The 205,177-nt window shown below is 62.6% G+C and carries 204 protein-coding genes, 1 tRNA gene, 4 pseudogenes and 1 riboswitch (1 of these 210 only partly in view); of the genes and pseudogenes, 98 read left to right on the top strand and 111 right to left on the bottom strand.

The genetic code is table 11. The features are described 5' to 3' along the window. The first annotated feature begins 134 nt into the window (after positions 1-134). The 5 genes from def (at position 135) to truA (ending at position 3,325) form a co-directional block, all read left to right on the top strand. Complete coding sequence (def, locus tag CIT26_RS19715; protein ID WP_095494118.1) at positions 135-680, top strand: peptide deformylase; 546 nt, start codon at positions 135-137, stop codon at positions 678-680. Positions 681-773: 93 nt separating this feature from the next. Further along, entirely contained in the window at positions 774-1,079 is a 306-nt protein-coding gene (locus tag CIT26_RS19710; RefSeq protein WP_095494117.1) for a plasmid stabilization protein, read from the top strand. 31 nt (positions 1,080-1,110) lie between these two features. Then, positions 1,111-2,046 (top strand): methionyl-tRNA formyltransferase, encoded by a 936-nt coding sequence (fmt, locus tag CIT26_RS19705; RefSeq protein WP_095494116.1) that lies wholly within the window; start codon positions 1,111-1,113, stop codon positions 2,044-2,046. After that, on the top strand, positions 2,043-2,552 hold the full coding sequence (locus tag CIT26_RS19700; protein WP_095494115.1) for a GNAT family N-acetyltransferase: 510 nt from the start codon (positions 2,043-2,045) through the stop codon (positions 2,550-2,552). Before fmt ends, CIT26_RS19700 begins: the two co-directional genes overlap by 4 nt. Before the next feature lie 17 nt (positions 2,553-2,569). After that, entirely contained in the window at positions 2,570-3,325 is a 756-nt protein-coding gene (gene truA / locus CIT26_RS19695) for a tRNA pseudouridine(38-40) synthase TruA (RefSeq protein WP_095494114.1), read from the top strand. Here truA and CIT26_RS19690 read toward each other — a convergent pair. The 6 genes from CIT26_RS19690 to dapD all read right to left on the bottom strand — a co-directional run bounded on the left by CIT26_RS19690 (position 3,322) and on the right by dapD (position 8,655). Next, positions 3,322-3,915, bottom strand: a complete 594-nt coding sequence (locus CIT26_RS19690) for a transporter (RefSeq protein ID WP_095494113.1) — start codon at positions 3,913-3,915, stop codon at positions 3,322-3,324. The genes truA and CIT26_RS19690 overlap by 4 nt on opposite strands. Before the next feature lie 2 nt (positions 3,916-3,917). After that, positions 3,918-5,117 carry a succinyl-diaminopimelate desuccinylase gene (dapE, locus tag CIT26_RS19685; protein WP_095494112.1) on the bottom strand — a complete coding sequence of 400 codons (1,200 nt, stop codon included), beginning with the start codon at positions 5,115-5,117 and terminating at the stop codon, positions 3,918-3,920. Positions 5,118-5,402: 285 nt separating this feature from the next. Next, the gene (locus tag CIT26_RS19680; RefSeq protein ID WP_095494111.1) at positions 5,403-6,572 is read right to left on the bottom strand and encodes a GGDEF domain-containing protein; all 1,170 of its coding nucleotides are present in this window, start codon (positions 6,570-6,572) and stop codon (positions 5,403-5,405) included. Between the two features lie 84 nt (positions 6,573-6,656). Beyond that, entirely contained in the window at positions 6,657-7,379 is a 723-nt protein-coding gene (locus tag CIT26_RS19675; RefSeq protein ID WP_095494110.1) for a hypothetical protein, read from the bottom strand. Positions 7,380-7,400: 21 nt separating this feature from the next. Then, a complete protein-coding gene (locus CIT26_RS38310) occupies positions 7,401-7,850 on the bottom strand; it encodes a DUF805 domain-containing protein (protein WP_280178796.1) in 450 nt (149 codons plus the stop codon). Beyond that, on the bottom strand, positions 7,801-8,655 hold the full coding sequence (gene dapD / locus CIT26_RS19665; protein ID WP_095494108.1) for a 2,3,4,5-tetrahydropyridine-2,6-dicarboxylate N-succinyltransferase: 855 nt from the start codon (positions 8,653-8,655) through the stop codon (positions 7,801-7,803). The genes CIT26_RS38310 and dapD overlap by 50 nt, the downstream gene beginning before the upstream one ends. A gap of 143 nt (positions 8,656-8,798) precedes the next feature. Between dapD and CIT26_RS19660 the strand changes: the two genes are divergently transcribed. Next, the gene (locus CIT26_RS19660) at positions 8,799-9,638 is read left to right on the top strand and encodes an LOG family protein (RefSeq protein WP_095494107.1); all 840 of its coding nucleotides are present in this window, start codon (positions 8,799-8,801) and stop codon (positions 9,636-9,638) included. Between the two features lie 40 nt (positions 9,639-9,678). Here the strand turns inward: CIT26_RS19660 and CIT26_RS19655 are convergent, their stop codons facing one another. Beyond that, positions 9,679-10,386, bottom strand: a complete 708-nt coding sequence (locus CIT26_RS19655) for a pyrimidine 5'-nucleotidase (protein WP_095494106.1) — start codon at positions 10,384-10,386, stop codon at positions 9,679-9,681. 161 nt (positions 10,387-10,547) lie between these two features. On the opposite strand from CIT26_RS19655, the gene CIT26_RS19650 reads away from it, so the two are divergent. The 3 genes from CIT26_RS19650 to CIT26_RS19645 all read left to right on the top strand — a co-directional run bounded on the left by CIT26_RS19650 (position 10,548) and on the right by CIT26_RS19645 (position 13,090). Then, positions 10,548-11,309, top strand: coding sequence for a GGDEF domain-containing protein (locus tag CIT26_RS19650; RefSeq protein ID WP_095494105.1), 762 nt, complete (start codon positions 10,548-10,550; stop codon positions 11,307-11,309). A 168-nt stretch (positions 11,310-11,477) separates the two neighbouring features. Then, on the top strand, positions 11,478-11,654 hold the full coding sequence (locus tag CIT26_RS36000) for a hypothetical protein (RefSeq protein ID WP_167391440.1): 177 nt from the start codon (positions 11,478-11,480) through the stop codon (positions 11,652-11,654). Next, the gene (locus CIT26_RS19645) at positions 11,651-13,090 is read left to right on the top strand and encodes a GMC oxidoreductase (RefSeq protein ID WP_095494104.1); all 1,440 of its coding nucleotides are present in this window, start codon (positions 11,651-11,653) and stop codon (positions 13,088-13,090) included. Before CIT26_RS36000 ends, CIT26_RS19645 begins: the two co-directional genes overlap by 4 nt. Before the next feature lie 98 nt (positions 13,091-13,188). Here CIT26_RS19645 and phhA read toward each other — a convergent pair whose 3' ends face one another. Beyond that, positions 13,189-14,025, bottom strand: a complete 837-nt coding sequence (phhA, locus tag CIT26_RS19640; protein WP_095494103.1) for a phenylalanine 4-monooxygenase — start codon at positions 14,023-14,025, stop codon at positions 13,189-13,191. Between the two features lie 135 nt (positions 14,026-14,160). On the opposite strand from phhA, the gene CIT26_RS19635 reads away from it, so the two are divergent. Then, the gene (locus tag CIT26_RS19635) at positions 14,161-14,637 is read left to right on the top strand and encodes an Lrp/AsnC family transcriptional regulator (RefSeq protein WP_095494102.1); all 477 of its coding nucleotides are present in this window, start codon (positions 14,161-14,163) and stop codon (positions 14,635-14,637) included. A 119-nt stretch (positions 14,638-14,756) separates the two neighbouring features. Further along, positions 14,757-16,304: a magnesium-protoporphyrin IX monomethyl ester anaerobic oxidative cyclase gene (gene bchE / locus CIT26_RS19630; protein WP_095494101.1), complete on the top strand. Its 1,548-nt coding sequence runs from the start codon at positions 14,757-14,759 to the stop codon at positions 16,302-16,304. A gap of 49 nt (positions 16,305-16,353) precedes the next feature. On the opposite strand, the gene argB is transcribed toward bchE, so the two are convergent. Both argB and CIT26_RS19620 read right to left on the bottom strand, forming a co-directional pair. Then, positions 16,354-17,247, bottom strand: a complete 894-nt coding sequence (gene argB, locus CIT26_RS19625; protein WP_095494100.1) for an acetylglutamate kinase — start codon at positions 17,245-17,247, stop codon at positions 16,354-16,356. Between the two features lie 100 nt (positions 17,248-17,347). Beyond that, entirely contained in the window at positions 17,348-18,844 is a 1,497-nt protein-coding gene (locus CIT26_RS19620) for an amidase (protein ID WP_095494099.1), read from the bottom strand. 183 nt (positions 18,845-19,027) lie between these two features. Between CIT26_RS19620 and CIT26_RS19615 the strand changes: the two genes are divergently transcribed. The 4 genes from CIT26_RS19615 to msrB all read left to right on the top strand — a co-directional run bounded on the left by CIT26_RS19615 (position 19,028) and on the right by msrB (position 21,754). After that, a complete protein-coding gene (locus CIT26_RS19615) occupies positions 19,028-19,567 on the top strand; it encodes a sigma-70 family RNA polymerase sigma factor (RefSeq protein WP_095494150.1) in 540 nt (179 codons plus the stop codon). Next, complete coding sequence (locus CIT26_RS19610) at positions 19,564-20,262, top strand: anti-sigma factor (protein WP_095494098.1); 699 nt, start codon at positions 19,564-19,566, stop codon at positions 20,260-20,262. Before CIT26_RS19615 ends, CIT26_RS19610 begins: the two co-directional genes overlap by 4 nt. Positions 20,263-20,480: 218 nt before the next feature. After that, a complete protein-coding gene (locus tag CIT26_RS19605; protein WP_095494097.1) occupies positions 20,481-21,038 on the top strand; it encodes a fasciclin domain-containing protein in 558 nt (185 codons plus the stop codon). Between the two features lie 215 nt (positions 21,039-21,253). After that, on the top strand, positions 21,254-21,754 hold the full coding sequence (gene msrB / locus CIT26_RS19600; RefSeq protein ID WP_095494149.1) for a peptide-methionine (R)-S-oxide reductase MsrB: 501 nt from the start codon (positions 21,254-21,256) through the stop codon (positions 21,752-21,754). 144 nt (positions 21,755-21,898) lie between these two features. On the opposite strand, the gene CIT26_RS19595 is transcribed toward msrB, so the two are convergent. Further along, positions 21,899-23,485, bottom strand: coding sequence for a DHA2 family efflux MFS transporter permease subunit (locus CIT26_RS19595; RefSeq protein WP_095494096.1), 1,587 nt, complete (start codon positions 23,483-23,485; stop codon positions 21,899-21,901). Positions 23,486-23,505: 20 nt separating this feature from the next. Continuing rightward, positions 23,506-24,687, bottom strand: a complete 1,182-nt coding sequence (locus tag CIT26_RS19590; RefSeq protein WP_095494095.1) for an HlyD family secretion protein — start codon at positions 24,685-24,687, stop codon at positions 23,506-23,508. A 159-nt stretch (positions 24,688-24,846) separates the two neighbouring features. Between CIT26_RS19590 and CIT26_RS19585 the strand changes: the two genes are divergently transcribed. Beyond that, positions 24,847-25,566 carry a TetR/AcrR family transcriptional regulator gene (locus CIT26_RS19585; protein ID WP_095494094.1) on the top strand — a complete coding sequence of 240 codons (720 nt, stop codon included), beginning with the start codon at positions 24,847-24,849 and terminating at the stop codon, positions 25,564-25,566. Here CIT26_RS19585 and yihA read toward each other — a convergent pair. The 5 genes from yihA to rpmH form a co-directional block, all read right to left on the bottom strand. Beyond that, positions 25,563-26,222, bottom strand: coding sequence for a ribosome biogenesis GTP-binding protein YihA/YsxC (yihA, locus tag CIT26_RS19580; RefSeq protein WP_095494093.1), 660 nt, complete (start codon positions 26,220-26,222; stop codon positions 25,563-25,565). The genes CIT26_RS19585 and yihA overlap by 4 nt on opposite strands. Continuing rightward, positions 26,219-26,857, bottom strand: a complete 639-nt coding sequence (locus CIT26_RS19575) for a CatB-related O-acetyltransferase (RefSeq protein ID WP_095494092.1) — start codon at positions 26,855-26,857, stop codon at positions 26,219-26,221. Before CIT26_RS19575 ends, yihA begins: the two co-directional genes overlap by 4 nt. A gap of 257 nt (positions 26,858-27,114) precedes the next feature. Then, on the bottom strand, positions 27,115-28,929 hold the full coding sequence (gene yidC, locus CIT26_RS19570; RefSeq protein WP_095494091.1) for a membrane protein insertase YidC: 1,815 nt from the start codon (positions 28,927-28,929) through the stop codon (positions 27,115-27,117). 13 nt (positions 28,930-28,942) lie between these two features. After that, a complete protein-coding gene (gene rnpA, locus CIT26_RS19565; RefSeq protein WP_095494090.1) occupies positions 28,943-29,296 on the bottom strand; it encodes a ribonuclease P protein component in 354 nt (117 codons plus the stop codon). Between the two features lie 16 nt (positions 29,297-29,312). Then, entirely contained in the window at positions 29,313-29,447 is a 135-nt protein-coding gene (gene rpmH, locus CIT26_RS19560; protein WP_008833937.1) for a 50S ribosomal protein L34, read from the bottom strand. 303 nt (positions 29,448-29,750) lie between these two features. Between rpmH and CIT26_RS19550 the strand changes: the two genes are divergently transcribed. Beyond that, positions 29,751-31,238 (top strand): sensor histidine kinase, encoded by a 1,488-nt coding sequence (locus CIT26_RS19550; protein ID WP_095494089.1) that lies wholly within the window; start codon positions 29,751-29,753, stop codon positions 31,236-31,238. A gap of 150 nt (positions 31,239-31,388) precedes the next feature. Next, positions 31,389-31,465 (top strand) — tRNA-Arg (locus tag CIT26_RS19545). A 703-nt stretch (positions 31,466-32,168) separates the two neighbouring features. Here CIT26_RS19545 and CIT26_RS37705 read toward each other — a convergent pair. The 3 genes and pseudogenes from CIT26_RS37705 to CIT26_RS19530 form a co-directional block, all read right to left on the bottom strand. Further along, positions 32,169-32,268 (bottom strand): annotated as a pseudogene (locus CIT26_RS37705) (peptidoglycan-binding domain-containing protein); the annotation flags it as partial. Between the two features lie 768 nt (positions 32,269-33,036). Next, positions 33,037-33,831 (bottom strand): annotated as a pseudogene (locus CIT26_RS37700) (ankyrin repeat domain-containing protein); the annotation flags it as partial. Between the two features lie 37 nt (positions 33,832-33,868). Further along, positions 33,869-34,402 carry a hypothetical protein gene (locus tag CIT26_RS19530; protein ID WP_143747868.1) on the bottom strand — a complete coding sequence of 178 codons (534 nt, stop codon included), beginning with the start codon at positions 34,400-34,402 and terminating at the stop codon, positions 33,869-33,871. Positions 34,403-35,692: 1,290 nt separating this feature from the next. Here CIT26_RS19530 and CIT26_RS19525 point away from each other — a divergent pair. Genes CIT26_RS19525 through CIT26_RS19495 form a run of 6 tightly spaced genes read left to right on the top strand, consistent with a single transcriptional unit; the run spans position 35,693 to position 41,299 of the window. Continuing rightward, positions 35,693-36,592: a HEPN domain-containing protein gene (locus CIT26_RS19525; protein WP_095494085.1), complete on the top strand. Its 900-nt coding sequence runs from the start codon at positions 35,693-35,695 to the stop codon at positions 36,590-36,592. A gap of 18 nt (positions 36,593-36,610) precedes the next feature. Next, the gene (locus CIT26_RS19515; RefSeq protein ID WP_143747866.1) at positions 36,611-38,488 is read left to right on the top strand and encodes a competence protein CoiA family protein; all 1,878 of its coding nucleotides are present in this window, start codon (positions 36,611-36,613) and stop codon (positions 38,486-38,488) included. Between the two features lie 60 nt (positions 38,489-38,548). Then, positions 38,549-39,451 carry a hypothetical protein gene (locus CIT26_RS19510; protein WP_095494082.1) on the top strand — a complete coding sequence of 301 codons (903 nt, stop codon included), beginning with the start codon at positions 38,549-38,551 and terminating at the stop codon, positions 39,449-39,451. Between the two features lie 12 nt (positions 39,452-39,463). Next, a complete protein-coding gene (locus CIT26_RS19505) occupies positions 39,464-40,138 on the top strand; it encodes a hypothetical protein (protein ID WP_095494081.1) in 675 nt (224 codons plus the stop codon). A gap of 1 nt (position 40,139) precedes the next feature. Continuing rightward, entirely contained in the window at positions 40,140-40,628 is a 489-nt protein-coding gene (locus CIT26_RS19500; protein WP_095494080.1) for a GNAT family N-acetyltransferase, read from the top strand. Then, entirely contained in the window at positions 40,628-41,299 is a 672-nt protein-coding gene (locus CIT26_RS19495) for a hypothetical protein (protein WP_095494079.1), read from the top strand. The genes CIT26_RS19500 and CIT26_RS19495 overlap by 1 nt, the downstream gene beginning before the upstream one ends. 343 nt (positions 41,300-41,642) lie before the next feature. Here CIT26_RS19495 and CIT26_RS19490 read toward each other — a convergent pair whose 3' ends face one another. The 3 genes from CIT26_RS19490 to CIT26_RS19480 all read right to left on the bottom strand — a co-directional run bounded on the left by CIT26_RS19490 (position 41,643) and on the right by CIT26_RS19480 (position 43,602). Then, the gene (locus tag CIT26_RS19490; RefSeq protein WP_095494078.1) at positions 41,643-41,948 is read right to left on the bottom strand and encodes a DUF1330 domain-containing protein; all 306 of its coding nucleotides are present in this window, start codon (positions 41,946-41,948) and stop codon (positions 41,643-41,645) included. 95 nt (positions 41,949-42,043) lie between these two features. Further along, a complete protein-coding gene (locus tag CIT26_RS19485) occupies positions 42,044-42,907 on the bottom strand; it encodes a GNAT family N-acetyltransferase (RefSeq protein ID WP_095494077.1) in 864 nt (287 codons plus the stop codon). 44 nt (positions 42,908-42,951) lie between these two features. Further along, positions 42,952-43,602 carry a hypothetical protein gene (locus tag CIT26_RS19480; protein WP_245319476.1) on the bottom strand — a complete coding sequence of 217 codons (651 nt, stop codon included), beginning with the start codon at positions 43,600-43,602 and terminating at the stop codon, positions 42,952-42,954. A gap of 257 nt (positions 43,603-43,859) precedes the next feature. On the opposite strand from CIT26_RS19480, the gene CIT26_RS19475 reads away from it, so the two are divergent. Continuing rightward, positions 43,860-44,780: a LysR family transcriptional regulator gene (locus CIT26_RS19475; RefSeq protein ID WP_167391458.1), complete on the top strand. Its 921-nt coding sequence runs from the start codon at positions 43,860-43,862 to the stop codon at positions 44,778-44,780. Between the two features lie 133 nt (positions 44,781-44,913). Here the strand turns inward: CIT26_RS19475 and CIT26_RS19470 are convergent, their stop codons facing one another. After that, the gene (locus CIT26_RS19470) at positions 44,914-45,300 is read right to left on the bottom strand and encodes a LysR substrate-binding domain-containing protein (RefSeq protein ID WP_095494074.1); all 387 of its coding nucleotides are present in this window, start codon (positions 45,298-45,300) and stop codon (positions 44,914-44,916) included. A gap of 123 nt (positions 45,301-45,423) precedes the next feature. Here CIT26_RS19470 and CIT26_RS19465 point away from each other — a divergent pair, with 123 nt between their 5' ends. Next, positions 45,424-47,295 (top strand): adenylate/guanylate cyclase domain-containing protein, encoded by a 1,872-nt coding sequence (locus tag CIT26_RS19465; RefSeq protein ID WP_095494148.1) that lies wholly within the window; start codon positions 45,424-45,426, stop codon positions 47,293-47,295. Between the two features lie 381 nt (positions 47,296-47,676). On the opposite strand, the gene CIT26_RS19460 is transcribed toward CIT26_RS19465, so the two are convergent. Both CIT26_RS19460 and CIT26_RS19455 read right to left on the bottom strand, forming a co-directional pair. Further along, on the bottom strand, positions 47,677-48,570 hold the full coding sequence (locus CIT26_RS19460; protein ID WP_095494073.1) for an NAD(P)-dependent oxidoreductase: 894 nt from the start codon (positions 48,568-48,570) through the stop codon (positions 47,677-47,679). Between the two features lie 65 nt (positions 48,571-48,635). After that, complete coding sequence (locus tag CIT26_RS19455) at positions 48,636-49,400, bottom strand: SDR family oxidoreductase (protein ID WP_095494072.1); 765 nt, start codon at positions 49,398-49,400, stop codon at positions 48,636-48,638. Between the two features lie 224 nt (positions 49,401-49,624). Between CIT26_RS19455 and CIT26_RS19450 the strand changes: the two genes are divergently transcribed. Then, on the top strand, positions 49,625-50,020 hold the full coding sequence (locus CIT26_RS19450; protein WP_245319475.1) for a winged helix-turn-helix transcriptional regulator: 396 nt from the start codon (positions 49,625-49,627) through the stop codon (positions 50,018-50,020). 523 nt (positions 50,021-50,543) lie between these two features. Here the strand turns inward: CIT26_RS19450 and CIT26_RS19445 are convergent. Together CIT26_RS19445 and CIT26_RS19440 are read right to left on the bottom strand one after the other, a co-directional pair. Continuing rightward, positions 50,544-50,966 (bottom strand): RidA family protein, encoded by a 423-nt coding sequence (locus CIT26_RS19445; RefSeq protein ID WP_095494070.1) that lies wholly within the window; start codon positions 50,964-50,966, stop codon positions 50,544-50,546. 60 nt (positions 50,967-51,026) lie between these two features. Beyond that, entirely contained in the window at positions 51,027-51,875 is an 849-nt protein-coding gene (locus CIT26_RS19440) for an SDR family oxidoreductase (protein WP_095494069.1), read from the bottom strand. Between the two features lie 97 nt (positions 51,876-51,972). Here CIT26_RS19440 and CIT26_RS19435 point away from each other — a divergent pair, with 97 nt between their 5' ends. Together CIT26_RS19435 and CIT26_RS19430 are read left to right on the top strand one after the other, a co-directional pair. Next, a complete protein-coding gene (locus CIT26_RS19435) occupies positions 51,973-52,875 on the top strand; it encodes a LysR family transcriptional regulator (protein ID WP_095494068.1) in 903 nt (300 codons plus the stop codon). A gap of 159 nt (positions 52,876-53,034) precedes the next feature. Further along, positions 53,035-53,565: a dihydrofolate reductase family protein gene (locus CIT26_RS19430; RefSeq protein WP_095494067.1), complete on the top strand. Its 531-nt coding sequence runs from the start codon at positions 53,035-53,037 to the stop codon at positions 53,563-53,565. A gap of 53 nt (positions 53,566-53,618) precedes the next feature. Here the strand turns inward: CIT26_RS19430 and CIT26_RS19425 are convergent, their stop codons facing one another. Together CIT26_RS19425 and CIT26_RS19420 are read right to left on the bottom strand one after the other, a co-directional pair. Then, complete coding sequence (locus CIT26_RS19425) at positions 53,619-54,503, bottom strand: alpha/beta fold hydrolase (protein ID WP_095494066.1); 885 nt, start codon at positions 54,501-54,503, stop codon at positions 53,619-53,621. A 218-nt stretch (positions 54,504-54,721) separates the two neighbouring features. After that, on the bottom strand, positions 54,722-54,967 hold the full coding sequence (locus CIT26_RS19420; protein WP_095494065.1) for a DUF1127 domain-containing protein: 246 nt from the start codon (positions 54,965-54,967) through the stop codon (positions 54,722-54,724). 135 nt (positions 54,968-55,102) lie between these two features. On the opposite strand from CIT26_RS19420, the gene CIT26_RS19415 reads away from it, so the two are divergent. Further along, on the top strand, positions 55,103-56,611 hold the full coding sequence (locus tag CIT26_RS19415; RefSeq protein WP_095494064.1) for a winged helix-turn-helix domain-containing tetratricopeptide repeat protein: 1,509 nt from the start codon (positions 55,103-55,105) through the stop codon (positions 56,609-56,611). Between the two features lie 44 nt (positions 56,612-56,655). Here the strand turns inward: CIT26_RS19415 and CIT26_RS19410 are convergent, their stop codons facing one another. Next, positions 56,656-57,048, bottom strand: coding sequence for a GFA family protein (locus tag CIT26_RS19410; protein WP_095494063.1), 393 nt, complete (start codon positions 57,046-57,048; stop codon positions 56,656-56,658). A gap of 241 nt (positions 57,049-57,289) precedes the next feature. Between CIT26_RS19410 and CIT26_RS19405 the strand changes: the two genes are divergently transcribed. Both CIT26_RS19405 and CIT26_RS19400 read left to right on the top strand, forming a co-directional pair. Continuing rightward, entirely contained in the window at positions 57,290-57,898 is a 609-nt protein-coding gene (locus CIT26_RS19405) for an ArsR/SmtB family transcription factor (protein ID WP_095494062.1), read from the top strand. Beyond that, entirely contained in the window at positions 57,889-58,692 is an 804-nt protein-coding gene (locus CIT26_RS19400) for an SRPBCC family protein (protein WP_095494061.1), read from the top strand. The genes CIT26_RS19405 and CIT26_RS19400 overlap by 10 nt, the downstream gene beginning before the upstream one ends. 213 nt (positions 58,693-58,905) lie before the next feature. Here CIT26_RS19400 and CIT26_RS19395 read toward each other — a convergent pair whose 3' ends face one another. Beyond that, positions 58,906-59,367, bottom strand: coding sequence for a YbhB/YbcL family Raf kinase inhibitor-like protein (locus tag CIT26_RS19395; protein ID WP_167391457.1), 462 nt, complete (start codon positions 59,365-59,367; stop codon positions 58,906-58,908). 229 nt (positions 59,368-59,596) lie between these two features. Here CIT26_RS19395 and CIT26_RS19390 point away from each other — a divergent pair, with 229 nt between their 5' ends. Further along, positions 59,597-60,244 carry a hypothetical protein gene (locus CIT26_RS19390; RefSeq protein ID WP_167391456.1) on the top strand — a complete coding sequence of 216 codons (648 nt, stop codon included), beginning with the start codon at positions 59,597-59,599 and terminating at the stop codon, positions 60,242-60,244. Between the two features lie 76 nt (positions 60,245-60,320). On the opposite strand, the gene CIT26_RS19385 is transcribed toward CIT26_RS19390, so the two are convergent. Together CIT26_RS19385 and CIT26_RS19380 are read right to left on the bottom strand one after the other, a co-directional pair. Then, positions 60,321-61,163, bottom strand: a complete 843-nt coding sequence (locus CIT26_RS19385) for a nucleoside phosphorylase (protein ID WP_095494058.1) — start codon at positions 61,161-61,163, stop codon at positions 60,321-60,323. A gap of 24 nt (positions 61,164-61,187) precedes the next feature. Beyond that, entirely contained in the window at positions 61,188-61,856 is a 669-nt protein-coding gene (locus CIT26_RS19380) for an ArsR/SmtB family transcription factor (protein WP_095494057.1), read from the bottom strand. Between the two features lie 37 nt (positions 61,857-61,893). Here CIT26_RS19380 and CIT26_RS19375 point away from each other — a divergent pair, with 37 nt between their 5' ends. The 4 genes from CIT26_RS19375 (at position 61,894) to CIT26_RS19360 (ending at position 65,806) form a co-directional block, all read left to right on the top strand. Next, complete coding sequence (locus CIT26_RS19375; protein WP_245319474.1) at positions 61,894-62,670, top strand: MBL fold metallo-hydrolase; 777 nt, start codon at positions 61,894-61,896, stop codon at positions 62,668-62,670. A gap of 3 nt (positions 62,671-62,673) precedes the next feature. After that, complete coding sequence (locus tag CIT26_RS19370; RefSeq protein WP_095494055.1) at positions 62,674-63,951, top strand: MFS transporter; 1,278 nt, start codon at positions 62,674-62,676, stop codon at positions 63,949-63,951. 189 nt (positions 63,952-64,140) lie between these two features. Further along, complete coding sequence (locus tag CIT26_RS19365) at positions 64,141-64,638, top strand: EF-hand domain-containing protein (protein ID WP_095494054.1); 498 nt, start codon at positions 64,141-64,143, stop codon at positions 64,636-64,638. Between the two features lie 49 nt (positions 64,639-64,687). Beyond that, positions 64,688-65,806, top strand: a complete 1,119-nt coding sequence (locus tag CIT26_RS19360) for a cysteine desulfurase family protein (protein ID WP_095494053.1) — start codon at positions 64,688-64,690, stop codon at positions 65,804-65,806. Here the strand turns inward: CIT26_RS19360 and secDF are convergent. The 4 genes from secDF to CIT26_RS19340 form a co-directional block, all read right to left on the bottom strand. Further along, positions 65,801-68,356, bottom strand: a complete 2,556-nt coding sequence (gene secDF / locus CIT26_RS19355) for a protein translocase subunit SecDF (RefSeq protein ID WP_095494052.1) — start codon at positions 68,354-68,356, stop codon at positions 65,801-65,803. The genes CIT26_RS19360 and secDF overlap by 6 nt on opposite strands. 144 nt (positions 68,357-68,500) lie before the next feature. After that, the gene (locus CIT26_RS19350) at positions 68,501-68,836 is read right to left on the bottom strand and encodes a hypothetical protein (protein ID WP_143747865.1); all 336 of its coding nucleotides are present in this window, start codon (positions 68,834-68,836) and stop codon (positions 68,501-68,503) included. A 251-nt stretch (positions 68,837-69,087) separates the two neighbouring features. Then, positions 69,088-69,564, bottom strand: a complete 477-nt coding sequence (locus CIT26_RS19345; protein WP_095494050.1) for an SRPBCC family protein — start codon at positions 69,562-69,564, stop codon at positions 69,088-69,090. Beyond that, positions 69,561-69,878, bottom strand: a complete 318-nt coding sequence (locus CIT26_RS19340; protein WP_095494049.1) for an ArsR/SmtB family transcription factor — start codon at positions 69,876-69,878, stop codon at positions 69,561-69,563. The genes CIT26_RS19345 and CIT26_RS19340 overlap by 4 nt, the downstream gene beginning before the upstream one ends. 320 nt (positions 69,879-70,198) lie before the next feature. Here CIT26_RS19340 and CIT26_RS19335 point away from each other — a divergent pair, with 320 nt between their 5' ends. Next, complete coding sequence (locus CIT26_RS19335) at positions 70,199-71,275, top strand: D-alanine--D-alanine ligase family protein (RefSeq protein WP_095494048.1); 1,077 nt, start codon at positions 70,199-70,201, stop codon at positions 71,273-71,275. Between the two features lie 10 nt (positions 71,276-71,285). Here the strand turns inward: CIT26_RS19335 and CIT26_RS19330 are convergent, their stop codons facing one another. Next, the gene (locus CIT26_RS19330) at positions 71,286-71,660 is read right to left on the bottom strand and encodes a hypothetical protein (RefSeq protein WP_095494047.1); all 375 of its coding nucleotides are present in this window, start codon (positions 71,658-71,660) and stop codon (positions 71,286-71,288) included. A gap of 119 nt (positions 71,661-71,779) precedes the next feature. Beyond that, positions 71,780-72,709, bottom strand: a complete 930-nt coding sequence (locus tag CIT26_RS19325; RefSeq protein WP_095494046.1) for an NAD(P)-dependent oxidoreductase — start codon at positions 72,707-72,709, stop codon at positions 71,780-71,782. Positions 72,710-72,828: 119 nt separating this feature from the next. On the opposite strand from CIT26_RS19325, the gene CIT26_RS19320 reads away from it, so the two are divergent. Further along, on the top strand, positions 72,829-73,152 hold the full coding sequence (locus CIT26_RS19320; protein ID WP_095494045.1) for a winged helix-turn-helix transcriptional regulator: 324 nt from the start codon (positions 72,829-72,831) through the stop codon (positions 73,150-73,152). Positions 73,153-73,185: 33 nt separating this feature from the next. Here the strand turns inward: CIT26_RS19320 and CIT26_RS19315 are convergent, their stop codons facing one another. Next, positions 73,186-74,118, bottom strand: a complete 933-nt coding sequence (locus CIT26_RS19315; RefSeq protein ID WP_095494044.1) for a polysaccharide deacetylase family protein — start codon at positions 74,116-74,118, stop codon at positions 73,186-73,188. A gap of 288 nt (positions 74,119-74,406) precedes the next feature. Continuing rightward, positions 74,407-75,546 (bottom strand): LacI family DNA-binding transcriptional regulator, encoded by a 1,140-nt coding sequence (locus CIT26_RS19310; RefSeq protein WP_167391455.1) that lies wholly within the window; start codon positions 75,544-75,546, stop codon positions 74,407-74,409. 611 nt (positions 75,547-76,157) lie between these two features. Here CIT26_RS19310 and CIT26_RS19305 point away from each other — a divergent pair. The 3 genes from CIT26_RS19305 to CIT26_RS19295 all read left to right on the top strand — a co-directional run bounded on the left by CIT26_RS19305 (position 76,158) and on the right by CIT26_RS19295 (position 79,803). Continuing rightward, positions 76,158-77,120: a sugar-binding protein gene (locus tag CIT26_RS19305; RefSeq protein ID WP_095494043.1), complete on the top strand. Its 963-nt coding sequence runs from the start codon at positions 76,158-76,160 to the stop codon at positions 77,118-77,120. Positions 77,121-77,242: 122 nt separating this feature from the next. After that, positions 77,243-78,787 (top strand): sugar ABC transporter ATP-binding protein, encoded by a 1,545-nt coding sequence (locus CIT26_RS19300; protein ID WP_095494042.1) that lies wholly within the window; start codon positions 77,243-77,245, stop codon positions 78,785-78,787. Between the two features lie 20 nt (positions 78,788-78,807). Beyond that, the gene (locus CIT26_RS19295) at positions 78,808-79,803 is read left to right on the top strand and encodes an ABC transporter permease (protein ID WP_095494041.1); all 996 of its coding nucleotides are present in this window, start codon (positions 78,808-78,810) and stop codon (positions 79,801-79,803) included. Positions 79,804-80,013: 210 nt separating this feature from the next. Here the strand turns inward: CIT26_RS19295 and phnN are convergent, their stop codons facing one another. The 9 genes from phnN to CIT26_RS19250 all read right to left on the bottom strand — a co-directional run bounded on the left by phnN (position 80,014) and on the right by CIT26_RS19250 (position 89,788). Beyond that, positions 80,014-80,643: a phosphonate metabolism protein/1,5-bisphosphokinase (PRPP-forming) PhnN gene (gene phnN, locus CIT26_RS19290; protein ID WP_167391454.1), complete on the bottom strand. Its 630-nt coding sequence runs from the start codon at positions 80,641-80,643 to the stop codon at positions 80,014-80,016. Further along, complete coding sequence (locus tag CIT26_RS19285; protein ID WP_095494040.1) at positions 80,640-81,779, bottom strand: alpha-D-ribose 1-methylphosphonate 5-triphosphate diphosphatase; 1,140 nt, start codon at positions 81,777-81,779, stop codon at positions 80,640-80,642. The genes phnN and CIT26_RS19285 overlap by 4 nt, the downstream gene beginning before the upstream one ends. Before the next feature lie 92 nt (positions 81,780-81,871). Next, positions 81,872-82,579, bottom strand: a complete 708-nt coding sequence (locus CIT26_RS19280; protein WP_095494039.1) for a DUF1045 domain-containing protein — start codon at positions 82,577-82,579, stop codon at positions 81,872-81,874. Positions 82,580-82,732: 153 nt separating this feature from the next. Next, entirely contained in the window at positions 82,733-83,545 is an 813-nt protein-coding gene (gene iolB / locus CIT26_RS19275; protein ID WP_095494038.1) for a 5-deoxy-glucuronate isomerase, read from the bottom strand. Between the two features lie 6 nt (positions 83,546-83,551). Continuing rightward, positions 83,552-83,770, bottom strand: coding sequence for a DUF3329 domain-containing protein (locus CIT26_RS19270; RefSeq protein WP_095494037.1), 219 nt, complete (start codon positions 83,768-83,770; stop codon positions 83,552-83,554). A gap of 47 nt (positions 83,771-83,817) precedes the next feature. Beyond that, positions 83,818-84,735 (bottom strand): myo-inosose-2 dehydratase, encoded by a 918-nt coding sequence (iolE, locus tag CIT26_RS19265; protein WP_095494036.1) that lies wholly within the window; start codon positions 84,733-84,735, stop codon positions 83,818-83,820. Between the two features lie 171 nt (positions 84,736-84,906). Beyond that, on the bottom strand, positions 84,907-86,757 hold the full coding sequence (gene iolD / locus CIT26_RS19260; protein ID WP_095494035.1) for a 3D-(3,5/4)-trihydroxycyclohexane-1,2-dione acylhydrolase (decyclizing): 1,851 nt from the start codon (positions 86,755-86,757) through the stop codon (positions 84,907-84,909). A 35-nt stretch (positions 86,758-86,792) separates the two neighbouring features. Further along, positions 86,793-88,727 carry a bifunctional 5-dehydro-2-deoxygluconokinase/5-dehydro-2-deoxyphosphogluconate aldolase gene (locus CIT26_RS19255; protein ID WP_095494034.1) on the bottom strand — a complete coding sequence of 645 codons (1,935 nt, stop codon included), beginning with the start codon at positions 88,725-88,727 and terminating at the stop codon, positions 86,793-86,795. Between the two features lie 215 nt (positions 88,728-88,942). Then, entirely contained in the window at positions 88,943-89,788 is an 846-nt protein-coding gene (locus CIT26_RS19250) for a MurR/RpiR family transcriptional regulator (protein ID WP_167391453.1), read from the bottom strand. Between the two features lie 154 nt (positions 89,789-89,942). Between CIT26_RS19250 and CIT26_RS19245 the strand changes: the two genes are divergently transcribed. Continuing rightward, on the top strand, positions 89,943-91,052 hold the full coding sequence (locus tag CIT26_RS19245; RefSeq protein ID WP_095494032.1) for a Gfo/Idh/MocA family protein: 1,110 nt from the start codon (positions 89,943-89,945) through the stop codon (positions 91,050-91,052). 56 nt (positions 91,053-91,108) lie between these two features. On the opposite strand, the gene CIT26_RS19240 is transcribed toward CIT26_RS19245, so the two are convergent. From CIT26_RS19240 to CIT26_RS19210, 7 genes are all read right to left on the bottom strand, one after another. Beyond that, entirely contained in the window at positions 91,109-92,200 is a 1,092-nt protein-coding gene (locus tag CIT26_RS19240; protein ID WP_095494031.1) for a 3-deoxy-7-phosphoheptulonate synthase, read from the bottom strand. Between the two features lie 202 nt (positions 92,201-92,402). Continuing rightward, positions 92,403-93,197, bottom strand: a complete 795-nt coding sequence (locus CIT26_RS19235; protein ID WP_095494030.1) for an SDR family oxidoreductase — start codon at positions 93,195-93,197, stop codon at positions 92,403-92,405. 26 nt (positions 93,198-93,223) lie between these two features. Further along, positions 93,224-94,219, bottom strand: a complete 996-nt coding sequence (gene iolG, locus CIT26_RS19230; RefSeq protein ID WP_095494029.1) for an inositol 2-dehydrogenase — start codon at positions 94,217-94,219, stop codon at positions 93,224-93,226. A 129-nt stretch (positions 94,220-94,348) separates the two neighbouring features. Beyond that, positions 94,349-95,116, bottom strand: a complete 768-nt coding sequence (locus CIT26_RS19225) for an ATP-binding cassette domain-containing protein (RefSeq protein ID WP_095494028.1) — start codon at positions 95,114-95,116, stop codon at positions 94,349-94,351. Between the two features lie 2 nt (positions 95,117-95,118). After that, positions 95,119-96,195, bottom strand: a complete 1,077-nt coding sequence (locus tag CIT26_RS19220; RefSeq protein ID WP_095494027.1) for an ABC transporter permease — start codon at positions 96,193-96,195, stop codon at positions 95,119-95,121. Between the two features lie 160 nt (positions 96,196-96,355). Continuing rightward, on the bottom strand, positions 96,356-97,297 hold the full coding sequence (locus CIT26_RS19215; RefSeq protein ID WP_095494026.1) for a sugar ABC transporter substrate-binding protein: 942 nt from the start codon (positions 97,295-97,297) through the stop codon (positions 96,356-96,358). Between the two features lie 380 nt (positions 97,298-97,677). Continuing rightward, positions 97,678-98,709 carry a LacI family DNA-binding transcriptional regulator gene (locus CIT26_RS19210; protein WP_095494025.1) on the bottom strand — a complete coding sequence of 344 codons (1,032 nt, stop codon included), beginning with the start codon at positions 98,707-98,709 and terminating at the stop codon, positions 97,678-97,680. Positions 98,710-98,867: 158 nt separating this feature from the next. On the opposite strand from CIT26_RS19210, the gene CIT26_RS19205 reads away from it, so the two are divergent. From CIT26_RS19205 to CIT26_RS19195, 3 genes are read left to right on the top strand one after another with little or no spacing between them, the layout of a single operon-like run. Further along, on the top strand, positions 98,868-99,977 hold the full coding sequence (locus CIT26_RS19205; RefSeq protein WP_095494024.1) for a fatty acid desaturase family protein: 1,110 nt from the start codon (positions 98,868-98,870) through the stop codon (positions 99,975-99,977). A 51-nt stretch (positions 99,978-100,028) separates the two neighbouring features. Next, positions 100,029-100,343: a Rieske (2Fe-2S) protein gene (locus CIT26_RS19200; RefSeq protein WP_095494023.1), complete on the top strand. Its 315-nt coding sequence runs from the start codon at positions 100,029-100,031 to the stop codon at positions 100,341-100,343. Positions 100,344-100,348: 5 nt separating this feature from the next. Further along, positions 100,349-101,578, top strand: a complete 1,230-nt coding sequence (locus CIT26_RS19195) for an NAD(P)/FAD-dependent oxidoreductase (RefSeq protein WP_095494022.1) — start codon at positions 100,349-100,351, stop codon at positions 101,576-101,578. Between the two features lie 115 nt (positions 101,579-101,693). Here CIT26_RS19195 and CIT26_RS19190 read toward each other — a convergent pair whose 3' ends face one another. Further along, positions 101,694-102,128 (bottom strand): DUF4437 domain-containing protein, encoded by a 435-nt coding sequence (locus CIT26_RS19190; protein ID WP_425350358.1) that lies wholly within the window; start codon positions 102,126-102,128, stop codon positions 101,694-101,696. 99 nt (positions 102,129-102,227) lie between these two features. On the opposite strand from CIT26_RS19190, the pseudogene CIT26_RS38820 reads away from it, so the two are divergent. Further along, a pseudogene (locus tag CIT26_RS38820) lies at positions 102,228-102,751 on the top strand (cupin domain-containing protein); the annotation flags it as partial. After that, positions 102,728-103,216: a helix-turn-helix domain-containing protein gene (locus tag CIT26_RS38525; RefSeq protein ID WP_425350359.1), complete on the top strand. Its 489-nt coding sequence runs from the start codon at positions 102,728-102,730 to the stop codon at positions 103,214-103,216. The pseudogene CIT26_RS38820 and the gene CIT26_RS38525, both read left to right, overlap by 24 nt. A gap of 103 nt (positions 103,217-103,319) precedes the next feature. Here CIT26_RS38525 and CIT26_RS19175 read toward each other — a convergent pair whose 3' ends face one another. From CIT26_RS19175 to hslV, 5 genes are all read right to left on the bottom strand, one after another. Beyond that, entirely contained in the window at positions 103,320-104,279 is a 960-nt protein-coding gene (locus tag CIT26_RS19175) for a DUF1402 family protein (RefSeq protein WP_095494018.1), read from the bottom strand. 255 nt (positions 104,280-104,534) lie between these two features. Continuing rightward, a complete protein-coding gene (gene hslU, locus CIT26_RS19170) occupies positions 104,535-105,848 on the bottom strand; it encodes an ATP-dependent protease ATPase subunit HslU (RefSeq protein ID WP_095494017.1) in 1,314 nt (437 codons plus the stop codon). Between the two features lies 1 nt (position 105,849). Beyond that, a complete protein-coding gene (locus CIT26_RS19165) occupies positions 105,850-106,452 on the bottom strand; it encodes a DUF2585 domain-containing protein (RefSeq protein WP_095494016.1) in 603 nt (200 codons plus the stop codon). A gap of 4 nt (positions 106,453-106,456) precedes the next feature. Beyond that, the gene (locus CIT26_RS19160; RefSeq protein ID WP_095494015.1) at positions 106,457-106,996 is read right to left on the bottom strand and encodes a GNAT family N-acetyltransferase; all 540 of its coding nucleotides are present in this window, start codon (positions 106,994-106,996) and stop codon (positions 106,457-106,459) included. Positions 106,997-107,049: 53 nt separating this feature from the next. Then, positions 107,050-107,601: an ATP-dependent protease subunit HslV gene (hslV, locus tag CIT26_RS19155; RefSeq protein WP_095494014.1), complete on the bottom strand. Its 552-nt coding sequence runs from the start codon at positions 107,599-107,601 to the stop codon at positions 107,050-107,052. A gap of 223 nt (positions 107,602-107,824) precedes the next feature. On the opposite strand from hslV, the gene hisB reads away from it, so the two are divergent. The 10 genes from hisB to CIT26_RS19105 all read left to right on the top strand — a co-directional run bounded on the left by hisB (position 107,825) and on the right by CIT26_RS19105 (position 114,172). After that, entirely contained in the window at positions 107,825-108,424 is a 600-nt protein-coding gene (gene hisB, locus CIT26_RS19150; protein WP_095494013.1) for an imidazoleglycerol-phosphate dehydratase HisB, read from the top strand. Between the two features lie 3 nt (positions 108,425-108,427). After that, positions 108,428-108,904 (top strand): DUF2628 domain-containing protein, encoded by a 477-nt coding sequence (locus CIT26_RS19145; protein ID WP_095494012.1) that lies wholly within the window; start codon positions 108,428-108,430, stop codon positions 108,902-108,904. A 1-nt stretch (position 108,905) separates the two neighbouring features. Continuing rightward, positions 108,906-109,556 carry an imidazole glycerol phosphate synthase subunit HisH gene (gene hisH / locus CIT26_RS19140; RefSeq protein WP_095494011.1) on the top strand — a complete coding sequence of 217 codons (651 nt, stop codon included), beginning with the start codon at positions 108,906-108,908 and terminating at the stop codon, positions 109,554-109,556. A gap of 4 nt (positions 109,557-109,560) precedes the next feature. After that, a complete protein-coding gene (locus CIT26_RS19135; RefSeq protein ID WP_095494010.1) occupies positions 109,561-109,851 on the top strand; it encodes a DUF1330 domain-containing protein in 291 nt (96 codons plus the stop codon). Between the two features lie 3 nt (positions 109,852-109,854). Continuing rightward, on the top strand, positions 109,855-110,604 hold the full coding sequence (hisA, locus tag CIT26_RS19130; protein ID WP_095494009.1) for a 1-(5-phosphoribosyl)-5-[(5-phosphoribosylamino)methylideneamino]imidazole-4-carboxamide isomerase: 750 nt from the start codon (positions 109,855-109,857) through the stop codon (positions 110,602-110,604). Next, positions 110,601-111,437, top strand: a complete 837-nt coding sequence (locus CIT26_RS19125) for an arginase family protein (RefSeq protein WP_095494008.1) — start codon at positions 110,601-110,603, stop codon at positions 111,435-111,437. Before hisA ends, CIT26_RS19125 begins: the two co-directional genes overlap by 4 nt. Next, positions 111,434-112,228 carry an imidazole glycerol phosphate synthase subunit HisF gene (gene hisF / locus CIT26_RS19120; protein WP_167391463.1) on the top strand — a complete coding sequence of 265 codons (795 nt, stop codon included), beginning with the start codon at positions 111,434-111,436 and terminating at the stop codon, positions 112,226-112,228. The genes CIT26_RS19125 and hisF overlap by 4 nt, the downstream gene beginning before the upstream one ends. Positions 112,229-112,288: 60 nt before the next feature. After that, the gene (locus CIT26_RS19115; RefSeq protein WP_095494006.1) at positions 112,289-112,615 is read left to right on the top strand and encodes a phosphoribosyl-ATP diphosphatase; all 327 of its coding nucleotides are present in this window, start codon (positions 112,289-112,291) and stop codon (positions 112,613-112,615) included. A 24-nt stretch (positions 112,616-112,639) separates the two neighbouring features. After that, a complete protein-coding gene (coaA, locus tag CIT26_RS19110) occupies positions 112,640-113,599 on the top strand; it encodes a type I pantothenate kinase (protein WP_095494005.1) in 960 nt (319 codons plus the stop codon). A gap of 84 nt (positions 113,600-113,683) precedes the next feature. After that, complete coding sequence (locus CIT26_RS19105; RefSeq protein ID WP_167391451.1) at positions 113,684-114,172, top strand: GtrA family protein; 489 nt, start codon at positions 113,684-113,686, stop codon at positions 114,170-114,172. Positions 114,173-114,199: 27 nt separating this feature from the next. On the opposite strand, the gene CIT26_RS19100 is transcribed toward CIT26_RS19105, so the two are convergent. The 4 genes from CIT26_RS19100 to CIT26_RS19085 all read right to left on the bottom strand — a co-directional run bounded on the left by CIT26_RS19100 (position 114,200) and on the right by CIT26_RS19085 (position 117,722). After that, entirely contained in the window at positions 114,200-114,817 is a 618-nt protein-coding gene (locus CIT26_RS19100) for an alpha-ketoglutarate-dependent dioxygenase AlkB family protein (RefSeq protein ID WP_095494003.1), read from the bottom strand. A 100-nt stretch (positions 114,818-114,917) separates the two neighbouring features. Next, positions 114,918-115,397 carry a peptidoglycan-binding protein LysM gene (gene lysM, locus CIT26_RS19095; protein WP_095494002.1) on the bottom strand — a complete coding sequence of 160 codons (480 nt, stop codon included), beginning with the start codon at positions 115,395-115,397 and terminating at the stop codon, positions 114,918-114,920. Positions 115,398-115,569: 172 nt separating this feature from the next. Continuing rightward, complete coding sequence (gene arfB / locus CIT26_RS19090; protein WP_095494001.1) at positions 115,570-116,007, bottom strand: alternative ribosome rescue aminoacyl-tRNA hydrolase ArfB; 438 nt, start codon at positions 116,005-116,007, stop codon at positions 115,570-115,572. A gap of 104 nt (positions 116,008-116,111) precedes the next feature. Beyond that, positions 116,112-117,722 (bottom strand): phosphoenolpyruvate carboxykinase, encoded by a 1,611-nt coding sequence (locus tag CIT26_RS19085; RefSeq protein WP_095494000.1) that lies wholly within the window; start codon positions 117,720-117,722, stop codon positions 116,112-116,114. 343 nt (positions 117,723-118,065) lie between these two features. On the opposite strand from CIT26_RS19085, the gene CIT26_RS19080 reads away from it, so the two are divergent. The 13 genes from CIT26_RS19080 to CIT26_RS19020 all read left to right on the top strand — a co-directional run bounded on the left by CIT26_RS19080 (position 118,066) and on the right by CIT26_RS19020 (position 136,258). Then, entirely contained in the window at positions 118,066-118,767 is a 702-nt protein-coding gene (locus CIT26_RS19080; RefSeq protein WP_023796909.1) for a response regulator transcription factor, read from the top strand. Between the two features lie 84 nt (positions 118,768-118,851). After that, positions 118,852-120,633, top strand: a complete 1,782-nt coding sequence (locus CIT26_RS19075) for a sensor histidine kinase (RefSeq protein WP_095493999.1) — start codon at positions 118,852-118,854, stop codon at positions 120,631-120,633. A gap of 115 nt (positions 120,634-120,748) precedes the next feature. Continuing rightward, a complete protein-coding gene (locus CIT26_RS19070) occupies positions 120,749-121,210 on the top strand; it encodes an HPr kinase/phosphorylase (protein WP_095494145.1) in 462 nt (153 codons plus the stop codon). A 165-nt stretch (positions 121,211-121,375) separates the two neighbouring features. Beyond that, entirely contained in the window at positions 121,376-121,777 is a 402-nt protein-coding gene (locus tag CIT26_RS19065) for a PTS sugar transporter subunit IIA (protein ID WP_023796905.1), read from the top strand. After that, positions 121,774-122,070, top strand: coding sequence for an HPr family phosphocarrier protein (locus CIT26_RS19060; protein WP_095493998.1), 297 nt, complete (start codon positions 121,774-121,776; stop codon positions 122,068-122,070). Before CIT26_RS19065 ends, CIT26_RS19060 begins: the two co-directional genes overlap by 4 nt. Positions 122,071-122,284: 214 nt before the next feature. Further along, positions 122,285-123,685, top strand: a complete 1,401-nt coding sequence (ahcY, locus tag CIT26_RS19055) for an adenosylhomocysteinase (protein WP_095493997.1) — start codon at positions 122,285-122,287, stop codon at positions 123,683-123,685. Between the two features lie 188 nt (positions 123,686-123,873). Beyond that, positions 123,874-126,438, top strand: a complete 2,565-nt coding sequence (locus CIT26_RS19050; protein ID WP_095494144.1) for a sensor histidine kinase — start codon at positions 123,874-123,876, stop codon at positions 126,436-126,438. A gap of 8 nt (positions 126,439-126,446) precedes the next feature. After that, complete coding sequence (gene tsaE / locus CIT26_RS19045) at positions 126,447-127,958, top strand: tRNA (adenosine(37)-N6)-threonylcarbamoyltransferase complex ATPase subunit type 1 TsaE (RefSeq protein ID WP_095493996.1); 1,512 nt, start codon at positions 126,447-126,449, stop codon at positions 127,956-127,958. After that, positions 127,955-128,725: a nucleotidyltransferase family protein gene (locus CIT26_RS19040; RefSeq protein ID WP_095493995.1), complete on the top strand. Its 771-nt coding sequence runs from the start codon at positions 127,955-127,957 to the stop codon at positions 128,723-128,725. Before tsaE ends, CIT26_RS19040 begins: the two co-directional genes overlap by 4 nt. Further along, positions 128,722-131,844 carry a double-strand break repair protein AddB gene (gene addB / locus CIT26_RS19035; RefSeq protein WP_095493994.1) on the top strand — a complete coding sequence of 1,041 codons (3,123 nt, stop codon included), beginning with the start codon at positions 128,722-128,724 and terminating at the stop codon, positions 131,842-131,844. The genes CIT26_RS19040 and addB overlap by 4 nt, the downstream gene beginning before the upstream one ends. After that, a complete protein-coding gene (gene addA, locus CIT26_RS19030) occupies positions 131,841-135,353 on the top strand; it encodes a double-strand break repair helicase AddA (RefSeq protein WP_095493993.1) in 3,513 nt (1,170 codons plus the stop codon). The genes addB and addA overlap by 4 nt, the downstream gene beginning before the upstream one ends. A 75-nt stretch (positions 135,354-135,428) precedes the next feature. Beyond that, a complete protein-coding gene (gene trxA / locus CIT26_RS19025) occupies positions 135,429-135,752 on the top strand; it encodes a thioredoxin (protein WP_027152031.1) in 324 nt (107 codons plus the stop codon). A gap of 224 nt (positions 135,753-135,976) precedes the next feature. Beyond that, complete coding sequence (locus CIT26_RS19020; RefSeq protein WP_095493992.1) at positions 135,977-136,258, top strand: cupin domain-containing protein; 282 nt, start codon at positions 135,977-135,979, stop codon at positions 136,256-136,258. Between the two features lie 188 nt (positions 136,259-136,446). Here CIT26_RS19020 and CIT26_RS19015 read toward each other — a convergent pair whose 3' ends face one another. The 6 genes from CIT26_RS19015 to CIT26_RS18990 form a co-directional block, all read right to left on the bottom strand. After that, a complete protein-coding gene (locus tag CIT26_RS19015; RefSeq protein WP_095493991.1) occupies positions 136,447-136,866 on the bottom strand; it encodes a VOC family protein in 420 nt (139 codons plus the stop codon). 62 nt (positions 136,867-136,928) lie between these two features. Then, positions 136,929-138,254, bottom strand: coding sequence for a bifunctional folylpolyglutamate synthase/dihydrofolate synthase (locus tag CIT26_RS19010; protein ID WP_095493990.1), 1,326 nt, complete (start codon positions 138,252-138,254; stop codon positions 136,929-136,931). A gap of 62 nt (positions 138,255-138,316) precedes the next feature. Then, positions 138,317-139,243: an acetyl-CoA carboxylase, carboxyltransferase subunit beta gene (gene accD / locus CIT26_RS19005; RefSeq protein ID WP_095493989.1), complete on the bottom strand. Its 927-nt coding sequence runs from the start codon at positions 139,241-139,243 to the stop codon at positions 138,317-138,319. Between the two features lie 36 nt (positions 139,244-139,279). Next, on the bottom strand, positions 139,280-140,119 hold the full coding sequence (gene trpA / locus CIT26_RS19000; protein ID WP_095493988.1) for a tryptophan synthase subunit alpha: 840 nt from the start codon (positions 140,117-140,119) through the stop codon (positions 139,280-139,282). Between the two features lie 2 nt (positions 140,120-140,121). Then, the gene (gene trpB / locus CIT26_RS18995) at positions 140,122-141,372 is read right to left on the bottom strand and encodes a tryptophan synthase subunit beta (protein WP_095493987.1); all 1,251 of its coding nucleotides are present in this window, start codon (positions 141,370-141,372) and stop codon (positions 140,122-140,124) included. Positions 141,373-141,405: 33 nt separating this feature from the next. Beyond that, a complete protein-coding gene (locus CIT26_RS18990; RefSeq protein ID WP_095493986.1) occupies positions 141,406-142,065 on the bottom strand; it encodes a phosphoribosylanthranilate isomerase in 660 nt (219 codons plus the stop codon). 109 nt (positions 142,066-142,174) lie between these two features. Here CIT26_RS18990 and CIT26_RS18985 point away from each other — a divergent pair, with 109 nt between their 5' ends. Then, positions 142,175-142,393: a hypothetical protein gene (locus tag CIT26_RS18985; protein ID WP_095493985.1), complete on the top strand. Its 219-nt coding sequence runs from the start codon at positions 142,175-142,177 to the stop codon at positions 142,391-142,393. Between the two features lie 235 nt (positions 142,394-142,628). Here the strand turns inward: CIT26_RS18985 and CIT26_RS18980 are convergent, their stop codons facing one another. The 3 genes from CIT26_RS18980 to CIT26_RS18970 all read right to left on the bottom strand — a co-directional run bounded on the left by CIT26_RS18980 (position 142,629) and on the right by CIT26_RS18970 (position 144,689). Further along, entirely contained in the window at positions 142,629-143,387 is a 759-nt protein-coding gene (locus tag CIT26_RS18980; protein WP_095493984.1) for a M48 family metallopeptidase, read from the bottom strand. A 98-nt stretch (positions 143,388-143,485) separates the two neighbouring features. Next, positions 143,486-143,989: a DUF2852 domain-containing protein gene (locus CIT26_RS18975; RefSeq protein ID WP_095493983.1), complete on the bottom strand. Its 504-nt coding sequence runs from the start codon at positions 143,987-143,989 to the stop codon at positions 143,486-143,488. A gap of 235 nt (positions 143,990-144,224) precedes the next feature. After that, positions 144,225-144,689, bottom strand: coding sequence for an Lrp/AsnC family transcriptional regulator (locus tag CIT26_RS18970; RefSeq protein ID WP_077374802.1), 465 nt, complete (start codon positions 144,687-144,689; stop codon positions 144,225-144,227). Between the two features lie 171 nt (positions 144,690-144,860). Between CIT26_RS18970 and CIT26_RS18965 the strand changes: the two genes are divergently transcribed. Further along, positions 144,861-145,874, top strand: a complete 1,014-nt coding sequence (locus CIT26_RS18965; protein ID WP_095493982.1) for a 1-aminocyclopropane-1-carboxylate deaminase — start codon at positions 144,861-144,863, stop codon at positions 145,872-145,874. Positions 145,875-145,980: 106 nt separating this feature from the next. On the opposite strand, the gene CIT26_RS18960 is transcribed toward CIT26_RS18965, so the two are convergent. Further along, entirely contained in the window at positions 145,981-146,757 is a 777-nt protein-coding gene (locus CIT26_RS18960) for an alpha/beta hydrolase (protein ID WP_095493981.1), read from the bottom strand. 211 nt (positions 146,758-146,968) lie between these two features. On the opposite strand from CIT26_RS18960, the gene infC reads away from it, so the two are divergent. From infC to pheT, 8 genes are all read left to right on the top strand, one after another. After that, positions 146,969-147,505: a translation initiation factor IF-3 gene (gene infC, locus CIT26_RS18955; protein WP_077374810.1), complete on the top strand. Its 537-nt coding sequence runs from the start codon at positions 146,969-146,971 to the stop codon at positions 147,503-147,505. 127 nt (positions 147,506-147,632) lie between these two features. Then, the gene (locus tag CIT26_RS18950; RefSeq protein WP_095493980.1) at positions 147,633-148,277 is read left to right on the top strand and encodes a methyltransferase family protein; all 645 of its coding nucleotides are present in this window, start codon (positions 147,633-147,635) and stop codon (positions 148,275-148,277) included. Positions 148,278-148,519: 242 nt separating this feature from the next. After that, positions 148,520-149,176, top strand: a complete 657-nt coding sequence (locus CIT26_RS18945; RefSeq protein ID WP_095493979.1) for a methyltransferase family protein — start codon at positions 148,520-148,522, stop codon at positions 149,174-149,176. 274 nt (positions 149,177-149,450) lie between these two features. Continuing rightward, entirely contained in the window at positions 149,451-149,654 is a 204-nt protein-coding gene (gene rpmI / locus CIT26_RS18940; RefSeq protein ID WP_006201248.1) for a 50S ribosomal protein L35, read from the top strand. 38 nt (positions 149,655-149,692) lie between these two features. Beyond that, positions 149,693-150,094, top strand: coding sequence for a 50S ribosomal protein L20 (gene rplT / locus CIT26_RS18935; protein ID WP_023796882.1), 402 nt, complete (start codon positions 149,693-149,695; stop codon positions 150,092-150,094). A 124-nt stretch (positions 150,095-150,218) separates the two neighbouring features. Next, on the top strand, positions 150,219-151,322 hold the full coding sequence (gene pheS, locus CIT26_RS18930; protein ID WP_095493978.1) for a phenylalanine--tRNA ligase subunit alpha: 1,104 nt from the start codon (positions 150,219-150,221) through the stop codon (positions 151,320-151,322). Beyond that, on the top strand, positions 151,319-151,741 hold the full coding sequence (locus CIT26_RS18925) for a GFA family protein (RefSeq protein WP_095493977.1): 423 nt from the start codon (positions 151,319-151,321) through the stop codon (positions 151,739-151,741). Before pheS ends, CIT26_RS18925 begins: the two co-directional genes overlap by 4 nt. After that, positions 151,738-154,146, top strand: coding sequence for a phenylalanine--tRNA ligase subunit beta (pheT, locus tag CIT26_RS18920; RefSeq protein ID WP_095493976.1), 2,409 nt, complete (start codon positions 151,738-151,740; stop codon positions 154,144-154,146). The genes CIT26_RS18925 and pheT overlap by 4 nt, the downstream gene beginning before the upstream one ends. A gap of 263 nt (positions 154,147-154,409) precedes the next feature. On the opposite strand, the gene CIT26_RS18915 is transcribed toward pheT, so the two are convergent. Further along, complete coding sequence (locus tag CIT26_RS18915) at positions 154,410-155,405, bottom strand: aldo/keto reductase (protein ID WP_095493975.1); 996 nt, start codon at positions 155,403-155,405, stop codon at positions 154,410-154,412. 96 nt (positions 155,406-155,501) lie between these two features. Between CIT26_RS18915 and CIT26_RS18910 the strand changes: the two genes are divergently transcribed. The 4 genes from CIT26_RS18910 (at position 155,502) to CIT26_RS18895 (ending at position 158,880) form a co-directional block, all read left to right on the top strand. Next, the gene (locus CIT26_RS18910; RefSeq protein WP_095493974.1) at positions 155,502-156,392 is read left to right on the top strand and encodes a LysR family transcriptional regulator; all 891 of its coding nucleotides are present in this window, start codon (positions 155,502-155,504) and stop codon (positions 156,390-156,392) included. A 46-nt stretch (positions 156,393-156,438) separates the two neighbouring features. After that, positions 156,439-157,017, top strand: coding sequence for a cytochrome b (locus CIT26_RS18905; protein WP_095493973.1), 579 nt, complete (start codon positions 156,439-156,441; stop codon positions 157,015-157,017). Between the two features lie 70 nt (positions 157,018-157,087). Beyond that, entirely contained in the window at positions 157,088-157,663 is a 576-nt protein-coding gene (locus CIT26_RS18900) for a YceI family protein (RefSeq protein WP_095493972.1), read from the top strand. Positions 157,664-157,893: 230 nt separating this feature from the next. Next, positions 157,894-158,880, top strand: coding sequence for a Gfo/Idh/MocA family protein (locus CIT26_RS18895; protein ID WP_095493971.1), 987 nt, complete (start codon positions 157,894-157,896; stop codon positions 158,878-158,880). Positions 158,881-159,168: 288 nt separating this feature from the next. Here the strand turns inward: CIT26_RS18895 and CIT26_RS18890 are convergent, their stop codons facing one another. The 7 genes from CIT26_RS18890 to bcoG all read right to left on the bottom strand — a co-directional run bounded on the left by CIT26_RS18890 (position 159,169) and on the right by bcoG (position 166,997). Then, positions 159,169-160,110, bottom strand: coding sequence for an alpha/beta hydrolase (locus CIT26_RS18890; RefSeq protein ID WP_095493970.1), 942 nt, complete (start codon positions 160,108-160,110; stop codon positions 159,169-159,171). Between the two features lie 222 nt (positions 160,111-160,332). Then, positions 160,333-161,115: a carnitinyl-CoA dehydratase gene (locus CIT26_RS18885; protein ID WP_095493969.1), complete on the bottom strand. Its 783-nt coding sequence runs from the start codon at positions 161,113-161,115 to the stop codon at positions 160,333-160,335. Then, a complete protein-coding gene (locus tag CIT26_RS18880) occupies positions 161,108-163,186 on the bottom strand; it encodes an acetate--CoA ligase family protein (RefSeq protein ID WP_095493968.1) in 2,079 nt (692 codons plus the stop codon). The genes CIT26_RS18885 and CIT26_RS18880 overlap by 8 nt, the downstream gene beginning before the upstream one ends. Positions 163,187-163,189: 3 nt before the next feature. Beyond that, positions 163,190-164,353 (bottom strand): acyl-CoA dehydrogenase family protein, encoded by a 1,164-nt coding sequence (locus tag CIT26_RS18875; RefSeq protein WP_095493967.1) that lies wholly within the window; start codon positions 164,351-164,353, stop codon positions 163,190-163,192. A gap of 4 nt (positions 164,354-164,357) precedes the next feature. Next, positions 164,358-165,431 (bottom strand): 3-hydroxyacyl-CoA dehydrogenase NAD-binding domain-containing protein, encoded by a 1,074-nt coding sequence (locus CIT26_RS18870; RefSeq protein ID WP_095493966.1) that lies wholly within the window; start codon positions 165,429-165,431, stop codon positions 164,358-164,360. Beyond that, the gene (locus CIT26_RS18865; RefSeq protein WP_095493965.1) at positions 165,428-166,057 is read right to left on the bottom strand and encodes an HD domain-containing protein; all 630 of its coding nucleotides are present in this window, start codon (positions 166,055-166,057) and stop codon (positions 165,428-165,430) included. The genes CIT26_RS18870 and CIT26_RS18865 overlap by 4 nt, the downstream gene beginning before the upstream one ends. Before the next feature lie 28 nt (positions 166,058-166,085). Continuing rightward, on the bottom strand, positions 166,086-166,997 hold the full coding sequence (bcoG, locus tag CIT26_RS18860; RefSeq protein ID WP_095493964.1) for a 3-dehydrocarnitine:acetyl-CoA trimethylamine transferase BcoG: 912 nt from the start codon (positions 166,995-166,997) through the stop codon (positions 166,086-166,088). A gap of 126 nt (positions 166,998-167,123) precedes the next feature. Here bcoG and CIT26_RS18855 point away from each other — a divergent pair, with 126 nt between their 5' ends. Further along, positions 167,124-168,104 (top strand): GlxA family transcriptional regulator, encoded by a 981-nt coding sequence (locus tag CIT26_RS18855; protein WP_095493963.1) that lies wholly within the window; start codon positions 167,124-167,126, stop codon positions 168,102-168,104. Between the two features lie 6 nt (positions 168,105-168,110). On the opposite strand, the gene CIT26_RS18850 is transcribed toward CIT26_RS18855, so the two are convergent. Together CIT26_RS18850 and xylA are read right to left on the bottom strand one after the other, a co-directional pair. Continuing rightward, entirely contained in the window at positions 168,111-168,320 is a 210-nt protein-coding gene (locus CIT26_RS18850) for a hypothetical protein (protein WP_095493962.1), read from the bottom strand. 184 nt (positions 168,321-168,504) lie between these two features. Continuing rightward, complete coding sequence (xylA, locus tag CIT26_RS18845; protein ID WP_095493961.1) at positions 168,505-169,830, bottom strand: xylose isomerase; 1,326 nt, start codon at positions 169,828-169,830, stop codon at positions 168,505-168,507. Positions 169,831-169,943: 113 nt separating this feature from the next. On the opposite strand from xylA, the gene CIT26_RS18840 reads away from it, so the two are divergent. After that, a complete protein-coding gene (locus tag CIT26_RS18840; protein ID WP_095493960.1) occupies positions 169,944-170,306 on the top strand; it encodes a nuclear transport factor 2 family protein in 363 nt (120 codons plus the stop codon). A 35-nt stretch (positions 170,307-170,341) separates the two neighbouring features. Here CIT26_RS18840 and xylB read toward each other — a convergent pair whose 3' ends face one another. The 3 genes from xylB to CIT26_RS18825 form a co-directional block, all read right to left on the bottom strand. Continuing rightward, complete coding sequence (gene xylB / locus CIT26_RS18835) at positions 170,342-171,796, bottom strand: xylulokinase (RefSeq protein ID WP_095493959.1); 1,455 nt, start codon at positions 171,794-171,796, stop codon at positions 170,342-170,344. Positions 171,797-171,877: 81 nt separating this feature from the next. Then, positions 171,878-173,200, bottom strand: coding sequence for a tetratricopeptide repeat protein (locus tag CIT26_RS18830; RefSeq protein ID WP_095493958.1), 1,323 nt, complete (start codon positions 173,198-173,200; stop codon positions 171,878-171,880). Between the two features lie 9 nt (positions 173,201-173,209). Beyond that, positions 173,210-173,833 (bottom strand): LysE family translocator, encoded by a 624-nt coding sequence (locus tag CIT26_RS18825; protein WP_095493957.1) that lies wholly within the window; start codon positions 173,831-173,833, stop codon positions 173,210-173,212. Between the two features lie 206 nt (positions 173,834-174,039). Here CIT26_RS18825 and CIT26_RS18820 point away from each other — a divergent pair, with 206 nt between their 5' ends. The 6 genes from CIT26_RS18820 to CIT26_RS18795 all read left to right on the top strand — a co-directional run bounded on the left by CIT26_RS18820 (position 174,040) and on the right by CIT26_RS18795 (position 178,998). Further along, on the top strand, positions 174,040-174,813 hold the full coding sequence (locus CIT26_RS18820; RefSeq protein WP_095493956.1) for a L,D-transpeptidase: 774 nt from the start codon (positions 174,040-174,042) through the stop codon (positions 174,811-174,813). A gap of 120 nt (positions 174,814-174,933) precedes the next feature. After that, a complete protein-coding gene (locus CIT26_RS18815) occupies positions 174,934-176,100 on the top strand; it encodes a diphosphate--fructose-6-phosphate 1-phosphotransferase (RefSeq protein ID WP_095493955.1) in 1,167 nt (388 codons plus the stop codon). A gap of 16 nt (positions 176,101-176,116) precedes the next feature. Then, the gene (locus CIT26_RS18810) at positions 176,117-176,842 is read left to right on the top strand and encodes an MBL fold metallo-hydrolase (RefSeq protein WP_095493954.1); all 726 of its coding nucleotides are present in this window, start codon (positions 176,117-176,119) and stop codon (positions 176,840-176,842) included. A gap of 350 nt (positions 176,843-177,192) precedes the next feature. Continuing rightward, a complete protein-coding gene (locus tag CIT26_RS18805; RefSeq protein ID WP_342587021.1) occupies positions 177,193-177,534 on the top strand; it encodes a PDZ domain-containing protein in 342 nt (113 codons plus the stop codon). A gap of 109 nt (positions 177,535-177,643) precedes the next feature. Beyond that, positions 177,644-178,255 carry a molybdopterin-dependent oxidoreductase gene (locus CIT26_RS18800; protein WP_095493952.1) on the top strand — a complete coding sequence of 204 codons (612 nt, stop codon included), beginning with the start codon at positions 177,644-177,646 and terminating at the stop codon, positions 178,253-178,255. Continuing rightward, the gene (locus CIT26_RS18795; RefSeq protein ID WP_095493951.1) at positions 178,252-178,998 is read left to right on the top strand and encodes an FAD-binding oxidoreductase; all 747 of its coding nucleotides are present in this window, start codon (positions 178,252-178,254) and stop codon (positions 178,996-178,998) included. Before CIT26_RS18800 ends, CIT26_RS18795 begins: the two co-directional genes overlap by 4 nt. A gap of 12 nt (positions 178,999-179,010) precedes the next feature. Here CIT26_RS18795 and CIT26_RS18790 read toward each other — a convergent pair whose 3' ends face one another. Then, positions 179,011-180,126, bottom strand: a complete 1,116-nt coding sequence (locus tag CIT26_RS18790) for an FAD-binding oxidoreductase (protein WP_095494143.1) — start codon at positions 180,124-180,126, stop codon at positions 179,011-179,013. Positions 180,127-180,149: 23 nt separating this feature from the next. After that, complete coding sequence (locus CIT26_RS18785) at positions 180,150-181,397, bottom strand: aromatic ring-hydroxylating oxygenase subunit alpha (protein ID WP_095493950.1); 1,248 nt, start codon at positions 181,395-181,397, stop codon at positions 180,150-180,152. Positions 181,398-181,512: 115 nt separating this feature from the next. Next, a riboswitch (cobalamin riboswitch) is annotated at positions 181,513-181,715 on the bottom strand. A gap of 522 nt (positions 181,716-182,237) precedes the next feature. Here CIT26_RS18785 and CIT26_RS18780 point away from each other — a divergent pair. The 3 genes from CIT26_RS18780 (at position 182,238) to CIT26_RS18770 (ending at position 183,121) form a co-directional block, all read left to right on the top strand. Next, a complete protein-coding gene (locus tag CIT26_RS18780; RefSeq protein ID WP_095493949.1) occupies positions 182,238-182,444 on the top strand; it encodes a DUF680 domain-containing protein in 207 nt (68 codons plus the stop codon). 127 nt (positions 182,445-182,571) lie between these two features. Further along, positions 182,572-182,796 carry a DUF680 domain-containing protein gene (locus CIT26_RS18775; RefSeq protein ID WP_095493948.1) on the top strand — a complete coding sequence of 75 codons (225 nt, stop codon included), beginning with the start codon at positions 182,572-182,574 and terminating at the stop codon, positions 182,794-182,796. 88 nt (positions 182,797-182,884) lie between these two features. Next, the gene (locus tag CIT26_RS18770; protein ID WP_095493947.1) at positions 182,885-183,121 is read left to right on the top strand and encodes a DUF680 domain-containing protein; all 237 of its coding nucleotides are present in this window, start codon (positions 182,885-182,887) and stop codon (positions 183,119-183,121) included. A 94-nt stretch (positions 183,122-183,215) separates the two neighbouring features. Here the strand turns inward: CIT26_RS18770 and CIT26_RS18765 are convergent, their stop codons facing one another. From CIT26_RS18765 to CIT26_RS18745, 5 genes are all read right to left on the bottom strand, one after another. Further along, positions 183,216-184,328, bottom strand: coding sequence for an ABC transporter ATP-binding protein (locus CIT26_RS18765; RefSeq protein ID WP_095493946.1), 1,113 nt, complete (start codon positions 184,326-184,328; stop codon positions 183,216-183,218). Between the two features lie 24 nt (positions 184,329-184,352). After that, positions 184,353-186,017: a beta-galactosidase BglA gene (gene bglA, locus CIT26_RS18760; protein WP_095493945.1), complete on the bottom strand. Its 1,665-nt coding sequence runs from the start codon at positions 186,015-186,017 to the stop codon at positions 184,353-184,355. A gap of 4 nt (positions 186,018-186,021) precedes the next feature. Beyond that, complete coding sequence (locus tag CIT26_RS18755; RefSeq protein ID WP_095493944.1) at positions 186,022-187,176, bottom strand: carbohydrate ABC transporter permease; 1,155 nt, start codon at positions 187,174-187,176, stop codon at positions 186,022-186,024. Position 187,177: 1 nt separating this feature from the next. Continuing rightward, positions 187,178-188,191 carry a carbohydrate ABC transporter permease gene (locus CIT26_RS18750; protein ID WP_095493943.1) on the bottom strand — a complete coding sequence of 338 codons (1,014 nt, stop codon included), beginning with the start codon at positions 188,189-188,191 and terminating at the stop codon, positions 187,178-187,180. Positions 188,192-188,427: 236 nt separating this feature from the next. Next, on the bottom strand, positions 188,428-189,783 hold the full coding sequence (locus CIT26_RS18745; protein ID WP_095493942.1) for an ABC transporter substrate-binding protein: 1,356 nt from the start codon (positions 189,781-189,783) through the stop codon (positions 188,428-188,430). A 363-nt stretch (positions 189,784-190,146) separates the two neighbouring features. Here CIT26_RS18745 and CIT26_RS18740 point away from each other — a divergent pair, with 363 nt between their 5' ends. Beyond that, entirely contained in the window at positions 190,147-191,169 is a 1,023-nt protein-coding gene (locus CIT26_RS18740; protein WP_095493941.1) for a substrate-binding domain-containing protein, read from the top strand. A 338-nt stretch (positions 191,170-191,507) separates the two neighbouring features. Beyond that, a complete protein-coding gene (locus CIT26_RS18735; protein WP_095493940.1) occupies positions 191,508-192,152 on the top strand; it encodes a peroxiredoxin-like family protein in 645 nt (214 codons plus the stop codon). Positions 192,153-192,514: 362 nt separating this feature from the next. Here CIT26_RS18735 and CIT26_RS18730 read toward each other — a convergent pair whose 3' ends face one another. The 13 genes and pseudogenes from CIT26_RS18730 to CIT26_RS18670 all read right to left on the bottom strand — a co-directional run. Next, positions 192,515-193,987, bottom strand: a complete 1,473-nt coding sequence (locus CIT26_RS18730; protein ID WP_095493939.1) for a S8 family serine peptidase — start codon at positions 193,985-193,987, stop codon at positions 192,515-192,517. Then, a complete protein-coding gene (locus tag CIT26_RS18725) occupies positions 193,977-194,645 on the bottom strand; it encodes an anti-sigma factor (protein WP_095494142.1) in 669 nt (222 codons plus the stop codon). The genes CIT26_RS18730 and CIT26_RS18725 overlap by 11 nt, the downstream gene beginning before the upstream one ends. Next, a complete protein-coding gene (locus tag CIT26_RS18720) occupies positions 194,642-195,208 on the bottom strand; it encodes a sigma-70 family RNA polymerase sigma factor (RefSeq protein WP_095493938.1) in 567 nt (188 codons plus the stop codon). The genes CIT26_RS18725 and CIT26_RS18720 overlap by 4 nt, the downstream gene beginning before the upstream one ends. 321 nt (positions 195,209-195,529) lie before the next feature. Next, positions 195,530-196,369: pseudogene (locus tag CIT26_RS18715) on the bottom strand (alkaline phosphatase family protein). Positions 196,370-196,377: 8 nt separating this feature from the next. Continuing rightward, on the bottom strand, positions 196,378-198,030 hold the full coding sequence (locus tag CIT26_RS18710; RefSeq protein WP_095493937.1) for an ABC transporter ATP-binding protein: 1,653 nt from the start codon (positions 198,028-198,030) through the stop codon (positions 196,378-196,380). Further along, the gene (locus CIT26_RS18705; protein WP_095493936.1) at positions 198,030-198,854 is read right to left on the bottom strand and encodes an ABC transporter permease; all 825 of its coding nucleotides are present in this window, start codon (positions 198,852-198,854) and stop codon (positions 198,030-198,032) included. The genes CIT26_RS18710 and CIT26_RS18705 overlap by 1 nt, the downstream gene beginning before the upstream one ends. Positions 198,855-198,865: 11 nt before the next feature. Next, positions 198,866-199,825, bottom strand: a complete 960-nt coding sequence (locus tag CIT26_RS18700) for an ABC transporter permease (protein ID WP_095493935.1) — start codon at positions 199,823-199,825, stop codon at positions 198,866-198,868. Between the two features lie 17 nt (positions 199,826-199,842). Beyond that, a complete protein-coding gene (locus CIT26_RS18695; protein WP_095493934.1) occupies positions 199,843-201,432 on the bottom strand; it encodes an ABC transporter substrate-binding protein in 1,590 nt (529 codons plus the stop codon). A gap of 156 nt (positions 201,433-201,588) precedes the next feature. Then, positions 201,589-203,574, bottom strand: a complete 1,986-nt coding sequence (locus CIT26_RS18690; protein ID WP_095493933.1) for a CocE/NonD family hydrolase — start codon at positions 203,572-203,574, stop codon at positions 201,589-201,591. 86 nt (positions 203,575-203,660) lie between these two features. After that, a complete protein-coding gene (locus tag CIT26_RS18685) occupies positions 203,661-204,080 on the bottom strand; it encodes a type II toxin-antitoxin system MqsA family antitoxin (protein ID WP_095493932.1) in 420 nt (139 codons plus the stop codon). Between the two features lie 2 nt (positions 204,081-204,082). Further along, the gene (locus CIT26_RS18680) at positions 204,083-204,385 is read right to left on the bottom strand and encodes a type II toxin-antitoxin system MqsR family toxin (RefSeq protein ID WP_095493931.1); all 303 of its coding nucleotides are present in this window, start codon (positions 204,383-204,385) and stop codon (positions 204,083-204,085) included. A gap of 53 nt (positions 204,386-204,438) precedes the next feature. Continuing rightward, positions 204,439-205,032 (bottom strand): nucleoside deaminase, encoded by a 594-nt coding sequence (locus tag CIT26_RS18675; RefSeq protein WP_095493930.1) that lies wholly within the window; start codon positions 205,030-205,032, stop codon positions 204,439-204,441. Beyond that, a protein-coding gene (locus tag CIT26_RS18670; protein ID WP_095493929.1) for an ureidoglycolate lyase crosses the window boundary here: on the bottom strand, positions 205,032-205,177 show its 3' portion. It continues 358 nt past the right edge of the window; the window shows 146 of its 504 coding nt (coding positions 359-504); its start codon lies beyond the right edge, outside the window; it ends in the stop codon at positions 205,032-205,034. The genes CIT26_RS18675 and CIT26_RS18670 overlap by 1 nt, the downstream gene beginning before the upstream one ends.

Below are 205,177 nucleotides of genomic sequence, written 5' to 3'. Positions count from 1 at the left end.
CATCCCCAGCCTCGATGCGCTGGCGATAAAACCGGACAACTCACGTGCTACCTAATCCGGACAACTCATCTGCTTACGACACGCTGCAAATGCCCCGGTTGACGCTTTTCGTGCGAGGTCTTAGGTGAGACGCCATGTCGATCAAGCCGCTCATCATCCTTCCCGATCCCGTCCTGCGCCAGGTTTCGAAACCGGTCGAGCGCGTCGACGCCGCATTGCGCAAACTGGCCGACGATATGCTGGACACCATGTATGATGCGCCGGGCATCGGTCTGGCGGCGATCCAGGTCGGCGAGCCGCTGCGCATGCTGGTGATCGATCTCGCCAAGGAAGACGAGACGCCGGCGCCGCATGTCTTCATCAATCCCGAGATTCTTGAGAGCGCCGATCAGCGCTCTGTCTACGAGGAAGGTTGCCTGTCGATCCCGGATTACTATGCCGAGGTCGAGCGACCCGCCGCTGTGCGGGTGAAATATCTCGATCGCGACGGCAAGCTGCAGGAGATCGAGGCCGAAGGGTTGATGGCGACTTGCCTGCAGCACGAAATCGACCATCTCAACGGCGTTCTGTTCATCGACCACATCTCGAAGCTGAAGCGCGACATGGTGGTGAAGAAGTTCAAGAAGCTCGCCAGGGACAAACCATCAGGCAGCAAGGCGCCGGGCAAGTTGGTGGGATAGGGCGATACTCGCGCAGTTTGATGCTGAACCTTTCGAAGATGTTGGCGGGACAGCGCCCCTCTGCCCTGTTCCAGATCAGGAAATGGAGACGCGATGAGCGACATGCTGATCAGAAATATTCCCGAATCCTTGAAGCGGGAAATCGAGCAGGCGGCGCGTAAGAGCGGCCAGAGCCTGTCGGGCAAGGCGATCGCTCTTCTGCGCGAAGGCATGGTCGCCGAAAGGCAAGCCAGGCTGGAGCCGGGTCTTTCGGCATGGGACGCTATTCGCGCGACTTTCGCTGCTGAAAACGCAATTGGCGATGAATTCGCCAAGGTCATGAACGAAATCGAAGCAGAAAGGAAACGCGACTTCGGTCGCCGACCCGCAAAGTTCGCGACTTCGACTGAGCCGACTTAGCGGCCAGACCTAGACCGGACCCGGAACAAAAATGCCCCTGCGCGTCATCTTCATGGGTACGCCCGAATTCTCGGTGCCGACGCTGCTGGCGATCGCAGATGCCGGGCATGAGATAGAAGCCGTCTACACCCAGCCGCCGCGCGCCGCCGGTCGCCGCGGGCTGGAACTGACGCGGTCGCCGGTGGAGCGCGAGGCGGAGCGGCTGGGCATCGAGGTGCGGACGCCGGTGTCGCTGAAAAGCGAAGCCGAGCAGCAGGCGTTCCGCGCCTTGCGGGCCGACGTCGCCGTGGTCGTCGCCTATGGATTGCTGTTGCCTAAACCAATTCTCGAGGCGCCGCGGCTCGGCTGCCTCAATGGTCACGCGTCGCTCTTGCCACGCTGGCGCGGCGCCGCCCCTATCCAGCGCGCCATCATGGCCGGCGATACCGAGACAGGCATGATGGTGATGCGGATGGAAGAGGGCTTGGACACCGGCCCGGTGGCGATGGTCGAAAAATGCGCCATCGGCCCCGATATGACGGCCGGCGAACTGCACGATCGGTTGATGCACATTAGTGCCGCGCTGATGGCGGAAGCGCTGGCACGAATGGAACGGGATGCCCTGACATTTACCGCACAGGCGACGGAGGGGGTGACCTACGCCAAAAAGATCGATAAAGCGGAGACGCGCGTGGACTGGACGCGGCCTGCTGGCGAAGTCCACGATCATATTCGCGGCCTGTCGCCCTTTCCCGGCGCATGGTGCGAGACCGAAATTGGCGGCCGCTTGGAGCGGCTGAAACTGCTTCGCTCGACGCTTTCGCAAGGCGCCGGCGAGCCGGGAGGAATTCTCGACGACCGGCTGACGGTCGCCTGCGGGTCAGGCGCGATCAGGCTGGTCGAAGTTCAACGTGCGGGCGGAAGGCCCATTGCCGCGCAGGAATTTCTGCGCGGGGCCAAGCTCGAAGAAGGAATGAAATTCTCATGAGCATGATGTCGATACGCGCGGCAACGCCGCGGGACCGCGAGGCGATCCGCCTCGTCGAGGAACACGCATTCGGCCAGCAGGCGGAGGCCGGACTGGTCGACGCGCTGGTCAGCGGCGGCGATGCCGTCGTCGAACTGGTGGCGGAAGAAGATGGACAGGTGGTCGGCCATATCCTGTTTTCGCGGCTTTTCGTGCAGAGCGGCGGCAGGAGCTTTCCGGCGGTGGCGCTGGCGCCTCTGGCGGTCGAGCCGTCATTCCATGGCACCGGCATCGGCGGTGCGCTGGTCCGCGAGGCGCATATCCGCCTGAAGGACGCCGGCGAGGTGCTGGCGGTTGTGCTTGGCGATCCCGCTTATTATGGCCGCTTCGGCTACAGTCATGCGCGCGCCGAAAGGTTCGAAAGCGAGTACCAGGGCGAAGCCCTGCAGGCGCTGGCCTGGGGCGAGGCGCCTGAGACCGGCAAGCTGGTCTACGCCTCGGCCTTTAGCTCCGCGCTCGCCGCCTAACCTCATCCTGCTTAGGAATGCCGCGTTTTCGCCTCGACATCGAATATGACGGCAGCCTCTATGCCGGCTGGCAGCGCCAGGCAGACCAGCCTTCGGTGCAGCAGGCGATCGAACAGGCGATCGAGAAATTCTGCGGCGAACGGGTCTCGCTGCGCGGCGCCGGCCGCACCGATGCCGGCGTCCATGCGACCGGTCAAGTGGCGCATGTCGATCTCGTCAAGGCATGGCCTGATGACAAGGTGCGCGATGCCGTCAATGCCCACCTGCAAACGGCCAAGGCGCGCATCGCCATCCTCAAGGCGGCCGTCGTGCCTGATAGCTTCGATGCGCGTTTCTCGGCGATCGGCCGCCACTATCTCTACCGCATCGTCAACCGGCGCGCGCCGGCGGCACTCGACAAGGGCAAGATCTGGTGGGTGCCGAAGCGGCTCGACGCCGAGGCCATGCACGAGGCGGCGAAGGTGCTGCTGGGGCGGCATGATTTCACCACGTTCCGCTCGACCCAGTGCCAGGCCGACAGCCCGGTCCGAACGCTCGATCGGCTGGACGTCAGTCGGCTGGGTGACGTGATCGAAGTGCGAGCCTCGGCGCGGTCGTTCCTGCACAATCAGGTGCGCTCGATGGTCGGTTCGCTGAAGCGCGTCGGCGAACGCGGCTGGACAATTGCCGACCTGAAGGCGGCGCTCGCTGCGCGCGACCGTGCAGCCTGTGGCCAGGTGGCGCCGCCCGATGGGCTTTTTCTCGTTGGCGTAGATTATCCGGAAGTCGACTAATTCGGCGCACCGATGCCGAGCAGCGCCTGCAGGCCGAACAGAACGACCAGCGACGCCACGAACATGCCGGCGAAGACGGCGGTGCCGACAGCCGCGCCCCTGCCGATGGCGACGTTTGTCATCCGCCAGGTCAGGATCATCGACAGCGCGAACAAAAGCAGCGACGCCAGTACGGCGAACTCGTTGGTGGACGGCAGGAAAAGCCTGATCAACGCCGCTGGCAACATCATCCAGGCAATGATCGCCGACGCCCAGTTGCTGGCGACGACATAGTGGACGAAGCGTCCGCCAATGCCGGCGCGCGGTGCGACCAGGGCAAGACCGACGAGCGGCAACACCCAGGCGCCTATGTCGACCGTCGCCAGACGGATGAGCATGCTGAAGCGCCCCGCGAATGCATTCGGATCGCCGATCTCGTTGGCAAGGCCGACCCAACCGACGATCAGCGCCGGCGCCGCGACGACGATGGCGAAGAAGGAATTCCAGAAACCGTCGGCCGAAAGGTCAAGCTGGCGCAGCCCGTCGGCCTTGCCGAGCATCAGTCGCCAGGCGCCGGTCAGCGAAGCATAGGTTTCCTCCGACGAAAGCATGATTACGATGCGCCTTGCTCGAACCAGTCTTCGATGAAGCGCTGATAGATCTGCGTCAGCGTCTCGAGGTCGGCAAGCGCGACGCGTTCATCGACCATGTGCATGGTCTTGCCGACCAGCCCGAACTCGACCACCGGACAATAGTCCTTGATGAAGCGCGCGTCGGAGGTACCACCGGAGGTGGAAAGCGCTGGCTTCCTGCCGATCACCGCCTTGACCGAACCGCTGAGCGCTTCGATCAGCCGGTCGTCGCGGGTGAGGAAGACGTGGCTCGGCCGGTCGCGCCAGACGAGGTCGTAGTCGACTGCGGTCGTCTTGCCGGCCCGGTATTTCTTGCGCTTCGCCGCCTTGTCGAGACGGTTGTGGATTTCCGCCTGGATGGTGTCGGCGGTCCATGTGTCGTTGAAGCGGATGTTGAAGGTGGCGGTCGCCTTTGCCGGAATGACATTGGTGGCTGGATTGCCGACATCGATCGAGGTCACCTCCAGATTGGTCGGCTGGAAGTCCTTGGTGCCTTTGTCGAAGACCGGGTGCAGCAAGGCGTCGACCAGCGTCATCAGCCCGCGCACCGGGTTGTCGGCAAGCTGCGGATAGGCCGCGTGGCCCTGGCGGCCGCTGACGATGATGCTGCCGGACAAAGAGCCGCGCCGGCCGATCTTGATCATGTCGCCCAGCGCCTCGGGATTGGTCGGCTCGCCGACGATCGACGCATCCCATTTCTCGCCCTTGGCGGCCGCCCATTCGAGCAGCTTTGTCGTGCCGTTGATGGCCGGCCCTTCTTCGTCGCCGGTGATCAGCAGCGAGACCGAGCCTTTCAGACCGCCTTTCGAACCGAGATGGCGCGCCACCGCGGCGATAAAGCAGGCGATGCCGCCCTTCATGTCGACGGCACCGCGGCCGAACAGCTCGCCCTTGGCGATCTCGGCGGCGAAAGGCGGATGCGTCCATGAGGCCTCGTCGCCGACCGGCACCACGTCGGTATGCCCGGCGAACATCAGGTGCGGACCGTTGCCGGAGCGCCGCGCATAGAGATTTTCGATATCGGGTGTGCCGTTCTCGGAAAATACCGGCCGCTCGACGGAAAAGCCGAGTGGGTTCAGCATTTTTTCCAGTGTGCTCAGTGCCCCGCCCTCAATGGGCGTCACCGAGGGGCAGCGGATGAGGGCGGCGAGATTTGCAGCAGGATCGGTCGGCAACGTCATGGGCAAAAGCGATAGTCGAAAGCGCAAGGCCTGTCACGGCCAGACATAAGGGCCAGCCATCCCGCCGACATTATGGTTTTCATGGCGTATAGTCGAAGGCCTAACGCATGTCGCCCAAAAGCATGCGCTCGGGCTTGATCCGTGGGTGCGCAGCGGTTCTGGGACAACAACATGCATAAGAACAAAGACTTAAAGCGCGTCGCACGAATCGCTTCTGACGCAACGCGCTTTTAGCTGGATATTGGATGGACGGAGGCTACAAAGGCCCGATGATCGCTGGGATCGTCAGTTCGCGGCCCGCACATGCGCCCAGTAACGGCCCTTGCCGGTGCGCTTGGCTTCGTAGAGCGCGTGATCGGAACAGGTGAGGAGGAGTTCCGGCTCGCCGCCGTCGGCAGGCGCAAAGGCGCTTCCAATGCTCAACCCGATGGGTATTGCGGTGCCCACGCCAAGGTCGAAAGGCACCGAAATCTTCTCAATGGCCCGCTTTGCCAGGTAGGTGGCTTCAATCTCGGATGTGTCGGGCAGCAGGATGACGAATTCGTCACCGCCGATGCGAAAGACCACATCCCCCGCTCGGAAAGCGCGTTTCAATCGTTCGGCCACCTTGCGCAGCAGCATGTCGCCGACCGCGTGGCCGAAGCGGTCATTGACGTGTTTGAAGCCGTCGAGATCCATGCTGAGCACGGCAAACGGCCTGCCGCCGTTTGCGGCCGGCGCCGCAAGCTCGCTGCACATGCCGCGCAGTTTCTCCTGGAGGAAGATGCGGTTCGGCAGGCCGGTCAGGGCGTCCTTGATCGCCAGATCGCGATTGTCCAGTTCGGCGCGGATCATGCGGGCGTTGATCGCATGATTTTGAAGCAACACGATGATGACGCCGGCCACATAGAACGGCACTTGAAATCCGACGATAGACATTCCGGGCGCTGGAGAAAACAGCGCGCCAACCAGGAAAGGCAGGCTTACGGCCAGCATGACGAATATGGCGTAGCGCGGAGTCGCTGCGTTGCGCGACGACACCACGCCGACGACGCCTGCGACATTCAGGGCAGCCAAAACGGCGAGCGCCATATGCCCGCTGACGACGCAGCCATAGCAGCCGAGGCCGAAAATCACCGACCACGGGCCCCCGGCGGCCATGAGGCCTGCCAGCGGCCCCGTTCCCCCACGCTTGCGGGCCCGCTCACATTCCCGCATCAGCAGGAAGCGGACGGCAAACAGGATGAGGTCGGCCGCGATCCAGGCGTAAGGCCACCGGTCGCCGGTGACGACCGCGGCGCTGACTGCCAGCACCAGGACGCTGATGGTGCCGAACAGGACAGCGAATTTGCGGTCGAAGGTGGTATCGAGAAGCCGCGCACGGACAGCTTCCGGTTCCGCTCTCATCGGCGAGGAAAACCAGGCGAACAGCCGCGCGCCGGCACTTCGCTTTCCGCGCGTTTTCGGGTTGGCCAAGGGTTCGTCGCGTGCCAGTCGAGCGCTCCGTGCCGGGCGACACAGTCTCCACGGGCATGCTGGACCAAGGTGATTAAGATTAGCTTAGGTACCTGGACGAGCCGACCGCAACGAACCGTCGATCAGGGTGATCTTTTGCCAGATCTTCCGCGACAGGTTGGAGCTCAGGGTTTCGATGTCGTTGACACCATCGACGACCACATTGTCGTTGACCGACTGGGCGAACAGCGCGGCGATCTTGCCGGTGATCGACAGCATTTCGGAGCAATAGTCGAGGTAGCGGGCGAGATCGGCACGGTCGGTTATGCGTGCCGGTGAATGCGATGTCGGCTTGAAATCGGTTGAAAGCGCTGCCGGATCTTTGGTCAGCTGATGCATGTCGATGACATGGATCAGCGATCGCAAGCCGTGAAGCTTGCGAAACACCTGCTTGCGCTTGATGCGCTCCTCGGTTCGGATCAGGGCCAGGAAGCCGAGCATCGCGAGGATGATCATGTTGATCAGGGATTCGATGCCTTGCACCGACTGGATGGCATCGTGGGTGCCCGAGATACGGCCGAGCGGCAGGATGGTGCCGACGAACAGGAACGTCAGCGCGCCGGCGGCAATGGCGGCGATGACGATGCCGCGCAGCCACCAGATCGGCGCTTCCAGCGCCTTCGCCGCCTTGGCCAGATCACGCGACAGCGACACGAGTTCGATGGCGACGCCACGCAAGCCTGCATCGGGAAAACGCTCGGAGACGCGTTTTTCCAGTCGCTCGGCAGTTTCGATGATCAGTTTCGAATCAAGCGTGCGGTAGCGCATGGCTAGATACCCGACCGGCGCTCAGGATTCGGCCGGCGCATTGGTGCGTTTGCCGTAGCGATTGGGTCCGGGATCGCTTTTGAAGAAGGCCAAAATAATAAGGAGAATGGCGCCGACGATGAGAGAGATCAATGCGTAGTAGGTAGGCTTGCCGAAATCATGGAACCGCTTCGCCGTTAGCGCAAAGGTCGACCATGTCGAGACAACCACGGCGATCCACCAGGCGAGCGCCCAGTACTGACTTGCGGCAGTGCCTAGCGGCGTTCGCGAGAACTGGTAGAGCAGGAAAAGCTGAACCAGGAGCGGCAAAAGACCGGCCAAAACGTAGGCACTTGGGTTCACTCGCCCGGAAAGGCTGAAGAAAAGCCATAGAAATCGAGGTCTGTCGAGCAAGCGGGTGCGTCCGTTTTTTTGCGAAGGATCAATCGCGAAGCAGTTCGTTGATCGAGGTTTTGGAGCGGGTCCTGGCATCGACGCGCTTGACGATGACGGCGCAGTAGAGGCTCGGACCGGGCTCGCCATTGGGCAACGGCTTGCCGGGCATCGAGCCGGCGACGACGACGGAATTGGCCGGCACTTCGCCGTAGAAGACCTCACCGGTGGCGCGGTCGACGATCTTGGTCGACTGACCGATGAAGACGCCCATGCCGAGCACCGAGCCCTCGCGCACGATGCAGCCTTCGACCACCTCGGAGCGTGCGCCGATGAAGCAATTATCCTCGATGATGGTGGGGCCGGCCTGCATCGGCTCCAGCACGCCGCCGATGCCGACGCCGCCCGACAGATGCACATTCTTGCCGATCTGGGCGCAGGAGCCGACCGAGGCCCATGTGTCGACCATGGTGCCGCTGTCGACATAGGCGCCGACATTGACGAAGGACGGCATCAGCACGGCACCTGGCGCGACATAGGCGGAGCGCCGCACGATCGACGACGGCACGGCGCGGAAACCTGCCTTCTCGAAATCGATGGCGCTCCAGCCGTCGAATTTCGACGGCACCTTGTCCCACCACACGGCCTGGCCGGGACCACCCTTGATGATCTCCATCGGGTTGAGCCGGAACGACAGCAGCACCGCTTTCTTCAGCCACTGGTTGACATGCCATTTGCCGTCGGCCTGCCGCTCGGCAACGCGGGCGATACCCCGATCGAGCAGGTCGAGCGCCGACTGGATGGCGTCGCGCGTCGCGCCGCGGGTTGCCGTCGAAATCGTCTCGCGTTCCTCGAAGGCGGTTTCGATGGTGTTTTCGAGGCTCGTCAGATCGGGTTTCGACATGAATTCGCTCCATTACCAAGCTGTTAAGGGGCCGCACCTTAACCTGTTTTGAAAGTCGCCGGACCCTATGTGAAGGCTTGGTGAGGGTCAATCGCGGCTGCGTCACGGGACGGCGCAAGTGAATAATTGGACGGGTAGGTAGTATGACTCCTATGGAAAAGGCGGGGTGGACGCCGCTGCCGCATTCGGACGAGGATCTGGAGCGGTCGAAAAGCGTGCCGGACACGCCGCAGACGCGTGCCGAGACCTACCGGCTGGCCTGGAACGATCCCGACTTCATGACGCGGCGCGAATTGCGCGCGGTCAGACTGCAACTCGAACTGTTGAAGCCGGAGATGATCCTGGCCGAGCGCGGCATCCGCTCGACCGTCATCCTGTTCGGCGGGGCGCGCATCCCCGAGCCGGACGGTGAAGCCTGGGCAGCCAAAAACGAGACGCAGAAGAAGAACCTCGAGAAAAACAGTAAATATTACGAGGAAGCGCGAAAATTCGCCCGCCTCTGCTCGCAGCAGTCGGCCACCTCTTATTATCGCGAATTCGTCGTGGTGACAGGCGGCGGACCCGGCGTCATGGAAGCCGGCAATCGCGGCGCCGACGATGTCGGCGCACCGTCGATCGGCCTCAACATCGTGTTGCCGCACGAGCAGGCGCCGAATGCCTATGTGACGCCGGAGCTCTGTTTCAACTTCCACTATTTCGCTGTCCGCAAGATGCACTTTGTCATGCGCGCCAAGGCTGTCGCGGTGTTTCCGGGCGGCTTCGGCACGATGGACGAATTCTTCGAGACGCTGACCCTGATCCAGACCGGCCGCATGGAGCGCGTGCCGGTGATCCTGTTCGGCAAGGCGTTCTGGAAAAGGGCGATCGACCTCGATTTCCTCGCCGAGCAAGGCACGATCACCCCCGGCGACCAGGACATCATCGATTTCGTCGACACCGCCGACGAGGCCTGGGGGATCATCAGCCGCTTCTACCAGCTTTAGGCCGCGGGCTGTATCGATCCGGCTGCACGAAGCAACCGCCTCAAGCGGTGACGTCGACGATCGCGGTGAGGAATTCGGCAAGGTCGTCGGTGACGAAATCCACATCGTCCTCGTTGGCCGGATCACGTTCCCAGATCTCCGAGAAGGTCGGCTCGAAGTTGCGCGGCACGACCAGCACCGTGGTCATGCCCAGCGATTTCGGCACGGACAGGTTGCGGGCCAGATCCTCGAACATCACCGCATTGTGGCCGGTGACGGCGTGGAGTTCCGCAAACTTCTCGTAGGTGCGGCGCGCCGGCTTGGGGTTCAGCCCGGCAGCGACGATATCGAAGATGTCGTCGAAATGATCAAGGATGCCGAGCTGGCGCGCGGTGCGTTCGGCATGCCTGCGGTCGCCATTGGTGAAGATGAACTTGCGGCCGGGAAGCTGGCGGATGGCGGTGCCGAGAACGGGATCGGGAACCAGCCAGGAATAGTCGATATCATGGACCTTTTCGAGAAAATCGTCGGGATCGATGCCGTGGCGCGCCATCAGACCGTTCAGCGTCGTGCCGTATTCCCGGTAGAGTTCCTTCTGCAGCTTGCGGGCATCGTCGCGTGGCAGCGTCAGCAGTTCTCCGACATAGGCGGTCATCTTCACGTCGATCTGCGAGAACAGGTTCGAATGGTGCGGATAGAGCGTGTTGTCGAGGTCGAACACCCAGTCGGTGACATGGGCAAAACGGGCGGGATCCGGGAGCGTGGTCATGCAATCCTTATGGCACGAAACAGTGCTTTTGGCAGAGGCTTTATCCACAACTTATGCGCGTTGCGAGTGGCGAAAATGGCGCCATGATTCAAACTTTAAGCATCGCCGAAAGGTGGCATTCAGGGCTTGCTGGCACAGAGTCGGTTCAGGGGGAACCAGCGATGAGCCGCATATTTCTGAAGTCTGCCGCCGTCGCTTTCGCCTCTGTCGCGGTCTCGCTTTTGTTGACGCTGATCATCGTCCCGGCAATCGGCTTCCCGTTCAACCGCACGATCTGGCTAACATCCACGGTCTGCCCGCTCGCGCTTGCCTGGATCGCTAGCGCCTACACCTTCTGGCAGAGCGAGAGGTTGAAAAGCGCCCATCGCGACCTCGCCCGCGCTCATGCACAGCTCGCCGCAGCGCATCGGCGCCTGTCGGAAAAGGTGAGCCGCGACGACATGACCGGCATGCTCAACCGCGAGAGCTTCTTTGCGGCGCTCGAGGCCTCCCGGCGTAAATCCGATCGCGGTGCGTTGCTGATCATCGATGCCGACCACTTCAAGATCATCAACGACAGCTACGGCCATCTGACCGGCGACGAGGCGTTGCTCCTCATTGCAAGCGCGATCGAGCGCGGCGTGCGCAGCGGCGACGTGATCGGCCGCATCGGCGGCGAGGAATTCGGTGCGTTTCTGGTCGGCGCCACCGAACAGGAAGCCAAACGCGTCGCCGAACGCATTCGCGGTGAAGTCGAGCTGATCCGCTTCCGTCCCGTCGATGAGCGGGTCATACCCCTCACCGTCAGCATCGTTGGTGTTACCTGCGGCGAGGATGCCGGCGTATCGGATCTGATGCGTGCCGCCGACCGCTGCCTTTACCAGGCCAAGCATCGCGGCCGCAATCTGACCATCCTGGACAGGGACATTTCCGAAGCGGCCTGAGCGGTCTCGCGCATTAAGGAAATCCTAACGCTGTTTGGACTCAGCCGGGCCGCTTACACGGCTTAAGCAAAGTGTGCCGCTAGTTTGGCACGGAATTGGCTTCTCCTGGCGAGCATGTGCCGTTCAGGGAACGCCATGCGTGGATCGAAGCCCATCGAGAGACGTGCCATGAGTTCCTTAACCAAGAACATGAGTTTCTTCACCAAGAAAATATCGCGCCGCACGATCATGCAGGTGCTGATCGCATTGCCGGCCCTGTCGCTGTTCCGCAAGCTGCCCGATACCGATCCGGACGCGATCATCGAGGTCAATGGTTGGATCCTCAAAAGGAGCGACCTCACTTGATCTTCGACAGCTATGAGGCATTTCGCGCTGCGAATTTCACCGCCAAGGTCTGCATTCTCGGCTCCGGGCCAGCCGGCACCACGATCGCCAGGAAACTCGGCGCGGCCGGCATTCCTGTTGTGGTGCTGGAGGCCGGCTCTCGCGAGTTCGGCGACGATTCGCAGGATTTCTACCGCGGCGTCACGGTCGGCGACCCCTATTTCGATCTCGACGTCACCCGGTTGCGCTTCATGGGCGGCAGCTCCAATCACTGGGCCGGCTGGTGCCGGGTGCTCGACGGCCAAGATTTCGAGCCCAAGGCCTGGGCGCCGGATACCGGCTGGCCCATCAGCCGTGCCGACATCGAGCCTTATCTGCCCGAAGTCCAGGACATCCTGGAACTTCCCGACTTCCGGCCGGATGTGCCGATCTCGGACGATATTCGCTGGGTGCAGCTGATCAAGAGCCCGGCCGTACGCTTCGGCGAAAAATTCGCCGACGAACTCGACAGGAGCAGGAACGTGGCCGTGGTGCTCAGCACCTATGCCACCGAGCTTACCGGCGACGGCAAGAGGGTAACCGGCGCCAAACTGTGGTCGAACGGCCAGGATGCCGGCTCTTTCACCGCCGACTATTTTGTCGTCTGCACCGGCGGCTTGGAAAACTCGCGGCTGCTTCTGTGGTCGAACCAGCGCTCGAACGGCGGCGTGGTGCCGAAGGCGACAGCGCTCGGCCGCTATTGGATGGAGCATCCGACCTTCGAGGGCGGCAATGCCATCCTCGCCGACTATAGCGAGTTCGAGGTCGACGCCACCAACGAGGCTTTCTTCTCGCCGACGCTGGCGGCCATGGAGCGCCTCGGAATCATGAATTTCGGCATCAGGCTGATCGAGACACCGTACCCCGGCATCAAAAGCGTCATCGCCGACCTCGCCTGCACGGCGCCCGAGATGGCCGAATGGGTGTCTTATCAGCTCAGCCAGAACCTGCGCTGCGCCGCCCAGCTCTATGTCGCCTGGGAACAGGCGCCGCTGGCCTCGAACCAGATCCGGTTGTCGAAGACCGATGTCGATCCTGCCGGCGTGCCGCGCATCGAGCTGCACTGGAAAAAGTCGGAGCTGGAGCGCCGTACGCTCCTCGAGGGCTTGAGGCTGTTCGGCAAGACGCTCGTCCGGGAGGATCTCGGCCGGGTGCGCATCGCCGACTGGCTCGCCAGTGGCGGGGACTATCCGACGAATGAGGAACTGGCCGGTCACCACCATATGGGCGGCACGCGTATGGGCACGAATGTGACCAAGAGCGTGGTGGACGCCAACTCGAAGGTGCACGGCATGGACAATCTCTATGTCGGCGGTTCCTCCGTGTTCTGCACGTCCGGCGAATGCAACCCGACGACGACAATCATCGCATTGGCCTGCCGGCTGGGCGATCACCTCGGCAAACTCATTGGCGTGTAGATGGCCGGCCCAGCCGGGCCGGCCGAGGGGTCGTCATCACAGTGCGCCACCAATGACGCCCGCGCCGATCGGCTGCGAGCGTCCGAGCCTGCCAGTGTCTAAAGTTTCGCCGGGTCGAGCGCCGGCTTGCCCTTGTGGCGTCCGATGATCGCTGCCATTTCGGCGACGTTCTGGAAGGCATCGCGCAAAACGTCGAAGGACGGCAGCACGAAATAGGCGCGCTGGAACTTGTCGATCTCGTAGCTGGTGCGCATCACCGTTTCCAGTTCGAAGGGGACATGGTGCGCGTCCTTGCTTTCAATCGCGAATTGAAGTTCCGCAAAGGACGACATCAGCCCGGCGCCGAAAGCCTTCAGCGGTTGGCCTGGTTCCTGGATCAGCCCGTATTCGACAGTGTACCAGTAGAGGCGGCTGATCATCTCGTCACCACCGAGCGCGATCAGATGCTCGGCCTTCTCGCCATACATCTGCATGAAATCGGCAAAGACCGGCTGCGTCAGCGCCGGCACATGGCCGAAGAAGTCGTGGAACATATCCGGCTCGACGATGTAGTCGAGCTCTTGTTTCGTCCGCAGCCAGTTGGTGACCGGAAAGCGGCGGTTGGCGAGGTGGACGAAGAAGGCTGGTGCGGGAATGAGGCCCGGCACGGCGACGATTTCCCAACCGGTAAGCTTGCGCAGCTTTTCGCTGACGACACCGAAATCCGGAATCTTGTCGAGCAGGCCCAGCGTGGCGACGCCGTCGAGATAGGAACGGTGTGCCAACTTTTTAGTCAGCTTCGTCTGGCGGTCGCACAGCGTACGCCACACCGCCTGCTCGTCGGCGGTGTAGTTGTAGCTCTGCTCCACCGTGAAATCGGCACGGCAGACCGAATAGTCGCCGCGAAGGCCTTGGGCCGCGCATTCGCGGGCGTAATCGGCAACGCTCATCGTCATGGCTGTTCTCCCTGGAAATCACGACTAACATTATAAAAGTTTAGCCGGGTCCGGTGAGGCAAATCCGCTTTGATGATGGCCCGAACAGGCGATTTGAGGTAAAAGCCACCACAGCAAAGCTGCAGGAGAGTGAAAGTGCCTCAGTTTGACGATTTTGAGATCAAGATGCTCGATATCTTGCAGCGCGATGGGCGCAAGCCTGTGTCCGAACTGGCCCAGGAGATCGGCCTGTCGACGACGCCATGCGCGCGCCGCTTCGAGGCTCTTCAGAGCGCCGGCATCATCAAGGGCTTTGCCGCTGTGCTCAGCCGCCGCGCCATCGGCCTGATGGTCGAAGTGTTCATTCAGGTGCGCCTGGTAACCCACAGCGACGGTTCGCCCGAAACCTTCATCGCCGCCGTGCAGCGCATGGACGAGGTGTCGTCGTGCTGGACGCTGACCGGCGACTACGATTTCCTGCTGCATGTGATGGTGCCGTCGGTCGACGAGCTCAACGCCTTTGTCATGCACCGGCTGATGCGGCTCGACGGCGTGCGCGATGTCCACACGCAGCTCGTGCTGCAGAACATCAAGGGGCCGGGCCACGTGCCGCTTGGGCACCTCAGGCGATGAAATTGTATCTCGCCGTCTGCATTTCTGCGGAAAAGCTGCACGGAAACTGCTGAACCGGGCCAGCTGCAGGCCCAGATCGCCGACCAGGATGATCGGACCGCCATCGCAAAAGGTCCTTCATGAAAATCGTCCTGATCAATCCGCCGCATACCGCAATCGGCAGCCGCGTGCCCGACGACCATTTGCCGCCGCTCGGCCTGCTGGCACTGGGCGGCCCGCTGATCGACGCCGGCCATGACGTGCGGCTCGTCGATGCCGAGTTCGGACCGATGCCGCTTGCCGCGGCCGTGCAAGATGCGTTGAGCGATCATCCCGATTGCATTCTGATCGGCCATTCCGGTTCGACCTCGGCGCACCCGACAGCCCTGGAGATTGCACGAATTGTCAAGCACCGCGGCCCGGCGACGATGGTGATCTATGGCGGTGTGTTCCCGACCTATCACTGGCGCGACATCCTTGCCGAAACGGATGTCTTCGACTTCATCGTGCGCGGCGAAGGCGAGGCGACCATCGTCGCCCTGGTCGAGGCGCTGCAAAGGCGCCGGCCGCTGTCTGACGTGGCGGGCATCGCCTTTCGCGACGATTTGCGCCGTCCCTTTGCCACCAAGGCGGCAGGCACCATCGCCGACCTTGATGAATACCGCGTCGGCTGGGACCTGATCGATGTCAGTCGTTACAGTTATTGGGGCGGCAAGCGCGCGGTGGTCATGCAGTTTTCCCGAGGCTGCCCGCATCTGTGCAACTATTGCGGCCAGCGCGGCTTCTGGACGCGATGGCGGCATCGCGACCCCGTGAAATTCGCGCAGGAGATCGCCTGGCTGCACCGCGAGCACGGCGTCGAGCTGATCAACCTTGCCGACGAGAACCCGACCTCGTCCAAAAAAGCATGGCGCGCCTTTCTCGATGCGATGATCGCCGAGAACGTGCCGGTCCTGATCGTCGGCTCAACCCGCGCCGACGACATCGTTCGCGATGCCGACAGCCTGCATCTCTACCGCAAGGCAGGCGTCATCCGTTGGCTGCTGGGCATGGAAAACACCGACGAGCAGACGCTTGCATTGATCCGCAAGGGCGGCAGCACTTCATCTGACCGCGAGGCGATCCGGCTGCTGCGCCTCAATGGCATCCTGTCGATGGCGACCTGGGTGGTCGGTTTCGAGGACGAGCGTTTTCGCGATCTCTGGCGCGGCTTCCGGCAGCTCATCGCCTACGACCCGGACCAGATCCAGGCGCTGTATGTCACGCCGCACCGCTGGACGCCGTTCTTCAGGATCGCCAGGGACCGCAAGGTGATCCAGCTGGACGCCCGCCTGTGGGACTACAAGCATCAGGTGCTGCGGATGACCCGGCTCAAGCCGTGGATGCTGTTCTTCAGCGTCAAGCTGATCGAACTGGCGGTGCAGTCCCGACCCAAGGCCCTGACGCGTGTCCTGTTCCACAAGGATCCAGAGCAACGGCATTCGATGCGCTGGTATACAAAAATGGGCCGCCGCGTCTGGTTCCGCGAAGTCTGGGGCTTTCTCGCGCGGGATCGCCGTCTTGACGACGGTCCGACGCTGGCCGCGTTCTGGGGTGCACCGCAGGACGAGGAAGAGCAATCGATGACGTTCTTACATCAGGTCCGCAAGCCTGCCGAACCCGCCATCGGGATTTCGCCGAGCGCCTGAGTCCAACAATGGCCGACCCAACAAAGCCCGACAAGCTGTCAGCCTGCGCTCAAGGCACGATCAGCGTGCCGGCGCCGTGTTCGGTAAACAGTTCGAGCAGCACGGAATGCGGCGTCTTGCCGTTGAGGATGACGACGCCCTCGACGCCGCGCTCGATCGCCTCGATGCAGGTCTCGACCTTGGGGATCATGCCGCCCGACACCGTGCCGTCCTTGATCAAGGCCTTGGCCTCGGCCACGGTCAGCTCATCGATGAGCTTCTTGTTCTTGTCGAGCACGCCGGGCACGTCGGTGAGGAACAAAAGGCGTGTCGCCTGGCAGGCACCGGCAATCGCGCCGGCGAAGGTGTCGGCATTGATGTTGTAGGTGTGGCCGTCGCGGCCCGGCGCCACCGGCGCCAGCACCGGGATCATTTCGGACCGCGCCAGAAGGTCGAGCAGCGTGCGGTCGACCTCGATCGGCTCGCCGACGAAGCCGAGATCGAGCACGCGCTCGATATTGGAGTCCGGGTCGATCATCGTCTTGCGCGCCTTTTCGGCGAAAACCATATTGCCGTCCTTGCCGCACAAGCCGATCGCCCATTCGCCCTCGGCATTGATCAGCGCGACGATCTCCTTGTTGATCGAGCCGGCCAGCACCATCTCGACGATCTCGACCGTCTTCTGGTCGGTGACGCGCAGGCCGCCCTCGAACTTCGATTCGATGCCCATCTTGCTCAGCATGGCGCCGATCTGCGGCCCGCCGCCATGGACGACGATCGGGTTGACGCCGGATTGTTTCAGCAGCGCGATGTCGCGGGCGAAGGCCTTGCCGAGTGCAATGTCGCCCATGGCATGGCCGCCATATTTCACCACGACCGTCTTGTTTTCGTAGCGCTGCATATAGGGCAGCGCCCTCGAAAGCAGCGCGGCCTGCATTTCGGCGGTGGCGGCGAGGTCCGTCATCGGCATGGTTCCCAGCTTGGCATGAACGGCGGCGTCTTAGCGGGAATTGGAGCAGGGGGCAAACGGCTTTGCTGTCACATCAGGTTAAATCGGCCCGCTTTTATGCCGGCATCTGCAGCGGCGCCCGCCGCGCCTGCCATCCCGAAATCTTTTCCATTTGCGCGGCGAACGACAACAAGGTCTCCTCGTCGCCGGGGCGGCCGGCGGCCTGGATGCCGAGCGGCAGGCCGGCATCGGTGACATGGACAGGCAGCGCGATCGACGGTTGGCCGCTGACGTTCTGGATCGCCGGCCAGTGGGTGAACCACAGGCTCTTGTCCATCAACTCGCCGAACAGCGGCTTGAATTTCAGCAGACGGGCAAGCCGCAGCCTGTCGAGCACGTCCTCTATGAACGCATCGGCGCCCTTCGGGTCCATGGCGCCGCAGGCGAGCGGCGGATGGGCGATAACAGGCATCAGCACGGCATCGTACGGCGCGGTCTCGGTGATCAGGCGGCGCGACGTGGCGTGCAGCCGCTGCAGGCCGGCGTAGATCTCGCCGGCCGAGACGATCTCGCCGAAGCGGCTCATCAGACGCGTGGAGCGCTCGACGTCGCCCGAAACGGAGCGGCCGACGCGCAAGACTTCAATGCGCATCGCGCCGGCGACTGCCGCAGCCACCGTCCTGGCGAAATCGGCGATGAAGTCGCGACCGATATAGGGCAGGTCGATCTCCTCGATCGTATGGCCGCCTTCGCGCGCCAATGCTATAGCCATGTCCAGTGCCGTCAGCGTCTCGGCCGATATCGGCAGGCCGAGCGGCGATTTCCGATAGACGGCCAGTTTCAGCTTGCCGGGGTCGCGCGCCGCCGCGGCGGCAAAAGTTCCCCTCGGCGGCGGCGCCGCATACGGTGACAGCGGATCGGGTCCATGCGTCAGGTCGAGCAGCAAGGCCGAATCCCGGACCGAGCGGGCAACCGCGTGGTCGACGACCAGACCGTACCAGCTTTCGGTGACGAGCGGCGACAGCGGCACACGGCCGCGCGAGGTTTTCAGCCCGACCAGCCCGGTGCAGGCGGCGGGAACGCGGATCGAGCCACCGCCATCCGAAGCATGTGCCACCGGCACGACGCCGGCCGCGACCAGCGCCGCCGCACCCCCGGACGAGCCGCCGCTGGTATGGGCCGTATTCCACGGATTGCGGGTGATGCCGAAAGCGGTGGATTCGGTCATCAGCCTCAGCCCATGTTCGGGCGAGGTGCTGGTGGCGATCGGGACAAGGCCGGCGGCCAGATGGCGTTCGGTCATCACCGAGTCGAAATCGGCAACGAAAGCCGGAATGCGGCTGCCGCCGTGCGTCGGCACGCCTTTCATAGCGATGCCGAGATCCTTCAGGGCAAAGGGCACACCGGCCAGCGGCAGCTTGCGGTCGATGGTTTTCGCCCGCGTCCGCGCCGCCTCGTAAAGCGGCTCGGCGATGGCATTGATGTCCGGGCGAGTGGCCTCGGCCCGCGCGATCGCCGCATCGACGAGTTCCTGCGGCGAGATTTCTCCCTTGCGCACCATGCCGGCCAGGCCGATTGCGTCATGTTCCCACAAGGCCCGTTCGACGGACATTCTTGCTTCCCCCAAATATTGGCAAGCTAGAGCATCGGACCCAAAAGTGGAAACCGGTTTTGAGAAAATCCGATGCTCAAACAAAATCGGCTCTTTTCTTGGCAATCGAAGTTCACGACGCTCTCGCTGCCCAGAACGCTTCCGCCGTTGCAAATAGATTGCAATCGCCTAATTTGGCAGCCGATGACGCCGCAGGATATCAGCAATCTGATTATCCGGACTTCGATGAAGGACCGGGCTGCGTTCGATCTGCTCTACCGGCAGACCAGCGCGAAACTTTTTGGCGTCTGCCTTCGTGTATTGAAGGACCGGGGAGAGGCAGAAGAGGCGCTGCAAGAGGTCTTCGTCAAGATATGGACGAAGGCGGATCGTTTCGCCGTCTCGGATCTAAGCCCGATTTCCTGGCTGGTGGCCATTGCGCGCAATCATGCGATCGACCGGATAAGGGCGCGGCGAGAGCCTGCCGCCTACATCGATGCCGCGCTGGACGTGGCCGATCCGGCGCCGGGACCAGAGGCTGCGGCTGTTGCGGGCGGTGAATCCGAGCGCATCTATCGTTGTCTCGATGAATTGGAAAAGGACCGGGCGGCGGCCGTCCGGAGCGCCTATCTGGATGGCGAAAGCTATGCCGAATTGGCCGCACGCCATGGCGTGCCGCTGAACACGATGCGGACCTGGCTGCGGCGCAGCCTGTTGAAGCTCAGAGAGTGTCTGGAAAGATGACGCCGGCAGAGGATAACGGACCGGAACCTGGGGGCGACGACCTGTTCGCCGCCGAATACGCTCTTGGCGTGCTTGACGCGGACGAACGCGAGATCGCGTCACGCCGCATCGACGCGGACGCCGCTTTCGCGCGCCTTGTCGATGCCTGGGAGGCGCATCTTTCGCCGATGGCCGCCGCCTATCCGGAGACAGAGCCGCCGATCAGGGTCAAGGAGGCATTGGATCGCCGGCTGTTCGTTGCAGGGCCTCGCGCCGGTCTGTGGTCGAGCCTTGCCTTCTGGCGCGGCCTTGCCGCCGCCGCTGTCGCGGCGCTGGCGATCTATGTCGCCGTGCCGTACTTCAACCCGCCGGTCGAGCAGCCGCGGCTCATCGCCTCGCTGGCTGCCGACGGCAGCGACGTCAGATATCTTGCCGTCTATGACGCTGCCCATCGCGAGGTCGGCTTGTCGCATGTCTCCGGCGAGCGCGCCGCCGGCAAGGATTTCGAGCTGTGGATGATCGAAGGCAAGAACGCGCCGGTCTCGATGGGCGTCATCCCGGCCGGTCAGACCGCGCGTATGACCATATCCCGGGCCGTGCAGGAAAAACTTGCGCAGGGCGCCGTTCTTGCGGTCAGCCTCGAGCCGGCCGGCGGTTCGCCGACCGGCCAGCCGACCGGCCCTGTGGTCGCTGCGGGCGATCTGAAGAGCATCTGATCGCCTCTGTCTGCCGACTTTTCGAGAAGATTTTAAATCTATCGCCTGTGGTGACGTTAGCTTGGAAGCATGTAGGCTGTAAGGTTCCTGCCCTGAAAATCATGCTCGCCGTTACAAAAAATAAAATTTTCTCCTGAACGGCGAAACTCGGGCATTTATCCCCCGTATCTCCTTGCGCCCCAAAGAGGGGAAGAAAATAAACTGAGGAGATAGAAATAATGCGTAAGTTCGCCACCCTTTTGTTTGCCGGAACGGTCGCCGTCTCCGCGCTCGCCACCGCCGCCTATGCCCAGAATCCGATGGTCGGCGGCGCCGCCATGTATGCCACCAGGAACATCGTCGAGAACGCCGTCAATTCGAAGGATCACACGACGCTGGTCGCGGCCGTCAAGGCCGGTGGTCTCGTCGACACGCTCCAGAGTGCCGGTCCCTTCACCGTGTTCGCGCCGACCAACGAGGCCTTTGCAGCACTTCCGGCCGGCACCGTCAACACGCTGCTCAAGCCCGAAAACAAGGACAAGCTGGTCAATATCCTGACCTGCCACGTCATCGGTGCCAAGGCGATGGCCGCCGACGTCGCCAAGATGGCCATGGACGATGGTGGCGCGCACAAGGTCAAGACGGCTGGCGGCTGCGAGCTGACGCTCAAGGCCGACGGCGGCAAGGTCACCGTGACCGACGAGAACGGCAATGTCGCCAATGTGACGGTCGCCGATGTCGAGCAGTCGAACGGCGTTATCCACGTCATCGACAAGGTTCTCCTGCCGAAGATGTAACGAAGGGGTCGTCGCCAGCGAAGATATGGCTGAGGCACGATGCCGAGTGCGCGGGTTCCGCTTGCGTGACCCGCGCAATCGGCAAGCGTACACTCCGCGCCGCCGCTGTTGGCGTGGGGCAGGTGCGGAGTGCCCGTTGTCGGGAACTGGCCGTCACCAGCTTTTGATTTCCATGTGACGGTCGAATTTGGCAAAGGGACATAGGAGGAATGGTGATGATCCGGCGCGATTTTCTTTGGAGCGGTGCCGCTGTGGCATTGTTGGCAGGCACGGCAGCAGCGCTGCGCATGGGCCGGCCGCAGGACGCACACGCGACCGAAACCTTCGAGGTCACCAAGACCGAGGCCGAGTGGCGCGCCATCCTGTCCGATGCGGCTTTCAATGTGCTGCGCAAGGAAGGCACCGAATATCCCGGCACCAGCCCGCTGCTCAACGAACACCGCAAGGGCATTTTCGCCTGCGCCGGCTGCGACCTGCCGCTCTATTCCTCCGAGACGAAGTTCGATTCCGGCACCGGCTGGCCGAGCTTCTGGCAGGAGATTCCCAACGCCGTCGGCATGACCGTGGACAGGTCCCTCGGCATGACCCGAACCGAAGTCCACTGCCGCCGCTGCGGCGGTCATCTCGGGCATGTCTTCGACGACGGCCCGCCGCCGACCGGCTTGCGTCATTGCATCAACGGCGTCGCCTTGACCTTCAAGCCGGCCACCGCCTGACCTAAAGCGCTCGCGTTTGACCGGCCTCACGCGACGCGCTTTAGGTTGTTGTCTTATGCATGTCGTTATCGCAAAACCGCTGCGCACTTTTGCGCGACATGCATTAGAGCGCCGCGCGTCCTTTGGACGCGCCAAGTTGCGCTATCAGTGTCCGCCACCTCCGCCCGCCTGCTCGGCCGGCTTGCGGATGACCATGGTGAAGATCGCCAGCGTGGCGAACAGCGCCGTCAAGAGATAGAACACGTCCATGAAGGACAGCAGCGAGGCCTGCTGCTGGACCATAGCAGACAGTTTGGAGATCGCCGCCTTGGACGCGTCCAGGCCGGCATTCTGCTGGAGGTCGAGCGTCATGTTCTGCAGCTTGGTCTGCGCCTCGGCACTGCCCCATTGCACATGCTCAGCCATCCTTGCGTAGTGGAAGGCGTTGCGATCGATCAGCACGGTGTTGATGACGGCAAGGCCGACAGCGCCGCCGAGATTGCGGGTGAGGTTGAACAGGCCGGATGCATTCTTCAGCCGGTCAGGCGGCAGCGTTCCCAGCGCAATGTTGTTGATCGGCACCATGCACAGCATCATCGAGGCGCCGCGCAGGATCTGCGGCACCAAAAGCTCCCAGAAATCCCAGTCGGCGGTCAGATAGGTCATGCGCCAGGTGCCGGCTGCGAAGCCGAAGAAGCCGATCATCATCATCAGCCGCGGATCCATCTTGCGCGACAGGATGCCGGAAATCGGCGCGGTGGCGAACATCGCCAGCCCGCTGACGAACAGCGCCTCGCCGATCATCAGGGAATCGTAGCCGCGGATACGCCCGAGGTACACCGGATAGAGATAGGTCAGGCCGTAGAGGCCGATGCCGATGACGAAGGAGAACAGCGAGCCGAAAGCGAAGTTGACATTGGTGAAGGCTTTCAGGTCGACGATCGGCTCCTCTGCGGTGAAGGCGCGCCAAAAGAACAGCACCGCGCCGGCCGTCATCAGGATGGCGCAGACGAACACGGCCTGGTCTTGGAGCCAGTCGTTGTTTGGACCTTCCTCGAGCACATATTCCAGCGAGCCGAGGAAGGCCGCCATGCCGGCAAGGCCCCACCAGTCGAACTTGCGGAACAGGCTGAGATTGGGCTTGTCGAAGTCGATCAGCGACCACGCCGCGGCGGTCACCAGGATGCCGGGCACCACATTGATCAGAAACAGCCAGTGCCATGACGTGGCATGGCTGATGTAGCCGCCGACGGTCGGGCCGATGGTCGGCGCCAGCGTCGCCACCAGGCCGATCATCGGCGACACCATGGCGCGGCGCGACGGCGGGAAGATGGTGAAGGCGGCAGCGAAGACGCTTGGAATCATGCCGCCGCCGATGAAGCCCTGGATGGCGCGGTAGACGATCATCTGGTCGATGTTGGTGGCGGTCGCCGCCAGCGCGCTGGCCGCGGTGAAGCCAGCCGCGGAGACGGTGAACAGCACGCGCGTCGACAGCATCCGGCTGAGAAAACCGGACAGCGGGATCATGATGACTTCGGCGATCAGATAGGCAGTCTGCACCCACGGAATTTCGTCGGAGCTTGCGCTCAAGCCCGCCTGGATTTCGGCCAGCGAGGCCGAGACGATCTGGATATCGAGGATCGCCATGAACATGCCGAACACCATCGCCAGGAAGGCGATGATGCGGCGCGGCTCGATGTGATCGACCGACTTGGCCGGCGCCGATCCCGCGGTCAGGGTTGCGGTCGCCATGGCGTTGCTCCGGGGCCTGCTTACTTCGACGCAGAAGGTGCGGTGCGGCTGTCGACTGCGACGACGACGCTGAGGCCAGCGCGCAGCTTGCCTGTCTTCAGCACATCCGCCGGCACGTCGATGCGAACCGGGACGCGCTGCACGACCTTGGTGAAATTGCCGGTGGCATTTTCCGGCGGCAACAGCGAGAACACCGCGCCGGATGCCGGCGCCAGCGACGACACCGTGCCTTCGAAATCCTGGCCGTCGATCGCGTCGACCGAAATCCTGACCTTTTCGCCAGGCACCAGCCGGGCAAGCTGGGTCTCCTTGAAATTGGCGACGATGTAGAGCTTATCCATCGGCACGATGACGGCGAGCTTCTGTCCGGGGCTGATCAGGTCGCCTTGCTCGACCGAGCGGTTGCCGACGACACCGTCATAGGGCGCGCGCAGCACGGTGAAGGACAGGTCCCGCGCGGCCTTGTCCCGGGCAAGCTGCAGCGACGCCAGCGTGCTTGCCGTCTCCGCGCGCTGCGCCTGGAGCACACCGATATTGGCCTCAGCCGCCGCGATCTGGGCGTCGGCGCCTACAAGGGCGGCATTGGCCTGCTCGACCGCGGTCTGGGCATCATCCAGTTGAGCCTGGGTGCCGACATGCGTCTTGAGCAATTGGGCAGCGCGCGCTTGAACACGCGCCGCATTGGCGGCGGCGGCCTGGTCGGCCGTCTTCTGCGCCTGCGCCTGCTCGAGCGATGCGCGCGCCGCCTCGGTCTGGGCGTCGATCCGGTGGAGCGTCTTGCTCAAGGTGGCGATCTGCGCCTCGGCCTGGGCGACCGCTATTTTGTAGTCGCCATTGTCGACGACCAGCAACGGGTCGCCGGCCTTGACCTGCTGGTTCTCGGTCACCTTGACCTGATCGACATAGCCGGAGATTTTCGGCGATATGAATGCCATGTCGGCCTGGACATAGGCATCGTCGGTTGAGATCATGAAGCGCCCGTCGGTCCAGTAATCGTAGCCATACCAGGCCCCTGCGCCCAGCAAGCCAAGCGCGATGATCGGCAACAGAAAGGAGCGTGCCGAACGTTTCTTTTTCGCCGGCGCCTCGGCCGGAGGACTTATTGCGGGCTCGGTCGGTGCGTTCGGCGCTTCGGTTGCTGGCGCGACCTTGGCGTTGGGGAATGGACGGACTTCGGCGGTGGGGGTCGCGTTCGAGGACATGGGAATCTCTCTTGGCATCTCTCTGGAAACTGGCATCTCTCTGGAAATCAGTTAGACTGAACCGTTCGGTTCGATGCGAACATTGACTTAGCGCGGAGAGAGGCCCATATCAAGAGCGATCGAACCGATCGGTTCGAATATTTTTCGAGGTGTGACGTTATGACCGAGCCCGACAAGGACCAGTGCGATCTGCTGGATGGCCTGCGTCGCGGCCGCCCGGCGGCGGGACAGGACCCGGTCAAGCGCAGCCAGATCATCGAAGGCGCGCGGCGTGTCTTCATCGACAAAGGCTTCGAAGCGGCGTCGATGAACGACATCACGCGCGAGGCCGGCGTTTCCAAGGGCACGATCTATGTCTATTTCGCCAACAAGGAAGAGCTGTTCGAAGCGCTGATCGAGGAAGAACGCGGCACGATCTTCAAGAACATGTACGATTTGCTCGACCGCGCCGACGACCTTCGCGAGACGCTGGTGAAGTTCGGCAAGGTGCTGTCCCTCAAGATCACCTCGGCCAAGGTCATCCAGGCTCAGCGCACGGTAATCGGCGCGTCCGACAGGATGCCCGAAATTGGCGCGCGTTTTTACGAACGCGGCCCGAAACGCGGCCACGACAAGGTCGTTGCTTTTCTCAATGCCGCCATCGATCGCGGCCTGCTCAAGATCGACGATGTCGATCTTGCCGCCTATCAGTTCACCGAACTGTGCCTGGCTGGCCTTTTCCGCCAGTGCATATTCGCCTACCGCACCAAAGCCCCGAGCCAGGATGAAATCGACCACATCGTCAGGTCGGGCGTCGGCATGTTCCTGAAGGCTTACGGCACCGAAAGGCTTGCCACGGAAGAAAGCACCCAGACGATTGCACTGGAGGCAAAGTCCTAGCCGCCATTGGCCGCGAGCACGATCGCCGCGCGCAATTCCTCGAGGCCCTCGTTCCTTTCCGACGACGTCGCGAGAACGAACGGAAACGCGGCCGGCCGCTTCTTGATCTTCTGCAGTGTCTCTTCGATCAATCGCGGCACGCCGGCCGCCTTGATCTTGTCGGTCTTGGTCAGCACGATCTGGTAGGACACCGCCGCCTTGTCGAGCAGCGACAGCACTTCGTCATCCTTCGCCTTGATGCCATGGCGGGCGTCGATCAGCACGTAGACGCGCTTCAGCGTGACGCGGCCCTTGAGATAGTCGAAGACGAGTTTCGTCCAGTCGTCGACCTTCTCTTTGGGCGCGGTGGCGTAGCCGTAGCCCGGCATGTCGACCAGCGCCATCGGCGGCAGATCGGCGCCTTCGCCGGAAAATCCGCCCGGAACGAAATAGTTGAGTTCCTGCGTCCGCCCCGGCGTGTTGGACGTGCGCGCCAGTCCCTTCTGATTGACCAGCGCGTTGATCAGCGACGATTTTCCGACATTCGAGCGGCCGGCGAAGGCGATCTCCGGCGGCCCTTCCGGTGGCAGGAATTTCATTGCCGGCACGCCGCGGATGAAGATCCACGGCCGCGTGAACAGCTCGATGCCGATCACGGTCTTGTTCAACGCGTTCAAACCGCTGCCTCCAGAAGAGAAATATCGGCGCCACGAATGGCATTGAGATTGCGGCTGATCTTTTCCACCGGCCAATCCCACCACGCCGCCGCCAAAAGCCGCCGGATGGTCCTGTCGTCGAAGCGCATCTTCACCACCTTGGCCGCATTGCCGGCGACGATCGCATAGGGCGGCACGTCATGCGTCACCACCGACTTTGCCGCAACGATGGCGCCATGGCCGATCGTCACGCCGGGCAGGATCGCCGCTTCCATGCCGATCCATACATCATTGCCGACCACTGTGTCGCCACGCAATTCCCTCGACCAGGTCGCCGGGTCGAAACCCTCTTCCCAGCCATGACCGAAGATGTTGAACGGATAGGTCGAAAAGCCGGACATGGCATGGTTGGCGCCGTTCATGATGAAGCGCGCGCCCTCGGCGATGGCGCAGAACTTGCCGATGATCAGCCGGTCGCGGATCAATGGATAATGATGCAGCACGCATCGCTCGGCGAATTTGTCCGGCCAGTCCGGATCGTCATAATAGGTGAAGTCGCCGATCTCGATGTTCGGCGCCGTGACCAGTCCCTTCAGGAAGCCGACGCGGGTATGCATCGGGATCGGGTGCTTGATGTTGGGGTTGGGTCCGATCATAGATGGCTCCATCGACGAAAAACAGGCAGGTCAAAATAGCGCGATCCGCCCGGCAGCACCAACCGCGTGCGCAGCGGATCATCCTTACCTGTTCATCGAAGGAGCGCTCCTGAAACGACAGCGAGCTTATAGGGATGTGTCGCGGCGGCGTCTACCGGCGGGCCGACTGGTTTCGCCGTTCGCCGGCGGCTCGGCTTGTGCGAAAAAAGCCCCGGTCGGACCGGGGCTTTCCTGGATTCGCAAAAGGGGAGCGCCGGCTATTCCGCCGGTGACGGTTTCTTCCGGAACAGCGCGACCAGATTGTCCCACAACTCGATCTTGGCGCCCTGTCGCTTCATGATCACGCCTTGCTGAATGATCGAAAGCAGATTGTTCCAGGCCCAGTAGATGACGAGGCCGGCCGGAAAACCCGCCATCATGAAAGTGAAGACCACCGGCATCCAGGTGAAGATCATGGCCTGCGTCGGGTCGGGAGGCGTCGGGTTCATGCGCATCTGCAGGAACATGGTCAGGCCCATGATCAGTGGCCAGACGCCGATCATCAACATATCCGGTAGCGCGATCGGAATGAGGCCGAACAGGTTGAAGATCGAGGTCGGGTCGGGCGCCGCCAGATCCTGAATCCAGCCGAAGAACGGTGCGTGCCGCATCTCGATGGTGATGTAGAGCACCTTGTAGAGCGCAAAGAAGACCGGGATCTGCAGCGCCACCGGCCAGCAGCCGGCGAGCGGATTGATCTTCTCGGTCTTGTAGAGCTCCATCATCGCCTGTTGCTGCTTCATCTTGTCGTCCGCGTATTTCTCGCGGATCTCGAGCATCTTGGGCTGCACCTTCTTCATGTTCGCCATCGACGCGTAGGACTTGTTGGCGAGCGGATAGAAGGCGGCCTTGACGACGACGGTGGTGGCCAGGATGGCCAGGCCGAAATTGCCGAAGAATTTGTACATCGTGTCGATCAGATAGAACATCGGCTTGGTGATCCAGATGAACCATCCCCAGTCGATCAAACGGTCGAACAGCCTGATGTTGCGGTCTTCTGCATAGGCGTTGACCTTGGCGACTTCCTTGGCGCCGGCGAAGATTTCGGTCTCGACCGTCGCCGACTGGCCGGCATCAACGGTGATCGGGTCGGTGAGGAAGTCGGCCTGGTAGCGCGGGCGGCCGTCCTCGAAATAGGCGTAACGCGGCTGGAACGGCTGCTTCTCGGCCGGTACCAGCGTCACCGCCCAGTATTTGTCGGTGATGCCCAGCCAGCCATCGGTCGACTTGCTCGGCGTAAACTGCTTGTCCTCCTCGACCGACGAATATGTGTGTTCCTGCAGGCCTTCCGTGCCGGTGACGCCGATCAGCCCCTCATGCAGCACATAGATGCTGGCAACGGCAGGTTTGTCGAAGCGGGTGACACGGCCGTAGTTCGACAGGGTGACTGGGGCTGAACCTGAATTCTGCACAGCGTCCGACACCGTGAACATGTAGTCGCTGTCAACGGAGAAGGTGCGCTTGAAGGTCAGGCCCTTGTCGTTGGTGAAAGTCAGCGTGACGGGGGTCGCCGGGGTCAGCGTCGCATTGCCGTCGACGGTCCACACGGTTTCCGGGCCCGGCACCGTGCCGGTCTTGTCGCTGCCGATAAAGCCGATCTCGGCATAGTAGCCCGTAGGTAGCGCTGCCGGGTTGAGCAGTTCGATCTCGGGCGAGTTCTTGTCGACCGTCAGCGTGTAGTGTTTGAGCTTGAGGTCGTCGAGACGGGCGCCGGTGAGGTTGATCGAGCCCTCCAGGCTCGGCGTGTCGATCCTGACGCGCTTCGTCGACGCCAGCGCCTGCTCGCGGCCGGCCGGCGTCGTGCCGTCGGTTCCCGGTGCATTGGGAATGGCGCCTTGCTGCGGCACCGGCGTTCCGCTGCTGCCCGGACTGGTGCCTTCGGCCGCCTTCTTCTGCTCCGCTAGCCGCTGTTCTTCGATACGGGCCGCCTCGCGTTGCGCCTCGCTGTGCGGCAGCACGTAAAAATACTGCCAAAGCGACAGGATCAGCACCGACAGCGCGATGGTGATGAAGAAGTTCCGGTTGTTTTCCATCGAAAGCCTTGGCCTATCGTGTTCCGCGCAGTCGGCGGGAGAGTTCGGCCTTCAACTGGCCGAACGGAATGGTAAGCACATCTTCGCGCCCGACGATGACATAGTCATTGCCAGGCTCCATGTCACCCGCGGCATGCGTGCGCACGGCTTCTCTCAGCCGCCGCCGGATGCGGTTGCGGACGACTGCGTTGCCGACCTTCTTGGTGACCGTGTAGCCGACGCGAGGCGCCTCTGCGTCGCTGCGGTCCAGAACCTCGACGAGAAAAAGCCGCCCGCGGCGCTTTTCGCCACGCCGGACGGCCAGGAATTCCGCGCGCTTCAGAAGCCGCTTGGGATGTGCTCCCACTGGCTTGCCGGTTGCGGGCAACGATCTCGTCTTCCGTTCAGGCGCTGAGCCGCTTGCGACCGCGGTTGCGGCGGGCTGCGACGACGCCACGACCACCCTTGGTGGCCATGCGGGCACGGAAACCGTGCCGGCGTTTGCGGACGAGTTTGGACGGTTGGTAGGTACGCTTCATTTGTTTTAATACCGCGGGGTGCGGCCCTTCTTGATTCTGTCACTCTGTAACAGGAGCTTTGCCGGGCCGGCTTGGCGCGATCGAAACCGCGCCGGGACGAATGGCCCGAGCGTGAGCGGGCTTATAGAAAGAAGGGTTTTGGAAGTCAATCCGGCGCCGACATCCGGCGCCGTCAGGCCGGTGGCTGAAGTGATGGCCGAAGTCTGGGCGGTCTTATCCCGTATTGGGACGAAGGATGAAATTGGCAAAAAAGCCGCAATGGCCTAATCTTGGCTGATCAAGTGATCGTGAAGAAAAAGCAGCATGAGTGAAATCCCATCCGTGGAGGAAAGGACCGATCGGGCGACCGCGGCCGCCCGGAGGGTGCCGTTGTCGCGTGGATTGTCGACAAAGCTCCTGCTGCTCACCATCGTCTTCGTGCTCATGGCCGAGGTCCTTATCTTTCTGCCCTGGATCGCCAGCTATCGGCTGAGTTGGCTGAAGGAGAGGCTGAGCACCGCCGCGGCCGTCTCGATCGTGCTGGTGCAGGGAGAGCCCGCCTCGCTGTCCCGCGCCGCCCAGAACGATGTGCTGATGGCGATCGGCGCCAAGGCGATCGCCGTGCGCGACGGCGGTGTCTCGCGGCTTCTGGTCGTGGCTGAGATGCCGCCGCAGGTCGACGAGCATATCGACATCGCCAATGTCGGCCTGTTCGAGGGCATGACCGGCGCTTTGGACACGCTGTTTTTCGGCGGCGAGCGGATGCTGCGCGTTTTCGGCCCGGTCGGCGACAGCGACAAGGAATTCGAGCTGATCATGCCCGACTACAGCCTGCGCAATGCCATGCTCATCTATTCGCGCAACGTCGCCTTCGTCTCGCTGCTGATCTCGCTGTTCACCGCCATGCTGGTCTATGCCGCCATAGACCTGATCATGATCGGCCCGATCCGGACGATGACGCGCTCGATGCTGGCCTTTTCCGAGGCGCCGGACGACCCCGGGCGGATCATCCACCCTGCCGCCCGCGCCGACGAGATCGGGGTTGCTGAGCGTGAGCTCTCGCAGATGCAGGAGCGGCTGCAAAAGATGCTCTCCGAGCAGAAGCATCTCGCCGACCTTGGCCTCGCCGTGTCGAAGATCAACCACGACATGCGCAATATCCTGGCGTCGGCGCAGCTGATGTCGGACCGCTTGCGCCAGGTCAAGGACCCGACCGTGCAGGCCTTCGCGCCGAAGTTGCTGCGGGCGCTCGATCGCGCCGTATCCTATTCGGAAGGTGTGCTCGCCTATGGCCGTACCCAGGAGCCGCCGCCCTCGCGCCGCAGGCTCAGGCTGCGCCAGCTGGTCGACGACGTCCACGGCCTGCTCGACACCGAAGGCGGCATCGAATTCGTCAACGCCGTCGATCTGGCTTTCGAGGTGGATGCCGATTCCGATCAGCTTTTTCGCGTGCTCACCAATCTTTGCCGCAACGCCGTGCAGGCGATGGCGGCGGACGCGGAAAGTGCGGTGGTACGCCGGCTGGAGGTGTCGGCCGAGCGCGTCGGCAGCGTCAGCCGCATCACGGTCACCGACACCGGCCCCGGCCTGCCGCCGAAGGCGCGCGAGAACCTGTTCGCGGCGTTCCGCGGCTCGGCCCGCAGCGGCGGCACCGGTCTTGGCCTGGCGATCGCCTATGAACTGATCCGCGCCCATGGCGGCACGGTGGAGCTCGTCGAAAGCAGAGGCGGCCGCACCACTTTCGCGGTTACCATTCCCGACCAGCCAGTCCGGCTCGACCAGGCCCGCAACGGCCTGCGCCGCCCGGCCTGATCCTGCCCCGCCCGATCCTCGTCAAGGCACAACAGCAAAACTTTTGCCGGATCGGCTTGCTTTTCGGAAATTCAGTCGCTAGGGAACACGTCACATCGCGGCCGGTCGTTAAGGATCGGATCGCGGGCCCTGCAAAGCATGGCCTGTTGCGCGCCCGTAGCTCAGCTGGATAGAGCACCAGACTACGAATCTGGGGGTCAGGAGTTCGAATCTCTTCGGGCGCGCCATTTCACCGGAAGAGATTCGAACACTGTCAGGTTTCAAGATAGGGGTCGAAATCGTTCGCGCTGCCCAGGTTGACCGTCAAACGCATCCCGACAATCACCAAGGGCTTAGGTCCGGCCACGGTGCTGCGGGGATCGCAGCGGTCCTGGCTTGGGCCCGGCGGGAACTCGCAAGCTTGAAGGAAGCACCGACAGCGAACGATGTACTTACTAGTCTTGCGAACCATACAGCTAGAGGCTCTATAGCGTTCTTCCCACGACCAAGCTGACGCAGCCGGGACGGGCTGCGGCTCAAAACGTACAGTTATTCGACTGCGACCAGCGTCCTAACTACCCCGGTACCATGGCTAAAAAGGTTTGCAGACGAGAGTGGTATTCCTTCAGAGATCAGATCTATTGTCCCATCCACGAGGTCCAAACAATTCAATGACCCACTTGGCACCGTTGTCGTATTCAACCAGGGCTATTCCATTTCCATTCCAGTCGTCAGCTTTTTCGTCAACGCACCCTACAAAGCGTGAAGACGCTCCCGTATTTGACTTAGACCATTCTCTTATACGCCAGATACAAGCATCATCGTCATGTTTGAAGTCGAGCGTGAAGGACATGTCTCCGTCCTTGGCGTCGTCAAATGTGTAGCTGCTCCCTGAACGGGATGAAGCCATACCTTTGAGTTCAATGGCTCTATCTTCAAAAAATGACTTTAGAGCCGCACGAGAACCAGCACCAAAAACTCCATCTATCTCGCCGTCGTAATAGCCCCATTGTTTCAGCCGAGTTTGAAGCTCCTTCTTCGTTTCGATGTCCGCGCCCATTGAAAGGCCGGCTGGCAACGATCTGTCGCTGGGGAGCGCGGCAAGCATTGCCCAATCTTTCCTCGCCCTCGCTATCTCCTGAAAACCACCGCTTTGGTCACCCGACCTGGTCCAGATTTTAAAGAGACGGGCGAGGAACACATTACCGCCTATGACGGCAGCCTCAAATGGCGCGGTGCCATCATCGTCAGGCTTATTGATCAGCCTCCGCACCTCATTTGATTCGAAAGCCGAGAAGAAAAACTTCCGATACGATATGTCGTCTTTCCACAAATCCCCGCCGGTGTTGGCGCATAGCAAGACAAGCGCTGACCGACCCTTTCTGTTACGCGCGCTTAGAAAGCGCAGTGTGGAGTTCTCATTATTTCTAAGTAAGGCCGCTTTGAGTAACGCGATAACGATGTTGAACTGCTCTGACTTGCTTTCGTTCATGAACGCCGCATGCAGAGCTGTTGAACCTTCGGGGCCGATCGCCGCCAGGTCAGCGCCCGCTTTGAGAAGCTCTTCCACAACTCCTGAGGTGCTGTATGCTGCCGCGAACACTAGGGCGGGCACATCACCTATTTTCAGGTCAGGGTTTTCGCCGCTGCTGAGTGCCAAGTATACGAGAGCGGCCTCATTTTTGTGGATCGCTGAGGCCAGACTGTATTCTTGCTTGGGTGCGGAAACGCCGCCCAGCTTTTCCGCGAGAGAGTCGAAGCCTAGGGAGTTCGCAATATCTGCAGGTCGCAATCCGTTGGGATCACCAATTTTAGGATCTGCGCCCGCCGACAGCAGGAGATCCACGGCCTTTTCTTGCCCCGTTGCAGCGGCAACTGACAACAAGGGCATGCCTCGGCTGGTTCCATTGGCATTCGCCCCACCCTTGAGTAAGAGGGCGACAAGCTCCATGTTGCCGGAAACTATTGCAATTGACGCTGGAGTAAGTCCATCCGCCGTTGAGCTATCCAAATCTGCACCCGAAGCTATGAGCACCCGCGCAACTTCGGTGTTGCCTGCCACCGCAGCTTCGATGAGCGCGTTGATCCCCTGTTCTGAGGGCTCGTCAATCTTGGTGCCCGACTTCAGAAGCCTTTCCACGGTGCCTATGTCGCCCTGCCGCGCGGCAAATCGCAGTTGCTCCTCCGGGTTCGGCTTTCGATTATTGAGGGTAGCCACGACAAGTGGGTTGCCCGAGCGCTCGGCCAATTGCTTCGCCGTACCGCGTTGGGTTTCAAGATTCGCATCTGCTCCCGCACGGACGAGTAAAGAGATGGTAGCAGTCGCTTCGGACCCAACGGCCACAAACAGGGCGGTCGTTCGGTCACTGTTCAACAAATCAGACTTAATGCCCTTGGCGAGCAACTTAGCGACGGTTTCTGCGTCATCTCGATTGGCGTAATACGAAAGCAAATCAGCCTTCGTTTTCTCAGAAAGGCCATCGATCTCGAGCTTTTCAAGCCGATGAGCGTTAGTAACTAGTTGCTCGAATGTTTTGCTGGTCTCATCGCCGTAAGTAGGTGCGACACTCGTCAGACAAACAACGGCGGTAGTTATGAGCGATCTAAATCTCATAGGAAGACTCCTTGATGAGGGGAACAAGAATCACTTCCTAATATCTATGATCTTCTCTCTCCCACACGCAGTTTGTGGGACGGAAGAAGGCTCTGTCCACTTTGTTCTGAATTTGCTCACATGTTAGAGCCGAAGGGTTCGCATCGTTGCGACGATTATTCTTTCTAGCTGCTACCTGTGCTTTAGCACGTGCCTGGCGCGCTTCTTTGGCTTGACGTACAGCGTTGTCAAACTCTTCACGCCGTGCTTCGTACATAGCGTCAACAGCAGCTTGTGCCTGTTGAAAGATCTGACCGAGGTCATCGCTTTGAAGGAAGTCTGTCGAGACGTTACCTTTGAAGAACTGGACCTGTCGACTTGCAGCCAAATCGACATCCCGGCTGAAGCCTGCGGCTTGTCTTAACGCCTCCGCTTCATTGAATTTGTCCATCGCTGCTTGAAAGTCCGCAGTCGCCGCTTTGTTAATTTCGATCACAGAGCCTAGGGCGCTCTTGACCATAAGCGTCTGAAAATCATTCCATCCGCCAAATTTTGCTCCGTTGGGCAGAACTATGCCAACGACGCCTGACAAACGATCATGTCTCGGAGTGGACGCCTGGAGCGCGCCATACGCACTTCCCAAAGACGACAGTCTTTCGAAACTCGAGCCCCCTGGTATCCGAAGAGCGTCTGGGGCACGTAAGGCAAGGTTTGATGCATAAGTACCAGGAGTGCTGCGAAGCGCCTGCCGTGTAGACTGGAACTCTTCTCTGGACTGCCGATCCCTAGCGGCTACATTGGATAAGCAGCGGTTTCGAGCGTTGCCGGCCTCTGAAAGGACCCGTGAGTGCTCGGAGTGTAGCGCGTTTGCCCTTTCGTACAGCGGTCGCGCCTTGTCGCTGCCGCTTTGGACAGCAACGTCCCACGCCTCATCTCCCGCTTGTCTGGCTTCATCCCTCAACGACTGAAGGATTGGCTGATACTGATCGTAGAACCGGTAGCACTCTTCGCGACTTGTAGGCGCGAAGGGTTCTACGGGCAGTGTATAGGCCGATGCGAGTGTTGGCGAGCCACACGCGATCGCAAGCACGAGAACTCTATAGGTGTGACGGACCGAGTGCATGACTAACTAGCCAGCGGAAAAACTGCCGTACGGTATGAAAGCACAAAAAGCAGGTACAGGAAATGCCTCTCATGCACACCGGCTGATCGTGTCACTGTGTGTCTATGGACTGCTTTCGCGCATGGCGCCCTTACCGCGAACACTTTCCGAGCTTTGGCACGGGTTTGTCCTAAATCTTTGCATACCCTAGGAGCGGATGGACGAAAACCATGGTCGCGCGGAGGATTATATAGTACATACAATAACATAGCGGTGCCCAGTTTCATCCTCTCCGGCGCGCCAGCCAGCCCGAAGGCTGACAGCACCGATCTAGGAACCAGCAGCGTCGCCCATTAACCATAGGCTGGCGGGTTTGTCAAGGTTTCGTTGAGTCACGGCTCAAGGTTAACGGCGATAGCCGGAGTCTTCACGGGATTGTAACCAGTACATCTCACAGAATGCGAGGATGCATATATCAATAAAAAATAGTTTCTTATTTAGCGCGTCATATATAGTTACTGACCGTGATTTTTCCAAGGACGAGTTGCAAGCACCAAGGCCGTTGGCGGAGTCACTCCGCTATCAGTTCCGGATTCGGAAAAAGATATGTCGATCTCGGCACAACTCTTGTCGAATCTGACACATCTTTTGCCGGACTCAGCATCGCTTGTTGGGATACATGGGAGGTCATCTGACGTTCAAAGGATGACGCCGTGACCCTCCTTCAAATCGCTTACGCAATGATCGCCGTCTCGTATATTGTCGCTGCTGTAGCGCTGTATGTGGGGCATTGATCTTGTGACAGACCTTTTTAGCGAAGGTTCGTATTTCGGCTTGAGCGGTCTCACATTGAGTGAGAACGTGATCCACTTTCCGCGCGGAATAAAGCTTGAACGGACGTACGCCTATGTGATGGCTCCAGTTATCTTGGCGTTCGCGCCTGCTGAGAAAGGCAAGCCTCATCCCGCTCCGTGGCGCTACAGCCGTAGCAGCGACGGAGATGAGATAACCGCCCAACTATATATTCCGGCGTCGGCCGCGAGTTCGCATCCCGCGCGGCTTCGGATGGCATGGACTGCTCTGTTCCTGCTAAGGCTCTGGGTCAGCCCAACAGTGCGCATGCTTGTCTCTGCCAATTTGCCGTTTCCCGCGATAGCTCACGCGCCAGATGAGGTCGCGAACATTATCCAACTAGATAAGCGGCCTTGGACGTTCCCGCTCCAGCTTGTCGATGAGAGCAAGGTCCTCGAAAGTATCAACTGGGCGGTTGAGAACTTCGATACGGCACTGCGACTGACGAGCGAGAGCGAAGAGTTTCGCCTTGCCGTCTATGCGCTCGACTCCGGACAGTTTTCGGAAAGCTCGACGCTTGCTCTCGTGTCGATCTGGGGCGCGTTGGAAGCAATCTTTTCCCCGTCTACGTCCGAGTTGCGCTTTCGGGTATCGGCTCTAATAGCCGCGTACTTATACCCACCCGGCGTTGAACGCATGGAACAGCAAAAACGGATCGCATCCCTGTACGACAAGAGATCGGCTGCGGTGCACGGAAAGCCTAAACACGAAAGCGATGACTTACTGATCACCTTTGAGCTAGTGCGAAAGGTGCTGATCAAGTTTATCAGGGACGGGAAGGTCCCGACGAAGGCCGATCTCGAAGCCCGCCTATTTGGCATCTCATGATTCGATAGCGGGGCGCACGTGAACGACCACGACGAAGCGCGAAAATCCTTTGGCTCAGACAGCGCGCAGCTTGTCTATGGAAAGCGCGCCGATGGCACGTTGGCGCATATCAGCGAAGTGGTGCGAGGGCTTGCTTGCCTGTGCATCTGCCCCGCCTGCGATGGACAATTGGTCGCCCGGACCAAGGCAGATTTCCGAGTCCCGCACTTCGCTCACAACGGCGGAGAGGCGTGCGGCGGTGGACCAGAAACGGCCCTGCATTTGCTCGCCAAGGAAGTCTTCCGTTCCAATCCGATGTTGTTCCTTCCGGAGCGCTTCGCGCTGGACAAACAGCAGCGCGTCTTCACGCTGCCAGCGCAGGAAGTCGCGACCGAATTCCTGCGGATGGAATACACAGATCGCGAGAGGATCATTCCTGACCTGTACGTTCGCGCACTAGGTCACGAATTTTTCGTTGAAGTCGCGGTGACGCATTTCAGCGATGCCGAGAAAGTCGAGCGGCTTCGCAAGCATGGCGTCCCATCGATTGAAATCGACTTGTCGAAACTGCCGCGTGACTCGACACCTGAAGCCATTGCCGAAGCCGTGTTGCGATCGGCAAAACGCCAATGGCTGTTTCATCCGAACATCGACAAGGCTGAGGCCAAGCGGGAGGAAATCGAACGGCAGCGTCAGGCCGAACTCGCCGAGTCGCTTGCTAAGCCTATCGCGCAAGGGAAGTCGCTCACCTTAACCTATAAGGATGCCGTCGAAACCTTCAAATCGTTCAGTGCGGAATATCCTCGCAAAGCCGATCTTGAAGCAGTCGGCATTGCCGAACATGTCGGCATCAAGGTTCCCGGCTTCGCCTGTTTCACGGTGACACCTGCCGTCTGGCAGTCGATGATTTTAATCGATGTCTTCCATGAAAGCGCACTCGGCAATCAAGCGCCCGCAGCGATCCCGATCGCAAATTATCTGGAGAAGCGAGGGCTGATACGGCCGCAGTTCAAGCGCATCCCTCGCGACGTTGCGGACTATGCTAACTCATTCGACTGGAACTTTGCTCCGCCTTGGAAGGCTGTCGACTCGTACCTAAAGCATCTCGCGAAAGCTGGCGTCCTTTTCCCGCAGCGTTCCGGCATGGCTCTGTCGGGACTCTACAAAAGCCGTCTCACTGTCGTGGAGTCGGCGACTCAGGCCGTCAAATGGATATTGGCTCAGCTTCCTGCTGCCGAGCGTGGAAACATGACTGCCGAATCTTGGCTGGACTCCGTTCATGCCGACTCCGGCCTGACGTTCAGGGCGGCACTCCAGCCCGGTCTTGAATTTGCATTCGAGATTGGGAGCGGCATCAACGCTATCGCGCACATGCTTGCCAAGAGCGGACCAGTTCCACGAAGGACATTCGGGCTACCGATCGAAGCCGCATTGGAGCGTCACAGTGCTGAGGGAGCACTGCGCGCCGCAGAGCAGCGTAAGGAACGGCTGGAGGAGGTAGCTCGATATCGCCAGTCGCGCCGTGACCGGCTTTGCGTGGATGTCGAGCAGGCTCTAACTGGTCCAGCGATTGGCGAGTTCCTGAATACGAAGCGCGCCGATCTAGGTGGCATGACGCCAGTTGAATCGGCAGAAGATAGCGAGGTCGGATTGAGCCGGGCGCGCGAGCTTCTTTCGAATTTGGTGAGGCAGCGGGAAGACGAAGCGGAAGATGCAGCCGAGCGGCAGCTATACCGGGAGAAGATCACGGCCGATGCAAAGCGCACTCTGTCTGCCGGGAACGTCGAAAGCTTCTTGAACGCCCGCGATGACGATCTAGGACGTATGACGCCGCTCCTTTACGTGAGAGATGAGGACACCTATCGCAAGGCGCTTGTGAAGCTCTCCCAATGGGAGCGGGAGTTCGGCTGGCCGTAGTGGTGCACTCCAAAACGCCCGCATGTGCTAAACTGAAGTTAGTGTGCTGGGGAGGGGCCGATGAGCGCGCGACAAATCTTTGCCAACGGGGAGAGATGGGGAGACGTTACAGCGAGGGCAGCGTTCCCCGTTCTCCTCCGCCGCGCCATGGACGGCGAACCAATTACTTATGGTGGTCTCGACGATATTCTGGTGGCTAGAGGCCAACCGGGCGCAATCGCGATCGCCTATCGCTACGCAGCGGGAAAGGTTGGCGATATTTGTGAAGCATTGAGCGACGATCTGGGGGAACGTATCCCTCTGCTAAATGCGATCATTGTCAACCAAGGAACCAACTTACCCAGCGACGGTGTCGATGAATATCTGGCCCGGTCTCTTGGAAAAACTCCACGCGCCATAAAGAGGCTAAGTAGCGAACACAGAGACGCCTATGCGCAACAGGCGATTGAGGCGGTTTTTGCCTTCGACGGTTGGGACCGTGTTCGCAGGCACCTTCGAATTCCATTTAGTGATCTCGAAAAAGGAAACCCGCATCGCGGTAAGCCAATTCCTCCGCCCGATCCCAAGCGATTCGCCACGGGTCCAGAGTCGGCGGCGCACAAGGCGCTAAAGGCTTGGGCGGCGGAGCACCCCACCTTCTTTTGGAGTTTCGGTAAATTCAACAAAGCCAAGACTGAGAAAATTCTGTCGTCGGGCGATCGACTTGATGTCCTGTTCGACAATGGAATGAACATGCTGGCGGTTGAGGTAAAAGCGCGGAGTGCACCGGCCGAAGAAATCCAGCGTGGCGTGTATCAGTGCATCAAATACAGGGCGATTCTCCGAGCAATGCAGCTTGCCGCCGCAAAGGCTCCAAACGGTAATGCAGTCCTCTTGCTGGAGCGGAAGCCTCTCCAGAGCGTAATCGCTCTCGCGGAGCGCCTTGCGGTTAGTATCGTGACCGCTCCTGCCGATCTGCGTTGAAGGGAGGACAGCATGGATGTCCTTTGGTTCCTGACACAGCGGACGAAATTCATCCGCCGCTATTACGAGACAGCAAGCGCGCCGTTTCGTGAAATCATCCGCAAGATTGAAGCAGAGGAAGCGCCTTATGAACCGCCCTATAGCGAGGACCCGGAGCCGCCGTTTCTGACCGAATGGGGCGATGCAAATACCTCACTGGATGTTCTGGGAGCTACGTGCGTTTCGATGCTGTCGGAGTCTCTCAAGCTCTACTTTTCGACATGGGAGGGGCTGCTACACGTCGATTGTGGAAAACATTCCCGGTCGTCGTTCAAGAAGGGTTTTGTGAGTGGCTACAGGGATTGCTTCGGCACCGTCCTCAAGGCTGACTGGAGCGACTGTCCGGCAGACTTCGATGTCCTTGAACAAATCGTGCTGGCGCGCAACGCCGCAGGCCATCCCGTCCAAATCGCATTTCTGCACCTGAGTCATAGTGAGGGACTTGAGAAGAAATTCCCCGCGCCCGTCTTCGTTAGCGACTATGAGAGACGACTTATTGAAACCAACCAGCACGTATGGCGGAACTTGAAACTTGTCGTGACCGAGGAAGCCTTATCCGAGGCCATCCGACAGGTCGAAATATTGGCTGAGTGGATGGAGGCGCGGCTGTTCAAGGTGCTTTACCCGCGCAGCGGATCGGAGGGCTGAGATGACTGTGCAGCTAGTGGTAAAACCAGCAAATACTTTCAAGCCCGAAGAGCGGAGTGCATTTGTGGAATTGGTCAAGCAAGACCCCCAAGTCAACGAAGCGACTCTACCGGGACTCGTTGATGACGCTCACTTCCTCGCCTTCTTGCATCTCGACGGCGTATTAGTCGGAACCAATGCCATCAAAAACAATCCCGGCTATTGGGGAGGCATTGAAGAGAAGGCCGGGGTTGATCTTCCCCCTGCGGATTACTTTGCCGAAGTCGGCTATCTCCACGTTGCCGAGGGGAACAGGGGAAAGAAACTTGGCGATCTCCTCATCCTTGGCACCTTCGCGGCCGTCAAAGGGCAAGGGCTGTTTGCGACGATCCAATCGACGAACATCGGATCACGCCGCATATTCGAACGACATGGCTTCACACAGGTCGGGAAGTCGTGGCCTTCCACCAAGGTGAAGGATCAATTGAATCTCTATATCCGACCTAAGTGATGGCACTCCCGGTCGTACTGGATACATGCGGACTGTGCGGCACTATCGGCCACACTACCCGTGAGCATGTGGTCCCGAAATGCCTCTATCCAGCATCGAAGTCAAAGAGCAGATTTCAGCGGATCACGATTGCCGCGTGTGAAGCCTGCAACAATGGAACGGCCGACGAAGATACCCACCTCCGCAACGTCCTCTTGGTCGCGGGTGACGCGAACGACGCCGTTCGCGAGATATGGGAGAGCAGCTTTCAGCCACGCATGTCAGGTGGTGACGGCCGTCGTCGGGCGAAGCAGCTTTTTGACATTATGCGACCCGCTCCAGACGCAGGGGCCAATCGTCATCGAATATACCCAGCCGAGGACCCTCGCATCGTCAAGAGCATCCGTAAGGTCATTCGCGGATTGTCTCGGCATTATGGGCTTCACTACCCTGTGAGCGATGGACGGGTGTTCGCCGACGTTTTGAGACAACCGGTCCCGCTATATCTCCTCGACGACATGCAGCAAGCTTCTGCCGAGCCCGACATTTTGACATACCGCTATCAGATCGTCACCGACACGCCGGGGCTTCTGTCAGCGTGGCTGCTTACGTTCTACGAGCGCACGACGTTTGTTGGACTGGTTTACGCTGACGAAGAAAGCAACCCGACCACCACGGGGCCGAGCCTCTAGGGTAGCCTTCGGCGCACGGAATCCAGTTTGCAGCCCGTCCCTAAACCTTTGATCTCTTTCGTTCGGGTCTACGGTCGGTTTGCAAAAAGATGCAAGGGAATCAACGAACCGTTGCAGCCTACGAATCTGGGGTCAGGAGTTCGAATCTCTTCGGGCGCGCCATTTTTCCACCGAGCAGGAAGAAACTGGACACCGCTTCATGCATTGGGGCGGGGGACACCCTGTCTTCACCGAAGGAGACGTAAGGCGCCGCGCCGACTGCAGGCTCCACCGACACTGCATGAGCCTGGAGAGCTATATTCGTCGCCGGAGAAGAGTACGGTTTCGACAATAGTCCCGCCGATCATGCTGATGTCTCCTCAATTCCGGTCATCAGGACCCCGTCGGAATCGACGGCGGATAAGCGCATCGCCTTGAGATCCTTATAATCGTCTGAGCCATACCAGGCGGTCGCCCGCTCCAGGCTGGGAAACTCGATCATCACGAGGAAGCTCGGGCGCCAGTCGCCTTCAACGACCGTCGGTTCACCGCCGAGGACGCGATACCTGCCCCCGTAGGCGGCCACGACGGGCGCTACAGCCGTCTTGTATTGGGCCAACTCGGCCGGATTTCTCACTTGCTTGTTGTGGAAGAGAAAGAAAGCGCTCATCGCTACCTCCAGGTTCGTCTGCTGCCGCCCTTCACCTATGCTCGTCTAACTTACGCTTCCGCCCGATGAGACGAGCTGTATAGGTTACGTTGATCTCAGTAGAAGACAGAAGGGATGTAGCTCCCTTCCGGTGTCCGGTATTCGCCGATAGTCATGAGCGTCATGGGCTTTGCCGCCTTTAGGCCCTCGCTCAGGCACCAGCGGAACAGCCTCGCCTGCCGAACTGGCAGCAGAAATGACAAGGGTTCCGCATTGGCTGCGCCTGTACCCAGGATCAAGGCCCTCATGTCGGCCTCGGTCTCGGCGAGGCCATGATTCGCGATCCAGAACGTGGGGGCCGTAAGATACCCCGTCACGATACCGTCACGCTCGCTCACCATGGGCGCGAGAAGCCGCATTGCATCCGCCAGTTCGCTCGCGCGAGAGAAGCCGTGAATCCGGGCGCAGAGCGCGTTGCAGGCGTCCAGGTCCCGCTCGGTCATGCGGCGAACCGTTATGCCTGATCCGGGCTCGCTCGACGGCCGACCGGTCATCACCAGCACCGGCTCCCGCACGTCGAACCCGAGCGAGGCATAGAGCGACACGGAGCGCATGTTGAAGGCGTCCTGAAGCAGGCGGATGCCGGCCGCACCGCTCCCACGCTCGAGCACGGCTGCCATCAGGCAGCGCCCGATACCACCGCCCTGCCGGCGCGGGTCAACGGTGATCGGACCGACGCCCCGGATCGCATCTCCCTCCGCGAGAAAGTTCGAGCCGACCACGCTCCCATCCTCTTCGGCGACGACGCCGAAGATCGAGGGATGGGCAATGAACGACTGGGCCAATTGAGTCGCGGTCTCGACAGCTTGAAAGTCCGGCGAGAACCCGTGGCGCTCGGCGATACCCTGAAAGGCTTCGTAGATGATGCGTCCGCACGCCTCGGAATCGGCGGGCCTTGCGACGCGAATGTGAATGGCCATGACTCCTCTCCTTCACTCTCGAACGGCTATTTCTGTCTGGCAGCTTACCGAGAGAGCGGCGCGTGATGTGCATGCACGCTGCCATTCCGGTGGTGTTCGCAGGTGACGGCAGGATTGAACGGAGCGAACACACCGTTCGGATTTTCCCGATAGATCCAGACATGCCGATCATGATGCGGCTCGAACAGGTGGGCCTCGTCGGCCGGTGTGGAGGGATCGTCGATCATGGTGTCGTAGGTCACCCCATGGAACGAGGGAGGCGCGTCATGTCCCGCAGCCTTCCAAGCCTTGGCAAAAACAAGATTCTCGACCGCAATGAGTTCAAGGGAGCCATCTGGCTGCGGCTCGTAGATGAGGATCGACGGCCGCAGAAAGTCGGTATGGATCCCCGTGCCCTCCACGCGCGGGTTCGGTGGGCCGGCTATGCCGAGCAAGTCAGGGCGGAAGAAATGAATGCCCATGGCGCCGAGTTCTGCAGGCCGGCCCATCATCTCGGCGGTGTCGCACAAGTTCAGCGGATCCCGAACGTAGCCTTCAGCGAGCGCCACATTGACATCGCGGAATCGATCCGTCGCCGCACGAACTTGGGCGAGGCTCGGATCGCCGGGCGCGCTCGACAGGATCTCGCCGGTTGACGGTGAGGGTGTCTTGGCGACTGCACGGTTCGCGGCTTCGACCGCGGTCAGCACGGCCATCGTGGCAATGAGCGAAAGTTTGATAGACATGTCGTACTCCTTCCGTGCTTGGCGCGCAGACGAGTCCAAGGGCGCTCACGCGCGCCTGCCGTGAGCGGGACGGGTCGTCAGGAGGTGGATCACGCTGGTCAGCCAGCCCGGTCATGATCAGGAGGGTGGCGGGCTGTCTCAGCGGCGCCATCGAAAGTACGCCGCTCGGCCACTGTCACCAATCAGCATTGTTGCGCAATGGGTCGGCTCAATTGCAGAATGTTCGCGTGTACGACTGGAACGACCTTCGATATTTCCTAGCCGTTGCCCGCACCGGCAGCACCCTCGCGGCCTCGCGCGCGTCGAAAGTCAACCAGACCACGATCGCCCGGCGGATTGGCGTGCTGGAGCGGGCGATCGGGATGAAGCTCTTTCACAAGAAGCAGACAGGCTACGTTCTCACCGAGGCGGGAGCGGAGCTCCGCGCGACCGCCGAGCGCGTCGAGGTCGAAGCGAATGCTTTCGCCGAGCAGGCCGGAGCGATGGGGCGGCGCATCTCCGGCGTCATCCGCGTGACCACGAACGAGGGGCTCGCCAACACCGTCATGGCCCCGGCGCTCAGTGCCTTCCGCAAGTTGCATCCCGAGGTGAGGGTGGATCTGGTGGTCGACGAGAGACGGCTGGACCTGACGCGAGGGGCAGCGGACGTGGCATTGCGGACCGGGGCGCGCCCGACGGAGAGTGGACTCGTCGCCCGGCGGCTCACGCCAATGGCTTGGGCGGCCTATTGCAGCCGCAACTATGCCGAAGAGCGAGGTTGCCCAAGCTCGGTCGACACGCTGTGCCGACACGTCCTGATCGGCGCTGAAGGGCCGATTGCAGCTCTGCCAGGCTGGACCTGGCTACGACAGGCGGCGCCCGGCGCCGAGGTGGTGGCGACGTCGAGCTCGCTCACTAATCTGATTTCGGCCGTGAAGTCCGGGCTCGGAGTCACCATCCTGCCCTGTTTTCTGGCCGACTCCGACCCCGACCTGGTGCGCTGCATCGGCCCGATCCCCGGCGTGCAATCGGATGTCTGGCTGGTGACGCGCGAGGACGCGCGGGACGTCCGCCGAGTTCGCGCCTTCATAGATTTCCTGGCAGCGCATGTGGCCGGCATGCGACCCCTTCTGGCGGGGGAAGCAGGACCCGGGCGGGCGAGGATTTGACCGTCGCCCGCCGAAGCCACTAAGCGGTTTTCACCCCCCTCGCTCCCCTGGGGCGGTGGGTTTTCGGCTGCGGCTGTGCGCTCCCTGCCTCTCGAATTTCCTAGCAGCAACAATGACATAGGAGTTCTCAGTTTCATTCTGTCCGGCGCGCCAATTGGAATGTACATCCCAACCTACTTAATGGCACAGACCAAATTGCGATGAAGGGCGAAGCAGCGCTGAACTTGTTTGTTGGCCCTGCCGGGCTATCCTCGCCAGCGGAGCGCTTCGATCGGGAGAGCGAACGCGGCTGGCGGCGGCTTGGATAATAGAGATGTAGCCTGGAAAGGGCGGGCACCAAGTCCTCCAGCACCTGCGGAAGCCGTCCTTCAGCAAGGAAGGGGCGCAGCGCGTGGTCGGGCAGGCAGGCAAGACCCAGGCCGTTCAATGCGGCGTCGCCCTCCGCCAGTGCGGCGACGGACGGCTCCGGACGAACCAGATGATGGCAGACGAAGGTCAGAACAGTATAGGCCACAATCATCACGCAATTATGAACTGTGTTGATAAGCCTATCCGGGATTATAGGTCTAATCTTGGGCTGTGCGTCGCCTTAAGTGTCAGTAGTAATAGTCCGTGCATCGCCCGCCGCTCAGGAATAATGCTGATGGAACGCAAGCTCGCGGCAATCATGGCCGCCGATATCGTCGGCTACAGCCTGCTGATGGCTGAAAACGAGGCTTCCACCTACGCGAAGCTGCGCGCTGTTTTTGATGAGCTCATTGACCCGACCATTGCCCGCCATGGCGGGCGCATCGTCAAGACGACGGGAGACGGCTTTCTCGCCATGTTTCCTAGCGTCAACGAAGCGGTTGATGCGGCGCTGGCCATACAGGAAGGCTTCGACAAGGGCCCGTTCGAGCTGCGCATCGGCATCAATCTTGGCGATGTCATCGAAGATGACGGCGATGTATACGGCGACGGCGTCAATGTGGCCGCCCGTCTTGAGGCCATGTGCGATCCGGGGCAGATATTCGTCAGCGGCGCCGTGGTGATGGCGGCCGACCGCAACAGCGCGGACAGGTTCGTCCGCATCGGCCGCAGGCGGGCCAAGAACATTCCCGAACTTCTCAATGTCTACCGCGTAAGGCGCGCGGGGTTGTCATGGTCCGCGTGGCGGCAGGTGCCGCAGGTGCTTCGCAGCACCGCCGCCCGCTGGTCATATGGTGCGGCCGCCATCGTCCTCATTCTCATCGGTACACAGATTGCGCCTCTTCCGCTGGCAGCGATGGTCAGCCGTATCCCGGCTGCGCTATCTCTCGACCAAACCCGCGAGGACCCGAGACCGTCTGTGGCGGTCATGCCTTTTGCCGCGATGAGCGGCAGCGGGGAGCAGTCGTATTTCGCTGACGGACTGACCGAGGATGTGACTACGGCGCTCGCCCGGAACCCCGAGCTGCAGGTCATCGCGCGTGACTCCACATACGCCGTTCGCGGTCAGGATGCGGATGTGCGCAAGCTCGGGGCGAAGCTTGGCGTTGATTACGTGGTTGAAGGCAGCGCCCGCCGTGAAGGCGACCAGCTGCGCGTCTCGGCGCAGCTGATTGATGTCGAAACCGGAGCGCATTTATGGTCGCGCAGTTTTGACCGGCGAGTTGCAGACGTGTTCACCGTCCAAAGCGAGCTGACAACGGAAATCGTTGCCCAGATCGCGCCCTATATCGGCAGGAGCGAGGCGGCGGCGGCAGCGGAGCGCCCGACTGACAACCTGCAGGCCTATGACCTCGTGCTGCAGGCCCGCAACCGCTACCGGCACGGCGCCAATGACCCGAAGGACATTCTTGAGGCACGCGGCCTTTATCAGCGGGCCGTGGAAATGGACCCGTCCTACGCCGCCGCCCGCGCGGGTCTCGCGCTGACCTATATCGCCAGTGTGGCGCAGAGGGCTGACGGCCGGGCGGCCGCGCCCGAGCTGGACCTTGGTCTCAGCGAAGCGCGGCAGGCCGTGCGCCTCGATCCCAATCTTGGCTTTGGCTATCAGGTGATCAGTTTCGGGCTTGCAGTACAGGGTGATTACTCAGGCGGATTGCAGGCGGCCAGGCGCGCTGTCGAGCTCAATCCGAACGATCCCGACAGCATGATGGCTCTGGCGAAGGCGCAGGTCCGGTTCGGTGAATACGATGAAGCCGTTGAGAATGCGGAGCGGGCGCGCCGCCTGCATCCCATGGCGCCTGAATATTATGCCTACGTCCATGGGCAGGCACTCTACGCCGCTGACCGCCGCGACGAGGCCTCAGCCGTCATCGAAGAATGTCTTGTCAGGGCGCCGCGCGATGCGAACTGTCTTCTGATTCAGGCGGCCTTGCAGGGTGGAGGCGGAGAGATTGAGGCGGCGCAGCAGACCATGGCGAAGCTGGTTGAAGCGCACCCGACATTCTCGCTGGAGGCAGAGCGCGCCTACCGCCGGTTCGGGGACAGACCATTGATGGATGAGTTCCTGCAGGACTTGGCGCAGGCAAAGGCCCCGGAAACGACCTGATATCATCGCTAGAATTACATAGCCACTTCAATAACATAGCGGTGCCCAGTTTCATCTCGTCTGGCGCGCCAATCCCACCGAATCCACGATTTCCTTCGATGCGCTTCGCCAGACTACACTGACGGAATTCGTTGTCGTAGCGTTGGCAGTGTTCGGTGGGATTCGGCGTTTACAGCAGTACATTGCCCCCTTCGGTGGGCATCCGATGCATTTGTGGCAGCCGCTCAATCTTCGGCTTTCGCCCGCCTGCGTTTCCTGAGCGCACTCCTGGGTACGCTCGTCGATCTCTATCTCGCGACCGCCGACGCGGGAGAACGCGCCAGGTGCGGCAGGAAATAATGGGCCACATGATGCTGGTGATGCTGGCGCTGGATCGCGCCCTCAGCCCGCTACCCGCTGCCTCTCGGCCTGCGGCCTAGTCCTGATCATCTCGACCAGGCTCGCCTGGTCGGCATCGCCATAGCCCGATGCGACGGCTTTTTTTATGAGCTGAAACATCGGCGCGATCAGTTCGGAGCTGACACCCTGGCCCTCGCTGGCCGCGATAAAGTTGTCGAAGGCCGCCGCCTGCATCTCGAGGTTCGAGACGACATCGCTGCGGTAGTCGCCGCTGTCGATGCGCCGTGCCATGTCGGGCAGCCACGTCATGACCGCCCCGAGCCAGTTGGTCAGCATCGGCAGGAATTTTTCTGCCGGCACCTTTTCCGATCCGGTCAGCGCGAAGGCATTCGTGACGCCCGAGAACAGGCCGTACATGGCGGTGAGCAGAGCAATGTCGTGCAACGGTGCCAGCCCGGCGTCGTCGCCGAGATATCTGGCCGCCCCCAGCGCGCCGAGCGTTTTCCCGTGCGCCTCGAACGCCGCGTGCGCACCGCTGTAGAGGATCAGCGCCTCGGCTTGACCGATCATCGGCGGAACCGCCATGATGCCGCCGTCGAGGTAGTCGGCGCCCCGGGTGGCTGCCCATTGTGCCATCTCGCGCGCCTGCGCCGGCGTGCCGTTGGTGAGGTTAACCAGTGTGCGGCCGGCAAGCGCATCCTTTGCCGGCTCGAACGCCTCGTACACGGTATCGTAGACCAGCAGGCAGGCGACCACCAGTTTGCTCGCCTCGATGGCATCCTTGACGCTCGCGGCGGCGACAGCGCCTTTGGCCACGAGCGCCTCAGCCTTGGCCGGCGAACGGTTCCACAGTGTGACGCTGAGGCCGCTTTTCAGGAGCGCCGCGGCCAACGCCGAGCCCATGGCGCCAAGGCCGATGACGGATACGTCGGACATTTGTTTCCTTTCTTTTTCGGTTCGATCGTGAAGTTACGCGGCGAGCTATGCGTGCGGCGTTCCTATTACCCCATGGCCGGCGACAGGTCCTGGCCGAGGCCGCCGTCGACCTTGATCCGCTCGCCGGTGGTGAAGGTGGCGTCGAAGGCGAGGAACAAAACGGCGCGCGCCACCTCCTCCGGCGTGCCGTGGCGCTTCATCGGCGTCACCTCGTCGCCGACCTTCATGAAGGCGGCGCGCTCTTCCGCCGAGGCGCCGGCCACGCCCATGGTCGGCGTGTCGATGAAGCCGGGGCTCACGACGTTGACGCGGATTTTTCGCGGCAGGAGTTCCGATGCCAGCACCTTGCCGAAGGCGCGCAGCGCCGCCTTGCTGGCGGAATACACCGCCATGCCGGCGGTGCCGGAATCCTCGGCGATCGACGAGGTGAAGACGATCGCACCGCCCTCCTTGATCAGCGGTATGAGGCGCTGGGTGGTGAAAAAGGCGCCCCTGGTGTTGATGTTGAACTGGCGATCGTAGGACGCTTCGGTGACCTGGTCGAACGGTTCCAGCTCCGACACGCCGGCGTTCACGTGCAGGAAATCGATCTCGCCGAGTTTCTGCCCCACTTCCGCGCTGAGCACGGCGATGTCGCCCATGCTGGCGATATCGGACCGGACCGCATGGACGCTGCCGCCAAGCGCCTGACTGGCGTCCGCGAGGTTCTTTTCGTTGCGCCCCGTGATCAGGACGTCGGCGTCGCCGTCGATCAACGCACGCGCCACCGCCAGTCCCATTCCATGTGTGCCGCCGATGACAACGGCCTTCTTGCCCTGAAATCTGCTCATGATTCTTCCTTATCCCGGCGCGAAGGGCGCCGCGGTGTGTCGGTTTGAGACTGTCGGGAGCGGCCGCTTTTTGCGAGCGAAAACTGTCCCAGGGGAAGCCTTGCCGCTGGCCTTCTGCCTGCATGCTCCGGCGTCCTTGCTCGAAGCTAGGCAGGTACTTTCGATTGCGCAAGTACAGACAAAAAAGTAAGGTACCTACCAGAACCTCAGAATTGGAGAGTTCCTTGGAAAAAAAACAAAGACAACTGCCGGACAGTTGCGGATTGGGTCCCGCGCTCGCGGTGATCGGCGGTAAGTGGAAGGCACTTTTGCTCTGGCAGATCCACCAGGCGCAACCCTGCCGCTTCGGCGAACTGAAGAGGCTGCAGCCGGAGATCAGCGAGAAGATGCTGATCCAGCACCTGCGCGAGATGGAGGCGGACGGCATCATCCACCGCGAGGTGTTTCACCAAGTGCCGCCGCGCGTCGAATATTCGGTCACGCCGGAAGGCGCCGAGCTCGACCTGGCGCTCGCCCCGCTGGCGGAATGGGGCAAAAAGCACCAGGAGCGGACAGAAAAGGCGAAAGCCGGAGCGGCGCGGGCTGCCCGAACCGCGGCGGAAGGAGCCGCGCGAGGGTAGCGCCGGATGTGGATAAATTTCCGCTCCGCGGATGAAGCGAAGCGGATTTATGTCGCCGTTTGAACGGGTTGAGGCTAGATCGGCAAATTCAGAGGCGCGGTATTTTGCAGGACCGCCGCGGTGTAATCGAGTGAACGATCGTAGTGGTTTGGCAGGCTCCGGATACTCTCGGAAGCTGATGCGAAACGACGGCTGAATATCAGAGTGCCCCAGCGGAAATGTAGTTATCGGTTTCATCCACGCTGGCGCCAATTTTGCCATTTCCACCACGCCAACACCGAAAATTGCCGCTGGAACTACGTCCGCGCGAGGCGCGCGAAATAGCCAAGAGGCGAGAAAGCCCAGTAAGGGCGGTGATCGGCGGTGAAAAAGCTCGATCGTTTGCGGCGGAATGACGTATTTTGGCCCAGGGCAAAGGTCGCATATTCATCGTTGGACGGACATCGCGCGAGCCCGTGCTGGGGCGCTCCGCGCTGCCGTCGTCGGGGTACAATCGCCAATACAGAAACTGCAGGGCGAGCGATCAGCGCTTGTCCGCCGGATGACTGCTCGTCGTCGAAGGGATGCGAGCGATGACCTTGATCTCGAAATCGAAGCCCGCAAGCCAATTGACGCCCACTGCCGTCCAGTTCGGGTAGGGAGGTGCACCGATCTCTTCCGCCCGGACGGCCAGAACTGTCTCGATCTGTTCGTCCGGGTCGGTGTGGAACGTGGTGACGTCGACGACGTCGTCGAAGCTGCACCCGGCGGCGGCCAAGACAGCGCGCAGATTGGCGAAGGCCCGTCGAACCTGATCCTCGAATACGGGCTCGGGTGAGCCGTCCTCACGGCTCCCGACCTGACCCGACACGAAGAGAAGATCGCCGGACCGAATGGCTGCGGAATAGCGGTGGATATCGTACAATGCGTGCCGGTTGGCCGGGTAGATGGCGTCACGTGTAGGCATCTGATGTTCCTTTCTGTCTTGACAAGAGGTGGGCACGAGCAGCGGGCCGGAGCCGGTGGGTCACAGCCACACCAACTCCTCGTCCGTGAAATCCGCCGCGACGGCGATGTCCTTCTGCCGATCGAGCTCCTCGATGCGCCCGCCGAGTGCCTTGCGGATGCCGGCATAGGCCTCGGCACCGAGCACCAGCCGCTTCGGAAGCGGACCATCCTGATCGGCAAGCCTGATCATTGCGTCCGTCATGCGGTCGGGGTCGCCCTTGATCACCCATGAGACACGGAGCGCCTCGCGGATCTGACCGGCGGGTGTTCCCTCATAGGCCGCGAGCGGCTTGGTCCGCGCGAGATTGCCGCCAAACCCGGTCCGCGCTGGCCCAGGTTCCACAAGGGTGAACTCGATGCCGAAGGGAGCAGCCTCCTGTGCCACGGACTCGACGAACCCCTCGATACCCCACTTGGTCGCGTGATAGAGGCTGAAAGCCGGATAGGCGATCTGGCCTCCCTCGCTCGATACCTGTAGAATCCGGCCGCCACCCTGGCTGCGCAGATGCGGCAACGCCGCCCGGATGAGTGCGATCGAGCCGATGAGATTGGTGTCGATGATGTCCCGAACCTGCACATCGCCAGCCTCTTCCGCCGCGCCGAGCAGGCCATAGCCAGCATTGCTGACGACGATGTCGATCCGAGCGGATGCGGCGAAGGCGCGGTCGACCGCGGCGTGGACCGAGCTCTGGTCCTTGAGGTCCATTGCGACGATGCGGAGCCGTTCGGGGTAGCGTGCACGCAGGTCGGGAAGTGCGTCCTCGCTGCGGCTGGCACCGACGACGCGGTCTCCCCTGATCAGGGCTTTCTCCGCCAGCAGCCGGCCTAGACCGGACGACACACCCGTTATGAGCCAGGTCTTTTCCATTTCTCATATCTCCAATTGATCCAGGCAGGAGATAGGGCAATCGCATTGCGCGCATTAGCCGTTGAAATCGGCATAAGATGATGCAAAATCCCCATCAATGCCCCGCCCGTCGCTCAACGATCTCACCGCCTTCGTGGCCGTTGCCACACACCGCAGCTTCCGCCGCGCAGCGGACGAGATCGGCACGGCACCTTCCACATTGAGCCATGCGATGCGTGCGCTCGAGGAACGCATGGGCGTGCGCCTTCTGAACCGCACCACACGCAGCGTCTCGCCGACAGAAGCCGGGTTCCGGTTGCTCGATCGCCTTCGGCCGGCGCTCGCCTCGCTGGACGAGGCGCTTGACAGCGTCGCGGGGTTCCGGGGCAATGTCGCGGGCACGGTCCGCATCAACGCACCGCGATTGGTAGCCGGGCTTCTCGTTCGCTGGGTTCTTCCGCAGATGGCGGAGCGCCATCCGGACGTGACCGTGGACATCGTCGTCGAGGGGCGGCTCATCGATATCGTGTCCAGCGGGTTCGATGCCGGCGTGCGCCTCCTCGGATCGGTCCCCAAGGACATGATCGCCGTGCCGTTTGCACGCTCGTTGACGTTCATCTGTGTCGCCTCGCCCGCCTATCTCGATCGCTTCGGCGACCCGGGAACGCCCGAGGAATTGCAACGCCACCATTGCATCGGCCATCGTATGCCCAGCGGCAAATTCTATCGATGGGAGTTCGAACGCGCCGGCCAGGAACTCGTGATCGACGCAAACGGCTCCATCGTCCTCGATGACGAGGAACTGATGGTCGAAGCCGCAATAGAGGGTCTGGGCATCGCCTATGTGGCGGATTGGGCCGCCGAAGCGGCCATGTCCGATGGCCGGCTGCGTAAGGTCCTGACCGCATGGATGCCCGCTCCGGATGGGGTCGCGGTCTACTATCCCGGACATCGAGCGGTGCCGCCGGCACTGCGAGCTTTTCTCGATGTCGTGAAGGACTTGCGTAAGAAAGAACCTTAACTGGTTCAAAGAGGCAGCAATCCGGGCAATCGTAGTGCAGAAGGAGGTCCGGCATGATTTCTCGCTTCTGTCGATCGCCATCAGTCGATCTAGCTTACAACCGATTGCATAACGCAGTCAGAACCGCGCGGATGTGCCGCGTAAGGAAAGGAGGCGGGTATGGCTAAGCTCGTGTTCGGAATGAACCAATCCCTGGACGGTTACGTCGATCATATGGCGTTTGCGCCAAGCGCCACGCTCTTCCGCCACTTCATCGAGGAGGCTCAGGGGCAGGCGGGCAGTGTGTACGGTCGCAAAATGTATGAGGTCATGCGTTACTGGGACGACGATCATCCTGAATGGGATGCAGAGCAATACGCCTTTGCGGCGGCGTGGCGGAACCAGCCGAAATGGGTCGTCTCGCGCTCGTTGAAGTCGGTTGGCCCGAACGCCAGGCTTGTTGGGGATGATCTTGAAGGCGCGATCCGAGAGCTGAAGGTCGAGCGCGACGGGGAGATCGAAGTTGCTGGCCCGGACTTGGCGCGAAGCCTCACCGAACTTGGCCTGATCGATGAGTATCGAATCTACCTGCACCCCGTCGTGCTTGGTCACGGCAAGCCATATTTCGCCGGACCCCGGCCGCCGCTCCGCCTTATGACCAATGATCGGATTGGCGAGGACGTGATCAGGTTGACCTACGTCCCTGCTTGATCTCGCGACTCGCCGGATGGAAATCGCCGCTGAAGTCTGGTTTTGGGTTGGGCCTAAAGCGACGGGAACTGCGTGAGTCTCTTCTGTGTTCGCTTGATGAACTCCATCATGAAGAAGAGTGCTGGTTCGGCATGCGTCTCAAGCAGGAAATGCCCGCCGTCGAAAATATGAACCTCCATACGTGGCAGATCTTGCATCCAGGACAGCGTTTCGGCGATGTCGAACCACGGGTCGTGGCGACCCCACAGCATGAGCGCCGGCGGTTGCCATTTTTCTAGATAGCCGGCGATCGCATCGAAACGCGCGGCGTGGTTCTTATAATCGGCGATGAGCGCGCGGTGGGTCTCCATGCGGCCGGGAAGATTCATCACCCTCCAGTCCTCGACCCAGGGCTCGCCTTTGATCGTGGCGGCGACCTCCTCCGGCAGACCGCCGGTATATTGCTCGCGCGTGAATTCAAAGGTCAGGTCGGGGGTCGCGGCCGCTTCGTTCTCTTTTGTCGGTTCTGACCAGAACTTCAATGCGGCGTCCCACAGGGGGCCGAAGCCGGTACGATGCGCGTTTGCGTTCTGGATGATGAGGCCCGAAACCAGCTCGGGCGCTTGCATGGCGATCTGCAGGCCCACGGCGGCGCCCCAGTCATGAATGTAGATGAAGCGGCGCCCGATCACGAGGTGGGCCAGCAATTCGGAAATTGCCTCGCTGATCGCGGCGAAGGAGGGTGTCGGTGGAACGTCGGACTGGCCATGGCCCGGGAGGTCGGGCGCGATCACATAGGTTGCGCCCGCCAGTCCGGGAATCACGTCACGGAATGAACGTGCCGAGCTGGGAAACCCATGCAGGAGGAGCAAAGCGGGGTTGGATGGATCGCCCGCAGTGACGTAGGCGAGCTCGGTTCCACCGGAGAGACGCATTCGGCGTTGCGCGGGCAGGCTCATGGCAAGATTCCGTTTTGCTGTCTGGAATGGAGCTCAACTCAAACGAGCGGCGAGAGTTCCGGATGTTGCCGAAGAGCGTGTGGCCGGTGTTCCTTATGGTCGGCTATTTGTCAGTGTCCGCGCGGCGACCGGCGCGAGCGAGTACCGTTCCGAGGTGCTTTTGGCGTACCAAGAACGAGGATGACGGTATGGGCTTCGCGACCTTGCGGCGACGAGGATTATCGCCGCCAGAAGGGCTTGGCGATCTCTGCCTCGACCTGCCGTCTCGTCAGACCGATATCGTCGATCAAATGAGGATTGTCCTTCGACATTTGCTCAAGTTCCCAGCGAAAGCGTTTCCGCTCGCCCCAGGCCGCGACAATGCTTCGCAGGGTCGTCAGGTGCCGACGCGACATTTCCGCCGGCCGCACGGGCATTCCCCGCCGCGCTGCCTGATGCGGGGCTGATGCAAGGATATCGTTCATAGCAACCTCCATAGGTTTGAAGGTCCGGGGACCCTCGACCTGAAAGAGGTTGAATTCTGCAGGATACGAACAGCGTCGTAATTAAGCCCTCCCAAATAGTTCTAAAAACTTCCAAACGGACTATAGATAGGTCGCATGCAGGGATCGCGCTTTGCCTTTGGTCCGTTCGTGCTTGATTCCGGTGCGGGAACGCTGCTTCGCAACGATGTCCCGGTTGCCGTTGGCTACCGCGGGATAAAGCTGCTTGGCGCGCTCGTTGGACGGCCCGGCGAAATCCTTGAGAAGGCCGAGTTGATGGACGCGGCGTGGCCGGGCACGGCCGTCGAGGAAGGCAACCTCACGGTCCAGATCGCGTTGCTGCGGAAGCTGCTTGGTCCGGCCGCCGACGGCGGTGAATGGATCGCTACGGTTCCGCGCGTCGGCTACCGCTTCACGGGGGCCGTCGAACAGCTCGGTGGCGCGAAGCGAAAATCTTTGCCGCTGCCCGGCAAACCATCGATAGCCGTGCTGCCCTTCGTTAATGTCAGCACCGATCCCGAGCAGGAATCCTTCGCGGATGGGTTGACCGAAGACCTGATCACCGACCTGTCCAGGATCTCCGGCCTGTTCGTCATCGCACGCAACTCGGCCTTTGCCTATAAAGGAAAGGCGATGGACGTGCGCGATATCGCACAGGACCTCGGCGTGCACTACCTGCTGGAGGGGAGCGCGCGACGTGCTGCAGGGCGCGTGCGCATCAACGCCCAGCTGGTCGACGCGGTGAGTGGCGATCATCTGTGGGCGGAACGCTTCGATCGCAGCCTGGAAGATATTTTTGCCGTTCAGGACGAGGTCACCGGCAAGATCGTCGAGGCGTTGCTCGGCAGGCTGCGCGCACCGCCGCCACGCAATCGGCCCAAAAATCTCGAGGCTTACGATCTCTGCGTGCGGGCGCGCAAGCTGATGGATGATTCGCCGCAGACGGCGCGCGAAGCGCATCTGATGCTCACCCGCGCGGTTTCGCTCGATCCGGAATATGCCGAGGCATATCGCTGGCTTGCCATGAACCACTGGATGGGATGGGTGCATTCCGGCGGACCAACCGAAACGTCCCGTAGCGTTGCTTTGGAACTGGCGCGCAAAGCCGTGGCGATCGACCCCAACGATGCCGGCTGCCGCTGGGTTTTGGCTTACCTGCTTGCCTATGAGCGCAGCTTCGCCGAGGCGGATGCGGAATTCGCCAAGGCGATCGAGCTCGACCCGAACGAGGCCGATGCCTGGGCGGCATTATCCGACATCGCGGTCCTGGCCGGACGGGTCGAGGAGGGCCTTGAGCACATTCGCAAGGCGTTCCGGCTGAACCCGTTTCCGGCAAGTTGGTACTATCTGGCGCTCGGCCAGGCGCAATATGCGGCCGGCGAATACGAAGCCGCTGTCGAGACACTGCGCAGGGACGAGACTTATCGTACGAGCTCACGCCGTTTCCTGGCGGCAAGCCTTGCCCAACTGGGCCGGCTCGACGAGGCGCGCGCAGAGGCCGAACTGTTCCTCGTCGGCAACCCGCATTTCACCACGCGCCACTGGGCCGCGACGGAGCCATTCCGCGACGCCGCGACGCTCGAGCATTTCGTTGATGGCTTCCGCAAGGCCGGTCTTCCGGAGTGACGTTGCCGGCGTGACATCCCAACGCTTTCGCACCGTTCGTGCGACTATTCCTCAAAGCGACTCGTGGCGTCACGGTCACGCTCGTATCGTCTCGTGAGCGGAAACGGCGGCAACCAGGACTCGCGACGGATGATCCAGCTTTCGTAGGTTGGCATCAGTTGGTCAGGGGCGTCCAGGGATCCCAGGTTCACTTCGATTTCGTCTGCGGTGCGTCCGAAAACGGTCGAGCCGCAGCGGGGACAGAAAAACCGCCCGGCGTAGTCGCGCGTCTCGCCTTCGATCGTCACCGCATCTTGGGGGAACACCGCGGAAGCGTGAAAAAGGGCGCCATGATGCTTGCGGCAGTCGAGACAATGACAAATGCCGACCCGGTATGGGAGTCCCGACGCCACAATTCGGACGTCGCCGCACAGGCAACCGCCAGTGAATCGGTCCATGCTGCATCTCCTCCAAAATCAAGCGGTCGCAATGGCTACAACGAACGGCACTGTCATTGCAATTGCCCCGCTGCGGGCGGGGGGATGCGTCGTCTTCTCGTTGTTGGCGACAGATAGGTCGCTCGCTGCAGTCGCATGCCGTTTGGGAGCGTCGGCTTATTGGGACGAAGCGATCCTTTCGCTCTTGACAAATATACTCGTCAACCGCATTGACAGGAAAGCTTGTCAATGTGAGGGCTGTATGCTCGATATCGAAGTCATAGATCGGCCGAGCGCGGCCGCCGCCGCGTTGGAGCCCGTTCGGAGTCAGCTCCTCTCGGAACTGCGGGAGCCCGCCTCGGCCGCTACCCTCGCCACACGGCTCGGTCTCAAGCGGCAGAAGATCAATTACCACCTGCATGCTCTGGAGGAGCACGGGCTTGTCCAAGTTGCAGACACGCGGAAGTGGGGTGGCCTGACGGAGCGGCTCATGGTGGCGAGCGCCACAAGCTATGTCGTCTCGACGAGCGCACTGGGTCCGGTCGGCGCCGATCCGGACCGCACCCCGGACCGCCTGTCGGCGAGCTACCTCATCGCGCTCGGCGCTCGGCTGGTGCGGGAGATCGGGGCCCTCCAGCGCGCCGCCACGGATGCCGGCAAGCGCCTGGCGACCTTGGCGATCGACACCGAAATCCGCTTCCGCTCCGCCGCCGACCGCGCCTCGTTCACGCGTGAATTGACCGAGGCCATCACCACGCTGGCGGCACGCTATCACGACGAAACCGCGCCGCAGGGACGGTCCCATCGCCTTGTCGTGACGGCGCATCCTTCACCAGCCAATCCGCAAGGAAAGGACGTTCAATGCCAGTGAAAAAAGATGCGGCCGGCAATCGCTCGGTCGAGGCGCAAGTGGATGTCCCCGGTACACCGGAGGACGTCTGGAACGCGATCGCAACGGGACCTGGAATATCTCAATGGTTCGTGCCGAGCGAACTCGAAGGCCGCATCGGAGGAACCACCGTTTCGCATTTCGCTGCCGATGGAAGCATGGATGCAGTCGCCACCATCACAGCTTGGGAGCCGCCCAAGCGGTTTGTCGCAGAAGCACCGGGTGAGCCGGGAACGGTAGCGACGGAATGGATTGTCGAGGCAAAGTCCGGCGGGGTTTGCACCGTTCGCGTGGTCCATCGCTGGTTCGCGACTTCCGATGATTGGGATGATCAGTTCGAGGCCCACAGCTACGGATGGATCTCCTTCTTCCGCCTGCTCCGCCTCTACCTCACGCATTTTCCCGGGCAGCACGGCTCGGCTTTTCAGGTCTTGGTCCCGTCCTCTGAACCTTTAGCTGATGCATGGCGAAAGCTGGTTGAACCCTTGGGCCTGGCGAATGCGACTGAACAACGGCGCGTGGCTTCGGGCACGCAGGCATTCGAGGGCGTCGTCGAACGAACAGGGCCGCAAGACCATCCCGAGCTGGTGGTCCGGCTGGACCAGCCCGCGCCGGGCTTCGCGCACCTCTTCGCCTTGCCGATGGGCGGGATGACATACCTGTCCGTGCGGTTTTTCCTCTTTGGCGACGATGCAGCGAGCATTGCAAAACGGGAGGAGCCAAGGTGGCGAACCTGGCTTGAAAAGCATTTCCCAACTCCGCGAAGTAGGAACTGACCCGTCACGCTTCGGTCTGGTTTGGGCGCGAGGGGCTTCGGATGTTTCCGGCCGCGCCGGTGAAGGAAGTCATAGGGAAAACAGCGCCTTGGATAGAGTGGAGCGCTACAGGGCCGGCGAACTAGCGCCATTCCCCTGCCCGTTGGAGTTCCGCGATGACGGGTTCAGCGGTTTGTACAGCCGCGACGCCGGCAACTGACGCCGCCGCCAGCATCATCCCGGTCGCTCGTAGCGGGCGTGGAGCTCCGCCTGGTCCAGCACATGCCCTTTGATCGCGCGCTCGAACGTCTTCCAGTCGAGTCCAGGCTCCAGATCCATGGCGCGGTCAAGCGCGAAAAGCCGAATGCGGTAGCGATAGGTGCGGCCGACGGTGCCCGATGGCCCGTCATAGCCGACATTGCCTAGCCCGTTGCTGCCTTGCAGTACGTGCATCGGCTCCTCCGGCTCGCGTGCATGCTTGAAGCCGCTGGGCAGATCTTCGGCGTCCGCCGGAATCTTATAGACGAGCCAATGGACCCACGGCTCGTGCGTGGCTGGCGTCACCCCCTCAAAAACGAGCGCGAGCTCGCGCGTACCGTCCGGGAGACCACCCCAGCTGAAGGGTGGCGAGGTGTTGTAGCCGTCCTTGGTGAATTTCACCGGAACGGCCTCGTTATCACCGAAGGCATCGCTCATAGCCGCATGGTGACAGCCTCCACTGTCTCTGGGTTTTCCGGTCCAACGCATTCTCAGCCAGGCAAGTTCCGGTCGTCACCTAGCGCTGGCTTGTGTGTGGCGGGTGCTGCAGGTTTCCTGTCCCGAGCCGGGAGCTCGGAACCGCCAGCGGCGACAGGCGTTTCGCCTGGAACAAGCGGAGCTGTGCGGAACCTCGAACGTGGCGCGAAAACCAGCAAGAGAGCAGATCGTGGTAGCGTTGCTCGACCGCTCGGGCTGCACTTACTGCTCGGAACTGGGGATCGATATCCAGAAAAACACGCCTTCACCGCTCTTCCGCTGGCTCTGCGCATCGATTCTCTTCAGCGCCCGCATCAGCGTGAACCTTGCACTCAAGGCGGCGAAAGCTCTGTCCGATCAGGGCTGGACCACCCCGCGCAAAATGGCGGAGGCGACCTGGGCCGATCGGACGCGCGTGCTGAACCATGCAGGATACGCCCGCTACGACGAGAGCACGTCGCGGATGCTGGGCGACACCGCGCACCTGCTTCTGAGCAAATACGGCGGCGACCTTCGCGCGTTGCGCGGGCTCGCGCGAAACGATCCGGCGACGGAGCGGCAACTGCTGAAGGACTTCAAAGGGATCGGCGATGTGGGGGCTGACATCTTCTGCCGCGAGGTGCAGGTCGCGTGGCCCGAGCTTTATCCTTTTGCCGACACGAAGGCGCTTGCTGCAGCGGTGCAACTGGGGTTGGGAAACGATGCTCGCGCTCTGGCAGGGCTGGTCGATCGGCGTGACTTCCCGCGTCTCTTGGCGGCACTGATCAGGACAAGCCTCGGTAAGGATTACGAGGGAGTGATCGAGGCCGCCTTGGCACGGCCGCCGGCAGCGGCATGATCATGCAGACCGGGACCTGAGGATAGATGTTTTGGTCAGGGCGTATACGCCTCAGAAGGGTGGTAGCTAGGGCTCGCTATATCCCGCTTGCTTCTGCGTGCTGTTCGGCTTCGATGGAGGACAGCCAAACCCGTGCAACTGTGGCGATGACCGTGAGCGTTGCTTTTGTTCCGTTCGCCTCGCCCTTCTCAAAATCTCCCTCGGTTTGCGCCATGGCATTCGTCACATGCGCAAAGCACACGACGGGGTGGTGTGTTGCAGCGGCAAACGCGTACAAAGCCGCGGCTTCCATCTCGACGGCGAGGGCGCCCAGATCCCGCGCAGATGCGATCGCTGTCTCGGTTTCGCGATAAGGAGCATCGGTCGTCCAGGTTGAGCCCCGGCGGGCGACAATGCCGGAAAGCCCCGACAAGGCGTCTTCAATGCGAGCGATAAGCCTCGCGTCTGGTGCCTCCGCGAAGATTGCCGGCGGCAGATAATGATAACTCGTCCCCTCGTCCCGGAGAGCGCGGTCGATCAGGACAAAGTATGGCGTGGGTCCGTTGTCGGTGATCAGGCCTGCGGATGTGATGCTGACGAGCAGCCGGCAGCCGGCCGCAAAGAGCTGCTCGGCAACGAGCACCGCAAAGGAGGCGCCCACCGCGCAGCCGATGATGCCGACGTCTCCGACGCCGTCGAGATCGAAGGCAAGAAGTTCGGTGTGGTAACACGCCCACCCCTCGTGTGCGCGGCTCTGTCCTGCAAGTTTGAGGTGCCGCACCACGTCGCCGTCGGGATCGAGGACACACACCGGAGGGACGGCGGCGAGCGGCAGTCGCTTCTGCCGGCGCGCCTCGCGCAACAGCGCCTCCGGCCGGAACACGGAAGGAGAAGCATGATCCTTGTGGTTCACGATCGGCCATACGGGCTTCTGATGCATGGGACTCGCCTCGCGTGTCCTGTTTCAGGCGGCCGTTTCGACAGGCAGGCCGGCGGCCTTCCATTCGGGATAGCCGTCCTCGAGCCGACGGACGAGATAGCCCCGCTCCCGCAAGGCGGCGACCGCTTCGAACGACAGGACGCAATAGGGGCCGCGGCAATAGGCGATCACTTCCCGATCCGCCGGTAGTTCGCCCAAACGACGCTCCAGCTCGGCCAGCGGGATGTTGAGGGCGCCTGGAAGATGTCCGACCACAAACTCGTCCTCTGGCCGCACGTCGAGGACCGTGATCATGCCGTCATGCAGCCTCGAGACGAGGTCGTCTCGCGACACCGGCTCCATCGCATCGCGAGCCAGGAAGTAGTCGGCCATGACGCGGCCGATTTCGGCCACGTTTCGCTCGCCGACCCGACCGAGCGCCTTGATCAGCGCCACCACCTCGGCGTCGCCGGCAAGGCTATAGAGCACGTGCTTGCCGCGGCGCTCCGTCTCGACGAGGCGCGCCCGCCGCAGGATCTGCAGGTGGCGCGACGTGTTGGCGAAACTCAGATGGGCTCGCGCGGAGAGGTCCTCGACACTGCGCACCCCTTGCGCCAGGTGCTCCAGAAGCTCCAGCCGATGCGGATGGCCGAGTGCCAGAGCCACTTCGGCAAGGCTCGCGTAGATCGCCTGTTTCGGTCCGGTGCTTGACACGACTTCTCCTCAGTGAAACATTCAGCGGAATGATTGAATGTTTCTAGCCCCTTGCAACGAGGAGCGCAAGACCATGATCCTTCGCCAGTTCCTTCACACCGATCCGGTCGGCGTCTCCTACCTGTTCGGTTGCGGCGGCAAAGCAGCTGCGGCCGTCGTCGATCCGGCCGGCGACATCGAGTTCTACCTGCGTGCCGCCGAAGACGCCGGCATGCGCATCCACTTCGTCGTCGACACGCATGTTCATGCCGACCATCTCTCTGCCGGCCGCGCGCTCGCCGAAGCGGCGGGCGCCGCCTACGTGCTCTCGGCGGAGGCGGATGTTGCGTTCCCGTTCAAAGGCGTGCGCGACGGAGAGGTCCTCTCGCTCGGCAACGTCACCGCAACCGTCCTGCACACGCCGGGTCACACCCCGGAGCACATCTGCCTTCTCGTCAGCGACCGCACGCGTGCCGACGAGCCGTGGTTCGTGCTGACCGGCCACACGCTGATGGCCGGCGATCTCGGTCGCACCGAACTCGCCGTCAGCGCCGAGCAAGGCGCAAAGGATCTCTTTCGCAGCGCCGGCCGGCTCAAGGCTCTTCCCGATCATGTCGAGGTGCTCCCCGGCGCCTATGCTGGCTCGGTCTGCGGCCGACGCCTGAGCGGCAAGCCGTGGTCGACCATCGGTTTCGAGAAACGCCACAACGAGGCCCTCCGGATCGAGGACGAAGCCGCGTTCATTCGCTTCATGCTCGCCGAGATTCCGCCGGCTCCGCCGGAGGCCGCGGCGCTCCGGGCCGCCAATTCCGCCCTTGCTGCGGCGGCGGCCTGAGCCATGGACGAAGCGGCATCGGTTCCAGGCAAGGCGGGTTCACCCGTCAGGCTCGGCCTTAGGGAGAACTGGCCGCAATTCGCGCTGCTCGTCGTGATCAACGCCTTTGTCGGCGGCATGGTCGGAATAGAACGAACGGTGGTGCCGCTGATCGGATCGGAGGAGTTCCACGTCACGTCGACGACGCTCATCGTCTCCTTCATCGTCAGCTTCGGCGTCGTCAAGGCGCTGGCCAATCTGGTCTCGGGCCAGCTTGCCGACGCGTGGGGCCGCAAGCGCGTGCTCGTTTGGGGATGGCTGTTCGGCCTGCCGGTGCCGTTCATGATCATCTGGGCGCCGACCTGGGAATGGGTGATTGCGGCCAATGCATTGCTCGGCGTCAACCAGGGGCTCGCCTGGTCGATGACGGTGATCATGAAAGTCGATCTCGTCGGACCGAAGTCGCGCGGCCTTGCCGTCGGTCTCAACGAGTTCGCCGGCTATCTCGCCGTCGGGGTGACGGCATTCCTGACCGGCTATCTCGCCTCGCAATACGGGCTTCGGCCAGTGCCGATCTATCTCGGCATCGGCTATGCCGTCGTAGGTGCCGCACTGTCGATCCTGCTCGTGCGCGACACACGGGACCACGTTCGGCTGGAGGCTTCATCCCACGCGCAGCAGGCCGCGCCGATCAGCTTTCGTGAGGTCTTCGCGCTCACCTCGTTCGGGGATCGCAACCTGTTCGCCGCCTCGCAGGCCGGTCTCGTCAACAATCTCAACGACGGCATGAGCTGGGGCATTTTCCCATTGTTCTTCGCTTCCTTCGGCCTCGGCGTCGAGCGCATCGGCATCCTCAAGGCGATCTATCCCGCAACATGGGGTATCTTGCAGATCGCCACGGGTTCCTTGAGCGATCGCTGGGGGCGCAAAGGCCTGATCGTCGCCGGCATGTGGGTTCAGGCCGCCGGTCTGTTTCTCACCGCGGCGACGCGCCGGTTCGAGTGGTGGATCGTCGGCAGCCTTCTGCTCGGCCTCGGCACGGCAATGGTCTACCCGAGCTTGATCGCAGCCGTCTCCGATGCCTCGCATCCGACCTGGCGCGCCCGCTCACTCAGCGTTTACCGGTTCTGGCGGGATCTCGGCTACGCGATCGGAGCGCTCTCCGCCGGCCTCATCGCCGACAGCTTCGGGCTGTCATGGGCAATCGCATCGATTGCCGCGCTGACGTTTCTCTCAGGCGTAGTCGTGGCTGTTGTGATGAGCGAGACCGAGCCCCATCCGTCCTCGAGGAGGGCAACATGACAGCGGCGGCAGATCGCTGCCCGAGCAATTGATCCGGCGCAAATTCGCCACGCCTTTGGCTTACATTGAAATTTGACCGCGACCGGCGGTTTGCCGGCAGTAGGGAAAGAGCTGAAAGCATCTCCGGCCGCAGAGCCGCCAGCGAGTTGGAACGAGCTCTGCCGAGCCCATGAGAGGAAGGAGCATATTATGACGTTGATTGCACTGATGCGCGCGGCCACTGTCGCCGCCACTGTCGCCGCCGGCGCGGCGGCTACAGCCGCCGCGCAAACAACCGCAGCCGATCCCCACGATACGACTGTCGCGCAGGCGGCGCCGTCTCCCGAGCCTGGAGGTATGGCGGGACAAGACCAAGGTGCACAGCCCGCTCAACCCGGCATGATGCCTCCCGGCATGATGGGCCAGGGCATGATGGGCCAAGGCATGGGCCGGGGCATGATGTGCCAAGGCATGGGTCAGGGCATGATGGGCGAGATGATGCAGCCCGGCATGATGGGCGCAATGCCGACGATGCGCATGCGCGGGCACATGATGAAGATCATGTTCGCCATTGCCGACACGGACGGTGACAGCGCACTTTCCTTCGAAGAGATCACCGCCATCCATAAGCGAATCTTCGACAAGGTGGACGCAAACAAGGACGGCAAAGTGACATCCGAAGAGGTTCAGGCATTCATGCGGGAATAGCCGCGCAAGCTGATCGCCGGGCGACTAACCGCGAAGGAGGCTCCCGGGCATGACATCGATCTATCTCGACTACAACGCCAGCACGCCGATCGATCCTTCGGTTACGGCTGCCATGCGGCCATATCTGGATGAGGCTTTCGGCAATCCATCGAGCGGGCATTGGGCGAGCATGCCGGCGAAGGCTGCGCTGGAGAAGGCCCGCAGCCAGGTTGCGGCGCTGCTCGACTGCGCACCCGACGAGATCGTGTTCACAAGCGGCGGCAGCGAGGCCAACAACCTGGCGATCAAGGGCACGTTCTTCGCGCTGAGGCACAAGGGCGAGCACATCGTTACCACCACGGTCGAGCATCCAGCCATTCTCGCCCCTTGCCGGTTTCTCGAGCAGCTCGGCGCGGCAGTGACCTATGTGCCGGTCGACAGCACGGGCCGGGTCGATCCCGAGGATGTGCGTCGTGCCATCACGCCGCGCACCATCCTGATCAGTGTCATGCACGCCAACAATGAGGTTGGCACGATCCAGCCGATCGAGGAGATCGGTGCTATTGCGCGAGAGCATGGCGTCCGATTTCACACCGACGCTGCGCAGTCGGTCGGCAAGATTTCAACCAAGGTCGACACGCTTGGCGTCGATTTGCTGACCATCGCCGGCCACAAGCTTTACGCGCCGAAAGGTGTCGGTGCGCTCTATGTCCGGAGCGGGCTCAGGCTCGAGCCGCTGATCCACGGCGCCGGGCACGAACATGGCCGGCGCGCTGGCACCGAGAGCGCCTTGCTCGCGGTCGGCCTCGGCGCCGCCTGTGCGCTCGCCGGCGACCTGGAGCCGATGGCGCGCGTCCGCGTGCTGCGCGATCGCTTTTGGGACGCACTGCAGGAGAGTTTCGGCGACCGTGTCGCACTCAACGGGCACCCTCAGCACCGCCTTCCCAACACGCTCAGCGTTTCGTTCGTCGGCATGATCGGTGCCGAGGTGCTTTCGCGTCTCGGCGGCGTCGCGGCGTCGACCGGTTCGGCCTGTCACGCCGGCCGGGTCGAGCTCTCCCCGGTGCTCACGGCCATGGGCGTGCCCGAAAAGATCGGCATGGGCGCCGTTCGCTTCAGTCTTGGTCGAGCCACGACCAGCGCCGAAACCGACGCTGTCGTGGATCAGCTTCGAGCCGTCACATCATAAGGCCTGTCGCGCCGGCGGCTCTTTCACCGCTGCGGCTTCCTCTGGACTGAGGGCGCCCGGCCGAAGCTTGAACAGGATCAGCAGCGGCCCGGCGACGAAGATGGAGGAATAGGTCCCGGCGAGGATGCCGAAGATCATCGCGACCGTGAAGGACTGGATGACCTCGCCGCCCCAGATCGAAAGCGCCGCCAGAGCAAACAACGTGGTCACGCCGGTCAGGACCGTTCGCGCCAGTGTCTGGTTCATCGACAGATCGAGCAGTTCGGCAATCGGCATCCTTTTATAGCGGCGCAGATTCTCGCGGACCCGATCATAGACAACAACTGTATCGTTGATGGAATAGCCGACGATGGTCAGGATCGCGGCTATCGAGGTCAAATTGAACTCTATGCCGGCGACGACGTAGAAGCCGATCATCAGAATCACGTCGTGGAACGTCGAAATGATGGCGCCGAGCCCGAACTGCCACTCGAATCTGATCCAGATATAGACGAGCATCGCCAGCAGCGAGGCGAGCACGCCCATTGTGCCGTTGAACGCGAGTTCGGAGGACACTGTCGGACCGACAACCTCGATGCGGCGGAACTCGTAGTCGGTTTCGAGCGCGCTCCTCACTTTCTCAACGGCGGACTGTTCGGCAATGTCGCCGCCCCCCTGGGTGCCGATGCGGATCAGCACGTCCCGGGTCGACCCGAACTCCTGCACCTGCACTTCACCCAGTTCGAGGCCCGTCAGCCGCTCACGGATGTCGCCGATGTCGGCCTGCGGGCCCTTCGCCTGCACCTCGATGCTCGAACCGCCGCGGAAGTCGATGCCGTAGTTCATGCCGACAGTGAAGAACAGCACAGCCGAAGCGATCGACAATAGCAGGGACAGCGTGAAGGCGTATTTTCGGAATGCCATGAACGGCACCCGCGTGTCGTCGGGTACCAGGCGCATGACACCGCTGGGCATCGTTTTCGGGCGCTGCCGGCGAAGCCAGAATGCGACCAGCCAGCGCGTCAGCGTGAAGGCCGTGAACACGGTGGTGACGATGCCGATGGCGAGGGTGACGGCAAACCCCTTGATCGGTCCTGAGCCGAGGAAGAACAGGATGACGGCGGCAATCAGCGTCGTCACATTGGCATCGACAACTGTCGCCAGCGCCTGTTTGAACCCGGAATCCATCGACTGCACGATCGAGCGCCCTTGGCGGTTCTCTTCGCGGACGCGCTCGAAGATGATGACGTTGGAATCGACCGCCATGCCCATCGTCAGCACGATGCCGGCGATGCCAGGCAACGTCAGCGTTGCCCCAAGCACCGACAGGACGGCGATGATCAGTGCGACGTTGGCCAGGAGCGCGATGTTCGCGATCAGTCCCAGTCGCCCATAGGCGAACAGCATGAAGCCGACGACGAGGACCCCGGCGATGATCGACGCGAACTGGCCCGCCTCGATCGAATCGCTGCCGAGGCTCGGACCGACGGTGCGTTCCTCGACTATGGTTAGGTCGGCAGGCAGTGCGCCGGCGCGCAGCAGGACCGCAAGGTCGTTCGCGCTCTCCACCGTGAAACTGCCGGATATCTGCCCGGTGCCGCCCAGGATTGGTTCGCGGATCTGCGGCGCGGAGATCACCTCGTTGTCGAGGATGATCGCGAACAGGCGCCCGACATTGGCCTGCGTAGCCTGACCAAAGCGGGTGGCGCCGCGGCTGTCGAAGCGAAACGAGACCACCGGCTCGTTGGTGCGCTGGTCGAAGGTTGCCTGTGCATCGACGAGGTTTTCGCCGGAGACGATGATCCGGTTCTCGATCAGATGGGGAACCCGCGGCTCGTCCGTCGAATACAACACCGTCGAGCCTGCCGGCGGACGGCCGGAGATCGCCTCCTCGACCGGAATCGACTGGTCGACCATCTGAAAGGTCAGCTTCGCCGTCTGTCCGAGAATATCCTTCAGCCGCTGCGGATCCTGCAGGCCCGGCACCTGGACCATAATGCGCTCCGTTCCCTGGCGCTGGATGATCGGCTCGGTCGTGCCGAGTTCGTTGACGCGCCGGCCCACCACCTCGATCGATTGAGTCAGCGCCGCGGCGATCCGGTAGTCGACCCCGGCTTCGGTCAGCGTAAAACGCAGCAGGCCCGGTTCCGGCTCGGCCATCTCCATCTCGGTCACCGAGCCGCTCATGAAAAGGCCGGTCGAGATCGGCTGCGTCAATCTTTCGAGTGCGGTCTTCGCAGCTTCGATCTGGCCTTGGTCGCGAATGCGGACCTGGATGGAATTGGCGGTGCCGGCAAGCCCGGTATAGCCGATCTGGGCATCGCGCAGCGATGTGCGGACCTCGTCGCGTGCCGATTCGAGGCGTTCGTTGGCGAGGTCCTGCCGATCGATCTGGAGCAGGATGTGCGAGCCGCCCTGCAGGTCTAGGCCCAGCGTCAGTTGCTGCTTTGGCAGCCAATTCGGCAGCGATGCCAAAGTGGAGGCGGGAATCAAGTTGGGAGCTGCGTACAGGATACCGGCTAGGACCGTCAGCCAGATGAGAATGGTCTTCCAGCGCGAAAAATGCAGCATGTTCTTGTCCGTTCAGCCCATATCGGGCGGAAACCGCCTCCGACAAGAGCTTTGGCGTTCCGATCGGCGAGCAACTCGACGAGAGCCCGAACGGAACGCGATGTGAAAGTTTTGGGAGTCGGGGGCAGCGGTCCTCGGCCAGGATCATGCCGGGAGAAGCGGAGGCGCGCGCGCATCGAAGGCGCGGATCGGCGAAAGTTTCGGCCGGTCTTCAGACCCTATACCAAACGATGCGGCTGACGCGGTTTCGAGCGGCAGGCGCAAATCCGGGATTATGCAAAAGGGCTTGCCGTTTCCCGCAATGGCAGGCGTTCCCGTTTTGAAACGGGAAGTCTCAGCACCAAGGTGGCGCGCAATGCCGCGGGCAATGATGATAGTCGGGTGTGTGACTGGTTTGGACGCAGTGAGCCTCATTTGCCCCTTGGCAAGATCGACGTGATCGGCTGTTGCCGCAGGAATGGTCCAGATCAAAAAGAGCAACGAAGCGAGCAGCCGCAGGCCAGCACTCACGCTGAGCAGAACGCCGGGCCTTGTGCTAGCCTGTCTTCGACCGCTTCGTTTCATCTCACCGGTACGGCTCTCATACACTGCGACTAATACGCTTTCGCCTTCGTTGCCTCAGTAAGCGGCAGACCGCACTCCTGATCTTCAGCTATAGCATATGCATTGCATATTGAAGCGCACCTTTCACGTACTCAAAGGGTAAGTGCGTTGGCCGATCGATTGGCAGCCTACCGCTTCTCGATCAGCTGGACATAACCTTGCAGGATGCCGCTCCAGCCACGATCGGATTCGAAAATCTCACGCGCCGCTTCGCCGGCCGCGCCCATGTTCTCAAGCTGACGATGCTCGAGGTCGACGCGAGTCGCGTTCTCGCCGGCCTCGGAGAACTTGACCTCGACTTCGGTCAGCAGCGACGGATCATATTGCCAGTCGGCGCGAATCCGCCAAGCCAGGACGATGCGTTTTGGCGGTTCCCACGCCAGCACTTCGCCCCAGTCGCATTCCGTCCCATCCTCGCCGGTCTCAAACCAGCGGCCGCCTGCCTTTGGCTCGATAGTCGCGCTCCTGAGCGCGGACTTGCCTATCGAGTGGGACGCCGGCCACCAACGTCCAAACCCGCTCGTGAACACTTCAAACGCCGTGGCAACCGGCACGTCCACAGTGACCGACTTGCGCACAGGCGCTGGTTTAATGATCGCCGTCATTCTTTTCGCTCCTTGGCTTTGTTGATCTCGTTTCGGAAGGCGTCGAGCGCGTTCCCCCACATCTGGTCGAGCCAGGCACGCATCTCGCCGAGACCGTGAGGGTCGACATGGTATATGTTGCTGGCGCCGCGAGGCTCGGCGCGGACCAGCCGCGCCTCCCTCAGCACCTTCAGGTGATGAGAGATCGCGGGCTGAGACACCGGCAGGATTCGAGCGAGGTTCGCCACCGAACGCGGCCCTTCGGCCACAAGCTCGAATACCTTTCTGCGCGTGGGGTCGGCCAGCGCGACCATACCTGCATAATCATAAACCATGGCTTATGATAAACACAGATTTATGATTAAGGCAACCTCAGCTATTTGCGAAGCAGAGCAGAGGGCAGCGTATTCTCTCCCTATTCAGGTCTCATGCTGCGCTCGCTTCAATAAGAGGAGCACTGGGGAGGAGACCGAACCAAAGCACCCCTTCTCAGACAGGGCTTGAAGGCACACCTCTGAACTCGTATACGAGTATACGAGTATACGAATCGACCATCTACATAGCTTTTTGTGCTTTCGTCGGCAAACGATCGGGCTGCGCACCGAGATTCGGACCCTGCCGCCGGCATTTCTGCCAGACCATTTTGGAGACGCTCATGGCCGACACCTCGAAAAGACTGCGTATTGCCGTGCTCTTTGGCGGACGCTCCGCCGAGCACGACGTTTCGGTGCTGTCGGCAACCAATATCCTGCGTGCGCTGGAACCCGCGAAATACGATGCCGTTCCCATCTTCGTCACCCGCGAAGGACAATGGCTGCTGAGCAGCTTCGAGGGCGGCACGCTGGCGAAACCGTCGAGCGGTACCGGAGTCTGCCTCGTGCCTGGCGGACAGGGACGGATGATGGCGATCCCGACCCATGGCGCGGCCCACGAACTGCCTGACATCGACATCCTGTTTCCCGCCTTGCACGGCCTCCACGGCGAGGACGGCTCCGTGCAGGGGCTGGCGGAAGTGGCGCGCGTGCCGCTCGCCGGCTGCGGCATTCTTGGTTCGGCCGCAGCCCTCGACAAGGACATTGCCAAGCGGCTGCTGTACGAGGCGGGCTTGCCCGCCGCGCGGTCCGTCACAATCCACCACGGCGGCGCGCCGGCCTTTGCGGAACTGCAGAGCGCACTTGGGCTCCCGCTCTTTATCAAACCGGCCCGGCAGGGTTCCTCTGTCGGCGTCAGCAAGATTTCGGCTGAAAAAGACTATAAGGCAGCGCTGACAGAAGGCTTTAGGCACGACCGCAAGTTGCTGGCCGAAGAATTCATTCGAGGCCGCGAGATCGAGTGCAGCGTGCTGGAGGATACGGAGGGCGGCCTCTTCGTTTCCCGTCCCGGCGAGATCGTGCCGGCACAGAGCCACGGTTTCTACAGCTACGACGCCAAATATATCGACGAGCACGGCGCAGCGCTGAAAGTCCCGGCCGAACTGCCGCAGGAGATCGAAGGCAGTATCCGCGCGATGGCAGCAAAGGCCTTCAGGGCGGTCGGCTGCGACGGCATGGCCCGCGTTGATTTCTTCGTGACGCCGGACATGCGCGTCCTCATCAACGAGCTCAACACCATTCCCGGTTTCACCGATATCAGCATGTATTCCAAGGCGATGGCGGCAAGCGGCGTCAGCTATCCCGAGATCATCGATCGGCTGGTGGCGCACGGGCTGGCACGCGCTGGTCGATTAGCTTGATGGCGAAGGCTTATGACACCGGGGATCTTACCAACGGCCCAAAAAAGCCGATGATACGTGTTATTCGCTTCTGGCCAGGGTCGAGGAAGGCTATGTCCAAACCCTCAGGGAAGGACGATCCATCAGGCATCACAAACTTCCACGCAAAGCGTGCGATCCCATGATGAACATCCACGTCACTTGTCCGTAGGATGCGGGCACCGGGATGCTTGGCCAGAACTCTTGCGATGTGCGCGAGCAGTTCTTCCGCGCCAGTCGCATGGACTGTAGGATCCGTGTATGTCGCGCCATCGCTCCAGATCGGTAACAGCAACGCCCGCCGCTGCTCGGCGTTCTCATCGGACCAAGCAGCACAATACGAATCGATGAGAAGCGTCAAAGGCATTCTATTCCCCTAATGTAGATCACTGGTCTGACCCGGCCGACGCTCGGACAACAAAGCCCGAACCCGTCGGCCGACGGCAAAGCGTGGTCCGCCTCAATAAGGCCGGAGACCAAATCCGCTCAGCCAGCCAGAAGGGATCCTCCGCGCGGTCCGGATCGGAGAGATCTCTTATCCGGACTTTCCAGAAATTGCGATAACGCCGCGAAATCATCATGTAGGTGGCCTGCTGCAATCGCCCGTTGGAAGATTGCGTCGTAACTGTCGACCACGGAGCGGTCGATCTTGCGCGCCTCCATCAGCTCCAGGAGATGCTGGAATGCGCCGTAATGCGGGGAGATCGACGAGAGCGTCTCGTCGTCGCTGGCAAACCGCCCAGCATCCGTTCGCTTGATCAGGTCGGCGACAAGCCCGTCAATAACAGGCGCTATTGCGGTCCACTGCCGTCCCAACTCGCCGAGGTCGATCTCTTCGGCCTGACACACGGCGATCGCATGCAGCGTTCCGAACAGCGCGCCCCACATGAGAGCAAGCAGCGCGCTATCAAGTGCGTTCGCACGTCCCGGTTCTTCCCCGACATGCTGGACATTGCCGCCCAACGCACGAAACATCTCCTCGTTCGCGTCGAAAGCCTGCCTTGGCCCCGAGATCAGTATCGTCCCGGCATCTGTGCCAATGAAATCCGGCGTGGCCATGATCGCGCCATCGAGATAGCTGGCTCCGTGCGCAGCAAACCATTCAGCGGCTTCGCGTGCGCCATGCGGCGTTCCCGAAGTGAGTTCCACGATCAACTTGCCGCGAATAGCTGAAGCAACAGCATCGTCGCGCAGAACTGCGCTTGCCTGGTAGTCGCTTACGTTCACGATGATAATCTCAGCCGCATTGACGGCTTCCAGGACGGACCCCGCGACAGTGGCGCCGAGCGCGGCCAGCGGTTCGGCCTTTTGTTTTGTCCTGTTCCAGACCGTCGTCCGATATCCCGACTGAAGCAGGGCGCGGGCGAGCGCTGATCCCATACGACCCGTCCCCACAACGCTGATTGAAAGCTTCATTGCAACACTCCATACCAATAGGCGCCAATTTGTCGTCACGGGCAGAGGTATGTTGGAGTGAGTGGCGCGCACAATACGCACCTGGAGGTAAGTGGTTACCCAACGGTAAGGAGAGCATCATGAATAAGCCGACGGGCAATTGCGGCTTCGCAACCGCGATCAAGGCGATCGAAGGGAAGTGGAAAGTGGATATTCTTTGTGAGCTTGGAACGGCGTCTCGCAGGTTCGGCCGGTTGAGGCAGTCGATTCCGGCGATCAGTGAAAAGATGCTGACGCAGCAATTACGCGAACTGGAGGCTGACGGGCTTGTGAACCGAGAAGTCTATCCGGGATCGCCGACCAAGGTCGTCTATTCGCTGACAGAAAGCGGAGCGGCGCTCAATGCTGGAGCAGAGGCGTTATGCCGTTGGGGTGAGCAATTCCCTTCCCGTATCGATGCTTAAGGATGCCGTTCGCCATGCGAGTTGGACGTTGGCTCATGGCGCTTCGCCCTCGGCCGGAAACAGCGACAGCCAATACCGGGCGATATCGTTGCGGCGCATGAAGACGGCCTCCGGCCTGGACAGAACCGTCTCGATTATGCCTTCCAATGCCGCGGCCCGGTTGGGCTGGCCGGTCCATCGCGCATGGACGCCTATCGTCATCATGCGCCCACCTTCTTCCCTGGCTTCCCTGATCAGGAAGTCCAGATAGGCTTCGACGTTGTCGACGAAGTCCTTGGGCGTCACATAGCCGGGGCTTACCAGATAGCGGCTGTCGTTCAAGGTCTTGGAATAGGGAATGATCAGAAGGCGCCCGTTCTGTGCGGGCACGAAATAGGGCAAGTCGTCGTTGCACGGATCTGAATCATACAGGAAGCCGCCTTCCTCGATCAGGAGGTCGCGCGTGTTGACGCTGGGAAAGGAACGGCTGTTCCAGCCGATCGGGCGCTCGCCGAGCAGCTCGATGAACAGCGCGACGGCGCGCTGCAGATGATCGCGCTCCTCGTCACGGCTCTGGGTCCATTGTTCGGTCCAGCGCAAGCCATGGCCGAGCAGATCGTGACCCGATTGGCGCAGCCATGCCGTCACCTCCGGGTTGCGCCGCAGCGCCTCGGCACAGCTCGAGATCGTGGCGTGGACGCCGTGTCGCTCGAGCAGCCTGGCGATGCGCCAGATGCCGACGCGGCTGCCATACTCGAAATGCGTTTCGGTGCCGAGGTCGCGGATGCCGGCCGGCGCCGACAATGGATATTCGCCCCAGCCATCGCTATGGCTGTCGCCCTCGAACAGCGAATATTCCGACCCTTCCTCGTAGCAGACCACGAGATTGACTGCGACCAGACGTCCGTCCGGCCAGATGATCTGCGGCGGCCGCCGGCCGTAACCGACGAAATCGCGCGGCGGGCCGTGGCGATGCTGGAGCTTCATGGCAGTACAACTCCTGGCGGGTTGCTGATCCGCATGTACGGGTCAGCGAGGAGATCGGGCTCGAAGCCGGTGCGAAACGGCGAGCCCGATCAGATTTACCCTTGGATCCAGGATTTCGCCACAACCAGACTGCAGCGAACCGTACGTCAATCCGCAGAAATCTGGATACAAGAATCCCGATCCACCACGCCAGGCGACAATTTCGGGGCCAACCGCCCTTTGCGGGGCGCTTGTCTGGCCTGGAGCGGCATCAGTACGGCGTATGCATTGATGGAAGTCTGGAGGTGCTCAGCCGGCTGTCAGTCCGTGTGTGCGCCCAGGCGCCACAGCACTGACCGATTCCCGCTCGACCAGCGGGCATTCAAGCTTGGTGATGGGGTAGCGTCCGCGGCCGGGAGGGGCGGACAATTCGAGCTGCTCGATCGCCCACTGCCCCATCGCCATATGCGGCAGGATCGACGTCGTCAAAGGCGGGAACAGATGCCGGGCGATTTCCTCGTCGTCATAGCCGATTACCGAAATATCCCCAGGGATGTGCAGGCCGGCTTCCTTCAGCGCTTCGTAGCAGCCGATCGCGGTGCGGTCGTTCTGGCAGAAGATGGCGGTTGGGCGGTCCTTGAGCGCCAGAAGCTTGACGGTCGCGGCGTAGCCGGCGCTCGCCGACCAGTCGCCCTCGACCACCAGCTCCGCATCGAACGGGATGTCGGCCGTCGCCAGCGCCCGGCGGTAGCCCTTCAGCCGATCCTGCGCCGCCTGCATCCACGGCTCGCCGGTGATGGTGGCGATGCGGCGGTGGCCATGGCTGATCAGGTGACGGGTGGAGCTCTGCCCGCCGGCGATTTCGCTCGGCACCACGGCGGGGAAGGCGTAGTCGACGGTGTAGCAGTTGAGCAGGATGACCGGGATATCGAGGCCGTAGAGATAGTCGGGCGCGACGATCTCACGCGTGAAGATGGTCATGTAGATCAGCGCCGAAATACCCCGCTTGGTCAGTGCCGCAATCGCGCGCGGCTCCATGACGGAATCACCCAAAGTCTGGGCGACCAGCACGACATTGCCGGCATTCCACGAGGCCTGGCGCGCCCCTTCGATGGCGACGACCGCTTCGGGACTGGTCGCCAGTTGATCGACCGCGAAGCCGATCACCCCGTCCAGCCCCTCGAACGAGGCGATAGGGCTGCGAAGAGCAGAGAAGGCTGGTGGCGCATAGCCGAGACCCCGCGCGGCCTCGATCACCCGTTTGCGGGTCTGCTGCGAGAGCCTTATGCCCGGCGTATTGTTGAGGACGAACGAAACCGTTGCCTGCGAGCAGCCGGCGGCCCTGGCGATATCGGTCATGGTGACGCGACTCTTGGGGTTCTTAGCCGATGGCTTTCGGCGCCGGGAGGCTTCAAGGGCAGGATCGCGCAGATCCGTCGGTTCGCTCATGGCATTGTGTTCCAAATTCCCGGCTTGGCTAACCAGAGGTCGTCCTGGACGTCATTACAGACGGTAGGGCGCCCGACGACGCTTCGCGTTTATAAAACAGGCACTCGATTAATCATTATTATCATCCTGGCAGCCGAATGGCTAGCAACGCGGAGAGAGCGATACGCGGTTTCTGGAAGATCGATTTCTGGGAATGTGACCCAATTTCAAGGCCGTTAAACGGCCTCGGAAGCCTCCCTTTCTCACCACACGGCAGGCAGCCATTCGCCAGCGGCACCAGGTTTCCAACCAGAGACTAATACTATTTACTAATAGTCGTAAGCGTTCTATTGTCAATTCGTCATGCCCGGCTCGGGACCGAACGGGCCATGACGGGAAGCAGGCGCGTGGCGCGGCATCCGCGGCTCTTGGGCCGGCAAAGCAACGCCACGCAATTACGGAAATGTCAGACAAATCCGACTATACGAACAGCCAATGAGTCTCTAAAGTCCAAAATCGCGGCTGGAATGGCGCCGTTCTTTCGCTGCCAGAACCCCTTGAGGAGGAGGCGTCCAGCCGCATTCGACAAGTTCAGATCAGCGAAAATGACTGAATCAAATGGGAGGTTGAACATGAAATCTGCGATACGAAATGCGTCCGTCGCTGCCGCGGCCTTGGCTCTCGGCCTGTCCATCACGGCGATTGCCCGTGCCCAGGATAAACCGACGCTGGCCTTCGTCGTCAACGGCGCTTCCGACTTCTGGAAGGCGGCCGAAGCCGGCGTCAAGAAGGCCCAGGCCGAACTGCCCGACTACAATCTGGAGCTCAAATATCCGGAGCAGTCGTCGGTCGCCATCCAGCAGCGGCTGATGGATGATCTGGTGACGGCCGGCGTCAAGGCGATCATGGTTTCGGCAGTCGACCCCAAGACTTCGACCGACGGGCTCAACAAGATTGCTTCGGAGACGGCGCTGTTCACGACCGACAGCGACGCGCCACAGACCAAGCGTATCGCTTATATCGGCTCGTCCAACATCGACGCCGGCAAGCAGGCGGCCGAGATCGCCAAGAAGGCGATGCCTGACGGCGGCAAATGCCTAGGCTTCGTCGGCCTGCTCGGCGCCGACAATGCCAAAGAGCGCATCGAAGGCATGAAGGAAGGGCTCGCCGGCACCAAGATCGAGCTGATCGACGTGCGTGGCGACGACATCGACCAGGCCCGCGCCAAGAAGAACGTCGAGGACGCGCTGGTCGCCAGCCCCGACGTCACCTGCATGGTCGGCTTCTATTCCTACAATACGCCGCGCATCTATGAAGCGCTGCGCGACGCCGGCAAGCTCGGCCAGATCACGGTCGTCGGCTTCGACGACGATCCGATCACCCTGGGCGGCGTCAAGGAAGGCACCGTTGCCGCCACCGTCGTGCAGCAGCCCTTCGAATGGGCCTACCAGGGCATGAAGCTGATGGCCGCCTATCTCGAGGGCGACAAATCGGGCATTCCGGAGAACGGCCTGATCATCATCCCGACCAAGATCATCGGCAAGGACGATGTCGACGCCTATGCCGCCAATCTGAAGGCGATGTCCGGCAATTAAGGCGAAGGCAGTTGCGCCGGCTTGGGGTTCGCCTCGGGCCGGCCGTTCGCATTGACGAACCCTGCGAGGGTCGTCAGTCTGCAGATGTGGCTAAAACGGCCCACCGGCTGCTGTCAGGTGTGATGAATTATTCCGACGCATCCATCGGCGTATCCACGACTGCCCCGTTCCTCAGTCTCGAGGGCGTGCGCAAGACCTATCCCGGCGTGGTCGCGCTGGATGGATTTTCAATGGAGGTCAGGCCTGGCGAGGTCATCGGCCTCGTCGGCGAGAACGGCGCCGGCAAGTCGACGCTGATGAAGATCCTCGGCGGCGTGACCACCCCCGACACCGGCACGATCACCGTCGACGGCGTCGCCCATGACCGGCTGACCGTCGAGGCCAGCATCGGTTCCGGCATCGCCTTCGTCCACCAGGAACTCAACCTGTTCGAAAACCTCGACGTTGCTGCCAACATCTTTTTCGGCCGTGAACCTTTGCGCGCCGGTCCGTTCAGGCTTGTCGACCGCGCCAGGCTGCGCGCGCTGTCGGCGCCGCTGCTCAAACGCGTGGGCGCCAACTTTTCGGCCGACACGCCGGTATCGACGCTGTCGCTCGCCCAGCAGCAGATGGTCGAAATCGCCAAGGCGCTGTCGATCGAGGCAAGGCTGGTCATCCTCGACGAGCCGACATCGAGCCTGCCACTTGCCGAGACCGACAAGCTGCTCGATGTCATCAAGGCTCTGAAGGCGGAGGGCATCAGCGTCATCTTCATCTCGCACCGTCTTCACGAGGTCGAGCGGGTCGCCGATCGCGTCGTCGTGCTGAGGGACGGTATGCTTGCCGGCACGCTGCCGAAGAACGCCATCAATCACGACCAGATGGTCAAACTGATGATCGGCCGCATGCTGAAGGAGAGGGAGAAGGCGGCAGAATCGGCGCGCCCGCCCGGCACCGTCGCTCTGTCGGCCAAGGCCGTTCGCACCACTGCCTATCCCGATCGGCCAGTCGATCTCGGCGTCAGGCATGGCGAAATTCTTGGCCTGGCGGGTCTTGTCGGCTCCGGCCGCACCGAACTGGCGCGTGTGCTTTTCGGCATCGACAAGAGCCTTGGCGGTGCGCTCCAGCTTGATGGAAAAGATCTGGTTCTTGGTTCGGCCGCCGACGCTGTGGCCAACGGGATTTTCCTCGTCCCCGAGGATCGCAAGCTGACCGGAATCCTGCTCGATCTGTCGATTGCCCAGAATATTTCGCTCCCCAATCTTCCGGCGCATGCCCGACGGTCCCTGGTTTCTGCCAGCGCTGAAGCCGTCACCGCCGAGAAGCAGAAACGCAATCTCGGCATCAAGGCGCCCTCGGTGGCGACGCGCACCGGCACGCTGTCCGGCGGCAACCAGCAAAAAGTCGTGCTGGCCAAATGGCTGGCCATGAACCCCAGGGTGATGATCCTCGACGAGCCGACACGCGGCATCGACATCGGCGCCAAGGCCGAGATCTACGGGCTGATGCGGGCGCTGGCCGATGCCGGCGTCGCCGTGCTGATGATCTCCAGCGACATGGAGGAGGTGATCGGCGTCTCCGACCGCATCGCCGTCATGCATGAGGGCCAGATCTCAGGCATTCTCGACAAGGAACAGTTCAGCCAGGAAAACGTATTGCTGCTGGCCGTCGGCAAGCAACCGAAATAGCAGGCATTGGGGAGAAGACGATGAGCAAGAAAGATCTCGGCCTGCTGATCCTAATCCTCGTGGTGGGAGCGGTGGTGGCGATCATCAATCCGCGCTTCCTGCTGCCGATCAACCTCGCCAACACCTCGAACCTGATTGGGCTGTTCGGCATACTGGCGATCGGCCAGGCTTTCGTCATCATCACCGGCGGCATCGAATTGTCGGTCGGCTCGGTGGTCGCGCTGCTCGGCGTCCTCTTCGTCGATTTCATCGCCACGCGAGGCATGGCATGGCCGGTGGCGCTGCCGCTAATCCTCGTGCTCGGCGGCATCATCGGGCTGGCACATGGCTGGCTGATCACGCGGCTCAAATTGCAGCCTTTCGTGGTGACGCTGTGCGGCCTCTTGATCTATCGCGGCGTCGCGCGGTTCTACACTGCCGACGGCACGGCGGGCTTTGCCTTCGGACAGAACTTTCCGGAACTCGAGTTCCTGACCGCCGGGCGATCCTATGGCGTGCCAAACAGCTTCATCGCGCTGATCGTCATCGCCATCGTGATGTGGGTGGTGCTGCACCGTTCGGTGTTCGGCCGCTACCTCTACGCCATCGGCAAGAACGAGGAGGCGGCGAAATATTCCGGCATCCGCACCGGCCGCGTCGTCATGGCGGCCTATGTCATCTGCGGCGTGCTGACGGCGCTGTCGGCGATCTATTTCGCGATGTACACGCGCTCGATCTCGCCGGCCAGCCACGGCCAGTTCTACGAACTCTACGCCATTGCCGCGGCAGTGCTCGGCGGCTTCTCGCTGCGCGGCGGCGAGGGCTCGCTGATCGGCGTCATCCTCGGAACGGTCCTGCTGCAGGAACTGCAGAACCTCGTCAACCTGCTCGGCATCCCGTCCTCGCTCAATTTCGCGGTGATGGGCGGGGTAATCCTCATCGGCGTATTGGTCGACCAGCAATGGGGCGTGTACCGGGAGCGGCGGCTGATGCTGGAGGCAACCCGCAAGGGCACGGCTGGTGCGGCAGCGGAATAACCGCACCGCCTTTTCCTTCTCCCCTTGTTGTGGGAGAAGGTGGCCGAGCCCACGGGTCTTGCCTCCGGCAAGCCCGAGGACAGGCTCAGCTCGGCCGGATGAGGGTGTTCCAGCTTGACGCCGACCGAGCTCCGGCCAGCACCCCTCAACCGTCTTGGCGCTGCGCGCCGATCCACCTTCTCCCACAAGGGGAGAAGGGAAGACGCAGCCCTAAATTAAGCCCGACATGTCGGAGAAGGCCATCGCCTTGCGCAGCACGTCGGCAAAGCGCTCGCCGGCCGCTTCGCGCGGGCCGCTGTTGTCGATCGAGGTGACGCCTGGTCCGGACAACGCCACATTGGCGCTACGCGCCAGCCGCGCCAGCACTTCGCCGCGCGACTCGCGGCCGCGCATCGCCAGCCGCTCCGCCAGGATTTCCGGCGATGCGGTGATCTCGACGATCGCCAGATTGGCATAACGATCACGCAGCCCCGGGATGATGGCGCGGGAGACATTGGCGATGGCGACGCGGCCGTTGGCGACCGACCGGTCGACTTCAGCCGGGATGCCGTAGCGCAAGCCATGCGCCTCCCAGGAGATGGCGAAGGCGCCATCCGCTTCCGCCTCGACAAAGGCCGCATCGGCAAGCGAGTCGTGATCCTCGCTTGCCGTGTCGCTCGGCCGGGTGATGACCCGGCGGACGAACTCCAGCCGGGTCTCGTCGGCAAATAGCGACCGGGCATAGCCGATCACCGTGTCCTTGCCGGCGCCGCTCGGGCCGACGACGGCGACGAAGACCCCGTCGCGGATCGGAAACGCCGCGGGCGACAATTCACGCTCGATCAACGCCGACGCCATCATGCGACCCGGCGTCCCTGCCGCCAGACGGTGCGGACAACCGGGACATGGTCGTCGAGACGTACACGAACCAGATCGGCGCGCCGGCCCTGTTCGATGACGCCGCGGTCGGAGAGGCCGACTGCCTCGGCCGGGTTCTTCGAGACCATGGCGACCGCCTGAGGCAAGGAAATGCCGTCGACCACGTCGCCGAGGAAAAACGCCGACTGGATCAGGCTAAAGGGAATGTAATCGGACGACAATATGTCGAGCAGGCCCTCGCCGGCGAGCGTGCGGGCCGAAACATTGCCCGAATGCGAGGCGCCGCGCATGACGTTCGGGGCGCCCATCAGCACCCCGAGCCCTGCCGCCTTCGAAGCTTTTGCGGCCTCTTTGGTGGTCGGGAATTCGGCGACGCGGACGCCTTGTTCGATCGCCTCGTCGACATGGCCGGTCGTGGCGTCGTCATGGCTGGCCAGCACGATGCCGCGCTGATGGCAGGCAGCAGCGATGAAGGCGCGGTTCGGCCCAGAATTCGTCGCCGACTCCGCCATCCGCTTCTCACAGAATTGCTGGAATTCGCGGTCCGTCAGCTTCAGCTTGCGCTGATAGTAATAGGCATAGGTTTCCAAATCGACGAACTGGCGCTGTCCCGGCGCATGGTCCATCAGCGACGCCAGCTTGATCCTGTCATCGCCGTCGAAATGGGCGAAGGCTGCGAGGCAATCCGGCGCCGAAACCTCGCAGCGCAGATGGATGAAATGGTCGGCCCGCAGCCGGTCCTGCTGGACGCTGTCCTCGATCGCATCGGCCAGCTTGCGCATGTCGGCCGAATTCATGTCGGCGTCGTCATCCATGCCGACACGCAAGGCATCGAGCACGGTGGTGATGCCGGCGGTCGCCACTTGCGCGTCGTGAGCGAGCACCGCGGCGATCGGGTTCCAGCGCACTTTCGGCCGCGGCGCGTAATGGCCTTCGAGATGGTCGGTGTGAAGCTCCACCAGCCCGGGAATGATGAAATCGCCGCCCATGTCCTCGCCGCTCCGGCCGGCACCGGCATCGATCCCGGCGATCAAGCCGTCGCGCAGCACGATCGACCCTTCGACGATCTCGTCGGCAAGCACGATGCGGGCATTGTTGAGAACGGTCTCGGCGGTCATTTCAGGCAGTCCTTGGAGCATTTTGCAGCCAATTGGAATCACCGATTGGGTGAATTGGCGTCGCACAAATGCGGTTAAAACAAATAGCCATTTCAGGCAGTTTTTCTGGCCGGGCGGCGCCCGAGCGCGTGATGGGAAAGCACCATGAACGGGGCGCCAGGTTCGGTTTCGACAAACAGGGTCAGTGCGTCCACCGGCACCGGCCGTTGCAGGACCTGCGCAAACAGGCTGTCGATTGCTGCGCGAAGGCGAGGGCTTTCCTGTGACGAGACACGGCCGGACAGCGTCATATGGAACCGGAAGGTCCCGAAGACATAGGGGTAACCCCACTGGCAGAGATTGCGGAATTCAGCCGGCTTCAGCGAATCGGGGCTGCGCCGTTTGATCTCAGCCTCGCTCAGCGGTGCGCGAAAACGGTCGAAGTCGCGCACCACGTCGTCGGCGAAGCGGTTGAGCGCCGGCAGCGGTCCTTCCGGCACCAGCGCGAAGAAGCCGTCGATCTGGCTGACGACCAGCCGCGGGATGGTCACCACCGGCGTCGTCTCGGCGAAATCGTCCAGTGCCGCGCGAAGCGCGCCTTCCGTTTCGTTCGAAGCCAGCCGGAAAGGCGCCTTAAGCGTCGCATGAAAGCCGTAGCGGCGCGCCGAAGCGGTGTGGAAGGCGACTTCCGCCGCCGATAGTTCGCCCACGGCCTCGACCGGCCTCGTGGCAGCGCCGAACGGGTCGCGGCCGAGCCAATTGGCGGCGATCCGCGCCAGCGGTTCGTCCTGCCGGGGTGTGAAATAGATAGCGTAGCGCATCGAAAGTCCTCGTCAACTCCCGCTGCCATAGGCGATTTGCATGACGAAATGACGAAGCTGATGATCGCTCCTGATAACAAAGTTGTTCAGGCGGGTCATTAGCCGACGATTTTTTCGCCTTGGGCCAGTTTGCCGACCCGGACGGGCAGCGCCTCAGGCCTTCATCAGCCATTCGTGCTCGGGCGCGTTGTGGAATTTCCACGTCCGCTTCGGCCCGGCCATGACGTTGAGGTAGTAGAGGTCGTAGCCATGGCAGGCGGCACAAGGGTGATAGCCCTTTGGCACCAGCACGACGTCGCCGTCCTCGATTGCCATCGCCTCGTCGAGCGAACGAGCACCATTCCGATCGGCATCGGTGTAGACGCGCTGAAAGGCAAAGCCCTGCGGCGGATTGAGGCGGTGGTAATAGGTCTCCTCAAGATAGGATTCGGCCGGCAGATTGTCCTGGTCATGCTTGTGCGGCGGATAGCTCGATGTATGGCCGCCCGGCGTGATGACCTCGACCACCAGCAATGAATCGGCCGGCTTGCCTTCCGGCAGGATGTTGGTGACATAGCGCGTGTTGGTGCCCTTGCCGCGAACCTCCTGGCCGAGATCCTTCGGCGCAATGACGCGGACCGGCAGGCCGCCGCCAAGCCCCGGCGCCGAGCAGACCGCGACTTCGAGGTCGGTGTCGGCGGTCACCGACCAGTCAGAGCCCTGCGGTACGTAGACCGACCACGGCTTGCCTTCGAAGGGCGACATGCGTTCGCCGAGCAGGCCGAGATCCTTGCCGCCGGCCTTGGCCTTGCCCTTGCCGGTGACGAACACCAGGCAGACTTCACGGTTCGCGGTTTGTCCGGAGGCTGTTTCGCCTGGCCGCAGCCGATGCAGATCGAAACCGACATAGGTCCAGCCGGCGTTTTGCGGCGTCACATGGGCGACGCGGCCATGCCCCTTATCGGCTTTGACCAGCAGTTTCGACATCGCGCTTCATTCCTTTGGTTCGGTATCGGCCGGATCCTTGCCGCCGTCGGCCGGCTTGTAGAGATAGAAGAACTGCCAGACGGCATAGCCGGCGAAGCCGAGCGCGATCGTGCCCCAGAACGGCGCGCCGGTGGCAAATTCGACCACGGCCCAGCCCAGGCAGACCGCGACGATGGCAACGCGCCGCCACAAAGGCCGGAAGAACGGATGCTCAGAGTCCTTCATCGGATCAACCCCCGCATCGGATCAGCCCTTCGCCGGGAATACTGCATTCAAGCATGGGGGAAGCCCTGTGTTGCAACCGTGTAGCCGGCGGCCGTCATCACCCGCATCAACTCCTTGTAGCCGACTTGCGCCATCTTGAGCGGCGGATTCTTCTTCGGGTCCTGCTCGGCTTCGACCACGAACCAGCCTTCATAGCCGTACTTCGCCAGCCTTTCCACAATGGCGCCGAAATCCAGCGAACCATCTCCCGGCACCGTGAAGGCGCCAAGCGCCACGGCATCGAGAAAGGATTGCTTCTGGCGATCCAGTTTTTCAATCACCCCCATGCGCACATCCTTCACATGCACGTGGTTGATGCGCCGGTGATGGTTGTCGATGGCGCGCAGAACGTCACCGCCGGCAAAGGCCAGGTGACCGGCATCGAGCAGCAAGGGAATGCCTTCACCCGAATAGCGCATGAAGGTATCGAGCTCCGGCTCGGTCTCGACCACCGCCGCCATATGATGGTGATACGAGAGCGGCATGCCCTGCTCGGCGCACCATTCGCCGAACTGGGTGAGGCGCCTCGCATAGGCTTTCATCTCGTCATCCGAAAGCCTTGGCTTGGTGGCGAGCGGCTTCGAGCGGTCACCCTGGATGGAGCGGCCGACCTCGCCGTAAACGATGCAAGGCGCGTTCACCGCCTTGAACAGATCGATCATCGGCTGGATGCGATCCTTGTTCCTGGCCATGTCTTCGTCGACCAGCGTACCGGAGAACCAGCCGCCGCAGAGCGTCACGTCGGCCTCCTTCAGGATCGGCAGCATGATTTTCGGATCGCTGGGGAAACGGCGGCCCATTTCCATGCCGGTGAAGCCCGCCGAACGCGACTGCGCCAAGCATTCCTCCAGCGACACGTCATCGCTGAGTTCCGCAAGGTCGTCGTTCCACCATGCAATTGGGGACATGCCCAGTTTGGCTTTCAAGTCGTTGCTCCAATGTCAGATCTTTCAATTTTCATTCGTCGGCGCTGCCCCTCATCCGCCTGCCGGCACCTTCTCCCCGTAAGGACGGGGAGAAGGGACAAACGTCAACGTTCGCGACCCCCTCTCCCCGTCCTCACGGGGAGAGGGTAAGGGTGAGGGGCAGCGCCGACATCAATCACCAACACTCTGCATCCGCCGCTTTTCTTCATAGGCTTTGCGTGCGGCGTTGACCTGCGGCCGCGAAGAAACTTCCGGCACGGCGACATCCCACCAATGGCCGCCGACATCGGTCGACACCAGAGGATCGGTGTCGATGACCAGCGCTGTGGTCCTTGCATTCTTCTTCGCCTTTGCCAGCGCCGTTTCCAGCCCGGCGATCGACGAAACCTTCTCGGCGATGGCACCAAGGCTTGCCGCATGCGCGGCGAAGTCGATATCGGGCATAACTTCGTGGCGTGCGTCCTTCAGCAGATTGTTGAAGTTGGCGCCGCCGGTCGCCATCTGCAGCCGGTTGATGCAGCCATAGCCTCTGTTATCGAGCAGCACGATGGTCAGCTTGAGGCCGAGCATGACCGAGGTCGCGATCTCGGAATTGAGCATCAGATAGGAGCCGTCGCCGATCATCACGACGACCTCCTCGTCGGGCTTGGCCATCTTCACGCCGAGCCCGCCTGCGATCTCGTAGCCCATGGTCGAGAAGCCGTATTCGGCGTGGTAGGAGCCGGGCGCGCCGGCTTGCCAAAGCTTGTGCAATTCGCCGGGCAGGCCGCCGGCGGCATGAAGCAGTATCACGCCGGAGCCCATGGCGCGCTGCACGGCACCGATCACCTGCGCGTCGGACGGGTAGGCGGCATTGGTCGAGGCGGTCACCTTGCCGGCTTCGGCCTGCCAGTCCTTCTTGCCCTTGGCCGCATTGTCGGTCCAGGCAGCCGGCGCTTTCCAGCCGTTCAGCGCCGCGCCAAGCTCGGCGAGCCCTTCCGCCGCATCAGTGACCAGCGGCAGCGCCTGGTGTTTTCCCGCATCGAAAGGCTGGACGTTCAGCCCGATAATGGTCTTGCCGGAATTCTTGAACAGCGCCCACGAGCCGGTCGTGAAATCCTGCAGCCTGGTGCCGATGGCAAGCACGACATCGGCTTCTTCAGCCAGCCGGTTGGCAGCCGAAGTGCCGGTGACGCCGACCGCCGCCATGTTGAGCGGATGATCGTCCGGCAGCGAGGATTTGCCGCCCTGTGTCTCGCAGACCGGTATGCCGGCGCCCTGCACCAGCTTTGCCAGTTCGCCGGAAGCCTGCGAATAAAGCACGCCGCCGCCGGCAATCACCAATGGCTTCTGCGCGCCCTTCAGCGCCGCCACCGCGGCCGCCAGCTCCTGGCGGTCCGGACGCGGTCGGCGCTGGGTCCAGACCCGTTCGGCAAAGAAGCTCTCGGGGTAATCATAGGCCTCGGCCTGCACGTCCTGGCAGAGCGCCAGCGTCACCGGTCCGCAATCGGCCGGATCGGTCAGCACCTGCATCGCACGGTTCAGCGCCGGGATGATCTGCTCGGGCCGGGTGATGCGGTCGAAATAGCGCGACACCGGGCGGAAGCAGTCATTGACCGTCGCCGTGCCGTCGGAGAAATCCTCGGCCTGCTGCAGGACAGGGTCGGGGATGCGATTGGCGAAGACGTCGCCGGGCAGAAACAGGACAGGCAACCTGTTTACATGCGCAAGTGCTGCCGCCGTCACCATGTTGAGCGCGCCGGGGCCGATCGAACTGGTAGCCGCCATGAACCGGCGACGGAAATTGGCCTTGGCGTAGGCGATCGCCGCATGCGCCATCGCCTGTTCGTTATGGGCGCGAAAGGTCGGCAATTCGTCGCGGACCTGATAGAGCGCCTCGCCGACGCCGGCGACATTGCCATGGCCGAAGATCGCCCAGACGCCGCCGAAGATCGGCATTTTCCTGCCGTCGATCTCGGTCATCTGGCAGGCAAGAAAGCGGGTCAGCGCCTGCGCCATCGTCAGGCGGAATGTCTTGGTCATGTTGTTTTCCTCCGCAGTCCTTATGCCGCGCCTTCTTATGCTGCTTTGCGGCCGCACGCGGCAAGCCATGCCTCGGTCAGCCTCTCGAAGCGCGACGCCATGTCGGCAACTGCCTCGTCGTCCGACATCTTGCCGGCAAGCCATTGTTCGGCCGCGTTGATGAAGATGGTGCGTCCGACGGCGAAGCCCTTGACGATGGGCGCCTTGGCGGTGGCGGCAAAGGCCGCTTCCAGCTCGTCCTGTGGCGCTTCCAGGCCGAGCAGCACAATCCCGCGGCACCACGGATCGTTCTTCAGGATCACCGCTTCGATCTTCGCCCAAGCCCCGGCTGAGGCCTGCGGTTCAAGCTTCCACCAGTCGGGCTTGATATCAAGCGCATAGAGTTCCTCCAGCGCGCGCGGGATCGTCGTGTCGTCGAGCTTGCCGTGTTTGCCGGCGATGATTTCGATCAGAAGTTCTCTCCCCACTTTCCGCGCGGCCTCGAACAGGCTTTTGAGCTTCTGCTGCTGCTCGGTCTTCAGCGCCTCCGGGTCGTCGGGGTGGTAGAAGCACAGGCACTTGATGCAATGGTCGACCGGCCACTCGATCAATTGCGAGCCGATATCCTGCGAGAATTCGAAGCGAAGCGGCCGAGATCCGGGCAATTCGACTGGCCGGCCAAGCCAGGCGAAGGAATGGCGGGCGAATTCGAACATCGCCTCGCGACCGTATTTTTCGTCGAGCAGCATGCCGTAACCGGCGCGACCAGCGGCAACCTTTGCCGCCGCCTTGACCGTCAGCACCTTGAAATCATGGATGCGCGACGGATCGGCGCCGGCTTTCGCGGCGACATCGTCGAGCTGGATACGGTGGTCGCAGGCCAGCGCCATCAGCGAGGGAATATCGCGCCGGCGCGTCGTCGCCCAATGGATATGGTTGATCGCCTCGTCCTTGCGCAAGGCCAGATGCTTGCTGCCGTTCTTCAGGAAGAACTGCAGTTCCTCGAAGGTCGGGTATTCCGGCGCGCAGAGCAGCCGCGACACGGCGAAGGCGCCGCAGGCATTGGCCCAGGTCGCCGCCGTCTCCAGGCTTTCCTCGCCGAGCCAGCCGCGCAGGAAGCCCGACATGAAGGCATCGCCGGCACCGAGCACATTGTAGACCTCGATCGGAAAGCCCTTGCCGACGATGCCGTCTTCGAGATCATCGCTGATCGGCCCGTCATAGACGATGCAGCCCATGGCGCCGCGCTTCAAGACGATCGTGGCCTTGGACAGCGAGCGGATGGTCTTCAACGCGCTCAGGCAATCATCCGCACCGGAGGCGATCATGATCTCTTCTTCGGTGCCGACGATCAGGTCGCAGTCGGGCAGCACTGTCTTCAGCTGGGCGGAGACCCGGTCGGATTTCACGTAGCGCTCGAAGCCTTCGGCATGGCCGGCGAGTCCCCAGAGATTAGGGCGGTAGTCGATGTCGAACACCACCTTGCCGCCTTTGGCCTTAATAGTGCGGATCGCCTTGCGCTGCGCGGCGTCGCTGTTGGGCCGCGAAAAATGCGTACCGGTGACGACGATCGCACGTGCCGAAGCGATGAACGTCTCATCTATGTCCTCCTCCGCCAGCGCCATGTCGGCGCAGTCGGAGCGGTAGAAGATCATCGGCGAGACGCCTTCGTCCTCGACCGACAGCAGCACCAGCGCGGTCAGCCGGTCCGGGTCGGTCCTGAGGCCGGCCACGGAAACGCCCTCGCGGGTCAGCTGCTCGCGGATGAAGCGGCCCATCTGCTCGTCGCCGACGCGGGTGAGCAGCGCCGAGCGCAGGCCGAGCCTGGCCGTGCCGACCGAAATGTTGGCCGGACAGCCGCCAACCGACTTGGCAAAGGAGGTGATGTCCTCCAGGCGCGAGCCGATCTGCTGGCCGTAGAGGTCGACGGAGGCGCGGCCAATGGTGATGACGTCGAGCGGCGCATGTTTCGCGTCCACGGCTTCGCCCATTCGAACCTCCCATCAGCCTTGTTGTCTTGGGTAACACGCGCGAGCGGCAGCGTGGCGCCGGCAATATGAAATAATAATTCCAATCCATAGTCAATATGGAACGCGCATTCCTTTGCTGAAAAGTGCTAGACCATGATCCCGAACCGAAGGTCAGCGAAGCAAAAAGTGGCGCCCGGTTTTCGGAAAAGATCATGGTCAAACAAGAGAAAAGCTGTCTAGGTCTTGCGCTTCCTGCCCGCATCGCGCCGCTTTTCGCCAACCGCAACGGTCAGCGCCATGGCCAGCGCCATCGTTGCCGACAGCGAGCGGAAGCCGGCGAAATCGGCCTCGGCGACCTCGAACCAGACTTTGGCGAACTGGGCGAGCGGCGAAAAGGAACTGTCGGTGATCGCCACGATCGGCACGCCTTGCTCGGAAATGACGCGCGCCTCCTCGATGGCCGCCGGGGCATAGGGTGAGAAACTGATGGCGATGACGGCATCCCTGGGCGAGGCAAAGCTGATCATTTCGGCGTTGAGGCCGGCGGCCGATTCGATCAGCTGGTTGCGGATCTTGAGCTTGCCCAGCGCATAGGCGATGTAGGAGGCGACCGGATACGAGCGGCGCTTGGCCAGCACATAGATCGTCTCCGCCTTCGCCAGCAGGGCGATCGCATCTTCGAAATGGTCTTCGTTCAGCCTGCCTGAAATATCGTTGAGCGAGGTGCTCGCCGCGGCGACGAAGCCGTCGAAAATCGCCCGGTGACCGGCGCCTTCCTCGGCCTTGGCGCGCAATGCCGCCAGCCTTTCGTCATAGGACGAATTGCGCTCACGCAGCCGCTCGCGGAACACCAGCTGCAGGCTGGTGAAGCCGTCGAAGCCGAGCTGCTGGGCGAAGCGGATCAAGGTCGAAGGCTGAACGCCGGCGGAGGCGGCAATGCTGGCGGCGGTGCCAAAGGCAATGTCGTCGGGATTGTCGAGCGCATAGGCAGCGATCTGCGCGATGCGCTTGGGCAGGCTATGGCGCCGTTCCAGGATCGTCGTACGCAGCGTCTCGAAATCGCGGGGCACCCGTTCGTCCATCGTCGCTCCGCCCAGGCCCATCAGTCGATGCCGTGTGTGCCCCATCATAGCGAGCCTGTGCAAGAAGGCCATAAAAAATGAGGCATGCGTTCCATTTCTGGATAAAATGGACTAATTCATCCACACAAATCTTTCTGGCGACGGAGGCAAGGAAATGGTCGGAGTCGGTCTTATCGGCACAGGCTTCATGGGCAAGTGTCACGCCATCGCCTGGAACGCGGTCGGCACCGTCTTTCCCGACGTAGCCAAGCCAAGACTGGTCCATCTCGGCGAGGTCAATGAAGACCTTGCCAAACGCCGGGCTACCGAATTCGGTTTCGCCAAGGCCTCCGGCGATTGGCGCGCCGTCGTCGACGATCCGGATGTTGATATCGTCTCGCTGACCACGCCGAACCAGTTCCATCCGGAAATGGCTATCGCCATCCTCGAAGCCGGCAAGCATCTGTGGTGCGAAAAGCCGATGGCGCCGAGTTTTGCCGACGCGCAAGCCATGGCGGCGGCGGCCAAAAAGTCCGGCAAGGTGGCGGCGCTCGGCTACAACTACATCCAGAACCCGGCCATCCGCCATATCGGTGCGCTGCTCGACGAGAAGATCATCGGCGAGGTCAACCATCTGCGCATCGAGATGGACGAGGATTTCATGGCCGACCCGGAGGCGCTATTCTTCTGGAAGCACGAGGCGGCGTCCGGTTACGGTGCGCTCGACGATTTCGCCGTGCATCCGCTGTCGCTGGTCGCCGTGCTGTTCGGACGCGTCGCCCGCGTCATGTGCGATATGGCAAAACCCTATGCCGATCGCCGCGTCGCGTCCGGCGAGCGCCGCGCGGTCGAGACCTACGACATCGCCAGCGTGCTGATGCATCTCGAAAACGGCATTGCCGGCACGCTGCTGGTCAACCGTTCGGCCTGGGGCCGCAAGGGCCGGATCGCCATCCAGATCTTCGGCTCGAAGGGCTCGATCCTGTACGACCAGGAGCGGATGAACGAGTTTCAGCTCTATCTCACCGCCGACCGCCCAACCGAGCAAGGCTACCGAACCATCCTGGTGGCGCCGCACCACAAGCCTTACGACGCCTTCCTGCCGGCACCCGGCCACGGCCTCGGCTTCAACGATCTCAAGATCATCGAATGCCGGGAACTTTTGACACGGCTTGCCGGCCAGCCGGCGCGCATCATCGATTTCGACGAAGGACTCGAAATCGAGCGCACCGTGCATGCCATGGCGCGTTCGTTCGAGGAGCAGCGCTGGATCGCGGTGCGGTAACGGCTGCTTCCAGCCGGCCGCAGGCCGCGCTTCCGCGGCCAACGGGGTCAGCTGTCTCAGGCGGCTCCTGGACGGCTGGCGATCAGGGCGCGTCGCGCTGACCGGCGTCGCTCGACGGCGTCGGCAAGGCCGTGCAGCACCGACTCGGTGGTTGCCCAGTCGATGCAGCCATCGGTGATGCTCTGGCCGTAGACCAGCGGCTTGCCGGGCATGACGTCCTGCCGGCCGGCGACGAGGTTGCTCTCGATCATGACGCCGATGATGCGCTCGTCGCCTGCCGCGACCTGGCCCGACACGTCAGCCGCCACTATCGGCTGGTTCTCCGGCTTCTTGTTGCTGTTGGCGTGGCTGACATCGATCATCAGCCGAGGGGCTACGCCGACCCGGCCGAGTGCCGCGCAGGCGGCAGCTATGCTCGTTGCGTCGTAGTTCGGCACAATGCCGCCGCGCAGGATGACGTGGCAGTCCTCGTTGCCGGTGGTCGTCGCGATGGCGCTGCGCCCGCCCTTCGTCACCGCCATGAAATGATGCGGCTGGGCGGCGGATTTCACGGCCTCGACGGCGATCCGCAAATTGCCGTCGGTGCCATTCTTGAAGCCGACCGGGCAGGACAGGCCGGATGCGAGTTCGCGATGGATCTGGCTCTCGGTCGTGCGCGCGCCGATCGCCCCCCAGGCGACGAGGTCGGCAATGTATTGCGGGGTGGCCATGTCGAGGAATTCGGTCGCCGCCGGAAGGCCGAGATTGTTGACGGCCGAGAGCACGCTGCGGGCCAGCCTCAGTCCCTTGTCGATATTGAAGCTGCCGTCCAGGTCGGGATCGTTGATCAGGCCCTTCCAGCCGACCGTCGTGCGCGGCTTCTCGAAATACACGCGCATCACGATCTCCAGCCGGTCCGACAGGCTCTCGCGCAGCGTCGCCAGACGGCTAGCATAGTCGACGGCAGCGGCCGGGTCGTGGATCGAACATGGGCCGACGACGACGATCAGCCGGTCATCGGCGCCGGTCAGCACGGCGTGGATGGCGTTGCGTGACGCGGCAACGGTGCGCGTCGCCGTCAGCGTGCGCGGTATCTCCCGCATCACCTGGTCCGGCGTACTCAATTCCCTTATTTCCTTGACCCGAAGATCGTCTGTGGTGGTCAACACGGCTTTCTGCTCCTGGTTGGGAGACCTGCCGGCTGAAACAAAAAAGCCGCCAGGTCTGGCGGCTGTTCGGATGTTGATGCTGCAATCTTCAGATCGAGCGCAATCCTCCCGCCGCCAGCGAGCTGCAGTAGCTAAAGTACCAAAACGAGGCGGTCAGGTGGATCATGTCAGCCCTATAGCCGAAGCCGGGGCGCTTGTCACGCTACTCTGCGCCCGCTCCGGCGACGTTCTGATCGTAGTCGACCAGCGACCCGGTCATGACGCCGGACTGCGGGCTGATCATATAGGTGATCAGCCGGGCAAGCTGCGCCGGCTTCACCAACTGGCCCATCGGCTGCGCGGCTTCGGCCTTTTCCAGCCAGTCCGGTCCGGCGCCGTGGAATTTCGCCTGCACGATCGCCTCGCCCTCGGTATCCATCCAGCCGGGCAGCACCGCGTTGCAGCGGATGCGGTTGCTGCGGTACGCATTAGCGACATTCTTGGTCAGCGTTGCCAGTGCGCCCTTGCTTGACGAATAGGGTGCCAGGAACGACTGACCGCAATGCGCCGACATCGACAGCACATTGACGATCGAGCCGGGCGCCTTGCGGTCGAGCAGGTGCGCCACCACGCCTTGCATCAGGAAGAAGGGGCCGCGCACATTGGTCTGGAAAATCTGGTCGAACGTTTCCGCGGAGGTCTCGACCAGTGAACCGCGGGCCGAGGTGGCGGCGGCGTTGACCAGCGCGTTGACGGTTCCGAAATGAGCGATCGCAGTTTCGACGGCCCGCTTGCAGTCGGCCACCTCTGACACATCGGCGCTGATGAAGATGGCGTCGACGCCGCTTTTCCCAAGCGCAGCGACCGCCTTGTCGCCTTTCTCCTTGGAACGGCCAACCAGCGCCAGCGCCCGGCAGCCCTCGTCGGCCAGCGCCTCGGCGACGGCGAAGCCGATGCCTTGCGCGCCGCCGGTGACGATGGCGCGTGTTTCGGAATTGCGACCGGCTGAACCGTTCATCTTTCTGCTCCTGTGATTGGTGTTGCTCAGCTGTCGAGGCGGACGGTCTTGCCTTCCCTAGCCGATTTCAGCGCTGCGTCGGCCAGCCTCAGCGCGACGAGCCCGTCCTTGCCGCTCGGCGCCGCCTTCTTGCCTGACGTCGCCGCCGCGATGAAGGCGGCGATCTCGTTGGCATAGGCGTCGAGATAGCGGGTCATGAAGAAGTCGTGCAGCGGCGGACGCGTATAGCCTTTCTCATTGGCCAGTTCGATCGACACCGGCCGCTGGTTCTCGGCCGCAACCATGCCTTTCGAGCCATGCACCTCGATGCGCTGGTCATAGCCATAAGTGGCTCGCCGCGAATTCGAGATGATGCACTGCTTGCCGGAGGCGGTTTCGAGAACGACGCTGACGCTGTCGAAATCGCCGGCCTCGCCGATCTTCTTGTCGACCAGCACCGAGGCATGGGCGCTGACCGCCACCGGCTCCTCGCCGAGCAGGAAGCGCGCCATGTCGAAATCATGGATGGTCATGTCGCGGAAGATGCCGCCCGAGCGGCCGATATAGTCGAGCGGCGGCGGGCCGGGATCGCGCGACGTGATGGTCACCATCTCGACCGTGCCGATGGCGCCGTCGTCGATCGCTTTGCGCACGGCGGCGAAATGCGGATCGAAACGGCGGTTGAAGCCGACCATCAATGTGGCGCCGGCCTTCTCGACCACGGCCAGGCATTCTTCCACTCTGCCGGCGTCGAGGTCGATAGGCTTCTCGCAGAAGATCGCCTTGCCGGCCTTGGCGAACCGCTCGATCAGATCGGCATGGGTGTCGGTCGGCGTGCAGATGATGACCGCATCGATATCCCCGGCTTTTTCGATGGCCTCGATGGTGCGCACTTCCGCGCCATAGGCAGACGCCAGATCCGTCGCCGCCTTCTCGAATGCATCGGCAACTGCGACCAGCCTGGCCTGCGGATTGGAGCCGACGGCACGGGCGTGGACCTTGCCGATGCGGCCGGCACCGAGAAGAGCGAAGCGGAGAGGCATGGGAATTTCCTTTGAGGATTGTTCGAAATGGAAGTGCGTCTTTACCGTACCGTTCAGGGCGAGGCGCAGTAGATTTTCTTGTCGCGGCTGATCGGCGACGGGCCGATGACCCGCCGGCCGGCATCCGTCCTAGGCGGCAAGTTCGGCCTCCCCGGTCTTGGCGCCGGTGATGTATGAAACGATATCGTTGCCGTCGGTGTCCTGCTTGCGCAGATTGGCGACGATGCGGCCGCGCCGGAAGACGACGATGCGGTCGACCAGGTCGAACACCTGGCGCATGTTGTGACTGATCAGGATCAGCGGCTCGCCATTGGCCTTCAGCGTGCGGATGATGTTTTCAACCTGCATCGTCTCCTGCACGCCAAGTGCTGCCGTCGGCTCGTCCATGATGATGAGCTTGGAAGCGAAAGTCGCGGTTCTGGCGATCGCCACGCACTGGCGCTGGCCGCCCGACATGTGGCGGATGGTGTTGGAAAGGTTGGGAATCTTGACCGCCGTGCGGACCAACGCTGCCTCGGTCGCCTTGCGCATGAACTTGCGATCGAGGATCGAGAAAGGCCCGAGATTGAAGAGCACCTTTTCGCGGCCGAGAAACAGGTTCGATGGCACGTCGAGATCGTCGGCAAGCGCCAGGTTCTGGAACACCGTTTCGATGCCCGCCTCGCGCGCCGCGATCGGGCCGGCGAAGTTCACTTCCTTGCCGTCGAACCAGACCTTGCCGCTGGTGCGCTGCTCGACGGCCGTGATCTGGCGCACGAAGGTCGATTTGCCCGCGCCGTTGTCACCCATGATGGCGACATGCTCGCCCTTCCGCAGTTCGAAGTTCGCGCTTTCGAGCGCATGCACGCCGCCATAATATTTGGTCAGGTTTTCGGTCTTCAGGACGATGTCTGACATGATCAAGCCCTCATTGCCCGCAGGCGCTGGCGCCACTGGTCGAGAACGACTGCGCCGATGATGATCACGCCCTTGACCATTTCCTGGTAATAGGCGTCGAGGCGCAGGAAGGTGAAGCCGGAGATGATGACGCCGAAGATCAGCGCACCGATCACCGTTCCGATGATCGAGCCGCGGCCGCCCGACAGCGAAACGCCGCCGATGACCGCCATGGCGATCGCGTCCAGTTCGTACATCACGCCCATGCCGGCCTGAGCGGTGAGGTTTTTGGAGCTCAGCACCACGGCGGCGAGCGAGGCGAGGATGCCGGCAATGACGAAGACAAGGATCTTGTGGTTCTGGACATTTATGCCGGACATGCGGGCGGCGTCCTCGTTGGAGCCGATGGCATAACAGTGCTTCCCGTACCTGGTGTATGACAGGATCAGCTGGAACAGAATCGCCAGCGATATGAAGATGATGACCGGCATCAGCCCCTTGCCGATGGCGGCGAAACTTTCGGTGGGAAACGAGATCGGCTGCCCCTTGGACCACCATTTGGCGATGCCGCGCGCGGTGACCATCATGCCGAGCGTGGCGATGAACGGCGGAATGCGCGTGTAGGCGATCAACGAGCCGTTGACCAAGCCCGCCAGCAGGCCGCAGCCGATCGCGACCAGCACCGGCACGATCACCGGCAGGTCGGTCCAGCCTTGCGCGAGGAACATCGCCTTGGGATTCGGGTTGCCGTTGACCGTCGCCACCTGGGCGAAACTCATGGCGATCATCGCCGTGGCGCCGACGATCGAACCAGAGGAAAGGTCGATGCCGCCGGAAATGATCACCTGCGTCACGCCGATGGCGATGATGCCGACGATCGACACCTGCAGGATGATGATCTGCAGGCGCGCTTCGTTGAAGATCGTATCGACATTGGCGCGTGTGTTGAACAGGAAGCTGTCGCCAAGAAAGACCCGGCCTATCAGCTCGAAGGCGCCGACGAGGATGATGAGCGCCAGGAAAACGTTGAATTCGGCAGGCCATGTGCGCTTCTTCGCATCATAGCTGAGTCCGCCGACGCCATGGGTTGTCTGTGCCAAATCTTGCTTCCTCCGTTAGCCGCAGTCGCCCTCCCGCCGCTTGTTTTCGGCGATGAGGGAAGGAGGAGCGGCGCTGTCCCTTTGTTTGAGCATCGGATCTCCCCAAAACCGGTCCGATGCTCCGACGCGCCGCTCCCTATCGAAAAACGGTCTCGCAGCCTCAGTTCTTCTTCAGGAACTTGTCGATGTTTGCCGGCGTGACCAGCTGGAAGGGGATGTAGACCTTCTGTTCGACCGCCTCGCCCTTGGAAAGCTTGAGCGCGGCGTCCAGCGCCCCGGCGCCCTGGCCGGCCGCATCCTGAAACACGGTCGCGTCAAGGTCGCCCGCCTGCATCGCGGCAAGCGCGTCCTGGGTGGCGTCAACGCCGCCGACGACAACCGACTTCATGTCGATGTTGGCAGCCTTCATGGCCTGGATGGCACCGATGGCGCTTTCGTCATTGTTGGCGATCACGCCATCGAACGGCGTGCCGGTCGACAGCCAGTTGGTCATCAGATTCTGCGCTTCCTCGCGTTTCCAGTTCGACGTCTGCTTGTCGATGATCTTGATGAAGCTGCATTCCGGAGTGGCGATTACATCGTCAATGTCCTTGGTGCGCTGCACCGCGGCCTGGTTCGACAGCTCGCCCATGATCACGTAGACATTGGCCTCGGTCTTGCCGGCCTCCTTGAACAGGCGGCAGACTTCCTGAGTTTCGAGAGTGCCGGACTCTACCTCGTTCGAGGCGACGAAGGCCTGGTTGTCCGGCAGCGTGTCGACATTGACCGGCTCGCGGTTGACATAGACCAGCGGAACCTTGGCCGCAGCCGCGGCGTCCGACATTGCCTGGGTGGCCGAGGTGTCGACCGGATTGACGATGATCGCGTCGACTCCCGAGGCGACAAAGTTCTTGATCTGGTCGAGCTGCTTGGCGACGTCGTTCTGCGCGTCCTCGACCTGCAGCTGCACGCCGTCCATGCCCTTGGCCTGCTCGATCATGCCGTTGCGCAGCACGGTGAGAAAATTGTCATCGAACAGCGCCATCGACACGCCGATCTTGGCAGCGAGGGCTGACGAACTCATCAGCGCCGAAAACACGACGCCCAAAAGCAGTTTCTTCATTTTATTTCTCCTCCACAGAATTGGTGTCCGGCTGCACCGATCTACCCGGAATCCCCGATCTCCCAGGGAATCTCTCCCGATTGCCATCTCCGTTCCTGATGGCGATTTCCGCGTTGACTGGAACGCCAAGTCCTCTGCTTGAAACAGATGTTCCGGAACGAAAGAACCAAAATACCTAGTTGGTGAAATATTTATTCCATTCTGCGTGCGGGCGTCAAGGAGATTCCGAAAGCGGATGCCGGATTTTCGGATAACGCGGCTGAGGGTCGGCTAATATTCTGCAAGAATCCATCAGGCTGATGGTTCACATCATTGCGACGCATCGTGGTGCCCGATCTGAACCTGGATGAATTGTCTGAGCCCAGACGTTTTGCCCGAAGCTAGATGTTTTCCGGTAGATAGATATCGAAGGGCAGGAAGGTCTGGCCCGGCGCATTGGCAGCGCCTGCCTCGATGGCATGCGCCATCAGCCCGACAAGCTCGCGGCATAGTGCTGCCAGCGGCGTCGAAATCACCATGGTCAGGATGTTGTCGGCGAGCGCCGCGCGCGATTCGGCGTTGATCTCGTTGCAGACGACCACCGGCATGTTTGCCGGCCTGGCCGCCCGTAGCGCGGAAACCGCGCCTTCCATGCCACCGCCGGCGACATAGCAGCCGGCAAGATCCGGGTACCGCGCCAGAAGATCGATCATCGCATCATGGGTCACCTGGTTGGCCTCCAGATTGACCAGCGTCTCCAGCACCGTGAATTCCGGCGCATGCTCGCGGAAGAATGATCTGAAGCCGATCTCGCGTAGCTCATGGCCATGGAAGCGATGGCTGCCGACAAAAAGGGCGACCTTGCCGGGTTTCCTCGCCGCCTTGGCGATCATCCAAGCCGCGGTGCGGCCGACCTTGCGGTTGTCGAGGCCGACATAGCCTTCGCGGATGCCGGCGGCAAAGTCGGACAGCAGGGAGAAGACGGGTTGCCCCCTTGCCTTCAGGGTCTCGACGGCTGCCGTCAGCGTCGGATGGTCCGGACCGACAAGGGCGACGGCCCTGGATTTCGCCGCCAGCTTGCGCATCTGGGCAGCGATCTCGTCGGGCGCCAGCGAACTGGCGAAGTCGATGGTTGCGACGCCGCGGAAGCGCTGCGATTGCGACACCGCCAGTTCGAGCTCCCGCGCGAAATCGCTGTAGAAGACATCATTGCCCCTCAGCAGCAGGAAGCCGAGCCGATATTCCGGCAGTTCCTGGCGCATCCGCTGCTTGATCAGTCCGGCGGCGTGATAGCCGATATCGGTTGCAGCCTCATAGACACGGCGTGCGGTTTCCTCGCGCACCGGCAGGCGATTGTTTAGCACCCGGTCGACGGTGGCGACGCTGACGCCGGAGGCGCGCGCCAGATCGGTGATGGTCGGCCGTTTTGCCATGGCTGTCTCTCCGCTTGCCAAAGTTTACATCATTCTGATGGGAAATGATAGAAACTATCTTTGTGACATTGAGCCTATCATGGCATGGCGTTATCTTACGACATAAGCACCTGTGGCAGAGGCACCCGTTCTGACGGATGCCGACGGAGGCAGCCTCAATGGAAGCGACACTATCCGCAATGCCGTCCCGGCGAGACTACAGCCTGCTCGGCCGCGACGCGAAGCTTGCCGTCGAGACCGGGCTGGCCGCGGCCGAGTGGTATCACACCGACGTGCCCCGAAAGCAGATGAAGGAGCTGATGCAGCGCTCCGACGGGCCGGCGATCCGCGACACCACCATCTGGCTCGGCGCCCTGATCCTGAGCGGAGCGGGCGGTGCCTGGTTCTGGGGCACGTGGTGGTGCGTGCCGTTCTTCTTCGTCTATGGGGTCCTCTACGGCTCTTCCACCGATTCACGCTGGCACGAATGCGGTCACGGCACCGCGTTCAGGACGCAGTGGATGAATGATGCGATCTATCAGTTCGCCTGCTTCATGATCATGCGCAATCCGGTGACCTGGCGCTGGAGCCATACGCGGCATCACACCGATACGATCATTGTCGGCCGCGATCCGGAGATCGCGGTGATGCGCCCACCGGACCTGTTGCGCGTCGTGCTCAATTTCTTCGGCATTGTCGATGCCTGGCATGCCATGAGCGACATGCTGCGCAATGCGGCCGGTATCATCAGCCCGGCGGAAAAGACCTTCATTCCCGAGCAGGAGCAGCCGAAGGCGATCCGCATTGCCCGCATCTGGACCACGATCTATGCCGCGACGATCGCGCTGGCACTTTATAGCGGCTCGTTCCTGCCCCTGATGCTGGTCGGTCTGCCCAGGCTTTACGGCGCCTGGCATCACGTCATGACCGGCCTGCTGCAGCATGGCGGCCTGGCCGAAAATGTCATCGACCATCGCCTCAACAGCCGCACGGTCTACATGAACCCGATCAGCCGCTTCATCTACTGGAACATGAACTACCATGTCGAGCACCACATGTTCCCGATGGTGCCTTATCACGCGCTGCCGAGGCTGCATGAGCTGATCAAGCACGATCTGCCGGCGCCGACGCCGTCGATCCTGGCCGGCTATCGCGAGATGGTGCCTGCCTTCCTGCGCCAGCTGCGCAATGAGGACTATTTCCTCAAGCGCGCGCTGCCGCCGACCGCGAAGCCCTATCGCGAGGAATTCCACAACGACAACGATGCTGTCGCGGCAGCAGCGGAATGACATGCGCCCGTGCCGGGCAAGTTGGCCAGCAAAAAACTGCCGGGAGGACTGATGAGCGACTGGGTCGAGGCCTGTGACGCCGAAGACATCGACGAAGAGGACGTGATGCGGTTCGACCATGGCGGCCGCACCTTCGCCATCTATCGCAGCCCCGACGACGAATATTTCGCGACGGACGGTCTTTGCACGCATGAGAAGGTGCATCTGGCCGACGGGCTGGTGATGGACGACATCATCGAATGCCCGAAGCACAATGGCCGCTTCAACTACAAGACCGGTGCTGCAAGGGGCGCGCCGGTCTGCGTCAATCTCAGGACATATCCGGTCAAGCTCGACGCCGGCAAAATCCTCATTCAGATCGGGTGACGGTGATGACGAAGGGGATGGTGATCATCGGTGCCGGCGAATGCGGCGGGCGGGCTGCCTTGGCGCTGCGCGATCTCTTCTATGACGGGCCGGTGACGCTGGTCGGCGACGAGCCGCATCTGCCCTATGAGCGGCCGCCGCTGTCGAAAGACGCGATGGCCAGCGATGCGCCCGTAATCAAAGCGATCGCCAGCGACGAGGTCCTGGCCGGGAGATCGATCCGGCATATCCATTCGGTTCAGGCGGTGGCGATCGACCGCGCGGCGCATCTCGTGCACCTGTCGGACGGTTCGGTCCTGCCTTACGACAAGCTCTTGCTGGCGACTGGTTCGACACCGCGCAGGCTGCCATTGCCCGGCCTCGGCGCGCGCTGTGTCTATCTCCGGACCTTCAACGACGCGTTGGCCATTCGCGCCCATCTCAGCGCCGGAAACCGCATTGCCATCGTTGGCGGTGGCTTCATCGGCCTCGAGCTTGCCGCCGCGGCGCGCAGGCTGGGGGTCACGGTCACTGTCATTGAGGCGCAGCCACGCATCCTGATGCGCGGCGTGCCGGCCGAGATCGCCAAGATCATACACGAGGCGCATGAAGCTGAAAGCGTGAAAATCCTGTGCGGCGACGGCATCGCCGCGATCGCCGACGACGGCACCGAGGTGCGCATCGCGCTTGCCGGCGGACAGGAAATCGTCGCCGATCTGGCGGTGATCGGCATCGGCGCCGTGCCGGTGACCGGACTTGCCGCGGAAGCGGGGCTGACGATCGATAACGGCATAGCTGTCGATGCCGCGCTTCGCACCAGCGATCCGGACATCTTCGCCGCTGGCGATTGCTGCTCGTTTCCGCTTGCCGTCTATGGCGGCCGGCGCGTGCGGCTGGAAGCCTGGCGCAACGCGCAGGAGCAGGGCGCACTTGCGGCCAGGAACATGCTTGGCGCCGGTGAGGCCCACGCGGCGGTGCCATGGTTCTGGTCGGATCAGTACGGCCTGACCTTGCAGATATCAGGCCTGTCGGACGAGGGCAGCAAGGTCGTGCGCCGCGACCTCGACGACGGCGCCTTCATCCTGTTCCATTTGGCGCAGGACGGCACGCTGGTCGCAGCGAGCGGGATTGGTCCAGGCAACGCGGTCGCCCGCGACATAAGGCTGGCCGAGATGCTGATCGCCAGGCGGGCAAAACCGGCGCCTGAGGCCCTTGGTTCGCAAACGATCAAGCTGAAGTCGCTGCTGGCGGCGTAAGCCGCTGCCGGTTCCAGAACTGGCGGAACGCTTGTCGTTCTAGTGGTGACAACCCGACGCTTGGTAGCCATTAGGCCTCTGTCCGTCCAGGTCCCACTGCATTGTTGATGTCCAGCTACCGGCTCTTGAAAAGAGTGGAATAAGGCTCGGTGTTGATAAGAAGGATCACGCACTGCTTTTCGGACATGCAGGCATCGGCATGCATCTGGTCTGCCTTCTGGGTCCAATATGATCCGGGCCGCAGTTCGATGCCTTTGCCCTCGCCCGTTTCGGGCACCCAGTGGCTCCAGGTGCCCTCGATGACAACGCCCTGATAGTCTGCCGTATGTGCATGTATGGGTGCTTGCCATCCCCCGGGGACTTTCAGCAGCGTTCCGGCCGGACCCACATCGCGCTTGCCCCATAAGGGGCCCAGTCGGTGGGGCTGGTCAGGCATTTCCTCATAATACGGCACCTTCTCAACGGGCAGGTATGTATTCTCCAGGGCGTAAGTCTGAGACGGCAGGATAACAACTGCGGCTATCGCCACCACGAGCTTTGGAAAAAGCACCGACATCTCCCTCAATGTTGCCACGTTGCCACGAATCTATTGGTAGCAGGGAAGAAGCCTATTGTGGAATGCCGGACGAACAATGATATTGCGTCCGAGATGCATGCTCGATCATCCAATTCTGCCGATCCTGTCGTCTATCTTCTCGGACAATTCCTGCGTGACCTCAGGCCAGCGGAGGCGAGTTACTGCCGGGCCGAGGTAACGCGGCCTTGGGGCATCGGCCTGCAATTCCAAAAAGGAATTCGCTTCCATTTCGTGGCCGAAGGCACCTGTTGGGTGCTTGTCGAGGGGTCTGAACCGGAGCGGCTGGACAAGGGCGACGTCGTGCTCCTGCCGCATGGCATGTCATCGCCGACGACCCTAATAGCGCGGTGACCGATCTCGCGCTCCTGGGCCCGAGACAGATATCCGACACAAGCTATTCCCTGAACACCGGCGGCGGGGGTGCCCGATCCCTCATTTTCTGCTGCACCGTGGATTTCGAGGAACCGCTGGCCGATCGACTGATCGGGTCCATGCCCGCAAAACTTGTGCGTCGCGCAGGACCGAACCGTACCCGGTCACTCGGCATGCTGCTGGAGGTAATGGCGGCGGAGATGGCGGAAGAAAGCGTAGGCTCGGCCACGATAATGGCCCGTGTGGCCGATGCAGCCATCAGCATCATTGTTCGCGATTGGGCTAGGGATAGCGATGACCATCGCCGAGGCTGGCTCGCTGCGCTGCGCGATCGAGGACTTGGCCCCGCCCTGTTCGGAATCCATACGAGGCCGGGGGAAAGCTGGTCTCTGGCCCGATTGGCGAGAACCGCGGCCATGTCGCGATCCACCTTTGCCGAACGTTTTTCACTTGTCCTCGGGATATCGCCGGCTCGCTATGTGCTCGAATTCCGAATGCGCGAAGCAAAACGCCTGCTCCTTGACCCGAGCCTGACGATCCCAGCCATCGCCACGCGCCTGGGGTATGCTTCCGAAGCCGCTTTCAGCCGTGCCTTCAAGCGGACCACAGGAAACCCTCCTGGACAAATTAGGCGCTTACGAACCGCTTCCGAAGCGGGGCGCGAAACTTACGCCTCAGTGCGTGGATGAAGGCGTTTGTAGGCGCGTCTACGCGCTCGTAGCGGCTTTCACCAACAGCAGCTCAACCCCAGGGCGGCTGTGGTCGTCAGGCACCAAGAGTCGGATTTCACCACTAAAACAGCGCCTTCAGCTCCGGCAATTTGTCGTTGACCAGCCAGCCGTAGTAATTTTCCTCGGGCAGCTTCTCCGGTTCGCCCGCGGCGCGGCGCCGGTCGTTCTCGGCCTTCAGCGCATGGGCGCGCTGTTCCGGATTGCCGACATTGTAGAGCGTCGATGTGATGCCGGGATTGCCCGATATGTCGAAGCCGGCAATGCTCTGGTAGGCATCGATCGATTTCCGGATCGTCGCCGCGACATAATCCAATGTCAGGTCCGGATCCATGATGGTCTTGTAGACCGCGTTCGGATCGCCGACGTCGAGCTTCGGCAGGCCGGAAACCTGGTGCACGAGATCGCTCATCTGCAACGCCGTCAGCGGGTTGAGCTGACCGAGGCCGAAAGTCTGGCCGGCATAATAGGGCTGGAAGAAGGTGGCGCCGAAGCGGTCGTCGGGGAAGCTCTCACCGCCGACAGTCTTGCCGCGAAAGGACTGGTTCCACACCTGCTCGCGGCATTCCCAGAGCGCGTAACTGTCCGATTTGCCGGCGCATTCCTGGAATTGCGGCCGCTGCACGAAATCGGTGATGTCCTCGCCTTCATAGGCGAAGGCCAGCTTGCTCGACAGATAGGAGATCGCCTTGACGTAGTAGGTCTGCAGCCGGTCGTAGGCGTCGACATTGTAGGTGTGCTCGCCGACGATGGCGCCGACGATATGCATCGGGTCTATGCCATAGGTCCCCGCCGCTTGGCTGATCTTGCCGCGCAGACCGGCGTCGTGCTGCAGCAGCGCATAGACCTTGCTGTATTTTGCCTGGAAGGTGGTGTTGGTGGCCTGGGTGCGCCGGCTTGAGGCGCCCGGTATGTTGGGCTGCTCGGCATGACTGTTGCCCGGCGGAACCATCGTCGCCGCTTCGGCGGCGAACATGGCTGTCGTCAGCGTCAGCCCGAGAAGGACGAGGATCAGTTTTTTCATGCGCCGCCGCCTGTAACAGCGCATGACCCCCGGATTCGATTTTCGGGGGTCATGCGCCAAATCAAGTGCTACAGCGTCCCTTGCGCGTCCAAGGACGCGCGCGCTGTAGTTGCCGGGCAAACTAGGTAAAGCTGGAAGGGGAGTCGAGAGCCCCTTCGCCCGGCAAGACAAAAGCTGGCCAGATGCTTCCATTTGGCCACACGTTTCAGAACTTGCCGGCTCGCCCGGCCCATCTCTTGTAGGATGGATCGCCTGCTACAGGATGAAACGCGACAAATCCGTGTTTCTGGACAGGTCGCCGACATGCTTTTGCACATAGGCGGCGTCGATGGTCACCGACGTGCCGTGGCGGTCCGGCGCGTCATAGGAGATCTCGTCCAGCACACGCTCCATCACCGTCTGCAGCCGCCTGGCGCCGATGTTCTCGACGCTGGCGTTGAGATCGACGGCGATGCCGGCCAGCGAATCGATGGCGTCGTCCGTGAAGACGAGATCGACGCCCTCGGTCTTCATCAGCGCGATGTACTGCTTGATCAGGCTGGCCTCGGTCTCGGTCAGGATGCGGACGAAATCGTCCTTCTCCAGCGCACGCAGCTCGACGCGGATCGGCAGACGGCCCTGCAGTTCTGGCAGCAGGTCCGACGGCTTAGCAACGTGAAACGCGCCCGATGCGATGAACAGGATGTGGTCCGTCTTCACCGGTCCGTATTTGGTCGCGACCGTGGTGCCTTCGACAAGCGGCAGCAGGTCGCGCTGCACACCTTCGCGGGAAACACCGGCGCCCATGCCGCCCTCGCGCGAGGCGATCTTGTCGATCTCATCAAGGAAGACGATGCCGTCGTTTTCGGTCGATTCGAGCGCCCTGCGCACCACCTCATCCTGGTCGAGCAGCTTGTCGGACTCGTCGCCGACCAGCAGCGTGTAGGATTCCTTCACCGTCGTCTTGCGCGTCTTGGTCTTCTGACCGCCCATCGCTTTCGACAGCATGTCGTTGATGTTCAACACGCCGATATTGGCGCCCGGCATGCCGGGGATCTCGAAGCCGGGCATGCCGCCGGTGCCGGTGTCGTTCACTTCGATCTCGATCTCCTTGTGGTCAAGCTCGCCGTCGCGCAGCTTCTTGCGGAAACTGTCGCGCGTGGCCGGGCTCGCCGTCTTACCGACGAGCGCTTCCAGCACACGTTCCTCGGCATTGATATGGGCGCGCGCCTTGACATCCTCGCGCATCTTCTCGCGCACCAGCCCGATGGCGATCTCGACCAGATCGCGGATGATCTGCTCGACGTCGCGGCCGACATAGCCGACCTCGGTGAACTTGGTCGCCTCGACCTTGACGAACGGCGCACCCGCAAGGCGTGCCAGGCGGCGCGAGATCTCGGTCTTGCCGACGCCGGTCGGGCCGATCATCAGGATATTCTTCGGCATCACCTCTTCACGCATCTGGCCTTCGAGCTGCTGGCGGCGCCAGCGGTTGCGCAAGGCGATGGCCACGGCGCGCTTGGCGTCCTTCTGGCCGATGATGAAGCGATCGAGTTCCGAAACGATTTCGCGGGGCGAGAATGTGCTCATATCACCAAATTCCACTTTGCCACTGCCGGATGGACTCGAACGGATGCAGCAGCATGATCACGTTGAGTGTCAGATTGTCCCTGATGATGTAGCCGACACCGAATTCGAAGATGAGGGCGAGGGTCACGATCACCCATATAGGAAGCCTCCGCGCCATCACAAATCCCAGCACCATCGCCAGCGTATCCGCCACCGAATTGATGATGCTGTCGCCGTAGTAATCCAGGGAAATTGTGCCGGCGCGATAGCGCTCGATGATCAAAGGGCTGTTCTCGAGAAGTTCCCAGCCACCCTCTATGACGACCGCAAATGCCAGCCTGAGCCCGATCGGGGAGCGCGGGAACAGAAACCACGCCAGCGCATAGAACAGGAAGCCGTGGATGAGGTGCGAGAATGCGTACCAGTCGGAAATATGCTGGGAATTCTCCGAGCTTTGCACGATGCCGTGCCACAGCTTGACATAGCCGCATGTACAGATCGGCGTTCGGCCCATGCCGTAAAGGGCTCCGGCCTGGAATATAATCAGGCCGAGGACGAGCAGAAGCCCCATCCGCCAGCTGTCTTCGTAGGCCGAGACGGTTTTGTCGGCGCCGGTTGTGCTCATGCTGTTACTGCCCCCCTTTGGCATCGCCCTCTTCGACATCGCCCTCTTCGGCATCGATCGCCATCAGCACGGCGTCGCCATATTCCGATTGCCTTCGATCGATAGCCCTGAAACCGGCCTTTTCATAGGCGCGGATCGCTCGTCCGTTGGCCGGGTCCGGGTCGATAATGACACGCGGCGCCCCTTCCTCGAACAGTTGTTCCACGAACTGCCGGACAATTGCCGAGCCGTGGCCGCGTCCGACAAGCTCAGGCCTGCCGATCGACAGATCGATGCCGAGCGTGCCGAACGGCTGGTCGCTATAGGGATGGCCGTCCTCCAGATGCGGGTCGTAGCTCTGCATGTAGCCGATCGGCTCGCCGTCGAGTTCGATGATCAGCGGTTCGACGGAAATGCTATCGATGTGCTCGCGGATCTGGGCGATCTCCGTCTCGGGATCATCCCACCACTCCGCGACATGCGGCTCGGCGAGCCATGCCGCGATCATCGGCAGGTCCGCCTCCGTCACCGGCCGAAAATCATATCTATTTTCTTGTTTGGCCATGATCTCCTCCGAAAACCGGTTTCCACTTTTCGGGATCATGGCCAGCGACCGGCTCAGCCGGCATCGAGGGTTTCGATAACGAAGTTGTTGTTGGTGTAGACGCAAATTTCGGATGCGATCTGCATCGCCTTGCGGGCGATCTCCTCGGCATCCTTGTCGGAATCCATCAGCGCGCGCGCCGCGGCCAGCGCGTAGTTGCCGCCCGAACCGATCGCCATGACACCGTGTTCGGGTTCGAGCACGTCGCCGGTGCCGGTCAGCGCCAGCGAAACCGACTTGTCGGCGACCAGCATCATCGCTTCCAGCCGGCGCAGATAGCGGTCGGTGCGCCAGTCCTTGGCGAGCTCGACGCAGGCCCGCGTCAGTTGATCCGGATATTGTTCGAGTTTGGCTTCCAGCCGCTCCAGAAGGGTGAAGGCATCGGCGGTGGCACCGGCGAACCCGGCGATGACGTTGCCGCCCTTGCCGATGCGGCGCACCTTCTTGGCGTTGCCCTTCATGATGGTCTGGCCGAGACTGACCTGGCCGTCGCCGGCGATCACCACCTTGCTGCCCTTGCGCACCGTCACGATGGTCGTGGCGTGCATGGTCAGTTCATTCGACATTTTCTGCTCCGATCAGCACCGATCCCGAAAGGCGATTGGCGCGTTACGAGTGACTTGATCGGCCATATGTATGCATAGGTCCGATGATTGCAAACCGGCCATCCGCCAGGCTCGATATCCCCTGGGATGGCAACTGGCAATCGCCGGATCATGCTGCTAGAAGGCTCTCGTTTTCAAGCATGTGGACGCTTGGAACGCCTGAACTCTGGACAAGGATGAGGTCATGCTGCCCCGTTCCGCCACCGCCAGCCGCAAGACTGGGGAAACCGACATCTCCGTATCGGTCCAGGTCGACGGCTCGGGAAAATCCGATATTTCGACGGGCGTCGGCTTCTTCGACCACATGCTGGACCAGTTGTCGCGCCATTCGCTGATCGACATGACGCTCAAGGCCAAGGGCGATCTGCACATAGACGACCACCACACGGTCGAGGACACCGGCATCGCGCTCGGCCAGGCGCTTGCCAAGGCGTTGGGCGAGCGGCGCGGCATCATGCGCTATGCCTCGGTCGATCTCGCCATGGACGAGACGCTGACGCGCGCGGCGATCGACGTCTCCGGCCGTCCTTTCCTTGTCTGGAACGTTGCGTTCTCGTCGCCGAAGATCGGCACGTTCGACACCGAACTGGTGCGCGAATTCTTCCAGGCCCTGGCGCAGAATGCCGGCATCACGCTGCATGTCACCAACCACTACGGCGCCAACAATCACCACATCGCCGAGACCTGCTTCAAGGCGGTGGCGCGTGCGCTGCGCATCGCGCTTGAAAGCGACCCGCGCCAGCCGGACGCGGTTCCTTCCACCAAGGGATCTCTGAAGGGATAGGCGATGGCGATCTATGTCGTGATGGAACCGCCGGGCCGCGGCGAAAAGCCTGACACAACGGCCTTTGTCCGTGATGGGTTTTCCTGGCTCGGCTTCCTCGTGCCGCCGCTGTGGCTGCTCTTGCACCGGTTGTGGATCGAGGCAGCACTGGCGTTTGTCGCCATGGCTCTCCTTTCGATGCTTGCCGAAGGATTGAACTTTGGGCTCGCCGGCCCGCTGCTGTCGCTGCTTGTATCGCTCTACGTCGGTCTGGAAGGTCAGGCCTTGCGGATTGCCGCGTTGCGCCGTCGTGGCTGGCATGAATGGGGCGTCGTCGCGGCCGGCAGGATCGACGATGCCGATACGCGCTATGTGCTGGAAGCCGAAGCGCATTCGGATGAGCAAGCGCCCGCGCAACGCATCGTCCCGGATGCTGCCCATGCCCGGCCAGCGCATATGGGCATCGCGCTAGGGTTGAACCACACTCCTGGAAGACCCTGACATGCGGGTCGCGATCATCGACTACGGCTCGGGCAACCTGCGCTCGGCCACCAAGGCCTTCGAGCGCGCCGCGCATGAAGCCGGTATAGCCGCCGCCATCGACCTGACCGCCGATGCCGAGCGTGTCAGAACCGCCGACCGCGTCGTCCTGCCCGGCGTCGGCGCCTACGCCGATTGCGCGGCCGGGCTGCGCGCTGTGGCCGGCATGTGGGAGGCGGTCGAGGAGGTGGCGACCGTCAAGGGGCGGCCGTTCCTCGGCATCTGCGTCGGCATGCAGCTGATGTCGGAGCGGGGCCTGGAAAAGACCGTTACAAAAGGTTTTGGCTGGATCGCCGGCGACGTCAAGGAGATCACCCCGGCCGATCCGGCGCTGAAGATCCCGCAGATCGGCTGGAACACGATCGAGCTCACGCGCAAGCATCCGCTGTTTTCCGGCATTCCAACCGGCGCCAAGGGGCTGCACGCCTATTTCGTCCATTCCTATCATCTCGACGCGCAGAAGCCGGAGGACGTGCTGGCGATTGCCGATTACGGTGGTCCGGTGACGGCCGCTGTTGTCAGCGACAATCTCGCCGGCACGCAGTTCCATCCCGAAAAGAGCCAGGCGCTTGGCCTGGCGCTGATCACCAATTTCCTGCGCTGGAGGCCCTAGGATAATGAGCAAGAAAGGCTACTGGATGGCGATGATCGATGTCCGCGATCCCGAGGGCTACAAGCAATATATCGAGGCGAACGCGGCGGCGTTTGCGAAATATGGTGCGAAGTTTCCCGTGCGTGCGGGGCGTTACGCGAACCCGGAAGGGCCGACAGGCAACCGCCACGTCCTGGTGGAGTTCGAGTCCTACGACAGGGCGATAGAATGCTACGAGTCGCCTGAATACCGGGAGGCATTGAAGTACAGGCTTGCCGCCTCGACCGGTCACTTCGTCATTGTTGAAGGCGCCTGAACGGTGATCCTGTTCCCGGCCATCGACCTCAAGGACGGCAAGTGCGTGCGCCTGAAGCACGGCGATATGGCGACCGCGACGATCTACAATGACGACCCGGCCGCGCAGGCCAGGGCTTTCGAGCAACAAGGCTTTGAGTGGCTGCATGTCGTCGACCTTAACGGCGCCTTCAAGGGCCAGAGTGTCAACAGCGCCGCGGTGGGCGCCATCCTCAAGGCGACGAAAAACCCGGTGCAACTCGGCGGCGGCATCCGCACCCTGGCGCAGGTCGAGGACTGGCTCGATCGCGGGCTGGCCCGGATCATTCTCGGCACGGTGGCGGTGCGCGATCCCGATCTGGTCAGGCAGGCCTGCAAGGCGTTCCCGGGCAGGATCGCCGTCGGCATCGACGCCAAGGGCGGCAAGGTGGCGGTCGAGGGCTGGGCAGAGGCCTCGAGTCTCGGCGTTATCGAACTGGCGAAGAAGTTCGAGGGCGCCGGCGTGGCCGCCATCATCTACACCGACATCGATCGCGACGGCGTGCTGACCGGCATCAACTGGGACGCCACCATCGATCTCGCCGACGCCGTGTCTATCCCGGTCATCGCCTCCGGTGGGCTTGCCTCGATCGCCGACATCGTGCGCATGACCATGCCCGATGCGCAAAAACTCGAAGGCGCCATCTCCGGCCGCGCGCTTTATGACGGGCGTATCGATCCGGCCGAGGCACTGGCGATCCTGGCGGCAGGACCGGAGAAGGCGAGGGAGCGATGAAACTCTCGATCATCCTCGCACCCTATGACAGCGGCCTTTACCACGCCGGCTTTGGCCAGGGCCCCGACGCCATCATTGCCGGCGGCCTTGTCGATGAACTTGCCCTGCGCGGCCATGATGTCATCGTCGAGGACATCGGCGAAGTCGGCGATGCCCAGAAACGCGAGATCGCGACAGGCTTCGCCGTTTGCAAAGCGGTCGCCACCAAGGTCGACATGGCACGCGACGATGAGCGTTTTCCCATCGTGCTCACCGGAAATTGCCTGACCGCCGCCGGCGCGGTGGCTGGCGACGCCGCGGATTCGATCATCTGGATCGATCAGCATGGCGATCTCAATACGCCCGAGACGTCCGCCTACGGCTTTCTCGACGGCATGGCGCTGGCGACGACGCTGGGGCTCTGCTGGCGCCCGATGACGTCAGCGATTCCCGGCTTCCAGGCGATCGACCCGTCGCGATGCATGCTGGTCGATGCACGCGACCTCGATCCCGATGAAAGCCGGCTTCTAGAGACGTTGCCGATCATTCGCGCCCAATGGGCCGATGCACTCGACAATGTCGGAAAGCTCAAGGCGGCCGGCGCCGCCCAAGTCCATTTGCATCTGGATCTGGACGTTCACGATCCGGATGTGCTGCAGGTGAACCGCTATGCAAGGCCGGGAGGTCCAAATCCGGAGCAACTGCGGCACCTGGTTTGCGGGCTGGCCAAGTCGATCCCGATCGTCGGCGTCACCCTGTCTGCCTACGATCCTGCCTTTGACGCCAAGGGCGAGGTTCCGCCTGTCGTCGGGCAATTGCTTGGCGATTTTCTTGCCGCGCTTGCGAGGATCTGATGCTGAAAGCCCGTGTCATCCCCTGTCTCGACGTCAAGAACGGCCGCGTCGTCAAGGGCGTCAATTTCGTCGACCTGGTCGATGCCGGTGATCCGGTCGAGGCGGCCAAGGCCTATGACGCCGCCGGCGCCGACGAACTCTGTTTCCTCGACATCACCGCTTCGTCCGAAAATCGCGAGACCATCTTCGACATCGTCGCCCGCACGGCCGAACAATGTTTTATGCCGCTGACCGTCGGCGGCGGCGTGCGCCAGGTCGCCGACATAAGAAAGCTGCTTTTGGCCGGCGCCGACAAGGTATCGATCAATACGGCGGCGGTGAAGAATCCCGATTTCGTCGCCGAGGCGGCCGATAAGTTCGGCAACCAGTGCATCGTCGTCGCCATCGACGCCAAGAAAGTATCGGCCGAAGGCGAGGCCGACCGCTGGGAGATTTTCACCCATGGCGGACGCGAAAAGACCGGCATCGACGCGGTCGAATTCGCTCAGCAGATGGTCGATCGCGGCGCCGGCGAGATCCTGCTGACGTCGATGGATCGCGATGGCACCAAGGCCGGCTACGACATCGCGCTCACCCGCGCGGTCGCCGACGCCGTGCGTGCGCCGGTCATCGCCTCCGGCGGCGTCGGCACGCTCGATCACATGGTCGAGGGCATTCGCGACGGCCATGCCGGCGCGGTGCTGGCGGCATCGATCTTCCATTTCGGCACCTACAGCATTGCCGAAGCCAAGGCGCATATGGCCCGCGCCGGGCTGCCGATGCGACTGGACACCCCAGGTGATCGGCTCTAAAGCAAAGTGGCAACCGGTTTTCGGAAAAGATCATGCTTAAACAAGCAGATAGATGGCGCCATGGCTGAGTTTTCGCTCTCCGAGCTGGAGACAATCATCAGGGAACGCGCGCATTCCGGCGATCCGGATTCGTGGACGGCAAAGCTGTTCGCACGCGGCATCGACAAGGCGGCGCAGAAGCTCGGCGAAGAGGCGGTCGAAACTGTGATCGCGGCCGTTGGCGGTGACAGACAAGCCCTCGTTTCGGAAAGCGCCGATCTCATCTATCATTGGCTTGTCGTTCTGGGCGTCGCCGGCATTCCGCTTGCCGATGTCCTGACCGAACTCGAACGCCGCACCGGTCGTTCGGGCATCGCCGAAAAGGCGTCTCGGCAGGACCGGGGCTGATCGCTGCGGAGGGTAGGAAACTCGATGGACCAGCTCGCCCCCACCGAGAAATATTCGCCCTTTCGTTTTTTCTCGGCGGAGCAATGGTCGCAGTTCCGCGCCGACACGCCGATGACGCTCGGCGAGGACGAGGTCCGTCGCCTGCGTTCGCTCAACGACCCGGTCGACCTCGAAGAGGTCAAGCGCATCTATCTTTCGCTGTCGCGGCTTTTGTCGGCCCATGTCGAGGCGAGCCAGCTTCTGTTCAGGCAGCGCCAGGCCTTCTTCAACGCGATGGATGTCGTCAAAACGCCCTTCATCATCGGCATTGCCGGCTCTGTCGCGGTCGGCAAATCGACCACGGCTCGCGTGCTCAAGGAATTGCTGGCGCGCTGGCCGTCGAGCCCCAAGGTCGATCTGATCACCACCGACGGCTTCCTGCTTCCCAACGAAATCCTGCGCCGCAACAATCTGATGGAGCGCAAGGGCTTTCCCGACAGCTATGATGTCGGCGCATTGCTGCGTTTCCTGTCGGGCATCAAATCGGCGCAGCGCAATGTCCGCGCGCCTGTTTATTCGCACCTGACCTACGACGTCGTTCCCGGCGAGTTCCAGACTATCGACCGGCCGGATATATTGATCTTCGAAGGCATCAACGTGCTGCAGCCGGGCAAGCTGCCGAAGGACGGCAAGATCGTGCCTTTCCTGTCGGATTTCTTCGACTTCGCCATCTATATCGATGCCGAAGAGGAGCTGATCCATCAATGGTACATCGCCCGCTTCATGCGGCTGCGCGAGACCGCCTTCCGCGATCCGGACTCCTTCTTCCACCGCTATTCGCAACTTTCGCAAGCAGCGGCCCGCGCCATCGCCGAAGGCCTGTGGACCAACATCAATCTGAAGAATTTGCGCGAGAACATCCTGCCGACGCGAGCCCGCGCCGATCTCATCCTGCGCAAGGGCGCCAATCATCTGGTCGAGGAAGTGGCGCTCAGGAAGCTGTAACGAAGCGGTTAACGGCGCTTTAGGCAGTGCCCGCTATCGTTCGATTGCCAATTCCAGAGCATTTGTCGGGAGCCGGTGATCAATATGCCTGCATTGCGCCGGCCTGACATTTCCGTCTGGCGCGGAACACTTGCTCCGCGTCGGCTTCTCAAATTCGCCTCGGTGGGGCTTGCGGCCACAGTGCTCTACGCGCTTTGTGCCAGCCTCTTCGCCAGTGCCGGGTCAACATACCTGCCGCCGGCCACAGCCTCCGTCGCCGCCTATGCGGTCGCGGCAATATTCTCCTATCTCGGCCACAAGTTCTTCACGTTCATGTCGGCCGGCTCGCATCAATTCGAAGCGCCGCGTTTCGCCGTGCTGACCGGATTCGGCCTTGCCATCGCCTATATCCTTCCGCTGCTCCTCGTCGGGCAGTTCGGCCTGCCCGTCGCGATTCCGATACTGCTCACTTGTATTCTCATTCCCGTGGTCAACTTTGTCGTTCTCGAACGCTGGATCTTTTCCGGCGGTTCAGCGGCGGGCCTGGACCATGACCCAAAGCGGGTTCCGGTTTTACGAAAATCCGATGCTTAATACGGCGCGACTTGAAGGTCCGCCGTCCTAACCAGGATAGGTCACCCGCCTCAGCGTAAGATTGATCCGTCCGCCATTCTTCAGCAGTGCCGAGGTCGACGGATAAATACGGTCGACGCCGTGGAAACAGAGGCGGCCTTCGTCGCCAAGCACGACCACGTCGCCGCTTTTCAGCCTTAACGATTTGGTGCCGCCCTCGCGCGTGCTCTGGCCGACCCTGAACAGGCAATCGTCGCCCAGGGAAACGGAAACGACCGGCGCGGAGAAATCGATCTCGTCGCGGTCTTGATGAAGGCCCATCTTCGCGTCCGGCGAATAGAAATTGACCAGGCAAGCCTCCGGCGGATGCGGATAGGCAGATACATCCCGCCACAGCTGCAGCAGCACGTCGGGGATCGGCGGCCAGGGCGTTCCGGTCACCGGGTGCATCGGCTGGTAGCGATATCCGTGCTCCTTGTCGGTTACCCAGCCGAGCGAACCGCAATTGGTCATGCGCACGGTCATCTCCTTGCCGGTGCGCGGCATCGTCGGCACGAACAGGGGAGCCTCCTGCACGACCTGTCTCACATCCTCGACCAGCGCTTCCTGCACCGCGCGGGACAGATAGCCGGGCATGTGGCGGACGCCTTTGGGCAGAACGAGCATGGTCGCTTGATCCGTTGGTCTGCAAACTACCAGAATGCCACCATCAAATGAAAACGGCGACCCGAAAGCCGCCGTTGTCGATTGGCCGTCGCCGATCTGGTCAGGCCTGATCGAGGTCCGGTATCCGCAGAACCTGCCCCGGATAGATCTTGTCCGGGTGGGTCAGCATCGGCTTGTTGGCCTCGAAAATGATCGTGTTCTTCGCACCCTTGCCCTTGCCGTAGCTCTTTTCGGCGATCTTCCAGAGATTGTCGCCCTTCTTGACGGTGTAGAAGGTCGGTTCCTTGGCCGGGGCAGCGGGTGTGCCGGATTCGGGTGCGGCGACCTGCAACTCATCCGCCTGCACCTTGGACACGCCGAGCGTGTTGCCGACGGCGATAACCGCCTTTTCGAAGATCGACTGATCCTTGACCACGCCTTTCAGGACAGCCGTATCGCCTTTGACGTCGACTTCCACATTGTCGGTGCCGAGCGCGTGCGAATCGAGTTCTTTCTTCAGCGTATCGGCGGTCGGCTCCGGCTCATCGTCGCCGAAGCCGAGCTTCTTGCCGACACCCTTGACGAAATCAAACATGCCCATCTGCGGTCTCCTTGCTGTGGCGATACCGAACTTGCCACCTACAACCTTGAATTGGAAGCCGCGCAATTGATGTCGCGCCTACCGATCGGTTCGAAAACCGGAATCGCTCGCACGATGGGTAGTTACAAAAATGTCAGAGCGCACTTGTGCGTCCAGGTGGACGCGCGTCGCTCTAATCGTCGTCCACCCGACCGCGCAGTTTCTTGATAGTGCCGCGCCCAGCCTTGGTCTTCAGCCGCCTTTCGACCGCGCCTTTCGACGGCCTCGTCTTTTTGCGCGGCGGTGGCGGCGGTTCGGCGGCCTTGGCAACCAGTTCCGCAAGCCGCGCCCGGGCGTCCGCCCGGTTCTGCTCTTGCGTGCGGAAGCGCCCGGCCTCGATGACGATGACGCCGTCCTTGGTGGCGCGCTGGCCGGCCAGCTTTATGGTTCGCGCGCGGACGCGCTCCGACAGGCCCGGCGCATTCGCCGCATCAAAGCGCAATTGCACCGCCGTCGCGACCTTGTTGACGTTCTGGCCGCCAGGGCCGGACGAGCGGATGAAGTCCTCGTGCAGGTCATCCGGATGGATCACCGCATCTTCGGCGATCATGATCTTGTCGTCGGCGTTCATGCTGCAGTCATGGCGCGGCGGACGAAAAAAGAAAAGGCCGTTCCCCGGGGGTCGGCCTTCCCGATCCCCGTCCGGGCCTTGAGGTGCAGATATCCAGCCGGCGATTATTCCGCGGCTTCGCGCATGCGCGGCGCGGCGCCGAGCACAATGGCGTCGACATGAGCTTCGAATTTTTCGAAATTGATGGCAAACATGCCGACCAGCCTCGCCGCCTGCAGGTCATATGCTGAGGTATCGGCCCATGTCGATCTCGGATCGAGAATGGCGCGGTCGACGCCCGCAACCGCCACCGGCACATCGAAACCAAAATTGGCGTCGGTGCGGAAATCGGCCCCTTTCAGCGAGCCGTCGAGCGCCGCGGCAAGCAGCGCCCGCGTCGCCTTGATCGGCATCCGCTTGCCGGTGCCATAGGCGCCGCCGGTCCAGCCGGTGTTGACCAGCCAGCAATCGACACCGTGATGAGCGATCAGTTCGCGCAGCAGATTGCCGTATTCCGACGGATGGCGCGGCATGAACGGTGCGCCGAAACAGGTCGAAAACGTCGCTTCAGGTTCGGTGACGCCCTTTTCGGTCCCAGCCACCTTGGCGGTGTAGCCGGAGAGGAAATGGTACATCGCCTGCGCCGGGGTCAGCCGTGCGATCGGCGGCATCACGCCGAATGCGTCGGCGGTCAGCATGATGATGTTTTTCGGGTGACCGGCGCGGCCCGTCTTGCTGGCGTTGGGGATGAAGTGGAGCGGATAGGCGCAGCGCGTGTTTTCTGTGAGACTGCCGTCGTCGAAATCCGGCACGCGGCCCGCATCGAGCACCACATTCTCCAGCACGGTGCCGAAGCGTTGGGTGGTGGCGAAGATCTCCGGCTCGGCGTCGGCCGAAAGCTTTATCGTCTTGGCATAGCAGCCGCCTTCGAAATTGAAGATGCCATGCGGACCCCAGCCGTGCTCGTCGTCGCCGACCAGCGTGCGCGATGGATCGGCCGACAGCGTCGTCTTGCCGGTTCCCGAGAGGCCGAAGAAGATCGCCGCATCTCCGCCGGTGCCTTCATTGGCCGAGCAATGCATCGGCATCACGCCCTTCGCCGGCAACAGATAGTTGAGCACGGTGAACACCGACTTCTTCATTTCGCCGGCATAGGAGGTGCCGCCGATCAGCACGATCATGCGCGAGAGATCGACGGCGATCACCGTTTCGGTGCGGGTGCCGTGGCGAACCGGATCGGCACGGAACGACGGCAGGTCGATGATCGTCATGTCAGGCACGAAATGCTCGAGCTCGGCGGCTTCCGGGCGAATGAGCAGATTGCGGATGAACAAGGAGTGCCAGGCAAGCTCCGTGACGACCCTGGTCGTCAGCTTCAAGTCCTCGTCGGCGCCGCCGACCAGGTCCTGCACATAAAGGTCCTTGTCCGCCGCATGGGTGCGAAAATCGGCGAGCAGCGTGTCGAACTGGGTGGGCGAAATCGCCTTGTTGTTGTCCCACCATACATGCGGCCCGGTTGTCTCGTCGCGCACGACGAATTTGTCCTTGGGCGAGCGGCCGGTGTGCTGCCCGGTCTCGGCGACCAGCGCGCCATGCGCGGTGAGCCGAGCCTCGCCGCGGCGGATCGCTTCTTCGTAAAGGACGGCCTCCCCGAAATTATAGCGCACCGCGCCCGTGGTCTTTAGGCCGATCCGATCGATCGCCCATGCGGGATTGCGTTTGCCGGCTTCCGACATGAGGGGTTCCTTCTTCGATTTGCAGCATCCTGGCCGGCGAATTTCCGGAGCCCCCACCAAGGAGACTGTAACGGTGAGAACCAGAAAAGCCAAATGATATCAAATAATTAATCGATTTAAATATTTTGAAAGTTGTTTAAATCGTTTATATGTGCAAAAAATCAGGCGGTTGCCCAAAGGATTGGCGCTCTTTAACAGTCAATCCATGTTGAGGTGAAATCGTGGCCGCCGGCATGCCGCTCGTGACAGCGGACGAAGCCTGTGCCACATTTTGTACCTAATTTGTCCTGCAAAAGCCCCTTCTCGACCAAAGAAGGGACAGCTCATGAGGGAGCCACTTGAAATGGCAACAATCGCGCTTGTCGACGACGACCGCAACATTCTGACTTCGGTGTCGATCGCCCTCGAATCGGAGGGGTATCGCGTCGAAACCTACACGGATGGGGCGTCGGCGCTGGAAGGCCTGGCGGCGCGCCCGCCGAATCTTGCCATCCTCGACATCAAGATGCCGCGCATGGACGGCATGGAGCTTCTGCGCCGGATGCGCCAGAAATCCGACCTGCCGGTGATCTTCCTGACGTCCAAGGATGACGAGATCGATGAGCTTTTCGGCCTCAAGATGGGCGCCGACGACTTCATCCGTAAACCCTTCTCGCAGCGTCTTCTGGTCGAGCGGGTTCGCGCCGTGCTGCGCCGTGCCAGCGCCCGCGAGGCATCGGCCAAGACCCCCAACCAGCAGGCCCGTTCGCTCGAGCGCGGCCAGCTTGTCATGGATCAGGAGCGTCACACCTGTACCTGGAAAGGCGAGCCGGTGACGCTTACCGTCACCGAATTCCTGATCCTGCATTCTCTGGCCCAACGTCCCGGTGTGGTAAAAAGCCGTGATGCGCTGATGGATTCGGCCTATGATGAGCAGGTCTATGTCGATGACCGCACCATCGACAGTCACATCAAGCGGCTGCGCAAGAAGTTCAAGGCCGTCGATGATGACTTTGAGATGATCGAAACCCTTTACGGAGTCGGATATCGGTTCCGCGAAGCATGAATTGATGCATGTCGCCCAAAAGTGGTCCCGGTTTTGGGACAACGACATGCTCAAAACTAAAGACTGAGCGGGGGCTGCTATTCGATGGCAGTGGACGTAGAGCGAGTGAGACGGACGGGCGCCCGGCGCCCGTCGCGGATTCTGCCGGCATTCCTGTCGAGAATCACGGTGCCGATGCGCCGCTTCCTCGGCCACCACATCTTTTCCAGCCTGACGCGACGCATTCTCTTCCTCAACCTCGCCGGCCTGGCCGTCCTGGTCACCGGCATTCTCTACCTCAACACGTTTCGCGACGGGCTGATCGATGCCCGCGTCGAAAGCCTGATGACCCAGGGCGAGATCATCGCCGGCGCGATCGCGGCATCGGCGACGGTCGAGACCGATTCGATCAGCATCGATCCGGAAAAGCTGCTGGAACTGCAGGCCGGCGAAAGCCTGGGCCCCGGCTCCGATCAGCTCGACAATCTCGATTTTCCGATCAATCCGGAGCGCGTCGCGCCGGTGCTCAGGCGGTTGATTTCGCCGACACGGACGCGCGCCCGCATCTATGACCGCGACGCCAATCTGCTGCTCGATTCCCGCCATCTCTATTCGCGCGGCCAGATCCTTCGCTACGACCTGCCGCCGACCGACAAGGAAGAGCCCGATCTTCTGGAGCGTATCCAGAAATTCGTCTTCGACTTCTTCCGCAACACCGCGCTGCCGGTCTACCATGAACAGCCGGGCGGCAATGGCGCTGCATTTCCGGAGGTGGTCAAGGCGCTTACCGGCAGCCCGTCGACCATCGTGCGGATCTCCGAACAGGGCGAGCAGATTGTTTCGGTCGCCGTGCCGATCCAGCGCTTCCGCGCCGTCCTCGGCGTGCTGATGCTGTCGACGGAAGGCGGCGACATCGACAAGATCGTCGCGGCCGAGCGCAAGGCGATCCTGCGCGTCTTCGGCATCGCCGCCCTTGTCACCGCCATCTTGTCGATGCTGCTCGCTTCGACCATCGCCAACCCGCTGCGCCGGCTGTCGGCGGCGGCGGTCAGGGTGCGGCGCGGCGTCAAGAATCGCGAGGAAATCCCGGACTTCTCCGACCGGCAGGACGAGATCGGCAATCTGTCGATCGCCGTGCGCGACATGACCAATGCGCTCTACGCCCGCATCGAGGCGATCGAAAGTTTCGCGGCTGACGTCTCGCACGAATTGAAGAACCCGCTGACCTCGCTGCGCAGCGCGGTGGAGACACTACCGCTTGCCAAGAACGACACGTCGCGCGGCCGGCTGATGGAGATCATCCAGCACGACGTCAGGCGGCTGGACCGTCTCATCACCGACATTTCCGACGCCTCCCGTCTTGACGCCGAGCTCGCGCGGGAAGACGCAGGAACCGTGGATCTCAAGAAATTCATCACGGATCTGGTCGACGTTTCGCGCACGGCGACGCGCAACAAGAAGACGGTCGAGATCGAGTTCAAGGTCGCCAAACTGCCGCAGGGCGTCAAAGGCTACTTCGTCGCCGGTCATGATCTGAGGATCGGCCAGGTCATCACCAATCTGATCGAGAATGCCCGCTCCTTCGTTCCTGAAGAGCGCGGCCACATTGCCATATCTCTGGCGCGCGCCGGCAAGGTCAACATCATCACCGTCGACGACAATGGTCCCGGTATAAGGGCCGACAACATCGACCGCATCTTCGAACGGTTCTACACCGACCGGCCGGCCGGCGAGGCGTTCGGCCAGAATTCAGGCCTCGGCCTGTCGATCAGCAGGCAGATCGTCGAAGCCCATGGCGGCACGCTGACCGCCGAGAACATCCCGGGCACCAAACCCGGCGAGATCAAGGGCGCCCGCTTCGTCGTGACACTGCCGGCCGAAGGCTGACGCATGATCCCAAAAAGTGGGCACCGGTTTTCGGAACAAGATCATGCGTAAAAGCATGATCCCGAAAAATGGGTCCGCGGCAGCGAAAAGTGGGAACCGAGTTTCGGACAAGATCATGCCTGATCCGACTGTGCAGGGCGAGAACATTCACGGCACGGCGATCCTGATCGGCGAGCGTGGTGTCCTTATCACGGGACCGTCCGGCTCGGGCAAGACGACGCTGGCGCTCGCCCTCATCGATCATTGTCGCCAGCATGGATTGTTTTCACGGCTGATCGGCGACGACAGGCTCCTCGCTGCCGATCACGCGGGGCGGCTGGTCTGCCGGGTGCCCACCCCCATCGCCGGCCTCGCCGAGGTGCCCGGTTTCGTTCCGCGGCCACTATCGTTCGAGCCCAGCGGCGTGATCGACCTTCATGTCCGGCTGGTGCCGGCAAGCGAGATGGCACGCTTCCAGGAAGGTGTCAGCGAGCCGATCGCGGGCGTTCTGGTGCCACGATTCGATTTTGCCGAACGCAATGTCTCCACCGCCTTGCTGGCCATGATGGCGCGGCTGCTAATTGCGCCTTTCGTATGATCCGGTTCCTGGTTTTTTGCTGCAATGCGTCAAAATGGCCTGGGCCCGTGCAATTTTGGGCTTGTCAACGCGTCCCGCGTCGACAAGATAGCGCTCCCGCCGCCTGGAATGGCCGGCGAGCATAAAATGCGGCTGTGAAGCGGCGATGACGGGAGCCACCAAAGAATGATCGGACTCGTGCTTGTAACGCACGGTCAACTGGCCGCTGAGTTTCGCCATGCCGTGGAACATGTCGTCGGGCCACAAGACAATTTCGAGACCGTGGCGATCGGCGCCGACGACGATATGGAGCAGCGCCGCAGCGACATCGTCGATGCCGTTGCCCGTGTCGACACCGGGGCGGGCGTCATCGTTTTGACCGATATGTTCGGCGGCACGCCTTCCAACCTCGCCATTTCGGTGATGGAATCCGGTCGTACCGAAGTTATTGCCGGCATGAACCTGCCGATGCTGATCAAGCTGTCCAGCATTCGCAAGGGCGACAATATGAGCGCAGCGCTGGACGAGGCGCAGGCGGCCGGCCGCAAATACATCAATGTCGCCAGTCAGCTGCTGAGCAGCAAATGAACGCGCTGTCGGCCAAGAAGGGTGACATCGTCCGGGAATTTCCAATCGTCAACCAGCGTGGCCTGCATGCCCGCGCCTCGGCGAAGTTCGTTCAGGTCGCCAGCGGCTTCGACGCCTCCGTCCAGGTCGAGAAGGACGGCGTCACGGTTGGCGGCACCTCGATCATGGGCCTCATGATGCTGGCGGCGAGCCCCGGCTATTCGATCCGCGTCACCGCCAGCGGCCCGGAGGCCGAGCAGGTGATCGACGCCCTGGAGCAACTGGTCGCCTCCCGCTTCGGCGAGGAGTCCTGACGCCCAGAGCACCGCGCGTCTTTTGGGCATCGTGCTTCCGAAAATCGATTCCGGTTTCGCGCGGAGGCGCCTCCGAACACATGCACGGATAAAGATTTCTTTATATCCCATTGTCGTCCGACCGACGATCTGCTAGTCAGGCCGGCAACTCGCGCCCTTCGACACGCCTTCCGGCGCGGGCGCATCCCGAAGACATTCACATCGGAGCACTGCCATGACGGGTAGCAATGACTATGTGGTCGCCGACATCTCGCTTGCCGGCTGGGGCCGCAAGGAGATCGAGATCGCTGAGACCGAAATGCCGGGCCTGATGGCCTGCCGCGAAGAATTCGGCAAGGCGCAGCCGCTCAAGGGCGCGCGCATCACCGGTTCGCTGCACATGACCATCCAGACGGCGGTGCTGATCGAAACGCTGAAGGCGCTCGGCGCCGATATCCGCTGGGCCTCCTGCAACATCTTCTCGACCCAGGACCATGCGGCCGCGGCCATCGCCGAGGCCGGCATTCCGGTCTTCGCCGTCAAGGGCGAGACGCTCAAGGACTACTGGGTCTACACCGACAAGATCTTCCAGTGGGCCGATGGCGGCACCTCCAACATGATCCTCGACGATGGCGGCGATGCCACCATGTACATCCTGATCGGCGCGCGTGCCGAAGCCGGCGAGGATGTGCTCTCCAATCCGGGCAGCGAGGAGGAAGAAATCCTGTTTGCCCAGATCAAGAAGCGTATGGCGGCATCGCCCGGTTTCTTCACCAAGCAGAAGGAAGCGATCCGCGGCGTCACCGAAGAGACCACCACCGGCGTCAACCGGCTCTATCAGTTGCAGAAGAAGGGCCTGCTGCCGTTCCCGGCGATCAACGTCAACGATAGCGTGACCAAGTCGAAATTCGACAACAAATATGGCTGCAAGGAATCGCTGGTCGACGGCATTCGCCGCGGCACCGACACGATGATGGCCGGCAAGGTTGCGGTCGTCTGTGGCTATGGCGACGTCGGCAAAGGCTCTTCGGCATCGCTCAAGGGCGCGGGCGCCCGCGTCAAGGTCACCGAGGTCGATCCGATCTGCGCATTGCAGGCGGCGATGGACGGCTTCGAAGTCGTCACGCTCGAAGATGCCGCCCCGACCGCCGACATCATCATCACCACCACCGGCAACAAGGATGTCGTCACCATCGACCACATGCGGGCGATGAAGGACATGGTGATCGTCGGCAATATCGGCCACTTCGATAACGAGATCCAGGTGGCGTCGCTGCGCAACCTGAAGTGGACCAACATCAAGCCGCAGGTCGACATGATCACCTTCCCGGACGGCAAGCGGATGATCCTTTTGTCCGAAGGTCGCCTGCTCAATCTCGGCAACGCCACCGGCCACCCGAGCTTCGTCATGTCGGCGTCCTTCACCAACCAGGTGCTGGCCCAGATAGAGCTGTACACCAAGCCCGGCCAGTATCAGAACCAGGTCTATGTCCTGCCGAAGCATCTCGATGAAAAGGTCGCACGCCTGCATCTCGACAAGCTCGGCGCCCGGCTTACCGAACTGTCCGGCGAACAGGCCGCCTATATCGGCGTGACCCCGCAGGGACCGTTCAAGCCGGAACACTACCGCTATTAACCACAGCGGAAATTACCACTAGATATTGATGCCGGGCGATTGACTTTTCGCCCGGCTTTATTTTTGCGCTGATTGATTCTTCACGCCGATTCGCGCAAGCGCTATGGTGCTGATTCGCGGGTCCGGGGACGAGGGCCGACACCCGCATCAGGGCGGTCTTGCATTCAGGCGGCGAAGAGGACCAGGACATGCCGGGGGATTACCCGCCTTGCGCGGGACAGGCCGTTTCCGGCGGCCACAACGATTCGGTGACCATGGGTTCCGCTGCCAGAGGCGGAAGCCTCTTATGGCGCGCTGGCAGCCGCGTCGGAAAATTGCTTGCTTCTTCCGCGCTCGTCGGTCCGCTGCTTGGCCTTTCGGCACATGCTGGACCCGCTGCTGCGTCTAAAGCCGGGCTGTCGGTCAGCACCGTCGAGGTCATGCAACTCGCGATGTTTGTCGGCGTCATGGGCGCCGCACTTGTCTCGGCCATTTTCCTGATCCGCGAACGGGCGCGCACCTCGGCGCAGAATGTCGAACTCAGAGCCCGCCTGGCCGACGTCAACGCTGCGCTGCAGCGCTCCGAGGCGCTGCTCAACCTGCGCGGCCAGCGTGTCGTCGTATGGACCTCGGAAAACAAAAAGCCCGAGCTCGTCGGGACATTGCCGGTTGAAAGCGGCGCTCCGGAAGACCGTGCCGCCTTCCTGGCCTTCGGCCGTTGGCTGATGCCGCGCTCGGCGGCGGCGCTCGAAAATGCCGTGGCGGGACTGCGGGAAAAGGCGAAGCCGTTCGATCTCGTCATCGAATCGCAGGCCGGTGCGCCGCTCGAAGTGCACGGCCGCAAGAGCGCAGCACACGTGGTCGTCCGCTTCGTCTCGCTTTCAGAAACGCAGCGAAGCGAGGCCAGGCTGAAAATCGAGAACCAGCGTCTCGCCGCCGACTATGACACCATGCTCGGCCTTCTCAACGCACTCAGCATGCCAGCATGGCTGCGCACGGCGAACGGGCGGCTGAAATGGGTCAACCGCGCCTATGCCAAGGCGGTCGAGGCGGAAAACGCCGAAGCAGCGGTTCGCGATGCGAAGGAATTCCTGGGTGGCCAGGCGCGCGAAGCAATCGCTGCACAGCACAAGTCGCATCCCGTCTTCGAGCAGGCGCTTTCCACCGTGATCGAAGGCGACCGCCGCATGTTCGCCGTGACCGACTTCGCTGGCGCCGACGGCTCGGCGGGTCTTGCCTGCGACACCAGCGCCATCGAAACCATCCGTAACGAATATGAGCGGACCGTGCGGAGCCACGCCGACACGCTCGATCAGCTCAACACCGCCGTGGCGATTTTCGATACCGACGAAAAGCTGCGGTTTTTCAACCAGGCGTTTCAGAAACTATGGGGTCTCGACAGCGGCTTCCTGCACAGCGCTCCCGATAACGCCTTGTTGCTCGACCGGCTGCGCAGCGAAGGCAAGATCGCCGAGCAGCCCGAATGGCGGCGCTGGAAGGAAAGCCTGCTTGGCGCCTATCGCGCGGTCGAGTCGCAGGAACACTGGTGGCATCTGCCGGACGGCAAGACCATCCGCGTCGTCGCCAATCCGCAGCCCAAGGGCGGCGTGACCTGGGTATTCGAGAACCTGACCGAGAAGATGGACCTTGAAAGCCGCTATCAGACCGCGGTGCGGGTCCAGGGCGAGACGCTCGACAATCTTGCCGAAGGCGTGGCCGTGTTCGGCCCGGACGGCAGGCTCAGATTGTCGAACCCGGCATTCGCAGCACTTTGGGGGCTGGACGCTGACGCCGCCAGGCCCAACGTCCACGTCTCCACGATCCGCGATTTGTGCGACCGGCGCGCCACCGACAGCCCCTGGCGCGGGTTCGTTGCCGCCATCACCGGTTTCGACGACGAGCGCCGCGACCGCCACGGCCAGACCGAGCTGAACAACGGCACCGTGCTGCGCTACGCGATGATCCCGCTGCCAAACGGGCAGGTGATGATGACCTTCGTCGACGTCACCGACAGCGTCAATGTCGAGCGTGCGCTGAAGGACAAGAACGAGGCGCTGGAAAAATCCGACCAGCTCAAGAACGAGTTCGTGCAGCACGTTTCCTACGAATTACGCTCGCCGCTGACCAATATCATCGGCTTCACCGAGCTTCTTTCGCTGCCGTCGACCGGGCCATTGAGCCAGAAGCAGCGCGAATATGTCGAGCATGTCGGCTCGTCTTCCGCGGTCCTGCTCACCATCGTCAACGACATCCTCGACCTGGCAACCGTGGATGCCGGCATCATGGAGCTCGACATCTCCGAAGTTCACGTCGACCGGACCATCGCCGCCGCCGCCGAGCTTGTTGCCGACCGGCTGGAGGAGCATGCGATCAGGCTCAAGATCGACGCGGCCACCGCGCCAAAGACGTTCCACGGCGATGAAATCCGCATCCGCCAGATCCTCTACAATCTGCTGAGCAATGCCGCGAACTACGCTCCGGAGGCGAGCACCATCACGCTCGCCTGTCGTTCGCTTGCCGAAGGCGTGGAATTCTCCGTTCACGACGATGGTCCCGGTATGCCGCCCGACCTGCTCGATTCGGTGTTCCGGCGTTTCGAACCGCGCACCAATGGCGGCCGCCGGCGCGGCGCCGGCCTCGGTCTGTCGATCGTCAAGAGCTTTGTCGAGCTGCATGGCGGCAGCGTCCGCATTGAGACCGGCAAGGACAAGGGCACCACCGTCATTTGTGCCTTTCCGGATACGCCGTCCGGCATCCGCGCGGCGGCCGAGTAGCGCGCTCGATGACAGGCGTGGTGCTGGAGCGTTTTCTCGCCGACGAGGCTGCGACCGCAAGGCTGGGCGAGGATCTGGCCATGTCGCTGCGCCCCGGCGACGTGTTGGCGCTCAAAGGCGATCTCGGCGCCGGCAAGTCGAGTTTGGCGCGGGCGCTGATCCGGGCAATGACCGACGATGCCGGTCTCGACGTGCCGAGCCCGACCTTCACGCTCGTCCAGAGCTATGAGGCGCGTGTTCCCGTCCATCATTTCGACCTCTATCGCCTGTCCTCGGCGTCCGAACTGGACGAACTGGGTTTCGACGAGGCGCTGGCGCAAGGCGCTGCCATGGTCGAATGGCCGGAACGGGCAGAGGCCTATTTGCCAAAGACTTCGGTTCTGATCGAACTGGTCCATCAGGACGACGGACGCCTGGCGAGATTGTCGGGACAAGGCGCCGCCGTCGAGCGAGCGGCGCGATCGCTGGCCATGCGCGAGTTTCTCGAAAGAGCTGGCTGGGGTGAAGCGCGAAGACGCTATTTTATCGGCGACGCCTCGGCCCGCTCCTATGAGATCGTCTCGCTGGCCGGCCTGCCGCCGCGCGTGCTGATGAATTCGCCGCGGCTGGTGCTCGGGCCGCCGATCCGCGACGGCAAGCCCTATGCGGTGATCGCCCACACTGCGCAATCGGTCTCGGCCTTCGTTGCCATCGACCGGGCGTTGCGGGCCGGTGGCGTCAGCGCCCCGGAGGTCCACGCTCAGGATCTGGACCAAGGCTTTCTGCTGCTCGAGCATCTCGGCTCGGAGGGATTTCTCGGCAAACGCGGCGAGCCGGTGGCGGAGCGCTACGCGGCGGCGGCCGAACTGCTTGCCATGATGCACGGCAAGGCGTGGCCCGATCGCATCGAGGCCGCGCCCGGTGTGTTTCACGACGTGCCGCCTTTCGACCGCGACGCCATGATCATCGAAGCCGAATTGCTGCTCGACTGGTATGTGCCGGCGATGTCAGGCGGCCCGGCAAGCGATGCCTTGCGCGCCGGCTATACAAAAGAATGGAATGCGGTTCTCGACCGGTTGGAGGGGCGCGAATACACGCTCATGCTGCGCGACTTTCATTCGCCCAACATCATCTGGCGCGGCGAGCGTACCGGTCACGATCGCCTCGGCATCGTCGATGTCCAGGACGCGCTGATCGGCCCTTCGGCCTACGATCTCGCCTCGCTGGCCATGGATGCCCGCGTTACGATTTCGCCTGAGATCGAGCGGCGGACGCTCGGTGCCTATATCGCCGCGCGCCATAAGGCTGGCGTTTTTAACGAAGACGAATTCGTCGAGACCTATGCGATGATGGCGGCGCAGCGCAATTCGAAGATTCTCGGCATTTTCGTCCGGCTCGAAAAGCGCGACGGCAAGCCCTATTATCTGAAGCACCTGCCGCGCATTCGCGATTATCTTCGGCGGGCGCTGGCGCATCCAGCACTGGCTGGCCTGCGGGATTTCTATACAGCCCATGGCTTGCTGGAGGAACGGCCGCTGTGACGACACGCCCCAAAACCGCAATGGTGCTTGCCGCCGGGCTCGGAAAGCGCATGCGGCCAATCACCGACACAATGCCGAAACCGCTGGTCAAGATATCAGGCAAGACGTTGCTCGACTGGAGTCTGGACAGCCTGGCTCGTGCCGGCGTCGACAAGGCCATGGTCAACGTCCATTATTTTCCCGAGCAGATCGTCGCCCACGTCGCCGAGCGCCGCGCGCCGCGCGTCGTCATTTCCGACGAAAGCGAAAGACTGCTCGATTCCGCCGGCGGTATCGTCCATGCTTTGCCGGAACTGGGAGGGGCTCCCTTTTACATCGTCAACGCCGACACCTTCTGGATCGACAGCGGCGTGCCCAACCTTGCCAGCCTCGCCCTTGCATGGGACGCGGCGAAAATGGATATTCTGCTGATGCTCGCGGATCCCCAGTCAGCAACCGGACACAGCGGCGGCACGGATTTCCTGATGTCGCCGGACGGCGCCTTGCGGCGTTCGAAAGGTGACCCGGCAGGCCTGATCTATGCCGGCGCAGCGATCGTCCATCCCAGGCTTTTCAAGGATGCGCCGGCCGGCCCACACTCGCTCAACGCCTATTTCGATGCGGCCATCGCAGCCGGCCGCCTGTACGGCATGGTGATGCACGGCCATTGGATCACCGTCGGCACGCCCGACGCCATTTCGCTTGCAGAAGCGGCCGTTGCCACCGCTCTTGCTGTGTCGCCCGGCACTCTTACCGAGTTGACCAGCGCTCTCACCGAGTTGAAATGAGCGGCTCCCGCCGCGTTTTCTCGATCCCGCCCGGAGCGCCGTTTCTGCCGACGCTGGCCGAGGCCTTGCTGTCAGGGCGCCTCGTTTCCAGTTTCCGCTTCGACGGCGACCCGCTGGCGCTGGCCGACGCCACCATCTACGTGCCGACGCGCCGCGCCGCGCGGGCGCTGCGCGGCGTCTTCGTCGACCGTCTGGGTGGTCGCTCGGCGATACTGCCAGTCATCCGTCCGCTCGGCGAGTTCGACGAGGACGAAGCTGCATTCGAGGCCGACGCATCGGCCGCCATCGACCTCGCACCGCCGATCGCCGCGATCGAGCGGCTGCTGCTGCTGGCGCCACTGGTGCGCGCCTGGAAACGCCGCCTGCCGGCGCATGTCGCGGCACTTTTCGACGAGGAGATCGTCGTGCCGGCCTCCGCCGCCGACGCCATCTGGCTGGCGCGCGACCTGGCCCGGCTGATGGACGAGATCGAGACGGAAGGTACGGACTGGACCAAGCTCGCCGATCTGGTGACCGGCAACCTCGCCGGCTGGTGGCAAGTGACGCTCGACTTCCTGAGCATCGTCACCGAAAACTGGCCGAATCTCCTCGAAGAACGCTACCGCTCCAACCCTGCCGCGCATCGCAATGCGCTGATAAGGCTGGAGGCGGCGCGGTTGAAACGCAATCCGCCAGTCGGACCTGTGATCGCCGCCGGCTCCACCGGATCTATTCCCGCCACCGCCGAACTGCTTGCGGTGATCGCCGGCCTGCCCAGCGGCGCGGTCGTGCTGCCCGGCCTCGACCTGATGCTGGATGAGCCGTCATTCCAGGCAATTGCGGCGCCCGGCGCGCGGCCGGCCTTGCTCGGCCATCCGCAATACGGCCTGGCAAAACTGATCGGCAAGATCGGCGTGCTGCGCGGCGATGTCGAGGAGATCGCCATTGCCGAAAGGCCGCTCGCGCTGCGCGCCGCCCTTGTCGGCGAGGCGCTGCGGCCTGCCGAAACCACTGAGCTGTGGGCCGAGACGCGCGCCGGTTTCGCCGCCGGTGACATCATTGACGCCTTCGCCGACGTGACGCTTCTCGAAGCCGCCGGCGAACGCGACGAAGCGGTGGCGATCGCCGTCGCGCTCAAACGTGCCGTCGAACAGCCCGGCCAGCGCGCCGCACTCGTCACCGGCGACCGCGCCCTGGCGCGGCGCGTCTCAGTCGAGCTCTTGCGGTTTGGTGTCGTCGCCGACGATTCGGGCGGCACGCCGCTCATCAACACGCCAGCCGCCAGCCTGCTCAGGCTGGCGCTTCAGGCTGCGTTCCGCCCTGGCGACCCGGTCGCCCTGCTGTCGCTGCTCAAGCACCCGCTGCTTGGCCTGGGCCTGGAACGCACAAGCGTCCGCCATGCGGTGGAGATCGTCGAGCTGGTGGCGCTGCGCGGCGGCACCGGCCGCCCCGACATCGCATCACTGCCGGAGCTCTTCGAGGCCCGTCTCACCGGCCTGGGCAACGGCACCCGCCCGCCTTTCTGGTTCTCCCGCCTGACTGTGCGAAACATCGAGGCCGCCCGCGAATTGCTCATCCGCCTTGCCGCCGCGCTGGCGCCACTGATCGCCTTTCGCAGTCAAGCCGAGGCCGATCTTGCCGAATTGACCCGGGCCAGCGTCGTCGCGCTCGAAAGTCTGGGCCGCACCGCGGATGGCAGCCTGAGCGAACTCTATGCCGGCGATGCCGGCGAAAAGCTCGCCGAGCTCTTGCGCGGGCTGGTCGCTGCCTCGGCGTCGTTCTCCTTCGCGGCGGACGAATGGCCCGATGTGATGGAGGCGCTGATCGCGCCCGAGACAGTCAAGCCGGCACGAGGGACCGACAGGAACATCGCCATCTGGGGTGCGCTGGAAGCCCGGTTGCAGAACGTCGACACGCTGGTCGTCGGCGGGCTCAATGAAGGCGTGTGGCCGCGCAAGCCGGAAAGCGACCGCTTCATGTCGCGGCTGATGAAGACCGGCATCGATCTCGAGCCGCCCGAGCGGCGCATCGGCCTGGCCGCCCATGATTTCCAGACGGCGATGGGGGCCAAGAAAGTGGTGCTTGCGCGCTCCGCCCGCTCGGGCGACGCGCCGGCGGTGCCGTCGCGCTGGCTGCAACGCCTCCTGACCTTCATCGGCAAGGACCATGCGGCGGTGCTTCGCCGGCGTGGTGATGAATTCCTGTCCTGGGCCCGTGCGCTCGATGCCGGCGAAAGGAAAGACTTCGCGCCGCGACCGCAGCCGAAGCCGCCACTGGCTGTGCGGCCGCAGCATTTCTCCGTCACCGAAATCGAGACGCTGCGCCGCGACCCTTACGCGGTCTATGCCAGGAGGATCCTCGGTCTGATGCCGCTCGATCCCGTCATCCGCGACCCGGGCGCTGCCGAGCGCGGCACGCTGTTCCACGCCATCCTGCATCTCTTTTCGCGCACCGTCACCGATCCGCTTGTGCCGGAGGCGCTGGACGCTCTCATCGCCGCCGGCCGCGCATGCTTTGCCGAGGCGGCCCTTCCTCCCGATGTCGAGGCGGTGTGGTGGCCGCGCTTCGAAAAGCTCGCCGCCGGCATCATCGAATGGGAGCGCGGCCGCGCCTTCGCCGTGACACGGCGCCACGCGGAGGAGCGCGCCGAAAAAACCGGCGTCGGCCAGTCCGGCGTGACGCTGTCCGGCTATGCCGATCGCGTCGATCTCCTGGCCGGCGGCATGGCCGACATTCTGGATTATAAGACCGGCTCCTCGCCGTCGAAGGCGCAGGCCCATACGCTGCTTTCGCCGCAACTGGCGCTCGAGGGCGCGCTGCTCAGGCGCGGCGCCTTCAAGGGGCTTGGCGCGCGCGAGCCGTCGCAGTTGGCCTTCATCAGGCTGAAGCCGAATGGCGAGGTGTTCGAGGAATCCATCCTTGAATACAACCGCAAGCCGCGAACCGCCGCTGATCTCGCCGAGGAGGCCTGGGCGCGGCTCGAAAAACTGCTGATCCACTATGCCGACCCGGCGACCGGCTATTTGTCGCGCGCGTTGCCGTTCCGCGAGGGCGAGACCGACGGCGACTACGACCACCTCGCCCGCGTGCTCGAATGGTCTGCTGGCGGCGACGCCGACGACGAGGGAGGGGAGGCATGAAGAAGGCCTATCCCATCCCGACCGACACCGCCGCCAGCCAGGCAAGTGCTTCCGATCCACGAAATTCCGCCTGGGTGTCGGCCAATGCCGGGTCGGGCAAGACCCATGTGCTGGCCCAACGCGTCATCAGGCTCTTGCTGCGCGGTACCGATCCGTCGAAGATACTGTGCCTGACCTACACCCGCGCCGCCGCCGCCAACATGTCGAACCGGGTGTTTTCGACGCTGTCGGAATGGACGGCGCTTGGCGACGTCGAATTGGCGGCAAGCATAGAGGCGCTGGACGGTCGCCAACCCGATCGCGAAACCATGCGCCGCGCCCGCCGGCTGTTTGCCGAGGCGCTGGAGACGCCGGGCGGGCTGAAGATCCAGACCATTCACGCCTTCTGCGAATCGGTGCTGCACCAGTTTCCGCTGGAAGCCAACATACCGGCTCATTTCGAAATGCTCGATCCGCAGATGGAGGCGTCGCTCTTCGCCGCCGCCCGCCGCGACATGATCTCGGGCACGGCAGCCGGCGATGCGGGACTGGCCGAGGCTTTCGCCACCATTCTGGAACGCGGCGGCGAACATGGGCTCGACGCCTTGCTGGCCGAGATCGTGCGCAAGCGCGACGGTTTGCGCGCCTTCATCAGCGCGGCCGGCGGCGATGGCTTCCGGGCGCTGTTCGACGAATTCAAGTTTCGCGCCGGCCAGACCGCCGAAGGCCTGGCGGCGTCCGTCTGGCCGCTGCCGGGCTTCCTGCCGGACTATTTCATCACCTTTGCCCGCGCTGCCGAAGCCGCCGATGCCCGCATCGTGCTGAACAATTTGCTGCCCTACGCCCATCTTGCCTTCGCCGAGAATGATCCGGTTCGGCGGCTGCAATTGCTGGCAAAAGCCTTCCTGCGGGCAGATGGCGAGCCTTATGAGCCAGCAAAGACGTTCAAGAAGGCGTTGCTCGACCGGCTGCCGGATCTTGCCGAGCGCTATCTCTCAGCGGCCGATGCCATCCTCGAAATCTCCGACCGATTGGCCTTGTTCAGGATGCTGGAGGGCACACGTGCCGCGCTGACCATCGCCGACTGGCTGATCGCCCGCTACGAGCACTTGAAGCGCGCCCGCGGCTTTCTCGACTTCAACGATCTCATCACCCGAACGGTCAATCTCCTGGCGCGGCCCGACGCCGGCCTTTGGGTGCAATACAAGCTCGACCAAGGCATCGACCATATCCTGCTCGACGAGGCGCAGGACACCAGTCCCGACCAGTGGGAGGTGGTGAAGCGGCTGGCCGAGGAATTCTTTGCCGGGCTCGGCGCGCGCGACACGGTCCACCGCACGGTGTTTGCCGTCGGCGACGAAAAACAGTCGATCTATTCCTTTCAAGGAGCGGCGCCCGACTCCTTCGCCGACTCAAGGCTGCTGTTTGCCGGAAGGGTGCGCGACGCCAACGCCGCCTTCGCCGATCTCAAGCTGACCTGGTCCTTCCGCTCGACCGACGACGTGCTTGCGGCGGTGGACCGTGTCTTTGCCGACCCGGCCGTGCGGCGCGGCATCAGCCACGATCCCGACCCGCTGACCCACAAGGCGATCCGCACGGATGCGCCGGGCTATGTCGAGGTCTGGCCGTCAATCGGCGCCGACGTCGTCGACGAACCCGACGACTGGATGCAAGCCGTCGACCACGCCCACGCGCCGGCAGTGCGCGTTGCCGAAAACGTGGCGGCGACCATTGCCGGCTGGATCGGCGCCGGCGAGATCATCGAAGGCCGCGGCAAGAAGCTTCGGCCCGGCGACGTGCTGGTGCTGGTGCGCAAGCGCGATCGTTTCGTCCATGCGCTGACGCGCGCACTGAAGCGCCGCGACATCCCGGTCGCCGGCGCCGACCGGCTCAGCCTGCCCGGCCATATCGCGGTAAAGGACCTGATCGCGCTCGGCCACTTTCTTGTCCAGCCTGAGGACGATCTGTCGCTTGCCGCCGTGCTGCGCAGCCCGATTTTCGATGTTTCCGAAGAAACGCTTTACGGGCTTGCCGGCGAGCGGCCGTCCGGCCTCTCGTTGATCGCTTCGCTCAGGCAGCAAGCCGGCGAAAGCGCTGCCTTGGCCGCAATCGTTGCCCAACTCGACACATGGTCTGATGAAGCCGCATTCAAGCCGGTGTTCGAATTCTATGCCGGGGCTCTCGCCCGCGACGGCTTGCGCCAGAAGATGATCGCGCGGCTCGGGCCGGAAGCCGGCGACATTCTCGACGAGTTCCTGAGCTTCTGCCTGGCCGAGGAGCGGACCGGCCTGCCGGGGCTGGAATCCTTCCTGTCGACGCTGGAAAATGCCGGCCCCGAGATCAAGCGCGAAATGGACCAGACCCGCGACGAGGTTCGCGTCATGACCGTGCATGCCGCCAAGGGCCTGGAGGCGCCTGTCGTGTTCCTGGTCGATGGCGGTTCCGCCCCGTTCAGCGACCAGCATCTGCCGAGACTGATGCCGTTCGAAGGCTCGGGCGAGCACTGGGACGGCAAGGGCTATCTCTGGCGCTCGGCCAACGATGTCGCCAATGGATTTTCACGGACCGCTTCGGTCCGCGCACGCGAATTGGCCGACGACGAATACCGCCGGCTGCTCTATGTCGGCATGACCCGCGCCGAGGACCGGCTAGTTGTCTGCGGCTATCACGGCAAGCGGGCGCCGAACGCCGGCACCTGGCATTCGATCGTCAGTCGCGCCCTGGTCGGCGCCCCCGAAAGCACGGAGCGGCAGCACCCGGCCACCGGCGAGACCGTGCATCGCTTTCACGCGACAAAACTGCCGCCGGTCGCACAGGCGGCCACCGAAGAGGCGCGGCAGGCGCAACAGTTCGAGCCGTTGCCGAACACCCTGTTCCAGCCCTTGCCGCCCTTCGAGGACCTGCCGCGGCCGCTGTCGCCGTCCGGCGCCTCAGCGCTGATCGACGAGGCCAAGCAAGCGGTGATCGACACCGGCTCGCCGGTGCTGGACACCGAGGCGGAGCCTGGCTTTGCCGTAATGCGAGGGCTGGCGCTGCACAAATTGCTGCAGATGCTGCCCGGCATTGCGGAGGCCGAACGCCGCGATGCCGCGGAACGCTATCTCAGGCGCGCCGGGGCGCTGTGGCCAGAAACCGAGCGCGACAAGGCCTTGGCATCGGTGACGGCGATCCTTGCCGACAGCCGTTTCGATCAGCTGTTTGCGTCGAATTCACGCGCCGAAGTCGCGATCATGGGCAGCCTGGAGGTCAAGGGCAAATTGCGCTCGATCTCCGGCAAGATCGACCGGCTGGCGGTCACATCAGGCAAGGTGTCGATCGTCGACTACAAGACCAACCGGCCGGCGCCTGCAACCCTGTCGGACGTTCCACCGGCCTATGTCTTGCAGCTCGCGCTCTATCGCGCTCTGCTCCAGCCGCTTTATCCCGAGCATGAGGTCTCGGCGGCGCTGCTGTTCACTGAAGCGCCGCGCTTGATCGAGCTGCCGCTAGCGGTCATGGACGACGCCCTTGCCCGACTCACGGGAGCGTGACACAACAGCTGCTTGAAGAAGGGCACGACCACCACCACATTTGGTGCGACAATAACTCTCGAAAGGATCTCCCGCATGGCCACCGTCAAGGTCGACAAGAGCAACTTCCAGACCGATGTGCTTGATGCCAAGGAGCCGGTCGTGGTCGACTTCTGGGCGGAATGGTGCGGCCCCTGCAAGATGATTGCGCCGGCGCTGGAAGACATCGCTATCGAACTCGGCAGCAAGGTCAAGATCGCCAAGCTCAACATCGACGAGAATCCCGAGCTGGCCGCGCAGTTCGGCGTGCGCTCGATCCCGACGCTGATGATCTTCAAGGGCGGCGAAATGGCCGACATGAAGGTCGGCGCCGCGCCGAAGACGGCGCTGTCGCACTGGATCAACGGCAATCTCGCCTGATCCGACCCTGAATCTCTGCAATCAAGCCCGGCCTCGCGCCGGGCTTTTCGTGGCGTCATCTACAGCGCCGCGCGTCCTCTTGGACGCACAAAGGACGCTGTAGGACTTGATCTTGCGCATGACCCAGAAATTCGAATCCGATTTTCTGGGTCATGCGCTGGTCCGCCCTGGCACTCGCCACTTGCCGCCTCATGTTCTTGTCTGGCTTAAAGCAGGAGAACGACATGACCGGATCCGCCAAGGCCACCGTCTTCATCGACAATGAGCGCGTCATTGTCACCGAATACCGCTTCGCCCAAGGCGACAACACCGGCTGGCACCGTCATGGCCACGATTATGTCATCGTGCCGCTGATGGACGGCAAGCTCAAGCTCCTGACCAAGGACGGCGAATCCTTCGCCGAAATGAAGAAGGGGGCGCCCTATTTCCGCAAAGAGGGCGTGGAGCATGACGTCATCAATGCTAATGAAGGCGAGTACGCCTTTATTGAGATCGAGCTGAAGTAATTCACCTAGGGTGTGTTGAGATTCAGCTCAGGCCGAGTCGAAAATGGCGGGTTCTGAGAACCGGAGCGGAGCGTACTTTTGGGTACGTGAGCACCGGAAGCGCAGGAAGCCGCCATTTGCAGGCCGGCCTCACCTGAATATCAACACACCCTAAAGCGGCTCAGGCCCGCCGTAGGCTGGAGGCGCGGTCACCAATCCGCGATACGATCGCCTCCGACGAACTGTGCACTTTTCTCGGTATATTCAAACAGTTCTATCTTCACGTCGTTAGGATCGCGAACCCATGCCTGGTAGGTATCATCGCACGCGTGTTTCTTTGAAGTGATATCAACGCCTTTCGACCTTACGTGGGCGATCGCGGCGTCAATGTTTTCCACTTCGAGGCAGAAGTGGTTGATCTGGTTCAAGCCGCTATAGCTGGCCCCGTCTTTCTGGAACACCTCGATGTGGCTGCGGCTGCCGCAATTGAGGTAGAAACCCAAAATCTTGCCGTCGCGCAGGAAGTTGAACTGGGTGTCCATGCCGAGGACGTCCCGATAGAAGCTTCGCGTCGCTTCGAGGTCATCCGCGAAGATGCAAACGTGAGCGAGTTGCTTTACCTTGATCATGACTGGCTCCTCGCGGTGATCTGACGAAGTCCGGCGTAATCGTGCCCTGGTGAACACGCGCCTCAAACCGGCGGCGTGCCGTTTTCGGCCAGCACCGCGCCGGCCAGATAGAGCGAGCCGCTGATCAGGATGCGCGGCGGCGGTCCGTCCCACGTGTCGCGCAGCAGCATCAGCGCATTGGCGACGGAGCTCACCGGTTCGGCCGACAGGCCGGCCTCGACGGCGCGGATCGCCAGTTCGTCATTCGGCACGCTGGCCTCGCTGAGGCTCACTGGCACCGTGTAGACATGCCGCACCAGGCCCTTGAAGGCGCGGAAATAGCCGCTCTGGTCCTTGGTGTTGATCATGCCGGAAATCAGGAACAGCGGCCGCGGGCTTTTTTCCTCCTGCTCGGCCAATGCCTCGGCGACGACCACGCCGGCGCCTGGATTGTGGCCGCCGTCGAGCCAGATGTCGGCGCCCTTTGGCGCCAGTTCCGTCAGCCTGCCTTGCGGCAATTTTTGCATCCGCCCCGGCCAGGTGACATTGGCCATCGCCTTGTCGGCGACGCGATGGCTGATCTCGAAGCCCGCCGCCTTGACTGCCGCAATAGCCGCCGCCGCATTGGCGAACTGATGGCGCCCCGGCAGGCGCGGTGGCGACAGGTCCATCAGCCCGTCTTCGTCCTGATAGACCATCCGGCCGTTTTCCTCGAAGGCGAGGAAATCCTGGCCATAGACGAAGGCGGGACACTCGAGCCGCTCGGCGGTTTCGATAAGCACCTGCAGCGCCGTCTCGCTTTCCTGGGCGCCGATGACCACCGGGCAACCGGCTTTGATGATGCCGGCCTTTTCGACGGCGATCAGTTCGACACGGTCGCCGAGATAGGATTCGTGGTCGAGCGAGACCGGCATGATCACCGACACCGCCGGCTCGCTGATGACATTGGTGGCGTCGAAGCGGCCGCCGAGACCGACCTCGATGATGACGGCATCTGCCGGATGTTCGGAAAACAGCAGGAAGGTGACGGCGGTGAGGATTTCGAAGACGGTGATCTTCTGGCCTTCATTGGCTTTGGCGACGCGGGCGATGGCGTCGGCGAAGACCTTGTCCTCGACCAGCCTGCCGCCGCCATCGGCGGCCAGCCGGTAGCGCTCATGCCAGTTCACCAGATGTGGCGATGTGTGGACATGGACGCGGTGGCCGGATGCTTCCAGCAGCGCCCGCGAAAACGCGGCGCAGGAGCCCTTGCCGTTGGTGCCGGCGATGTGGATGACCGGCGGCAAATGGTCCTGCGGATTGCCAAGCCGCTCCAGCAGCCGCGAAATGCGGTCGAGCGAAAGATCGAAGCCCTTCGGATGAAGCGACATCAGGCTTTCGATTTCGCGGTCGGCGGCAAGCGTGGTCATGGGAGAATCCTAGGCGCGCCACAGATGGCGCGCAATCGCGGTTCGCGACGACGGATGTCGCGTCAGGCTTGCGGGCGTGCTTCCGCCGGGAGCGCCATCGGCGGCAGGATTTCCGGCTCCAGCGGCTTTTCTTCTTCCGGCAGCTTGAGCAGCATTTTCAGGAGCCGAGCGATCGTCTGCCGCATCTCCAGCCGCGACACCACCATATCGACCATGCCGTGCTCCATCAGATACTCGGAGCGCTGGAAGCCGTCGGGCAGCTTTTCCCTGATGGTCTGCTCGATGACGCGCGGCCCGGCAAAGCCGATCAGCGCGCCGGGCTCGGCGATGTGCACGTCGCCCAGCATGGCGTAAGAGGCGGTGACGCCGCCGGTGGTCGGGTTGGTCAGGACGACAATATAGGGAAGACCGGCTTCCTTCAGTCGATCGACGCCGATCGTGGTTCTCGGCAATTGCATGAGCGACAGGATGCCTTCCTGCATGCGGGCGCCACCGGAGGCCGCGAACAGGATCAGCGGCCGCTTGCGTTGCACTGCGACCTCGAAGCCACGAACGATGGCGTCGCCGGCGGCCATGCCGAGCGAGCCACCCATGAAGGCGAAGTCCTGCACGGTCACCACCACCGGCAGGCCCTCGACGGTGCCCAGCGCATTGATGATCGCGTCCTCCAGCCCGGTCTTGGCCTTGGCGTCCTTCAGCCGGTCGGTGTAGCGCTTCTCGTCGCGGAATTTCAGCGGATCCTGCACCACCTTGGGGTTTTCGAGCATCTCGTACTTGCCGTCGTCGAAGAAGAATCTCAGCCGCTCCTTGGCCGAGATCTTCATGTGGTGGCCGGAGGACGGGATGACGAACTGGTTCTGCTCCAGATCCTTGTGGAAGACCATCTCGCCGGTCTCGGGATCCTTGATCCAGAGGTTCTCAGGCATGTCGGTGCGCCGGCCGAGCATCGAATTGATCTTCGGGCGAACGTAGTTGGTGATCCAGTTCATCGCTTCGGCTCCTGTCCTGACGAAGAGGTAGGACTGCTATTCGGCGGCAGCAAGGCGGGCCGCGCGCACGCCTTGCGAAAGCCCACTGACCAGCGTGGCGACCGCCTCGGCCGGGTCGGCGGTCTTTTCGCCCTTCGGCCCCAGAACATTGGCGACGGCATTGACGATCGCGGTGCCGACGACGACGCCGTCGGCCGACGCGCCGATGATGCGCGCCTGCTCGGCGGTCTTGACACCGAAGCCGACGCAGACCGGCAGGTCGGTATGGCCCTTGATGCGCCTGACCGCCGCCGCCACCTTGCCGGTGTCGGCAAGCGCCGAGCCGGTGATGCCGGTCATCGACACGTAGTAGACGAAGCCGGAGGTGTTCTGCAGCACCTTGGGCAGGCGCTTGTCGTCGGTGGTCGGCGTCGCCAGCCGGATAAAATTGATGCCGGCCTTCAGCGCCGGAATGCACAATTCCTCATCCATCTCCGGCGGCAGATCGACGACGATCAGCCCGTCTATGCCGCTGGCCAGCGCATCCGTGAGGAAGCGATCGACGCCGTGGATGTAGATCGGATTGTAGTAGCCCATCAAAACGATCGGGGTTTCATCGTCGGCGGCGCGGAATTCCGAAGCCATCTTCAGCGTCTTGACCAGCGTCTGGCCGCCTTTCAGCGCACGCAGGCCGGCCGCCTGGATCGCCGGGCCGTCCGCCATCGGATCAGAAAACGGCATGCCCATTTCGATGATGTCGGCGCCCGCCTTGGGCAGCGCCTTCATGATCGACAAAGCGATGTCGTAGTCCGGGTCGCCGCTCATGAAATAGGTGACAAGCGCCGGGCGGCCTTCGGCCTTCAGCTTGGCCATGCGTCGGTCGATACGGGTGGTCATGATCAGATCTCCATGCCCAGCATATTGGCCACCGTATGCACATCCTTGTCGCCGCGGCCGGACAGGTTGACGATGACGATCTGGTCCTTGTCCATGGCGGGCACGATCTTCACCGCATGCGCAATGGCATGGGCGGATTCGAGCGCCGGAATGATGCCTTCGACGCGCGTCGTCAGCTGGAACGCCTCGAGCGCCTCGTCATCGAGGATTGGCACGTAGTCGACGCGGCCACTGTCGCGCAGCCAGGAATGCTCCGGCCCGACGCCCGGATAGTCGAGGCCGGCCGAGATCGAATGCCCGTCCATGATCTGCCCGTCGGCGTTCTGCAGAAGATAGGTGCGGTTGCCATGCAGCACGCCGGGCGCGCCGGCGTTCATCGAGGCGCAATGCTCGATGCCATCGAGGCCGCGGCCGCCGGCCTCGATGCCGATGATCTTTACGCTGCGGTCGTCGAGGAACGGGTGAAAAAGGCCGATGGCGTTCGAGCCGCCGCCGACGGCGGCGATGATGGTGTCCGGCAGCCGGCCTTCCTGTTCGAGGATCTGGGCGCGCGCCTCAATGCCGATCACCGACTGGAAGTCGCGCACCAGCTCCGGATAGGGGTGCGGGCCGGCGGCGGTGCCGATCAGGTAATAGGTGTCCTCGACATTGGTCACCCAATCCCGGAGGGCTTCGTTCATGGCGTCCTTGAGCGTGCCGTGACCAGCGGTCACCGGCCGCACCTCGGCGCCGAGCAGTTTCATCCGGAAGACGTTGGGGCTTTGCCGGGCGACGTCGGTGGCGCCCATATAGACGACGCACGGAAAGCCGAAACGCGCCGCCACCGTGGCCGACGCCACGCCATGCTGGCCGGCGCCGGTCTCGGCGATAATGCGCTTCTTGCCCATGCGCTTGGCCAGCAGGATCTGGCCGAGGCAGTTGTTGATCTTGTGCGAGCCGGTGTGGTTCAAATCCTCGCGCTTGAAATAGACTTTTGCGCCGCCCCCGAGGCCCTTAGCCGAGGAAACCTCGCGAAGATGCCTGGTCAGACCTTCGGCGAAATAAAGCTTCGACGGCCGCCCGGCATAGTGGGTCGAAAGGTCAGTCAGTTCGGCCTTGAAATCCGGATCGTCCTTGACCTCGTTCCAGTGCCGCTCCAGGTCGAGGATCAGCGGCATCAACGTTTCGGCAACGAAACGACCGCCGAAGATGCCGAACATGCCCTGCTCGTCGGGTCCGGTGCGGAAGGAATTGGGTATCGCCGGCTTGTTCATCGCCGATCTCCTAGCTTGTGGTTTGAAGCACGGTCAGGCGGCGCGGTTGTCGCGTGCTGCCCTGACGGCCCGGAAAAACTGTTCGATCAGCGCCGGATCCTTGACGCCTGGCGCGCTTTCCACGCCCGAGGAAATGTCTAGTCCGGGCGGGTTGGCAAGCCGAAAGGCATCGCCGATATTGGCGGCGTTGAGCCCACCGGAAAGCATGTAATCGACGCCTGCGTCAAGGCCGGCCAGAACGCGCCAGTCGAACGCAATGCCGTTGCCGCCCGGCAGTTCCGAACCCTTCGGCGGCTTGGCGTCGAACAGGAAACGGTCGGCAATGCCGACGAAGGGTCTTATCCGCTCCAGGTCGGCAGCCTCGCTGACCGGCAGCGCCTTCATCACCGGCAGGCCATAGCGGCCCTTGATCTCGGCCACCCGCTCCGGCGTTTCCGAGCCATGCAGCTGCAGCATGTCGGGCTGCATTTTTTCGACGATTTCATCCAGAAACGCATCGCCAGCGTCGACCGTCACGGCAACCGCCTTGGCCTTGCCGATTGCCGCTTCGCGCAAGCGGCCGGCTTCCGCCGGCTCGATATAGCGCGGGCTTTTGGCAAAGAAAATAAAGCCGACATGGCTGGCGCCGCCGGCCAATGCCGCGGCCAATGCCTTGTCAGTCTTCAGTCCGCATATCTTGATGTCGAGCGCCATGGCGCGGGATTGGCACGAAACGGCAAAAGAGTCGAGAAAAAGCGCAAGTTTGCCACCAGCGCGGAACGCGCTACCTTACTTCAGATAGTACAGGCGGGAGCAAACAAGCATGGCAGACGAAACCGTCGCCCAACTCAGGCAAAAGATCGCGCAGGCCCGCGAGGTCATCGCTCATCTGATGGACAAGGCCGCCTTCAACGGCGCCGAGGCGCACCGCGCGCTCGACTATTTCGGCAGCAACGCCTTCAAGAAGGACTTCTTGCCATGGCCGCGCCATACCGACGAAGGGCTGCGTCCTGAGGAGTTGAACGCGGCGAATGATGACTGACCGGCCAATGCCGTGACATCCTAGCGGGAGCGTGGAATCTTGACGCTGGAGGGACAGCACCCCCTCTGGCAGGGAGATTACGCGCACAGCCGCTTGCGCAAATCTCCACCGTCGCAGAAATGCGCGAAGCATTGAAGCTACCGATCTCCCCCCTTGCGGGGGAGATGTCCGGCAGGACAGAGGGGGGTGGGAAGGATCACTACAGAACGGATTTCTTTCTCTGCCGCCGAGCATTCTACTCGAACATGATCGCTTGCAGCGCGCCGCCATTGCGCTTGAGCCAGTCCTTGCAGCGCTCGGTCTCCGGGCAAAGCTGCTCGCACAGTTTCCAGAATTTCGGGCCGTGGTTCATCTCCTTGAGATGCGCCACCTCATGCGCGACGAGGTAGTTTATGACCGGTCGCGGCGCCATCATGATGCGCCAGGAGAAGGACAGATTGCCGTCGGAGGTGCACGATCCCCAGCGGCTCGACGTGTCCTTGAAGCGGATTGCCTTGGCGCGCTTGCCGACCGCCCCGGTGTGCTTGACCACCAGCGCCTCGATCTCGCGCTTGGCTTCGCGCTTGAGGAAATCGGCGATGCGGCGCGGCAGGTGCACGCGATCGCCATGGACGATCATCAGCGGACCGCGTTCGTCACGCGACAGCATGACGGTACCGCGTTTCGAAGGCTCATGAACGATGCGATGCGGCACGCCGCGCACCGGTATCTTGATGCCGGGCCGCACCTGCGGCCGGTTGGGCACCTTGGCCAGCCGCTGCTCCAGCCAGTCCTGATGGCGTTCGAGGAATTTTTCCACCTCGCCCCGCCGCAGGCCCGGCGGCACGGTGATGCGCAGGCCACGGCCGCCGGAATCGATGCGCAGCGTCAGCCGCCGCGCGCGGTCGCTCTCGACGATCTTGAGCGGCAGCGTGCGGCCGGCAACACAATGCTCCCGCTCCACGACGGGGGCGGGCCTGGCTTTGGTCAGGTTGCGGAAGAAGCCGAATGACATGGCGGGACGATACGTGATTCGAGGAAAACGAATAGAACATAAAAGAAACGGCGCCGCTGACGCGACGCCGTTTTTGATTATTTATCGGGGCAAGGCTCTTACTCGTCCAATAAGCCTGGCGTGGATTTGCCACCCCGTTTGCCGGTCCCCGTCGAGCCGGTCGATCCGCCGGTTGTGGGGCCACCGGTTGTGGGCGATGTCGACTTGTTGCGGTTCGCCATGAAGCGGTCGAACTCTTCCTGGTCCTTGGCGCGACGCAATTCCCTGGCATATTCGTCGAACTCGCTCAGCATCTCGTCGAGCTTGCGGCGCTCTTCATTGAGCCGCTCGAGTTCCTTTTCGCGCCAGTCGTCGAAAGCGACGTTGCCGGTGCGGGCGGAGCCGTGGCCCCAGCGCGCCGCTCTGTCAGAACCGCGGCGGCAGCCGGCGAAGATGCCGTCGGTCGCGCGGTTGACGTCGCGCTTGAAGCCTTCAAGCCGGTCGCCCCAGATGATGTAGGCGAGCATGGCGAGGCCGAGCGGCCAGAACACCATAAAGCCGATCACCATCAGTGCGATGGTCGCCGGCGTCCAAGCCGGACGGATCAATGCAGATGTGTTCATTTTCTCCCAATCCTTCAGTTGGAGACAGCCAATCCCGGCTGCGTGGAATCGAAATGGGAAGGGAAAAACGGCGATTCAAGACAATGTCGGCCAAAACCGGACAAGCATCTGAAATGATTATCGCTTTTTGAGCGTTTCAAGGAAAAGCACGACCAGGCCCGCAAGCAAGGTGGCCGACGGTTCTGCAGCGAAAGTCCGGCGCCGGTGCATTGACTTGATGCTTCGGATGTCCGTTTCAAAAATCCAGGGGTGCGTTATCGACGACCTCTTTCATCACGAAGAAGGTTCTCGTCTGGCGAACGCCGGGCAATGCGATCAACTGGTCTCCGTGAATTCGGTTGAAATCCGCCATGTCGCCGACCCTGATCTTCAGAAAATAGTCGAAGTCGCCCGCCACCAGATGGCAGTCGAGGATGAATTTCAGTTTCGCGACGGCCTTCTCGAAATCCGCGAAACTCTCCGGGGTCGAGCGGTCGAGGACGACGCCAACCATCACCAGCGCGCCTCTGTCGACCTTCTGCGGTGTCACCACCGCCCTGACATGGCTGATGTAGCCTTCATCGAACAAGCGCTGCGTGCGGCGGTGGCACGTCGCCGGGCTGACAGCGACCGACTGCGCCAGCTCTGCATTTGTCAGTCGTCCGTTGTCCTGGAGCAGGCGCAACATTTTCAGGTCGATCCGGTCAAGCGGTGCTCGCATGGAAGATTCTTCCGATATTGGAGTTGAAAATTGAAGCTATATGACAATTCCGCGCTGTTAGGCGATGCCTTGGACATTTTAGGTCCGATCTTTGAGAGCACTTTTCAAGGCAAAGATGATAGTGTTCACCGCATCACATCGCAATGAACAGGAACAAGAGAGGGCACTCTCATGCTCGAGAAATTCGAACGCTATCCGCTCACCTTCGGGCCGACCCATATCGAGAAACTGGAGCGGCTCGGCGCTCACCTCGGAGGGAAGGTCGATCTCTACGCCAAGCGAGAGGATTGTAATTCCGGCCTCGCCTTCGGCGGCAACAAATTGCGCAAGCTCGAATACATCATCCCGGACGCGATCGCCTCAAACGCCGACACGCTGGTCTCGATCGGCGGCGTTCAATCCAACCATACGCGCATGGTGGCGGCCGTCGCGGCGAAGATCGGCATGAAATGCCGCCTCGTGCAGGAAAGCTGGGTACCCCATGAAGATGCCATCTACGATCGCGTCGGCAACATCCTTTTGAGCCGGATTATGGGCGCTGATGTCCAGATGGTCGATGAGGGCTTCGATATCGGAATTAGGGAAAGCTGGGAGCAGGCGATCGCGGATGTGAAGGCCAAGGGTGGCAAGCCTTATCCGATTCCGGCCGGGGCTTCGGTGCATAAATATGGCGGCTTGGGTTATGTCGGATTCGCCGAGGAGGTCCGCGCGCAGGAGAAGGAACTCGGCTTTGCCTTCGACTACATCGTCGTTTGTACCGTCACCGGTTCAACTCATGCTGGCATGATGGTCGGCTTCGCCAAGGACGGCCGCGAACGCAACGTGATCGGCATCGACGCATCCTGCACCCCGGCGCAGACCAAGGCGCAGGTACTCAACATTGCGCAGAACACCGCGACGCTGGTCGAACTCGGCAAGGAACTCAATGAGGATGATGTCGTCCTGATCGAGGATTATGCCTACCCGGTCTACGGCGTCCCCTCTCAGGAGACGAAGGAAGCAATCCGTCTCTGCGCGCGCCTCGAAGGCATGATCACGGATCCGGTTTACGAGGGAAAATCCATGCAGGGCACGATCGATCTCGTGAAGAAGGGTTATTTTCCCAAGGGATCCAAGGTGCTCTACGCCCACCTCGGCGGTGCTCCAGCCATCAACGGATATGCTTACACATTCCGCAACGGCTGAATGCTTTTTAGTTGCAGCACGTATCCCTCTGACGACATCCGCGTCCGCCGGCAGACAGGGCAGGATTCCAGTAGGGCTGCAGCCGGCCGCGACGAATGCGCATGTCCTAGCCTGCCTGCCGCACCATGGCGTCGACCGCCCGCACCAGCATGTCGAGATCCTGGGGCCGCGACAGGCGGTGGTCGCCCTCGGGGATAAGCGACAGCGTGACGTCGTCGGCCGGCAGCAGGCCGACCAGTTTCAGCGCATGGCTCGGCGGCACGTCGGCATCGGCCAGCCCTTGCAAAATGTGAACAGGGCAATGGGTGTCGATCGGCCCGGTCATTGTTAGGTTGTTGCGGCCGTCCTCGATCAGCGCACGCGTGTAGATGTAAGGCTCGGCCGAATAGTCCGACGGTTCTTCGAAAAAACCCTTTTTGGCAAGATCGCGCTTCTGCGCTTTGGTCAGCGCCGGCTCGACCAGCTCTGCGGTGAAATCCGGCGCCGGCGCCAGAAGCACCAGGCCGGCGATGCGGTTCTGGCCTTCCTTGTGCAATTCTTGGCGCAATTCCTGGACCATGCGCAGCGCTATCCATGCGCCCATCGACGAGCCGACCAGGATTTGCCTGCCTTGCGTGAAATGGTGGAAGACGGCGAGGCTTTGCGAAAGCCAGTTCGATACGGTGCCGTCGGCAAAGGCGCCGCCCGATTCGCCATGACCGGAATAGTCGTGGCGCAAGAATGCCCGGCCTTGCCCGCTCGCCCATTCCGCCAGCTTCTCGGCCTTGGTGCCCAGCATGTCCGACTTGTAGCCGCCGAGCCAGACGATGCCTGGCGCGGCACCCGCAGCGCGCCTGACAGCAATGCTGGTTCCGTCGACATCGAGAAAAACCGGTGCGGTCATGGCTCACTCCTCACGCAGGTCTTTTGACACAGCTGGCGGTTCAACGAAAAGTGCTCGGCAACTTTCTTCGTTTGGTACAGGCTGAAGTCAGGGAACAGGGTGATTTCCTGTGAACGCTGTGCTATTGACTCCGGCCGCGCGCTCACCACATTGGCGCGTTCGCAATCTGAATTGAAAACCCTGAACGAAACGGCTCAAGGAGACCACGACCATTCGCAGACCTTTCAAAGCAACGGCGCCCACCAAGGAGGGCCCGCGCTCCAACCGTGACATCCGGGTTCCCCGGGTCCAACTTATCGACGCCGAAGGTCACAACCATGGCGATGTCTCCATCAACGACGCATTGCTGCTCGCCGAAGAGGCTGGGCTCGATCTGGTCGAGATATCGCCCAACGCAGTGCCGCCCGTCGTAAAAATTCTCGATCTCGGCAAGCTGAAATACGCCAACCAGAAGAAGGCGGCTGAGGCGCGCAAGAACCAGAAGGTCATCGAGATCAAGGAGATCAAGATGCGCCCGAACATCGACAGCCATGATTACGAGACCAAGATGAAAGCGGTCCGGCGGTTTTTCGAGGAAGGTGACAAGGTCAAGCTGACATTGCGCTTTCGCGGCCGCGAAATGGCGCATATGGAACTCGGCATGCAGCTTCTGAACAAGGTTCGCGAGGAAGTGGCGCCGATCGCCAAGGTCGAAGCTGAACCAAAGCTCGAAGGCCGCCAGATGATGATGGTGCTGGCGCCCCGCTAAAGCGATCCCGTCAAAAGCAAAGGCCGCTTCGGCGGCCTTTTGTTGTTTTTGTCTTCGCCATGATTTCTCCGCAAGGTGCAGCGACAAGGATTCTGGTTGCCGGTCCTCGCGGCGAAAGGATTGTCCCATGGCCGCTGCGGCACGTTCTCCGATTGAAAAGTCGTTCGACGAAATGGGCCGCTATCAGCGGCGCCGGCGCGTCCTGCTGGCGCTGCTGATCGGAGCTTTTTGCGCTTTGCTGATCTTCGGCGGCTCCACGCACGATGAACTAGGCCACGAACGCATAGAGGGGCAGTACGGGATCGCCCTGATACTGATCGGGATCGGCGGGCGGCTCTGGTCGATCCTCTATATCGGCGGCCGCAAGTCGGCCGAAGTGGTTGCTACCGGCCCATATTCGGTGATGCGCAACCCGCTGTATTTTTTCTCCACCGTAGCGGCCGCCGGCATCGGCGCCCAGACCGGCAGCGTGATCGTCTCGGTGGCGTCGGCGGTTTTGTGCGCGGCCGCGTTCTACATCGTCACGCTGCGCGAGGAACGGCATTTGACGACCGTGCTCGGGGAGCCGTACAAGGACTACATCGCACGCGTGCCGCGGTTTTTTCCCAATCCCCGGCTTTATCGCGATCAGGCCGAAGTCACCTTCACACCGCGCATCTTCAATCATACGCTGCGCGACGGCTTGATGTTCGTGGCTTCCATACCGTTTTTCGAACTCATCGAGTCCGGACAGGAAAGCGGGGTAATTCCCGTCCTCTTCTGGCTGTATTGAGCGGGATGGGCAGGCAAAGGAGGTGACATGCTACCCGCTTTCTTGCCTCTTTTCCTCGCACGCGTCGTTGTCCCAAAACCGCTGCGCACCCTCGGGTCAAGCCCGTGGGCGGGCTTTTGGGCGACATGCATTAAATTCGCCTGAATCATCTTGCAAGGCGTCCCGGCGATCGGCGGGACGCCTGTTTTCTTGGCCAGAAGCTGCGATCGCCGGCGAAGTTTCTCGACGATCGGATTCCCGACATGCTTAATGAAGTTAAATCGGCGCGGGCCGAACAAGCGCAGGCCAGGCGTGCGCTGGGCAGATATCAGCACGCGCGCAGGATGGTGCTTGCCGCCCTCGTCGTCGTCATGTTCGCAGCGCTGCTGTTTGGCCAGTCTGCTTTTCCTCCCGAAAGCGTGCCGCACGAAACGATCGAAATGGTCGGCGTCCTGCTGATCTTTCTCGGCATTGTCGGGCGCTTGTGGTCGACGCTCTATATCGGCGGACGCAAATCCTCCGAGGTGGTTACCGGCGGACCCTATTCGATCACCCGCAATCCGCTCTATGTCTTCTCCTCGATAGCTGCCGCCGGCGTCGGCGCGCAGATGGGCTCGATCACTGCGGCGATCGGCTTCGCGGTGATTTGCGCCGCCGCCTTTCATGTCGTCATCCTGCGCGAAGAGAAGTTCCTGAAGGAGGCCTTAGGAACTCCATTCCAGGCCTATATGGCGCGGGTGCCGCGCTTCTTCCCGAAGCTTTCGCTGTATCAGGAAGGCGATACCGGCAGCTTCAAGCCGCGCCTGCTGCGGACGACGCTGCTGGACGGACTGGTATTCCTCGTTGCCCTGCCGTTTTTCGAATCGATCGACGGCGCCCAACTATCGGGCATACTGCCGGTGCTTTTCCGTCTCCCATAGGCAAGATCCCGAACCGAAGGTCTGCGACGGCCAAAGTGGGAACCGGTTTTGCTGCGCTGACCGCCAGTTCGGATAAGGTCATGGGAATACCTGACACTGGACAGAGCGTCGCATCCTTGCAGGTGTTGCGCGCCGGCCCGCTTTGACGTATAGCACCGCCGTTCCCAAAAACCGCCCGGCAGGGCATGCCGTGGCGGTTTCATTTGCTTTTCGGGCTTTGGTCGGCCTGAAGCGAACAAAAAGCGCGATGATGCGCACATAACGGAGTAGCAAAATGCCCAAGATGAAGACCAAGTCAGCCGCCAAGAAGCGGTTCAAGATCACAGGTACGGGTAAAGTCCTGTCGGCTGCGGCCGGCAAGCGTCACGGCATGATCAAGCGTTCCAACAAGTTCATTCGAAATGCCCGCGGCACGATGGTTCTGGCTGAACCGGATGGCAAGAAGGTCATCAAGAATTTTCTGCCGAACGGCCTCTAAGGCATTCGGTCTGGACAACGTTTTAAGGAGATCATGACATGGCACGCGTAAAAAGAGGCGTCACCTCGCACGCCAAGCACAAGAAGGTCCTGAAAGCCGCCAAGGGTTTTTATGGCCGCCGCAAGAACACCATTCGCATCGCCAAGCAGGCGGTGGAAAAGTCGCTGCAGTATGCCTACCGCGACCGCAAGAACCGCAAGCGTTCGTTCCGCGCTCTGTGGATCCAGCGCATCAATGCCGCGACCCACGAGCATGGCCTGACCTATGGCCGCTTCATCGACGGTCTCAACAAGGCCGGCATCGAGATCGATCGCAAGGTCCTGTCGGACATGGCCATCCACGAGCCGCAGGCATTTGCCGCCCTTGTGGCCAAGGCCAAGGTCGCGCTCGAATACCTCAAGAACACCACGCCGAACGCTTTTGAAAGCGCTGTAGCCTAACCAGCGCCTTCCCAAGCACTTCGACACTTGATTTGGGAAACCCGCGCTGGCAGGGCTGGCGCGGGTTTTTCTATGTGATCCGATGTAAGTCATCGATGACTTAATCTTTGAACTGGTAGCTGCGATGAACATCACCTTAAACGACCGGAATATTGACGCCCTCGAATCTGCGTTGATGGCGGAGATTGCCGGTGCGGCGGATGAGCACGAGATCGAAGCCGTTCGCATCTCGGCGCTGGGCAAGAAGGGCTCTGTCTCGGAGTTGTTGAAGTCGCTGGGAGGGATGTCGCAGGAACAGCGTCAAATTTTTGGCCCCGAGGTCAATGGCCTCAAGAACCGCATCACCGAGGCGCTTACTGCGCGGCGCGCCGAGTTGAAGGACGTGGCGATCGCGGCACGGCTCGCGGCGGAAAAGGTCGACGTCACATTGCCGGCGCGGCAATCGCCGGCCGAGCGCGGCCGCATCCATCCGATCAGCCAGGTCAGCGACGAGATCGCCGCGATCTTCGGCGATCTCGGCTTTGCCATCGCCGAAGGCCCCGATATCGAGACCGATTATTACAATTTCACCGCGCTGAATTTCCCGGAAGGCCATCCGGCGCGCGAGATGCACGACACCTTCTTCTTCCAGCCGGACGAGAAGGGCGAGCGCAAACTTTTGCGCACCCACACGTCGCCGGTGCAGATCCGCACCATGGAGGTGCAGAAGCCGCCGATCCGCATCGTCATTCCCGGAAAAACCTACCGGCAGGATTCCGATGCCACGCACTCGCCGATGTTTCATCAGGTCGAAGGGCTGGTGATCGACAGATCAGCCAACGTCGCCAACATGAAATGGGTGCTGGAGGAGTTCTGCAAGGCCTTCTTCGAGGTGCCGCAGGTCAAGATGCGCTTCCGGCCGAGCTTCTTCCCGTTCACCGAACCCAGCATGGAGGTCGACATCCAGTGCGACCGTTCGCGGCCGGGCGAGGTGCGCTTCGGCGAAGGCTCCGACTGGATGGAGATCCTCGGCTGCGGCATGGTCCACCCCAATGTGCTTAGATATGGCGGGCTCGATCCCGACGAATATCAGGGCTTTGCCTGGGGCATGGGCATCGATCGCATCGCCATGCTGAAATACGGCATGCCGGACCTGCGCGCCTTCTTCGACGCCGATGTGCGCTGGCTGTCGCATTACGGATTCCGGCCGCTCGACATGCCGACGCTATTCGGGGGCTTGAGCGCATGACAGCGGCCCACGCCGGCGGCTGCCGCTGCGGCACCGTGCGGTTCGAGGCTTCGGCCGAACCGCACCATGTCAGCTATTGTCATTGCGGCGATTGCCGGCGGGCCAGCGGCGCGCCGGTGTCGGCCTTTGTCGGCTTCCTGACTGAGCAGGTCACCTTCACGGGAAAGGCGCTGAAGATGTTCGAGAACGGCCCGGTGACGCGCTCCTTTTGCGGCGTCTGCGGCTCGCCGATCGCCTATGTCGACGAGCGGCTGGCCGACCACATCTATTTCATGCTCGGCGCCATGGACATGCCGGCCTATTTCAAGCCGACGCACCACGCCCATGTGCGCGAGCAGCTTCCCTTCGTGCACATGCCGGATGACTTGCCGAGACATCTGAAGACCAGCGTGCCCAGACCAGACGGAACACAGTCATGAAATTCACCCTCTCCTGGCTCAAGGATCATCTCGAGACCGACGCCTCGCTGGCCGAGATCGTCGAGCGGCTGACCTCGATCGGCCTCGAAGTCGAGCATGTCGACGACAGATCGAGCCTGAAGCCCTTCGTCATCGCCAGGGTGCTGACGGCGGAGCAGCATCCCGATGCCGACCGGCTGCGCGTGCTGACGGTCGATACCGGCGACGGCAAGGCCCCTGTGCAAGTCGTGTGTGGAGCGCCGAACGCCCGCGCGGGCCTGATCGGCGCCTTTGCAGCACCCGGCGTCTATATTCCCGGCATCGACGTGACGCTGACGGTCGGCAAGATCAGGGGCGTCGAAAGCCATGGCATGATGTGCTCCGAGCGTGAGCTGGAACTTTCGGAAGAGCATGACGGCATCATCGACCTGCCGGAGGATGCGCCGGTCGGCAGCAGCTTCGCCGCCTATGCGCATCTCGACGATCCGCTGATCGAGATCAATTTGACGCCGAACCGGCCGGATGCGACCAGCGTGTACGGCATTGCCAGAGATCTCGCGGCAAGCGGGCTTGGCCGCCTCGTCGGCGGGGCCATCATGCCGCATGCCGGCAGCGGCATGTGCCCGGTGAAGGTGACGATCGAGGCGCCGGAGCTCTGCCCCGGTTTTGCGCTGCGCCTGGTGCGCGGCGTGAAAAACCGCCCGTCGCCGAAATGGCTGCAGCAAAGGCTGATCGCCATTGGTCTTCGGCCGATCAGCACGCTGGTCGACATCACCAATTACGTCACCTTCGACCGTGGCCGGCCCTTGCATGTGTTCGACGCCAGCAAGGTCGCCGGCAACCTCGTCGTGCGCCGGGCGCGCGATGGCGAAAAGGTGCTGGCGCTCGACGGCCGCGAATACACGCTGTCGCCTGACATGTGCGTGATCGCAGACCAGGACAGCGTCGAATCGATCGCCGGCATCATGGGCGGCGAGCATTCGGGCTGCGACGAGAACACCACCGACGTGCTGATCGAATCGGCCCTTTGGGATCCGATCACCACCGCGCGCACCGGCCGCACGCTCGGCATCATCAGCGATGCGCGCTACCGCTTCGAGCGCGGCGTCGACCCTGAATTCATGGTGCCAGGCGTGGAGCTGGCGACAAAGCTGGTGCTGGATTTGTGCGGTGGGACGCCGACCGAAACCGAAGTCGTCGGCTATGCCGGTCACACGCCGAAGATCGTTTCCTTCCCGCTGTCGGAAGTGAAGCGGCTGACTGGCATCGAGGTGCCGCGCTCGACAAGCCTCGACATTCTTGCCCGGCTCGGCTTCAAGCCGGAAGGCGCGGGCGATGTCGTCAATGTGGCGGTTCCGTCCTGGCGGCCGGATGTCGACGGCAAGGCCGATCTGGTCGAGGAAGTCATGCGCATCCATGGCGTCGACAATATCGCACCGCAGCCGCTCGGCGCGCATGATGCCGTCAACGCCAAGATCCTGACTGTCTTGCAGGTCCGCACCCGCGCCGCCAAGCGGGCGCTGGCGGTGCGCGGCATGATGGAGGCGGTCACCTGGTCGTTCATTCCGGCAAAACATGCCGAACTGTTCGGCGGCGGCCAGACAGCACTCAAGCTCGCCAACCCGATCGCTGCCGACATGTCCGACATGCGGCCGTCGCTGCTGCCGGGCCTGATCGCCGCCGCGCAGCGCAATGCCGACAAGGGCATCGGCGATGTCGCGCTGTTCGAAGTGTCCGGCACCTATGAGGGCGATGCGGCCGACCAGCAGCGGCGCGTCGCCGCCGGCGTGCGGCGGGGCACGGCCAAGCTCGACGGTTCCGGCCGTCATTGGGCCGGCAATGCCGGTTCGGTCGGCGTGTTCGACGCCAAAGCCGACGCGATCGCAGCACTTGAAGCCTGCGGCGCGCCGGTCGACCGGCTGCAGATCGAGGCTGGCGGCCCGGCCTGGTATCATCCCGGCCGTTCCGGCACGATCAAGCTCGGGCCGAAGGTCGTTCTCGGCACGTTCGGCGAATTCCATCCGAAGACGCTGGAGGAACTGGACGTCTCCGGGCCGCTCTGCGGCTTCGAGGTTTTCGTCGATGCCGTGCCCGAGCCGAAGGCCAAGCCGACGCGGACAAAACCGAGACTGGAACTGTCCGCGTTCCAGGCGGTCAAGCGCGATTTCGCCTTCGTCGTCGACAAGGCGGTCGAAGCCGGCACGCTGACCCGCGCAGCCCTTGCCGCCGACAGGAAGCTGATCACCAACGTCTCGGTCTTCGACGTGTTCGAAGGTGCGTCACTCGGCGCGGCCAAGAAATCGATCGCCATCGAAGTGTCGATCCAGCCGGTCGAAAAAACGCTGACCGACGAGGATTTCGAGGCGCTGGCAAAGCGCATCGTCGAGAATGTGCATAAGCAGACCGGCGGCGTGCTGCGGGCGTGAGTTGCAAACCAAGAAGGGGCACCGCGCCGTCTTGCCTTCTCCCGTTGTGGGAGAAGGTGGATTGGCGCGTAGCGCCAAGACGGAAGAGGGGTGTTGGACGGAGCGCGGCTTTTGCCAAGCTGGAACACCCCTCATCCGTCGCCTACGGCGACACCTTCTCCCACAAGGGGAGAAGGCAGAGCCGCGCGAGACCTAACGCTGGCGAGAGAAACGGCTCGCCCCCAGAATGGACAACTCAAGCTGAAGCGATTTCATAGCCGCTGTTATCCGTTGACCAGCGCCAGCAGCTCTTCGGTGTAGCGCTTGCCGACGACCTTCTCCGGCGACAGCGCGTCGCCGATCGCCGCCACTTCCGCCTGGCTCAGCGCAATCTGTGCCGCTGCCGCATTCTGCTCGAGATGGCGGATTTTTCGCGCGCCGGGGATCGGCACGATGAAATCGCCCTGGTGCAGCACCCAGGCCAGCGCCAGTTGCGCCGACGTCACGCCCTTCTCCGCCGCCATTGTCTCCAGCGTGGCGATAACAGCCGCATTGGCGGCCATGGCATCGGCCTGGAAGCGCGGCAATCCACGGCGCCAGTCGCCGGCGCCGAGAACCTCGGGCTTGCCTATCGTGCCGGTCAGCAGACCGCGGCCGAGCGGGCTGTAGGGGACAAAGCCGATGCCGAGCTCGCGGCAGACGGCAAACACCTCTTCTTCCGGATCGCGGCTCCACAGCGAATACTCGCTCTGCACGGCTGATATCGGATGCACGGCATGCGCCCGGCGGATGGTCGCGGCACTCGCCTCCGAAAGGCCGAGCGCGCGCACCTTGCCCTCGCGCACCAGCTCGGCCATGGCGCCGACCGTGTCCTCGATCGGCACGTTCGGATCGACGCGATGCTGGTAGTAGAGGTCGATCACCTCGGTGTCCAATCGCTTCAACGATGCCTCGGCGACCGCCCTGACGTGTTCGGGGCGGCTGTCGACACCGGCCATGCGCTCGGTGCCGTTTCCTTCTTCCAGAATCTTGAAGCCGAATTTCGTTGCGATCGTCACATGATCGCGCACCGGCTTCAGCGCCTTGCCGAGCAGGATCTCATTCTCGTAGGGGCCATAGACCTCGGCCGTGTCGAAGAAATTGACGCCGATCTCGACGGCGCGTTGCAGCGTGGCAATCGCGTCCGCCTCCGGCTGGCCGCCATAGCCGAAGCTCATCCCCATGCAGCCGAGGCCGATCGGATAGACGTCAAGTTCATTTCCAAGCTTGCGAGTTTGCATCACGCGTCTCCTTGTTGTGATGCGGTAGAGATAGCGCCTTGCACCGCGTTCGATAATCGGCTCTTACTCGCACGGGCTGTTCTAAAAGATAGATCAATGAAGCGAACGCATCTCTCCCAACTTGCGGTGCTGGCAACCGTCGCCCAGTGCGGCAGCTTTCGCGGTGCGGCCAAGGAGCTTGGCATTGCGCCCTCCGCAGTCAGCCACGCGGTTTCAAGCTTGGAAGCGCGTCTTGGCGTGCGTCTGCTGGCGCGCAGCACGCGCAGCGTCGCCCCGACCGAGGCAGGCGCGCAGCTGCTCGAGCGGTTGAGGCCGGCGCTGTCGGAAATCGATCTGGCGCTGGAATCGGCGGTCGAGGCGCGCGACCGGCCGGCCGGCATCCTCAGGCTGACCGTGCCGCGCACCGCAGCCCATCTGGCGCTGACGCCGCGGCTCGGCGCCTTTGCATCGGCCTATCCGGACATCGTGCTGGAGATCGTCATCGAAGACCGCTTCACCGACGTAGTCGAAGGCGGCTTCGACGCCGGCGTGCGGCTGGGCGAGAGCCTGCAGCGCGACATGATCGCGGTGCGCATCGGGCCAAACCTTCGCGGCGCCGTCGTCGGCGCGCCATCCTATTTCGCGACCATGCCCAGACCAAGCCATCCGCACGATCTCGTCGGTCACCGTTGCCTCCGCTTCCGCTTCTCCAGCGGCATTCTCTACCGCTGGGAATTCGAGAAGGACGGCGAGGAGATCGAGCTGGCGGTGCAAGGGCCACTGATCCTCGACGAGGACCACCTGATCGCCAACGCTGCGGTCGACGGCGCCGGGCTCGCCTTCCTGTTCGAGGATTATGTTCGCGAGGCGCTGGCCGCCGGCAAACTCATTCGCGTGCTGGAGGACTGGTGCCCGCCGTTCGACGGTTTCTTCATCTACTATCCAAGCCGCCGCCAGATGCGGCCGGCGCTGCGGGCCTTCGTCGATTTCTTCAAGACGACGGGATAGACTGTCGGCAGCGGAAGAAAGCCAGGGCCGCCATCGTTTGCTGACGATGCCCGCATTGATCACAAACAGCACGACCCGCTACGGCTGGGCGGCGATCGTCCTTCACTGGCTGATCGCGGCGATCTTCATCGGCCAGTTCGCGCTCGGCTTCGTCATGATGCGGGTGTCCAGCCAGCGCACCGCCTTCGAGCTGATCCAGCTGCACAAATCGTTCGGCTTTCTGCTGCTCGGCCTGGTCATCCTGCGCATTGCCTGGCGGCTCGGCAATACGGTGCCGGCGCTGCCACGCTCGGTCGGACGCTTCGAGCGCCGCGTGGCGCCGCTCGTCCATTTCGCGCTCTACGCGTTTCAGCTCGCGCTGCCTCTGTCCGGCTGGGCGCTGGTGTCGGTATCGATGCTGGAGATCCCGAGCGTGCCCTTCAACCTGTTCGTCATGCCGGACCTGCCACTCGCGGAATCGGACTCGGCGGAAAGCTTCTGGACCTCGGCGCACTGGTATCTCGCCTATGCCGGTATCGGGCTTGTCGCCTTGCATTTCGCTGCGGCGCTGCGCCATCATTTCTGGCTGAAGGACGCGGTGCTGACGCGCATGATCACGCCTTCGTCGGACCACAACGCGGAATAGGGTGGGCGGCTCATTCGTTGATGGGGCGAGGGCGCTAAAAAAGCGTTGCCTCCAAAAAAGGATCACGCCCATGGTTGCGCGCATCTTCGGATTTGCGGCGGTAGCCGCTTGCCTTGCCATGCCTGTTTTCGCTGCGGTCGCGCTCAGCGACGCTGCCGGCAGCTACACGATCAGCCCGGCCGGTTCCAGCATCCGTTTCTCCGTCGGCAAGGCCGGCGGCGGTGGGCTCGCCGGTGCCTTCGCTCGCTTCAAGGGCAGCATCCGCATCGACAGCAGCAATGTCGGGCGCTCCCAGGTCAATATTACCATCTTTCCCGAAAGCGTCGGTACCGGTCAGCGCCGCGTCGACGCCTTCCTTCGCTCCGACGCGGTGTTCGACGCCGCCAACAGCCCGGAAATCCAGTTCCGCTCGACCAGCGTGAAACGCACTGGCGACACGTCAGCCCTCGTCACCGGCCGGCTGACGGCGCGCGGCAAGACTTTTCCGGAAAAGTTCACAGCCGAGCTCGCCGGCCTCAAGGCCGGCACAATAAGATTCCATGTCACCGGCAAGGTGCTGCGGTCGCGCTACGGCATGGATGTCGGCACGCCGATCTATTCGAACGTCGTCGACTTCGACATGACGCTGACCGGCAGGCGCCGCTGAGCGGTTCTTCCGCGATTCTGCTGTTCGCCAGTGTTGGTGCCGTCGAATTGTCGATGTCGGCGCCACTTGCTTCCTGTGCGCTGGCTCGCAGGGCTTGGGTTCCTCGCCTCCGCAAAGCGGGGGAGAGGAACCCAAGCTGCGGGTACTTGTTCACCGCCATGCTCCGCATTGGCTTTTCTCTTGATTTCGGGCAAACCTCGACGGCTGCAATTCAAAGAGGGAGAAGCCTGATGTTCCGATGGGGTGTTTTGTCGACGGCCAAGATCGGCCGCGAGCATCTTTTGCCTGCAATGGTCGAGGCGGAGAACGGCGTGCTGTCGGCGATCGCCAGCCGCGACAAGTCGAAAGCCCGTGCCCTGGCCGATCGTTTCGGCGCGCCCCATGCCTTCGGTTCCTATAGTGAGCTGCTCGCATCCGGGGACGTCGACGGCGTCTACATCCCGCTGCCGACCGCGCAGCATGTCGAATGGACTGCCAAGGCGATCGAGGCCGGCAAGCATGTTCTGGTCGAAAAGCCGCTGGCGCTCGATGCCAAGGACATTCCGCCGCTGATCAAGCTGCGCGACGCCAAAAACGTGCTGGTCTGCGAAGCCTTCATGGTCGTCTACCACCCGCAATGGATCAAGGTGCGCGAGCTGATCGCCAACGGCGCCATCGGCCGGCTGCGCCATGTCCAGGGCGCGTTTTCCTACTACAATGTCGATCCCAAGAACATGCGCAACCAGCTCGACCTCGGCGGCGGCGCGCTGCCCGACATCGGCGTCTACCCGACGGTGTCGACGCGCTTTTCGACGGGCAAGGAGCCGCTGCGCGTCCAGGCGACGATCGAACGCGACAAGACATTCGGCACCGATATCTACTCCTCGATCCGCGCCGATTTCGGCGACTTCGAACTGTCGTTCTATTTGTCGACGCAGATGGCGGCGCGGCAGGTGATGGTGTTCCATGGCGAGAAGGGCTTCATCGAGGTGCTTTCGCCGTTCAACGCCGGGATCTATGACCATCATCGCATCGAGCTGCACAACCAGAACCACAGCGAGGCGCAAGTGTTCCGCTTCCCCGGCATGCAGCAATACCGGCTGGAGGTCGAGGCCTTCGCGCGGGCGGCACAGGGCGGCACCGACCGCGTCTTCACGCTGGAAGAGTCCGTGCTCAACCAGAAGGTCATCGACGCCATCTTCCGCGCCGGCGAGAAGGAAGGCTGGGAGACGGTCTGAACAAAATCGCCAAAGCCGGGGAGGAGCGCCCGGGGAGGAGAGAATGGCTGACGTTGCGAATGCGATCATTGTCGGCGCCGGCCTGCCGGCCTCGTCGCCGCGGCGGAACTGCCGAGGCCGCCTAGAAGGTCGTCGTCGTCGACCAGGAGCCGGGCCAGTCGCTCGGCGGCACCTTCCTCGTCGATTCGCTCATGGTACGCGGCGCTGGAAGGCACGTTTCTCGGCGGCTGCATCCTTTCCGGGCCGCAGCGCCGGCCGCGCGGCGTCACGCGGGGTGGGGTAGACCCCTCACCAGATCCACTCGCGCCTTCCCAAAACCGCCACCGCGTCGACGATGCGGGTAAAGCTTGACCGCGCACGGCCGACCGTATGCCGGGCTCTGAGATAACCATGCACCAGCCCCGGCTCCTCGAGCCAGAAGGCGTGGCCGTCTGCCGCAACGACGCGGTCGCGATAGGCCTCGCCATCTGACGACAGCGGGTCGCATTGCGCGGTGATCAGCACGGTCGGCGGTAAATTGGCGAAATCGGCGTCGGCCAGCGGCGACAGCGTGAGATCGCCGGTGCGATCCTCGCCGCCGGTCCTGATATTCGTGTAGAAATCGAGGTCGCGCACGGTCAGCATCGGCGCCTCGGCATGAGTCACATAAGACCCTTGCGAGCGGTCGCCGCCAAGGCCGGGATAGATCAGCACCTGGCCGATCGGCCTTCGTGCATGGCCGCGCGTCGCATGGCTGACCGCGGCGGCGAGGTTGCCGCCGGCGCTGTCGCCGCAAAGTAGGATCGGGCGCTTATAGGTCGTCGCCGCCCATTCGAAGGCGCTGATGGCATCGTCGAAGGCGGCCGGATGAAGATGTTCCGGCGCCAGCCGGTAATCGACCGAAACCACCTCATAGCCGGTGCGGCTGCAAAGCTCGGCACAGAGGTCGTCATGGCTGTCGAGCCCGCCAAGAATAAAACCGCCGCCGTGGAAATAAAGCACCATCGCCGCCGCTTCCGGCGCCGGTGTGCGGTAGACGCGGATCGGGATGGGATGCGAGGGCGTGGCAATGGCGGTGGTCTCCGCCGTAACGCCCTGGGGATAGCCGGCAGAGAACTCCCGGCACATGCGGTCGTAGATGTCGCGCTGCTGATCGATCGTGAAGTCGATCGTATCAGGCGGATAGTAGGAATTGGTCCGCTCGATGAAGGCCCATGTCTCGGCGTCGATGAGCTTTTTGTAGTCGGTCATGGGCGCTGACCGGATCGCAACGAATTCGCCTGGACACCCCCCTGTGTCCTGCCGGACATCTCCCCCTCAAGGGGGGAGATTGGCAGCTTCGGCCTTGCAGCCCATCGTGCAACGTTGGAGATTGGCGAAAACCGAAGCGACATCCGATCTCTCCCCTTGAGGGGGAGATGCCCGGCAGGGCAGAGGGGGGTGTGACGGAGTGCCGTCATTTCAACAATACCTTCATTTCCCCTTCCACACCGGGTCGCGCTTTTCGGCAAAGGCGCGAAACCCCTCGAGATTGTCCTCCGAGCCGTACAGTGCGTCAACCGTCGGCAATTGGCGGCGCGTCACCCGGTTCATAGCGTCCTGGAAGGTCAGCGATTCGGCGACCCGCGCCGTCTCCTTGATCGCGGCAAAGACCAGCGGCGGCCCGCCGGCCAGCAGCCGTGCGATCTCCCAGACGCGGTCCTCGAGCCTGTCCTTGGACAGCACCTCATTGACCAGTCCCCAGCGATGCGCCTCCGCGACATCCATCCAGCGGCCGGTGAGCAGAAGGTCCATGGCGACGTGATAGGGAATGCGTTTCGGCAGCTTGATCGTTGCCGCGTCGGCCAGCGTACCGGCGCGGATTTCCGGCAGCGCGAAGGAGGAATGATCCGACGCGTAGATAAGGTCGCAGGACAGCGCCAGCTCGAAGCCGCCGCCGACCGCCATGCCGCTGACGCAGGCGATCACCGGCTTGTTGAGGTCGCGCAATTCCTGCAGTCCGCCGAACCCGCCGACGCCATAGTCGCCGTCGACCGCATCGCCACCGGCCGCGGCCTTGAGGTCCCAGCCGGCGCAGAAAAACTTGTCGCCGGCGGTCTTGACGATGGCGACTCGCAGATCCGGATCGTCGCGGAACGCCTTGAACGTCTCGCCCATCAGCCGCGACGTTTTCAGGTCGATGGCATTGGCCTTGGGCCGGTCAAGCATGACTTCGAGGATGGTGCCCTCGCGGCGGGTGGTGATGACGTCAGACATTCTTGTTCTCTCCCAGCACCAGCAGCGCGTCGGCGATCCAGGCGCCATTGCCCTCGGTGCAGACGATCAGCGGGTTGATGTCGAGCTCCTCGATCTCGCCGGCATTTTGCTGCACGAAGGCGGCAATGCCTGATATCGCCTCGATGGCCGCCGCGACATCGGCCTTGGGCCGGCCGCGATAGCCTTCGAGCAGCGGGAACAATTTGAGCCCGCGCAGCGCCGCCTCGATGTCGTCGCGTGTCGCCGGCAGCATCAGCGTGACGCTGTCGCGCAGCAGCTCGACCAGCACGCCGCCGGTGCCCAGCGTCATCACCGCGCCGAACATCGGGTCGCGGGTGAAGCCGACGAGCAGTTCGGCGACGCCGTCGCGCACCATGCGCTCGACATAGAGGCCGGTGCCGAGTGGGGCGAGATCATGAGCGGCGGTGCTGACGGATTCGGCATCCCTGAGGTTGAGCCGCACCGCGCCGAGCTCGGATTTGTGAGTGACGCCCAAAGCCTTCAGCGCCACCGGAAAGCCAAGCGCCATTGAGGAGATCACCGCCTCGACCGCATTGCCAGCGCGTTCGCCCCTGGGCACGGGAAGCCCGGCGTCGATCAACTGCGCTTTCGCCTTGGCCTCATCAGGTGTGACATGGTCGCCGGCCGGTGCCCCGGACGCGGAGGTGTCGATCGGCTGCGCTTGCGGTTCGCGCCAGGCCCAGCCGATGAAGGCTGCCGCCTGGGCGGCGTCCATGGCCTCGGAAATGCCGAACAACGGCACCATGCCGCGCGCCATCAGCCCGGCGGTGTATTCCTCGGGCAGGTTCTCCGGCAGCGACGAGACGATCGCGCCCTGCGCGTTGTTGGTCTTCAGCGCCGACTCGAAGGCACGCAGAGTTGTCCACCAGTCGGTATCCGAGCAGCGGTCGGGGCGCGGAAAATCGAGCACCAGCATGTTGAGGTCGAAGCCGCCCGAGACCATAGCGGTGAAGGTGGCGGTCATCGCCGGCTCGTTGTTCCAGATGAAGGTGTGGTAGTCGAGCGGGTTGGCCACCGCAACCAGCGGCCCGAGCGTCGATTTGACGTGCGTGCGGTGCGTGTCGGTCAGCGCTGGGAAGTTCACCCAGCGGCCTTCGGCGCTGTCGGCCATGACAGACGCTTCGCCGCCCGAACAGCTCATCGACGACAGCCGGTAGCCGGGCAGGGGTCCGGTGACATGCAGGAGCTTGAGTGCCTCGATGAAGGCCGGAATCGAATCGACGCGGGCGATGCCGAGCCGCTTCAGGAACGCCCCCGAGGCGGCATCCGACCCGGCCAGCGATGCCGTATGCGAGACGGTCGCTTGCCGCGCCTGCTCGGAGCGGCCGACCTTCATGGCGATAACAGGCTTCTTCAGTTGCCGTGCCCGCGCGGCCAGCCTTTCGAAGCCGGCTACCGAATCGAAGGCCTCGATGTGCAGGCCAAGCGCGGTGACGCGGTCGTCCTCGATCAGGCCGAGCGCCATTTCGGAAAGGCCGGTCTGCGCCTGGTTGCCGGCGGTCATCAGAAAGGCGATCGGCAGGCCGCGCTTCTGCATCGTCATGTTGATGGCGATGTTCGACGACTGGGTGATGATGGCGACGCCACGGCCGCCCTCGGCCAGCCTGATGCCGCCATGCTGGTCGGGCCATAAAAGCGCGCCGTCGGCATAATTGATCAGGCCGTAACAGTTCGGCCCGATGATCGGCATCTGGCCCGCCGCAGCGACCAGCTCGGCCTGCAGCCGCTCGCCGTCCTCGTCATAGGCCTCGGTCTCGAGGAAGCCGGCGGCAAAGCAGACGGCGCCGCCGGCGCCGCGTTCAGCCAGCGCCTTGACCACCTCGATGGTCAAATGCCGGTTGACGCCGACAAAGGCGGCGTCGGGGGCGCCTGGTAGATCGGCTACCGAACGGTAGGCCTTGCGGCCGGCGACTTCGTCTTTGCTCGGGTGCACCGGCCAGATCTCGCCGGCAAAGCCCATCTTGATCGACTGCGCGACGACGGCAGCCGCCTGCGCGCCGCCGAAAACGGCGATCGTTCGCGGATGCAGAAGGCGTTCAAGTCTGTGCATCGATCAGCCCCCGAACGGGCGCAGCAGCGCCCGCGAGATGATGTGGCGCTGGATTTCCGAAGTACCTTCCCAGATGCGCTCGACGCGGGCGTCGCGCCAGATGCGCTCCAGCGGCAGATCGTCCATCAGCCCCATGCCGCCATGGATCTGGATTGCTTCATCGGCGACGAAGGCGAGCATTTCGGTGGCCTTCAGCTTGGCCATGGCCATGTCCTGATCGGTGACGGTGCCTTGATCGTACTTCCAGCCGGCTTCGAACACCATCAGGTCGGCGGCCTTCAGTTCGGTCGCCATGTCGGCGAGCTTGAACGACACGCCCTGGAATTTGCCGATCTGCTGGCCGAACTGCTGGCGCTGCGCGGCGTATTCGATGGCATGGCCAAGCGCCCGCTCGGCCCGGCCGAGACAGGTCGCGCCGACCTGCAGCCGGGTTGCGCCAAGCCATGAATTGGCGACGTCGAAGCCCTTGTGAACCTCGCCGAGCACTTGGGCTCCGGGCAGCCGGCAATCGTCGAACTCAAGGATTGCGTTGGTGTAGCCGCGGTGCGAGACGTTGCGGTAGCCGTCACGCACCGTAAAACCCTTGGTGCCCTTATCGACGAAGAAGGCGGTGATCTTCTTGCGCTTGCCGCGCGGCGTCTCCTCTTCACCCGAGGCCATGAAACAAATAGCGAAATCGGCAAGGTCGGCATGGCTGATGAAATGCTTGGTGCCGTTCAGCACCCAGTCGTCGCCGTCCTGCACGGCGGTCGCCTTCATGCCGCGCAGATCGGAGCCGGCGCCCGGCTCGGTCATCGCCAGGCAGTCCCATTTCTCGCCGCGAATGCAGGGATAGAGATACTTTTCGCGCTGCTCTGGCGTGCCGGCCAAGAGGATGTTGGAGGGCCGCGCCACGCAAGTCCAATGCAGCGCGTAATTGGCGCGGCCGAGCTCCTTTTCGTAAAGCAGCCAGGTCACCGTATCGAGCCCGGCGCCGCCGACTTCCGTAGGCATGTTGGCGGCGTAGAGCCCGGCTTCGATCGCCTTGGCCTTGATCTCCTCGATCAGCTCGCGGCGCAGCACGCCGGTCCGCTCGACCTCGCGCTCATGCGGGTAGAGCTCGTTCTCGACGAAGGCGCGCGTGGTCTCGACGATGAGTTTCTGTTCCTCGGAGAGGCCAAAATCCATAGTATTAGCCTTTCTTCTTTTTCTTCGGCTTTTCAGCCTTGGCCTTTTCGGCCGCCTTGGAGGCGGCGGGCTTCTTCGCCGCAAGCTTGGCGAGCTGCTTGGTATAGTCCTTGTGCAAGGCGCCGGCGCCCCAGCCCTTGCCTTTGTTCTGCTTCGACAACGCATCCATGATGGCGACCAGATTGTCGTCGCGGATCTTTTCGAGCTCGCGGATCGACAGCCCATGCGCCTGGTCGTCCGACTGGGTGGCGATCAGGTCGACCAGTTCGTCGTTGAACTCCGGCACATCCATCAGCTTGGTCCACGGCCATTTCAGGCACGGCCCGAACTGCGCCATAAAATGGCGCATGCCGGCCTCGCCGCCGGCGACGCGGTAGACCTGGAACATGCCCATCTGCGCCCAGCGCAGGCCGAAGCCGTAGCGCATGATGTCGTCGAGTTCCTCGACCGTGCAGATGCCGTCCTTGATCAGCCACAGCGCCTCGCGCCACGCCGCCTCCAGCAGGCGGTCGCCGACAAACGCCTCGATCTCCTTGCGGATCACCACCGGCTTCATGCCGATCGAGGCGTACATCTCCTTGGCGACTTCGATCGCCTCGGGAAAGGTCTGTTCGCCGCCGACGATCTCGACCAGCGGCAAGAGGTAGACCGGGTTGAACGGATGGCCGACGACCAGCCGCTCCGGATGCTTCTTCATCGCCACCTGCATGTCGGTCGGCTTGATGCCGGAGGTCGAGGAGCCGACAATGGCGTTGGCCGGCGCATACAGGTCGATCTCAGCCAGCACGCGATGTTTCAGGTCGAGCCGCTCCGGCACGCTTTCCTGGATGAAATCGGCATCGGCGACAGCATCGGCGATGGTCTTGGCAAGGGTCAGTTTGCCTTCCTTGGGCAGCCCGTCGGGCAGCATCTGCTTGTACGCGCGGCGCGCGCCTTTCATCACTTCGCCGACCTTGCGCGCGGCTTCGGGGTCGGGATCGAAAATCGACACGTCGATGCCGTTCAAGAGCAGCCGCGCCACCCAACCGGCGCCGATGACGCCGCCGCCGATGGCAGCCGCCTTGGTGATGATGCTCATGCGGAGGCTCCGGTTCTTGTCCTGGCTACTCTGGAATCGATGAGGGGCACGCGTTCGCCGGCGCGGATCACGGTGGGGTCATAGGCCCTGCGCGCGAACACTTCGAGCACGAAGGGCCGGAAGAAGTCGATCGGCAACGTCTCGTAATCCGGATCGAAGCTCGACTGGTCCCAGCGCTCGCAGAACTGGTCGCAATCGTCGAAATAAAGATCGCCGGCGAAACGGTCGCGCGCATGGGGATTGCCGCCGAGATGGTGGGCGTAATAGAGACGCTGGAAGTCGCCGTGCTTTTCCACCACCCAGGTGCATTGCTCGCGCACGAAAGGTTTTAAGATCGAAGCTGCATATTCATCGTGATTGTACGGCGCGTAGATGTCGCCGATGTCGTGCAGCAGCGCGCAGGCAATCCAGTCCGTGTCGGCGCCATCGCGCCAGGCGCGCGTCGCCGCCTGCAGCGAATGGCCGAGCCGGGTGATCTTGTAGCCGGACAGCCCTTCGTCGAGCTGGACAAGCGCGTCAAGCAGCCGTTCGCCGGTCTTCGCCGCATAGTCGATCTCGTGCTCGGTGAGGAAGGCGTAATCGTCGCGGTCGCCGTCCTTCATAGCGATGAATTTCACGGTCTTCATCGGCGGCTCCTCCCTGCCGATCCCTTGTTCAAAGCGGCGCGCGCTTCGTCAGGTTGAGCTTCTTGCGCACCTCATCCGGGCCGATCACCCTTGCGCCCATATTCGACACGATGCTGACCGCCCGCTCGACCAGCTGCGCATTGGTCGCCAGCACGCCCTTGTCGAGCCAGAGATTGTCCTCGAGGCCGACGCGGACATTGCCGCCGGCCAGCACCGCGGCGGCGGCATAGGCCATCTGGTTGCGGCCGATGGAAAACGCCGACCAGTTCCAGCTCGACGGCACATTGTTGACCATCGCCATGAAGGTGTTGAGATCATCCGGCGCCCCCCATGGCACGCCCATGCACAATTGCACGAGAGCATCCGCATCCAGCACCTTTTCCTCGACCAATTGCTTGGCAAACCACAGATGGCCGGTGTCGAAGGCCTCGATCTCCGGCTTGATGCCGAGCGCCGTCATCATGCCGCCCATGGCGCGCAGCATGCCGGGCGTGTTGGTCATGACATAGTCGGCTTCGGCGAAATTCATCGTGCCGCAGTCGAGCGTGCAGATTTCCGGCAGGCACTGGCGCACATGTTCCACGCGGTTGCTCGCGCCACCCATGTCGGTGCTTTTTTCGTTCAGCGGCAGCGGGTTTTCCGGCGAACCGAACACCATGTCGCCGCCCATGCCGGCAGTCAGGTTCAGCACCACGTCGACGTCTGCCGCACGGATGCGCTCGGTTACTTCGCGATAAAGGTGCACGTCGCGGCGCGGCTTGCCGGTCTCGGGGTCGCGCACATGGCAGTGGACGATCGCCGCACCTGCCTTTGCCGCATCGATGGCCGAATCGGCGATCTGCTTGGGCGAACGCGGCACATGCGGACTGCGATCTTGCGAGCTGCCGGACCCGGTCACGGCACAGGTAATGAAAACCTCACGGTTCATTGCAAGCGGCATGGATTTTCCTCCCAATCGGCACAGACGGTCCCGACCAACACGGCCTCAATCAAACATGGGCCCGATCGACCAGACGGCAACAATGCCTGACTTGCCGGAAACTGTTTTGCGTTTTACGAAGGCCGTATGATGAAAAGCGAAAAGCCGTCGATCTTTCGCGCCGAGCGCTCGCCGCTCAAGGTGACGCTGCTGGTGTTTTCCGGGTCGTCGATCATGTGCGTGGCATCGGCCGTCGATCCGCTGCGCGCCGCCAACCGTATTGCCGGCGAGACGCTGTTCGATTTCAGGCTGGTTTCGGTGACCGGCGAAGCGCCGGTCACCACATGCGACCTGCCAGTTGCGGTCAGCGGCCGCTTCGACGCGGCGGATACGACCGACATGCTTGTCGTGGTCGCCGGCTTCGGCACGCAGAACTATGCCACGTCGGCACTGCTTTCCGGCCTGCGCCGTGCGGCACGCGCCGCACGCGCCTGCGGCGGCGTCGAGGCCGGCACTTGGCTGGTGGCCCGTGCCGGCCTGCTGGAAGGGCGCAGCGCCACCACCCATTGGGAGGACATGGAGGATTTTTCCTCGGCCTTTCCAGGCGTCGATGTGCGCCCCGACCGCTACGTCATCGACGGGCCGGTCTTCACCTCCGGCGGCGCTTCGCCGACCTTCGACCTGATGCTGCATCTGATCCGTACGCGGCTCGGCATGGCCGTCGCGCTCGATGTGGCAAGCGTCTTCATCTACGATCAGGCGCGGGCGGCGACCGACGCGCAGCCGCTGGTCTCGCTCGGCCGCCTCGACGGCTACGATCCGCGGCTGGCGCAAGCCATCCGGCTGATGGAAACCCATATCGACCAGCCCTTGACCATCGCCGCGGTGGCGAGGCGTGCCGGGGTGACCGCAAGAACGCTGGAAAGCATCTTTCGCAAGTCGATCGGCGAGACGCCGGGCGCCTATTATCTCAGGCTGCGGCTGGGTGCCGCGCGCCGGCTGGTGGTCGACACGCGCGTGGCCATGGCCGATATTGCCGGGCGAACGGGGTTCTCGTCCGCCGCGGCATTTTCCAGGGCGTTTTCAAGAGCTTTCGGCGAAGCGCCGGTCAGGCTGCGTAGGGGATAGTCGGGATTAGGCAGCGTCCTGGCGGCCGCTTTTGCCGTCGATCTGCGAGCGCATCTGTCTCGCAAGATGGGTCTCAAAGCGGCTGGCGACCGCGCGATCCCATTCGTTTGCACTCCGCGCACCATGTTTTGGATGCGGCAGCGCCATTAGCCGGTCGATGATCGATCCAGCCTCGCCAGATGAGAGCAGGGCGTCGATTTCGCGTTCGTGCTGCATATCGTTTCGCCTCCTTCTTTCTGTTCCCGCCACGAACCACACTATACGGGATTCGTGACGGCTGTTTGAAGGCAAGAGCGAGGCGATTGAGGGGCGGCGCGAGGCAAAACCTTGTCGTCGGTTCCGCCCTCGCGCAAAGCTGTTCCGGGCCGGCGGGTCGTTCAAGAGCCGCCGACGCGACACCTCAGACGTACCGGTTGACGATATTCTCGAGCAGTTCCTGGCGGCCGGATCTCGGCTGCGGCTCGATCGTCTTCTTAACGACGCGCTCGGTGATCTCCTCCAGCGTCCGCTTGCCGGCAAGCATCGCCTTGGCCTCGGCAGAGTTCCATCCGGCATAGCGCTCGGCGAGTGGGGCGGACAGCGCCTTGTCCTCGACCATGCGCGCGGCGGCCTTGAGGCCGCGTGCACAGCAATCCATGCCGCCGATATGGCCAATCAGCAGATCCTGCGGATCGAGCGATTGTCGGCGGAGCTTGGCATCGAAATTGGTGCCGCCGCTTCTGAAGCCGCCGGCCTGCAGGACCTGGTAGTAGGCCAGCGCCATCTCCGGCACATTGTTGGGGAACTGGTCGGTGTCCCAGCCCGACTGGTAGTCGTTGCGGTTCATGTCGATCGAGCCGAAAATGCCGAGCGCATTGGCCAGCGCCAATTCATGCTCGAAGGAATGGCCGGCCAGGATCGCATGGCCCTGCTCGATATTGAGCTTGACCTCCTTCTCCAGCCCGAAGCGCTTCAGGAAGCCGTAGACCGTGGCGACATCATAGTCATACTGGTGTTTTGTCGGCTCCTGCGGCTTCGGCTCGATCAGGATGGTGCCCTTGAAGCCGATGCGGTGCTTGTAGTCGACGACCAGGTTGAGGAAGCGGCCGGCCTGCTCCTGCTCGCGGGCAAGGTCGGTGTTGAGCAGGGTCTCATAGCCCTCGCGGCCGCCCCACAGCACATAGTTCTCGCCCTTCAGCCGTTTGGTGACGTCGATGCAGTGTTTTACCGTTGCTGCCGCATAGGCAAAGACGTCCGGGTCGGGATTGGTGGCGGCGCCCGACATGAAGCGGCGGTTGGAGAACAGGTTGGCCGTGCCCCAAAGCAGCTTGACCCCGGTCTGCTTCATCTTCGCCGCAAAGTAATCGGCGATCTCGTCGAGGCGCGCGGCACTTTCGGAAAAATCTTTTCCTTCCGGCCGCACATCGGCATCGTGGAAGCAGAAGTAGGGGGCGCCAAGCAGCGCAAACATCTCGAAGGCGACATCGGCCTTGAGCTTGGCCAGTTCCATCGTGTCGACCCCGCCGGCCTTGGCAAACCACGGCCGATCGAACGTCTGGCCGCCGAACGGATCGCCGCCCGGCCAGGCGAACGAATGCCAATAGGCGACAGCAAAGCGCAGATGGTCTTCCAGCCGCTTGCCGGCGACAATTTCATCGGGATTGTAGAAGCGGTAGGCCAGTGGATTGGTCGAATCCGGCCCCTTATATTTGATCTTTTGGATGTCGCCGAAAAAGCCGCTGGTCATGATTGTCTGTCCTCTCGCATGGTTCTGTCCTGATTACCTCAGACGTAATTGGTTTCGCGCCGGCGCTGGATGAAAACGGTCATGTCAAAGCCACTCAACAACGGAGACAGACCATGACCGACCTCAACACGATCGCCGAAAACTACATCGCCGCCTGGAACGAGGGCGACGCCGCGCGCCGGACTGCCTTGCTCAAGGCGGCGTTCACCGAAGACGTCAGCTATCGCGACCCGATCATGCAGGGCGACGGCCATGATGGCGTCGCCGCACTGATCGATGGCGTCCAGCAGCGTTTTGCCGGCTTCCGGTTTTCGCTGAAGGGCAAGCCGGACGGGTTTGGCGACACGATCCGCTTCTCGTGGAATCTCGGACCGGAAGGCAGGGATTCCGTCATCGAAGGCACCGACGTCGGTGTCATCGAGAATGGCCGCCTGAAAAGCGTCACCGGCTTTCTCGACAAGGTTCCGGCACAGTGAGATCATCTCAGGCCTCGGCGGGGGTGGGAAACCACTCACGCGGTGGCGGCCTTGATGGCTGGGTAAAGCAAGCGATAGCGCTGATAAGCATCCGCATAGGCGTTGCTTAGCGCGGCGACCGGTTCGATGGTGGCATCGGTGGCCGGCGTCGTGCACACTCTGAGCGGATCGGCGCCCGTCGCCGCGATCATGCCGAGCCGGGCCGCACCGAAGGCAGCGCCGAAATCGCCGTCGGCCGGGATGTCGACGGGCAGGCCGAGCGCGGTGGCGATTGCCTTCAGCCAGTAGCGCGAGCGCGAGCCGCCGCCGATCGCCGTCACCCGCGTCAGCGTCGTGCCGGCCTTGGCCAGGGCTTCGAGACTGTCGCGGAAGGAGAAAGCCACGCCCTCCAGCACGGCCTGGGTCAACACGGCGCGGCTCGATTCATGCGCAAGCCCGGTAAACGAGCCGCGAATGGCCGAATCATTGTGGGGCGTGCGCTCGCCGGAGAGATAAGGCAGGAAGGACACGCCGGTCGGCGCCTTCAGCGTATCGCCGAGCTCGGCGGTCAGCTCGCCGGCGCCTTTCCCTGATATCTCCGACAGCCAGTTGAGCGAATCGGTTGCCGACAGGATGACGCCCATCTGGTGCCAGGTGTCGGGCAGCGCGTGGCAGAACGTGTGCACCGCGCTTTCCGGGTTTGGCAGATAAGACGCATTGGCGGCAAACAGCACGCCTGACGTGCCAAGCGAGACGAAGGCCTGGCCGGCGGCGACCGTGCCCATGCCGCAGGCCGACGCCGCATTGTCGCCCGCGCCGCCGGCGATCGGGATGCCCGCCTGCATGCCCCATTTCGAGGCCAATTCGCTGCGCAAGGCGCCGGCCTTCTCAGTGCCTTCGACCAGCGACGGCATCTGCCCTTCATCGAGCGACGTGGCGGAAAGCAGGTCGGTTGACCAGTCTCGCTTGCCGACATCGAGCCAGGACGTGCCTGCCGAGTCCGACATCTCAGAAATATGCTCGCCGGAAAGCCAGAGCCGCAGGAAATCCTTCGGCAGCAATACCTTTGCCACTCTGCCGAAAATATCAGGCTCGTTGTTTTTCACCCAGACCAGTTTTGGCGCGGTGAAACCGGGGAAGACGATGTTGCCGGTCAGCTTGCGAAAGCGCGGATCGGCGTCGAGCTTGGCCGCCTCGGCATGGCTGCGCGTGTCGTTCCACAGGATGCAGGGGCGCAGCACCTGGTCGCCGGCATCGAGCAAGGTGGCGCCATGCATCTGGCCGGACAGGCCTATGCCTTTGACGGCGGCGAGCTGTCCTGGATGGGAAGCCTTGAGTTCCGCGATCGCTTCCTCGCAAGCGCGGATCCACTCGGCGGGGTTCTGCTCGGACCAGCCGGGATGCGGCCGCGACACGTCGAGCGACGCGTGGCCGGAGCCGATGATCGTCTGCCCGGCATCGATCAAAAGCGCCTTGACGCCCGACGTGCCGAGATCGAGGCCGAGATACATGATGTCCTCCCAATGCCATTAATTTTTTCGGATCTCGAAAAAATCTGACTTGGCAGTTTTTAAGACAAGATACGCCTCTGGTCAATTCTCCGACAAATCGGTCGCGCGCCGCGAGAACAGCGCCGACAGCGGGCTGTCTGGCCGCGCCAGCGCGCGTTCCGCGGCTAGCGCCCTCGCCAGCGCATGATCGCCGGAACGCAACGCCGCTTCGATCAGCGTCAGGTCGATGACGTCGCGTTGCGCGTGACTGCCACCGAAGCGGTGGGCGATCGCCCGGATGGGGCGTATCAGACGCACCGTCTCGGCATAATTGCCGTCGCCGAATGCCTTGATGGCGAGCGTCAGCGGATGGCCGACGTCTCGCGTGAAGGCGGCGTTGTCGTCGCTGCCGCGCATGGCCTCGCGCTGCGCTTCGAGCAAGGTGCGAGCCGGCGCTTCGAGGCCGGCGCCGACGAAGGCCATCATCGCGTGGGCATCGTTGAAGGCATAGTTGCCGGGGCTGGCCTTGGCCCAATTGGCGGCAAGTGCCGTCCAGCGGGCGCCGACATTGACGCCGCCGAGATGCAGCCGCCACAGGATCGCCGACGCGTCGACCATGTTGAGCACCAGCATCGAACGTTCGCCATAGATCGGCCCGTCATAGAGCGCCAGCACCTCGTCGCTCTCGCCGAGATCATAGTGGAACAGCGCCAGATGCCACCAATTGTGCACCTGCAGAAAACTTTCGTTCGTCCACGCTTCGGGGTTGGCGCGCATCCAAGCGATGCCGTCCCTTTGCCGGCTCTGCATTTCCATGACATGGGCGACGGCGTGCTGCGCCCAGCCGTCGCGCGGCTCGATGTCGACTGCCATCCGGCCAAGCTTTTCGGCGCGCGCATAGTCGCCCATTTCCTCCAGCCCGAACGCCTGCATGCCGAGTATGGCGTGGTAGCCCGGCATGCCGCTCTGCCAGGACGGCAGCGCGCGGCCGATGCGGTCGCGCAGCATGCGGGCATTGCCGGTGAAGAAATCGATCTGGTGCCCGGTCTGCAGCGCCAGCGCATCGAGCGGAAACTCGATGGCGATATCCTCGAGCAGACGGGCGGCTTCATGCCAGCGTCCTGCGGCAAGATGACCGAGCGCTGCGACATGCGCCTGTTCGCGCGTCGTCGCCGCAAGCGGCAGCGCCGCCTCGTGGCATGTCCTGGCCACGGCTGTCGCCTCGCGCTCGGTGGCGAGGCCGAAGAGATAGCCCTTGAACACATGCGCCATGACGAAGCCGGGGTCGTCGGCGATGGCGCGGTCGACCGAGCCGGCCGGATCGCCGATGAAGCATTGCAGCTCGCGCACAGCCTGGCTGTAGGACGAGAACGCGGCCTCGGTCGCACCCGAAAATGTCAGGCCGAATGCATCCCTGACTGCCATGTCATGTCCTCAATTGCCCGAGCGCATCGCTACCGTGGCGATGCCGGCGCCGACCAGCAGCGCGCCGCCGGTGCGGTTGAAGATGCGGATCGCCCGGGGATTCCGCACGACGTTGCGCGCCCTTGCCGCGATCAGCGCGTAGCCGAAGGCATTGGCGAAGGCGAGCGCCAGGAAGGTCGTTTCGAAGATCAGCATCTGCGTCCAGAAATCGGCGTGCCGGTCGAGGAACTGCGGCAGGAAGGCGACGAAGAAGGTGATGCTTTTCGGGTTGAGCGCGGTGACCAGCCAGGCATGCGCCATCATCTTGGCCGAGGACACCGCGTCCAGGCGCGGCTCGGCCTTGAGCGTGCCACCGGCGCGAAACAGCATTATGCCGAGATAGATCAGATAGCCGGCGCCGATCACCTTCAGCACGGTGAACACGGTGGCCGACGCCGCCAGCAGTGCGCCGATGCCCAGCATCGACAGCGTCATCGCCGTAAAATCGCCAAACGCCACGCCGACCGCCATCGGCAGCGCGGTGCGCCAGCCCTGGCCGAGCGCATAGGACACGACCAGAAGGATGGTCGGACCGGGAATGACAAGAAGGATCGTCGAGGCGGCGGCAAAGGCGGCCCAGTTTTCGAAGGACATGTTCGTCTCCTTGAGCTCAAAGAAGAGGATAAATCCTTGGGCTCGCAAAGATGTAAAGGGGCTGCATCGAAAATGTGCGGCGCGACGGCTCGGCCAGGAAGTTAAGGTAGGGCAAGATGTCTTCACGCTTTTTCAACCATGATTGGTGAAAATGCATCCTATCCGGCCGGACCGTGTTTCCCGCCGACAGCGTAGGGTTTGGGTAGATGCGTGAGTTGCCGCAAGGTCTGACGCCGCCGTACGACGGCGACGCCATCGACATCGAAATTTCCGAAAACCAGCTTTCCCGCCGCACGGTGTTGTCCGGCGCCGGTGCGCTGGCGCTACTCGGCGTCGCAGGCTGCAGCCAGACGCTCGACCTGTCGGCGCTGCAACTCGACGGCGTCACAACCGGCGCGATCACCCCCATCCGCCCGAGCATCAGCGTCGACAAGAACATCACCAGCCCTGGTGTGATGTATGCCTCCGTCACCGACGGCGGCTTCACGCTGCCGGAAGTGCCCTACCTCAAGGTCAAGCCGGAGTTCCGCCGCCAGATCGTCGTCGACCCGACCGGCGAGCAGCCCGGCACCATCGTCGTCCATTCGCAGGAGCGGCTGCTCTATCTGGTGCAGCCCGGCGGTGACGCGATCCGTTACGGCGTCGGCATCGGCAAGGAAGGCTTCCGCTGGTCCGGCCGCGCCAACATCCAGTACGGCAAGGAATGGCCGACCTGGAGGCCGCCGGCCGAGATGATCGCCCGCAAGCCGGAACTGGTGAAATGGCAGGCCGGGCAGCCCGGCGGCCTCGACAACCCGCTCGGCGCGCGCGCGCTGTACATCTACCAGAACGGCCAGGACACCGGCTACCGCATCCACGGCTCGCCCGAATGGTGGAGCATCGGCCAGGCGATGTCGTCGGGCTGCGTTCGCCTGATCAACCAGGACATCATAGACCTCTACAGCCGCGTCTCGAGGAAGAACCCGGTCGTCGTCGTCTGACTCTCCCGGTTGTCGTCTGACCTGATAGCGTGGCCGGCGCGGCCGCTCGACTCTCCCGTTGCGTGATCTCGCAAGACAGGCGAATGTGCCTGCAAAGCCACTGCTCGGGAGACGTGAAGCATGTCCGGAACTTTTGTGATCGCGCAAGGCGGCGGTCCGACCGCCGTCATCAACCAAACGATGGTGGGTGCCGCGCTCGAAATCCGCAAGCGGCATCCCGGCGCCAAGGTCCTGGGCTCGATCCATGGTGTGCGCGGCATTCGTGACGGCAACTATGTCGATCTCTCAGCCATTCCGGAGGATCGGCTGCGGCTGATTGCGGCAACGCCGAGCGCCGCGCTTGGCTCGACCCGCGACAAGCCGGATGACGCCTATTGCGAGATCATCCTCAACGGCCTGAAGAAGGCCGGCGCCGACGCCTTCATCTATATCGGCGGCAACGACACGTCGGGCACGCAGCAGATCCTGACCGACGCCGCTGGCGGCAAGATGGCTTTCGTCCATGCGCCGAAAACCATCGACAACGATCTCGAGGAGAACGACCACACGCCCGGCTTCATTTCGGCAGCCGAGTTCGTCGCCGGCGCCTTTCTCTCGGTCGACCTCGACTTCCGTGCTCTGCCCGGCATCTATGTCGGCATCGTCATGGGGCGGCATGCCGGTTTCCTCACCGCCGCCGCCGCCGCATGGCAGCTTGATCCCGACAGCGGCCCGCATCTCGTCTATGTGCCGGAGCGTCCTTTCTCGGCCGCGGCCTTCATCGACGATGTTCGCGCCACGCTCGACCGCCACAAGCGCTGCATCGTCGCCGTGTCCGAAGGCGTCAGCACCGCCGACGGCAAGGCGCTGGTCGAAAGCCTTGTGCCGCCGGAGAAACTGGAGCGCGATGCGCATGGCAACGTCAAGCTGTCAGGCAGCGACCTGCCGGCCGCCCTCGAGCGCGCGCTGGCCGAAGGATTGCCGGGCAAGCGGGCGCGGGTCGATGCGCTCGGCTACATGCCGCGCGGCTATGTCGGCGCCATCAACGCCGTGGATGCACAGGAAGCCTTTGATGCCGGCGTCTTTGCGGTCGCTGTCGCCGAGCAGGGCGGCGGCTCGGTGGCGCTGCAATTTGACGGCAAGAAAACCGTGCTGAACAAGGTGCCGCTGAAAAACGTCGCCGGCAAGACGCGCCACATGCCAGACGATTTCATGCTGCCTGATATCAACCAGCTCTCCGATGCGGGAATGGCCTATCTGAAGCGGCTGGTCCCCGAAAAATATAAGGTTGGAAAACCGTTCGTCTGATGCCGGCCTTTGCCTGATGGATGACTGGTTCAGCAAGACCATCATCGACGCCCAGACAACGGTACTGACCGAGCCGTTCGTGCATGATTTCGTACGCGCCAACATCTGGCATCTGCGCGGCCGCGACGTCGACCTGCTTGTCGACACCGGCATGGGCATCCGCCCGCTGGCGCCGGAGATCGACACGCCTGATGGCAAGCAGCTGCTCGTCGTCGCCACCCACATCCATCTCGACCATGTCGGCTCACTGCACGAATTCCCGTTGCGGGCAGGGCCGAGCTACAGCACCGCGTATTTCGACAGCATGGATGAGGCGGTCACCTACGCCCACATGTTCCACGATCTCGACGGCGCCGTCTCGAAGCTGCCGGCGCCGGGCTGGAAAGCAGCCGACTACAAGATTCCGCCGGCGCCGCTGACGCGGACGCTTGACGAGGGCGATCTGATCGATCTCGGCGACCGGCAATTCCGCGTGCTGCATCTGCCCGGCCATTCGCCCGATTCGATCGCGCTGTTCGATGAGACCGACGGCCTGTTCTTCGCCGGCGACGCCATCTATGACGCGATGCTGATCGACGACCTGCCGGACTCCGACCGATCAGCCTATCGCCGCACCATGCAGCGGCTGCTCGATCTGCCGATCCGCATCGGCCATGGCGGCCATGGCCCAAGCTTCGACGCCAAACGGATGCGCGAAATCGCCAGCGGCTATCTCAGGCGGACAGACGGGATCGGCGCATAAGAGGCTTCGATGGCCGGCAGGACAGAGGCGGGAAGAAATGCGAGCTCGTGATCCCTGTCAGCAATTTTGTTCTTGCTTTGTGCCGGCAACTATGGTATAGATTTTCACATGGTGCAGATCGCGCCAACAACCCGCCGCAAGGCGGGTTTTTTGTTTCAGGGTCGGCGCTATTCCCTTCATCAAGGGCTCGGATCCAGCCATGCATCTGGCGAGCGGGCGACACCCACCCGTTAAATTAAATCTTCGTAATATCATCTGGAAACCTCGATCGCCGCCCTAGATGCGGGGGCTGTCGATCCGGTCGGCTGCCTGCCAGGCGAGGCAATGGAGACGATGTGCAGACGGCATCGGTGGGCGACTCAGACACACCATCCGCACAGCAGGGCCTTCGTGCTCCTGCGATCGGCCTCGGCCTGATGGACGTCACTCCTGATGTCCGACAAGCGATGAATCTGACGCCCGACCAGCGCGGCGCGCTGGTCGAGAGCGTCAATCCTGACAGGACGGCCTCGGCTTCCGGTATCCAGCCCGGCGACATCATCGTCGCCGTCAATCAGGCGCCGGTGCGCAACGCCAGGCAGGCGGACCAGGCGATTGCGCAGGCCGGGAAATCCGGCAAGAAGTCCGTGCTCCTGCTTGTCGAACGCGGCGACGCGCAGATGTTCGTCGCCGTGCCCTTCGCCAATGGCTGAAGCGGGCGCATTGCCGCGAGGTTGCAGCCAAAATTCTGGTTGCCCGCCAGAGCATCTTCGAGAAGACTGGTGAAGGCTGACAGACGGCCTGATATAAACGGATTTCCCGATGGTCACCCGCGGCTTCTCTTCAGGACGAAAGCCCCCGACGGATACGGATGCGCGTATCCCGCCGGGGCAGTATCTCGAGCAAGGGTTCCCGGTGCTGTCGGCCGGGCCGACGCCGCGCGTGCGCACCGAGGACTGGTCTTTCACGCTCAAGCACGGACCGCGGCCGATCAAGAAATGGAGCTGGACAGAGTTCAACGCGCTGCCTTTGACCAAGATGACCCGCGACATCCATTGCGTCACCGCATGGACCAAGTTCGACACGGCGTGGCAGGGCGTGCTGGTCGACGATTTTCTGGCGGATGCCGGCATCGAGCCACCGAGCCCCTTCACGCTGGCGCTGTCCTTCGACGGCTACGCCACCAACGTGCCGACAAAGGATCTCACCGCCGGCAAGGCGATGGTGGCACTGCTTTACGAAGGCAAGCCGATCACGCCGGACCATGGCGGCCCGGCGCGGCTGCTGGTTCCGCATCTCTATTTCTGGAAGTCGGCCAAATGGCTGAACGGGCTGCAGTTCACCGAGCGCGACGAGCCGGGCTTCTGGGAACTGCGCGGCTATCACATCTATGGCGACCCGTGGCGTGAGCAGCGCTATACGGGCGATCCATGAGCGACGGGCCGGCGGCGCAGTCGCCCTGGCAGACGGTCACCATCAGCCGCATCGAAAAGCGCACGCCGCGCGTCACCAGTTTTTTCCTCCAGCCGTCGCGGCCGTTCGCCTATCGTGCCGGGCAGCATGTCGATGTCAGGCTGACGGCGCCGGACGGCTATCAGGCGCGCCGCTCCTACTCCATCGCCTCGGCGCCGGAAGCCGGCGAGACGATCGAACTGGCGATCGAAAGGCTCGATGACGGCGAGGTCTCACCCTTCTTCCACGATATCGCCGCGGTCGGCGACGAGTTCGAGTTGCGCGGACCGCTCGGCGGCCACTTCGTCTGGTCCGACAGCGACGGCGGCCCGCTTCTGCTGGTCGGCGGTGGGTCGGGCGTGGTTCCGCTGATGGCGATGATCCGCCATCGCGCCGCGCGCAGATCGGCGGTGCCCGTGGCACTGGTATTTTCCGCACGGGTCTGGGACGAGGTGATCTTTCGCGACGAGCTGATCGACTTCCACGATCGCCGGGACGGCTTCGATCTGGTGTTGGCGCTGACTCGCGAGCCGGCCCGGCGCCCGGCGGACTATTCGCGGCGGGTCGATGCCGCGATGATGGAGCAATCGATGGTGCGGCTGCCCGCGCCGCCAAGGTTCGCCTTTGTCTGCGGCTCGAATGCCTTCGTGTCGGCCGCCGCTCAGGCGCTGATCGATGCCGGCGTTCCGGGAAGCCTCATCCGCACCGAGCGCTACGGGGTTTAAGCCCCCCGCCGGTTAGGCGTCGATCTCGATCGCCGTCAGCGGCTTCGAACAGCAAGCAAGGATGAAGCCGTCGTCGATCTCGTGATCGAGGATGCCGCCATTGTGGCTCATCTCGACTGTGCCCGAGACCTTTTTCACCTTGCAGGTTCCGCACAGGCCGAACTCGCAGGCTGCGGGAATTCGTACGCCTGAAGCGCGCGCCGTCTGCAGCACGGTCTGGCCGGCAACGCAGTCGGCATCGACATCCGAAAGCGAAAAGCGGATCGGCGTTGCGGCCTCAGTAGGTATCTCGACCCCGCCCTCTGCCGGCCCACCCTCTGCCGGCGAACCGAACGGGGCCGGTGTTTCCTCCACCCCTGGGGCCGCAAAGCTTTCCTGATGATAGTTGGCCATGTCGAAGCCGGCGGCTTCCAGCATCTGCCGCACGGCGCGCATGAACGGGTCGGGGCCGCAGCAGAAAATTTCGCGCTCGCGAAAATCGGGCGCCAGCAGTGGCAGCCGTATCGCGTCGATCCGGCCCATATGGCCGAACCAGCCCTCGCGGCTGGACCGCTCCTCGATCATGAAGCCGAGCGTCAGGCCCGGCATGCGGCTGCCGAGCAGCTCGAGCTCCTTGCGGAAGATGATCTCCTCGGGCTTTCGCGCGCAGTTGACGAAGCCGACATCGGTCCATGGCGCGCAGTCATTCAGCCAGCGCAGCATCGACATCATCGGCGTCACGCCGGAGCCGGCCGAAATGAACAGATACTTGGCCGCGGGATGGCTGTGCAGCGAAAAGTCGCCCGTCGGCCCATAGGCCTTCACGTGAACACCGGGCTTCAGAGTGTCGAACATCCAGCGCGTGCCGAGGCTGCCGGCCTGCGCTTTCACCGTCACCGCGATCGAGAACGGCCGCGATGGCGAGGACGACAGCGTATAGGTCCGCATGAGCGGGCCGTCGGTCGTCGGCAGTTCCAGCGTCACGAACTGCCCCGGTCTGTAGCGGAACCAGGTCTGGTTGTCAGAGCGGAAGGTGAAGGTCTTCACGTCAGGCGCCTCGTCGCTGACGCCGATCACTTCCAGCACCTGAAGCCTGTCGTTCCAGGGCGCCATCTCGTCGAGATGGCGGTAGAGGCCGAGGTCCGTCATCGCATTCATCCCCTTGACCTCGCTCAGGCGACGCTGCGCAATGCCGGCCGGCCGTCCTCGGCAAGGCGCGGCCCGATGAAGGAGGCGTACCATTCGACGAACTGAATGACGCCGCCCTCATGCAATTCCGAATAAGGGCCGGGCTCATAGGCCGGCGACAGGATGCCGAAGGCGTTTTCCTCGACGATGCGGCGGTCCTGGTCGTTGGTCTCGGTCCAGACATGGGTGAGTTCGGCGAGATCGTAATCGACGCCTTCGACCGCGTCCTTGTGGACAAGCCATTTGGTGGTGACGGCCGTTTCCGTGGCGCTGATCGGCAGCACGCGGAAGGTGACGGCATGATCGCCGAGGATGTGGTTCCAGGTCGTCGGATAGTGGTAGAGCAGCAGCGACCCGATACGGTCGGTCGAAACGCTGTCGGAAAGGTTCTTCTTCAGCGCGCGTCTTCCCGTCATCGTATAGCTGACGGCGTCGCGCAGCAGCGGCGCGCGGGTGGCGCGATACTGCCCGGCCGGATCGATGCGGAACTTGCTCGGCAGGCCCGCCGCCTCGCATTTCGCCCAGTGCGCGAGCATCTCCGGATCGCTGTCGGCGCCCTGCACGCCGGTCACGGTCGGCGCTTCAGGGAATGTCTTGCACAGCTCGGGATGGTTGCCGGCGCAATGGTAGCACTCGCGGTTGTTTTCCCAGACGAGCTTCCAGTTGCCCTTCTCGACGATGGTCGATTCGAAGGCGACCTTTGCCTCGCGCAGCCGGTGCGGCAGGAGGTAAGGCTCGATCATGGCGCGCATCGGCGCGAAATCCGCCGGCTCCTTGGCCAGGCAGATGAAGATGTAGCCACTGAGGCTTTCGCAAGCCACCGGCTTCAGACCGAACTGGCTTTTGTCGAAGCCATCCGCCATTTGCCTTGCGAACAAAAGCCGGCCGTCCAGCTCATAGGTCCACTGGTGGTAGGGGCAGACGAGCTTCGCCGCCGTGCCTTTGTCGGCGTTGCAGACGCGGCTGCCGCGATGCCGGCAGGAATTGTGGAACGCATTGATCTTGCCTTGCTGGTCGCGAACCAGCACGACCGGATAGTCGCCGATCTGGGCGGTGATGTAGCTGCCCGGCTTCGGCAACTCGCAATCGTGGCCGATGAACAGCCAGTCGCGATACCAGATCAGCTCCATGTCGAGCTTGAAGAAATCGGGATCGGTATAGAAGGGCTGCTCCAGCGAGTAGCCTTCCCTGCGGCGGTGCAAGAGCCTCAGCATGTCGTTGCGCGCATCCATGTCCTGTCCCCATAGCTAAGGACTGACCTGGTGGTGATGGAGGAAGGATCGCTTGCAGGCCGGCGACAGGGCCGGGCATGCACTATCCACCTCTTGACCGCCCACCGCGATCAGTCGAGTCTAGAAATCTCGGGCTGGTTTCCGGGCTCTGGAGTGTCCTTGCGGACTCATCGCGACACCTTCCCAGGCTTGTGGCCCAGTGGTCTCCCGTTGCGACTTGAACTCCACCACCGTTGCGGGGGCAGCGCCGGGTTCTGACCGGCTTCCCAATTCTCCGCTTCGTCGTCACCAAGCGGCACCTGAGATGGCGTGATCTAATCATGACGGCCGGCTGACTGTCGGCATGAAAGCGACATCGTATCCATGCGGCGCGACACGGCCAGCGAAACCTGTGGGCCGGGATTTGAAGGGGGATGAAATTGCACCCGGCTGCGAGCGCTGCCGGTTCTGAAAGCATGCCGGATTTGACCATTGCAGGGCGCCGAAATGGTTAACGATTCGACAACAACTCAGCACCGGCTTTTTAAGCCGCTTCTAAAATCGAACCGAACGGTTCGTTTCTGTTGACAATGCGTGCATGACGCTGTGAACGCAGGTCCGGCAATCCGTCAAATAGTCGAATGGCGCCTTTGGCATAAGCATCTGAAAACAAAACGTAAAACGATGCCGGTAGAAGCCTCTGGTACAATTTCAAGATGTAGATTCTTGGTCCACACGGAACAACTTCGTGATTGGAATCTGCCGGATGGCCTTCCCACATCGGGGCTGTCCGAACGACGCGAATTCCTCCCAAGACACGCCGCTAGACGGACGGAAAACTAAGATACTGGAGTACTAAAAATGAAAAAGATTGCTCTTACTGCCGTCGCCGTTCTGACCATCACCGGCAGCGCCTTTGCCGCTGGCAGCGACCATTATGGGTCCAACGGCGCCAACCAGCCGGCCGCAGCGGTCGACAGCTCGTACACGGCTTCCATTCAGAAGCCGGCTCACGCTGAAAAGCCCGTCGACCAGGGCGCCGACCGCAATCTTTTCGGCAACAATTAACAGCTGATCCCAGACCATGATCCCGAAAAGTGGAAACCGGTTTTCGGGAAAGATCATGGTCAAACGAGAAGACAGAGCGGCGGCCAGGTCCGCCGCTCGGGATCTGAAAAATTCAGGAGTACTAGAAATGAAGAAGATCATTCTTGCCACCGCCGCCATTCTGGCCATCTCCGGCAGCGCTTTTGCCGGCAGCGACAATTTTGGATCGAACGGCGCCAACCAGCCGGCCGCTGCGGTCGACAACAGCTCGTACACGGCTTCGATTCAGAATTCGGCTTCGGCGCAGAATCCGGTTCCGGCTGACGAGAAGCCCGTCAACGGCAGCGACCGTAATCTTTTCGGCAACAACTAATGTCGATCCCAGCAGCGGCCGCGGCATTGTCTTTTATCAAGACCAGGCCGGCCGCGCTGGTGGAATGCGAAAATCCAGGAGTACTGAAATGAAGAAGATCGTTCTTACCGCTGCCGCACTTTTGATTGCTGCCGGCAGCGCCTATGCCGGCAACGACACCGTTGGCGGAACCGACATCAACAAGCAGGCGACCGTCAACGTCGACAACACGCAGACGTCTTCGGTACGCAATACCGGCTCGCCGGTCTACAAGCTGCTCAATTCCTCGGGCGACGTACAGAAGTCCGCCCCGCAGGGCAGCGACCGGAACTTGTTCGGCCGCTAACAGCGACGAATGCACAAGAGCGGCGGGCTTTGCCCGCCGCTCTTGTTTTTTGCCTTCGCCAAACTGCCTGTCTCCAGCAATCAGGCTGCCGCCCTCAGGCTGCCTTTGCTTCAACCTTGTGGAGTGTGAAGGAATGTCCGTCGGCATCGAAAATATGCAGGTCGCCGGCATCGGCATTCAACCGCAGCGCAGCACCCCGCTTGACCTCGACATTGCCGGGCAGCTTGGTCACCAGCGGCAGGTCGGCGCGGCCGATGTCGACATAGACGAGCTGGACCTCGCCGAGCTGCTCGACATAGTCCACTGTCCCCTCGAAAAGATAATCCGCGCCGGTGGCGATCATCAGATCCTCCGGCCGCACGCCGAAGCTCACCGAAGCGCCCTTCACTGACGCTGGCGTGGCGATCGGCACCGTCGCCTTGCGCCCGCCGACATGACTGACGATGGTCGGGTCGCCTGATTTGTCGATCGTCGCCGGCAGGATGTTCATGGCCGGCGAGCCGATGAACTGGGCGACGAACAGATTGCCGGGTCTCTTGTAGAGCTCCATCGGCGTGCCGACCTGTTCGATATGGCCCTCCTTGAGCACGACGATGCGGTCGGCCAGCGTCATCGCCTCGACCTGGTCGTGGGTGACGTAGATCATCGTTGTAGCGGGCATCGACTCCTTGAGCTTGGCGATCTCGATGCGGGTGGCGACGCGCAGTGCCGCGTCGAGGTTCGACAGCGGCTCGTCGAACAGGAAGACCTTAGGGTTGCGCACGATGGCGCGGCCGATGGCGACGCGCTGACGCTGGCCGCCCGACATCGCCTTCGGCAGGCGGTCGAGATATTTGGTCAGCTGCAGGATTTCCGCCGCTTGGCGCACCCGCTTGTCGATCTCGGCCTTGCTCTCCTTGCCGATCTTCATCGAGAACGCCATGTTGTCGTAGACGGTCATGTGCGGATAGAGCGCATAGGACTGGAACACCATGGCGATGCCGCGCTTCGACGGTGGCACGTCGTTGACCACCTCGCCGTCGATCTTAAGCTCGCCGGAGGTGATTTCCTCCAGCCCGGCGATGGACCGCAGCAAGGTCGACTTGCCACAGCCGGAAGGGCCGACGAAGACGATGAACTCGCCCGATTTTATGTCGAGGTCGATTCCGTGGAGAATGTTGAGATTGCCGTATGATTTCTTCACTTGCCTTAGCGTGACATCGGCCATGATACCCTCCAGTGAATTGCAAATTTAGCTGATACGCCCGAACCAGGCGCCGTAGCCGCCGAGGCGGATAGAGCCGACGCCAGTCTGTCCCGAAAACCCGTGCCCCGGCAAGGGTTGCAGCGAGCGTCCGCCGAGATCGATTTCGGCCGGTCGGCTGCCGAGATTGAAGACGCAGACGATCTGCTCATTGCCCTCGCGACGCGTGAAGGCGACCGTATCGCCCTGGCTTTCGATGAAGTCGATATCGCCCTTGGCCAGCGCCGGATGCAGACGGCGGAAGGCAAGAAAGCGCCGGTAATGTTCGAGCAGCGAGCTGTTGTCGCCCTGCTGCACATCGACCGCTTGCGAAAGGTGCTTGGCGGGCACGGGCAGCCATGGCTTTGCCTTGGAGAAGCCGCCATTGCTGTCGGCGCCATTCCAGACCATCGGCGTGCGGCAGCCGTCGCGACCCTTGAATTCCGGCCAGAAGCGGATGCCGTAGGGGTCCCGCAGATCCTCGAATTGTAATTCCGCTTCGCCAAGACCAAGTTCCTCGCCCTGATAGATGCAGACCGAGCCGCGCAGCGACATCAGCAGCGCCGAGATCACCTTGAGATAAGCGGTCCGGTCAGCCTCGCCCGCCGCCCAGCGCGAGGCAGTGCGCATCACGTCATGGTTGGAGAAGGCCCAGCACGACCAGCCGTCGCTGGCGACCTTGCCGAAGGCTTCCAGCACCGAACGCACCTTTGCCGCGCTGATCTTTTCGGGCGCCAGGAAGTCGAACGAATAGCACATGTGCACGCGCTTGCTGCCGGCAGTATACGCCGCCACCACCTCCAGCCCGCGCTGCGAATCGCCGACTTCGCCGACCGCGGCCGTCGCCGGATATTCGTCGAGCAGGGCACGGAAGCGTTCGAGGAAGCCGAGGTTTTCGGGGCGGCTCTTGTCGTAGAGGTGGTCCTGGTAGTTGTAAGGGTTGACGGAAGGAGCAGTCTGGTCGTTGCGCTGTTCGGGCGGCAGCGGCGGATTGTCCTCCAGCCCCTGGCTGTGGAAGTAGAAGTTGATGGTGTCGAGGCGGAAGCCGTCGACGCCGCGCTCCAGCCAGAAGCGGGTGACATCGAGCAGCGCATCCTGGACCGCGCGGCTGTGGAAGTTGAGATCGGGCTGCTCGGCCAGGAAATTATGCAGGTAATATTGCTGGCGGCTGGTGTCCCACTGCCAGGCCGAGCCGCCGAAGATCGACAGCCAGTTGTTGGGTGGCGTGCCGTCGGGCTTGGCGTCGGCCCAGACATACCAGTCCGCCTTAGGGTTGGTGCGGCTCGAGCGGCTTTCCCTAAACCACGGATGGATGTCGGCGGTATGCGACAGCACCTCGTCGATCATTACCTTGAGTCCGAGCCTGTGCGCCTCGGCGGTCAAGGCATCGAAATCGGCCAGCGTGCCGAACATCGGATCGACGTCGCAATAGTCTGATACGTCGTAGCCGAAATCCTTCATCGGTGACTTGAAGAACGGCGAGATCCAGATGGCATCGACGCCGAGCGCCGCGATATAGGGGAGCCTGCGGATGATGCCCCTGAGGTCGCCGATGCCGTCGCCGTTGGAGTCCTGATAGCTGCGCGGATAGATCTGGTAGATCACGGCACCTCGCCACCAGTCGCGGTCGACGGCGACGTCGGGGCTCAAGGTTGCTTTCACAGCGGATTGCATGATCTCAACCTCCCTTCACCGAGCCGGCGAGCAGCCCGCGGACGAAATAGCGCTGCAGCGAGAAGAACACGATCAGCGGCACGACAATGGTGATGAAAGCCGATGTCGTCAGGATCTCCCAGTCGCCGCCGCGCGAGCCGAGCAACGCGTTGAGCTTGGCCGTCAGCACGATCTGGTCGCCCTCGGTGCCGAGGAAAACCATCGCGACCAGCAGATCGTTCCACACCCACAGAAACTGGAAGATGGCGAAGGAGGCCAGCACCGGGAACGACAGCGGCAGCACGATCTTGACGAAGATCTCGAAATCACTGGCGCCGTCGATGCGCGCCGATTCCATGATTTCGCGCGGCAGGCCGGCAATGTAGCTTCTCAGGAGATAGATGGCGAAGGGCAGGCCGAAGCCGGTATGCGCCAGCCAGATGCCGAGATAGGTTTTCGAGGGCACGCCGAAGAAGCTGCCGACGCCGTTGTAGAGCTTCAGCAGCGGGATCAGCGACATCTGCAGCGGCACGACCAAGAGGCCGATGATGACCGCGATGAGCAACGCCCGGCCGGGAAAGCGCATCCAGGCCAGCGCATAGGCCGCGAATGCCGCGATCAGGATCGGGATGACCGTCGCCGGAATGGTGACGGTCAGCGAATTCATGAAGGAGCGGCCGATGCCTTCCGAAAACAGCACCGTATTGTAATTGTCGGTGGTGAATTTCGGCGGCGCCGACGAGGCGTAGTAGACGCGCTGGCCGCGCTCGCCCTCGAAGGGCTTGGTTGAGGTCATGACGAAACTGCCGTCGGCGTTGAGCTGCAAGGTCTCGCCGTCGCCGAGATCGGCTGTCGTGCCGGCGGGATACTGCGTCGGCGCCGACGACTTGACGCCGAAGGCGCTGATGTCGCGGGCCGGATCGTCGCCGAAGATGTTGCCCTCGAGGACGAACTTGCCGTCCTTCTCGACTTGCGCCGAGGCGGGTGGCAGCCGGCCCGCTTCCGTCTGGGTGGAACTGGCGAACGAGTTCCACCAGCCCGAGGCGATGATCTGATCCTTGTCGCGCAGCGATGAGACGAGAATGCCGAGCGTCGGCACGGTCCAGATCGCGACGAAGATGAAGACAGCGATATGGACGCCGAAACGGCTGGCAAAGGACTTTCCGGTCGCCACGGCCATATCAATGTCCTCCCGTCTCTTTGTTGGCCTGGCGGATGTTCCAGACCATGATCGGAATGACCGCGATCATGATGATGATGGCGATGGTGGCACCGCGGCCGAAATCGCCGCCGCCGCGGAACATCCAGTCGAACATCAGGTTGGCCAGCACCTGGCTGTTCCATTGGCCGTTGGTCATGGTCAGCACGATGTCGAAAACCTTCAGCACCAGGATGGTGATGGTGGTCCAGACGACGGCGATCGTGCCCCAGATCTGCGGCACCATGATCTTCCAGAAGATCTGGAACGGATTGGCGCCGTCGATCACGGCCGCTTCCAGCGTCTCTTCGGGGATACCCCGCAAGGCAGAGGACAGGATGACCATGGCAAAGCCGGTCTGGATCCAGATCAGGATGATCATCAGGAAGAAATTGTTCCAGAACGGCAGCGATATCCAGACCTGCGGGTGGCCGCCGAAATACTGGATGATGGCGTTGAGCAGGCCGATCTGCGTCTGGCCCGCGCCGCGATACTCGTAGATGAATTTCCAGATGACGCTGGCGCCGACAAACGAGATGGCCAGCGGCAGGAAGATGAGGCTCTTGGCGATGGTGCCCCACCAGATCTTGTCGGTGAGGACGGCGATGATCAGCCCGAGGAAGGTGCAGGCGGCAGGCACGACCGCCAACCAGATGATGTTGTTGAGGATGGAGTTGCGGAACTCGCGGTCGCCGAACGCCCATTCATAGTTGGCGAAGCCGACGAAATTGGCGCCACCGCGATCGAGGAATGACAGCCTCAGCGTCTCCACGACCGGGTAGATCAGGTAGATGGTGAGGATGATCATGGCCGGGCCGACGAACAGCCACGGCCGGATCATCCCCTGCCGGCGCAGATTGTCGATGGCCGCAGCACCTGCAACGCCGCGCGACGGGAACATGATGTCCACCAGCTTGTTGGCGCCCCAGAAATAGGCGACGCAGCCGCCGACGCCGACGATGATGACTGTTATGGCCGAGAAAATCTGAGCCGCCACGGGTCCCTCCCTCTGCGCATGATCCGCCAGTCGAGAATGGCTTTGGCTACGGGAATCATGGGCCGATTCAGTTGTTTGGAACGCGACCGGATGCAAGGCAGGGTTCTACTCTTGCTGGTCGCGCGTCATGCCGGAATGTGCTCGTAAAAATTGCGCAACGCGGGCCGCCGGTCGGATCCGGCCTTGAGGCCCGGATCCATTCAGGATCGGTAGTCCGCACGTTCAGCCGGGGCCGCCTACTTGATCGCGTCCCAGCTCTTCTGGATGTCGGTGGCGACATCCTGGGCGGACTTGCCGCCGACGAGATCGATCATGCCGGTCCAGAAGGCGCCGGCGCCGATCTTGCCCGGCATCAGGTCGGAGCCGTCGAAGCGGAAGGTCGAGGCTTCGGCAAGGATCTCGCCCTGCTTCTTCAGCGCGTCGCTGGCATAGGCGTCCTTGTTGACCGATTTGAGCGGCGTCACGAAACCGCCCTGGGCCATCCAGATCTCATGGGCGAGCGGCATCTTCAGGAATTCGATGAAGGCGCGCGCGGCCTTGGAGTCCTTGGTGATCATGGCCAGCGTGCCGGCGCCGAGCACCGGGGTGCCGAGGTCGGGCTTGGAAGCGTAAGGTGGGAAGTAGAAGAAGTCGGCGTCCTGGCCGATCTCGGTGCCTTCGGGGAAGAAGGTCGGGATGAACGACGCCTGATGGTGCAAATAGCATTTCGGCGGCACCGAGAAGAGGCCCTTCGGGCTGTCGCGGAAATCGGTCGCCGCCACAGCCTTGGCGCCGCCGTCGACCATCTTGTCGTCGGTCGCGATCTTGCCGAAAATGTCGATGGCGTTGACCACCGCCGGATCGCTGAACGGTATCTCGTTCTTCACCCACTTGTCGTAGGTCTCGGGCGTCTGGGTGCGCAGCATGATGTCCTCGACCCAGTCGGTCGCCGGCCAGCCGGTGGCGCCGCCCGAACCGAGCCCGATGCACCATGGCGTGCCGCCGTCGGCGATGATCTTCTTTTCGAGCTCGGCGAGCTCTTCCTGCGTCTTCGGTACCTCGTAATCGGCTTCCTCGAAATTGTCCGGCGAGTACCAGACCAGCGATTTCACGTCGGCCTTGTAGGGGAAGGCGAAGAAGCCCGGCTTGCCGTCCTTGTCCTTGAAGGTGCCGAGATCGACCCATGACTGGCCGGCGCCGTAATTGTCCTTGATCCAGTTGGCGGTGTCGTCGCCGAGCGGCGTCAGCAGGCCCTTGGACGCCAGGTCCTGGATCAGGCCCGGCTGCGGCAGCACGGCGATGTTGGGCGGGCTGCCGGCCTGCGTGTCGATGACGATCTGCTGTTCGTAATTTTCCGACGAGGAGTATTTGATCTGGGCGCCGGTGGCCTCCGAGAAATAGTCGAGAACGGTGCGGATGAGGGCTTCGTCCTCGCCGCGCCATGGTCCGAAGATCGACAGCGTCTCGCCCTTGAGGTCGACCTTATTGAGTTCTTCGTAGTTCGCCCAGTTGAAGCGGGGGTCCTCGCCCGGCTTGAACTTCAGTTCGGCTTGCGCCGGCGCGCCCAGGACGAGCGTGACAAACGCGGCGCCCAGCAGAAGCATTTTCTTCATCGGTATTCCTCCCAGTGGTCACGAACACTCGAACGAAACCTCCATTCCGTCCGCCGACGCTGCAGGACTGTGACTCAGTCGGAAAGGAACCGCAACCTTTCGAAGAGCCTTCCAAAGCGCTTTGGTTTTTTCGATCACGCCATGAAATTGATCAGGAGTCAAGAGGGCGAGGAGGCTAATCGATTTAGTTCCCGCGATTTTTGAGCATATAAAGTGCGCTGCAGCATGCTTTTTGAGCGATGCAGCAGTAAATTTTGCTTTAAACTGGTCAGAAACGGTGCTTATGGTCTTTACATGCAGCAGCGCTGCCAGTGGCGGCCGGCAATCCATGGTTAAAAGCGCTTTGAGGCTTGGAGGCCTCCAGTGAACCTCAAACAGCTCTCCCACATGCTGGCACTTTCGCAGACAACGGTAAGCCGCGCGCTGAACGGCTACCCGGAAGTCAACGAGGAAACGCGCCGGCGGGTGATCGACGCCGCCAAGCGCCACGGCTACCGTCCCAACCCGAGCGCGCGCCGGCTGGCCACCGGCAAGACCGGGATGATCGGCTATGTCTTGCCGACCGGGGCGGCCGTCGACATCGACCCGCATTTCGTCGAATTCCTTTCCGGTCTCGGCGACTACGCCCGTTCGCACGAACTCGACCTGGTGCTGTCCCCGGCCGATGCCGACGACCAGGAGACCACCTATCGGCGCATCGTCGCCAACCGGCAGGTCGACGCCGTCTATATCTCGTCGCCGAGGCCGGCCGATCGGCGGGTGGCGCTGGTCAGCACGCTCGGCATCCCCTTCATCGTCCATGGCCGCAGCGAAGGCCTGGATTTCGACTACCCCTTCACAGACATCGACAATGAGGGCGCCTTCCACGAAGCGGCACGGCTGCTCGTCCAGCTCGGTCACCGGCGGCTGGCGCTGATCAACGGCGACGACCGCGAGACCTTCGCCATTCACCGCGAGCGTGGCGTGCGCCGGGCGCTGGCGGCGAGCGGCTTGGTGCTTGGCGAAGGCCATGTCTGTTCCCTCGCCATGACCGAGGAGAACGGCTACCGCGCCGCCAGGCGCTTGCTTGAGCAAAGCGATGCGCCGACGGCGATCGCCTGCTCCAGCCTGATCATGGCGCTCGGCGTCGTGCGCGCGGTGCGCGATCTCGGCCTGACCATTCCGGGCGACCTGTCGCTGATCGCCCATGACGACGTCTTCCCCTGGCTGAAGCCGGAGAATTTTTCGGTGCCGTTGTCGACGACGCGTTCGTCGATCCGTTTGGCCGGCGCGCGCATCGCCGAGCGGCTGGCTGCACGGATTTCCGGATTGGAGGAGGGCGCCCGCGGTGAAGTCTGGCCGGTCGATCTGGTGATCAGGGGATCGGTCACCGGAGCCCCAGCATAAGGGTCAAAACCCAATCATTCTGAGTGACCGAGTTCGACCCGTTGACGACCTTGGGCGTTGCAGACTTGAACCTCCAAATCGAGGTCGGGAACTTGACCTTCAGCGCAAGAGCATTCGGGAGTGCGCTCGCGTGAGGTCATTCACCACATTTGGCGGCGACCCGCAGATGCTTTTCGTGTTATGATGGGCTTGCAACGCGCGCAATCTCGACCTCGGCAATATGGCAGAGGTCGAAAACTATTGCCTTGGCACAGGAAGCTTTCGCCCCAGCACTTGATCGCCTCCGAAACGCTGGGTGTGCTGCTTTCCCTGACTGATGCGGGGCGAGGAGGTTGTCTATGTCCACGAGTAGTGTTGACCGCCCGCTGCAGCCGGGCGACCGGGCACCGAATGTTGTGCTCAATGCGATCTCACGCGAAGGCAAGATCGCGCTCGATGATTTTCGAGGCCGTAGCCCGTTGTTGATCGGTTTGTTCCGAGGCCTGCACTGTCCGTTCTGCCGGCGCCATGTCGCGGCGATGGCGCAACTCAAGCCGGCCCTGCGTGAGAAAGGCGTCGAATGCCTGGCGGTGGTCAATACGCCGGTCGAGCGGGCGCGGCTCTATTTCCGTTACCACCCGGCACCCGATCTTCTCGCCGCATCCGACCCGGAGCGGGCCTCGCACCGTGCTTTCGGCTTGCGCGAGGTTGGGATGGACACGGTCATGGCGATACGGATCCACCTCCCGGGCGAGTTGCCCGAGCCTATGGACGTCATGGCAATGAACGAGTTCCTCAACAAGAAGGAAGGATATGAGATTACGGAAGCCGATCAGCAGGCGATGGTGGCTTCCCGCCAGGGGCAGCTTGTCGGTCAGTTCCTAATCGACCGGGCGGGCATCGTACGCTGGAACTTCACTGAAGTTCTGGAGGATGGCCTCAACACCTTCAGAGCGCCGAATCCCGAGGAATTGATGTCGGCAGCTTCCCAAGTTGCACATTAATAGGCTGCGGAAATGGGCTGCTGAAAACTCGCTCGACGGCCACCGTCCTGTGGTGATTCTTTGGATTTAACAATCATCGAAATGCTCAGCGCGGGAGGCTAAGGTCTGCCCGTGGGCTTCGTAGCGATTTCGATTCAACGGTCTGCGGACCGCCCCGACGCTAGAGTGAGCAAGCCGCATAGGCGGGGCGACGTCCGCTCCTTGCCGCAATCACGTCGTTCCAACAGGCGCGCATACGGCAAGTTTCCACCCATCTCGGCCATTTGCGGCAACCTGATTGAGTTTGATCTCGATACGTGTTGCTCAAATATGTAGCGGGTGGGAAAACGAAGTGCATAGAAGCAGATGCTTCAAGCACGAGACTATTTCTTCGCCGTCGCGGCCGCCTTAATGTCCAGCAGCCCATAGCCGAAATCATTGTCTCGTCCCTTGGGGCCGAGATCCCTTGCCGTGGCGGCCAGCGCTTTCGCGACCCAGTCGGCGGAACGGTCGGGCGCGGTATGCAGCAGATTGGCGACCGCACCGGTCACGATTGCTGCGGCAAACGAGGTGCCGGTGACCACGTCCGAACCGGCGCCGCTCGGTGCCACCATCTCGACGCCGGGAGCGGAGAGGAAGACGTAGGCGCCGCGATTGGCCTGCTGCATCAGCCCGTCCTTCGCATCGGTGGCGGTCACCGCGATGACGCCGTCGAAGGCGGCCGGGTAGCCGTAAGGCGCCTTCGGCCCGTTGTTGCCGGCTGCGGCGACCAGCACGATGCCGAGCGCCCGCGCATTGCGGCAGGCGACGCCGAGCAGGTCGTTCTTCGGGCCGACGAAGCTCATATTGATGATGCGGACATCCTGCTCCGCCGCCCAGTCGAGCGCCGCAAGGATGACGTCCATGGTCGACTTGCCGCCCTCGAAGGCGCGGGCGTGGTAGATCCTGGCGCCCGGCGCCATGCCTTTGAGCGCACCGACGCCGGCGATCAGGCCGTCGATCGAGGTGCCATGATCGCGCGCCTCGATCGGCACGTCGGGCATGGCGTCGAACTGATCGGCGATGACGCCGGAGAGCGCCGGATTTGTGTCGTCGATGGCGGTGTCGATGACGGCGACGCGCACGTTCTCGCCGCTCGCCTCTCTCGAATCGAGCGCGATGCGCTCGAAGGCATAATTGACGATGGTGGCTGCCTGCTGCAGCGAGTAGATATGGTTGGGCTCGCGCCGCAAGGTGCGGCCGTCGGCGGCAAGCTGCGCCAGCACGACTCCGACCGGCCGGCCGTCGGGAATGCCGAAGCGCACCAGCGTGGTGCCGAGCAGCTGAGACTGGCGCTGCGAGCGCACCTCGAGGCCAAATGAAGCTGCGATCTGCTGGACGGCGTCGCCATCCACCGTCACCAGCACCTCGTCGGGCACGAAATCACCGACGACGGCGCGCGGCGGTTCGGCCGCGACGAGATCGGTGGGCGAAACGATTGGACCGCCCGCCGCGGCGGCCTGTATCGCTGCCGCACCGGCGGGCGGGACCGGCGGCGGCAACGCACCGCTGGCCGGATCGCGGCGTGGATCGGGCGTCGGCAGCGGCGCCTGGCCGTCGCCGACCGGATTGGGGAACAGGTCGACGATCAGCGCGGGAAGAAACACTGCACCAGTCGCGGCAGGACCTGCGCCGGGCCTTTCGCCGCTGCCATCTTCTGTGTCGCGCTTGATGCAGTCGGCCGCCGTCGTCCCTCGGTTGAGGCAATCGATTTCCGTCTGGCTGAGGTTCGGATCATTGGTCTGCGCCAAGGCAGGCGCAGCGGCGATCATCATCGCCGCCAGCGCCGCAAAGCGGATGACCGCCTTAGCCGCCATCGACCGGTTTCCTTCCCTCGACCACAGCCCCCGCAAAAGGCTGAGCGGCAATAAGGCCGAGCACCTTTTCATAGTCGGCTGCGGTCGTAGCCGGGATGCCAAGGCGGAACACGCCCTCGGCGGTCGGGCCGCCGGCAATCTTCAGCTGGTGTTCGCCAAGAAAAGCGACAATGTCGGCCATCTTCGCATCCGGCTTGAACTTCACCAGCGCGAACGGCATTTTCGCCAGATCGCCTTGCTGGCCGGCAATTTCGAAATCGCTGTCCACGCCGTAGGTCTGCTCAAACGACTGCACGACCACAAGCGCCAGCAGAGCCGCGGCCGCAGCCCAGGCGACGCCGGCGGGCACCGCCGTGAAGCGGCCCCACGCTTGTGCCAGCCAGGACGACGACGCCGGCGCGCGCACCGGGCCGGCCTCGGCGTCGAGCGCCCGGGCGAAGCGGCCGAGCGCATCGGCCGGCGGACGGATCGCCTCGTTGGATGCAGCGGTGCTGGAGAATTCGGCTTCGGCCTCGCCGAGTGCGGCAAGCGCTGCCGGGTCGGTCGCCAGCCATTCCTCGACGGCTTCGAGCTCTGCACCTTCCAGCGAGCCGTTCAGATAGAACGGCAGCAGCGTCTCCATTTCATCGCGGCGCGACATCTTTTCAGCGGCGCTCATGGCCACCCCCTGTCGTAACCGGCGGCCTTGAGGGCCTCGCCGAGTTTCTTGCGGGCGTAGAACATCCTGGTCTTGACCGTGGCAACCGGAATGCCAAGCACTTCGCCGATCTCGGTCACCGACTGTCCGTGGTAATAGGCAAGGTCGATCACCGTTCGGTGTTCTTCCGGCAAGGCATCGACAAAGCGCCGCAAGGCGGCGCCCTTGTCTTCCTTCATGGTGACGACTTCCGGTGTGTCGGCGCCGTCGGCGATCTGGGCCGCGTCATCGTCGTCGATCCAGTCTTCCTTCTTCTTGCGCAGCGACGACAGCGCCTTGAAGCGGGCGATGCCGAGCAGCCATGTCGAGACTTCCGAGCGCCCCTCGAAGCCGGGCGCCTGGCGCCACAGTTCGAGAAACACCTCGTTGGCGATATCGTCGGCCATCATTTCCGATCCGGTCTGGCGCACCACGAAGCGATAGACCCGCGCGTGGTGGCGCATGAACAGGAGCCGCACGGCGGCACGGTCGCCCTTCGCGACCCGGCCGACAAGCGCGCGATCGGTCTCCGTCGCTGCCGTCATAGCCGGTCGAGCCGCCTGGCCCCTGTCTGCTCTGTCGCTGATCGGCCCAAAAAGGTTCACCGCTTTCCGCCCGGATTTTTGCGGAGGCTAACCGAAGAGCGGAGAGGTTGCCAGAGTGGGCTTTCCTTCTCCCCCTTGTGGGAGAAGGTGGCCGAGCGAAGCTCGGTCGGATGAGGGGTGTTGGACGGATCGCTACACGGAAGGAATAAAGACGCCAAATCCCTAAATATTTTTAAGCCGAGTTTCTCCCAACACCCCTCATCCGGCTCGGCGCTGCGCGCCGATCCACCTTCTCCCACAAGGGGAGAAGGGGAACCCCGTTCAGTCGAGGAACGGCATGGCCTTCATTGTCGCGGGCACCGGCACGCCGAGACGCGCAAGCACAGTCGGCGCAAGCTGCAGCTGGTCGAGCAGCGTATCGGCCTCCGGACCCTTGCCCTGTCCGAAATAATACAGAGCAAAATCCTGCATCTCGTCGTCATGGCCGCCATGATGGCCGCGATCTGTCTGGCCGTGATCGGCGGTGACGATCACCTCGTAGCCGGATTCCCGCCACCTCGGCAGGAAGGCGGCCAGCATGCCGTCCATCGCGTAGACGGCATGGTCCATCTCATGGCAGTTGTGGCCGAAGCGGTGGCCCATCGAATCCAGCGTGCAGGTGTGCAGGATGCCGTAGTCGATGCCGTGGCGTCTGGTCAGCAACGTCAGCGTCGCGAACAGGTCGACGTCGCTCGGCGTCATCTAGTTCCTGGCATTGTAGCCGGTCATGGTGTGGAACCGGCCATGGGTGATCGGCCCGCCCGGCTCGTCGAACTCCATGTCCTCGACCAGATCGAACGGAGAGGCCCGGAAGAATTCGGACCAGTAGGAATGGGTGACCGCACCTGTCTTGCCGCCGGCCCTGCTGACCTCGGAGAAGATGTCCGGCTGCTCGACGCGGAACCGGTTCTCATTGGACAATATCCCATGCACCTGCGGCGCCACGCCGGTGTGGATCGAGGCATAGCAGCAGGCCGAAGTCGACGGCAGCACGGAGCGCATCTTCCAGATCCGCGCTTCGCCCGATTGCACCCAGCCTTCGAGGTTGCCCATCAGCCGGCGCCAGTTGCGGTAAGGCACGCCGTCGAGGATGATCAGCAGAAGTTTTGTCTTCAGCGCCACCGGTGTGTCTAATTGCCCGCGCTGGCCATGCGCCGTCCCTTGATCGCCTTCTCCAGCCAGCCGATCTCCATCTCGGGGACCGAGGACAACAAAAGGTCGGTGTAGGCGTCGAACGGCGGTGCCAGCACCTGGCTCTTCGCGCCGTAGCGCACCACCTCGCCGCGATACATCACCGCGATCGAATCGGCGATCGACTTTACCGTGGCGAGGTCGTGGGTGATGAACAGATAGGCGACGTTTTCCTCTTTCTGCAGCTCGAGCAGCAGCTTCAGGATGCCGTTGGCCACCAGCGGGTCGAGCGCCGAGGTCACCTCGTCGCAGATGATCAGCTTCGGCTTGGCCGCAAGCGAGCGGGCGATGCAGACGCGCTGCTTCTGGCCGCCGGAAAGCTCGGCCGGGTAGCGGTCGATGAAACCCTTGCCCATCTCGATCTTGTCGAGCAGCTCGGCGACGCGGGCGTCACGTTGCCTTCCACGCAGACCGAAATAGAATTCGAGCGGCCGGCCGATGATGGTGCCGACGGTCTGGCGCGGATTCATCGCCACGTCGGCCATCTGGTAGATCATCTGTAGTTGCCGGAGATCCTCTTTCGGCCGATCGGCAAGGCGGTTGGCGAGCGGACGTCCATCGAAGGTGACGGTGCCCTCTTCGGGTGGCAGAAGGCCGGTGATGGCGCGCGCCAGCGTCGACTTGCCCGAACCGGACTCGCCGACCACAGCCAGCGTCTGGCCCGGATAAATGTCGACCGAGACGTTCTTCAGCACCTTGATATGGCTGCGGCCATAGGCGGCGGTGATGTTCTTGACCGACAGGAACGGCGTCGTGCCGGGCTTCTGTTCCTGGTGTTCGATCTCATGCACCGAGACCAGCGCATTGGTGTATTCCTGGCGCGGTTCCTTGATGATCTGGCGGGTGCCGCCCCATTCGACGAGCCGGCCATGGCGCAGCACCATGATCTCATCCGAGACCTGGGCGACGACGGCAAGGTCATGGGTGATGTACAGCGCCGCGACGTGCGTGTCGCGGATGGCGTCCTTGATCGCCGCCAGCACGTCGATTTGCGTCGTCACGTCGAGCGCAGTGGTCGGCTCGTCGAAGACGATCAAGTCGGGCTCGGAACACAGCGCCATCGCCGTCATCACACGCTGCAGCTGGCCGCCGGACACCTGGTGTGGAAAGCGCTCGCCGATGCTTTCGGGGTTCGGCAGGCTGAGTTTCTTGAACAGCGCGACGGCGCGTTTTTCGGCCGCGGCCCGTGTCGCCGTGCCGTGCAGCAGCGTCGCCTCGACCACTTGGTCCATCAATCTGTGCGCCGGGTTGAACGCGGCAGCAGCCGATTGCGCGACATAGCAGACCTCGCGGCCGCGCAGCTTGCGAAAGCCCTCCTTGCCGCCCTTGAGGATGTCGCGGCCGTTCAGGATGACCTCGCCGCCGGTGATGCGCACGCCGCCGCGGCCATAGCCCATCGACGCCAGGCCGATGGTCGACTTGCCGGCGCCGGACTCGCCGATCAGGCCGAGCACCTTGCCTTTCTCAAGCGTCAGCGAGACGTCGTGGACAAGCACGATGTTCTTCGGTGCCTCGCCCGGCGGGAACACCGTTGCCTCGATGCGCAGATTGCGGATATCGAGCAGCACGGACTTTGCTCGCTGGTCAGCCATCACCCGCGCCCTCCCTTCAGGCTTGTCGTGCGGTTGAGCACCCAGTCAGCGACAAGGTTGACCGAAATCGCCAGCATCGCGATCGCCGCGGCAGGGATGAGTGCCGCCGCGATGCCGAAGACGATGCCGTCCTTGTTTTCCTTGACCATGCCGCCCCAATCGGCGCTAGGCGGCTGCACGCCGAGGCCGAGGAAGGACAGCGTCGACAGGAACAGCACCGCATAGATGAAGCGCAGGCCGAGTTCCGAAACCAGCGGCGACAACGCATTGGGCAAGATCTCGCGGAAGATGATCCACACGCTGCCTTCGCCGCGCAGCTTGGCCGCCTCGACGAAATCCATGACGTTGATGTCGACGGCGACCGCCCGCGACAGGCGGTAGACGCGGGTCGAGTCGAGAATGCCCATGACCAGGATCAGCGTCACCAGATTGGTTGGCAGCACCGAGAGCACGACGAGGCCCATGATCAGCGTCGGGATCGACATCAGGAGATCGACGAGGCGCGACATAAGCGTGTCGAACCAGCCGCCGAAAACCGCCGCCGAGAAGCCGAGGATGGCGCCGAGCGAGAAGGACAGCGCGGTGGCCAGAACCGCGATGAACAGCGTGACGCGGGCGCCGTAGATCATGCGCGAAAGGAGGTCGCGGCCGAGATTGTCGGTGCCCAGCCAATGTGTCGCCGACATCGGTCCCCAGACATCGCCGACGATCTCGCCATTGCCATACGGCGCGATCCAGGGCGCGAAGATCGCCGCCAGCACGAACAGCGCAGTCAGCACCAGGCCGATCAGCGCGGGAATAGGGATGCGTTTTATGTCAAGCATGCCCGCTCCCCTTATTTCGGGTGTCTGAGACGCGGATTGGCGACGATCGCCGCTATGTCCGCAATGATGTTGAGGCTGATATAAACGACGGCGAAGATCAGGCCGACCGCCTGCACCACCGGCACGTCGCGCTTGGTGACGTGGTCGACGAGATATTGGCCCATGCCCGGGTAGACGAAGATCACTTCGACCACGACGACGCCGACGATGAGGTAGGCGAGGTTGAGCATGACGACGTTGATGATCGGCGCAATCGCATTGGGGAAGGCATGCCTGCGGATGACGGAAAATGCCGAAAGCCCCTTGAGCTCGGCGGTTTCCACATAGGCCGACTGCATGACGTTGAGGATCGCGGCGCGAGTCATGCGCATCATGTGGGCGAGCACCACCAGCGTCAGTGCTGCCGCCGGCAGCATGATCGCCTGCATGCGCTCGCCGAAAGGCATTCCGTCATAGACGGTCGAGATGCCGGGAAAGATCTGGTACTTCACGGCGAAGAAATAGACCAGCACGTAGCCGATGAAGAATTCGGGAAACGACGTCGAGGCAAGCGCCAGTCCGGAGATCAGCTTGTCGACCCAGCCATTGCGGTAACGCACCGCAATCAGGCCGAGGATGATCGCCAGCGGCACGGCCACGACCGCCGCCCAGAAGGCGAGGAACAGCGTGTTCCACAACCGCCCCTTGATCGACGTCGCAATATCCTGCCCGCTCGACATCGCGGTGCCGAGGTCGCCGGTCACGACGCCGCCGAGCCAGCGGAAATAGCGGATAAAGGCCGGATCGTTGAGGCCGAGCTGCTCGCGCAGATTGGCGAGCGATTCCGGTGTCGCCGACTGTCCGAGAATGGCTTGCGCGACATCGCCGGGCAGGATTTGGGTGCCGGCGAAGATCAGGACCGATACGGCCAACAGCAGCAGGATGCCCAGCGCAATGCGCTGGGCCACCAGTTTCACGATGGGTGAGGACATATCCGCAAGGCCCGGGCTCAGGCTTCGAGCCAGCACTTTGCCAGAGCGTACCCGTTCATCAGCTCCTGATGCGGATCGTCGACCCAGCCGGCGACCTTGGCGCCCGTCGCGTCGATGAACTGGTTGAACATCGGCAGGATGAGACCGCCCTCGTCGCGAACGAGCATCGCCATGTCGCGATACATCGCCTTGCGCTTGGCCTCGTCGAGCTCGGCACGCGCCGCCAGCACCATCTTGTCGAAATCCGGACGCAGGAAACGCGTGTCGTTCCAGTCCGCCGTCGACAGGTAAGCGGTCGAATACATCTGGTCCTGCGTCGAGCGGCCGCCCCAGTAGGAAGCGGAGAAGGGCTGCTTGTTCCAGACTTCCGACCAGTAGCCGTCGCCCGGCTCACGCTTGATTTCCAGCGTGATGCCGGCCTTGGCCGCGCTCTGCTGATAGAGCTGCGCGGCATCGACGGCGCCGGGGAAGGCGACATCCGACGTCCTGAGCAGGATGGCACCGTCATGGCCTGACTTCTTGTAGTGGAACTTGGCCTTGTCGGGATCGTATTTGCGCTGCTCGATATCGTCGGAAAACAGCGGATAGGACGCGTTGATCGGGAAGTCATTGCCGAGCGAGCCGTAGCCCCTGAGGATCTTGTCGAGCATCTCCTCGCGGTCGATCGCCAGCTTCAGCGCCATGCGCAGATCGTTGTTGTCGAAAGGCGCCGTGTTGCAGTGCATGATGAAGACGTAGTGGCCGGGGCCGGCATGGTTGCGGATGGTGACGCCGGGCAGGCGCTTGATCAGGTCGACGATCTTCGGCTCGACGCGGTTGATCATATTGACCTGGCCGCCCTGCAGGGCTGACGTGCGCGCCGTGGCGTCGTTGATGACGATGACTTCGATCTGGTCGGCATGGCCCATCTTGTCGCCCTGCCAGTAATTGGCGAAGCGCTCGCCGCCATGGCGCACGCCGGGCTCGTTGGTCACGATCTTGTACGGTCCGGCGCCAATGCCGGCATCGGGCTTGTCCTTGCCGCCGTTTGGCTGGACGATCAGGTGGTAGTCGCTGAGCAGATAGGGAAGGTCGGCATTGGCCTCCTTCAGCGTCAGCACGACTTCCTTGCCGCTGGCCTTGATGCTTTCGATGCCCTTCATGTAGCCGAGCGCGCCGGACTTCGACTTCTCGTCCGAATGGCGTTCGAGGGTGGCGGCCACGTCCTCGGCGGTCACCGTCTTGCCATTGTGGAATTCGACGCCGTCACGAATTTTCAGCGTCCAGGTCTTGCCGTCGTCCGACGCGCCGATCTCCTCGGCGATGCGGTTCTCGAGAGTGCCTTCCGGGGAAAGCTCGACGATCATTTCGCCCCAGCATTTGGCGAAAGCGAACGGCACCTGCGTCATCATCAGCGCCGGGTCGAGGCTGTTGGTGGATTCGCCGCCGACCAGGCCGGCCTTCAGCGTGCCGCCCTTGACCGGACCCGCGGCGCGCACCGCACTTGAAAGCAGCGAGTTGGCGAAGGTCGCGGTGACGCCGAGCGCTGCCGCCCGGCCGAGAAAATCACGACGGCTCAGTTTGCCGGATGCGACGCGCCGGCTAAGAAATTCCAGTTCGTTCGACATGTTGAGTTCCTCACTCTGTTGGTTCGACCTTATGGTCGTTTTTTATCGTTTCTTGTGAGGAGAATAATGACCGCAAGGGAACGCCGTAAGCAAGACCGAATGCGACATGCCGTGGCGTAAATCGTACGTCGCAATTGGACCAATCCGCATAAGCGCTCAAAGCAGAGCGCGCGGGATTTTGTCCTCGAAATTACGCTCGAAAACCAGTTTCTCGCCTTCATAGGCTTCGATTCTGGCGTTAACCATGAAGTTTTGCGCGTCGGACCGCATCTCGGCGAAGGTTTCGGTGCGCACCGACCATCCATTTCGCGACAGCGTCTGCGTCCAATGCGTCTTGCCCGAGGCTGACAGCGGATTGTCAGGATGGATCGCCCATGTCTCTCGGGCGATGCTGCCATTGGCAAGGCCATGCTCCAGGTCGCGCACCTCGCCGAAATCGTCGACAATGGAAAGCGTGATCATTCCGGTCTTTTCATCGCAATTGACATGACGCTCGGAATTGGCAGCGCGGAGTGTCTCCGTCGCCCAGGGCGCGGCTGCCTCCGGCGTGGGGAACGTGACTTCGTCGCCTTTCGCCAGGGGGCGCAGCGGCAGCTTTAGCGTTGCCGCCGACAGGTCGAGCCGGACCGGTTCCGGCGATGGCCAGATCATCGGCCAGTAGGCGTTCGAAAAGGCAATACGCAGGCGGTGGCCTGATGGTACGCGATAGGCACATTGGTCGAGCACCACCCGGGCGCCGACAGTTTCGCCCGGCACCAGCGCCTCGGGGAATTCGTGCGAATTGCGGTGCGTCAGGTTGAGTACGCCGTAGGAGATCAGCTCGGACGCGCCGTCGGGGTGCACGTCGCACAGCCGGATCGCGATGTTCGCTTGAGGCCGGTCCGACGAGACCCTGACCAGCACCTCCGGCGCGCCGACAATGTCGATCGCTTCGGTGAGCACCGGCTGGTCGAAACACACCGACAGCGCATCGTCGGGGCACTGATCTCCGGGCAGTTCCGGGCCGAAAGTGAAGGGAAAATATTCGCCACCGGCAAGGCCGCAGCTTTGCGGCGAAGCGACGATGATCGGCTTGCGGCCTTCTGGGATCAACTCGATGTCCTGCGTTTTGATCTCAGGCGACGGCCACACCGGTTCCGCGACCCAGCGCCCCGGCCGCTCGGGATGCCAGCGCGCGGGGCGGACGCTATCCATGACATAGGCGCGGTAGGCAGGATCGGCAACGACGCCGGTGTCGGTGCCCTTTAGCCAGCGGTCCCACCAGCGCAACGCCTCCTGCAGGAAGCCGATGCGCGGTTCAGGCGCCGCATAATGCGGGTATTTGTGGATCCACGGGCCGACGATGCCTTTGACCGGCGCCTCGATGTTGGCGGCGAGGTGGGAAATGGTGTTGCGATAGCCGTCATGCCAGCCGCCGATCGACAGCACGGCGGCTTGGATGGCGGAATAGTCCTCGCAGATCGAACCGCGCTTCCAATAGGCGTCGCGGTGCTGGTGCTGCAGCCAGAGCGGCGCCAGGAAGGGCTGGTTCTCCAGCCGGGTCAGCCACAGGTCACGCCAGCGATTGTCGCCGGCCAGCAGCGGATCCGGCGGCCGCGACGAATAGGACAGCATGGTCGAGGCCCAGCCGAAATTCTCGATCAGCAGGCAGCCGCCTTTGTAGTGGATGTCGTCGGCATAGCGATCGACGGTCGAGCACAGGCTGATGACGGCCTTCAGCGCCGGCGGCTGCTTGGCCGCAACCTGCAGGCAATTGAAGCCGCCCCAGGAGATGCCCATCATGCCGACATTGCCGTTGCACCAGGGCTGGGCCGCCGCCCAGGCGATCACGTCGCAGGCGTCCTGCAATTCCTGCTCGGAATATTCGTCGTCCATCAGCCCTTCGGAATCGCCGTTCCCGCGCATGTCGACGCGGATCGAGGCGTAGCCGTGGCCGGCGAAATAGGGATGCGTCAGCTGATCGCGAAAGATGGTGCCGTCGCGCTTGCGGTAGGGCAGATGCTCGAGGATCGCCGGCACCGGATCGTCGGCAGCATCGGCCGGCATCCATACCCGCGCCGACAGCCGGCAGCCATCCGGCATGACGATCCCCATGTCCGGAAATTCGACGACCTTGCGGGGAAATTCAGTGACGGTTTTCATGCGGGTATAACGCCCCGCAGCGATGGGACTTTCAATCGCCATTCGCGACTGGAGCAGAAAAATATGCGACCTGTCAGGGAGCGCGGCTATCGCAACTCGTCCAGCAGTTCGGGATGTTTTTCCAACAGCGTCATCAACTGAATGGTCGGGCCACTCGGCTCAATCAAACCCCGCTCGTATTTGTCGAAGGCGTTCTCGCCGACCTTGAACAGGGATCCCGCCTCGCGCTGCGACAGTTTGAGCTTGGTGCGCACGCGACGGATGGTGGCCGGTGCCGGAACGCCGTCGATCTTTTCTTTGAGGATGCGGAGCGCTGCGTCGACGACAGTCATGTCATCTCCGACATGGACGCCTTCGCTCCCCGACGGCGGGTAGTATCCCGGCAGGTCGACGGTCATGCTCTCGCCCTTATAGCTGACGGTGAACGGACGCACTCCACGCGTCAGCGTTTCTCCTGTTTCGGGAGAGATCATGGTATTCGTTTCATTATTTTCTTTCGTCGCCATAGTCACTTTTCCTTGAACGACATGACTGTGAATTCGGTCACCACGTCCGCCTGAAATTTCACGTAGAGAACCAAGTCGCGCGCCGGCACGTGATAGACATCTTGCCAGACACGATGATCCGCGAATGTCGTCATTGACTTTACAAACATTTTTCGCGTGATGCTGCCGATCACCTCGACTATACCGGCGCGATCAAAGCCTAGCCCAATGGCATCCCGCAAGGCGGACGTCGTGATTGCCAGCGTGTCGACAGAACCCTCGGCCTTGATTGCATCAAGATCGTAAGTGGGTCTGCGTTTCTCCATAACACTATATGCCACCATAAAGGGGGCAATTCAAGCGTTGAACTTTGCAGCATTCAGCTCAGCGGAATGTCGTTTTCGTCCTTGCTCGCCTGATAGGCGCCGGACAATTCGTCATAGCGTGCGGAGATTTTGCCGATCCGCGTTTCCAGCCGCTGGCGCTCGGCCTCGGGCAGCGATCGCACCATTCTGCGGATCGAAAAGCTCTTCCAGTAGGCGTTCTCGGCATTGTAGCCGCCGGGGTCGAGGGTGAAGACCTCCTTCAGGATATTCAGGTCGTGCGGGATGGCGAAGCTGTCGCGCGAATCCTCATGCGAAAACAGATAGTAGAAATTGTCGAAGCCGGTCCAGGTGATGGCCGACAGGCAGAGCGAGCAGGGTTCGTGCGTGGCGAGAAAAATGGCGTCCTTGGTGTCAACGCGCTCGGCCTTAGGCATTTCGTAGAACCGCTTCAGGCAGTGCACTTCGCCATGCCAGAGCGGGTTTTCCGTCTCGTTGTTGGTCTCGGCGAGCACCAGTGAGCGGTCGTCCTTGCGCAGGATCGCCGCGCCGAACAGCTTGTTGCCCTGGGAGACGCCTTCGGCCGTCTTCGGCACGATGTCATGCTCGATGACGTCGAGCAGTCGGTCGATCAGCGAGACGTCGGCCATCAGGCGGTTCCGTCGGGGAGATGGATCTCGTAAGCGTGCGAGAAATGGCACTCTTCGAGGTTGGAGCCGTCGCCACCGCGATCGACGACGAGAAAATCCTGGGACTCGCCGATCGGCATCAGCACGCCGTGCCACCGATTGCGCG

It is taken from the genome of Mesorhizobium temperatum, from assembly GCF_002284575.1.
In the GTDB taxonomy this organism is placed as follows: Bacteria; Pseudomonadota; Alphaproteobacteria; order Rhizobiales; family Rhizobiaceae; genus Mesorhizobium; species Mesorhizobium temperatum.
The sequence above is the reverse complement of the archived record's forward strand: the minus strand, read 5'-3'. Positions and strand labels throughout refer to the sequence as shown.

Bases quoted from the DNA above. Each gene is read 5' to 3' on its own strand.
- def (WP_095494118.1), top strand. From the start codon at position 135: ATGTCGATCAAGCCGCTCATCATCCTTCCCGATCCCGTCCTGCGCCAG.
- CIT26_RS19710 (WP_095494117.1), top strand. From the start codon at position 774: ATGAGCGACATGCTGATCAGAAATATTCCCGAATCCTTGAAGCGGGAA.
- fmt (WP_095494116.1), top strand. From the start codon at position 1,111: ATGCCCCTGCGCGTCATCTTCATGGGTACGCCCGAATTCTCGGTGCCG.
- CIT26_RS19700 (WP_095494115.1), top strand. From the start codon at position 2,043: ATGAGCATGATGTCGATACGCGCGGCAACGCCGCGGGACCGCGAGGCG.
- truA (WP_095494114.1), top strand. From the start codon at position 2,570: ATGCCGCGTTTTCGCCTCGACATCGAATATGACGGCAGCCTCTATGCC.
- CIT26_RS19690 (WP_095494113.1), bottom strand. From the start codon at position 3,915: ATGCTTTCGTCGGAGGAAACCTATGCTTCGCTGACCGGCGCCTGGCGA.
- dapE (WP_095494112.1), bottom strand. From the start codon at position 5,117: ATGACGTTGCCGACCGATCCTGCTGCAAATCTCGCCGCCCTCATCCGC.
- CIT26_RS19675 (WP_095494110.1), bottom strand. From the start codon at position 7,379: ATGCGCTACCGCACGCTTGATTCGAAACTGATCATCGAAACTGCCGAG.
- CIT26_RS38310 (WP_280178796.1), bottom strand. From the start codon at position 7,850: ATGCCAGGACCCGCTCCAAAACCTCGATCAACGAACTGCTTCGCGATT.
- dapD (WP_095494108.1), bottom strand. From the start codon at position 8,655: ATGTCGAAACCCGATCTGACGAGCCTCGAAAACACCATCGAAACCGCC.
- CIT26_RS19660 (WP_095494107.1), top strand. From the start codon at position 8,799: ATGACTCCTATGGAAAAGGCGGGGTGGACGCCGCTGCCGCATTCGGAC.
- CIT26_RS19655 (WP_095494106.1), bottom strand. From the start codon at position 10,386: ATGACCACGCTCCCGGATCCCGCCCGTTTTGCCCATGTCACCGACTGG.
- CIT26_RS19650 (WP_095494105.1), top strand. From the start codon at position 10,548: ATGAGCCGCATATTTCTGAAGTCTGCCGCCGTCGCTTTCGCCTCTGTC.
- CIT26_RS36000 (WP_167391440.1), top strand. From the start codon at position 11,478: ATGAGTTCCTTAACCAAGAACATGAGTTTCTTCACCAAGAAAATATCG.
- phhA (WP_095494103.1), bottom strand. From the start codon at position 14,025: ATGACGATGAGCGTTGCCGATTACGCCCGCGAATGCGCGGCCCAAGGC.
- bchE (WP_095494101.1), top strand. From the start codon at position 14,757: ATGAAAATCGTCCTGATCAATCCGCCGCATACCGCAATCGGCAGCCGC.
- argB (WP_095494100.1), bottom strand. From the start codon at position 17,247: ATGACGGACCTCGCCGCCACCGCCGAAATGCAGGCCGCGCTGCTTTCG.
- CIT26_RS19620 (WP_095494099.1), bottom strand. From the start codon at position 18,844: ATGTCCGTCGAACGGGCCTTGTGGGAACATGACGCAATCGGCCTGGCC.
- CIT26_RS19615 (WP_095494150.1), top strand. From the start codon at position 19,028: ATGACGCCGCAGGATATCAGCAATCTGATTATCCGGACTTCGATGAAG.
- CIT26_RS19610 (WP_095494098.1), top strand. From the start codon at position 19,564: ATGACGCCGGCAGAGGATAACGGACCGGAACCTGGGGGCGACGACCTG.
- CIT26_RS19605 (WP_095494097.1), top strand. From the start codon at position 20,481: ATGCGTAAGTTCGCCACCCTTTTGTTTGCCGGAACGGTCGCCGTCTCC.
- msrB (WP_095494149.1), top strand. From the start codon at position 21,254: ATGATCCGGCGCGATTTTCTTTGGAGCGGTGCCGCTGTGGCATTGTTG.
- CIT26_RS19595 (WP_095494096.1), bottom strand. From the start codon at position 23,485: ATGGCGACCGCAACCCTGACCGCGGGATCGGCGCCGGCCAAGTCGGTC.
- CIT26_RS19590 (WP_095494095.1), bottom strand. From the start codon at position 24,687: ATGTCCTCGAACGCGACCCCCACCGCCGAAGTCCGTCCATTCCCCAAC.
- CIT26_RS19585 (WP_095494094.1), top strand. From the start codon at position 24,847: ATGACCGAGCCCGACAAGGACCAGTGCGATCTGCTGGATGGCCTGCGT.
- CIT26_RS19575 (WP_095494092.1), bottom strand. From the start codon at position 26,857: ATGATCGGACCCAACCCCAACATCAAGCACCCGATCCCGATGCATACC.
- yidC (WP_095494091.1), bottom strand. From the start codon at position 28,929: ATGGAAAACAACCGGAACTTCTTCATCACCATCGCGCTGTCGGTGCTG.
- rpmH (WP_008833937.1), bottom strand. From the start codon at position 29,447: ATGAAGCGTACCTACCAACCGTCCAAACTCGTCCGCAAACGCCGGCAC.
- CIT26_RS19550 (WP_095494089.1), top strand. From the start codon at position 29,751: ATGAGTGAAATCCCATCCGTGGAGGAAAGGACCGATCGGGCGACCGCG.
- CIT26_RS19525 (WP_095494085.1), top strand. From the start codon at position 35,693: ATGTGGGGCATTGATCTTGTGACAGACCTTTTTAGCGAAGGTTCGTAT.
- CIT26_RS19510 (WP_095494082.1), top strand. From the start codon at position 38,549: ATGAGCGCGCGACAAATCTTTGCCAACGGGGAGAGATGGGGAGACGTT.
- CIT26_RS19505 (WP_095494081.1), top strand. From the start codon at position 39,464: ATGGATGTCCTTTGGTTCCTGACACAGCGGACGAAATTCATCCGCCGC.
- CIT26_RS19500 (WP_095494080.1), top strand. From the start codon at position 40,140: ATGACTGTGCAGCTAGTGGTAAAACCAGCAAATACTTTCAAGCCCGAA.
- CIT26_RS19495 (WP_095494079.1), top strand. From the start codon at position 40,628: ATGGCACTCCCGGTCGTACTGGATACATGCGGACTGTGCGGCACTATC.
- CIT26_RS19490 (WP_095494078.1), bottom strand. From the start codon at position 41,948: ATGAGCGCTTTCTTTCTCTTCCACAACAAGCAAGTGAGAAATCCGGCC.
- CIT26_RS19485 (WP_095494077.1), bottom strand. From the start codon at position 42,907: ATGGCCATTCACATTCGCGTCGCAAGGCCCGCCGATTCCGAGGCGTGC.
- CIT26_RS19480 (WP_245319476.1), bottom strand. From the start codon at position 43,602: ATGGCCGTGCTGACCGCGGTCGAAGCCGCGAACCGTGCAGTCGCCAAG.
- CIT26_RS19470 (WP_095494074.1), bottom strand. From the start codon at position 45,300: ATGATTGTGGCCTATACTGTTCTGACCTTCGTCTGCCATCATCTGGTT.
- CIT26_RS19465 (WP_095494148.1), top strand. From the start codon at position 45,424: ATGGAACGCAAGCTCGCGGCAATCATGGCCGCCGATATCGTCGGCTAC.
- CIT26_RS19460 (WP_095494073.1), bottom strand. From the start codon at position 48,570: ATGTCCGACGTATCCGTCATCGGCCTTGGCGCCATGGGCTCGGCGTTG.
- CIT26_RS19455 (WP_095494072.1), bottom strand. From the start codon at position 49,400: ATGAGCAGATTTCAGGGCAAGAAGGCCGTTGTCATCGGCGGCACACAT.
- CIT26_RS19445 (WP_095494070.1), bottom strand. From the start codon at position 50,966: ATGCCTACACGTGACGCCATCTACCCGGCCAACCGGCACGCATTGTAC.
- CIT26_RS19440 (WP_095494069.1), bottom strand. From the start codon at position 51,875: ATGGAAAAGACCTGGCTCATAACGGGTGTGTCGTCCGGTCTAGGCCGG.
- CIT26_RS19435 (WP_095494068.1), top strand. From the start codon at position 51,973: ATGCCCCGCCCGTCGCTCAACGATCTCACCGCCTTCGTGGCCGTTGCC.
- CIT26_RS19430 (WP_095494067.1), top strand. From the start codon at position 53,035: ATGGCTAAGCTCGTGTTCGGAATGAACCAATCCCTGGACGGTTACGTC.
- CIT26_RS19425 (WP_095494066.1), bottom strand. From the start codon at position 54,503: ATGAGCCTGCCCGCGCAACGCCGAATGCGTCTCTCCGGTGGAACCGAG.
- CIT26_RS19420 (WP_095494065.1), bottom strand. From the start codon at position 54,967: ATGAACGATATCCTTGCATCAGCCCCGCATCAGGCAGCGCGGCGGGGA.
- CIT26_RS19415 (WP_095494064.1), top strand. From the start codon at position 55,103: ATGCAGGGATCGCGCTTTGCCTTTGGTCCGTTCGTGCTTGATTCCGGT.
- CIT26_RS19410 (WP_095494063.1), bottom strand. From the start codon at position 57,048: ATGGACCGATTCACTGGCGGTTGCCTGTGCGGCGACGTCCGAATTGTG.
- CIT26_RS19405 (WP_095494062.1), top strand. From the start codon at position 57,290: ATGCTCGATATCGAAGTCATAGATCGGCCGAGCGCGGCCGCCGCCGCG.
- CIT26_RS19400 (WP_095494061.1), top strand. From the start codon at position 57,889: ATGCCAGTGAAAAAAGATGCGGCCGGCAATCGCTCGGTCGAGGCGCAA.
- CIT26_RS19395 (WP_167391457.1), bottom strand. From the start codon at position 59,367: ATGAGCGATGCCTTCGGTGATAACGAGGCCGTTCCGGTGAAATTCACC.
- CIT26_RS19385 (WP_095494058.1), bottom strand. From the start codon at position 61,163: ATGCATCAGAAGCCCGTATGGCCGATCGTGAACCACAAGGATCATGCT.
- CIT26_RS19375 (WP_245319474.1), top strand. From the start codon at position 61,894: ATGTTTCTAGCCCCTTGCAACGAGGAGCGCAAGACCATGATCCTTCGC.
- CIT26_RS19370 (WP_095494055.1), top strand. From the start codon at position 62,674: ATGGACGAAGCGGCATCGGTTCCAGGCAAGGCGGGTTCACCCGTCAGG.
- CIT26_RS19365 (WP_095494054.1), top strand. From the start codon at position 64,141: ATGACGTTGATTGCACTGATGCGCGCGGCCACTGTCGCCGCCACTGTC.
- CIT26_RS19360 (WP_095494053.1), top strand. From the start codon at position 64,688: ATGACATCGATCTATCTCGACTACAACGCCAGCACGCCGATCGATCCT.
- secDF (WP_095494052.1), bottom strand. From the start codon at position 68,356: ATGCTGCATTTTTCGCGCTGGAAGACCATTCTCATCTGGCTGACGGTC.
- CIT26_RS19345 (WP_095494050.1), bottom strand. From the start codon at position 69,564: ATGACGGCGATCATTAAACCAGCGCCTGTGCGCAAGTCGGTCACTGTG.
- CIT26_RS19340 (WP_095494049.1), bottom strand. From the start codon at position 69,878: ATGGTTTATGATTATGCAGGTATGGTCGCGCTGGCCGACCCCACGCGC.
- CIT26_RS19335 (WP_095494048.1), top strand. From the start codon at position 70,199: ATGGCCGACACCTCGAAAAGACTGCGTATTGCCGTGCTCTTTGGCGGA.
- CIT26_RS19330 (WP_095494047.1), bottom strand. From the start codon at position 71,660: ATGCCTTTGACGCTTCTCATCGATTCGTATTGTGCTGCTTGGTCCGAT.
- CIT26_RS19325 (WP_095494046.1), bottom strand. From the start codon at position 72,709: ATGAAGCTTTCAATCAGCGTTGTGGGGACGGGTCGTATGGGATCAGCG.
- CIT26_RS19320 (WP_095494045.1), top strand. From the start codon at position 72,829: ATGAATAAGCCGACGGGCAATTGCGGCTTCGCAACCGCGATCAAGGCG.
- CIT26_RS19315 (WP_095494044.1), bottom strand. From the start codon at position 74,118: ATGAAGCTCCAGCATCGCCACGGCCCGCCGCGCGATTTCGTCGGTTAC.
- CIT26_RS19310 (WP_167391455.1), bottom strand. From the start codon at position 75,546: ATGAGCGAACCGACGGATCTGCGCGATCCTGCCCTTGAAGCCTCCCGG.
- CIT26_RS19305 (WP_095494043.1), top strand. From the start codon at position 76,158: ATGAAATCTGCGATACGAAATGCGTCCGTCGCTGCCGCGGCCTTGGCT.
- CIT26_RS19300 (WP_095494042.1), top strand. From the start codon at position 77,243: ATGAATTATTCCGACGCATCCATCGGCGTATCCACGACTGCCCCGTTC.
- CIT26_RS19295 (WP_095494041.1), top strand. From the start codon at position 78,808: ATGAGCAAGAAAGATCTCGGCCTGCTGATCCTAATCCTCGTGGTGGGA.
- phnN (WP_167391454.1), bottom strand. From the start codon at position 80,643: ATGATGGCGTCGGCGTTGATCGAGCGTGAATTGTCGCCCGCGGCGTTT.
- CIT26_RS19285 (WP_095494040.1), bottom strand. From the start codon at position 81,779: ATGACCGCCGAGACCGTTCTCAACAATGCCCGCATCGTGCTTGCCGAC.
- CIT26_RS19280 (WP_095494039.1), bottom strand. From the start codon at position 82,579: ATGCGCTACGCTATCTATTTCACACCCCGGCAGGACGAACCGCTGGCG.
- iolB (WP_095494038.1), bottom strand. From the start codon at position 83,545: ATGTCGAAACTGCTGGTCAAAGCCGATAAGGGGCATGGCCGCGTCGCC.
- CIT26_RS19270 (WP_095494037.1), bottom strand. From the start codon at position 83,770: ATGAAGGACTCTGAGCATCCGTTCTTCCGGCCTTTGTGGCGGCGCGTT.
- iolD (WP_095494035.1), bottom strand. From the start codon at position 86,757: ATGACCAAGACATTCCGCCTGACGATGGCGCAGGCGCTGACCCGCTTT.
- CIT26_RS19255 (WP_095494034.1), bottom strand. From the start codon at position 88,727: ATGGGCGAAGCCGTGGACGCGAAACATGCGCCGCTCGACGTCATCACC.
- CIT26_RS19250 (WP_167391453.1), bottom strand. From the start codon at position 89,788: ATGGACGAACGGGTGCCCCGCGATTTCGAGACGCTGCGTACGACGATC.
- CIT26_RS19245 (WP_095494032.1), top strand. From the start codon at position 89,943: ATGGTCGGAGTCGGTCTTATCGGCACAGGCTTCATGGGCAAGTGTCAC.
- CIT26_RS19235 (WP_095494030.1), bottom strand. From the start codon at position 93,197: ATGAACGGTTCAGCCGGTCGCAATTCCGAAACACGCGCCATCGTCACC.
- iolG (WP_095494029.1), bottom strand. From the start codon at position 94,219: ATGCCTCTCCGCTTCGCTCTTCTCGGTGCCGGCCGCATCGGCAAGGTC.
- CIT26_RS19225 (WP_095494028.1), bottom strand. From the start codon at position 95,116: ATGTCAGACATCGTCCTGAAGACCGAAAACCTGACCAAATATTATGGC.
- CIT26_RS19215 (WP_095494026.1), bottom strand. From the start codon at position 97,297: ATGAAGAAACTGCTTTTGGGCGTCGTGTTTTCGGCGCTGATGAGTTCG.
- CIT26_RS19210 (WP_095494025.1), bottom strand. From the start codon at position 98,709: ATGGCAAAACGGCCGACCATCACCGATCTGGCGCGCGCCTCCGGCGTC.
- CIT26_RS19205 (WP_095494024.1), top strand. From the start codon at position 98,868: ATGGAAGCGACACTATCCGCAATGCCGTCCCGGCGAGACTACAGCCTG.
- CIT26_RS19200 (WP_095494023.1), top strand. From the start codon at position 100,029: ATGAGCGACTGGGTCGAGGCCTGTGACGCCGAAGACATCGACGAAGAG.
- CIT26_RS19195 (WP_095494022.1), top strand. From the start codon at position 100,349: ATGACGAAGGGGATGGTGATCATCGGTGCCGGCGAATGCGGCGGGCGG.
- CIT26_RS38525 (WP_425350359.1), top strand. From the start codon at position 102,728: ATGGCGGAAGAAAGCGTAGGCTCGGCCACGATAATGGCCCGTGTGGCC.
- CIT26_RS19175 (WP_095494018.1), bottom strand. From the start codon at position 104,279: ATGAAAAAACTGATCCTCGTCCTTCTCGGGCTGACGCTGACGACAGCC.
- hslU (WP_095494017.1), bottom strand. From the start codon at position 105,848: ATGAGCACATTCTCGCCCCGCGAAATCGTTTCGGAACTCGATCGCTTC.
- CIT26_RS19165 (WP_095494016.1), bottom strand. From the start codon at position 106,452: ATGAGCACAACCGGCGCCGACAAAACCGTCTCGGCCTACGAAGACAGC.
- CIT26_RS19160 (WP_095494015.1), bottom strand. From the start codon at position 106,996: ATGGCCAAACAAGAAAATAGATATGATTTTCGGCCGGTGACGGAGGCG.
- hslV (WP_095494014.1), bottom strand. From the start codon at position 107,601: ATGTCGAATGAACTGACCATGCACGCCACGACCATCGTGACGGTGCGC.
- hisB (WP_095494013.1), top strand. From the start codon at position 107,825: ATGCTGCCCCGTTCCGCCACCGCCAGCCGCAAGACTGGGGAAACCGAC.
- CIT26_RS19145 (WP_095494012.1), top strand. From the start codon at position 108,428: ATGGCGATCTATGTCGTGATGGAACCGCCGGGCCGCGGCGAAAAGCCT.
- hisH (WP_095494011.1), top strand. From the start codon at position 108,906: ATGCGGGTCGCGATCATCGACTACGGCTCGGGCAACCTGCGCTCGGCC.
- CIT26_RS19135 (WP_095494010.1), top strand. From the start codon at position 109,561: ATGAGCAAGAAAGGCTACTGGATGGCGATGATCGATGTCCGCGATCCC.
- CIT26_RS19125 (WP_095494008.1), top strand. From the start codon at position 110,601: ATGAAACTCTCGATCATCCTCGCACCCTATGACAGCGGCCTTTACCAC.
- CIT26_RS19115 (WP_095494006.1), top strand. From the start codon at position 112,289: ATGGCTGAGTTTTCGCTCTCCGAGCTGGAGACAATCATCAGGGAACGC.
- coaA (WP_095494005.1), top strand. From the start codon at position 112,640: ATGGACCAGCTCGCCCCCACCGAGAAATATTCGCCCTTTCGTTTTTTC.
- CIT26_RS19105 (WP_167391451.1), top strand. From the start codon at position 113,684: ATGCCTGCATTGCGCCGGCCTGACATTTCCGTCTGGCGCGGAACACTT.
- CIT26_RS19100 (WP_095494003.1), bottom strand. From the start codon at position 114,817: ATGCTCGTTCTGCCCAAAGGCGTCCGCCACATGCCCGGCTATCTGTCC.
- lysM (WP_095494002.1), bottom strand. From the start codon at position 115,397: ATGGGCATGTTTGATTTCGTCAAGGGTGTCGGCAAGAAGCTCGGCTTC.
- arfB (WP_095494001.1), bottom strand. From the start codon at position 116,007: ATGAACGCCGACGACAAGATCATGATCGCCGAAGATGCGGTGATCCAT.
- CIT26_RS19085 (WP_095494000.1), bottom strand. From the start codon at position 117,722: ATGTCGGAAGCCGGCAAACGCAATCCCGCATGGGCGATCGATCGGATC.
- CIT26_RS19080 (WP_023796909.1), top strand. From the start codon at position 118,066: ATGGCAACAATCGCGCTTGTCGACGACGACCGCAACATTCTGACTTCG.
- CIT26_RS19075 (WP_095493999.1), top strand. From the start codon at position 118,852: ATGGCAGTGGACGTAGAGCGAGTGAGACGGACGGGCGCCCGGCGCCCG.
- CIT26_RS19070 (WP_095494145.1), top strand. From the start codon at position 120,749: ATGCCTGATCCGACTGTGCAGGGCGAGAACATTCACGGCACGGCGATC.
- CIT26_RS19065 (WP_023796905.1), top strand. From the start codon at position 121,376: ATGATCGGACTCGTGCTTGTAACGCACGGTCAACTGGCCGCTGAGTTT.
- CIT26_RS19060 (WP_095493998.1), top strand. From the start codon at position 121,774: ATGAACGCGCTGTCGGCCAAGAAGGGTGACATCGTCCGGGAATTTCCA.
- ahcY (WP_095493997.1), top strand. From the start codon at position 122,285: ATGACGGGTAGCAATGACTATGTGGTCGCCGACATCTCGCTTGCCGGC.
- CIT26_RS19050 (WP_095494144.1), top strand. From the start codon at position 123,874: ATGCCGGGGGATTACCCGCCTTGCGCGGGACAGGCCGTTTCCGGCGGC.
- tsaE (WP_095493996.1), top strand. From the start codon at position 126,447: ATGACAGGCGTGGTGCTGGAGCGTTTTCTCGCCGACGAGGCTGCGACC.
- addB (WP_095493994.1), top strand. From the start codon at position 128,722: ATGAGCGGCTCCCGCCGCGTTTTCTCGATCCCGCCCGGAGCGCCGTTT.
- addA (WP_095493993.1), top strand. From the start codon at position 131,841: ATGAAGAAGGCCTATCCCATCCCGACCGACACCGCCGCCAGCCAGGCA.
- trxA (WP_027152031.1), top strand. From the start codon at position 135,429: ATGGCCACCGTCAAGGTCGACAAGAGCAACTTCCAGACCGATGTGCTT.
- CIT26_RS19020 (WP_095493992.1), top strand. From the start codon at position 135,977: ATGACCGGATCCGCCAAGGCCACCGTCTTCATCGACAATGAGCGCGTC.
- CIT26_RS19015 (WP_095493991.1), bottom strand. From the start codon at position 136,866: ATGATCAAGGTAAAGCAACTCGCTCACGTTTGCATCTTCGCGGATGAC.
- CIT26_RS19010 (WP_095493990.1), bottom strand. From the start codon at position 138,254: ATGACCACGCTTGCCGCCGACCGCGAAATCGAAAGCCTGATGTCGCTT.
- accD (WP_095493989.1), bottom strand. From the start codon at position 139,243: ATGAACTGGATCACCAACTACGTTCGCCCGAAGATCAATTCGATGCTC.
- trpA (WP_095493988.1), bottom strand. From the start codon at position 140,119: ATGACCACCCGTATCGACCGACGCATGGCCAAGCTGAAGGCCGAAGGC.
- trpB (WP_095493987.1), bottom strand. From the start codon at position 141,372: ATGAACAAGCCGGCGATACCCAATTCCTTCCGCACCGGACCCGACGAG.
- CIT26_RS18990 (WP_095493986.1), bottom strand. From the start codon at position 142,065: ATGGCGCTCGACATCAAGATATGCGGACTGAAGACTGACAAGGCATTG.
- CIT26_RS18985 (WP_095493985.1), top strand. From the start codon at position 142,175: ATGGCAGACGAAACCGTCGCCCAACTCAGGCAAAAGATCGCGCAGGCC.
- CIT26_RS18980 (WP_095493984.1), bottom strand. From the start codon at position 143,387: ATGTCATTCGGCTTCTTCCGCAACCTGACCAAAGCCAGGCCCGCCCCC.
- CIT26_RS18975 (WP_095493983.1), bottom strand. From the start codon at position 143,989: ATGAACACATCTGCATTGATCCGTCCGGCTTGGACGCCGGCGACCATC.
- CIT26_RS18970 (WP_077374802.1), bottom strand. From the start codon at position 144,689: ATGCGAGCACCGCTTGACCGGATCGACCTGAAAATGTTGCGCCTGCTC.
- CIT26_RS18965 (WP_095493982.1), top strand. From the start codon at position 144,861: ATGCTCGAGAAATTCGAACGCTATCCGCTCACCTTCGGGCCGACCCAT.
- CIT26_RS18960 (WP_095493981.1), bottom strand. From the start codon at position 146,757: ATGACCGCACCGGTTTTTCTCGATGTCGACGGAACCAGCATTGCTGTC.
- CIT26_RS18950 (WP_095493980.1), top strand. From the start codon at position 147,633: ATGGCCGCTGCGGCACGTTCTCCGATTGAAAAGTCGTTCGACGAAATG.
- CIT26_RS18945 (WP_095493979.1), top strand. From the start codon at position 148,520: ATGCTTAATGAAGTTAAATCGGCGCGGGCCGAACAAGCGCAGGCCAGG.
- rpmI (WP_006201248.1), top strand. From the start codon at position 149,451: ATGCCCAAGATGAAGACCAAGTCAGCCGCCAAGAAGCGGTTCAAGATC.
- rplT (WP_023796882.1), top strand. From the start codon at position 149,693: ATGGCACGCGTAAAAAGAGGCGTCACCTCGCACGCCAAGCACAAGAAG.
- pheS (WP_095493978.1), top strand. From the start codon at position 150,219: ATGAACATCACCTTAAACGACCGGAATATTGACGCCCTCGAATCTGCG.
- CIT26_RS18925 (WP_095493977.1), top strand. From the start codon at position 151,319: ATGACAGCGGCCCACGCCGGCGGCTGCCGCTGCGGCACCGTGCGGTTC.
- pheT (WP_095493976.1), top strand. From the start codon at position 151,738: ATGAAATTCACCCTCTCCTGGCTCAAGGATCATCTCGAGACCGACGCC.
- CIT26_RS18915 (WP_095493975.1), bottom strand. From the start codon at position 155,405: ATGCAAACTCGCAAGCTTGGAAATGAACTTGACGTCTATCCGATCGGC.
- CIT26_RS18910 (WP_095493974.1), top strand. From the start codon at position 155,502: ATGAAGCGAACGCATCTCTCCCAACTTGCGGTGCTGGCAACCGTCGCC.
- CIT26_RS18905 (WP_095493973.1), top strand. From the start codon at position 156,439: ATGCCCGCATTGATCACAAACAGCACGACCCGCTACGGCTGGGCGGCG.
- CIT26_RS18900 (WP_095493972.1), top strand. From the start codon at position 157,088: ATGGTTGCGCGCATCTTCGGATTTGCGGCGGTAGCCGCTTGCCTTGCC.
- CIT26_RS18895 (WP_095493971.1), top strand. From the start codon at position 157,894: ATGTTCCGATGGGGTGTTTTGTCGACGGCCAAGATCGGCCGCGAGCAT.
- CIT26_RS18890 (WP_095493970.1), bottom strand. From the start codon at position 160,110: ATGACCGACTACAAAAAGCTCATCGACGCCGAGACATGGGCCTTCATC.
- CIT26_RS18885 (WP_095493969.1), bottom strand. From the start codon at position 161,115: ATGTCTGACGTCATCACCACCCGCCGCGAGGGCACCATCCTCGAAGTC.
- CIT26_RS18880 (WP_095493968.1), bottom strand. From the start codon at position 163,186: ATGCACAGACTTGAACGCCTTCTGCATCCGCGAACGATCGCCGTTTTC.
- CIT26_RS18875 (WP_095493967.1), bottom strand. From the start codon at position 164,353: ATGGATTTTGGCCTCTCCGAGGAACAGAAACTCATCGTCGAGACCACG.
- CIT26_RS18870 (WP_095493966.1), bottom strand. From the start codon at position 165,431: ATGAGCATCATCACCAAGGCGGCTGCCATCGGCGGCGGCGTCATCGGC.
- CIT26_RS18865 (WP_095493965.1), bottom strand. From the start codon at position 166,057: ATGAAGACCGTGAAATTCATCGCTATGAAGGACGGCGACCGCGACGAT.
- bcoG (WP_095493964.1), bottom strand. From the start codon at position 166,997: ATGCCGCTTGCAATGAACCGTGAGGTTTTCATTACCTGTGCCGTGACC.
- CIT26_RS18855 (WP_095493963.1), top strand. From the start codon at position 167,124: ATGATGAAAAGCGAAAAGCCGTCGATCTTTCGCGCCGAGCGCTCGCCG.
- CIT26_RS18850 (WP_095493962.1), bottom strand. From the start codon at position 168,320: ATGCAGCACGAACGCGAAATCGACGCCCTGCTCTCATCTGGCGAGGCT.
- xylA (WP_095493961.1), bottom strand. From the start codon at position 169,830: ATGACCAGCGGCTTTTTCGGCGACATCCAAAAGATCAAATATAAGGGG.
- CIT26_RS18840 (WP_095493960.1), top strand. From the start codon at position 169,944: ATGACCGACCTCAACACGATCGCCGAAAACTACATCGCCGCCTGGAAC.
- xylB (WP_095493959.1), bottom strand. From the start codon at position 171,796: ATGTATCTCGGCCTCGATCTCGGCACGTCGGGCGTCAAGGCGCTTTTG.
- CIT26_RS18830 (WP_095493958.1), bottom strand. From the start codon at position 173,200: ATGGCAGTCAGGGATGCATTCGGCCTGACATTTTCGGGTGCGACCGAG.
- CIT26_RS18825 (WP_095493957.1), bottom strand. From the start codon at position 173,833: ATGTCCTTCGAAAACTGGGCCGCCTTTGCCGCCGCCTCGACGATCCTT.
- CIT26_RS18820 (WP_095493956.1), top strand. From the start codon at position 174,040: ATGCGTGAGTTGCCGCAAGGTCTGACGCCGCCGTACGACGGCGACGCC.
- CIT26_RS18815 (WP_095493955.1), top strand. From the start codon at position 174,934: ATGTCCGGAACTTTTGTGATCGCGCAAGGCGGCGGTCCGACCGCCGTC.
- CIT26_RS18810 (WP_095493954.1), top strand. From the start codon at position 176,117: ATGGATGACTGGTTCAGCAAGACCATCATCGACGCCCAGACAACGGTA.
- CIT26_RS18800 (WP_095493952.1), top strand. From the start codon at position 177,644: ATGGTCACCCGCGGCTTCTCTTCAGGACGAAAGCCCCCGACGGATACG.
- CIT26_RS18795 (WP_095493951.1), top strand. From the start codon at position 178,252: ATGAGCGACGGGCCGGCGGCGCAGTCGCCCTGGCAGACGGTCACCATC.
- CIT26_RS18790 (WP_095494143.1), bottom strand. From the start codon at position 180,126: ATGACGGACCTCGGCCTCTACCGCCATCTCGACGAGATGGCGCCCTGG.
- CIT26_RS18785 (WP_095493950.1), bottom strand. From the start codon at position 181,397: ATGGATGCGCGCAACGACATGCTGAGGCTCTTGCACCGCCGCAGGGAA.
- CIT26_RS18780 (WP_095493949.1), top strand. From the start codon at position 182,238: ATGAAAAAGATTGCTCTTACTGCCGTCGCCGTTCTGACCATCACCGGC.
- CIT26_RS18775 (WP_095493948.1), top strand. From the start codon at position 182,572: ATGAAGAAGATCATTCTTGCCACCGCCGCCATTCTGGCCATCTCCGGC.
- CIT26_RS18770 (WP_095493947.1), top strand. From the start codon at position 182,885: ATGAAGAAGATCGTTCTTACCGCTGCCGCACTTTTGATTGCTGCCGGC.
- CIT26_RS18765 (WP_095493946.1), bottom strand. From the start codon at position 184,328: ATGGCCGATGTCACGCTAAGGCAAGTGAAGAAATCATACGGCAATCTC.
- bglA (WP_095493945.1), bottom strand. From the start codon at position 186,017: ATGCAATCCGCTGTGAAAGCAACCTTGAGCCCCGACGTCGCCGTCGAC.
- CIT26_RS18755 (WP_095493944.1), bottom strand. From the start codon at position 187,176: ATGGCCGTGGCGACCGGAAAGTCCTTTGCCAGCCGTTTCGGCGTCCAT.
- CIT26_RS18745 (WP_095493942.1), bottom strand. From the start codon at position 189,783: ATGAAGAAAATGCTTCTGCTGGGCGCCGCGTTTGTCACGCTCGTCCTG.
- CIT26_RS18735 (WP_095493940.1), top strand. From the start codon at position 191,508: ATGTCCACGAGTAGTGTTGACCGCCCGCTGCAGCCGGGCGACCGGGCA.
- CIT26_RS18730 (WP_095493939.1), bottom strand. From the start codon at position 193,987: ATGGCGGCTAAGGCGGTCATCCGCTTTGCGGCGCTGGCGGCGATGATG.
- CIT26_RS18725 (WP_095494142.1), bottom strand. From the start codon at position 194,645: ATGAGCGCCGCTGAAAAGATGTCGCGCCGCGATGAAATGGAGACGCTG.
- CIT26_RS18720 (WP_095493938.1), bottom strand. From the start codon at position 195,208: ATGACGGCAGCGACGGAGACCGATCGCGCGCTTGTCGGCCGGGTCGCG.
- CIT26_RS18710 (WP_095493937.1), bottom strand. From the start codon at position 198,030: ATGGCTGACCAGCGAGCAAAGTCCGTGCTGCTCGATATCCGCAATCTG.
- CIT26_RS18705 (WP_095493936.1), bottom strand. From the start codon at position 198,854: ATGCTTGACATAAAACGCATCCCTATTCCCGCGCTGATCGGCCTGGTG.
- CIT26_RS18700 (WP_095493935.1), bottom strand. From the start codon at position 199,825: ATGTCCTCACCCATCGTGAAACTGGTGGCCCAGCGCATTGCGCTGGGC.
- CIT26_RS18695 (WP_095493934.1), bottom strand. From the start codon at position 201,432: ATGTCGAACGAACTGGAATTTCTTAGCCGGCGCGTCGCATCCGGCAAA.
- CIT26_RS18690 (WP_095493933.1), bottom strand. From the start codon at position 203,574: ATGAAAACCGTCACTGAATTTCCCCGCAAGGTCGTCGAATTTCCGGAC.
- CIT26_RS18685 (WP_095493932.1), bottom strand. From the start codon at position 204,080: ATGGCGACGAAAGAAAATAATGAAACGAATACCATGATCTCTCCCGAA.
- CIT26_RS18680 (WP_095493931.1), bottom strand. From the start codon at position 204,385: ATGGAGAAACGCAGACCCACTTACGATCTTGATGCAATCAAGGCCGAG.
- CIT26_RS18675 (WP_095493930.1), bottom strand. From the start codon at position 205,032: ATGGCCGACGTCTCGCTGATCGACCGACTGCTCGACGTCATCGAGCAT.